Annotated in this window: 130 protein-coding genes (1 of these 130 cut by a window edge); 45 read left to right on the forward strand and 85 right to left on the reverse strand. The window is 67.5% G+C overall.

What is annotated here, in order from left to right; genetic code table 11:
• The 5 genes in view from treY to glgA are tightly spaced (each overlapping or abutting the next) and all read right to left on the reverse strand, a layout consistent with a single transcriptional unit that may run on beyond the window.
• On the reverse strand, positions 1 to 1,039 hold the beginning of the coding sequence (gene treY / locus IMX13_RS04520) for a malto-oligosyltrehalose synthase (protein ID WP_193395868.1). Its footprint begins 1,535 nt before the window's first position; the window shows 1,039 of its 2,574 coding nt (coding positions 1-1,039); its start codon is at positions 1,037 to 1,039; its stop codon lies beyond the left edge, outside the window.
• Entirely contained in the window at positions 1,036 to 2,880 is a 1,845-nt protein-coding gene (locus tag IMX13_RS04525; RefSeq protein WP_193395869.1) for a 4-alpha-glucanotransferase, read from the reverse strand. The genes treY and IMX13_RS04525 overlap by 4 nt, the downstream gene beginning before the upstream one ends.
• Entirely contained in the window at positions 2,877 to 4,595 is a 1,719-nt protein-coding gene (gene treZ / locus IMX13_RS04530; RefSeq protein WP_065176125.1) for a malto-oligosyltrehalose trehalohydrolase, read from the reverse strand. The genes IMX13_RS04525 and treZ overlap by 4 nt, the downstream gene beginning before the upstream one ends.
• Positions 4,592 to 6,826 carry a 1,4-alpha-glucan branching enzyme gene (locus IMX13_RS04535; RefSeq protein WP_193395870.1) on the reverse strand — a complete coding sequence of 745 codons (2,235 nt, stop codon included), beginning with the start codon at positions 6,824 to 6,826 and terminating at the stop codon, positions 4,592 to 4,594. Before IMX13_RS04535 ends, treZ begins: the two co-directional genes overlap by 4 nt.
• On the reverse strand, positions 6,823 to 8,349 hold the full coding sequence (gene glgA / locus IMX13_RS04540; protein WP_193395871.1) for a glycogen synthase GlgA: 1,527 nt from the start codon (positions 8,347 to 8,349) through the stop codon (positions 6,823 to 6,825). Before glgA ends, IMX13_RS04535 begins: the two co-directional genes overlap by 4 nt.
• 431 nt (positions 8,350 to 8,780) lie before the next feature.
• Here glgA and IMX13_RS04545 point away from each other — a divergent pair, with 431 nt between their 5' ends.
• Positions 8,781 to 9,209 (forward strand): PAS sensor domain-containing protein, encoded by a 429-nt coding sequence (locus IMX13_RS04545; protein ID WP_053519756.1) that lies wholly within the window; start codon positions 8,781 to 8,783, stop codon positions 9,207 to 9,209.
• Positions 9,206 to 10,738, forward strand: a complete 1,533-nt coding sequence (locus IMX13_RS04550; protein ID WP_193395872.1) for a sulfite reductase flavoprotein subunit alpha — start codon at positions 9,206 to 9,208, stop codon at positions 10,736 to 10,738. Before IMX13_RS04545 ends, IMX13_RS04550 begins: the two co-directional genes overlap by 4 nt.
• Before the next feature lie 45 nt (positions 10,739 to 10,783).
• Here the strand turns inward: IMX13_RS04550 and IMX13_RS04555 are convergent, their stop codons facing one another.
• The 15 genes from IMX13_RS04555 to IMX13_RS04625 form a co-directional block, all read right to left on the reverse strand.
• Entirely contained in the window at positions 10,784 to 11,452 is a 669-nt protein-coding gene (locus tag IMX13_RS04555; protein WP_128988275.1) for an ATP-binding cassette domain-containing protein, read from the reverse strand.
• Positions 11,442 to 12,125: a molybdate ABC transporter permease subunit gene (gene modB, locus IMX13_RS04560; protein ID WP_065176130.1), complete on the reverse strand. Its 684-nt coding sequence runs from the start codon at positions 12,123 to 12,125 to the stop codon at positions 11,442 to 11,444. Before modB ends, IMX13_RS04555 begins: the two co-directional genes overlap by 11 nt.
• Positions 12,126 to 12,128: 3 nt before the next feature.
• Positions 12,129 to 12,872, reverse strand: coding sequence for a molybdate ABC transporter substrate-binding protein (modA, locus tag IMX13_RS04565; protein WP_111186846.1), 744 nt, complete (start codon positions 12,870 to 12,872; stop codon positions 12,129 to 12,131).
• 19 nt (positions 12,873 to 12,891) lie between these two features.
• The gene (locus tag IMX13_RS04570; protein WP_053519761.1) at positions 12,892 to 13,668 is read right to left on the reverse strand and encodes a helix-turn-helix domain-containing protein; all 777 of its coding nucleotides are present in this window, start codon (positions 13,666 to 13,668) and stop codon (positions 12,892 to 12,894) included.
• Positions 13,669 to 13,723: 55 nt separating this feature from the next.
• Complete coding sequence (locus IMX13_RS04575; RefSeq protein WP_111186844.1) at positions 13,724 to 14,089, reverse strand: hypothetical protein; 366 nt, start codon at positions 14,087 to 14,089, stop codon at positions 13,724 to 13,726.
• Positions 14,086 to 14,637, reverse strand: coding sequence for a molybdenum cofactor guanylyltransferase (locus IMX13_RS04580; RefSeq protein WP_227255280.1), 552 nt, complete (start codon positions 14,635 to 14,637; stop codon positions 14,086 to 14,088). Before IMX13_RS04580 ends, IMX13_RS04575 begins: the two co-directional genes overlap by 4 nt.
• Entirely contained in the window at positions 14,615 to 15,109 is a 495-nt protein-coding gene (locus IMX13_RS04585) for a molybdenum cofactor biosynthesis protein MoaE (RefSeq protein ID WP_065183010.1), read from the reverse strand. The genes IMX13_RS04580 and IMX13_RS04585 overlap by 23 nt, the downstream gene beginning before the upstream one ends.
• 3 nt (positions 15,110 to 15,112) lie before the next feature.
• A complete protein-coding gene (locus IMX13_RS04590; RefSeq protein ID WP_193395874.1) occupies positions 15,113 to 15,373 on the reverse strand; it encodes a MoaD/ThiS family protein in 261 nt (86 codons plus the stop codon).
• A complete protein-coding gene (gene glp, locus IMX13_RS04595; RefSeq protein WP_193395875.1) occupies positions 15,370 to 16,626 on the reverse strand; it encodes a gephyrin-like molybdotransferase Glp in 1,257 nt (418 codons plus the stop codon). The genes IMX13_RS04590 and glp overlap by 4 nt, the downstream gene beginning before the upstream one ends.
• The gene (gene moaCB / locus IMX13_RS04600) at positions 16,623 to 17,621 is read right to left on the reverse strand and encodes a bifunctional molybdenum cofactor biosynthesis protein MoaC/MoaB (protein WP_193395876.1); all 999 of its coding nucleotides are present in this window, start codon (positions 17,619 to 17,621) and stop codon (positions 16,623 to 16,625) included. Before moaCB ends, glp begins: the two co-directional genes overlap by 4 nt.
• 8 nt (positions 17,622 to 17,629) lie before the next feature.
• Positions 17,630 to 18,610 (reverse strand): GTP 3',8-cyclase MoaA, encoded by a 981-nt coding sequence (moaA, locus tag IMX13_RS04605; protein ID WP_128988285.1) that lies wholly within the window; start codon positions 18,608 to 18,610, stop codon positions 17,630 to 17,632.
• A 207-nt stretch (positions 18,611 to 18,817) separates the two neighbouring features.
• Positions 18,818 to 19,498, reverse strand: a complete 681-nt coding sequence (locus IMX13_RS04610; protein WP_111186839.1) for a L,D-transpeptidase — start codon at positions 19,496 to 19,498, stop codon at positions 18,818 to 18,820.
• A 142-nt stretch (positions 19,499 to 19,640) separates the two neighbouring features.
• Entirely contained in the window at positions 19,641 to 19,910 is a 270-nt protein-coding gene (locus IMX13_RS04615) for a hypothetical protein (RefSeq protein ID WP_053519770.1), read from the reverse strand.
• Between the two features lie 111 nt (positions 19,911 to 20,021).
• On the reverse strand, positions 20,022 to 21,422 hold the full coding sequence (locus IMX13_RS04620; protein ID WP_193395877.1) for an MFS transporter: 1,401 nt from the start codon (positions 21,420 to 21,422) through the stop codon (positions 20,022 to 20,024).
• A 12-nt stretch (positions 21,423 to 21,434) separates the two neighbouring features.
• Positions 21,435 to 22,181, reverse strand: a complete 747-nt coding sequence (locus IMX13_RS04625; RefSeq protein ID WP_193395878.1) for a glucose 1-dehydrogenase — start codon at positions 22,179 to 22,181, stop codon at positions 21,435 to 21,437.
• Positions 22,182 to 22,305: 124 nt separating this feature from the next.
• Between IMX13_RS04625 and IMX13_RS04630 the strand changes: the two genes are divergently transcribed.
• Both IMX13_RS04630 and IMX13_RS04635 read left to right on the forward strand, forming a co-directional pair.
• Positions 22,306 to 23,193, forward strand: a complete 888-nt coding sequence (locus tag IMX13_RS04630; RefSeq protein ID WP_193395879.1) for a LysR family transcriptional regulator — start codon at positions 22,306 to 22,308, stop codon at positions 23,191 to 23,193.
• 72 nt (positions 23,194 to 23,265) lie between these two features.
• Positions 23,266 to 23,607 (forward strand): RcnB family protein, encoded by a 342-nt coding sequence (locus IMX13_RS04635; protein WP_053519774.1) that lies wholly within the window; start codon positions 23,266 to 23,268, stop codon positions 23,605 to 23,607.
• A gap of 97 nt (positions 23,608 to 23,704) precedes the next feature.
• Here IMX13_RS04635 and IMX13_RS04640 read toward each other — a convergent pair whose 3' ends face one another.
• Entirely contained in the window at positions 23,705 to 24,601 is an 897-nt protein-coding gene (locus IMX13_RS04640; protein WP_193395880.1) for a retropepsin-like aspartic protease, read from the reverse strand.
• Positions 24,602 to 24,865: 264 nt separating this feature from the next.
• On the opposite strand from IMX13_RS04640, the gene IMX13_RS04645 reads away from it, so the two are divergent.
• Positions 24,866 to 25,918 carry a sensor domain-containing diguanylate cyclase gene (locus IMX13_RS04645; protein ID WP_128988296.1) on the forward strand — a complete coding sequence of 351 codons (1,053 nt, stop codon included), beginning with the start codon at positions 24,866 to 24,868 and terminating at the stop codon, positions 25,916 to 25,918.
• 47 nt (positions 25,919 to 25,965) lie between these two features.
• Here IMX13_RS04645 and IMX13_RS04650 read toward each other — a convergent pair whose 3' ends face one another.
• A complete protein-coding gene (locus IMX13_RS04650) occupies positions 25,966 to 26,883 on the reverse strand; it encodes a M14 family metallocarboxypeptidase (protein WP_053519777.1) in 918 nt (305 codons plus the stop codon).
• A gap of 144 nt (positions 26,884 to 27,027) precedes the next feature.
• Here IMX13_RS04650 and IMX13_RS04655 point away from each other — a divergent pair, with 144 nt between their 5' ends.
• From IMX13_RS04655 to IMX13_RS04670, 4 genes are read left to right on the forward strand one after another with little or no spacing between them, the layout of a single operon-like run.
• Positions 27,028 to 27,681, forward strand: coding sequence for a DUF3348 family protein (locus IMX13_RS04655; RefSeq protein ID WP_193395881.1), 654 nt, complete (start codon positions 27,028 to 27,030; stop codon positions 27,679 to 27,681).
• 11 nt (positions 27,682 to 27,692) lie between these two features.
• Positions 27,693 to 29,870, forward strand: a complete 2,178-nt coding sequence (locus IMX13_RS04660) for a DUF802 domain-containing protein (RefSeq protein ID WP_193395882.1) — start codon at positions 27,693 to 27,695, stop codon at positions 29,868 to 29,870.
• Positions 29,867 to 30,505 carry an OmpA family protein gene (locus IMX13_RS04665; protein WP_053517790.1) on the forward strand — a complete coding sequence of 213 codons (639 nt, stop codon included), beginning with the start codon at positions 29,867 to 29,869 and terminating at the stop codon, positions 30,503 to 30,505. Before IMX13_RS04660 ends, IMX13_RS04665 begins: the two co-directional genes overlap by 4 nt.
• On the forward strand, positions 30,495 to 30,872 hold the full coding sequence (locus tag IMX13_RS04670; protein WP_193395883.1) for a DUF2894 domain-containing protein: 378 nt from the start codon (positions 30,495 to 30,497) through the stop codon (positions 30,870 to 30,872). Before IMX13_RS04665 ends, IMX13_RS04670 begins: the two co-directional genes overlap by 11 nt.
• A 22-nt stretch (positions 30,873 to 30,894) precedes the next feature.
• Here the strand turns inward: IMX13_RS04670 and IMX13_RS04675 are convergent, their stop codons facing one another.
• The 9 genes from IMX13_RS04675 to IMX13_RS04715 all read right to left on the reverse strand — a co-directional run bounded on the left by IMX13_RS04675 (position 30,895) and on the right by IMX13_RS04715 (position 41,987).
• Positions 30,895 to 31,653, reverse strand: a complete 759-nt coding sequence (locus IMX13_RS04675) for a 2,3-dihydro-2,3-dihydroxybenzoate dehydrogenase (RefSeq protein ID WP_193395884.1) — start codon at positions 31,651 to 31,653, stop codon at positions 30,895 to 30,897.
• Positions 31,644 to 35,534, reverse strand: coding sequence for a non-ribosomal peptide synthetase (locus IMX13_RS04680; protein WP_193395885.1), 3,891 nt, complete (start codon positions 35,532 to 35,534; stop codon positions 31,644 to 31,646). Before IMX13_RS04680 ends, IMX13_RS04675 begins: the two co-directional genes overlap by 10 nt.
• The gene (locus IMX13_RS04685; RefSeq protein WP_193395886.1) at positions 35,531 to 35,788 is read right to left on the reverse strand and encodes a phosphopantetheine-binding protein; all 258 of its coding nucleotides are present in this window, start codon (positions 35,786 to 35,788) and stop codon (positions 35,531 to 35,533) included. The genes IMX13_RS04680 and IMX13_RS04685 overlap by 4 nt, the downstream gene beginning before the upstream one ends.
• Entirely contained in the window at positions 35,788 to 36,420 is a 633-nt protein-coding gene (locus tag IMX13_RS04690) for an isochorismatase family protein (protein WP_193395887.1), read from the reverse strand. The genes IMX13_RS04685 and IMX13_RS04690 overlap by 1 nt, the downstream gene beginning before the upstream one ends.
• Complete coding sequence (locus tag IMX13_RS04695; protein WP_193395888.1) at positions 36,420 to 38,066, reverse strand: AMP-binding protein; 1,647 nt, start codon at positions 38,064 to 38,066, stop codon at positions 36,420 to 36,422. The genes IMX13_RS04690 and IMX13_RS04695 overlap by 1 nt, the downstream gene beginning before the upstream one ends.
• Positions 38,063 to 39,256, reverse strand: a complete 1,194-nt coding sequence (locus IMX13_RS04700) for an isochorismate synthase (protein WP_128987973.1) — start codon at positions 39,254 to 39,256, stop codon at positions 38,063 to 38,065. The genes IMX13_RS04695 and IMX13_RS04700 overlap by 4 nt, the downstream gene beginning before the upstream one ends.
• Complete coding sequence (locus IMX13_RS04705) at positions 39,253 to 40,449, reverse strand: MFS transporter (RefSeq protein WP_128987972.1); 1,197 nt, start codon at positions 40,447 to 40,449, stop codon at positions 39,253 to 39,255. Before IMX13_RS04705 ends, IMX13_RS04700 begins: the two co-directional genes overlap by 4 nt.
• A gap of 152 nt (positions 40,450 to 40,601) precedes the next feature.
• Positions 40,602 to 40,913 (reverse strand): DUF3817 domain-containing protein, encoded by a 312-nt coding sequence (locus tag IMX13_RS04710; RefSeq protein WP_065175219.1) that lies wholly within the window; start codon positions 40,911 to 40,913, stop codon positions 40,602 to 40,604.
• 138 nt (positions 40,914 to 41,051) lie between these two features.
• Entirely contained in the window at positions 41,052 to 41,987 is a 936-nt protein-coding gene (locus IMX13_RS04715; protein ID WP_193395889.1) for a TIGR03571 family LLM class oxidoreductase, read from the reverse strand.
• A 196-nt stretch (positions 41,988 to 42,183) separates the two neighbouring features.
• On the opposite strand from IMX13_RS04715, the gene IMX13_RS04720 reads away from it, so the two are divergent.
• The 4 genes from IMX13_RS04720 to IMX13_RS04735 all read left to right on the forward strand — a co-directional run bounded on the left by IMX13_RS04720 (position 42,184) and on the right by IMX13_RS04735 (position 45,344).
• Positions 42,184 to 43,704, forward strand: a complete 1,521-nt coding sequence (locus IMX13_RS04720) for a thioredoxin family protein (protein ID WP_193395940.1) — start codon at positions 42,184 to 42,186, stop codon at positions 43,702 to 43,704.
• 100 nt (positions 43,705 to 43,804) lie between these two features.
• Positions 43,805 to 44,434 carry a superoxide dismutase gene (locus IMX13_RS04725; protein ID WP_193395890.1) on the forward strand — a complete coding sequence of 210 codons (630 nt, stop codon included), beginning with the start codon at positions 43,805 to 43,807 and terminating at the stop codon, positions 44,432 to 44,434.
• Positions 44,431 to 45,009: a flavin reductase family protein gene (locus IMX13_RS04730; RefSeq protein ID WP_193395891.1), complete on the forward strand. Its 579-nt coding sequence runs from the start codon at positions 44,431 to 44,433 to the stop codon at positions 45,007 to 45,009. The genes IMX13_RS04725 and IMX13_RS04730 overlap by 4 nt, the downstream gene beginning before the upstream one ends.
• Positions 45,006 to 45,344 carry a tetratricopeptide repeat protein gene (locus tag IMX13_RS04735; protein ID WP_193395892.1) on the forward strand — a complete coding sequence of 113 codons (339 nt, stop codon included), beginning with the start codon at positions 45,006 to 45,008 and terminating at the stop codon, positions 45,342 to 45,344. Before IMX13_RS04730 ends, IMX13_RS04735 begins: the two co-directional genes overlap by 4 nt.
• Positions 45,345 to 45,371: 27 nt before the next feature.
• Here IMX13_RS04735 and IMX13_RS04740 read toward each other — a convergent pair whose 3' ends face one another.
• Both IMX13_RS04740 and IMX13_RS04745 read right to left on the reverse strand, forming a co-directional pair.
• The gene (locus tag IMX13_RS04740; RefSeq protein ID WP_053517809.1) at positions 45,372 to 46,520 is read right to left on the reverse strand and encodes an acyl-CoA desaturase; all 1,149 of its coding nucleotides are present in this window, start codon (positions 46,518 to 46,520) and stop codon (positions 45,372 to 45,374) included.
• 12 nt (positions 46,521 to 46,532) lie between these two features.
• On the reverse strand, positions 46,533 to 47,603 hold the full coding sequence (locus tag IMX13_RS04745) for a ferredoxin reductase (protein ID WP_193395893.1): 1,071 nt from the start codon (positions 47,601 to 47,603) through the stop codon (positions 46,533 to 46,535).
• 93 nt (positions 47,604 to 47,696) lie between these two features.
• Between IMX13_RS04745 and fabR the strand changes: the two genes are divergently transcribed.
• From fabR to IMX13_RS04765, 4 genes are all read left to right on the forward strand, one after another.
• Positions 47,697 to 48,353, forward strand: a complete 657-nt coding sequence (gene fabR / locus IMX13_RS04750; RefSeq protein ID WP_193395894.1) for an HTH-type transcriptional repressor FabR — start codon at positions 47,697 to 47,699, stop codon at positions 48,351 to 48,353.
• A gap of 327 nt (positions 48,354 to 48,680) precedes the next feature.
• Positions 48,681 to 51,044: an autotransporter outer membrane beta-barrel domain-containing protein gene (locus IMX13_RS04755; RefSeq protein WP_193395895.1), complete on the forward strand. Its 2,364-nt coding sequence runs from the start codon at positions 48,681 to 48,683 to the stop codon at positions 51,042 to 51,044.
• 238 nt (positions 51,045 to 51,282) lie between these two features.
• The gene (locus IMX13_RS04760; RefSeq protein ID WP_193395941.1) at positions 51,283 to 53,439 is read left to right on the forward strand and encodes a TonB-dependent receptor; all 2,157 of its coding nucleotides are present in this window, start codon (positions 51,283 to 51,285) and stop codon (positions 53,437 to 53,439) included.
• Positions 53,429 to 53,977 (forward strand): thioredoxin-like domain-containing protein, encoded by a 549-nt coding sequence (locus IMX13_RS04765; protein WP_193395896.1) that lies wholly within the window; start codon positions 53,429 to 53,431, stop codon positions 53,975 to 53,977. The genes IMX13_RS04760 and IMX13_RS04765 overlap by 11 nt, the downstream gene beginning before the upstream one ends.
• 118 nt (positions 53,978 to 54,095) lie before the next feature.
• On the opposite strand, the gene mntR is transcribed toward IMX13_RS04765, so the two are convergent.
• Positions 54,096 to 54,560: a manganese-binding transcriptional regulator MntR gene (gene mntR / locus IMX13_RS04770; RefSeq protein ID WP_053517818.1), complete on the reverse strand. Its 465-nt coding sequence runs from the start codon at positions 54,558 to 54,560 to the stop codon at positions 54,096 to 54,098.
• A 116-nt stretch (positions 54,561 to 54,676) separates the two neighbouring features.
• Here mntR and IMX13_RS04775 point away from each other — a divergent pair, with 116 nt between their 5' ends.
• Complete coding sequence (locus IMX13_RS04775; protein ID WP_180875300.1) at positions 54,677 to 56,008, forward strand: Nramp family divalent metal transporter; 1,332 nt, start codon at positions 54,677 to 54,679, stop codon at positions 56,006 to 56,008.
• A 66-nt stretch (positions 56,009 to 56,074) separates the two neighbouring features.
• On the opposite strand, the gene IMX13_RS04780 is transcribed toward IMX13_RS04775, so the two are convergent.
• The 4 genes from IMX13_RS04780 to IMX13_RS04795 form a co-directional block, all read right to left on the reverse strand.
• Positions 56,075 to 56,401: a thioredoxin family protein gene (locus tag IMX13_RS04780; RefSeq protein WP_053517820.1), complete on the reverse strand. Its 327-nt coding sequence runs from the start codon at positions 56,399 to 56,401 to the stop codon at positions 56,075 to 56,077.
• On the reverse strand, positions 56,373 to 56,852 hold the full coding sequence (locus tag IMX13_RS04785; RefSeq protein ID WP_193395942.1) for a flavodoxin: 480 nt from the start codon (positions 56,850 to 56,852) through the stop codon (positions 56,373 to 56,375). The genes IMX13_RS04780 and IMX13_RS04785 overlap by 29 nt, the downstream gene beginning before the upstream one ends.
• A 13-nt stretch (positions 56,853 to 56,865) precedes the next feature.
• The gene (locus IMX13_RS04790; RefSeq protein WP_053517822.1) at positions 56,866 to 57,906 is read right to left on the reverse strand and encodes a ribonucleotide-diphosphate reductase subunit beta; all 1,041 of its coding nucleotides are present in this window, start codon (positions 57,904 to 57,906) and stop codon (positions 56,866 to 56,868) included.
• Between the two features lie 109 nt (positions 57,907 to 58,015).
• Positions 58,016 to 60,379: a ribonucleoside-diphosphate reductase subunit alpha gene (locus tag IMX13_RS04795; protein WP_193395897.1), complete on the reverse strand. Its 2,364-nt coding sequence runs from the start codon at positions 60,377 to 60,379 to the stop codon at positions 58,016 to 58,018.
• Positions 60,380 to 60,811: 432 nt separating this feature from the next.
• On the opposite strand from IMX13_RS04795, the gene IMX13_RS04800 reads away from it, so the two are divergent.
• On the forward strand, positions 60,812 to 61,789 hold the full coding sequence (locus tag IMX13_RS04800) for a zinc-binding dehydrogenase (protein WP_193395898.1): 978 nt from the start codon (positions 60,812 to 60,814) through the stop codon (positions 61,787 to 61,789).
• Between the two features lie 201 nt (positions 61,790 to 61,990).
• The gene (locus IMX13_RS04805) at positions 61,991 to 64,618 is read left to right on the forward strand and encodes a TonB-dependent receptor (protein ID WP_193395899.1); all 2,628 of its coding nucleotides are present in this window, start codon (positions 61,991 to 61,993) and stop codon (positions 64,616 to 64,618) included.
• Positions 64,619 to 64,745: 127 nt separating this feature from the next.
• Here IMX13_RS04805 and betT read toward each other — a convergent pair whose 3' ends face one another.
• The 4 genes from betT to IMX13_RS04825 all read right to left on the reverse strand — a co-directional run bounded on the left by betT (position 64,746) and on the right by IMX13_RS04825 (position 67,983).
• Positions 64,746 to 66,725 (reverse strand): choline BCCT transporter BetT, encoded by a 1,980-nt coding sequence (betT, locus tag IMX13_RS04810; protein ID WP_193395900.1) that lies wholly within the window; start codon positions 66,723 to 66,725, stop codon positions 64,746 to 64,748.
• 137 nt (positions 66,726 to 66,862) lie between these two features.
• Complete coding sequence (locus tag IMX13_RS04815) at positions 66,863 to 67,243, reverse strand: VOC family protein (RefSeq protein WP_193395901.1); 381 nt, start codon at positions 67,241 to 67,243, stop codon at positions 66,863 to 66,865.
• Between the two features lie 66 nt (positions 67,244 to 67,309).
• Positions 67,310 to 67,630, reverse strand: a complete 321-nt coding sequence (locus IMX13_RS04820; protein ID WP_193395902.1) for a multidrug efflux SMR transporter — start codon at positions 67,628 to 67,630, stop codon at positions 67,310 to 67,312.
• Positions 67,630 to 67,983, reverse strand: coding sequence for an SMR family transporter (locus tag IMX13_RS04825; RefSeq protein ID WP_053517832.1), 354 nt, complete (start codon positions 67,981 to 67,983; stop codon positions 67,630 to 67,632). Before IMX13_RS04825 ends, IMX13_RS04820 begins: the two co-directional genes overlap by 1 nt.
• A gap of 112 nt (positions 67,984 to 68,095) precedes the next feature.
• On the opposite strand from IMX13_RS04825, the gene IMX13_RS04830 reads away from it, so the two are divergent.
• A complete protein-coding gene (locus tag IMX13_RS04830) occupies positions 68,096 to 68,947 on the forward strand; it encodes a LysR family transcriptional regulator (protein ID WP_193395903.1) in 852 nt (283 codons plus the stop codon).
• A gap of 73 nt (positions 68,948 to 69,020) precedes the next feature.
• On the opposite strand, the gene IMX13_RS04835 is transcribed toward IMX13_RS04830, so the two are convergent.
• Entirely contained in the window at positions 69,021 to 69,941 is a 921-nt protein-coding gene (locus IMX13_RS04835) for a M14 family metallocarboxypeptidase (RefSeq protein ID WP_111185920.1), read from the reverse strand.
• Between the two features lie 130 nt (positions 69,942 to 70,071).
• Here IMX13_RS04835 and IMX13_RS04840 point away from each other — a divergent pair, with 130 nt between their 5' ends.
• A complete protein-coding gene (locus tag IMX13_RS04840) occupies positions 70,072 to 72,153 on the forward strand; it encodes a TonB-dependent siderophore receptor (RefSeq protein ID WP_193395904.1) in 2,082 nt (693 codons plus the stop codon).
• A gap of 62 nt (positions 72,154 to 72,215) precedes the next feature.
• A complete protein-coding gene (locus tag IMX13_RS04845) occupies positions 72,216 to 73,988 on the forward strand; it encodes a chloride channel protein (RefSeq protein ID WP_193395943.1) in 1,773 nt (590 codons plus the stop codon).
• Between the two features lie 15 nt (positions 73,989 to 74,003).
• Here IMX13_RS04845 and IMX13_RS04850 read toward each other — a convergent pair whose 3' ends face one another.
• The 4 genes from IMX13_RS04850 to IMX13_RS04865 all read right to left on the reverse strand — a co-directional run bounded on the left by IMX13_RS04850 (position 74,004) and on the right by IMX13_RS04865 (position 82,802).
• On the reverse strand, positions 74,004 to 74,294 hold the full coding sequence (locus tag IMX13_RS04850; RefSeq protein ID WP_053517836.1) for a hypothetical protein: 291 nt from the start codon (positions 74,292 to 74,294) through the stop codon (positions 74,004 to 74,006).
• Positions 74,295 to 74,417: 123 nt separating this feature from the next.
• Positions 74,418 to 75,257 (reverse strand): OmpA family protein, encoded by an 840-nt coding sequence (locus tag IMX13_RS04855; protein ID WP_193395905.1) that lies wholly within the window; start codon positions 75,255 to 75,257, stop codon positions 74,418 to 74,420.
• A gap of 62 nt (positions 75,258 to 75,319) precedes the next feature.
• On the reverse strand, positions 75,320 to 81,619 hold the full coding sequence (locus IMX13_RS04860; RefSeq protein ID WP_193395906.1) for an ESPR-type extended signal peptide-containing protein: 6,300 nt from the start codon (positions 81,617 to 81,619) through the stop codon (positions 75,320 to 75,322).
• Positions 81,620 to 81,821: 202 nt separating this feature from the next.
• Positions 81,822 to 82,802, reverse strand: a complete 981-nt coding sequence (locus IMX13_RS04865; protein WP_065175242.1) for a helix-turn-helix domain-containing protein — start codon at positions 82,800 to 82,802, stop codon at positions 81,822 to 81,824.
• Positions 82,803 to 83,492: 690 nt separating this feature from the next.
• Here IMX13_RS04865 and IMX13_RS04870 point away from each other — a divergent pair.
• From IMX13_RS04870 to IMX13_RS04930, 13 genes are all read left to right on the forward strand, one after another.
• Entirely contained in the window at positions 83,493 to 83,672 is a 180-nt protein-coding gene (locus IMX13_RS04870) for a Flp family type IVb pilin (protein WP_065175243.1), read from the forward strand.
• Between the two features lie 104 nt (positions 83,673 to 83,776).
• Positions 83,777 to 84,322: a prepilin peptidase gene (locus tag IMX13_RS04875; RefSeq protein ID WP_065182942.1), complete on the forward strand. Its 546-nt coding sequence runs from the start codon at positions 83,777 to 83,779 to the stop codon at positions 84,320 to 84,322.
• Positions 84,319 to 84,795, forward strand: coding sequence for a TadE/TadG family type IV pilus assembly protein (locus tag IMX13_RS04880; protein WP_111185924.1), 477 nt, complete (start codon positions 84,319 to 84,321; stop codon positions 84,793 to 84,795). Before IMX13_RS04875 ends, IMX13_RS04880 begins: the two co-directional genes overlap by 4 nt.
• A 19-nt stretch (positions 84,796 to 84,814) precedes the next feature.
• The gene (cpaB, locus tag IMX13_RS04885) at positions 84,815 to 85,858 is read left to right on the forward strand and encodes a Flp pilus assembly protein CpaB (protein WP_193395907.1); all 1,044 of its coding nucleotides are present in this window, start codon (positions 84,815 to 84,817) and stop codon (positions 85,856 to 85,858) included.
• 18 nt (positions 85,859 to 85,876) lie between these two features.
• The gene (locus tag IMX13_RS04890; RefSeq protein WP_111185926.1) at positions 85,877 to 87,235 is read left to right on the forward strand and encodes a type II and III secretion system protein family protein; all 1,359 of its coding nucleotides are present in this window, start codon (positions 85,877 to 85,879) and stop codon (positions 87,233 to 87,235) included.
• A 27-nt stretch (positions 87,236 to 87,262) separates the two neighbouring features.
• On the forward strand, positions 87,263 to 88,519 hold the full coding sequence (locus IMX13_RS04895) for a fimbrial protein (RefSeq protein WP_065175248.1): 1,257 nt from the start codon (positions 87,263 to 87,265) through the stop codon (positions 88,517 to 88,519).
• Complete coding sequence (locus IMX13_RS04900; protein ID WP_065182946.1) at positions 88,504 to 89,853, forward strand: CpaF family protein; 1,350 nt, start codon at positions 88,504 to 88,506, stop codon at positions 89,851 to 89,853. The genes IMX13_RS04895 and IMX13_RS04900 overlap by 16 nt, the downstream gene beginning before the upstream one ends.
• 2 nt (positions 89,854 to 89,855) lie before the next feature.
• The gene (locus IMX13_RS04905; RefSeq protein ID WP_193395908.1) at positions 89,856 to 90,806 is read left to right on the forward strand and encodes a type II secretion system F family protein; all 951 of its coding nucleotides are present in this window, start codon (positions 89,856 to 89,858) and stop codon (positions 90,804 to 90,806) included.
• A 22-nt stretch (positions 90,807 to 90,828) separates the two neighbouring features.
• On the forward strand, positions 90,829 to 91,755 hold the full coding sequence (locus IMX13_RS04910; protein ID WP_193395909.1) for a type II secretion system F family protein: 927 nt from the start codon (positions 90,829 to 90,831) through the stop codon (positions 91,753 to 91,755).
• 5 nt (positions 91,756 to 91,760) lie between these two features.
• Positions 91,761 to 92,639, forward strand: coding sequence for a Flp pilus assembly protein TadD (locus IMX13_RS04915; protein WP_065175332.1), 879 nt, complete (start codon positions 91,761 to 91,763; stop codon positions 92,637 to 92,639).
• The gene (locus IMX13_RS04920) at positions 92,636 to 93,091 is read left to right on the forward strand and encodes a DUF3613 domain-containing protein (protein ID WP_193395910.1); all 456 of its coding nucleotides are present in this window, start codon (positions 92,636 to 92,638) and stop codon (positions 93,089 to 93,091) included. Before IMX13_RS04915 ends, IMX13_RS04920 begins: the two co-directional genes overlap by 4 nt.
• Positions 93,092 to 93,099: 8 nt before the next feature.
• Positions 93,100 to 95,247: a TadG family pilus assembly protein gene (locus IMX13_RS04925; RefSeq protein WP_193395911.1), complete on the forward strand. Its 2,148-nt coding sequence runs from the start codon at positions 93,100 to 93,102 to the stop codon at positions 95,245 to 95,247.
• Positions 95,248 to 95,345: 98 nt separating this feature from the next.
• On the forward strand, positions 95,346 to 96,053 hold the full coding sequence (locus IMX13_RS04930) for a DUF2968 domain-containing protein (protein ID WP_065175254.1): 708 nt from the start codon (positions 95,346 to 95,348) through the stop codon (positions 96,051 to 96,053).
• Between the two features lie 70 nt (positions 96,054 to 96,123).
• On the opposite strand, the gene IMX13_RS04935 is transcribed toward IMX13_RS04930, so the two are convergent.
• On the reverse strand, positions 96,124 to 96,522 hold the full coding sequence (locus IMX13_RS04935; protein WP_180875333.1) for a DUF4124 domain-containing protein: 399 nt from the start codon (positions 96,520 to 96,522) through the stop codon (positions 96,124 to 96,126).
• Between the two features lie 187 nt (positions 96,523 to 96,709).
• On the opposite strand from IMX13_RS04935, the gene IMX13_RS04940 reads away from it, so the two are divergent.
• Positions 96,710 to 97,534, forward strand: a complete 825-nt coding sequence (locus tag IMX13_RS04940; protein WP_065175255.1) for an alpha/beta hydrolase — start codon at positions 96,710 to 96,712, stop codon at positions 97,532 to 97,534.
• Between the two features lie 105 nt (positions 97,535 to 97,639).
• On the opposite strand, the gene IMX13_RS04945 is transcribed toward IMX13_RS04940, so the two are convergent.
• From IMX13_RS04945 to IMX13_RS04975, 7 genes are all read right to left on the reverse strand, one after another.
• Positions 97,640 to 99,286 carry an MFS transporter gene (locus IMX13_RS04945; RefSeq protein ID WP_065175256.1) on the reverse strand — a complete coding sequence of 549 codons (1,647 nt, stop codon included), beginning with the start codon at positions 99,284 to 99,286 and terminating at the stop codon, positions 97,640 to 97,642.
• The gene (locus IMX13_RS04950) at positions 99,280 to 100,563 is read right to left on the reverse strand and encodes an alginate export family protein (RefSeq protein WP_193395912.1); all 1,284 of its coding nucleotides are present in this window, start codon (positions 100,561 to 100,563) and stop codon (positions 99,280 to 99,282) included. The genes IMX13_RS04945 and IMX13_RS04950 overlap by 7 nt, the downstream gene beginning before the upstream one ends.
• A complete protein-coding gene (locus IMX13_RS04955; protein ID WP_193395944.1) occupies positions 100,542 to 102,389 on the reverse strand; it encodes an amidohydrolase in 1,848 nt (615 codons plus the stop codon). The genes IMX13_RS04950 and IMX13_RS04955 overlap by 22 nt, the downstream gene beginning before the upstream one ends.
• 119 nt (positions 102,390 to 102,508) lie before the next feature.
• A complete protein-coding gene (locus tag IMX13_RS04960) occupies positions 102,509 to 102,928 on the reverse strand; it encodes a DoxX family protein (RefSeq protein WP_065182957.1) in 420 nt (139 codons plus the stop codon).
• Between the two features lie 2 nt (positions 102,929 to 102,930).
• Positions 102,931 to 103,587 (reverse strand): hydrolase, encoded by a 657-nt coding sequence (locus IMX13_RS04965; RefSeq protein ID WP_065175260.1) that lies wholly within the window; start codon positions 103,585 to 103,587, stop codon positions 102,931 to 102,933.
• The gene (locus IMX13_RS04970; protein WP_065175261.1) at positions 103,584 to 104,000 is read right to left on the reverse strand and encodes an AraC family transcriptional regulator; all 417 of its coding nucleotides are present in this window, start codon (positions 103,998 to 104,000) and stop codon (positions 103,584 to 103,586) included. Before IMX13_RS04970 ends, IMX13_RS04965 begins: the two co-directional genes overlap by 4 nt.
• A gap of 78 nt (positions 104,001 to 104,078) precedes the next feature.
• The gene (locus IMX13_RS04975; protein ID WP_111185936.1) at positions 104,079 to 104,414 is read right to left on the reverse strand and encodes a hypothetical protein; all 336 of its coding nucleotides are present in this window, start codon (positions 104,412 to 104,414) and stop codon (positions 104,079 to 104,081) included.
• Positions 104,415 to 104,510: 96 nt separating this feature from the next.
• Here IMX13_RS04975 and IMX13_RS04980 point away from each other — a divergent pair, with 96 nt between their 5' ends.
• The gene (locus tag IMX13_RS04980) at positions 104,511 to 107,540 is read left to right on the forward strand and encodes a sensor histidine kinase (protein WP_193395913.1); all 3,030 of its coding nucleotides are present in this window, start codon (positions 104,511 to 104,513) and stop codon (positions 107,538 to 107,540) included.
• Positions 107,533 to 108,186: a response regulator transcription factor gene (locus tag IMX13_RS04985; RefSeq protein ID WP_065175264.1), complete on the forward strand. Its 654-nt coding sequence runs from the start codon at positions 107,533 to 107,535 to the stop codon at positions 108,184 to 108,186. Before IMX13_RS04980 ends, IMX13_RS04985 begins: the two co-directional genes overlap by 8 nt.
• 22 nt (positions 108,187 to 108,208) lie before the next feature.
• Here the strand turns inward: IMX13_RS04985 and IMX13_RS04990 are convergent, their stop codons facing one another.
• The gene (locus tag IMX13_RS04990) at positions 108,209 to 109,402 is read right to left on the reverse strand and encodes an MFS transporter (protein WP_193395914.1); all 1,194 of its coding nucleotides are present in this window, start codon (positions 109,400 to 109,402) and stop codon (positions 108,209 to 108,211) included.
• A gap of 93 nt (positions 109,403 to 109,495) precedes the next feature.
• Here IMX13_RS04990 and IMX13_RS04995 point away from each other — a divergent pair, with 93 nt between their 5' ends.
• Positions 109,496 to 110,443: a LysR family transcriptional regulator gene (locus tag IMX13_RS04995; protein ID WP_065182966.1), complete on the forward strand. Its 948-nt coding sequence runs from the start codon at positions 109,496 to 109,498 to the stop codon at positions 110,441 to 110,443.
• On the opposite strand, the gene IMX13_RS05000 is transcribed toward IMX13_RS04995, so the two are convergent.
• The 6 genes from IMX13_RS05000 to IMX13_RS05025 form a co-directional block, all read right to left on the reverse strand.
• Positions 110,424 to 111,614, reverse strand: coding sequence for an HlyD family efflux transporter periplasmic adaptor subunit (locus tag IMX13_RS05000; protein ID WP_005414746.1), 1,191 nt, complete (start codon positions 111,612 to 111,614; stop codon positions 110,424 to 110,426). The two genes, IMX13_RS04995 and IMX13_RS05000, sit on opposite strands and share 20 nt — an antisense overlap.
• The gene (locus IMX13_RS05005; protein ID WP_193395915.1) at positions 111,607 to 113,772 is read right to left on the reverse strand and encodes a type I secretion system permease/ATPase; all 2,166 of its coding nucleotides are present in this window, start codon (positions 113,770 to 113,772) and stop codon (positions 111,607 to 111,609) included. Before IMX13_RS05005 ends, IMX13_RS05000 begins: the two co-directional genes overlap by 8 nt.
• Positions 113,753 to 114,922, reverse strand: a complete 1,170-nt coding sequence (locus tag IMX13_RS05010) for a TolC family protein (RefSeq protein ID WP_319637168.1) — start codon at positions 114,920 to 114,922, stop codon at positions 113,753 to 113,755. The genes IMX13_RS05005 and IMX13_RS05010 overlap by 20 nt, the downstream gene beginning before the upstream one ends.
• Positions 114,923 to 115,026: 104 nt before the next feature.
• Complete coding sequence (locus tag IMX13_RS05015) at positions 115,027 to 124,401, reverse strand: Ig-like domain-containing protein (protein WP_193395917.1); 9,375 nt, start codon at positions 124,399 to 124,401, stop codon at positions 115,027 to 115,029.
• Positions 124,402 to 124,992: 591 nt separating this feature from the next.
• The gene (locus tag IMX13_RS05020) at positions 124,993 to 126,459 is read right to left on the reverse strand and encodes an amidohydrolase family protein (RefSeq protein ID WP_193395918.1); all 1,467 of its coding nucleotides are present in this window, start codon (positions 126,457 to 126,459) and stop codon (positions 124,993 to 124,995) included.
• A 51-nt stretch (positions 126,460 to 126,510) separates the two neighbouring features.
• On the reverse strand, positions 126,511 to 127,215 hold the full coding sequence (locus tag IMX13_RS05025) for an ankyrin repeat domain-containing protein (RefSeq protein WP_193395919.1): 705 nt from the start codon (positions 127,213 to 127,215) through the stop codon (positions 126,511 to 126,513).
• 92 nt (positions 127,216 to 127,307) lie between these two features.
• Between IMX13_RS05025 and IMX13_RS05030 the strand changes: the two genes are divergently transcribed.
• Positions 127,308 to 128,189 (forward strand): LysR substrate-binding domain-containing protein, encoded by an 882-nt coding sequence (locus IMX13_RS05030; RefSeq protein ID WP_053518369.1) that lies wholly within the window; start codon positions 127,308 to 127,310, stop codon positions 128,187 to 128,189.
• Positions 128,190 to 128,298: 109 nt separating this feature from the next.
• A complete protein-coding gene (locus IMX13_RS05035; RefSeq protein ID WP_193395920.1) occupies positions 128,299 to 128,940 on the forward strand; it encodes a hypothetical protein in 642 nt (213 codons plus the stop codon).
• A 108-nt stretch (positions 128,941 to 129,048) separates the two neighbouring features.
• Here IMX13_RS05035 and IMX13_RS05040 read toward each other — a convergent pair whose 3' ends face one another.
• Complete coding sequence (locus tag IMX13_RS05040) at positions 129,049 to 131,775, reverse strand: TonB-dependent receptor (protein WP_193395921.1); 2,727 nt, start codon at positions 131,773 to 131,775, stop codon at positions 129,049 to 129,051.
• A 262-nt stretch (positions 131,776 to 132,037) separates the two neighbouring features.
• Between IMX13_RS05040 and IMX13_RS05045 the strand changes: the two genes are divergently transcribed.
• Positions 132,038 to 132,589: a GNAT family protein gene (locus IMX13_RS05045; RefSeq protein WP_309250431.1), complete on the forward strand. Its 552-nt coding sequence runs from the start codon at positions 132,038 to 132,040 to the stop codon at positions 132,587 to 132,589.
• On the opposite strand, the gene IMX13_RS05050 is transcribed toward IMX13_RS05045, so the two are convergent.
• The 12 genes from IMX13_RS05050 to IMX13_RS05105 all read right to left on the reverse strand — a co-directional run bounded on the left by IMX13_RS05050 (position 132,586) and on the right by IMX13_RS05105 (position 147,614).
• Complete coding sequence (locus IMX13_RS05050) at positions 132,586 to 133,362, reverse strand: CDP-diacylglycerol diphosphatase (RefSeq protein WP_180875322.1); 777 nt, start codon at positions 133,360 to 133,362, stop codon at positions 132,586 to 132,588. The two genes, IMX13_RS05045 and IMX13_RS05050, sit on opposite strands and share 4 nt — an antisense overlap.
• Before the next feature lie 56 nt (positions 133,363 to 133,418).
• A complete protein-coding gene (locus IMX13_RS05055) occupies positions 133,419 to 135,116 on the reverse strand; it encodes a DUF2235 domain-containing protein (RefSeq protein WP_193395923.1) in 1,698 nt (565 codons plus the stop codon).
• A complete protein-coding gene (locus IMX13_RS05060) occupies positions 135,103 to 135,603 on the reverse strand; it encodes a hypothetical protein (protein ID WP_193395924.1) in 501 nt (166 codons plus the stop codon). The genes IMX13_RS05055 and IMX13_RS05060 overlap by 14 nt, the downstream gene beginning before the upstream one ends.
• Before the next feature lie 16 nt (positions 135,604 to 135,619).
• On the reverse strand, positions 135,620 to 136,483 hold the full coding sequence (locus tag IMX13_RS05065) for a DUF4123 domain-containing protein (protein ID WP_193395925.1): 864 nt from the start codon (positions 136,481 to 136,483) through the stop codon (positions 135,620 to 135,622).
• A 2-nt stretch (positions 136,484 to 136,485) separates the two neighbouring features.
• Positions 136,486 to 139,260, reverse strand: coding sequence for a type VI secretion system tip protein TssI/VgrG (tssI, locus tag IMX13_RS05070; protein WP_193395926.1), 2,775 nt, complete (start codon positions 139,258 to 139,260; stop codon positions 136,486 to 136,488).
• A 122-nt stretch (positions 139,261 to 139,382) separates the two neighbouring features.
• Positions 139,383 to 140,000, reverse strand: coding sequence for a hypothetical protein (locus tag IMX13_RS05075; protein ID WP_053518402.1), 618 nt, complete (start codon positions 139,998 to 140,000; stop codon positions 139,383 to 139,385).
• A gap of 126 nt (positions 140,001 to 140,126) precedes the next feature.
• On the reverse strand, positions 140,127 to 140,735 hold the full coding sequence (locus tag IMX13_RS05080) for a hypothetical protein (RefSeq protein WP_319637169.1): 609 nt from the start codon (positions 140,733 to 140,735) through the stop codon (positions 140,127 to 140,129).
• A 91-nt stretch (positions 140,736 to 140,826) separates the two neighbouring features.
• Positions 140,827 to 141,366: a hypothetical protein gene (locus IMX13_RS05085; RefSeq protein WP_154582360.1), complete on the reverse strand. Its 540-nt coding sequence runs from the start codon at positions 141,364 to 141,366 to the stop codon at positions 140,827 to 140,829.
• Between the two features lie 143 nt (positions 141,367 to 141,509).
• Entirely contained in the window at positions 141,510 to 143,090 is a 1,581-nt protein-coding gene (locus tag IMX13_RS05090) for a DUF2235 domain-containing protein (protein WP_343238001.1), read from the reverse strand.
• 357 nt (positions 143,091 to 143,447) lie between these two features.
• Positions 143,448 to 143,927, reverse strand: a complete 480-nt coding sequence (locus IMX13_RS05095) for a DUF3304 domain-containing protein (protein WP_227255287.1) — start codon at positions 143,925 to 143,927, stop codon at positions 143,448 to 143,450.
• 10 nt (positions 143,928 to 143,937) lie between these two features.
• Positions 143,938 to 144,834, reverse strand: a complete 897-nt coding sequence (locus IMX13_RS05100) for a DUF4123 domain-containing protein (RefSeq protein ID WP_053518389.1) — start codon at positions 144,832 to 144,834, stop codon at positions 143,938 to 143,940.
• Complete coding sequence (locus tag IMX13_RS05105; protein ID WP_227255288.1) at positions 144,831 to 147,614, reverse strand: type VI secretion system Vgr family protein; 2,784 nt, start codon at positions 147,612 to 147,614, stop codon at positions 144,831 to 144,833. Before IMX13_RS05105 ends, IMX13_RS05100 begins: the two co-directional genes overlap by 4 nt.
• Before the next feature lie 233 nt (positions 147,615 to 147,847).
• On the opposite strand from IMX13_RS05105, the gene tssA reads away from it, so the two are divergent.
• Positions 147,848 to 148,906, forward strand: a complete 1,059-nt coding sequence (gene tssA / locus IMX13_RS05110; protein WP_193395927.1) for a type VI secretion system protein TssA — start codon at positions 147,848 to 147,850, stop codon at positions 148,904 to 148,906.
• Positions 148,907 to 148,962: 56 nt separating this feature from the next.
• On the opposite strand, the gene IMX13_RS05115 is transcribed toward tssA, so the two are convergent.
• From IMX13_RS05115 to IMX13_RS05140, 6 genes are all read right to left on the reverse strand, one after another.
• The gene (locus IMX13_RS05115; RefSeq protein ID WP_111185953.1) at positions 148,963 to 149,748 is read right to left on the reverse strand and encodes an OmpA family protein; all 786 of its coding nucleotides are present in this window, start codon (positions 149,746 to 149,748) and stop codon (positions 148,963 to 148,965) included.
• Positions 149,749 to 149,750: 2 nt separating this feature from the next.
• Positions 149,751 to 150,734: a type VI secretion system-associated protein TagF gene (gene tagF / locus IMX13_RS05120; protein ID WP_053518394.1), complete on the reverse strand. Its 984-nt coding sequence runs from the start codon at positions 150,732 to 150,734 to the stop codon at positions 149,751 to 149,753.
• Positions 150,731 to 154,432, reverse strand: a complete 3,702-nt coding sequence (tssM, locus tag IMX13_RS05125) for a type VI secretion system membrane subunit TssM (protein ID WP_193395928.1) — start codon at positions 154,430 to 154,432, stop codon at positions 150,731 to 150,733. The genes tagF and tssM overlap by 4 nt, the downstream gene beginning before the upstream one ends.
• Before the next feature lie 16 nt (positions 154,433 to 154,448).
• On the reverse strand, positions 154,449 to 155,882 hold the full coding sequence (locus IMX13_RS05130; protein WP_193395929.1) for a hypothetical protein: 1,434 nt from the start codon (positions 155,880 to 155,882) through the stop codon (positions 154,449 to 154,451).
• Positions 155,883 to 155,924: 42 nt separating this feature from the next.
• Positions 155,925 to 156,185, reverse strand: coding sequence for a PAAR domain-containing protein (locus tag IMX13_RS05135; protein WP_053518398.1), 261 nt, complete (start codon positions 156,183 to 156,185; stop codon positions 155,925 to 155,927).
• A 105-nt stretch (positions 156,186 to 156,290) separates the two neighbouring features.
• Positions 156,291 to 157,232, reverse strand: coding sequence for a M15 family metallopeptidase (locus tag IMX13_RS05140; protein WP_227255289.1), 942 nt, complete (start codon positions 157,230 to 157,232; stop codon positions 156,291 to 156,293).
• A gap of 137 nt (positions 157,233 to 157,369) precedes the next feature.
• Here IMX13_RS05140 and IMX13_RS05145 point away from each other — a divergent pair, with 137 nt between their 5' ends.
• Positions 157,370 to 158,119 (forward strand): hypothetical protein, encoded by a 750-nt coding sequence (locus tag IMX13_RS05145; RefSeq protein WP_193395930.1) that lies wholly within the window; start codon positions 157,370 to 157,372, stop codon positions 158,117 to 158,119.
• A 50-nt stretch (positions 158,120 to 158,169) separates the two neighbouring features.
• Here IMX13_RS05145 and IMX13_RS05150 read toward each other — a convergent pair whose 3' ends face one another.
• The 4 genes from IMX13_RS05150 to IMX13_RS05165 all read right to left on the reverse strand — a co-directional run.
• Positions 158,170 to 159,111: a DUF6708 domain-containing protein gene (locus IMX13_RS05150; protein ID WP_193395931.1), complete on the reverse strand. Its 942-nt coding sequence runs from the start codon at positions 159,109 to 159,111 to the stop codon at positions 158,170 to 158,172.
• Positions 159,111 to 162,125 (reverse strand): DUF3784 domain-containing protein, encoded by a 3,015-nt coding sequence (locus tag IMX13_RS05155; RefSeq protein WP_193395932.1) that lies wholly within the window; start codon positions 162,123 to 162,125, stop codon positions 159,111 to 159,113. The genes IMX13_RS05150 and IMX13_RS05155 overlap by 1 nt, the downstream gene beginning before the upstream one ends.
• Positions 162,118 to 163,023, reverse strand: coding sequence for a DUF4123 domain-containing protein (locus IMX13_RS05160; protein WP_193395933.1), 906 nt, complete (start codon positions 163,021 to 163,023; stop codon positions 162,118 to 162,120). The genes IMX13_RS05155 and IMX13_RS05160 overlap by 8 nt, the downstream gene beginning before the upstream one ends.
• A 4-nt stretch (positions 163,024 to 163,027) precedes the next feature.
• Positions 163,028 to 163,821: DUF2345 domain-containing protein (locus tag IMX13_RS05165; protein ID WP_227255290.1), on the reverse strand; the 794-nt coding region annotated here is incomplete at its 5' end.

Below are 163,821 nucleotides of genomic sequence, written 5' to 3' on the forward strand. Positions count from 1 at the left end.
CGCTCGCCGCCTTCCAGGCGCGTGAGAGCGCGGGCGCCGCTGCCGGATCGTGCAGCCACGCGCCAGCCTGGTCCATGAAGTCATAGCCGGTGGTCCCGTCGCAGGCCCACCCCTCGGGCAGCTGCTCGCCCTCGGCCAGTATCTTCTCGACGTGCAGAGTCACCGCCTCCGGATCACGGCTCCCGGCCGCGCAGGCAGCGTTGATCGCTTCGCGCAGGCGCTGCAGATAGGTGCCGGGCGACGACAGGCCGTCCACATGGTCGATGCGCAGGCCATCCACCCAGCCCTCACGCACCAGCCGCAGCGGCAGCGCATGCACCGCTTCGAACACCTCGTCGCGCTCCACCCGCAGCGCGGCCAGTTCGTTGATATCGAAGAAGCGCCGGTAGTTCACCTGATCGCCTGCCGTGCGCCACCACGCCAGCCGGTAGTGCTGCCGCTGCAGCAGTGCCTGCAACCGCTCGACGCTGCGGTTGCAGCGTTCGGCCCACGCCGGCCACTGCGCGGCGTCCAGGGGATGACTGCGCGGCGACAACGGCAGGACCAGCCCATGATGGCGCAACCCTGGCCGCTCATCGTCCACCCCCACCCGCAGTACGCCGTCGCGCACGGCGTCGTGCAGTGGCCGGTCCAGCACCGGCAACCATAGCCGGCCTTCGCAGCCCGGCGCCTCCCAGTCGATGTCAAACCAGCCTGCGTGGCGGCTTCGACGCCCGTGCATCAGCACATCGCTCCACCAGTGGCTGTGCGGGGATGCCGCCAGATGGTTGGGCACGATGTCCAGGATCAGACCCAGGCCGTGTGAGCACGCCGCGGTGGCCAGCTGGCGGAAGGCCGCTTCGCCGCCCAGCTGCGGATTGATGCTGGCCGGGTCGATGCCATCGTAGCCATGTGAGGACCCCGGGACCGCAGCCGCGATCGGCGACAGGTAAAGGTGACTGACGCCCAGTGCGGCGTAATACGGCACCTGCGCTGCGGCCGCCTCCAGGTCGAAGCCTGCATGCACCTGCAGGCGCGCGGTGGCACGCAACCTCGTCATCGCCCTGCCCTGCGGCGCGTGTTGCTCAGGCGCGCCAGGCGCGCATCGGCGGCGGCACCGTCCCACGCCAGCGGCAACCGCCGTCGCCAGTTCGGATGGCCGCTGACGGTGCCTGGCAGGTTCACCTGCGCACGGCCGCCCAGCACATCTTCCAATGGCAGCAGCGCCAGCCGCGACGCTGCATGGGCAACCAGTGACAGCGCTCCGTCCTCCACGGCCGCGCCGTCACCACCGCAGACCGCGGCCAGCGCCTGCACGTCCCGCGCGCGCGCGCGCAGTGCTGCCGGCAGGTCCTCCAGCTCACCCAGGCGGGCACGCCAGCGCAGGTCGCGCCCGCGCAGCCAGCCGGCCAGTGGTGGCAGGTCATGGGTGGACGGCATGGCCGCCGCATCGCGGCGCCACCGCGGCGGCGGCAGGAAGCGCTCGCCGTTGCGGGCGAACGGCAGCACCTCGATACCCAGGATGCCCCGGGCTGCCAGCCGCTGGCGGATGCCCGGCGGCACCACCCCCAGGTCTTCACCGATCAGCACGCAGCGATGCCGCCACGATTCCAGCACCAGCAGATTGATCAGGTCATCGAATGGATAGCGCAGGTACACGCCCTGCCCGGCGCCAGCGCCGTGAGGCAACACCCACAGCCGCTGCAGGCCGAGGATGTGGTCGATGCGCAGGCCGCCGCGGCCGGCCATCACGGCACGCAGCACGCGGATGAACGGTGCAAAGCCCTCGCGATGCAACGCCAACGGTGACCAGCTGGTGATGCCCCAGGCCTGGCCGAGCGGATTGAACGCATCCGGCGGCGCACCCAGTTCAAGCCCCTGCAGCAGATCGGCGCCACCGGTGCGTGCCTCGACGCCCTGCGGTGCACAGCCCACGGCCAGATCGGCAATCAATCCGATCGACGCGCCATCACTGCGCAGCGCCGCGTGCACCTGCACCCAGCCCTGCTGCGCCAGCCACTGCGCAAATGCATGGTCGTCGGCGCTCCCGGTGATCCCGTCGGCGGCATGCTGGCAATAGCGCAGCAGCGGTTCGCCCTGCGCATCGCACCAGGTCTCGATCTGCTCGCACTGTGCCGGTGCCTGCTGCCGCAGCCATTGGCGCACCTGTCGCATCCAGCGCCACTTCAATGCCGCCGACTGCGGCCAGTCAATGCGGCGTGCAGCGGTGGCGGCATCAATTGCCATCGCCAGTGCCTCGTCCTGGCGCAGCACGCTGTCGGCAGCCTCCGGCAGCACCTGCGGAAGAGATACCTGCAGCGGATCGAGCCAGCGCCGGTCACTGGGCGAATAGGGGCTGTAGCCCGGGCCGGGTGGCAAGCCGGCGTGCAGCGGACTCAATGCCAGTGCATCGCCTCCATGCCGATGCAGCAGCTCACGCCACCGTGTGCAGCCGGCGCTGTCACCGATGCCTGCATCGCCGCGGGCGCGCAGACTGTAGACCTGCGCCGACAGACCCCAACCGCGCACCATGCGCGGTGGCCACCAGGCTCGCGGCGGCGCCACCGCGACCGCCTGTTGCCGCCCGCCCCGGCGCCACTGCCAATAGCCCGGTTGATCCGGAACTCGCCAGCGCCCCTGCGCATCAGGCCGTGCTGGCAGCTCGCGCCCCTGTTCATCCACCCAGCACGCCGCCCCCGTCGCCTCCGGCATCACCAGTACCTGGCCACAGCAGGCGGTGAGCAAGCGGGCGCGCACCGGCGCACCATCGCAGTGCAGCCCTTCCAGCACCGCGCGAAGCACGTCCGGCGCGACTTCGCGCTCGACGCCGGCCACGTCGGTCCAGCGCTCCAGGAGACCTGCCCGGCGTGCGGCGTCCCGAACCGATGTATCCGTCCTCATGCCGCCACCCAGCACGCAACAACACTGCCGCCTGCCGGCAGCACACCGGCAACGTCGGGACCCACAACGCGCTCGCCGGCCGGCACCGCGTGCGCCACGGGCCGTGGGCCCACATTGATCGCGATCCACCATTGGCCCGATGGCAGCTGCCAACCCGCCTGCACCGCCCCCTCGCCAAGCACCCGCGCACCCAGCGACCGGGCCTGCAGCAGGCCGGGCTGCAGATAGCGTCTGCGCAGGGCCAAAAACCCGCCTGTGCAACGCAGCCATTGCTGCGACCAGGGATCATCGCCGGGCGGCGGCGTGTACGAGACCTGCAGGGTGGCCGGATCGTTCGGGTCCGGAATACGCGCACGCGAGGCGGCATCGGCGAAGGCACTGAAGCCGGAAAACTCGCGGCGACGTCCCTCGCGCACCGCCTCGTCCAGCGGCGGCGCATAGTCGGTGAAGAACAGGAACGGCGACCGCGCCTGCCACGGTTCACCCATGAACAGCAGCGGGATCATCGGCGTCAGCAGGGTCAGCGCCAGTGCCGCGCGCAGCCGCGCCGGATCCACCAGCATCGACAGGCGCTCGCCGAAGGCACGGTTGCCCACCTGGTCGTGGTTCTGCGCGAATACCACGAAACGCGCGGGCGACAGGTCGCTGCTGGGTTCGCCGCGGGGATGGCCGCCCAGATCAGGTTCACCCTGCCAGGCGAATCCTTCTGCCAGGCACCGGGCCAGCAGCGCGTCGGCGCGACCGGCGTAGGCCGCGTAATAGCCTTCCTGCTCGCCGGTCAGCATCACGTGCAGCGCGTTGTGGAAGTCGTCGTTCCATTGCCCCTGATAGGCACCGCGCAGCCACCGCGCCTGGTTGCGTTCGTTCTCCAGCACCAGGTGCGCGTGCGGCACCTCCGCGCGCACCTCATCGGCCAGCTGCTGCAGGAAGCGGTCATCGTCGATGGCGTGTACCGCGTCCAGGCGCAGCCCATCGAAGCCATAGTCGCGCAACCACATCAGCGCATTGTCGATGAAGAAGCGCCGCACCCAAGGCTGGCGGAAGTCGATCGCCTCACCCCAGGGGGTGCTGCGATCGTCACGGAAGAACGCCCGCGCGTAGTCACGCAGAGGGTTGCCCTGCGGTCCGAAGTGGTTGTAGACCACATCCAGCAGCACCGACAGTCCGGCATCATGCGCCGCGTCGATGAAAGCCTTCAGCGCTGCCGGCCCGCCGTAGACATGGGCCGGTGCGTAGGGGAACACACCGTCGTAGCCCCAGTTGCGCCGGCCGGGAAACTGCGCAACCGGCATCAGCTCGATGGCGGTGATGCCCGTTGCGGCCAGCATCGGCAGCTGCGCGGTCAGTGCAGCGAGGCCGCCGCCTGCCTCGATGTGCACTTCACAGATGACCAGGTCCTGCCAGGCGGGCCCCTGCCACGTGGCCTGCGCCCTGCCGGTGTCCAGCACCACGGCGCTGTCGCCATCGATGCCGTCCGGCTGCCAGCGCGAGGCCGGATCTGGCACGTCCTGGCCTGAAGGGAGGCGGAACCGGTACCGGTCGCCATGCGATGCCTGTGTCCGCAGCCAGTGGCAACCGTCCGGCTCGCGTTGCATCGGCCGCAGCGCGCCCTGCAGGCACAGCGTCATCGTGTCTGCGTCCGGCGCCCACACACGGAACTCCACCCCCTCACCGGCCGCACGCCAAGCGCCCAGACGCGGGGACGCTGTGGTCATGCATCAACCTGCAGGTACAGCGTGGACAGCGGCGGCAGGGTCAGCCGCAGCGACTGGGCGTGGCCATGCATCGGCCTTGGCTCGGTCTGCACCGCTCCGAGGTTGCCCGCATTGCCGCCGTTGTAATGCGCGCTGTCGGTGTTGAGGCGTTCCGTCCAGCGCCCCGGTTGCGGCACGCCAACCCGGTAACCCTCGCGCAGCACCGGGGTGAAGTTGCTCACCACCAGCAGGGTGCGGCCGCTGCCGGCAGGATCCCGGCGGATGAAGGCATACACGCTGTTGCGGCTGTCATCGGCCACGCTCCAGTCGAAACCGCGTTCATCGCGCTCGTCACGATGCAGCGCGGGTTCGGAGCGGAGGACGGCATTGAGGTCGCCCACCAGACGCGACAGGCCCCGGCCCTCACTGCTGGTCGCCTGTTCCCAGTCCAGTGCTGCATCGTGCGACCACTCATGTCCCTGGCCGAACTCGCCGCCCATGAACAGCAGTTTGCTGCCCGGGTGCGCCCACATGAAGCCGTAATACGCACGAAGCTGGGCCAGCCGCTGCGCCGGTTCGCCTGCCATCTTGGCCAGCAGCGCGCCCTTGCCATGCACCACCTCGTCATGCGACAGCGGAAGCACGAAGCGTTCGGAGAAGGCGTACACCAGGCCGAAGCTGATCTCGCTGTGGTGATGCTGGCGATGGACAGGATCGCGCCCCAGGTACTGCAGGGTGTCGTGCATCCAGCCCATGTTCCATTTGTGGGTGAAGCCAAGCCCGCCCTCCTCCACCGGCGCGGTCACCCCCGGCCACGCGGTGGATTCCTCGGCAATCACCAACACGTCCGGGAAGCGCTCACGCAGGGTCTGGTTCATCCGCCTCAGGAAGGCGACCGCCTGCAGGTTCTCTCGCCCGCCCTGCTCGTTGGGTATCCACTCACCGTCAGCACGGCTGTAATCCCGGTACAGCATGGACGCCACTGCGTCCACGCGCAGTCCGTCGATGTGGAACCGCTCCACCCACTCCAAGGCACTACCGATCAGGTAAGCGGCCACTTCGTTGCGGCCATAGTTGTAGATCAGCGTGTCCCAGTCGGCGTGCACCCCTTCGCGCGGGTCGGCATGCTCGTACAACGCGGTTCCGTCGAAACCGGCCAGGCCATGCGCGTCGTTGGGGAAGTGTGCGCTCACCCAGTCCACGATCACCCCCACTCCGGCCTGGTGACAGCGATCCACGAAGCGCGCGAAGGCGTGCGGCGTCCCATGGCGTGCCGTCGGTGCGTAGATCCCCAGCGGCTGATAGCCCCAGGAACCGCCGAAGGGATGCTCGCTGACCGGCAGCAGTTCGATGTGGGTGAAGCCGAGTCCGGCCACGTACGGAATCAGCCGGTCGGCCAGCGCATCCCAGTCCAGCGGTGCGCCATCATCGCCACGCTGCCAGGAGCCCGCATGTACCTCGTAGATGGACAGCGGCGCGCTGGCGCCCGCCTGGCGCCGGGCCGCCCTCCAACCCTCGTCATGCCACTGCATCGGCGCCGCCGAACGCACGCGTGAGGCGGTGGCCGGTGGCAGTTCGGCCCAGCGCGCCATCGGGTCGAACTTGTCGGGCATCACCTGGCCATCAGCGCCGACAATGCGGAACTTGTAGCGGGCACCGGCCTGCACGCCGGGCAGGAACAGTTCCCACACGCCAGCCGCATGGCGCAGCCGCATCGGATGGCGTCGGCCATCCCATCCGTTGAAATCGCCGACCACGGCGACCCGCCGCGCATTGGGCGCCCACACCGCGAAGCGCACGCCGGCGATCCCCTGCACCTGCATCGGGACCGCGCCCAGCTGGCGCGCCGCATCGGCATCACCGGCATGGAAGCGTTGCAGCAGCGCCTCGTCCAGCAGCGGGCCGAAGGCATAGGCATCGTGCACCTGCTCCACACCCTGCTCGAAATGCAGGGCAAGCAGCGGCACCGCCGCTTCACCGGCGGCGCCCTCGAACAGGCCGGGCAAGGGGCCCGGGTGCAGATCCCAGCGTCGCCCGTCCTCTCCGATCACCTCGACGCGCTGCGCGTGCGGCACCAGCACGCGCAACCGCCGTTCACCCTCGCGCTGGCGGTGCGGGCCCAGCCAGGCAAATGCATCTGCCGGGCGGGCATGGACGAGGTCCTCCAGCGCCGGCGCGATGCGGTGATCCAGTGCTGTGTCTGCGGTGGTGTCGTCCTCAAGGGCCGCCAGATGCGCGCTGTCGTGGCTCATGCGGCCACCTGGCAGGTCTGCTGGTACAGCGCCAGATAGGCTCGCCCGGCCGCATCCCAGCCGCCCGGCCGCAGCATGGCGGCGCGGCGCATGGCCTGCAGCAGGCCTGGCAGACGGAAGGTGCGCATCGCCCGCTCCACGCAGCGGCGCAGGCCATCGGCATTGGCACCGTGGAACAGGAAACCGGTCACGCCATCCTCGACGGTGTCCACCAGCCCGCCCGTCGCATGCGCGACCGGCAGGCAGCCGAAGCGCTGCGCGTACATCTGGCTGAGCCCGCAGGGTTCAAAACGCGAAGGCATAAGCAGGAAGTCCGCGCCGGCGAACATCTGGCGCGCCAGCGCTTCCTCGAACCCGATGAATGCGCCCACCCGGCCCGGGTAGCGCCGGGCCAGCGCCTGCACCTGTGCTTCCACCTGCGGCTCGCCGCCGCCGATGACGACCAGCTGCCCCCCGGCCGCGACGATCTGTGGCGCCACGTCACAGGTGATGTCCAGGCCCTTCTGGTGCACCAGGCGGGAAACCACCGCGAACAGCGGGCCGGTCGAGGGCGCCAGGCCGAACGCCCTGCGCACCGCATGTGCGTTGGTCGCGCGTCCGGTCCATTCGCCGATGCCGAAGTGCGCCTTTAGGTGGATGTCGCGTCGCGGATCCCAGCTGGCGTCGATGCCGTTGACGATGCCGCTCAGGTGACCGCCGGCGGCGCGCCGGGCCAGCAGGTCATGCAGTCCGCATCCATCATCCGGGGCGGTGATCTGCTGTGCATAGCGCAGGCTGACTGTGTTCAGCCGCGTGGCATTGGTGATGCCGCCCTGCAGGAATGACATCTGTCCGTGGAAGTGCAGTTCATCCAGGTGCGCGGCCGGTACGCCCAGCACCGGCGCAAGCGCATACGGGAACAGGCCCTGGTAAGCCAGGTTGTGGATCGTCAGCAGCGTCGGCACGGCCGTCCGGTCCCAACGCACGTAGGCGGCGGCCATGGCCACCGGCCAGTCATTCAGGTGCAGCAGCTGCGGTGACCAGTCCAGCCCGGCACGCCCGGCCGCAATCTCCGCAGCCGCGTGTGACAGCGTGGCGAAGCGAACCGCGTTGTCCTTCCACTCCTGTCCCTGCCCATCCACGTAGGGCGAGCCTTCCCGCTCATACAGCTCAGGCGAGAGCAGCACGTAGATCGGCAGGCCGTCGGCCTGCACCGCCATGCCGATGGTGCACGCAGGCAGGCCGGCTCTTTGGCTGACCTGCCCCACCGCCCGCAGCTGCGGCAGGCGCTGCAGCACCTCCGGGTAGCCGGGAAGCAGCACGCGCGAATCACACGCGCCGCGCACCGCGCGTGGCAGGGCCGCGGCCACATCGCCCAGGCCTCCCGCCTTGACGAAGTCGGCCATTTCGGTCGCGACAAACAGCACGCGCTGTACCAGTTCCGGCAACTTCAACGGCTGTGAGTGGCCCCGGCGGGTCCCGATTGGTACAGGTGCAGCGGGAGGCGTCGCAACGGGTGAAGCGGACTGGACGACGCGGGCCATGGCGATGATCTCGGAAGTGTTCAGGCAGACGGACGCCAACGGCGCCCGGACGGGCGCTGAAGCGGAGAGGGAAGTCGACGCAGAACGTGGGGGACGTCAGCGAGAGGCTCAGGAGGACAATAGCCCCGAATGCGATCAATCGGCCGTGAAGCCCTGGCGATTTCTTTGTGACAACGCCTCATGAGCTGAGTACGCATGCCGCGTTCATCACGCCCATCGATGCCTCCCGGACGGGACATCCACCTGGATGCCGTGCGCGCGCTGCCCGTGGCCTGGGTGGTGGCGGTCGGCTGGGTGCCATATGCGACATCCCGTCGCAGGCGATCCCTGCCTCCCCCTTGACCAATGTCAAACCGGCCGCCGGCACGCGGGGGTATCTCTATGCAGGACCCGAACATGCCGGCGTTTCCGGCAGCCACAAGGACCCTGCAATGCACGACACCCCCGACAACAGCCAGCTCCTGAACGCCCTGCAGAAGGTCATGGTGATCTCCACCACTGACCTGCAGGGCAACATCACCTACGCCAATGATCTGTTCTGCACGCTCACCGGCTTCGCACGTGAAGAACTGATCGGCCAGCCGCACAGCATCGTGCGCCACCCGGATGTGCCCAAGGCCGTCTACAAGGACATGTGGGACACGATCAGGGCCGGCGGCATCTGGACCGGCATCGTGCCGAACCTGGGCAAGGGTGGCGTGCTCTATGTGGTCGACACCACCGTCCAGCCGCTGTTCGACGCCGAAGGCAACATCACCGCGTACATCAGCATCCGCCGCGTGGTGAACGACCTGATGCAGGACTTCGAGCAGGTCGAGTTCAGCAAGGAGAAATTCGACGACTTCTACGAGGCCGCGTGAACACCATCGCTGCCACACCGGTTCGCCGCCTGCTGGTGGGTTTCGCCTCCGAATCGGGCAATGCCCGCGCCCTGGCCCAGCGCCTGGGCGCGGACCCTGGCCTGCAAGCGCTCGCGCCGCAGGTGCTGCCGTTCAACGACATTGACGTTGCCAGCCTGGGCCAGGGCGATGTGCTGCTGGCGATCTCCAGTTCGTTCGGCGACGGCGAGCCGCCCGCCAACGGCGAACGCTTCTTCCAGAGCGTGTGCCAGACCGGGTCGCTGCCCGGCCTGCGCTACGCGGTGTTCGGCCTGGGCGACACCGGCTACCCTCGATTCTGCGGCTTCACCCGAGCGCTGGACGCGGCGCTGAGCGAACGCCAAGCCCAGCCGCTGCTGCGGCGGGTCGACGCCGACCTCGGCTATGAACGGTTCTTCCAGCAGTGGCAGCCGGTGCTCCGCCAGGTGCTCGAGGGCGATGCCGCCGCCGGCCAGGACCTGCATCTGCAGGTTACCGCCTACGGTGACGACAATGCCTTCGCCGCGCCCATCGTCGAGCGCCACCGCGTCAACAGCAGTGATCCGGCCGCGTGGCACCTGCAGCTGGATATTGCCGGCAGTGGCATGGTCTACCGCGCCGGCGACACGGTGCACGTGCTGCCGGACCACGACCCTGCACTGCTGCAGGCCCTTGCCACCTGGTACGGCGACAATGCGGCCATCGCCATGCTGCAGGACCGCGAACTGCGGCTGCTGGGCAGGGGCGTGCTGCGCGAGCTTGCCAGGCTGGGCGACAGCGAGCGGTTGAAGTCGCTGCTGAAGGTCAGCCAGAAGCGCGAGCTGGATGCCTACCTGCACGGTCTGGACGTGCTGGATATCCTGCAGGACCACGCCAGCCCGGACCGCGTGCCGCTGGCCAGGCTGCGCGACATCCTGTCAGCGCGCCTGCCACGGGCCTACTCGATCGCCTCGCATCCCGGCAACGGCCAGCTGAGCCTGTGCATACGCGAAGTGCGCTACACCCTGCGCGGCCGCGAGCGTTCCGGTACCGCCACCGGCAGCCTGCTGCGGGGGGGCAGCCACGCCCGCGTGTACTGCCGCTCCAATCCCGGCTTCCATCTGGCCGACACCGGCAGCGCGCCCCTGCTGCTGATCGGCACCGGCACCGGCATCGCGCCGCTGATCGGCCTGGTGCAGCAGGTGCAGGCCAATGGCTGCGGACGCGAGGTGCATCTTGTGTTCGGCGAGAAGCATTGCGAACACGATTACCTGTATCGCGAGCAGCTGCAGGACTGGCATGCGCGCGGCGTGCTCGCCGGCCTGCATCCTGCCTTCTCGCGTGACGGAACCGAAAAGGTGTATGTGCAGCATGTGCTGCGGCAGCGCGCCCGCGAAGTAAGGCAGGTGTTGTCCCGCGGCGGGCACCTGTACCTGTGCGGCAACAAGCGCCACCTGGAAGACGCGGTGCGCGAGGCCGTCGACGCCATTGGCGGCCAGGGGCATTGGGACCTGCTGCGCGGGGAGGGCCGCATTCACTGCGAGCTGTACTGACCCTGCATCGATTCGGCCGGGCGTGGCCCGGCACGAGCGCATGCATCAATCGCCGACGACCCGGCCGTCCGCCATGTGCGCGACCTGCTGGCCGAAGACAACGGCATCCTGAGGATCGTGGCTGATCAGCAGCAGCGGAATGCCGGTACTGTCCAGCACCGCCGCCAGCTCCTCGCGCAGGTGCTGGCGCAGGTCGTGGTCCAGTGCAGCGAACGGCTCGTCCAGCAGCAATGCCTGCGGTTGGGTCACCATGACCCGCGCCAGGGCCGTACGCTGACGCTGGCCGCCGGAGATCTGCGACGGCAGCAGATCCCCCACGTGGTCGATACGGAACGCCTGCAGCCACTGCTCGACGACGTCGAAGCGCTGGCCACGGCGTGGATTGAACCACCCCCGCTGCAGCCCGAACGCCACGTTCTGGCGCACGCTCAGGTGGGGAAACAGCGCGTAGTCCTGGAACACGTACCCCAGGCGACGCCGCTGCGGTGGCAGGTCGACCCGCGCGTGGGAATCGAACAGCACCTGCCCCTGCAGCGTTACATGGCCCTGTCCGGGACGCAGCAGTCCGGCCACGGCCTTGAGCGTCAGGCTTTTGCCTGCCCCGGACGGGCCGAACACCACCACCTGGCGCTGCGTGCACTGCAGCGTGACGTCCAGTTCGAAGACCTGGCCCGCTGCCTGCATCCGGCGCTGCACCTTCAGGTCAAGCCACATCGCGCAGCTCCCTGCGATGCCCGCCCACCAGGCGTGCCGCCAGCAGCAGGATGACGATGCACACTACCGACGTCAGGATCACGAGCGCATTGGCCCTGCCGTCCTGCCCTGCCTGCACCGCCTCGTAGATGGCGATCGACAGCGTCTGCGTACGACCCGGGATGCTGCCGGCCACCATCAGCGTCGCGCCGAACTCACCCATCGCCCGGGCAAACGCCAGCAGGAGGCCGGCGAGAATGCCGCGCCAAGCCAGCGGCAGCGTGATGCGGAAGAACACCGCCGCCTCCGACACGCCGAGCGTGCGCGCGGCCTGCTCCAGCTGCCCGTCCACATCCTCGAACGCCGCGCGTGCCGGCTTGAACACCAGCGGCAGCGAAGCCACTGCCGCGGCGACCACCGCCGCCTGCCAGGTAAAGATCAGGTTGATGCCGAACCACGACTGCAACCACGCGCCAATGGGGCCGTTGCGCCCTATCAGCACCAGCAGGTAATAACCGAGCACCGTCGGCGGCAGCACCATCGGCAGGGTCAGCAGCGAATCCAGCAGTTCGCGGCCGGGGAAGCGCCGACGCGCCAGCAACGCCCCCAATCCAACGCCCAGCACCAGATTGATCGCCGTGGCCCAGCCGGCGACCTTCAGCGACAACCCCAGCGCGCTCCAGTCCAAGTCCATCCGTCAGGGCTTGCCGAACCCGTGCCTGGCCAGGATCGCCTGCCCTTGTGCCGACCGCACGAAGGTGGCGAAGCGCCTGGCTTCGGCTGGCTGCGTGCTGGCCCGGGTCACCGCCAGCGGATAGGCGATGCGTCCGGACACCGGCACTGCGAAGGCACGACGCACGCGGCCGGCCATGGCCTGTGCGTCGGTGGCGTAGACGAAACCGGCGTCCACCTCCCCCCGCGCCACGTAATCCAACGACTGGCGTACGTTCTGCGTGGTGACGATCCTGCCCTGCACCGACGGCCACAGGCCCGCCGCTTCCAGCGCACCCTTGGCATAGCGGCCGACCGGCACGCTGTCCGGGTTGCCCAGCGCGAGGCGCCGCACGTCGGCACCCGCGAGATCCTTCAGGCTACGCGGCCCGCCCCGGGTCTGCGGCGGCACCACCACCCACAGCGCGTTCACCGCGAACACCTCGCGGGTACCGGCAGCCAGCAGGCCCTGCTGCTGTGCCTGATCCATGGTGACTTCGTCAGCCGAAGCAAACACATCGACCGGTGCGCCCCGGCTGATCTGCTGCAGCAGCACGCCGGAGGCGGCGAAGTTGAAATCGACCCGGGCGCCGGGGTGGGCCTTCTCATAGGCGGCACCGAGTTCACGGAAGCTCTCGGTCAGGCTCGACGCCGCCGATACCGTCAGCCCGGCTGCGTACGCCGGCAGCGACGCCAGCATCCCCAGCAACATCAGTCCCGCTCGCATCATCTTCGGCTCCCCGCCAGATTCAGTTCGGATCGGATTCATCGGCCGATGCCAGCAATGCCAGGCGCTCGGGCTGCAACAACAGGATTTCCCGCTGCCTGACCGCGATGATCCCATCATCGCTCAGCCGGCGCAGCACGCGGCTGGCGGTTTCCGGTGCCATCCGCAGGTAATTGGCGATCTCGGTGCGTGCCATCGTCAGGTTGAACCGGGTGGCGGAGAACCCGCGGCGTGCGTAGCGCTCGGACATGTCCAGCAGGAACGCGGCCATCCGCTCTTCGGTGCGATGGTTGGCCGCCAGCAGGGCAACCTTGCCGATCTCCGCACTGAGCAGGCTGAACAGCCGCGCCTGCAGGCCCGGCATGCGGGTGGCCAGCAGGCTCAGCCTGGGGAATGAGATCCGGCACAGGTACACGGTATCCAGCGCCACGGCATTGCAGGGAAAGCGTGCCTCGTGGATCGCGTTCAGGCCGATCACCTCACCGGGCAGACTGAAACCGAGCACCTGCTCGTTGCCCTGGCTGTCATCGACAAACGTCTTGACCATGCCGGCACGCACCGCCGCGATCGAATCGAACGGCTCGCCGGCGCGGAAGATGTAGTCGCCCGCGTGGAACGGGCCGACATGGTCGACCAGCACATGCAGTTCGCCCAGCGCGGCCTTGTCATACCCCTGCGACATGCAGGCATCGGAGAATGCACAGGTACTGCAGAAGTGCAGCGCGTCGCCGTCATCGGCAGCGGCGGGGTTCGGCGTCGCCGCGCCCTGGCGAACCTGGGGGTACGGAGTGGAGAACATCACGAAATGCCTGGATGAAGGCCTTCATCATACGGCAGGCGTGCCACGGCCGGTCTCACGGCGGCGGACGCTGCCCCCGCCGCTGATGGCCGCGCTGGCGCATGCTGTCGCGCACATCCACGTCGAACTGAAGCTGCAACGAACTGTCATCATCCAGCGCGATGGAAAATTCCAGACCCTCACGCGACGGCAGTCGTGCTGCCAGCCCCTGCACAGCATCGCGTGGCAACACCAGCCGGCAGACCGTGCCACCGTCCAGCAGCACCGCCTGGTCGCCCCCATGCAGCGACAACGCGGTCCCCCACCCGCCCGTGCCACCAAACCGGGTCAGATTCTCCAGCGAGTCACCGGCCAGCAGTGCTGCAAGTTCCTCTTCATCGACACGCAGGCGCATGGATTGCCGCTGCAGCTGGACTTTCATGTTGCGATGGACTCCCAGTCGGCCCCGGTATTGCAGTTGAACAGCAAGGCACGCTCATTCTCAGGCAGCGGCAACGCCGTCGCCGCCAGCCGCTCCTGCAGGGCGCGCAGCGAACGCCGCGCCTGTGGATCTTCGATCAAGGTCCGCAGGGCCCGCCGGCAATGATCATCGATCTGCAGACACATCGGCAATGGCTCGCCGGAGAACACGCTGCAGGCGGAAGGCACCCCGTGCAGCCGATGCAGCAGGGCGCCGGTCAAGCTGGGCATGTCCACCGGCACCACCCACGCAACGGTATCGGGCATGGCCAGAGACACGCTGTAAAGCCCGCCCAGCGGGCCGCAGCGCGCGACCTGGTCGGGAATGCCATCGAAGGCCGGATAGTCACCGCTCACCCACACCCGCTGCGCACCGGCCTCGATCAACACGTCACGCATGTGCTCAAGCAGGGTGCGCCCGCGCCAAGGCAGCAGCGCCTTGTCGCGGCCCATGCGGCTGGACAGGCCTCCAGCCAGCACGATGCCGTCAATGGCCGTGCTCGTGGTCATGGCCATGTGCGGGCGTGCTGTCCGCATGGCACAGGCTGCAGCCCTCGCTCCAGGCGCTGTCGCCATCCTCGTAGTGTTCCTGCTTCCAGATCGGGCACTGGTGCTTCACTGCCTCGATCAGCTGCCGGCACGCGCGGAATGCTTCGTCCCGGTGCGGGCTGCCGGCGGCCACCACCACAGCCACATCGCCGATGCCCAGCCGCCCCCTGGCATGCGCCACATACAGCTTCAGGCGCGGCCCGAACGCCGCCTCCACCTCGGCCGCCAGGCGCTGGATTTCGTTCAGCACCAGCGGCTCGAACAGGTCGTAAGTGATGCCCGTGACCACCCGACCGACGTTCACGTCACGTACCTTGCCGATGAACACGTCGATACCGCCGAAACCCGGGTCGGACACCGCGGCGATCCCTTCTGCCGGGTCGATCGCCCCGTGCGCCCGGTCCACCACCTTCGCAATCGGCTTCGCGTCCATCGCTCAGCCCCCGCTCACCGGCGGCAGGATGGCCACGCGGCCATCCTCCGGCAGCACATCGTGATCGCGCAGCACGCGCTGCTGGTCGGCGAAGGCCGAATAGTCCAGCAGGCCGGCACGGAAACCGGGCCAACGCACCGGCAGCAGCTCGCGCAGCGCCTGGCGCAGGTCGGCCACGGTCGCACCCTGCACCTCCAGCGTGATCTCCCGACGGTCATCCAGATCGGAAAACGCACCGAACAACTGCAACGTCACCTGTTTCATTCCCACTCCCTGCCCGTCAGCTGCACCGGGTCGGCGTGGCCCCAGCCCTGTACGCGCACCGCGCTGCCGGCCGGAACCAGATCGCCCTCGTCCTCCAGCACCACCCAGGCGTTGGCCTGCACCATGGACATCAGACGGAACGATTCCTGTCCGGACAGCACCCGCGCACTCAGCTGGCCCTGCTCGTCCAGCTCCACCCGCGCACGGGCGTGGACGCGCAGGCCGGGCGGCTTGCGCACCATCGCCTGCAGGGGAAGCCGCAGCACCGGTTCCTGCGCCAACCCCAGCAGCCGGCGCAGTACAGGCTCGACAAAGAACCGCTGCCCCACTGCCGCCGACACCGGGTTGCCCGGCAGGCCGAAATACAGCGCACCGTCGGGCAGTACCGCAAACAGCAGCGGCTTTCCCGGACGGATCGCCACTTTGTGGAACACGATTCGCGCCCCGCGCGCGCGCAGTGCGTCGGGTACGAAGTCGTAACGGCCCGCAGAGACCGCACCGGTACTGACTAGTACCCGCGCACCGGCCGCCAGTGCCTGGTTCAGCGCTGCATCGAACGCGGCCACATCATCACCGACGGTGCCCTGCCACACCACCTCAGCTCCGGCCGCGTGCAGCCGCCCGACCAGGTAGGGGCGGTTGCTGTCACGGATCTGCCCGGACGCCAGCGCCTGCGTCGCCTCGCTCACCAGCTCCTTGCCGGTGGCAATCACCGCCACCGCCGGTCGCGACATCACCACCACCTCGCCAACGCCAAGGGCGTGCAGCAGGGTCCGTGCGTTGATATCCACCCTCTGCCCGGCCCGCAGCACGCATTCGCCTTCGGCTACGTCCTCGCCCCGCAGGCGTACGTTCTGGCCCGGCCTGACCACGCTCTTCAGCGCGATCCGGGTCGGACGGCCCGCTTCGCTGGCGAGGATCTGCACGTTCTCGATCGGTACCACCGTGTCCAGGCCGCCCGGCATGCGCGCGCCGGTCATGATCTCCCAGGCGCCCTCGCCGCCTTCGGCATCGCCATCACCCGCCGCCTGCCAGCCCTGCACCGTGAACTCGGTACCCGACTCGAACGCCACCCCGTTGGCGCGCAGCGCAAAACCGTCCATTGCCGAATTGTTGAACGGCGGCAATGCCTGTGCGCTGTGGATGTCACTGGCCAGGGTGCGGCCTGCGGCCTCCTGCAGGGGCAGACGCTCGGCGGGAAGCGGCGTGGCCGCCTCCAGCAGGTGCTGCAGTGCTTCACTGTAGAGAATCACGCGTGGTCACCACCGTCGACCATCGCCAGGGCGTGGCCCAGCACCGGCGCCAGGATGTCCAGGCACTGCGCTGCCGCCTTCGGGCTGCCGGGCAGCGCGAACACCAGCATGCTGCCCAGTTGCACCACCTCGGCGCGGCTCAGCCAGGCCATCGGCGTGTGCTGCGCGCTCAGCGCCCGGACCATCTGCGCCAGGCCATGCACCGGCCGCGCGTTCAACGAACGCAGCGCCTCCGGGGTGAGGTCGCGCGGGCCCAGACCGGTACCGCCAGTGCACAGGCACAGGCGCACGCCGTCGGCGGCCAATGCCTGCAGGCGATCCGCCAACGGCTCGATGCCATCGGGCAGCACGTCGGCAGCCACCACCTCGCCGCCCAGCTTGTTCAGGCCGGCCACCAGGGTCGGGCCAGAAACATCCTCATAAGTACCTGCGCTGGCACGGTCGCTCAGGGTGATCACCGCGCAGGCCGCGCCTTCCAGGCCCTTCGGCGCACGCGGTCTGAAGCGCGCGCGCTCGGCATCATCCATGCCATCAGGATGCAGCCACAGGCCGCGCTTGCCGCCCTCCTTGAACAGCAGGCGGATACCTTCGATGCGCAGCGCCGGTTCCACCGGCTTGCTCAGGTCGTACAGGGTCAGCAACGCCGCGTTGACGCCGGCCAGCGCTTCCATCTCCACACCGGTACGCGCCTCGCTGGCACACTCGCACCAGACCCGGATGGCGTGCCGTTCCGGCACCGGCGCGCAGAACACCTGCACCAGCTCCAGCGGCAGCGGATGGCACAGTGGCATCAGCATCGACGCCATCTTCGCCCCCTGCAGGCCGGCGATCTCGGCCATGACCAGCGCATCGCCCTTCGGCAGGCGGCGCTCGACGATCAACGGGTACGCCAGCGGACCGGCATGCAGTTCGCCCACCGCCACCGCCCGCCGGCGACTGATGCGCTTGTTGCGGACATCGGCCATATGGAATGCCGCGTTCAGTTCCCCACTCATCGTGCTGCTCATCCTCCGATGGAAGCCAGGTGCGGGGTCAGCCCGGTCCGGCCCTGGTGCAGGCCATGCCCGGCCGCTTTCAGGCCAAGCTGGGTGGTGATGCGCGCCAGCAGCGCGTCATGGTCGTCATCGTGCTGCAGCAGCGCGCGCAGCGGCACGCCGAAGTCGCCGAACAGGCACAGCCGCAGGTCTCCCCTGGCCGTTACCCGCAAGCGGTTGCAGCCCTTGCAGAAATCGCGCGAGTACGGCGCGATGATGCCGATGCTGCCACGATGGTCCGGGTGGCCGAACTCGCGCGCCGGGCCGGCATCGGCCGCCCGTGCACGCTCGCGCCAGCCGGCCGCCAGCAACTGATCGATCACGCCGTCGGCACGCAGGTGATGCTGCTGGAAATAGGCTTCGTTGTCGCCGGTGCGCATCAGTTCGATGAAGCGCACGCTGAAGGGACGGTCGCGCAGGTACGCCATCCACTGCGGCAGCTCATCGTCGTTGAGGCCGCGCAGCAGCACCGCGTTGAGCTTGATCGACGGCAGCCCCAGCGCCTGCGCCAGGGCCAGGCCCTGCTCGATCTCCGGCAGGCGGTCATGCCCGGTGATCGCGGCAAAACGTTCGCGCCGCAGACTGTCCACGCTGACGTTCAGCGCCGTCAGGCCGGCGCGGTGCCAACCCGGCAGGCGACGCGGCAACTGCGTGCCGTTGGTGGTGATGGCCACTTTGCCGATACCCGGCACCGCCGCCACGGCCGCGATGATGTCATCAAGATCCTTGCGCAGGCTGGGCTCGCCACCGGTCAGCCGGATCTTGCTCATGCCCAGCGCCGCGAAGGCGCGGACCAGGCGGCTGATCTCCTCGACCTGCAGGAAGCGCGGGCGGCCATCGGCCTGGTACCCCTCCGGCAGGCAATAGCCACAACGGAAGTTGCAGGCTTCGGTCAACGACAGGCGCAGGTACGGAAAGCTGCGTCCGAAACCGTCGGTGAGTTGGCTCATGGCTGGTCCACCTTCTTGCTCCACCGTCCTGCCTGTCGGCGCATCACAGCATGCGGCCTGCGCTGCCACGGGAGTGTGACTGGGCCCATCATGAACGATTTCCGGCGGCGGGTGCACGCTGCCGGGCAACAGCAAGAGCCGTAGCCAGTGTCCGGATGGATGCGCGCCAAGCTGACCGCGCCACCCACCGGGGCGGCGGTGGAGCGTCTACCTGCGGGCAGATCGTGCGCGCTTGCCGCCGCTGTGCTGCGCAGCGGCACGGCTCTGTGCGAACTCGGGGAAGGTCTGCTCGATCGGGTCCACGTCCGGCAGGATGTAGAACACCCCGCCCCGCTCGAAGGTGGAACGGATGATGCGTTCGTAGAACTCCGGCGAGACGTTGATGCAGCCGTGGGTGACGCGGTTGTCGTCCGGCGACGGCGATGCCAGGCGCTCGACTCGCCTCTCTGCCGGAACGCCGGTCGCGGTCGGATGGATGGAGACTGCGGACTCGTAGTCCACCCACAGCACCCGCCCCGCATCGATCGAAGGGCCGTAGCCGCCCACGAAGCGACCTGCAGGCGTGGTGCGGTCCCGTCCCGGAATGGCACGCAGGGCGAGACCCGCAACGCCGGGCGCAGTGTGGTCGCCGGTCGCTGAACCGAACAATGCAGGGGCCGCGCCGCGCAGCCGGCCGTCGCCACCGAACACCAGGATCTGCGCGGCAGCCTTGTCCATGACTGCGAACGGATAGCCCTGGCTGTCCTTGGACGCCACGACCCAGCCCGCCAGTTCGATCACGGTTTCGGAGACATCCTGGCCGGGTGGCAGTTCATCAACGGCGGCCGACGGCGGCGCGACGGCATCTTCCGCATTGACGACACCAACCACCAGGAACGCCAACGCCACTGCCAGAGCAGCGCGATGGGCACGGCGCGCAAGGGAGGAGTGGGTATGGATGGGAGCATTCCTCGAAAGCTGTATTACGGGAGGACACCAGTGGCCGCTGCGGCCACTGGGCCCCTGACTCGGATGTGCAGGCTACAGGTGGTCAGCCGCGCGGGGTGCGGCGAGGTGCCCGTTCAAGCTGCTGGACGCGGCCTTCGATCTGATCCAGACGCTGGTTGGCCTGCTGCGCCGACTGATTGGCCGACTCGGCGCTCTGCGCCGCACCCTGCACCTTCACATCAAGCTGGTCGAGCCGCGAGTTGATCGTTGCGAAATCGTCCTTGTAGGTGGCGCAGGCCCCAAGGCCTACGGTGGCGACAATCGCCACACCGAGCGTACGTGCCATCATCAGGTGCTGCTTAGTAAGAATCATTCCACTCCCTCCTTCGTCTGGGGTGTCTGGAATATAGCGGCGTTTCGGCACACTCTCCGATTGGCTTTCAGCTGCAGGTGGAAGACGTGGACGTCGCGTGAAGACCCCGTCTCAACCGCGTCGCCAAGCCAATCCGGCGGCAATCGCCAAGGATGCCGCGATCACCAGCGAGGCCACCACGAACGCGGTGCGCACCTCCGCGGGCGTTGCCGTGTCAGGCGCGACGGCGAAGAACACACCGCCGACCAACGCCACCGACAGCGCGGCACTGATCTGCAGTGTCGCACTCACGACGCCTGCGGCCAGCCCGGCGTGGCGGGCATCCACATGGTCCACGCTCTGCTTCACCAGCGCCGGAAGCGCAATGCCCTGTCCCGCGCCGATCAGAAACAGCGGAAGCGGCAGCCACGATGGCATGTCCAGCAGCGCGAGCGTTGCGACCGCCAGCAGGCCCACAACCTCCATCACCATCCCATGCGATGCACCCTGTGCGGCCAGCCGCCGGAACGCCGAACCACACAGGGGCCCGAGAAGGAAACCCAGCCCCAACGGCAGGATCGCCAACCCCGCCGACGCGCTGCTGCGCCCCAGCGCGGACTGCTGATACACCGCGAAGACGAGAAAGAACGCAGCCAGCGCGTAGAAGAAGAATGTCGCTGACAGACTGCGCCTCAACCCGCGTATCTGCAGTAGCGATGGCAATACCAGCGGCATCTGCCCACGCCCCACGCATCGCTGCTCATGCCTCCAGAACAACAGCAGCAGGGGGCCGCTTGCCAGCAGCAGTCCTACGCACCACCACGGCCACTGGCGCTGGCGGCCCTCGATGATCGGTACCACCAGCGCCAGCAACGACGCCGCCAGCGCCACCGCTCCGACAGCGTCCAGCCGTGCTCCCTGGCGAGCGTGCGACTCACGCAGCAGCACGAATGCAGCCGGCACCGCGGCTGCGATGATGGGAAGATTGATGAGGAACACGCTCCTCCACCCTGTCCCCCACAGATCGGCTGTCACAAGCACCCCTCCCAGCAGCTGCCCGCCCACCGATGCGAGGCCGAAGGTGGCGCCATACAGGCCAAGCGCACGGCGCTTCTCGCTGTCCGGGAACAGGGCATGGATCGATGCCAATGACTGCGGGGCCATCAGCGCGGCCGACATCCCCTGCAGCAGCCGTCCGGCCACCAGCACTTCAGCCGCAGGCGCCAGGCCGCACAGCGCCGATGCCAGGCCAAACCCCAGCATGCCTGCGATGAACACCCGTTTCCTGCCGTAGATGTCGCCCAGCCGGCCTCCCAGGATCAGGGTCACCGCGTAGGCCGTGGCGTAGACCGAGATGACCAGCTGCGAGACATCCGGGGGCGCGTGCAGATCGACACGGATGGCCGGCAACGCAACATTGACGATGAAGAAGTCGAGCGGCGGCAGCAGCGTGCCTGTCAGCAGTACAGCCAATGCCATCCAACGGCGCGGATCGGGCGATACAGCGCCCGCAGCGTCAGCCGGTAGATTCATGACGTCCCCCACTCAGCGCATGCCGCCAGAGGCAAGCAGGGTGTCGCCGCTCATCCATCGCGCATCGTCCGAGGCGAGAAACGCAACGATCGGCGCCACGTCCAGCACCTGGCCTGTCCGGCCCAGTGGTGTCTGCGCCAGATTCCAGGCCTGGAACCCGGAATCGACGACCCCCGCAGCGTGCGTGCCCTCGGTCTCGATCAGGCCGGGATTGACCGCATTGACACGGATACCGCGCGGACCAAGCTCCCTGGACAACACGCCGGTGATGGCGTCCATCGCGCCCTTCGAACCGGTGTAGATGGCGCTGTCCACCGGCAGGATGCGGGTCACCAATGAACTGATGTTGATGATGCTTGCACCGGGCCGCAGATGGGGAACGGTGGCGGCAGTGACCAGCAGCGGGCCCAGCACATTGATGTCGAACTGGTGGCGATAGAGCGCCTCGGTGGTGTCCTCGATCTTCGCGAACCGGTACACGCCCGAGTTGTTCACCACTACATCCAGCCTGCCGAACGCATCCAGGGCCGTGGCCACCATTGCATCGACCTCGCGCGCGTCACGCACGTCGGCGCGCACCGCCAGCGCCCGACCACCGGCGGCTTCGATATCGGCAACGACCTGTTCGGCGCCCTCCCGGCTCGAGGCGTAGTTGACGACGACGCTGGCGCCGTCGGCCGCCAGGCGGCGGGCAACCGCAGCGCCAATGCCCTTCGAAGCGCCGGTGACCAGCGCGACCTTGTCCTTCAGCGTGTTCATATCAAGCGGATCCAGTTCCAGGGGGAGGCGGTCAGTGCGACCGGGGCCCATGCTGGACCTTTCAAACTTGTATGTGGACTGACACTGATGCACATTTGCCGTACATTTTTGAACGAGCACGATCATGGAATGGGGTGATGTCCGTGTCTTCCTGGCGATCGTGCGGGGCGGATCACTGGGTGAGGCGGCGCGGCGCCTTGGTGTCAGCCATCCCACGGTAGGCCGCCGGTTGAAGGCCCTTGAACAGCACGCCCGGCAGCCCCTGCTGCGGCGGACGCGGGACGGGCTGGTCACGACCGATGCCGGTGATGCAGTGCTGGCCTTGGCCGAAGCCATGGAGAACTCCGCCCTGGCCATGGAGCGCCGCCTGGAAGGCAGCCCGGGCCGGCTGGAAGGCATTCTGCGCATTTCGAGCGCGGACTGGTTTGCCTGCCACGTGCTGACGCCCGTGCTCGCCGAACTGGTACGCCGGCATCCGGCGGTGGTTCCGGAACTGATCGCCAGCTATCGACTGCTGGACCTGTCGCGCCGCGATGCCGACGTCGCGTTCCGCATCGTGCCGTTCAGTGAGCCGGACATCGTCCAGCGCCTCGTGATGACCCTGCCCTACGGCCTGTATGGTTCGGTCTCGACCATCGCCCGGCTGCAGGACGACCCCGATTCGGTCGGACTCGTCCTGATGAACACCGCGCAGTCGCACTTCCCCGACGTGGAATGGTTGCTGCAGCGGTTTCCGCGTTCGCCGCGCGCATTCACCAGTACCAGTCGCAGTGTCCAGGCGCAGATGTGCCTGCACGGTACCGGCATCGCCGTGCTGCCCCGTGCGCTGGGTGACGCGGTGGCCGGACTGCAGCGCATCGAATCACACGGGACGCCCCCCTCGCGGGGCATCTGGGTGGGTTATCACCAGGATCTGCGCCACATGGACCGTCTGCGTGCCCTGCTGGACATCCTCGATTCGACGCTGCCGCCAACAGGCGCCGCCCCCTCGGCAGGGAAACAGACAGCATGATTCCGTTCACCGGCGTTGGCCTATGGTCCACCTCACCAGGCCGGCAGGACCGGCCACTGACAGGAGGATGCCATGAGGACCCGACACGTCGTACCTGCTCTGATGGTGGCACTGCTCGCCGTCGCACCGGCCTGGGCGGATCCGCCGCACCACGCCCGCGGAAACGGTCCCCCACCGCACGCAGGCGGGCCGCACAATCGCGACGCACCGCCGCCAGGATGGCAGAAGAAGGCATGGCGGCGCGGTGATCATCTGCCGTGGGCGGAAGTGGATCGTCGCTACTGGGTGGATGACTACGCACGCTACAGGCTGCGTGATCCCGGCCGCGGCCAGCGCTGGGTCCGCCAGAGCGACACCGAGTATCTGCTTGTTGAAATCGCCACCGGCGTGATCGTCGACGCGCTGCGTCGGTGAACGCAGCCCTGGCTGACCGATCGGGCGCAGACGCGCGATGGGTCAGCCCTTCCTGCGCTGCCTGCCGCTGCTGCGTCCAGCGGTGGGCGCTGAAGGGCTAGTTCGGCAGCGCGCGCGCGTTACCGTTTGGCCGCAGATGGAGCTGCCCGGTTCTGGTATCCAGCAGGATGTTGAAGTTGCGCAGTGTTTCGCTGCCCAGCGTGCCGTCGGCATTGGATCCATCCTCATCGATGGTGAACGACACCTTGGGCTGTTCCAGTCGCAGCCCGCCCACATCGACCGATGCGATCCGTGCATCGACGGCCCGGATCTTCCTTCCCGCCGAGCCGCTGAACTGTGAGGTACCGATCGTGCGGGTGAACACCTCCTGCAGTCGGTGGCGCGAGCTGTACGCATGACCCAGATCGATGGCGCCGTTGCTGCCGGTGTCCATGAACAGCCAGGCCGCAAGTGTCGAGCCACCCTCACGCAGAAGCACTTCGATGGCGGGCGTATTGTCGATCCAGCGGACGTTCGCGCGGGTGTATCCGTGCAGATCCGGCAACCTGTCGTGCACGTGCAGCAGCTTGCGGTCGTAGTCGATCTCGATGATGCGCCCCGCGAAGAATGTCCAGCCAAGCACGGCGTCGAACGGACGCTTGCCGTAGTCGATCACGGCCGCCCCCATCGTCCGGCGCATGTCTCCCACGACGACCGTGTTGTGGGTACTGTAGTCCACGAAACTCACGCCGTCGGAGCCGGTGTTCTCGGAGCGGTCATCGACCTGCATCGACGCGGCCTTGCGGGTGGCAACCGTGACTGCCAGTCCGTCAGCGCCGGTGTCGACAAGAAAGCGCAGCGGTCCTGACTGGTTGATCCGCCCTTCCACATAGATCCGGTGATCCTTGTCCTGCTCGAAAGGAAGGGTGATCGTCCCGGCCGCGGCGCAGGGCTGCGGAAGAACAAGCAGCCCCGCAACCAGGGCGACGTACCACGAGCGTATGGACTGGCGCATTGATGGCTTCCAGTGGAGGCAACGGCAGATTGCCGCCTGCCTTGGATGCGGCAGGGGTGCAGAAGGTTTAGACGCCCGCCGCGCTGCCCTCGATGATTCCGGACCGAAGCAAACGGGCGCCCGGCGCCTGCGGCCCCGTGTTGCCATCCGGCGCTGACCTCGGCGACCGCAGCATGCACGGGCCGTTGACGTCGCAATGCCAGACTGCTGGAGCGCGCTCCACCGTGGAGCGCCGTTGGTCGTGCGATCTTGGGGGGATCGGCAATGCCCTACTTCACTGATTCGACCGAGGTGGCCGTCGAGGGTATCGGCGCGGCGCGGCGCATCGGTTGGATGCGGTTCGTCGGCAGCAGCCTGGCGGCCCTCCCTCTGGCCTCCATCCTGCTCGAACGCCAGGATGGCGTGTGGCCATGGACGCTGCTGCTGCTCAACGCGCTGGCATGGCCGACGATCGCTCTGGTCCTCACCCGGCGTTCCCCCGAGCCGGCCGCCACCCAGTTCCGCTGCATGGTGCTCGATTCCTTCCTTGGCGGCGCGTGGATCGCGTTCATCGCCCTCAGCATCGTGCCCAGCGCGCTGTTCACCGCTCTGCTGGTGGCCGACAAGATCGCAGCAGGGGGAGTGCGGCTGGCGCTGCGGGCGACGCTGGCGCTGGTGCTGGGTTTTGGACTCGTCTGGTTCGCGCTGGGCTTCCCCTACCAGCCGACCACCTCGCAACGCAGCATCATGCTGAGCATGCCGTTCCTGTTCGTGTACGGCATCGGCCTCAGCATCCTGAGCTGGCAACTCGCGCGCCGGGTCAAATCACAGAACCGGCAGCTGCGGCGGCTGAGCCGGATGGATCCGCTGGTGGAGCTGGCCAACCGGGGCTTCCTGATCCACCGTGCCCAGCAGGCGCTGGACAAATCACAGCGCCACGGTGGCATGGCGTGCCTGTTGATGCTGGATGTGGATGACTTCAAGCGCATCAACGACTCGCAGGGGCATCGCGCCGGCGATCAGGTCCTGCGGCATATCGCCACGACACTTCGCGAATTCGCCAGCCCGGCCGATACAGCTGCACGGCTCGGGGGGGATGAGTTCGTCGTGCTGCTGCGCGACTGCGCCGCGTCAGACGCCATGCAGATGGCGGCACGCATCCGGCAACGCCTGCACGAGAACGCACGCCGGACAGGACCGGCGAGCGATTTCAGTGTCAGCATGGGAGTCGCTGCGAGCCCGCGACACGGCAGTGTCGAGGACTGGCTGGCACTGGCCGACCGAGCCCTCTACCACGCCAAGCGGCAAGGCAAGGACACCGCCAGTTTCGCCGAGTAATGGCCGCGTAGCAGCGTCATCCCGGTCGGTCGCATTCCCGGTCGGGATCAGTGCGCCAGGGCGAAATCCAGGCCCGCACAGACCGCCGCGACCTGCGCGTCGTTGCACTCCTGCGGGTGGGTACGCGGACTGTCCGGGTAGACCTCCGTGGTGGTGGCAAAACGTGCATCGGTGAATCCGGCGCAGGCCCCGATCGAGCGCGATTCACCCCATACCACGCCCGGCGACTGCAACGGCAGGCCGACCAGGTTGCCCTCGGCATCGGCCGGGGCGATATGGGTGATCGGCGCCACGGCAGCGATCAGCGCCTGCTGGAACGCCGGTTGCGGGTCTTCGCTGTTGCCGATCACGTAGAAACCATCGGGAATGGTGTCCCGCTCGAAGGGCTTGCCATCACGGGCGCAACGGGCCGGGTCGAACTCGTGCAGGTCGCTGTCGGTGGTTTCGTGCAGGTCCAGGTGCACCCGGATGTCGGCCTTGCGCCCGGCCACCCAGCGCATCAGCGAGGCGGCTTCCTCGATCAGGCCGCCGTCGCGGAAGCTGCGGTTCGGGTCCAGGGCAGCGGGGTTCCAGCGCTGGATGCGCTCATAGCCCCACGGACTCACGCAGGGGGCCACGATCAGGTTCAGACGCCCCAGGTAGCGCTCGGCCTGCTGCTCCAGGAACTGCAGGGCACCGTGTACGCCGCTGGTCTCATAACCATGCACGCCGCCGGTAACCAGCGCCGTCGGCAGTGCCGGGTTCCAGTCGTGGTTGACCACGGCGAACAGGGGATAGTGGTCCGGCGCGTAATCGAGCTGCCCGTACTGGATCACGTCGAAACGCTCGTCCAGGCGTTCCAGCGCCGCCACCACATCGTCATGGTAGCTGCGCTGGCGTTGCTGGCGGGCCCGCCACTGCGCGCGTTCCGGATCGCCCCAGGGCTGTCCGGGGGTGCCGATCGGGTAGAACTGCGCAACAGTCATGGGTGCTCCAGAGGTCGAACGTGGTGAGTGCAGCCGGTCATTCTAAGCCTTGTGGCGCCTGCGGGCCCGCCCACCCGTCCCGCCCTTCATCCAGCCAGGCTCATCTGGCTGTAAAATCAACGGTTTTTGGCCCCTCACCCCTTGATGGCGAACGCAGCGCAGACGGTCCTGGGTGGACCGGATTTCCTTCGCCTGCTCGCCCGTCTCAGCGACGGCGCGATGCCGGCCACCAGTCCCGTCCTGACCGATCGCCTCGGTCAGTGGGTGGACTGGAGCCGTGCTGTCGCGCTGTCGACGGCACTGGGCGGACGCGGGCCTGCAGCGGCGGACGCGGGCGAGGCGATGGACGACCTGCTGGCCGACTGCGAGCAGGCCCATGCCAGCCTGCTGGCGTCGATTCGTGACGACGCCGAAGCCGAGCGCCTGCTCGATCTGGCCGAGGCGGCCGCCACACCCACCTTTGCCTCGTTGCGGCAGCGCTACCGGGTGCTGCAGCAGGCCATCCAGACCGCGACCGGACGCCTGCGCGGACGCCTCCGTGACCAGTTGCTGCGGGCCTCGCCCGAGTTGGCGCGGCTGGCCGAGATCGACGCCGTGATGGAGCAGACCCTCAGCCCGCGCGAGCACAGCCTGCTGGCCATCGCCCCGGCAGTGCTGGGCACCCGCTTCGACCGCGTGCATGGCCAGCCTGGCTGGCGCACCGCATTCCGCCATGACATGCGCTCGCTGCTGCTTGCCGAGCTGCAGCTGCGCTTCCACCCGATCGAGGGGCTGCTGGCAGCCCTGCGCTCCCACTGACCCGGAACACCATGTCCAGAACTGCTTTCCCTGTCGTTGTCTTCCTTGTCGGCCTGCTGGCCGTGTGCTGGATCGGCATCGGCTACGTTTCGGTGCACCCGTTGGGTGCAGCGGTCGCGGCGGTCATTGCCGCCTGCTACATCGCCGGTGGTGTGGAGCTGTACCGCTATCGCCAGGCCAGCGCGGGCCTGCGCGATGCCCTGGGCGATCTGTCCGCCGCCGAGGAGCGCCTGGCACCCTGGCTGGAGCGCGTGCCGGCAAGCCTGCGCAATGCCGTGCGCCTGCGCGTGGAAGGTGAGCGCACCGCCCTGCCCGGCCCGGTCCTGACACCGTACCTGGTCGGCCTGCTGGTGCTGCTGGGCATGCTCGGCACCCTGCTGGGCATGATGGACACCCTGCGCGGCACCGGCCTCGCCCTGCAGAGCGCCACCGACATGGCCGCCATCCGCGGCTCGCTGGCATCCCCAGTACAGGGCCTGGCCGTCGCCTTCGGTACGTCGATTGCCGGTGTCGCCAGTTCGGCCATGCTGGGGCTGCTTTCGGCGCTGTTGCGCCGGGATCGCCTGCAGGCCGTGCAGCAGCTCGACCGTGCCATCTCCGGCCCGCTGCACCCGTATTCGCAGGCGTGGCAACGCGCCGAATCCCTGCGACTGCTGCAGGCGCAGTCCGCAGCGCTGCCGGCCCTGGTCGACCGCCTGCAGGCGATGACCGGTGCCTTCGAGCAGCACAGTCTGGCGGCCAACGAACGGCTGCTGGCCGGCCAGGCCGAGTTCCTCAGCCAGAGCCAGGCGCTGCAGGAGCGCCTGGCGGCCTCCCTCCAGCAATCGCTGCGCGAAGGCGCCGAAGCCAGCGCAGCGGCCATCGGCGGTGCCCTGCAGCCGATGGCGGAAACCACGCTGGCTGGCCTGGCCAGCCACGGCCAGGCCCTGCATGCGCGCGTTGAACAGGCGGTGCAGCAGCAGCTGGCCGGGCTGGCGGACGGCTTCGAGCGCAGCCGCGTATCGACTGAAGCCAGCTGGACGCGGGTGATGGCCGAACAGGCCCAGGCACAGCAGGCGCTGGTGACCGACCTTCGCCAGCATCTGCAGGCCTTCAGCGATGCCCAAGGTGCACACGGCGAAGCAGTGGTGGCACGCATCGGCGAACGGCTGCAGGCGGATGCCGACCGCCAGACCGACGCGTGGCGCACTGCGGCCGACCAGCAGCATGCGCTCAACACCACGCTGGTCGAGCGCCAGCAGCAGGCACTGGAGGCGGTCAGCCAGCATCTGGACGAACGGGCCCAGTCGCTGCTTCACGCGCTTGAAGAACGTCATGCAGCCAGCCAGTCGCTGCTGCAGGACCACGAGCAGCAGCGCCAGGCGCGCTGGGAGGCCGCCAGCACCCATCTGCAACAGGCCCACGCCGCGCTGCAGGCACAACTGCAGGCCGGGGACGAACAGCGCCTGCAACGCTGGAGCGACGCGCTGCACACCCTGTCGAACGATCTGGCCGAACGCCTGCACGCCGATGGAGAACGCCTGGCTGCGCAGCAGCAGCAGATCTGCGACACGCTGGCGGAGACCGCGCAGCAGATCGGCGAGAACGGCCGTGCCCAGGCCAGCGCCACGCTCGCGGAAGTCTCGACCCTGCTGCAGACGGCTGCCGCCGCACCGAAGGCCGCTGCCGACGTCATCAACGAGCTGCGCAGCACGCTCTCCGAGAGTCTGGTGCGCGACAACGCGATGCTGGAGGAGCGCGGCCGCCTGCTGGCGACGGTGCAGACCCTGCTGGATGCGATCAACCATGCCTCGCATGAACAACGCAGCGCGGTCGATGCACTGGTGGGCGGCTCGGCGGAACTGCTGGAGCGCGTCGGCAACCGCTTCACCGACCACATCGCGGCCGAAACCGGCAAGCTCGACGGCATCGCTGCACTGCTCGATGGCAGCGCCACTGAAGTCGGCCACCTTGCCGGCGCCTTCGGCGACGCCGTGGCCCAGTTCGGCGCCGCATCGGCCGAGCTGTCGGGCAGGCTGGAACAGATCGGTGGCGCGCTGGATGCCTCGCTGGCCCGCAGCGACGAGCAGCTGGCCTATTACGTGGCGCAGGCGCGCGAGGTGGTCGACCTGAGCCTGCTGTCGCAGAAACAGGTGATGGAGGAGCTGCAACAGTTGGCCGCGCGCCGCGGCAAGGCCGGCACCGCATGAGCGACGAGCTGGAGGTCGACGGCGGTTCGCACGCGCCGATCTGGGCGGCATTCGGCGACCTGATGTCGGTACTGCTCGGCGCGTTCGTGCTGATCCTGGTCGGCGTGGTAGCGGTCCAGCTGGAACTCTCGCAGCGGCTGGAGGATGAGGTCAGGCAGCGCCAGGCCGAAGCCAAGCGCCTGCAGACGCTGGAGCAGGCACTGGCCGGCCCGCTGGCGGCGGGCCGGGTGACGCTGGTCGATGGCCGCATCGGCATCAGCGGCAGTGTGCTGTTCGCCCTCAATTCAGACCAGCTGCAGCCGGAGGGCCAGGAGCTGCTGCGCAGCCTGGCCGCACCGCTGGCTGCCTACCTGGGCAGCCGCGAAGAGATCCTGATGGTCAGCGGCTTCACCGATGATGCGCCGGTGCGCGAAGGCAACCGTCGTTTCGCCGACAACTGGGAACTGTCCGCGCAGCGTTCGCTGACGGTGACCCGTACCCTGATCGCCGATGGCGTACCGGCCGATGCGGTGTTCGCCGCCGCCTTCGGCAGCGAGCAACCGGTCAGCTCCAATGCCAGCGAAGATGGCCGCGCGCGCAACCGCCGCGTGGAGATCGCGCCGATTCCCAGGCCCAGGGCACCGGATGGCAGGTAAGCTGCCAGCGCTGGAGGGGCTGCGTGCACTGGTGCGCGATCTCGATGCGGGGTCGCGCTCACTGGCGGACTACCCGCAGGTGCCGATGCTGCAACAGGTGCAGCGCGAGTGGTCGGAGCTGCGCAGTGAACTGCAGGTGCGCCGTTCGCTGCGCACCGAGGCCCCCGCCGACGGCGGCCCGCTGAACTCTGCGGTGCTGGTGCAGCGCATGCTCGATTCGATGCAGGCCGCCAGCCCCGGCTATCTGCGCCACTTCATCGATTACGTCGATACCCTGTCGTGGTTGCAGGCGTTGCAGGACGGTGCGGCCAGCGGCGGTGATGCGGCGAAACCGAAGCGCGCGCGCAAGCCCCGCAACCCCGGTTGAGGCCCGGCCCTGCATCAGGGGGTCAGCCGCGCAGCGTGGCGCCGCCGTCGACGTACAGGTCACTCATCGCCACATGCCCGGCCTGCTCGGACAGCAGGAACATCACCGACTGGGCAACGTCCTCCGGCGTAGCCAGCTTACGCAGGGGAATGCCCGCCTTGTAGGTGTCGAGGTTGCCGGCAATCACCCGCTCGGCACCGTACGCGTCTTCCCACATGCCGGTCTGCATGGCGGTCAGCGTCGAACCGGGTGCGACGATGTTGCAGCGGATGCCCAGTGGCGCCAGCTCCAGGCCCAGGCAACGGGTGAACATGGTCGCTGCCGCCTTCGAGGCAGCGTAGGCCGCCATGCCGTGACGCGGCACGCCTGCGGCGTTCGAGCTGACGGTGACGATGGCGCCCTGTCTGCGCGGTGACATCACCCGCGCCAGTGCGCGGCCGAGATGGAACACACCGTCAGCGTTGACCGAGAAAACACGGCGCCAATCGGCATCACAGGTATCCGTCACCGCGCCGACCTGCAGCACGCCGGCCACACTGGCCGCCAGGGCGATCGGTCCGATCTTCGCCTCTACCTGGTCGATGAGCGCATCGACCGCTGCGCTGTCGCTGACATCCAGCGCACAGGCATGGACGCGCTCGCCCACGATCGCGGGCGACTCGCGGTCGGTGGCCACCACCTGGCAGCCGGCGGCGACCAGCAGCTTCACCAGCGCGTTGCCGATCCCCCCGGCTGCGCCGGTCACCAGCGCCACGCGACCCTCAAAACCGGTCAACTGCATGTTGCGATCTCCTGTTGTTCATCCCAATGCCGCAGTCGCGCCGACAGCCATGGCGCGAGTTGCGCCACCGCATCACGGCCGGTCAGTTCGGCATGCAGGAACGGCAGTTCCAGCGCCTGCACCGTGCGCGCGTGCGCCTTCCACAGCGCCGACTGCAGCTGTGGTCGTGCCTGGTGGTCGCGCCCTGCGCGCACATGCACCAGGGTCCCGTCGAATGGACGGTGGTGGTGCTCGCGGATCAGCCGGTTGGTTCCGGTGACCGCGCGCACCACGCCGTCCAGCACCACGTCGGGCAGGCTGCCCAGCGCACTGCCACCTCGACGCAGGAAAGCCAGAATGCGCTCGCGGCTGTCCAGCTCCGGGTGAGCGTCCGGATCGTGACCGGCGATGGCCAGCAACGCCCGCAGTGCGGCGATCGGATCCGGCTCCGGCTCGGCCCGCCAGCACTCACTGGGATAGGCGTCGAGCAGGACCAGCTCGCCGACCTCGCGACCGATTTCGTGCAGGCGCACGGCCATCGCCTGGGCGATGATCCCGCCCACCGACCAGCCGAGCAGGTGCACCGGCCCCCGCGGCTGCAAGGTCACCACGCGCCGCACGTACTCGTTGGCCATCGCCTCGATGCTGGCCGGCAGCGGCTGCGCGGCGTCCAGCGCCGGCGACTGCAGCCCGTACACGGCCCGCGCCGGTTGCAGCGCACGCGCCAGCGCGCGGTAATTCCAGGCGATGCCGCCTGCCGGGTGCAGCACGAACAGCGGCGGGGGTTCATTCCCATCGGTCGTGGTCAACGCGATGACCGGGCCCAAGGCATGATCGGCCAGCATCGGGGGTTCGGCGATACGCCGGGCCAGCGCCGCCACCGTCGGCTCCGCGAACAGAACGCCGAGGCCCAGCTCGCAGCGCCAGCGCTGTTCGATGGCCAGCAGCAGGTGCACGGCCGAAAGCGAGTCGCCCCCAAGGCTGAAGAAGTCCGCATCCACCGCAACTGCCTGCTCACGGCCCAGTGCCTGTGCGAACAAGGCGGCCAGCGCATGTTCCAGTGGCGTGCGCGGTGCGACACCGGTCACCCCGACCTCCGGCGGCTTCGGAAGCGCGCTGCGATCCAGCTTTCCGTTGGTGGTCACCGGCCAGTGATCGACCCCGACGAACGCCGACGGCACCATGTAGTCTGGCACGCGCGCCGCCAGGTGCGCGCGCAGGGCAGCGGCGTCGGCCATTGCCACCGGCACATAGGCGACCAGCCGTGGGTCACCGGGAAGGTCGTGGCGCAGCAGCACTTCCACGCGCTCCATGCCGGGCAGTTCCCGCAGCGCCGCCTCGATCTCCCCCAGCTCGATGCGCAGACCGCGCAGCTTCACCTGATGGTCGCTGCGGCCCAGATACTCGACCGCTCCGTCGCTGCGCCAGCGCGCGACATCCCCGGTGCGGTAGACGCGCTCGCCCGCCACGAAGGGATCGGCCAGGAAACGTCCGGCGGTGAGATCGTCGCGGCCCAGGTAGCCCCGTGCCAGCTGCACGCCGCCCAGGTAGAGCTCGCCCGGCACGCCCACCGGCAAGGGTCGCATGCCTGCGTCAAGCACATACAGGCGGGTGTTCCAGACCGGGAAGCCGATCGGCACCGGCCGTGAGCGATCGCCTGCCGGGGCCGGCCAGTAACTGACGTCCACCGCGGCTTCGGTAGGCCCATACAGGTTGTGCAGCTGCGCGTCGATGCGGGCATGGAAGCGGTCGCGCAGCGAGGCATCGAGCGCTTCGCCGCTGGTGAACACCCGACGCAGCTGCAGGCCCTGCGAGGCGGGCGCCGCGAGGAAGGCGTCCAGCATCGACGGGACGAAGTGGGCGGTGGTGATGCCCTGCGCGCGGATCAGCCGGCCCAGCTCGGTGGGATCACGATGCGCATCCGGACCCGCGAGAACCAGCGTTGCACCGCACAGCAGCGGCAGGAAGAACTCCCAGACCGACACGTCGAACGTGGCAGGCGTCTTCTGCAGCACGCGGTCGTCTGCGCCGAAGCCGTAGTGCTCGCGCATCCACAGCAGGCGGTTGACGATGGCGCGATGCTCGATGACCACGCCCTTGGGGTCGCCGGTCGAGCCTGAGGTGTAGATCACATAGGCCGCATCATCCGGCGCCGGGTCCGGCCAGGGCGCGGCAGCCCCCTGTGCCATCCATTGATCGAGCGGCAGCACCGGCACGCCTGCGGCCCGGTGCGCCATCGTGCTGTCGGCCAGCACGCAGGCCGGACGCGCCGAGCGCAGGATGCGCGCCAGGCGCTCGTCGGGATGTGCAGGATCCAGCGGAAGATAGGCGGCGCCGGCACGCAGCACGGCCACCAGGGCGATGACCAGCTCCATCGAACGCGGCAGCGCGACCGCCACCACACTGCCCGGCCCCACCCCCAGCGCGCGCAGCTGTGCCGCCAGCGCGAAGCTGCGTGCCTCCAGCGCGGCATGCTCAAGCGTGGCGTCGCCGCAGACCAGCGCCGTTGCCTGCGGGTCGCGATCCATGCCCTGCTGCAACAGTTCCACCAGTGTGGTTGCAGGCAATGGATGGGTGGTCGCGTTGAAGCGGTGAACCACCTGCGTGACCTCTGCCGCGGTGGCCAGTGGCACGCTGGCAATGTCGTCGGCATCCAGCGCCGCCGACACGAAATGCAGCAGCCGTTGCGCATGCGCCTGCACGTCGGCGTCGCTGTACAGGGCGGGGTTCGCCTCGATCTCCAGATCCAGCAGCGCCTGGCCATCACCGCGGAAGCCCAGCACCAGATCCTCCACCGGCCCGGTGCACAGCACCTGCAGCGTGGCCTGCACGCCGGGCAGCGCCAGCGGCCTGTAGAACGGCTGTATGTTCACCAGCGGGCCATGCAGGCGCTGCTGCGCACCGACCAGGCCCAGATCGCGCCGCAGCTGTTCGCCGCGATACCGGCCATGCCTGCGGCTCTGGCTCAACTGCCGGCCGATGCCACGGGTGTAGCTTTCGACACTGCCCTCGGCAGCGGCCACGCGCAGCGGCAGCACGTTCATCACCATCGCGGGCACGCGCGCCGACGCGTTTCCCAGGCGCCCCATGTAGGGCACCCCCAGCACCACTTCCTCGGCCGCACTCATCCGCCGCAGGTACTCGGCCGCAAGTGCGGCCAGCACATCCGGCCACGGCTGCAGCCAGCGCACCGATGCCTGCAGCAGCTCTTCACGGAAGGTGGCATCCAGCGGCTGCACCCAGCGCAGCGCGTCATCACTGGCGGCGGCGACGCCGGCCAGACCAGCGGCGGCCGGCGCGTCCCGCAGGTGGTCGCGCCACCAGGCACCGGCCATCTCGCGACGCGGATCGATGCGGTATGCCGCATCGTCGGCCAGTACACCGGCCAGGGGCGGCAGCGCATCGCCGCCGCGCCCGGCGTACAGCGCGCAGACACGATCGCTGAACAGTGCCATGCCATAGCCATCAGTGCCGAGATGGTGAACGCGCAGGTACCAGACCCAGCGCTGGCCTCCCAGTGCGTAGAGCACCTGCTGGCTGATCCGGTCGCGGGTGGGATCGACCGGGCTCAGCCGGTCGGCCCGCATCGCGGCGTTGGCGTCGGCCACCGGATCGGCAGCGCTGGAAAGATCATGGACTGCCAGCAGCGGTACATGCGCCGGCTCATGCCATTGCAGCGGCTGGCCATCGCTGCCTTCCGTGAAGCGCAGTGCGAGCGCCTGCGCCTCTGCCGCCGCCTGGTTGGCGGCGGCCGTGAACGCCGCCACGTCCAGCGCGCCGTCGATCCATACGGCATGGGCCGTGTTGAATGCAGGGTTGTCGGGAGCCAGGCGCTGGGCATACCACAGCCCCGCCTGGGCCTCGGTCAATGCCACCGGTGAGGCTGGCGCTGCACCGTTCATGCGCCTTGTGCGGCCTGCAGCCGTTGCACCACCTGCCACCACTGGCGCAGCGTGGTGTGCTCGGCCAGCTGCGAGAACTCCAGCGGAAGGCCAGTGTTGCTCCACGCAAGAACGAGGCCGAGCATGCGCATCGAATCCAGGTCGAGATCGATCAGGTTGTCGTCATCGCCGATGTCGGCCGGCTCGCATTCGAGCACGCGCGCCACGTCCGCGCGCATCCGTTCCAGGTCAAGCACATCGCCCATCCTATCCATCACAGTGTCTCCAGCAGCTGGCCGGTGGTCATCGGTACGCCACAGGTCCGTGCGATCCAGTGCAGCGCCTGCTCATGATCGGCGCGCGAGAAGTCGGCGACCGCATCCGCGGCGATGAATGCCTCGATATCACGCTGGAAGGCTTCGACCACGGTCGCGGTGCAGCCGATATGCGCATACACACCGGTCACCAGCAGCTGGTCGCGCCCGCGCGCGCGCATCAGCGTCTCCAGGTTGCTGCGCTGGAAGGCGCTGTAGCGATGCTTGACCAGTACGTGCTCGCCCGGCTGCGGGGCCAGCGCGGTGATGATCGGCTCATGTTCCTCACTCCGGCGCATGCCGGGTCCCCACAGGTCGGCCTGCAGGCCGCGGTCGCGCCGGTCCTGATCGCCATGCTGGGCGGTATAGAACACGGGAATTCCCTGCGCCCGGCAATGCGCCAGCAGGCGCGCGACGTTGTCCACGGCGGGGCGCAGCGGCTCGCTGTCCGCGTCGAACGCTGCCAGGAAGTAGCGTTGCATGTCGTGCACCAGCAACGCGATCCGCTCGCGCTGCGGGCGCCAGGGGCCGCGCGGCTGTGGCAACTCGCTGGCGGTCGGCAGGGAATATGAAGCAATGCGGGGCAGCGCCATCAGCGCGTTCCTCCTGTCTGTTGCAGATGACGCGCACGCAGCTGCGCACGCAGTTCGCGGCGGCTGATCTTGCCGACCGCCGTTGTATCGAAGCTGTCCACGAACACCACCTGGTCCGGCACCTTGAACGCCGCCAGCCCGCGCCCGCGCATCCAGGCCTTCAGTGCCGGTGCCGTGATCGGCTCGCCCTGGCGGATGACGAAGGCACAGCTGCGCTCGCCCAGGTACTCATCGGGAATGGACACCACCGCCGCATCGAACACACCCGGATGGGCCAGCAGATGGTCTTCGATCTCCTCGGCGGAGATCTTCTCGCCGGCACGGTTGATGTGGTCACCGGCACGCCCCTGCACCACCAGATATCCCCCGGGCAGCTGCTGCACGCGGTCGCCGGTGCGGTAGAAGCCGTCGTCGGTGAACGAGCGCGCGTTGGCCGCGGCATCGTTGTGGTACCCACGGATGGTGTACGGGCCGCGGGTCAACAGATGTCCGATCTCGCCCTCGGCAACCGGCTGATCGTGGTCGTCGACCACACGGACTTCGTCGTCAGGGCTGATCGGACGTCCCTGGCAGGCCACCACCAGTTCCTCGGGATCGTCGAGGCGGGTGTAGTTCACCAGGCCTTCGGCCATGCCGAACACCTGCTGCAGCGTGCAGCCCAGGCCATCGATGACGCGCCGCGCGGCCTCCGGCACCAGTTTTGCGCCGCCCACCTGCAGCACCCGCAGGCTGGACAGATCGTGCTTCGTCGATGCCGCTGCCTGCGCCCACAGCAGGGCCAGCGGCGGCACCAGCCCACAGCAGGTCACCTTCTCGCGTGCAATCAGCGGGAACGCGACATCCGGGCCCGGCCCCGGACTGAGCACCACGCGGGCACCGGCATACAGCGCACCGAAGAAGCCCGGCGAGCTCATCGGAAAATTATGCGCGGCCGGCAATGCGACCAGATACACGCTGTCGCGGTCGATCCCGCAGATCGCGTTGCTGGCACGGAACGAATAGATGTAGTCGTCGTGCGTGCGCGGAATCAGCTTGGACAGGCCGGTGCTGCCACCTGACAGCTGCAGGAACGCCACCGACTGCGGATCCGGGTCGGCCGGCAGCTGGCTGCGGTCGCCCTGCAGGTTCGCCAGCCCGACGAACTCCTCCGCATCGCCGTCGATCACCACGTGGCGCAGGGCCGGCACCTCCGCCTGCAGTGCCCGTGCCAGCCCGCGATGATCGAAACCCTCGTGCACATCGGCGGTGACAAAGGCACTGGCCTCGGCCTTTGTGGCGAAGTGCACCAGCTCGGTGATGCGGTGCGCGGGCAACGCGTACACCGGTACCAGGCCGGCGCGAAACAGGCCGCAGACGGTGGCGATGAAGCCCGCGCTGTTGCCCAGCTGCACCAGCACCCGTTCACCGGGCTGCAGGCCCAGCGCCAGCAGGCCGCTGCCGATGCGCCCGGCCTCGTGCCACAGCTGCGCATAGCTCAGTCGGACATCACCTGCCACCACCGCGATGTCATCGGCGTAGCGTTCGGCGCGCTCGCGCAGGAAGGCCGGGAAGGTCTCCCCGCGCCAATGCCCCATCCGGCGATAGTGGGCGACCCGGTCTTCGGGCCATACCTGCTGCAATGGCAGGCGGGAAGGAGATGGGCTCATGCGAGGGGCTCGGTCGGGGGCGCGGGCTCACTGACGCCCAACGCGTTCAACAGGGCAGCAAACTTCGCTGCGGTTTCGGCCACTTCGGCCTGCGGCTGCGACCCGGCGACGATGCCGGCGCCCGCATACAGGCGCAGCTGCGTGCCCTGCAGTCGTGCGCAGCGGATGGCGACGTACCAGTCGCCGTCGCCCTGCGCGTCCAGCCACCCCACGGCACCGGCGTAGAAGCCGCGTGGAACCGGCTCCAGTTCGCGGATGCGCTGCAGCGCCGCCTGCTGCGGCGTGCCGCATACGGCGGGCGTGGGATGCAGCTGCGCCAGCAGGGCGGCGGCCGGCACCCGTGGATCCTTCAACGTGGCATGGATGCGGGTGCCCAGGTGCCACATGGTGGCCGTGGCATGCAGCACCGGCCGCGCCTGCGCATCGATATGGCTGCAATAGGGAGAGAGGCCATCAACGATGGCCTCGACCACATGACGGTGCTCGTCGTGATCCTTGGCCGACGCCAGCAGGGTCTGCGCGGCACGCTCGTCCTGCACCGGATCCGCACTGCGCCGGGCTGAGCCGGCCAGCGGGTGCGACAGCACCTGCGCGCCGCGCTTGCGCAGCAGCAGCTCGGGCGTCGCCCCGACCAGCCATGCCGGGGCCTGGCCCAGCTCCACCGGCAGTGGCACCGCGTAGGTCGCCACCGACGGATCGGCTCCCAGTCTCGCCAGCAGCACATCGGGCGTCAGGGCGTGGCGTGTGTGTGCCAACAGGCTGCGCGCCAGTACCACCTTGTGCAGGTCCTGTCGGGGATCACGCAGGGCCTGCACTGCCCTATCCACCGCTGCGGCGTAGTCGTCCGCCGAAGGTTCGGCCTGCACGACACCCTCCAGCGCAGGCGCAGCCTGCGGCTGCACCGGCAACGCAGGCAGCACGCGTTCGGGCTGGTACAGCGCATCGTCAGCACGTGGTTCGAACGGAATCGCTCCGACCAGCAGGCCCGGCCCGCCCCGCTGCTGCGCGAAGAACGCAGCCACGCGCCCGGCCAGCGTCACCAGCGGACCGGACGCAAGCGCCGCACGACAGCCACGCGCATGCACATGCTGCCCTGCATGCTGCAGCAGGAACAGCGTGGGGTCATCCGCAGCCGGCAACGGCAACGGCGCCGTCTCCTGCCATGCATCGTCCCTGAGCGAATCGTTCATGTCGCCTCCTTCATCCGGTGCGCTGCCGCCAGCACGCACAGCAACAGCAGCAGCACACCGACCAGCAGATACGGCAGGCTCGGCCCGCCCCGATACAACAGCGTGCCGAGCATCGGCCCGACCACCATGCCCAGCCCCTGTGCCGCAGCGACCGTTCCGGCGGCGGCACCCTGTTCGTGTGCCTGCACCGCATCGGCGGCCAGCGCCTGGAACGACGGGAACACGAAGCCCATGCCGAATGCCGCCAGCGCATAAGCCGCCGGCAGCTGCCAGGACTGCTGCACGGCGGCTACCGAGGCGAAGCCGATACCGGCGATCAATGCACCCAGCACGATCCAGCGCCGCGGTGGCACCTCCAGCTTCATCACCAGTGCCTGCGCCAGGATCAGCCCGACGCCCACAGCCGTCAGTGCGATGCCGGCCATGCGCGCGCCTTCGGCCGCTGCCAGGCCGAGGCGATCGATCGCGAAGAAGCCGACCGTCACCTGCGCGATGGTCACCGACACCATTGCAAGGAACGCGGCCAGCTGGGGCAGCCGAAGGCGCCGGTCCAGACGGCGCAGGGGCGTCCGTCGTGCTGACGATGCCGCCGCTGCCGGCGCTGTCGAAGGCAGACGCCACGCCAGCAGTGCCAGCGCCAGCAGCGGCAACAGCGCGGCCACATACAGCGCCAGCGAAAGATGCGTGTAGGCCAGCCAGCCTGCTGCCGCTGGGCCCAGCACCATCCCCAGTGCATTGGCACTGCCCAGACGGGCGAGAAACTGCGTGCGCTGGCCGGCCGGCGCCTGGTCGGCGATCAAGGCTGCGGCCGTCGGTGGCACCGCGGCATAGAACAGCCCGATCAGCCCGCGCGCGCCCACCAGCACCAGCACCGACACAACCACCGGCGGCGTGACCTGCAGGGCCACATCGATGAACATGGCGAGCGCGAGGTAGACGCCGGTGTACGCGCCCATCGCCAGCAGCAGCACGCGCTTGCGACCGATGCGGTCGCTGAGTTGGCCCCAGCGGCGAGCCGCCAGCATCCACAGCACGCCGGCAGCCGTCACCGACAGGCCCGCGTGCCATTCGGACAGGCCCAGCAGCCGGACCACCGGGCCGATCACGGCGACGAAAGACATCATGGCCATGGTGCCGATCAGGGCCGCCAACACCAGGGCCGGCAAACCGGGAACGACGGGACGTGCGTGCATGGAACACCAGCCGTGACAGGGAAGGACGGCAGAACGCCAGCACGACGCTCCGCCCGATGCCGCCACGTCACGCAGCGGCACCATCCTTAAATGATAACGGCTCGTATTTGCATTTGATACCCATTCAATTGAATGGACCCGCAACAGCCGTGTCAGCGCGTCACACGCGGCGACAGCAGGCCGCGACGGCGGAACCACCACTCCAGCGGCAGCGTGACCAGCGGCGGGACAGCAGCAAGCAGGGCCAGCGCGCTGGCCCACCATGGCCAGCGCAGGCGCACTGCGGAGAACAGGGTCACGGCCACGTACACCAGGAACGCCACGCCATGCAGCGGCCCGAACAGCTTGACCAGGGCGACGTTGGCCTGCGGGCCGTACTTCAGCCACATGCCCACCAGCAGGCCGGCCCAGGTGATGGCCTCGATGAAGGCAACCACGGCGAACAGCCGTCCGACGGGGTGCATGGGATTGCCCGGGGTCACATCGCGCTCCTGCAGGGACAGAAGATGCGAATGATACGCAGATGCGAACGTTCAGGACACCGTCGGGTCACACCCGCCCACATCGGTAGCGCCGGGCCATGCCCGGCGGGCGCAGCACAGCTACCGGGGGATACGCGGCAGCACCCGCTCCCCGATCTCGCGCAGCACGGCCTCCACCGGCCGGCCGTTGTCGACCAGATTGAACATCACATGCGCCACGCCCTGCCCATGCACGCGCAGCAGATAGTCACGCAGGCCATCGCGGCCGACCTTCAGGCCAAGCGGCAACGGCTCGGCGGGTGCCTGCGGGTCCGCCTGCAGGTCCAGCAGCATCGACTGCACGAACGGTCTGCCCGCCGCGCCCTGTTGCGCCAACGCCTGCTGCCACAGACCGATGCGTCCCTCCTGGGCAGCCTCCTCGCGGTGATAGGTGGCCCATCCTTCAGACTCCCGGGCGATCCACTGCAGGCTCTGCCTGGCGGTACCCACCACCAGCATCGGAATGCGCGCGGCCGGCGCAGGCAGCACGTCGAAGCCTCCGGTCACCTGCAGCACGGCGGCCCGCTCGTGTGCCTGCGGCGACAGCGCCGCCCGCAGCAACGACCAGCGCTCACGGAACGTCGCGGCCCTGCCCTCCAGATCCTCGCCGAACGCGGCGAATTCCTCCGGGCGATCACCCGAACCCAGGCCCAGCACGAAACGCCCGCCGCTGATCCGGTCCAGGCTCAAGGCCGACTTCGCCACCTGCAGCGGCTGGCGCAATGGCAGCACGATGGCCGCACTGCCAACCACGATGCGCTCTGTCGCGGCGGCCAGCATGCCCAGCCACAGGAAGGGATCATCCAGCGCGCTCGCGGTCGCCTCCGGTCCCTGCGGCACCATCAAGGGCACGTCGCGCGTCCACAGCGCGGCAAAGCCGAGGTCATCGGCCAACCGGGCGATACGCCGCGCCTCATGCGGATCGGCCAACCCGTGCGCCGCCACCGGCGTCATCAGTCCCAGGCTCAGGCCCTGTTCTGCAAACAGCGCAGCGTAGGCAGGATTGAAATCGCTCATGCTGCCAGCTTAGCGTGGGCCCTGCGGCAACGGCGCTGCCGCAGGTGCGTGCCAAGCCGGCGAGTTCAATGGGGTGGAGTATCGGCAGAGGGTGCGGGCGGCGGACGTCATGCACTGCAGCGCACCCTTCATGAGCAAACTGAATCAGCAGCCTCTGCGGTCATTCCTACAATGGCCTGTCACCCTGCCCTTCGAGATGCTGCCGATGCGCGTTGCGCTTTCCCTGTTGCTGCTGGCTTCGGCGCTGAGCGCCTGCACCCCGGCCCCGGTTTCCACCGCCAACTCCGCCGAGGCCCCCGCACCGGCGTCCGCCATCGCCTGGCGCCAGGGCGACGTCGACGACGCCTTCGCCGAAGCCGCCGACAGCGGCAAGCCGGTGCTGCTGTACTGGGGTGCGGTCTGGTGCCCACCGTGCAACCAGCTCAAGGCGGGTCTGTTCAAGGACCCGGCCTTCATCGCGCTGACCAGCAAATTCGTTCCCGTCTACCTGGATGGCGACGAGGAAGGTGCGCAGGCCTGGGGCGAGCGCTTCGGCGTGCGCGGCTATCCGACCCTGATCGTGCTGGACCCACAGCGCAACGAAATCACCCGCGTGGCCGGCGGCAACGATGCCGCCGAACTGACCCGGGCACTGACCGTGGCCGCAGGCCGCCGCAGTGCCGTTGCCGCCACCCTGGCCACCGCATTGACGACGCCGGAGCAACTGGCCGCCGAAGACTGGCAGGTGTTGGGCGACTACGGTTGGGAAGTCGACGCCAACCGCCTGGCCGGCGAACGCAACAGCCAGGACGTGCTGCGCCAGCTGTCCAAGGCCGCACCGGAGGCCGCCCTGCAGCGCCGTTTCGCTCTGCTTGCATTGGCGACAGCCGAAAAGCCCGATACCTCGCCCACCGAAGTGCGCGAGCTGCTGCAGGCGGTGCTGGCGCACCCCGCGGAGGTGCGCCGCAACCGCGAGCTGCTGGGCTATGCGGGCGCGCAGCTGGTCAAGCAGGCCAGCACCGGGCCGGCCACCAGCAACACCCTCGGGCAGCAGCTGCTGGTCGCACTGGAGCGCGCAGACGCCGAGCGTGGCGACCGCGCCGACGACGCGTTGTCGCGTGCGCTGACCGAAGTGTCGCTGGCCCGCCAGCAACAGCCCAAGGGCGCACTGCCCGCCACTCTGGTTGATCGGGTCAAGCAGCGCGTGGCCGCCGCCGATGCCGCCGCCACCGATGCGCATGCACGCCAGGCCACGATCAGCAGCGCGGTCTACGCACTGCGCCAGGTCGGCGACGACGCCGGCGCGGAGTCGCTGCTGCTGGCCGAACTGAAGCGCAGCGAGCAGCCGTACTACTACATGCCTGAGCTGGCCGAACTGGCCGAGCAGCGCGGCGACACCGCCGGTGCGCTGGAGTGGCTGAAACGCGCCTACGATGGTGCGCAAGGCCCGGCGACCCGCGTGCAGTGGGGTGTGCTGTATGTGGAAGGCCTGCTGAAGCTGGCGCCGGACGATGCACCGCGCATCGAGCAGGCGACCGCCTCGCTGATCGCCGAACTGGAGGCGCAGCCGTCGGGCTACCACCAGCGCACCCGCCAGCGTTTCGAACGCCTGGCCGGGCAGCTGAAGGCATGGAGTGGCAAGCACCAGGGCGCGCAGACGCTGGCGCGGCTGCAGCAGCGGATGCAGCAGGCGTGCGGCAATCAGGTGGATGGGGCGTGCAGGGATTGGCTGGGTTGAGTGGATGAAGGAGCAGGCGGGTTGACCTCAACCAATGTTGAGGTGCGATAACAGTCTCCCCACGGCCAGCCCGCTGGCCTTCGCTACGGAGACTGCTTCAATGTCGTACTCGCTTCCCCCGCTCCCCTATGCCTACGATGCCCTCGAACCGCATTTCGATGCGCGGACGATGGAGATCCACCACAGCAGGCACCACCAGACCTACGTCAACAACCTCAATGCCGCGGTCGAGCAGGCCGGCCTCGCCGAACAGCCGGTCGAGGCGCTGATCGCCCGCCTCGATGCCGTGCCGGAGGCCCAGCGCAGCGCGGTCCGGAACAACGGTGGCGGCCACGCCAACCACAGCCTGTTCTGGACCGTGCTCAGCGCACGCGGCGGCACGCCCGATCAGGTGCTGGCGGCGGCCATCGACCGTGACCTCGGCGGCTTCGATGCCTTCAAGGATGCCTTCAGCAAGGCGGCGCTGACCCGCTTCGGCAGCGGCTGGGCCTGGCTGACCCGTGATCACGATGGCCGCCTGCGGGTTGAAAGCAGCGCCAACCAGGACAGCCCGCTGATGGGCGCGGCGGCCGGCCTGTCCGGCAACACGCCGATCCTCGGCCTGGATGTGTGGGAGCACGCGTATTACCTGCATTACCAGAACCGCCGTCCGGACTACATCGGGGCGTTCTTCAACATCATCGACTGGGCCGAAGTCGGTCGCCGCTACCGCCAGGCGGGCGGCGCATGAGCGCCGGCACTCCCCATTACGCCGGGCCGTGGGCAGGGGTCTTCCCCGCCCCGGCTCCGGTACCCTCGGTCAGTCTGCCGCCGCGTGCATTGCGGCGGCTGCTCGGCCACTTCCCTACCGGCGTGGCCATCGTCTGCACCCGCGACGCACGAGGCACACCGCTGGGCCTGACCATCAATTCCTTCGTGCCGGTGTCGCTGCAGCCGCCGCTGGTACTGTGGAACCTGGCCCTGCACGCACAGAGCCTGCAGGCCTTCCAGCGCGCCACGCACTTCGCGATCAGCGTGCTGGGCGCGGACCAGGAAGCACTGGCGCGCACGTTCGCCGATCCCCAGGTGCGCAATCGTTTCGACGGCGTACCCCTGCTTCCAGACGAAGACGACGCGCCGCCGCGCATCGCCGGCGCGGTCGCGCACCTGACCTGCACCCGTCATGCGCAATGGCAGGTGGGTGATCACCTGCTGCTGGCCGGCCGCATCATCGAGATCAATGAGACCGGCGGTGCGCCGCTGATGTTCCACCGTGGCCGCTTCCTGCCGGGGCCGCTGGACACCCTGCAGGAGGTGCGGACATGACCATCGAGGCACTGGAGGACCTGCTTGCCAACGGCCACGACAGCGCGCTGCTGCGCTTCGGGCTGGGCAAGGGTTGGCTCGACGCCGGCGATCCGGCGCGCGCGGCGACCCATCTGGGCCGCTGCGTGGCACTCGATCCGCAGTACTCGGCGGCGTGGAAACTGCTGGGCAAGGCCTGGCTGGCGGGTGGCCAGCCGCAGGCGGCGCGCGAGGCATGGCAACGGGGCCTCAGCGTGGCCAGCCACCAGGGCGATGAGCAGGCTCGGAAGGAAATGCAGGTGTTTCTGCGCCGGCTGCAGCGCGAACAGCCGGCGCCGCAGGAGAGCGCGGGCTGAGCCGGCCGCACAGGCCGGCCGCATCGATCAGCCCGCGTTGGCCGGTGCCGGCGCCGTCATGATGTCCGGCATCGGCAGGCGGCGCGGCTTGCTCGGGAAGGCATGCCGCAGGATGCGCCACACCACCTGGCCGAACTGCCGTGGCAGCGAACCGTTGTTGTAGTGCTGACCGTAGCGAAGGCAGATCTCCTTCACTTCCTTGGCGATGGCCGCATAGCGGTTGGCCGGCAGATCCGGATAGAAGTGGTGTTCGATCTGGTGGCTGAGGTTGCCCGACAGCACGTTGATCAGGAAACCACCGCTGATGTTCGACGAGCCACGCAGCTGGCGCAGGTACCAGTGGCCACGCGATTCGTTGCGCAGGCACTCCTTGGGGAACGTCTCCGATTCAGCGGTGAAGTGGCCGCAGAAGATGATCACGTAGGTCCAGATGTTGCGCAGGCCGTTGGCGACCAGGTTGCCCAGCATCACGGTCAGGAAGAACGGGCCGGCCAGCAGCGGGAACAGCACGTAATCCTTCAGCACCTGGCGCAGCATCTTGCGCGCCACCGGACGGGTCTGCAGCCACATCGCGCGGCTGCTGATGCGGCCCTTCAGCCAGCGCCCCAGGCGCAGGTCCTGGGCGGCCACGCCCCACTGGAACAGCAGCGCGAAGATCGGTGCGATGATCGGCTGCAGCAGATAGAACGGCTTCCAGCGCTGTTCCGGGAAGATGCGCAGCAGGCCGTAGCCGATGTCATCGTCCATGCCGCGCACGTTGGTATAGGTGTGGTGGCGGAAGTTGTGGGTCTTGCGCCAGTTGTCGGCGGTGGCAACGATGTCCCACTCGTAGGTGTTGCCGTTCAACTTCGGGTCGCCGGTCCAGTCGAACTGGCCGTGCATCACGTTGTGGCCCAGCTCCATGTTCTCCAAGATCTTCGACAGCGCCAGCATGAGCGTGCCAGCGATGGCGGCCGGCCACAGCAGCGGTGCCCACAGCAGCGGCGAGAACGCCGCCAGGAACAGCAGGCTGCGGCCGCCGACGCCGAACCAGCGCACGGCCGCGGCCACGCGCCGGATATAGCGCGTATCGGACGCGCCGAGACTGCCGATCACACGGTCGCGGATCGCGTCGAGCTCCTGGCCGAAGGCGTTCATTTCGGCAGGACTCAGGGCACGGTCGGTAGCGCGGGTCATGGCAACGGTTCCTCAGAGATCCAGGGTCAGGTCGGTGGTCGGCGCACTCACGCAGATCCGTACGGGCTGTGCCGCTTCGGAATGCGTATCGCCGGTGCGCAGATGGCGGGTAGCGCCACTGACGCGTTCACAACTGCAGCTGTTGCAGATGCCCATGCGGCAGCCGTGCCGGGGCTTGATGCCCTGCGCTTCCAGGCTCTCCAGCAGGGAGCGGCCGCGCGGCACGCGCAGCTGGCGCCCACTGCGTGCCAGGGTCAGCGACACCTCGCCTTCGCCGTCGGCATCCAGCAGCGGCGCGGGCGGCGTGAAGGCTTCCGCCTGGAAACCGGCCACCTGATGTGCAAGGCGGCGGCGCGCGGCGGCAACGAAGCCGTCCGGGCCACAGGCCAGTACATGGCGCTGTGCCAGCGGCGTGTCATCGCCGGGAATCTGCAGGGCGTGGGTATCGATGCGCGCGGCCGGCACCTCGCCCTCGCGGGTGGTCAGCAGGTGCACGCGCAGGCCCGGCGTCGCTGTCGCCAGCGTATGCAGTTCGTCACGGAACTGGATGGCGGCCGCTGTGCGTTCCCAGTAGAACAGGTCCACCGGCGCGCCCAGCGGTCGCTGGCAGGCCTCGCGCAGCAGGCTGCGCATCGGCGTGATGCCGCTGCCCGCCGCCAGCAGCAACACCGGCGCGGCGGCCGGCATATGGAAGTCACCGAAGGCGGCATCGATGCGGAACAGGTCACCGGGCCGCGCCTGGTTCACCAGGTGCTGGCTGACCCGCCCCCCTTCCACGGCTTTGACGGTAATGGCCAGTTCGCGGCCACTCAGCCGGGTCGGGCTGTAGCTGCGCTGCCATACCCGCCCCTCAAGCTCGACGCCAAGGGTGACGTGCTGGCCGGCGCGCATGCCGGCCCAGTGCCGGTTGCAGCGCAGGACCAGAGTGGCCGCGCCCTCGCCGGCCGGCTCGCGCCGGACCAGGCGTGCCAACGGCTCGCGCAGGGTCCACAACGGATTGAGCTGGCCGGCCCAGAAATCGAACAGCGTGGGCGACAGCCAGCGGTGCAGGGAAAACGGGGACGGACGGACGACAGCGCTCATGGCAGTCACTATACGGGCGCACATACACCTGTGTATACACGTGTATATTGAACCGGATTGGGTATGATTCAGCCTTGCCCCACCGGAACCCTCATGGCCGCTGCCACCGTCCTGTCGATACCCGAAGATGCGCAGAGCCCGGCCCGCCGTACGGTGAGCCGCGAGGATCTGCTGGCCGCAGCCCTGAAGCTGATCGGCCCGCACCGCAGCCTGTCCACCCTCAGCCTGCGCGAGGTCGCGCGTGAGGCAGGCATCGCGCCGAACAGCTTCTACCGGCAGTTCCGCGACATGGACGAACTCGCCGTGGCCCTCATCGATGTGGCCGGCCGCTCGCTGCGCACCATCATCGGCGAGGCGCGGCAGCGCGCGACCTCCTCCGCCACCAGCGTGGTGCGGGTATCAGTGGAGACCTTCATGGAGCAGCTGCGCGCGGACGACAAGCTGCTGCACGTCCTGCTGCGCGAAGGCGCGGTCGGCTCGGATGACTTCAAGCACGCCGTCGAACGCGAGCTGCATTACTTCGAGGAAGAGCTGCAGCACGACCTGGTGCGCCTGGCGGCCCTCGACGGCGCGGTGCTGCATGCACCGGAACTGGTGTCCAAGGCGATCACCCGTCTGGTGTTCGCGATGGGTGCCACCGCGATGGACCTGCCGCCGGAGAAGGATCCGGAACTGGTCGAACAGATCTCCACGATGATCCGCATGATCATCGTCGGCGCCCGCACCCCGGCCGCCTTCCGCCGCGGCTGATCGCCAGGCTCCAGACCGTTGCCGCTTTGCGCCGGAATGCTGCAATGCAGCATTTCGAGACGTCGCCCCCTCGGTCATCTGTGATTTGCATCACGATTTAGATCGGTGAAATGGGGTTCGCCTCGCCTCGACAGGGGCTTCATGCCGTTTTCACTTCAGCAGGACTATCCAGCATGCGCGAGCTCCGCAGCTGAATAGGCCCTCCACAGCTGGATGGACGTCGCCGCAGGTTCTGGAAAAGTTGCATGGCTCTGCAGGCTGTCGCCCCGCAGAGTGTTGCCTTTGGCCTGTGGGGACGGGCCCCATCCAACGCATTGGAGAGATCCCATGTACACGATGAAGTCCGCTTCACGCGCCCTGCCCGCGCAGGTCGCTCCGCTTGCGCTGGCCCTGGCGGCCTGCGTCGGCGTGCCGCTGACAGGTCATGCCCAGTCAGTTTCGGTCCCGGCCGGCACCACGCTGACGGTGGATCCGGGAAGCCCCTATGAGGGCCGTGATTTTTCCGTCCAGGGAACATTGAACCTCAATGGCGTCAGTGTGGGTCGCGTGGGTGCCAGCGAGGGGGGCGTCGTCAATGCGACGGACACGACCATTACCCGCAATGTGTCGGGAGCGGGAGGATCGATGACCAACTCGCAGGGCCGCTTCCTCAGGTCGGAGATCGTCAATACGAATGCCAACGGCTTCGGCTTTTCAACCGGCGCGCTGATTACCGCCACCCCGCAGCCTCTCAGCCTCGCCCAGTTCATCGACAGCAAGGTGTCGGGTGCCGCCATTGGTGCTCAGGCCAGTGGTGGCGGCACCATCGTTGCCGAGCGATCGACCTTCTCGGGAGCCATCGGCATGCGCAGCCTGGCCGGCTCGATCGAGCTGCGTGATGGCTCCGCCGCCATCGGTAGCGACATCGGCCTGCTACTGGGAAATTCCAGACTGAGCCAACCCCCCTATGCGGACCCTGCGGACTGGCATGTACTGGTGGATGGATCACGCGTGGAGGGCACCACCGGTCCCGCCGTCAAGGTGAGAATGGAGATTGGCCGTGCTCCCGATCTGGCACGCCTGACCGTCCAGAACGGCGCAACGCTCATCGGTGGCAACGGCAATCTGGTGGAAGTCGACCCCGATCTGGCACTCGATTTCACCGCCCGCACGTCCACCCTCAACGGCAACTTCGTCATCGCCGATACCGCCAGCACGACCCTGCGCTTCCTCGATGGGCTGGTGCTGACCGGACAGATCACCGGCCCGGCTGAGGTGATCGTCGACCAGGGCGGACGCTGGACGCTGTCCGGCGACAGCAGCACCGGCAACCTCACCCTCGGCGCGGGGAGCCATATCCTGCTCGGCGCGGAGGGTCAGGCGGCGTATCCGCAGTTGACCGTCAATGGCGATTACACCGGCAACGGCGGCACCCTGCATTTCAACACCGTGCTGGCCGGCGACGACGCCGCCAGTTCGCGCCTGCATGTGACCGGCGCCACCAGCGGCGCCACCAACGTCACTGTCAACAACATCGCGGGCGCTGGCGCGCAGACGGTCGACGGCATCCTGCTGGTCCAGGTCGATGGCGCCAGCAACGGCAGCTTCGCGCTGCAGGGCCGCGCCATCGGCGGCATGTACGAGTACTTCCTGCACAAAGGCTCGGCCACGACGGCCAACGGCAACTGGTACCTGACCTCGGCCTACACGGGCAATCCATGCGATATCAATCCTTCCCTGCCGGAGTGCGATCCGGAGGATCCGGTGATTCCTCCTCCCAAGCCTGAGCCCGTGCTGCGCCCGGAGCCCGGCGCCTATCTGGCCAACCAGATCGCAGCCGAGCAGATGTTCCAGGTACGTCGTCACGATCGCGGCGAGCCCGGCTTCGACCGCGCGCGCCCGGGAACCTGGGTGCGTGGTGGCCGCGATCAGATCCAGGCCAGCATTGCCGGCCAGGTCGATGCTCGCACGCATCTCAACGTCCTGCAGCTGGGCAGCGATCTGTGGCGCTGGAGCGACGGGCGCGGCCAGGTGGGCGTGATGCTCGGCACCGGCGACGCCACCACCCGCGCAGTCTCCATGCTGTCCGGCTATGGCACCCGCGGCAGGATCAAGGGCAAATCGGCAGGCGTGTACCTGGGCTGGGTACAGGATGCACAGAGCAGCGGCGGTCTGTACGTGGACGGCTGGGTGCAGGCTGCACGCTTCGACAATGATGTGCAGGGCGAGGGCATTGCGGCGGAAACCTACGATGCGGACGTCCGCAGCGCGTCGCTGGAGCTCGGCTACGCCTGGGCGATCCGCACCCGCGAGGCCAGCACTCTGTACCTGCAGCCGCAGGCACAGCTGACCTGGACCGACTACGACAGTGACAGCCTGGTTGAGGACAACGGAACGCGGGTCGAGGATGGCCGCAGCATCGGGCTGAACAGTCGGCTGGGTGTGCGTCTGTTTGGACAAAGCACCCTGCGCGGCAATCGCGTACAACCCTTCCTGGCGGTCAACTGGCTGCGCGGCCAGCGAGATCCCTCGATGCGCTTCAACGAAGAGCTGTTGAGCGCGAAGACGCCCGACAGCCGCTACGAAATGCAGGCGGGCGCGCAGCTGCAGCTGGGGCAACGCTGGAGTGCCTGGGGCGACCTGCGCGTGCAGCGCGGCGACAGCGGCTATCGCAACCACGGTGCACAGGTCGGCCTGCGCGCCGCCTGGTAACACCCGGCGTCCCGCCCGGAACCCGCGCCTGAACACCCCTGCCGGATATGACATCCGGCAGGGGTGACGTCGTCTATTGTAATGTTATAACACCTTCGTTCCTGATGAGGCGCCCTGTGCCGTGCCCACGAAAGCAGCGTCGCGCTTGATATAGCAATTGCTATATCTATGAGCATTTGCTTTCATGTACACCAGCCAGGTCGCCCTCGCCGCTCTCTTCCCCAAGGACGACGCCTCCATGCCCCACGCCGTGCCGCCGTGCCACCTTCCGCTGGCCACCGCCATCTTCTTTGCCCTGTCGACCCCGGTACTAGCCGGCACGCCCTCGCCCACGCAGCTGGACCGGGTGCAGGTCAAGGTCAGTACCGCCACGCGCAGCGAGCGCCTGCTTGCCGATGTGCCGATCCGTACCGAAGTGCTGCGCAGGGAGGACATCGCGCTGCGTGCGGCCACCGATTTCTCCCGTGCGGTCGAACTGATCAATGGCCTGCGCGTGGAAAGCAACTGCCAGAACTGCAACACCAGCGAAGTGCAGCTGCTGGGCCTGCCGGGTGCCTACAACCAGCTGCTGTTCGACGGCATCCCGCTGCTGTCCACGCTGGGCAGCGTGTACGGCCTGGAGCAGATTCCCGCCGGCTTCGTCGATCGCATCGAAGTGGTCAAGGGCGGTGGCTCGGCGCTGTATGGACCCGGCGCGGTGGCCGGCGTGATCAACCTGGTTCCGCCCCTGCCCTCGCGCAGTGGTGGCCATGTGCAGGCCGGCGTGGATGTGCTGCGTGGCACGCCGCAGAAGAATGCAGATGCCCGGCTGGATCTGGTCGCCGCGCAAATCGATGCCGGGCTGTCGGTGATCGCCCAGCGCAACTGGAACAGTGGCATCGACTACAACGGTGATGACTACACCGAGATCACGCGCAAGGATCTCAAGGTCGGTGGACTGCAGGCCTGGTATGCGCCCACACCGGGAACACGGCTGCGCGTGGACGTGCAGGTCACCGATGAAAGCCGGCGCGGCGGCAACCGCCTCGACCAGCCGGAGTATCTGGCCAACATCGCAGAATCGCTCGACACCACGTACCGGCGTGGCAGCGTGTCCTGGGACCAGGACGTAAGCCCGGACATCGACTTCCGCCTCGCCTATGCCTTCGCCGACATCGATCGCGACAGCTTCTATGGCGGTCTCGGCGATGTGGTCACCGACCCGTCGGCAGCCGGATACGATCCCTCCGAGCTCGACCCCACCGTGGCCGGCAGCGCCGCCTCGCGCTCCTGGCGGCAATACGGACGCACGCACAATCCGCTGCATTACCTCGACAGCCAGTTGAACTGGCGGCTGGGCGCGCATGCCCTGGCGTTCGGCGTGCAGTACAAGCACGAGCGCCTGCGCGACGACAACCGGACCGGTGACGGCCAGCGCCTGGCCGTGCTGGAGGACGCCAGCTTCCACAACCTGGGCGCCTTCGTGCAGGACGAATGGAGCCTGCGCGAGGACATCGACCTGGTGATCGGCGCGCGCGTGGACAAGAGTTCCGAACTGGACAACGCGGTGCTCTCACCGCGTGTCGCCCTGGCCTGGCAGGCCACGGAGAACCTGAAGTGGCGGGCGGGCATTGCCAGCGGGTTCCGCGCACCGGAAATCTTCGTCGAGGATGTGCATGTGGACACGCTCGGTGGCGAGCAGGTGCGCGTACGCAATGCCGAGGGCCTGAGGGAGGAACGTGCGCTGACCACCCTGCTCGGCTTCGACTGGCGTTCGGATCCGGCCGAGCCCGTGTGGACGTGGGACGCCACCGCCTCCTACGCGCGCATCCGTGACACCTTTGCGCTGGGCGAGATCCTGCGCGGCGCCGACGGCCAGCTCGGCCAGCTGCGCTACAACGCCTCGGGCTCGGACGTACTGGGCATGGAAACCAATCTGGGCTGGCAACCCTCGCCGCAATGGCGTCTTACCGCGGGCGCATCGTGGTACCGCTCGCGCTTCCGCGAACCCCAGCGCATCTTCGATGACACCGGCGAGGGCGGCGACACCGTGATCGACAGCCGCGACTACCTCAAGACCCCTCGCTGGACCGGGCTGGCCCAGCTCGGCTGGTTGCCTTCAGAACCGTGGGAGACCTTCATCGCGCTGCGCCACACCGGTTCAATGCCAGTGCTGAACAACCGGCTGGGTGAGCTGCACCGCACCCGTGCCTTCTGGGTGACCGACCTGGGTGCCCGCTGGCATCGCCACCTCGGGGTGGGCGCCGAACGGGAGGTGTCCGTAACAGCCGGAGTCAAGAACGTGTTCGACCAGCGGCAGAAGGATCTTGAAGTCGGCGCGCTGCGCGACAGCGACTACGTCTACGGGCCACGCTTCGCGCGCTCGTGGTATGTCAGCCTGCGCTATGCGTTCTGAAGCACTGCGCGTTCTGCTCTGCGCCGGCTGCACGCTGCTGGCCGCGCCGGTCGCGGCCGAGAACCTGCACGCGCAGGTCTCGGCGTCGCTGATGCGACCAGAGGCGCGATCGCTTCGCCCGATGCAGTGGTCGCCGCCGCCGCGATTGATCGCGCTTTACTTCGGTGCGGACTGGTGCGCGCCCTGCCATGCCTTCGTGCCGACCCTGCGCAGCGTGCGTGACGCACTGCGCGAGGCCGGTGCGGACACCGAGGTGGTGTACGTCAGCCAGGATGAGAGCGAGGCCGCGCTGCGCCGCTACATGCGCCGCCAGGACATGCCGTGGCCGGTACTGGACCCGCGCAGGGCCGCGCGCATGCCGGTGCTGCAGGCCCTGGCCGGCCCCGCGCCGCCCAATCTGGTGTTGATCGACGCGGAAGGTCGCGTGCTGGCGAAGGGGTGGCATGGGCGGCGCTATGAGGGTCTGCAGCCGGTGCTGAAGCTGTGGCAGGCAGGGGCATGCGCACAGGAACAGGCGCGCTGCCCGCCGCTTGAGTGACCTGCGGTTCCTTCCATGGCCGCCGGGCATGGCCCGACGCTACCCCTCCTTCCGAGCGCATGCAGCCGCCGGGCATGGCCCGGCGCTACCGCCACCCTTCAGATCGCGGGCACCGGCCCTACCCGCCCTCGGCCTTGCGCACGAATGCTTCGAACAGGGCCAGCGTCTGCTCGCTGACATGATGCTCGATGCCTTCGGCATCGCGCCGGGCGGTATCGGCATCCACGCCCAACGCCAACAGGAAGCGCTCCACCGTCTGGTGCCGCTGGCGACTGGCATGGGCCAGCGCCTCGCCCTCGGCGGTCAGGAAGACACCACGATAGGGCCGCTGCACGACCCAGCCGTCGCGGGCCAGCCGCCGCAGCATCTTCGCCACCGTCGGCTGCGCCACCCCCAGGCGGGTGGCGATGTCGACCTGGCGGGCCTCGCCGCCATCGGCCAGCAGGTCCGAGATCAGCTCGACATAGTCCTCCACCAGTTCCATCCGGTGCGCCTCGCGCACCTGCCGGAAGCTCTCGACCTGGCGCTCGGCCTCGATCAAGGGGGGATTCTTTGGCGATGTCGAATCGTCGCTCTTGCCCACGCGTGCGCCTGTCCTGCCGAAGTCGTCCGGGAATGAAGCTGAATTCTGGACCAGTGACGCGATAAAGACGATTGTTTCACATTGCTATTGGATATAGCAGTGGCTATATTAAGCGCATGAACACCCTGGCGCCCGATGACCCTTCGGCCCCTGCCCCGGCCAGCCTGGGTGCACTCAATGCCTCGGTGGCGGTACCCGACAAGGGCCACTGGTGGTTCCGCCTGCTGGCGTTCCTCGGCCCGGGCTACATGATCTCGGTCGGCTACATGGACCCTGGCAACTGGGCCACCGACCTGGCCGGCGGCTCACGCTTCGGCTACCTCCTGCTGTCGGTCATCCTCGTGTCCAATCTGATGGCGGTGATCCTGCAGGCGCTCTCGGCGCGGCTGGGTATCGCCACCGGGCTGGACCTGGCCCAGGCCTGTCGCGCGCGCTACCCGAAGCCGGTCAACCTGGCCCTGTGGGCGCTGTGCGAGGCAGCCATCATCGCCTGCGACCTGGCCGAGGTGATCGGCACCGCCATCGCACTGAAGCTGCTGTTCGACCTGCCGCTGCTGTGGGGTGCAGTGATCACCGCGCTGGACACGCTGCTGGTGCTGCTGCTGATGAACCGCGGCTTCCGCGCGCTGGAGGCCTTCGTCATCGCGCTGCTGATGGTGATCTTCGCCTGCTTCGTGGTCCAGATCGCGATGGCCGCGCCGCCTGTCATGGCGGTGCTTGGCGGCTTCATTCCACGCGCACAGGTGGTCACCGATCCGCACGCCCTGTACATCGCGATCGGCATCATCGGCGCCACGGTCATGCCGCACAACCTGTACCTCCACTCTTCCATCGTGCAGACCCGAGCGTATCCGCGTACCGACGAGGGTCGCCGCAGCGCGCTGCGCTGGGCGGTGACCGACAGCACGCTGGCCCTGACGCTGGCACTGTTCATCAATGCCAGCATCCTGATCCTGGCCGCGGCCGTATTCCATGCCAACGGTCGCTTCGACGTGGAAGACATCGAGCAGGCGCATCAGCTGCTGGCACCGATGCTGGGCGTGGGCGCCGCGGCGACGCTGTTCGCGGTGGCACTGCTGGCATCGGGCCTGAATTCCACGGTGACCGCGACGCTGGCCGGGCAGATCGTGATGGAGGGCTTCCTGCGCCTTCGCCTGCCGCCGTGGCTGCGGCGGCTGCTGACCCGGGCGCTGGCGATCATTCCGGTGGTGGTGGTGATCGTGCTGTTCGGCGACCAGGGCGCGGTGAAGCTGCTGGTGCTGAGCCAGGTGGTGCTGTCGATGCAGCTGCCGTTCGCGATCATTCCGCTGGTGCGGATCGTGACCGACAAGGTGACCATGGGCGCACTGGTGGCGCCGCGGTGGCTGGGTACGATCGCCTGGTTGATCGCGCTGGTGATCGTGGCACTGAATGTGAAACTGCTGGTCGACACCTTCGCCGGCGCCTGACGGCCGAGGGCCGCCACCGGGCCATGCTCGACGCACGCGTGCAGCGCTGTCGAGCCTGGCCCCGCTCTACAGATGCAGGGCGATGGCGGCCTCGATCTGCTGTGGCGACTGGAATCCGGCCAGGCGGATGCGTTCGTTGCCGTCACGGAACAGCGCAAGCGTTGGTGTCTGGCGCAGCCCCAGCTCCCTGAAGAAGGTTTCACCCAGCACTTCCAGCTGCACCCGCAGCAGGGTCATGCCCTGCCCCGCGCCGCTGCTGGCGACACGCTGCAGGGACATCTCCAGCATCCGGCAGCCCGGGCACTGGTCCTTGTGGAAATCCACCAGGACCCGGGGGTGTTCGGCCAGCAGCTGCTGGAGCTGCTCAGGCGTGGTGGCGTCGATGATCTGCATCGGTGGTACTCCGGTAATGGGCCAGGACCGCGTCGGTCCAGGCGTCGATGGCGGCGGCGTGGCGCTCGCCGTGCGGCATCTGTTCAATCTCCAGCGGCGGGTAGCCGCTGTGGAAGTAGCGGATCAGGCGGTGCACGGCGCCGCAGTAGTACTCCTGGCCCCACTGTGTCTCACCGGTGCCGAACACGGCTACCTGTCGCGGCCGCTGACCCAGCCCGGCAATGCCGGCCACCCATGCCTTCATCTCCGCCGGTGTGCGCCCGGCGTTGTCGGTCCAGCTGCCCAGCAGCACGAGGTCGGCTTCATCGGCCGCCAGCGGAGCCGGCTGGCGCAGGTCGTCGGCCTCCTGCCAATGCACCGCGTGACCCGCCGCGCGACACCGCTCGGCGATCTGCCGTCCCAGCTCCCGGGTATTGCCACTGAGCGAGGCGACCACGATCAGGATGCCCAGCGCCGGCCCCCGCTCAGAGATCGTCGAAGCCGTTGTCGACGTTGGTCTTCTTGTAACTTGCATTGCGCATCTCGAAGAAGTCGGTCTTGGTTTCGGTGAAGTTGTCGGCGTAGGCCTTGATCCACGGCATCACATTGTCGGTCGTATCGCTGTACAGCCGCTCGATGCCCAGCATGCCGGCCATCTTGTTGGCGCGGTACTTCACATAGCGCACCATCTCGTCCACATCGATGCCGTCGATGCCATCCAGCACTTCCGACGACCATTGCGTCTCCAGCGTGATGGCATGCTCGAAGGCGCTGTGTACGTAAGCCGTCAGCTCGTTGGTCTGCAGTTCCGGATTCTCGCCGACGATGGCGCGGATCACCTCGCTGATGAACTTGGTATGGGCCAGCTCGTCGCGGTTGATGAAGCTGATGATCTTGCCGGTGCCGGTCATGCGGTTCTGCCGCACCAGGTTGTAGAAATAGGCGAAGCCGGAATAGAAGTTGATGCCCTCCAGGATCGACGACTGGATCAGCGACTTCAGCAGCGTCTCGGCGGTCTTGTCGCGCATGAAGTCGTCGTACGCCTGCATGATCGGCGCGTTGCGGCTGATGATGGTCGGATGCGTGCGGGCCAGTTCGAACACCCGGTTCTGGTTGGGCAGATCGGTGATCGACGCCAGCACATAGCTGTAGCTTTCGTTATGTATCACTTCCTGCTGGCCGATGATCGCCGCATTGGCATGCGCGGCCGGATCGGTGATGTACTCGGCGACGTTGTAGATGAACCGGGTCTGCGGCGAATCGAGCGTGGCCAGCAGGCCGATGATCGAGTCGTAGGCGTTCTTCTCGCGTCCGGACAGTTCACCGTACTGGCGTGCGTCCAGCTTCATGTCCACTTCGTCGGGGATCCAGAAGTTGGTCGACAGTTCCTTGTACGCCCGATAGAACGAGGGGTACGGAATGTCGTTCCAGTTCAGTATGCCGCTGGTGCGGCCGTTGATGATGCCGGTGCTGCGATTGGGATGGCGTGGTTCAAGGATCTTGATGCGGTCAAGCGGCGTTGCCATTGTGTTACCTGCTGAGGATGGCGCCGGGCCGTGCCCGGCGGAATGTACGGTGGCCGCGCGGTGCGCTCGCCGGGCATGGCCCGGCGCTACCGCGGCTGGGGCGCAGCGATCAGCTCGAGCACCACTCGCATTCGCTGATGTCGATGTCGTTGGAGCGCACGTAGTAGGTGGTCTTCAGTCCCGCGCGCCATGCGCTCAGGTGCAGCTCCAGCAACGTGCTCGCACGGATGGTGCTGGGCACATACAGGTTGAAGCTGATCGACTGGTCCACATGGCGCTGGCGCCGGGCGTTCTGCCGGACGCTGGCGAACTGGTCCACCTTGTAGGCGCCCTTCTCGTAGTACGGCCAGGTCTCCAGCGACAGCCCGGGGGCCGCGACCGGCCGTCGGAAGTCCTTCTTCTCCTCGTAGTAGAACGCGCTGTAGATGGGATCGATCGAGGCAGTGGAACCGGCGATCTGGGCGGTGCTCATGTTCGGCGCGACCGCCAGCAGCCAGCCATTGCGCAGGCCATGGCGGGCCACCTCACGCGCCAGGCCCTGCCAGGCCGCATCACGGTAATCGCGGTCGCTGAAGTAGCGGCCGGTGTGCCAGTCGCTGCCGGCGAACATCGGATAGTGGCCCTTCTCTTTCGCCAGTTCGGCACTGGCCTGGATGGTCAGGAAGTTGATGCGTTCGTACAGGCGGTCGGCCAGCGCCTCGGCCTCCGGCGATTCCCACGGGATCGCCTGCTGCGCCAGCAGGTGATGCCAGCCGAACGTGCCCAGGCCGATGGCCCGGTACTTGCGGTTGGTGATCGTGGCCTGCGGCACCGGCAAGGCATTGAGATCGATCACGTTGTCCAGCATGCGCACCTGGATCGGGATCAACCGTTCCAGCACGTCCTTCGCCAGCAGATCGTCCGGCGCGGTGACCGCCCGTCCGAGATTGATCGAGGACAGGTTGCACACCACGAAATCGCCGGCGCGGCGGGTGGTGACGATCTGGTCGCCGCTGACGATCTCCTGGATCATCCGCGTCGGGCTCATGTTCTGCAGGATCTCCGTGCACAGGTTGCTGGAATAGACCATGCCCGCATGCTTGTTCGGGTTCCTGCGATTGACTTCATCGCGGTAGAACAGGAATGGATTGCCGGTCTCCAGCTGGCTGAGCATGATGCGCTTGAACAGATCGATCGCGCGCACGGTGCGCCGGCTGATGCGCTCGTCGGCCACCAGCTCCGCGTAGCGGTCGCGGAAGCTGCCCGCACCGCGCGTCTCATCGTAGAAGTCCTGCAGGTACCAGCCCTTGGCCTGCTTTACCTCATGCGGGTCGAACAGGTACCAGTCGGCCCGACGCTCGACCGCCTCCATGAACAGATCGGGGACGCAGACCGACGTGAACACATCATGCGCGCGCAGGCGCTGGTCGCCGTTGTTCAGGCGCAGATCGAGGAAGGCCTCGATGTCGCGGTGCCAGATGTCCAGGTATACCGCCACCGCGCCTTTGCGCTGGCCGAGCTGGTCGACCGATACCGCGGTGTTGTTGAGCTGCTTGATCCAGGGCACTACGCCGCCGGACGAGTTGGGCACACCCCGGATCGGTGCACCGCTGCTGCGCACGTAGCCCAGGTAGGCGCCGACACCCCCGCCGTGCTTGGAAACCCGGGCAATGTCCGTATTGGAGTCATAGATGCCCTGCAGGCTGTCGTCCACCGTATCGATGAAGCAGCTGGACAGCTGTCCACCGACCTTGCCGGCGTTGGCCAGCGTCGGTGTGGCCACCGTCATGTACAGGTTGGACAGCGCCCAGTACGCCTCGCCGACCAGCTGCATCCGCCGCTCACGCGGCTTCTCCTCCTGCATCAGGTACAGGGCGATGGTCAGCCAGCGCTCCTGCGGCAACTCGTACACCTCACGGCTGCGGTCGCTGGCCAGGTAGCGCGTCGCCAGCAGGTACAGGCCGTTGTACGCGAACAGACGGTCGCGGTCGGGATCGATCATCTCTCCGGCCTGCTGCAGCTCCTCCTTCGAGTAGCAGCGCAGGATGTCATTGCTGTAGACGCCACGGTCGGCCAGGCTCTCCTGCAGGCCTACGTACGAGCCGTACTTCAGGCTGACATCGTAGAAGCGGTTGCGGCTGGCGCGCTTATACAGGCGGCGCAGGTAGATGCGGGCGGCGAACCGCTCCCAGTCCGGCGCGACCAGGTCCACACGGGATTCCGCCTCGCGGATCAGCAGGTCCACCAGGTCGTCGGCACTGATGCTGGGCTTGCGCTCAACCATCGCCTGTACCACGCGGCGGTAGTCGGCTACGTCCAGCTGCGGGAACTCGGCATGGATGGCGTCGATGCTGCGCTGCAGGCGCCCGGCGTCGAACGGCAGGCGTCGGTTGCCGGCCTCCTTGGTGATCCAGGTCGGCACGCGCTCGCCACCGGCGCGCAGGGCGTCGCCGGCGCCGGCCGGATCGGCCGCGCGGTAGGTGTATTCAGTCATGGTCCTGCGTCTCCAGGCTCGCACGCACGATTGCGCCGATGCCATGGCGGCCCTGCACGCGATACCGGCGCACGGGGCGATCGGGTGGGATGCCAAAGCGCGGGAACACCAGATCGTCGGCAAGTGCCTGCGCCTGCGGCCGGTATCCGGGCCGTGGGGGCGACCTGAGTCCGCACGAGGGCGGCCGCGTCGACACGGCAAGCCTTCAGGGGCGGGCCGCGGGACGTGTCTTGCATCGTCCGGCGGCGGCGGCTGACCGGGAGTGACGGCCCCAACATAGTGGGGATGATGGATATCGTCAACACAAGATGCAGTAAATAGCGCCCTCCGCGACGAACCGTCGCAGGATGCCGTGTTGCGTCTGCGCCGCCTTGTCGAAGCCGCACGCATCCCCACTTCGATACAACCTCCACTTTCCGCGGAACATCCCCCATGCGCGCTGCCCAGTACTCCTCCTTCGGCGACCCGTCCGACGTCCTTGCCGTCGCCGAGGCCGCCCTGCCTGAACCTGGTCCTGGCGAGGTGCGCATCCGTACCGTGCTCGCCTCCATCCACAACCACGATCTGCTGACCGTGCGCGGCCTGTATGGCTACAAGCCGACGCTGCCGGCAATCGGTGGCAGCGAGGCACTGGGCGTGGTCGACGCGGTTGGCGACGGCGTCGACGGCCTTCGGGTCGGTCAGCGTGTCGCTGCCGCCTCGGTGCACGGCACCTGGGCCGAAGCATTCATCGCGCCGGCACGGATGGTGATTCCGATGCCGGAATCGATCCCCGATGAGACCGCTGCGCAGCTGATTGCCATGCCGCTCAGTGCGCTGATGCTGCTGGAATTCCTGCATGTCGAGCCAGGCCAATGGATCGTGCAGAACACCGCCAATGGCGCGGTCGGCAAGTCGCTGGCGATGCTGGCGCGGGCGCGGGGTGTCCATGTGGCCAACCTTGTGCGCAACGCCGATGCGGTCGAGCAGCTGCAGGCGCTCGGCATCGATCATGTATTCGATACCTCGGTGGACGGCTGGAAGGACCGCGTGCGTGCAGTGACCGGTGAAGCGCAGGCGGCGGCCGCCGTGGATTCCATCGGCGGCGACGCCAGCGGTGGCCTGGTCGACCTGCTCGGCCACCACGGCACGCTGGTGTCCTTCGGCGTGATGAGCGGCGAGCCCATGCGCATCCCCGCCGGAGGCCTGATCTACAAGGAAGCCACCGTGAAGGGCTTCTGGGGCAGCAAGGTCAGCCAGGCGATGGCGGTGGACGACAAGCGACGGCTGGTGGGCGAACTGCTGCAGCGTGCAGCCGGCGGCGAACTGACGCTGCCGGTGGAACAGGTGTTCGCACTCGACGATATCGCTGCGGCGGTCAAAGCCGGCGCAGGTTCCGGCCGCAACGGCAAGGTGCTCTTGCGGCCTTGACGGTCGGCCAACCGGGGTCAGATCCCTTTCCGTTGGAAAGGGATCTGACCCCTGAGAGGAATGCGCAGCACCGGTCGATAACAGGGCCAGTCACTCGTTAAGAACCTGTGATGTATAACTGAATGCGCTTTCGTCATTGGAAGGCGCAGGCGAGCGCATGCGGTACTGGCGGCTCCTCTTCTGTCCGGCGTTGTCGCTTCCATGTACCGCACCACCCTGAACCTGCTTGCCGGCGCCATCGCGCTGGGACTTACCGCCGGCGCTGCCGGCGCTGCTGAAACCGCCGATACCGGCAAGGACAGCACCACGCTCGGCACCGTGCTGGTGACCGGATCCAACATCAAGCGCAGCGACACCGCCGGCCCCAACCCGGTGCAGATCGTCAGCCGTGAACAGATCGAACAGACCGGTCGCAGCACGTTGACCGATGTGCTGCGCAACCTGTCGGCCAATGCCGGCAACAGCTTCGACGAGCAGTACACCGGCAGCTTCGCGGCGGGCTCGGCGTCGATCGGCCTGCGCGGGCTGTCGCCGAAGAACACCCTGGTGCTGGTCAACGGCTATCGCGTGGCCAACTTCGGTTTCGCCCTCAATACCCAGGACACCTTCGTCGATCTCAATGCGCTGCCGATCAGCGCGGTCGAGCGCATTGAAGTACTGAAGGACGGCGCCTCGGCGGTGTATGGCTCCGATGCCATCGCCGGCGTCATCAACATCATCCTGCGCAGGAACTTCCAGGGCGTGGAAGTGGGCGGCGGCTTCGGTACGGCCACCCAGGGCGGCCTCGACGAACGCAAGGCCAATCTGCTGGCCGGTTTCGGCGACCTCGAACAGCAGGGCTGGAACGTGCTGTTCGGGCTGGACGTGCTCAAGCGCGATCGGCTCGACGCCGACCAGCGCGCCTATACCCGCAGCGGCGATTTCCGCGACAAGCCCGGTGGTCGCCTGGCCGGCTGGTCCACTGCCGGTGGCAACTGGCTGGCGAACCCGCGCGCGCCGCAGCCATTCTCGCCCTGCCCCGAGGGCAGCCAGCTGCGGCCCTACAGCGACTTCGGCAGCAGCCTGCCCGGCCAGGCCTGCGCGTTCAATGCGCAGCCATTCAAGACCCTGCAGCCCGGTGCCGAACGCCTGCAGGCCTCGCTGAGCGCGACCTACCGCTTCAGTGACAACGTCGAAGCCTTCGCCGACGTGCTCTACAGCCACAACACGGCCGACCAGATCTTCAGCGCGCCACTGACCGTCGGCCCGGGCCTGCGCGCCTACAACCCCGCCACCGGCACCCTGCTCGACATTCCGGCAGTGCTGCCGGTCGGGCATCCGAACAACCCGGGCAGCGGTCCCCTGCCCTTCGAGTACACGTTTTTCGATCTCGGCCCGCGCCTGAAGGACAACACGCAGGTGTTCTACCGTGCATTGGCCGGCGTGCGTGGCCAGGGCGCGCGCTGGGACTGGGAGGTCGCCGCGCTGACCTCGCAGAGCGAGCAGCGCGAGTACGTGGACAACTTCATCAACCGCTACGCGTTCGAGCAGATCCTGCGCGATGGCAGCTACAACTTCCTCGACCCGGCCAGCACGCCGGCCGCGCTTGACGCGCTGCGCCTGCAGACCAAGCGCCCGGGCTGGTACCAGCTGCACTCTCTGAACCTCAAGGCATCGACGTCGCTGTGGGAGCTGCCGGCCGGCGCGGTCGGCTTCGCCTGGGGCGCGGAGTTCCGCAAGGAATCGCTGGATGCACGGACCAGTGCGCAGGTGCTGTCCGGAACGGAGCTGCGGCCGGCGATCAACGTGGTCGATGGCGAGCGGCAGGTCAGCGCCGCCTACGCCGAGTTCAGCGTACCGTTGCATCGCACATTGGAACTGCAGGTCGCCGGACGCGGCGACCGCTACGACGACTTCGGCAAGGCGTTCTCGCCGAAGTTAGCGCTGCGCTGGCAGCCGCTGGACAGCCTGCTGCTGCGCGGTTCGTTCTCGCGCGGTTTCCGCGCCCCCTCGCTGCCGGAAATCGCACCCGGACAGACGGTCAGCTACGGATCGGTGATCGACCCGATCGACCCGTTGCAGCCCGGTGGCAGCCGCGGTGTCACCAACATCCGCACCGGCAATCCCGACCTGAAGGCCGAGCGCTCGCGCAATCTCAACGTTGGCGCGGTGTGGTCGCCGGACGCTGACAGCAGCATCGGCCTGGACTGGTACCGCATCGAGCAGGACAACCTGGTCAAGCCCGACAGCGCACAGTTCATCGTCGACAATCCCGCCCTGTTCCCGGGCCGGGTCCAGCGCGATGCGCAGGGCCGCATCCAGTTCATCACCAACCAGTATGCCAACCAGGGGGAGCTGACCACGTCCGGTCTCGACCTGGAGGCCAGCCGCACCTTCCGCACCGACGGCTGGGGCAACCTCACCCTCGCCGGCAGCTGGACCCATCTGCTCAGCTTCAAGCAGCCCCTGGTAGCCGGTCAGGCGCCCTATGACGGCGCGGGCAACAACCGCCACGGCGCGCTGCCGCGCACCCGCGGCACCACGTCACTGAACTGGGCGGTGGGCGACTGGAACAGCACGCTGAGCCTGCAATATGTCAGCGGCTACGACCAGCGGGTAGCGACGGCCACCAGCAACCCGGGCCTGCGCGATCGCGTCAAGCCCTATCACCAGCTGGACCTGTACGTGGCGTACGAAGGCATTCCCAACACCACGCTGTCGCTGTCGGTGCTGAACCTGACCGACAAGGACCCGCCATTCGACCCGGCAGGCGGCTCCAACGGCTTCGACATCAGCCAGTACAACCTGCGCGGCCAGTTCGTCACGGTGGGGGCACGCTACCGGTTCTGATGCGGAAACTGCACATGTAGCGCCGAGCCCATGCCCGGCTGCTTTACCGGCTTGATGGAGCCGAGCGTGGGCTCGGCTCCACGGAGTGTGCGGACCAACGGTCCGCACCCATCGCAGCGGTCGTGCATCACCGGCTCAGGTGCAGGAACTGCAGGTGCCGCTCGTACTGGCTGATGATGTCGTTGATGATCTGCTTGCGGCTGTATCCGACCAGGTCGTAATCCTGGCTGCCTTCGAACAGATGCACTTCGGCGCGGTAGTAGCGCTGGTTGCGCAGCTGCTGGGCGGCGAACGACGGCGTCAGGTAGCCGCGGAGGATCACCCGATACAGGAAGTCCTGCTGCTCGCCATGGTTGACCGAAAGTTCCATGTCGCCGGCTTCGATGCGGGTATGTACGTCCCAGCCCTGTTCGCGCAGCTGCTCGGCCACGGCTTCCATCGCCGGTTTCACCGTGTCATCCATGAAGCGGTAGACCTGGTCGCGCACCGGGAAGTGCATGGCCTGCGCAAGCCGCTGGCGCCAGCCCTGGTGGTGGCGATCGTCGCCGATCAGCGGCGATGGCCGGTACTGCAGCGCGCGCTTGCGGTGCGATTCGTCACTGAAGGCTCGGGTGAGGCCCCACATCATCAGCAGCAGCACCGCCGAGAATGGCAGCGACGCCAGCACCACCGCCGACTTCAACGCATCGATGCTGCCCGCCAGCAGCAGGCCTGCGGTGAGCACGGCGATCACCGTGCCCCAGAACACGCGCAGCCAGCGCGGGCCATCGTCTTCCGGAGCGCCGCCGTGCGACGACAGCGTGGACAGCACCACCGCGCCCGAATCGGCCGATGTCACGAAAAAGATGAAGCTGACCAGCACGGTCACCGCGATCACCGTGCGGCTCCACGGATAACCATCAAGCAATGCGTACAGCACGGTCGGCGGGTCATCCACGGCCAGCTGTGCCAGCTGCTGCTGGCCATGGTGCAGCACCTGGTCCAGCGCGCTGTTGCCGAAGATCGACAGCCAGGCCAGGGTGAAGCCGAGCGGAATCAGCAGCACGCCGAACACGAATTCGCGGATGGTACGTCCGCGCGAGATGCGGGCGATGAACAGGCCGACGAACGGCGCCCAGCCGATCCACCAGGCCCAGTAGAACACCGTCCAGCCGCCCAGCCATGCCGGCCGTCCGCCATAGGCGTACACGTCAAAGCTCTTGCCGACCACACTGCCCAGATAGTCGCCCAGGTTCTGCATCAACGTGCCGAACAGATATTGGGTGGGCCCGGCGAACAGCATGAACAGCACCAGCGCGATCGCCAGCAGCATGTTGATGTTGGCCATCCAGCGGACCCCCTTCTCCACGCCGGACACTGCCACGGCCACCGCGGCCCCCATCATGCTGGCGACCAGGACGATCTGCACGAAGTTCGAGTGCGGGATGTCGAACAGGTGCGACAACCCGGCGTTGAGGTGCAGAACACCGAAGCCCATGTCGGCGCCGATGCCGAACACGGTGGCGACAATGCCCAGCGCGTCCACGGTGTAGCCGATCGGTCCGTTGATGCGCTTGCCGATCAGCGGATACAGCGCAGATCGCAACGCCAGCGGCAGGTTGTGGCGATAGGCGAAGTAGGCCATGGCCATCGCCGCCAGCGCGAACACGCCCCAGCCATGCAGGCCCCAATGCAGGAACAGCAGCTGCATGGCCTGGCGCGCGCCGGCCTCGCCGGCGGCGGGAGCGCCCTGCGGCGGCTGCAGGTAATGGGTCAGCGGCTCGGAGACACAGAAGAAAAACAGGGTGATGCTGATGCCCGCGGCGAACAGCATGCCCGCCCAGGAGAGATAGCTGAACTCGGGCTCGTCATGGTCGGCACCGAGCTTGATGCCACCATACTTGGACAGCGCCACGCCGACCACGAACACCAGATAGAGGGTCATCGCCAGCAGGTAGTACCAGCCAACGTTGAGTGCCGCCCAGTCCTGTGCGCTGAGCAGCAGGCGACCGGCACCGATCGGATAGAGGCTGACGAACAGCGCGAACGCCACGACGATGATCGCCGCGAAGGCGAATACAGGCCGCAGGGTGCGCACCGGGGATTGTTGCGGCTCCAGGGCTTCCACGGGGCGGCGTTCTCCGGTCGATCAAAGAGTGAGCCGGCGGATTCTGGCTGAACGGCGGTGGACGCAGGATGAAGTGCTGTCGCGCGATGACAGCACAGGGACAGCACGCGCGTGGTATCACGCGCGCGCCGCGAAGTTCAGCGCATCACGTGCACGGCGCACAACTTGTTGCCATCAGGGTCGCGCAGGTAGGCCAGGTACAGCTGCCGCCCGGCCTTGTGGCGTACGCCCGGTGGATCTTCGATGGCGCTGCCGCCGTGGGCGATGCCTGCCTCCTGCCAGGCGTGCACCGCCTGCGGAGTCTCCAGCGCGAAACCAATCGTACCGCCATTGGCGTGGCACGCCGGCTGGCCATCGATGGGCGGGGTCACGATGAACATCCGCCCGTCCTTGACGTAGACCAGTCTTCCATCTTCATCGGTGATGCCCGGTCGGCCGCCGATGGCTGCGAACAATGCGTCGTAGAAGCGGCGCGAGACCGCAAGATCATTGGAACCGACGGTGATGTGGCTGAACATGGCGGCACTCCGTTGCGGAAAAACCGCAGTGTCGGACAGCGCGCTCCGGTCTGCAATCGTCGCCGCTCATGCGGTACTGAGCAGAAGCACCGCCCCCGTCACCAGTGCAATGCCGATCCAGCCGATGGGCCGCAGGCGATTGCCGAACAGCAGGCGCCCGCAGGCAGCGGTGCCGATCACGCCGATGGCACCCCACAGCGCATAGGCCGTGGCCAGGTCCAGGTAGCGCACTGCCTGGCCCAGCAGCGCGAAGGCGATCCAGACCATGACAACGGCACCGACACCCCAGTGCCAGCGGCGGAAGCCTTCGGACTTGGCCACCATCATGTTTGCCGCGACGTCGATCAGTGCGGAACAGATCACGAAGAACAGTGCCGTTGTGTTCATCAGTGCGCCTCCCCAAGGGTGACGCAGACAATGCCGGCCACCGCCAGCAGCAGGCCGGCCAGCTGCTGCATCGACAGGCTCTCGCCGAACACCGCAATGCCGACCAGGGTCAGCAGGGTCAGCCCCAGCCCCTCCCACACCGCGTACGCAACGCCGACCGCGATGCGCCGTACCGACAGCGCCAGGAAGTAATAGGACAACGCCAGCGCCCCGGCCATCACCAGGTAGCCGGTCCAGCCACCGGCGCGGGCGGCATGGGCCATGAATGACGTGCCGACCACTTCGGCGACGATCGCCACGGTCAGGCAGGCCCAGGCAATCAGGGGGCCTGGGGCGGGAACACGACGGGTCATGGGAAAACTCCAGCAGGATTCACAGCGCCCGCTGACAGGGGCGATGGCGTCCAGTATCATCGCCATTTACGATGGATCAAAAATGGAATCCATCGACATTAGCGATGGATCGATGCCCTACTCTCCTGAATCCCTGCAGGCGTTCGTCGAGGCTGCCGCACTGGGCTCCTTCTCGGCTGCCGCGCGGCGCCTGCGCAAGACGCAATCGACGGTCAGCACCGCCATCGCCCATCTGGAAGCCGATCTGGGCGTATCCCTGTTCGACCGCAGCGGGCGCTATCCGCAGCTTACCGACCCGGGGCGGCAGGTGCTGGGCCATGCCCAGGAAATCCTGGCTGCCGATGCACGACTGCGGCAGCTGAGCGTGCGCCTGGCTGCACCTGTCGAACCCCGGCTGACGGTGGTGTTCTCCGATGTTTACCAGCTGGACCCGGCGCAACAGGTGCTGCAGCGCTTCGCTGAAGCCTTTCCCGAAATCGAACTGGAGTGGCTCGACGCTGAAGGGCACGATGTGCTGGAACTGGTCGGCAGCGGCCGCGCCGGACTGGGCCTGCTGCCTCGCCAGGAGCGCTATCCGGATGCAGTGATCGCACAGCCCCTGGCCCATCACAGCGAGCTGGCGGTGTATGTCGCGCACGGACACGCACTGGCCGCGGCCGGTGCGCGCGCCGCACCGCAGCTTGCCCGCCATCGGCAGATTCGCTTGAGCGCACAGGTCGATCACGCGCGTGCCGTCGCCGGCCCGGCCTGGACCGCATCGGACTACCTGATGGTGATGGAAATGGCCGAGGAAGGCATCGGCTGGGCCGAACTCCCGAGAGCGCTGGTGCAGCGCTACGACCGCGGACACCTGGTGGAACTGGCCCTGCCCGGTTGGCCGCGGCGCATCCACAGCGACCTGGTATGGCGACGCGACACGCCGCCCGGGCCGGCCGCACTGTGGTGGGCCGACGCGCTGCGGTAGCGCCGGGCCGTATCGGCCCGGGATGTATCAAGGTTGTTGCAACCGCAGCCGCGCATGGGCTCGGCACTCCCCCTCAGCGATGCGCCAGTGCGTAGTCCAGCGCAGAGCAGACCGCGGCCACCTGCGCGTCGTTGCACTGCTGCGGCGTGGCGCGCGGGCTGTCCGGGTAGACTTCGGTGGTGGTGGTGTACGGCGCACCGGTGATGCCGGCACAGAGGGCCAATTCCACCAGCGGGTACTCGATCACGCCATGGGCCACCACCGGAGAGCCGATGATCTCGCCCTTGTCGTCGGCCGGTGCAATGTGGGTCACCTTTTCCACCGCCGCGATCACGGCCTGCTGGAACGCCGGCTGCGGATTGGCGCTGTCGTCCACCAGGTAGAAGCCATCAGGAATCAGGCCCGGTTCGAACGGCTTGCCGTCGCGCGCCGCCAGCGCAGGGCGGAACTCGCTTTCATCGCTGTCGGTGGTCTCATGCAGATCGATGTGCAGCACGAACTGGCCCTTGAGGGGTTCGATCAGCTCGATCAGCGCGGTTGATTCGCGAGCCGGACCACCGGCACGGAAGTTGCGGTTCGGATCGATCGCGTCGAAGTTCCAGCGGTTGATGCGCTCGAAGCCCCACGGGTTGACGCACGGTGCCACCAGCAGGTTGGCCTTGCCCGCGTAATCGGCCGCGTGCTTTTCAAGGAACTCCAGGGCACCCATCACGCCACTGGTTTCGTAGCCGTGCACGCCGCCGGTGACCAGCGCCGCCGGCAGCGCCGGGTTCCAGTCGCGGCTGCGCAGGGCGAACAGGGTATAGGTCTCTCCCGCGTAGTCGAGCTGGCCGTAGGCCACCTTGTCGAAGCGCGCTGCCAGTGCCTCGATGCGCGGCAGTACTTCCTCGTCGTAGCGGCGCAGGCGCTGCTGGCGCGCACGCCACTGCTCCCGTTCCGCCGCTCCCCACGGCTGGCCAGGGGTTCCGACGGGATAGAAGACAGCTGCAGGCATGACGGATCTCGGTGAGTCAGGAGGCAATCCTTCACTTTACCACCCGACCCCGGAGGCCATCGGCCTTCGATTCCATTCACGAATGGGATCAGCAATAATTCTCATTTACCACCTTCCCTGCGCCGTCCAGATGCCCCTCCGCACCCCGAAACCGGCCCAGCTGCCCTTGGTGGCAGCCCTCGCCCTGTGCCTGATGCCCCTTGCTTCCGCCCTCGCCCAGGACGCGCCGACCACGCTCGACAGCATCCAGGTCTCCGGCAGTTGGCTGGGCACCGGCCTGCATGACAGCGTCAAGAGCTTCGCCGGGGCACGTACGGTGGTCGATCGCCAGCGCATCGAGGCCAGTGGCGCGACCAGCATCGGCGACGCCATGCGCCGCATCCCCGGCGTGCAGGTCACCGACAACTCCGGCACCGCCGGCAGTTCGGTGTCGCTGAACATCGGCGTGCGCGGCCTCACCGGCCGCTACTCACCCCGCTCGACGGTGCTGCTGGATGGCGTGCCGCTGGCCGTCGCACCCTACGGCCAGCCCCAGCTGTCGTTCGCGCCGGCCAGCCTGTCCAACATCGAATCGATCGACGTCGTGCGTGGCGGCGGAGCCGTGCGTTACGGGCCGCAGAACGTGGGCGGCATCATCAACTTCAGCACCCGCGCCATTCCGCAGCAGAGCGGCCTGCACGGCGAGGTCGGGATCCGCTACAACGCCCATGACCATGGCGGCGGCGACAGCACCCAGTACAACACCTTCCTCGGCGGCACCAGCGACAACGGCCTGGGCGTCGCCCTGCTCTATTCCGGCCAGGACGGTCGCGGCTGGCGCGAAGGCAGCGACGACCGTTTCAACGATCTGGCACTGAAGTTCGCCTACGCCATCGACGACCAGCAGACGCTGCGTGCCAAGCTGTCCTACTACGACGTCCGCTCGCTGACGCCAGGCGGCCTGACCCGCGCGCAGTACGAGGCGGATCCGTTCCAGAACACGCGTCCCGATGACTTCTGGAAGGGCCACCGCACGGGCATCGATCTGGGCTACACCCACACGTCGTCCGACACCAGCGAGTTCGAGGTACTGGCCTATTACAACGAGAGCACCCGTGCCAGCTCGCTGATCAACGCTGCCAACACCCAGGTGAGCGTGCAGCCGCGCGACTACCGCGTGCTCGGCATCGAACCGCGATACACCCAGCGCCTGCACTGGGGGGCAAGCGTGCACGACGTCACCGCGGGCTACCGCTTCCTGCGCGAGCGCGGCAACGACCGCAGCTACACGGTGACCCGCCGCACCGGCGCCGCAAGCCCCATCAACCGCTTCGACAATGCCACCGACGCCCACGCCTTCTATCTCGACGACCGCATCGCCATCGGCCAGTGGCGGATCACGCCGGGGGTGCGCATGGAATGGATCGACATGGACCGCCGCCAGGCCGATGGCGGCACCACCTTCAGCAGCCGCAACGACAAAGCCCTGCCCTCGCTCAACGTCGCCTACCTGTTGACCCCGCAGCTGACCGTGTTCGGCAACTACACCAGCTCGTTCGGGCCGGTGCAGAACATCCAGCTGAACTCGCAGACCGCCAGCAATCCGCTGAATCCAGAGGTGGCCAGGACCACCGAGCTGGGCGCCCGCTGGCAGGACGGCGCGCTGCGCGCGGACGTCACGGTGTTCAGGATGCGCTTCGACAACCAGATCCTGCAGGTGCCGGGAATCACTCCTCCCACCTTCCAGAACATCGGTGCGACCGACCACAAGGGTGTGGAAAGCGCGCTCGAATACCGCTTCGCCGAAGACAGCGTGCTGGCCGGACTGGAACTGTACGCCAACTACACCTGGACCAAGGCGATCCAGCAGTCCGGTGACAACCGCGGCCGGGACGTGCCCTTCTACTCGCGCGACACCGACAGCATCGGCGCCCGCTATGCGCTGTCGGCCTGGACCTTCAATGTCTCCAGCACGCACCAGAGCGGCCAGTTCTCCGACGCTGCCAACACCTGGCAGGAAAGCGCCGATGCACGTGTGGGCCGCGTGCCGGGGGTGCGGCTGTGGAATGCGCAGGTGGCCTGGCAGGTTCCGGGGCTGGGCGACAGCGAGATCACGGCCGGCGTGAACAACCTGGCCGACAAGCGCTGGTACACCCGCAATGTCGACGGCAATGCCGGGCGCATGGTGGCCGCGCCACGCACCTTCTACCTTCAGGGACGCTACCGCTTCTGATGCGGTAAATGCCCGATGCGGTGACGGTGGCGATCACGATGGCGGCGTATCATGCCGCCACCATGGCCTCCACGGTTCCACCATCGCGCCTGCATCTGGCCTTCCAGGGCCTGCGACTGCGCCTGCGTGGCAGCGACCTGTGGTTCATCGCACTGGCGTTGCTGGTCGGCCTGATCGCCGGTGGCCTGACGCTGCTGCAGTCGGACATCGCGCGCGGGCTGCAGAGTGCGCTGTACGGGCTGGAACCCGGCATGCGCCTCAGCTCCCTGCCCGCGCTCAGCTGGACCGCCCTGCTGGTGCTGCCGCTGGGCGGCCTGCTGGTCGGGCTGGTCAGCCTGGCGGCCGCACGGCGCAAGCGCCCGCTGCTCGACGCGGTCGAGGCCAATGCCCTGCATGGCGGTCGCATGTCGATGCGCGACAATCTGATCGTGCTCACCCAGACCCTGCTGTCGAACGGCTGCGGTGCGTCCGTCGGCCTTGAGGCTTCGTATACCCAGATGGGTGCGGGCAGCGGCTCGCAGCTGGGCCGTGTCATGCGCCTGCGCCGCAATGATGTGCGCATCCTGGTCGGTGCCGGTGCCGCCGGCGCCATCGCCGCGGCCTTCGGGGCTCCGCTGGCCGGCGCGTTCTACGCGTTCGAGATCGTCATCGGCGCCTACACGCCCGCCGCTCTCGCGCCTGTGGCCCTGGCCGCACTGGCGGGTGCATTCGTCGCCGACCAGGCTGGCATCGAGGCGTACCTGCTGCCCGCAGCCTCGACCATCGATGTGCGCGCCGCCGACTACGCGATCTACGGCCTGCTCGGTTGCTGCTGCGCCATGGTGGGGATCGGCGTGATGCGACTGATCGCCTCCATCGAAGGCGTGGTCAAGCGCAGTCCACTGCCCCTGTGGGGGCGCCCGGTGGTCGGCGGCCTCCTGCTGATTCCACTGGCCATGGCCAGCCCGCAGGTGCTTTCCTCCGGTCACGGTGCGCTGCACCTGGACCTGACCACGCAGCTGCCACTGATCTGGATCGGCGGCCTGCTCGCCCTGAAGCTTCTGGCCTCGGGCATTTCGCTGGGCTTCGGCTTCCGAGGTGGTCTTTTCTTTGCGTCGCTGTTCATGGGCACCCTGGTCGGCACCCTGTTTGCCGGCCTGCTGGCGACGGCCACCGGCGTGCCCGTGGTTGATGCCACGTCCGCGGCGCTTGCGGGCATGGCCGCGTTGGCCGCCGCAGTGGTCGGCGCGCCGATGACCATGGCCATGCTGGTGCTGGAAGGCACCCACGACTTCCTGCTGACCAGCGTCGTGATGAGCGCGGTACTGGTCTCCAGCACACTGGTCCGCCAGTGGTTCGGTTACTCGTTCTCGACATGGCGCATGCATCTGCGCGGCGAAACCATCCGCAGCGCACGCGACGTCGGCTGGATCCACACCCTCAACGCCGGGCGGATGATGCGCAAGGGCGTTGCCACCACTCCGGCCGGGCTGGATGCCGCTGCGTTCCGCCAGCGTTTCCCGCTGGGCTCCGGCGGTCGCGTGGTCCTGATCGACAGCGAAGGCCACTACGCCGGCATCGTGCAGATTCCGCGCGTCTTCGCCGACGGCGTGAAGCCGGAGACACCCGTTGGCGATCTGGCCGAGAACCGCGAGGTGTCACTGTTGCCGGGCGCGGATGTGGTCAGCGTGATGCAGTGCTTCGACCGGACGCAGGCCGACGAACTGGCCGTGGTTGCCGCCGATGGCCAGCTGCTGGGCATTGTTTCCGAGGCCTTCGTGCGCAGGCGCTACGCCGAGGAGCTGGACAAGCGCCAGCGCGAACTGATGGGCGAGCGCGTCGAAGACGCCGATTGATCGCCCGCCCCGCTGCTACAGCGCTTCGCCGGCATCGGCCAGCCGCGACTCGATCAACGCGTACCATTGCTCCAGCATGTCGATCAGCATGTCCAGCTCTGCATCGGCACGCTGCGCCCGGCCACTGCGCAGGCAGGCCTGGGTTTCCTGCAGCTGGGCCAGGAACCCGGCCACGGTATCGGCCTGCAGGATCAGGCCCGGCAGGCGCCGCCCGGGGATGCGCACGACCGCATGATTGCCGAGCTGGCCATACACGCTGAGGGTGGTTTCCGTCTTCATGGACAGAGGCAGGAATTGGGCGTTCATCGCGTGCACCGTATGAAAACCTGAGCCACCGGCAGGGGTGGACGACGGGGGAGACGTGGCCACGTCCTGCCGGTGGTCAGGGGGGACTCGGGATGCCGGGGCATGGCCACGGCGCGGGAGACTTCAGCGCGGGTGCGCGATCCCGACGATCTGCACCCGGCGATTCGGCGCAAGGCACGCGATCAGCTCGCGACGGTTGCGCTGCGTGCACTGCACGATCGGTTCAGCCGCGCCGCGCCCTTCGGCACTGATGCTGCCCGGCGGCACTCCGCCCTGCACCAGGGCCGTGCGCACCGCTTCGGCCCGCTTCTGCGAGAGTTGCTGGTTGTAGCTGGCCGCACCGATACGGTCGGTGTAGCCGACGACCTGGATCGACTGCACCTTGCTGGCCTCACGGACCTGCGCCAGGATGCCCTGCACCGCCTGCTGCCCTTCGGCGCTGAGTACCGCGCTGTCGAAACCGAACAGTGCATCGGCGGCCAGGCGCAGCGGCTGTTCGGGCAGTGGCGCGGGTGCCGGCGGCGGCGGTGGTGGCCGCGGCGGGTCGAGCACGGCGGCGCAGGATTCGGGCTTCCAGTAGCCGGCCTGGGCGATGCCCTTGTTGTCGAAGCGCACCTGGAACTGGCAGGTGAAGTACTCGGCGCCCTGTGCGGTGCGGAAGTTGAACAGATAGTTCCACTCGCGCACGCCCCACATGCCTTCGTTGAAGTGCGGCGTACCCAGCAGGCTGTACAGCTGCCGCTTGCTCATCCCGGGCGCGAAGCGGCGCAGGTCGGCGATGTCGGGATAGGTACCCTCCTTCAGCGACGCCTTGGAGACTTCCGGGAAGGCTACTGCAGTGGCCTCGGCCGGCGCCTCACCGGCGGGCGCGTGGCTGCGGCAGGCGGCCAGCAGGCCGGCGGCGAGGATCAGGCCCAGCGACGCGGCGATGCGGCCGGCGCGGGCGATGCGATGCTGATTCATGTCATTCCCCCTGTAGACGTTTGCGCGGCAGCCGGGCCGCGATTGCGGCCCGGCTACGGCGGTTACCACTGGATGCCGGCACCGACGGCCACACCGGCCTCGCCACGGCTGTTGGTGGAGCCGCTGAACTTGTAGATCCAGCGGCCTCCTTCCGAGACACCGGACAGGCCCACCGCCACGCCCGATTCGCCGTTGTAGCTGCCGGCGGCGAACGAGGCCATGCTGCGACCCGCTTCGCTCGGCTGCGGCAGCGAGGCCGTGGCCATGGCCGAAGCGATGCCGGCCGAAGCGCGGTTGTCGGTCCTGCGCAGGTCGCGCTCGAAGCCGCCCATGCGCTCGTCGGTATAGGCCTTCGACCAGTCCAGGGTCTGCGCCATGCCGGACTTCAGCTGGTCGACATTGACCGCGTCGGTGCCCGCCGTACCGGCGGCAACGTTGCGGACCGTCGTCGGGCCGCTGGTGCTGCTGCCGAGAGTGACACTGTTGAAGTTGGTGGCTCCGTTGACGGTGGTGTCGTAGCGGATGGTGCCCTGCTGCGAGGCCTGCAGCTGCCGCACGTTGACCGCATCGGTGGCCTGGGTGCCGTCTGCCACATTGACCACCTGCCGTTCGGCGCCGCTGGCCCCAACCGAAACCGTGTTGGCACGGTTGGCCACCGACCCTGCGCCCAGGGCCACCGAGTTGTCGGCCTGTGCCTGCGAGCCGTTGCCCAGGGCCGTCGAGTTGGCACCGGCGGCCGTCGATCCTGCACCACCGGCTGCGGAATTGGCGCCCGTCGCGGCCGGATCGGCCAGGTTGTTGCTGTTGTTGGCGCGGAAGCTGCCGGCGACGTTGGTGATGTTCTGGATCTTCTGGTCGGTGTAGGCCTTGGACTGATCGATGGCATAGTTCACGCCATTCTTCAGCTGGCCGACATTCGTCGCGTCGTGATCGTCCGAGCCGTCGGCAACGTGGGTGATCTTGCGTTCACTGCCGCTGCTGCCGACCGACACTTCGCCTGCCGAATTGCTGGCACCCGTCTGACCATAGGCACCGGTATAGCCGCTCTGCGCGCCGACGCTGGCCACCGAGCCGGCACCCAGTGCCACGCTGTTGTCCGCGCTGGCGTTGGCACCGTTGCCGACTGCCACGGCCGACGCACCTGCCGCACTGGCCTGCGGACCCACCGCCAGCGCCTCCGCACCTGCCGCAGCGGCCGCCGCGGCGCTGGAGTTCACTGCCAGGTACGGGCTGCCGCCACCGTTGGTGATGCGCTGGTTGAGCACCCTCAGCGAACCGTCCACCGCGGAGAACGCCGCGGTGACGTTGCTGTAGTCGTTGGCGGTCAGGGTGCCGTCGGTGGCGATGCTGGAGATGCTGAACGACGGCGCGGTCCACAGATTGGTGGTGCCGTCGAAGGCCGTGCTGCCGCCGAAGTAGCTGGCGATGGTCGAGTTCGTGCTGAACAGCTGGTCGCCGGTGATGGCGTCGCTGCTGCCTGCAAGGATGCTGCCGGCCGCCACGTTGGTCACCTTCACCGCACCCGTGCCGGTACCGCTCAGGGTGACCGTGTTGACGACGTTGCCACTGCCATCGACATCGTACTTCACCGCGCGCTTGTCGATATCGTCGGTCTGGTCGGCGACATTGGCCAGCGAATTGCTGACCGCGTCGAAGGCGGTGCCGACGTCGTTGTAGCTGCCCTGGCTGATGGTGCCATTGGCGGCGATGTTGTTGATCGTGTAGGTCGGCGCGGTCAGCACACCGGCCGCATTGACCGCCGCGCCGCCCCCGAGATGGGTGGCGACAGCCTGGTTGGCAGCGAACAGCTGGGCACCATTGATGGCTTCGGTGCTCGTGGCGCTCACTTGGCCCGGGCCGAGGTTGCGCAGCGTGGTCGCCGTGCCGCCCTGACCCAGCGTGGCGCTGCCGTAGTTGACGCTGCCATCGCCATTGAGGTCGTAGCGCAGCGCGCCTTCCTCCGAGGCCTGCAGCTGGCCCAGGTTCACCGCATCGGTGGCAGCCGTACCGGCGGCCAGATTCGTCACCTGGCGTTCGGCACCCGCTGCACCGATCGACACGCTGTTCGCACGGTCAGCCAAGCTGCCGGCACCGACCGCGATCGCGTTGGCCGCCGTGGCGCGGGCGTTGGTACCGACCGCGATGGAGTCGGCACCGGTGGCCACTGCCTCCACGCCCGTGGAGTTCACCCGCAGGTACTTGGTGCCGCCGTTGCGGATATCGTTGATCTGCGTGTTGAGATTGACCAGCGAGCCGTCGACGGCGTCGAAGGCATCGGTCGCATTGTTGTACAGGCCCTGCGCAATGGCGCCATCGGTGGAGATCGTGCTGATCTCGAACAGCGGCGCGGTGAAGGCGCCACTGACCGGATCGAAGGCGGTGATGCCACCGAAGAAGCCGGCGATGGCGGCGTTGGTGGTGGCCAGCTGGCCGCCGTTGACGGCTTCCAGGCTGCCGGCGGTCACCGCACCCGCGGCGAGGTTGCCGATGGTGGTGGTACCGGTGCCGTTGCCGAGCGTGACGCGGCGATAGTCTGGATTGCCTGCGCCATCGACGTCGTACATCACCGCGCCGGCCGAAACATCGTCGATGAGGCTGATCGCACCCTTCAACTGGGCGACGTTGACCGCATCGGTGTTGGCGCTACCCGCAGCCAGGTTGGTGATCTGGCGCTCGCCACCGTTGGCGGTACCCACCGAAACTTCACCGGCAGAGACCTGGGCGGCAGTCAGACCATAGGCGCTGTAGCTGGCCTGTGCGCCGCGCAGCGCTGCGGAACGGTAGCCCAGCGCCACCGAATTGGCCTGGTTGGAGGTCGCCTCCGCACCCAGCAGGGTCTGGCCGTTGGCAGTACCCACCGCGCTGTCGCCGACGATCACCGAGTGGCCCATGCGCGCGGCGTAGTCCGCAGTCGGCACGCCGGTTGGATTGGTGGGATCGTTGGGACCGGCTCCCGGGAACGCCACGTTGGCGTCCACCTTCGGCAGCTCATGGCGGGCATTGGCGCCGATCACCACTTCCTTGGAGCCGTTGGCGAAGGCACCGTCACCCATCAGCACCTGGTAATCCTGTGCGGCGTTGACCGCCCAGCAGGAGATGTCGGCCAACGCGATATCCAGGCACTTGGCGGCCCATGCCGGCGAATCCGTCGGCAGCAGCAGGCCCAGCAGGCCACCGGGGTTGCCGTTGTTGATGTTGTAGATGTAACTGTCGGAGGTGACGCCACCGATCAGGGTCAGGTGCGAGCTGCCACCGGTCACCGCGCCGCCCAGGCCATTGAGGGTGCTGCCGACCGGTGACAGGTTCACGACCGGCAGGCCGAGCACGTTGACCGTGGAGTAGGCCTGCATCACGTTCGCGTTGCTGAGCTTGAGATTGCCGTTGTGCAGATAGCCGTCACCGCCGAACAGGCTGCTGGTCGTCGGGCCGATCAGCTGGCCGACGTTGCCGACCAGGCCACCGGTACCGATGATGAGTCCCGCATTCGGATCAGCCGGAGCGGGTGCCTTCGGGCTGTCCGGCGGAATCGCCGAGGGCTGGGTCAGGCCCAGGCCACCCAGCGTGCCGCCCACCAACCCGCCGACTGCGCCGCCGAGATTGTTGACGGTACCGTTGAGGTTGCCCTCCAGCAGGTTGCCCACCGCACCGCCGACGTTGCCGAGCGTGCCGGTGAGTACGCCGTCCAGCCCGCTGCCCGGCGTGGTGCTGCCACCCCCGAGCAGGCCACCGACAACGCTGCCGACCGAGCCGACCGTATTGTTGAGTGCACCGCCCACGGCACCTCCGATGGTGCCGACGGTGCCGTTGAGCACACCACCCACCGCACCACCGACTGCGCCGACCGTGCCGTTGAGCACGCCTCCGACTGCACCGCCGACCGCGCCCACGGCGCCGTTCAAAGCACCGCCTACGGCGCTGCCGACTGTGCCAACGGTGCCGTTCAGCGCACCGCCGACTGCACCGCCGACCGCGCCGACAGTTCCATCCAGGACGCCACCGACTGCACCTACCGTACCGTTCAACGCGCCGCCTACGGCGCTGCCGACCGTGCCAACCGTGCCGTTGAGCGCACCGCCGACTGCACCGCCGACCGCGCCGACAGTTCCATCCAGGACGCCGCCGACCGCACCTACGGTGCCGTTCAGAGCGCCACCCACGGCACTGCCAACCGTGCCGACGGTGCCGTTGAGCGCACCGCCAACGGTGCCGACAGTTCCATCCAGGACACCGCCGACTGCACCTACGGTGCCGTTCAGAGCGCCGCCTACGGCGCTGCCGACCGTGCCAACCGTGCCGTTGAGCGCACCGCCAACGGTGCCGACGGTTCCATCCAGGACGCCGCCGACCGCACCTACGGTGCCGTTGAGCGCGCCACCCACCGCACCACCGACGGTGCCGACGGTTCCATCGAGGACACCGCCAACCGCACCCACGGTGCCGTTCAACGCGCCGCCTACGGCGCTGCCGACCGTGCCGACCGTGCCGTTGAGCGCGCCACCCACCGCACCACCGACGGTGCCGACGGTTCCATCGAGGACGCCGCCAACCGCACCCACGGTGCCGTTCAACGCGCCGCCTACGGCGCTGCCGATCGTGCCGACTGTGCCGTTGAGCGCGCCACCCACCGCACCACCGACGGTGCCGACGGTTCCATCGAGGACACCGCCAACCGCACCCACGGTGCCGTTCAACGCGCCGCCTACGGCGCTGTCGACCGTGCCGACCGTGCCGTTGAGCGCGCCACCCACAGCACCACCGACGGTGCCGACGGTTCCATCGAGGACACCGCCAACCGCACCCACGGTGCCGTTCAAAGCGCCGCCTACGGCGCTGCCGATCGTGCCGACCGTGCCGTTGAGCGCGCCACCCACAGCACCACCGACGGTGCCGACGGTTCCATCGAGGACGCCACCTACAGCACCTACGGTGTTGTTCAACGTGTCGCCCAGGGAACCACCGACGTTGCCGACGGTGCCGTTCAGTACACCGCCCACCGCACTGCCGACCGTACCGACAGCACCGTGGAGCGTGCCGCCTACTGCGCCCACGGTGCTGTGCAGCGTGCCGCCCACTGCGCCACCCACGGTGCCGACAGTGCCGTTCAGTACACCGCTCACCGCACCGTCGACGGCGCCGACGGTTTCGTGTAGCGTTCCGCCTGCTGCGCTGCCCACCGTGCCGACCACGTCGTGCACTACGCCACCCACAGCACCGCCGACCGTGCCGGCAGCTCCGTGAAGCGTGCCACCTACTGCGCCCACGGTGTTGTGCAGCGTGCCGCCCACTGCGCTACCTACGGTGCCGACGGTTTCGTGCAGCGTCTCGCCTGCTGCGCTGCCCACCGTGCCGACTACGCCGTGCACTACGCCACCCACCGCACCGCCAAGATCGCCCAGGGCGCCGTGATGCAGGCCTCCGAGACCGAGCGTGCTGGCCTGCGCACTCACGACGGTCCGGCCCGCGAGCTTCAGGTTGCGATCGGCCACCACGTCCTGGCCACCCGGGCCCTGCACGCGCACCTTGCCGGCGACGCCTGCATCGAACGCCGCCGTGATCGCGCGATCATCGGTCTCGCCCGGCAGTTCTTCCTTGGCGGGCAAGCTCACCGCTGCGGTTGCGGAGGCCTTGCCCTGGCCCTCGATTCGATGTCCGGCGATGGCCAGATGCGAGTCGGCGTTGCCGTCGATGCCGGCCTTCAACCCGGACAATCCCTGCGAGGACGTCGTGATGCCCGCTGCCGCCTTGGCGCCGGCACCCACCGATGCCACCGGAGCACCTGCGATGCCGACCCTGGCCTTTGCCTTCGCATCGGCTGTCAGCCCCAGCGGCGAAGCGGCACCGGAGGAAACGTTCGCTGCCAGTGAGGTATCCGCCTGGGTACCCGCTCCGATGCCGAGCTGGGCCCGCACATCAGCGGCCAGGGCTGGCGTGGGCACATGCTGCGGCGATGCGTTCGCACCCAACTTCACCTGCACGGCGGCCGGCAGGACATCGCGCACCAGCGGCAGCGAGGTCGTGCTCAACTGCAGGCCCACACGCGTATCGGCACTGATCGCAGGCGTCGCCTGCGCCTGTCGCGCGGCTGCGGCCAGGGCGACTTCGGCATCGACCTTCACCGGCAAGGTCTGGGTGTACTTGGCCGCCAGCGCCTGCAGATCGCGCAGCGACTGGTTGGATTCGGTTGCGGATGCCGGCCCGCTGGCCAGCACGCACAGCAGTGCAAGCGCAAGGGCGCTGGGCGTCAGCAGGGAGGTGCGCGGATCGCGTGATGCGGTGCCGCCGCTATCGCCGGTGGCCAGTTCCGAGGCCACAACCAGAGCATTGAGCTGGCGGTTCCATACACGCCGGTAGATGCGGTTCATGAGCATTTCCCCCGTAGGCGAACAACTTGAATGACAGTGGACTTGCCGCTAGGCAGGTGACTGACATTTCAACGGTTCGCGGAGGCGTGGCGCACTTCAATCCGGCAGGGCAATCGCGCAATCCGGCAAATCCACGGCCGGATTCGGCAGCCGGATATGCAAAACCGGCAGCAATGCCGTGAAAGCCCCTGTGGGGCAAGACTCAGGCCGGTTGGCCCAACTGCGCGGGTGCACGCATCAGGGTATCCCGCGGAAGTTCACCGAACACCTTCCGGTAATTGTCGGCAAAGCGGGAGAGATCCCACAGGCCACAGCTCAGCGCGATCGCCTTGACAGAACGCCTGCTGGAGTCGGCCATCGACAGGCTGCGGCATGCTGCACACAGGCGCAGCATGGACAGATAACGGTTGGGCGACGTACCGAACAGATCTTCAAATGCATAGCGCAGGCCACGCTCGCTGACACCGGCGGCGTCGCAGATTTCATTCATGTATATATTGCGACGCAGGTTGAGCCGCATGAAATTCTCGGCGCGCTGGGCGATCAGGTAATGCGTACGCCGTGCGCGGCTGCACCCCGGGCGATCGACGGCACCGGCACCCAGCAGGGCCTGGATGTGCTCATGCAGCAGCCGCTCGGTTTCCTCCGGCTGCAGGCTGGCACCCTGCCCCAGCTGCTGGTGCAGCTGCTGGTAATGCAGCGCCAGCGGGGCATCATCACCGGACAGATTGAACAGCGAGAGCGCCTGTCCCGCCGGCGGTGTGCTGCGCAGGCTCAGTTCGGTCAGCTTGCGCTGCACGCGGGATACCGGCACCAGCATCAGGGTCAAGCGGGTACCGGGGCTGAGGGTGAATTCACTGATGCCTTCGGGAAGCACGGTCAACGCCATCCCGGCCGCCAGCGGTACGCCATGGCACCAGCTCACCGCCTCGTCGGTGGCCTGCAGATACCCCAGCATCGCCCAGTCCGGCGGCAGCATGAAGCGGCCACGGCAATGGAATCCGCAGCTGATGCTGCAGAACAGGGCCTCCTCATGCACGCGCGAAGCGAACGCCGCGCGCGGACCATTGCCGTCGAGCAGCAACAGTTCCACATCGCATACGCGAAGCACACCGCTCAGCGTGGCCAGGTCGATCGACCGGAGCTCGCCGTCGTCGCTGTCAACCACCCCACCATCAACCATGACAGTGTCGTCCCCCGTTGGTCAGCTGCCCGCCGCAACCCCCACTGCCCTACAGGTGCGCGCGGTTTCCAAGAGCATCATCCGTTGCCGTGATGGATGCGGCCACTGGCCGGCTCCACCTTGAAAGTACCAAACCTTGAATACGAGTATGCCCGATAATCCACGCAGGTAAACAGGTCGCACGGGAATACAGCAACCCGCGCCCGGCGTGAAGGAAATGTGGGCGCCAGTGGCACGATTCTCGCATGCGTTAACCCGGGTCACATTATTAACATCACGATGAATCGTTACGCCTGGGAACGGCGCTTCATCACAGAATAAGCAACCGATTATCAGGAATAAGAGATTCCTGCCGAATTTGCATATAGGTTCCGGTTGCACCCGGCCGCCATTCAGGCAAAGTCGGTATCACGGTGATCGAACCGCTCCGATGCGGTCACACCCAGGGGACAGCATGACGATGCACGCGCTGCTCGATGACGTTGCGACCACCGGCCTGGTGCCGCGCGGTCGCACATGCGCGGTCGCTGCACTCCCTGGCGGAGATCACCCTGCTTTAGCGATGCGGGACAGTCCCGCATTGCCACCTCCGCCAGGATGGCAGAGGTCCATGGACGGTCCCGACGGAGTCGGGCAACCGGCCGATGCAGGTGTCTTGTTGCCATTGACAGGTAGAGGGAGACAACCGTCATGAACGCTTCCATCCGCAAGTTCCTGAAAGAAGAAGATGGCGTGACCGCACTCGAGTACGGGCTGCTGGCCGCTGTGATCGCCGGCATCCTGATTGCCGTGGGCCGCACCCAGATCACGGAATTCTTCACCACGCTGTTCACCCGCCTTTCGGCAATCGCCACCGAAGCAACCACCTGAGCGACCTGCGGACGCACCACCGCTGGTCGCGCCATCCGCGACCACGGTGGCCGCAGGCCGGGATGCGGTTGCAGACGGTCCAGTGACGGACGAAGGGGAGTGCGATGACACTGCTGGGACTATTGGCCATCGGTGTGTGCCTGCGGATCGCGATCAGCGATCTGTATGCCCGCCGGGTGCCCAATGCCTGGCTGCTGGCCGCGTGCGCGCTCGCGATACCTCTGCTCGTCGCCGGGCAATTTGGTGAGCCACGACTGCCATGGCCGGCGCACCTGCTCGGTGCCGTTGCCGGCTTGCTCGCGCTCCTGCCCTTCTACGCACTGCGCTGGATGGGCGCAGGCGACGTGAAATTCTTTGCCGTGCTCGGCCTGCTGCTGGGATGGCATGCCTTGCTGCCGATATGGGTAGTGGCCAGCCTTGCCGCCGGCGCCCACGCAGTGGCGATCCTGCTCGGGCGTCAGCTGGGCATGCACCTGCCGATGCGCGTGCAGCTGCAGGTATCGCGCGCCAGCGAGCAATGGCAGACACACCCCGCATTGCGCGGAATGGAGGCTGCCCGCCAGGGGCGCCGCGGCATTCCCTATGCGGCCTACCTCGCATTGGCGGCGATCGGCTGGCTCCTGGCCACGACCTACGGAGGTCTCGCATGAACACCCTCGGTCCGCGGCGCCAGCGTGGCGTGGTTGCCGTCGAATACGCGCTGATGATGATCCTCGGCCTGGTGCCGCTGCTGCTGTTCACTTTTTCCGGCGTGCTGATCATGGCTGCCCAGCAGACGCTTGCAACGGCTGCTGCCGAAGGCGCGCGCGCATCGCTGCGCTTCGGAACCGCCAACGAACGACGCACCGCCGCGTGCGTCGCAGCACGCCAGTCGATGCAATGGCTGCTGCAGTTCTCCAGGCAGAACCCCGACTGCAGCGCCGGCGGCACCGGTCCGATCCAGGTCTCGGCGCAGGCACCGTGCGCGGGCATGGCAACCGCGCAGTGCATGACGGTCACGGTCCGCTACGACTACGCCGCCCACCCTTTCTTCCCCGGCACCGCCACGCTTTACGGCTGGGTGATGCGGGCCCCCATCCGCAGCGTCGCGGTCGCCCAGCTCGACCTCGGCTCCGGAAACTGACGGTACAGGAGACGGTTCCATGCTCAAGTTGACCCGCATCGCCGCCATCGCTCTGATCGCACTCGCGGTGCTGCTGGCGCTGATCGCATTCGTGATCGGCCGCAGGCCCGCCCCTTCGACGGAAAGCGCGGCTCCGGTCGTTCACGCCGACGCACAGGCCATTACGGTGGTCGAGGCCATCGCCCGGCTGCCGGCCGGTGAACCGATCACAGCCAATGGCGTGCGCCTGGCCCGTCGAAGCGCAGCCGTGCCGGGTGCCGCCGCCGACCTGGCCGCCGTGGTCGGCAAGGTGCCGGTGCAGGACATCGCCGAAGGCAGCACCATCAGCGACGCAGTGCTGGCCCAGGGCTTCTCGCTGCAGCTGCGGCCCGGCGAGCGTGCACTGGCGGTGCCGGTGGATGAACTGGTCGGTGCCGGCAACCGTATCCTGCCGGGCGATTTCGTCGATGTGTTCCTCAACCTGCGCAGCGAACCTGCCAGCTACAACGCGGCACCCGACGCCGCACAGACCCGCCTTCTGCTGTCGCGCCTGCGCGTGCTCAGTTATGGCCAGCAGGACATCGCCCCGAACGCGGGCAGCACGAATGCCAGCGCCGATACCAGCAACCGTGCAGACCCGCGCGCGGCGGATATCACCAGCAACGCCAGCAGCGGTGGCGGCAGTAGCGGTGACGCAGCCCAGCCGGCCCGCAGCGCCGTGCTGGCGGTGCCGGTGGCCGATGCCAACCGGCTGCTGCTGGGCGCGCAGCAGGGCAAGCTCTACCTCGCGCTGCGCAATCCCGCCGACGCCGGCCAGCCCGACCTGGCCCTGTTCCCGCAGGCGCGGGGTGTGATCGACCCGCTGCGTGGCCTGGACGCGGAACAGCAGCTGGCGTTGCAGCGCCCCGAGAACCACGCCTTCGCCGGCATCGATGGCGATGCCCTGGCCGGTCGCAGCAACGCACGCGCACGCACGGTGAACGACGCCCCGGCACAGCCCCCCGCCGCCCGCCGCAGCGCGCCGCGCGCATCCGGAATCGAGATCATCCGCGGCGATGGTTCTGCGCCCCGCGGCTCCCTTTGACCTGCACCGAGAGCTTCCATGACCGAACGTCGCCAGAGTCCACGCCCCTCCTCCCGCCAGCGCTGGCTCGCTCTGCTGCTGGTGCTGCTGGCGCCTGCGACCAGCGTGGCTGCTGACGACCTGGTGCTGCAGGCCCGCGAACAGCGGCCCTGGACACTGCCCGCGGACCTGGAACGGGTGGCCATCGCCGATCCGGGCGTCGCCGATATCGTGATGCTGCGTGGCCAGCGCCAGGCGCTGCTGGTCGGCAAGGCCCCCGGCACCACGACCCTGCTGCTGTGGCACCGCAAGCAGTCGGAGCCACAGCGCGTGCAGGTCCGCGTGCAGAGCGCGGTGCAGGGGGCGGCCGATGCGGGTTCCAGCGGCCTGGTGTTCACCCAGCAGGACCAGCAGGGCCTGCTGCAGGGAAGCACCGACAGCGCGCTATCGCACATGCAGGAACAGAAGGCGGCCGCGATGGCGTTGGGCAAGGATGGCCAGCTGGCCGATGCCTCCACCATCGCCAGCGGCGGTGTGGTCCAGGTCGAGGTGAAGGTGGTCGAGTTCAACAAGACCGCGCTGAAACAGGTCGGCATCAGCTTCCAGAACCGCAACGGCGGTTTTGCCTATGGCTTCGCTCGTCCGGGCGGCATCCTGCCGGGCAACACCGGCGTGCTGCCCGGCATGCAGGAGGGCAATTCCAGCAACGAATCGGAATCGCCCATCTCGTCGGCCTTCCGCCTGGTGTTCGGCTCGACGAAGGGCCTGTGGAACGCGGACCTCGATCTGCTGCAGTCCAATGGCATGGCCCGGGTGCTGGCCGAGCCGACCCTGGTCGCGCTGTCCGGCCAGAGCGCCAGCTTCCTCGCCGGTGGTGAACTGCCGATCCTCGAACCCCAGGGCCTGGGGACCACCACCATCACCTACAAGCCGTTCGGCATCGGCCTGACCGTCACCCCGACCGTGCTCGCGCCCAACCGCATCGCCCTGAAGGTGGCGCCGGAAGCCAGCGACCTCGACTACACCAACGCCATTTCCCTCAACGGTGTGCAGATTCCGTCGATCAGCACCCGCCGTGCCGATACCACGGTGGAACTGGGCGATGGCGAGAGCTTCGTGATCGGCGGTCTCGTCAGCTCGACGGTGGCCTCCACGGTGAACAAGATCCCGCTGCTGGGCGACCTGCCGATCATCGGCTCGTTCTTCCGCGATTTCGACTACAAGCGCCAGGACAAGGAACTGGTGATCATCGTCACGCCACGGCTGGTGCAGCCCCTCGCCCGCAATGCCGAGCTGGCACTGCCAGGCGAGCGCGAGGCCCGGCCCAACCTGCCTGAGTGGGGTTCCTGGCTGCTGGGTCCGGTCAGCCAGGACCCGGTGCCCGGTTTCTCACGTTGAATCCATGATGCCTGCGATACCACGCCCATGCCCTACGCCACTGCCCAGCCGCTGCATCCGCAAGGACCGCCGATGAACCTGGTCCTGTACGGGATGGATCGCGAACTGCTGCCGCGGCTGGCGGCCAAGCTGCCGCCTGCCACCACCCTGCACTGGCAGGACAGCGGTGAGCCGACATCCGCGCAGGACCTGCAACGCGGTCCGCAGAATCTGGTACTGCTCGACTTCCGCCCCGAGCACGCCGCCGCCTCGACCGTGCTGGCGCAGCAGCTGCAGCAGACCCAGCCGGACCTTGCGCTGGTCGCCGTTGGCGCCACCAGTGCCGGGCAGGTCGAAGGCGTGGTGATGGCGCTGCGCGCCGGCCTGCGCGATGTGCTCGACCTGGACAGCGACAACACCGGCATCGAGGCCGCGCTGCGCCGCGCGCTCTCGCCCCGGCCCGCCGCTGCCGCACACCAGCCGCACAAGGCGCGGTTGATCCTGCTGCTGGGCGTACGTGCCGGGGTCGGCACCAGCACACTGGCCGCGCATCTGGCCGTGCTTGCACAACAGACCCATGCACTGGCGCAGGGCGAGGCCAGCACCCAGGACGGTCTGCTGCTGGAACTGGCGCAGCCGGCAGGCGATCTGGCGCTCTACCTCAATCTGGACAGCCGCTTCCACTACGAAGACGCACTGCGCAATGCCAGCCGCATCGACGCCACCCTGGCGCGCACTGCAATGGCGCGCCATGACAGCGGACTGGTCCTGCTCGACCGCGCCAGCGGCAGCGATGCGCTTCCGCCGTCCGATCCGGGCGCCCTGCTGCAGCGGCTGCGCGGCGTGTTTGCCAGCGTGCTGTGCGACGCCGGCGGCTGCCCGCTGCGTCAACTGCCACCGCTGCTGCTGGACCAGGCCGACGAGATCTGGCTGGTCGCGGACGCTTCGATTGCCACTCTGGTCTCGCTTGACCATGCGCTCAAGCATCTGTCCGGCCAGCGCGAACGGGAGAAGCGCCTGCAACTGGTGATCAACCGCCATGACGACAGCAGCGGCATGAGCCCGGAGCAGATCGCCCGACGGTTCGAGCTTCCACTGCTGGCCACGCTCCCCGAACGACCACGCGTACGTGCCTCCGCCAGCCACGGCCACCTGCTGCTGCAGGACGCGCCGCGTGATCCGTACCTGCGTGCCCTCGCCCCGCTCGTCCAACGCCTGGATCCGGCTGCATGCCCGGTCCAGACGCACGGCCTGCGGGAAAGACTTGCCCTTGCCCTGGGTGGATCGCAATGGAAGACAAAGTAACCCCGTTTCCGCACGCCGTCGCCCGCCACACCGTTCCTGACCACGTTGCGGGCAATCTGCCGTTCGCAGAGACCGAGCAGTACCAGAAGGTGCTGTCCGCGGCACATGAGCACCTGCTCAACAGCATCGAGGACGAGCGCATCGATATCGATTCCTGGGCTCCGGACACGATCGCGCGCTGGGTGCAGGTGCAGACCGTGGGTTTCATCCAGGAATGGCGCATCCCGATCAATGAAGAGGAGATGCAGGTGGTGGCCGAGGGCCTGGTCAAGGAGCTGACCGGCTTCGGCCCGCTGGACGACCTGCTGCATGATCCCACCATCGAAGACATCCTGATCAATGGCTTCAAGGATGTGCACGTCTCGCAGGGCGGACAGCTCAAACGCGCAACCCAGCGCTTCACCGACGACACCCATCTGCTGCGCATCCTGCGCCGCATCCTCGCGCCACTTGGCCGGCGCCTGGATGACTCCAACCCGATGGTGGATGCGCGCCTGCCCAACGGCGGCCGCCTCAATGCGATCATCTCGCCGCTGGCGGTGGACGGCCCGATGGTCTCCATCCGCAAGTTCCGCAAGGACCCCTTCACGCCCGATGAACTGCTGGCCAAGGGCACCTTCGATGCGCCGATGCAGGCGCTGCTGAAGGCGATGGTGCTGGGTCGCTGCAACATCCTGGTCTCCGGCGGCACCAGCTCGGGCAAGACCTCGCTGCTGAACGCCCTGGCCAGCTACGTGCCACCCACCGAGCGCGTGATCACCGTCGAGGACACCGCCGAGCTCTCGCTCAACCATCCGCACGTGGTGCGCCTGGAGAGCCGCATCGGTGGTGCGGAGGGACAGGGCGCCGTCAGCATCCGTGACCTGGTGCGCAACAGCCTGCGCATGCGCCCCGACCGCATCGTGGTCGGCGAGGTGCGCGGCGCGGAAGTGCTGGAGATGCTGCAGGCGATGAACACCGGCCACGACGGCTCGATGGCCACCATCCATGCCAACTCGCCGCGCGACTGTCTCTATCGCATCGAGATGCTGGCCGGCTTCGCCGGGTTCCAGGGCAGCGAAGACAGCCTGCGCCGGCAGATCGCCAGCGCGATCGATTTCATCGTGCAGATCTCGCGCCTCGGCAGTGGCCGGCGCGTGCTGGTATCGATCACCGAGATCACCGGCGTCAGCGACAACCTGATCACCACCCAGGAGATGTTCCGCCACGAAGTGCAGATCGACGGCAGTGGCAAGGAGACCGACCGCTGGATCGGGCTGGGCTTCCAGCCGCACTCGCACAAGCTCGAGCCGTTCCGCCAACTGTTGCGCGAATCCCTCTACGGAGACTACTGAACATGGGAACCGGCCTGCTGCTGGGCGTATTGAGCATCGTGTCGGTGCTGCTGGCGCTGGCGGTATGGCTGTGGGGCACCGCCAACAGCCGCGAACAGCGGCAGGCATCCCTGCAGCATGCCGAACAGCAGCTGGCACGTGGCAGCGCGGGCCCGGGCAGCAACGCGGCTGCGGCCGACGATGGATCGCGGCCGCTGCCGGCAGCAGCTGGCCGTCGCGCGCTGCCCTGGAATGGCCTGCTGCAACGCGCGGGCCTCGCCACCGGCTGGAAGGTGCCGCTGATGCTGCTGGTGCCCGGCCTGGCCCTCTCGCTGTTCGCGATGCTGCGGCTGGGAACGGCATGGATGCTGCCGCTGACGCTGCTGCTGTACCTGCTGGGCTGCTGGTTGTGGATCATGCGCCGCACCGCCAAGTTGCAGGCCAAGCTGCTTCATCAGCTGCCGGACTTCCTCGACAACCTGGTCCGCCTGACCGCGCTCGGCAACAGCCTGCAGTCGGCCTTCCAGGTCGCGTCGCAACAGGCGACGCCGCCGCTGCGTGAGCTGCTGGACACCACGGTGCGATACGCGCGGGGCGGCATGGACCTGGACCGCGCACTGAACCTCGCCGCGCAGCCCTATCGGATGGAGGTGCTGAAGGTGCTGGCCGTGGTGATGGGCGTCAGCGTCCGCATCGGCGGCCGCGCCGATCAGATCCTGCAGCGCATGGGCGATTTCATGCGCGACCTGGAGCAGGCCCAGCAGGAGCTGTCAGCCACCACGTCCGAGACCCGCATGTCGGCCTGGGTGCTGGGACTGCTTCCGCCCGCCAGCGCGGTACTGATGGCGATCTCCAGCCCCGAGTTCTTCCAGCCCGTCCTGCACGATCCGCTCGGTCACAAGATCCTGCTGATCGCCCTGGGCCTGGAACTGCTCGGTGGTTTCCTGCTGTATCGCCTGGCCAAGTCGCTATGAGCATCCGCAGCGGAGGTTCCCGATGAGCGCAACTGCCTGGTTCGCACTGGCCCTGCTGGTCCTGGCCGCCGGCGTCGCCCTGCTCGGTGTGGGTGGCTGGGTCCGCAGCCATCGCGAGGACCGCAGTGCGGCAACGCTGAAGACCGCATTGCAGCCACGTGACCCGGTCGCCGATGACGCAGCCCGCAGGGATTCACTGGGCTGGCTGGAGCGCTTCGGACGGACGCTCAGCGGCGGGCGCCTGGAAGCCGCACTGCTGGCAGGCGAGGATCGCCTGCTGCTTGATCTGGCCGGCTGGAACACCCGTCGCGGCACGGCGATCTATCTGGGCCTGCGCCTGCTGCTGGCAGTACTGGTGCTGGCGCTGACCCTGGCCGTGAGCGATGCCACCGGCCTGGCCCGGATCATGGTGATCGTCGGCGCGCTCGCCGCCGGCCTGCTGCTGCCCAAGTTCGTGCTGGCCGCGTGGGTCAAACGGCGGCGGCGCGCCGTCAACAACGAGCTGCCGCTGCTGATCGACCTGCTGCGCCTGCTGCAGGGGGTTGGCTTCAGCATGGATCAGAGCCTGCAGACGCTGGGCGACAAGCTGCGCGACGCACTGCCGGTGCTCGGTGGCGAGATCCAGGAGGCGAACGTCGCCTACACCCATGGACGCACTCGCGCCCAGTCGCTGCGCCGGCTCAGCGATGTCTACGGCGATGACGACCTGTCCAGCCTGGTGCAGTTGATCCTGCAGGTGCACGCCCACGGCGGCGCGGTGCAGGAGCCGCTGCGCCAGTTCAGCATCCGGCTGCGCGAACAGCGCCGCAATGCGCTGAAAGAGAAGGTCGGCAAGCTCTCGGTGAAGATGACCGTGGTGATGATGCTGACCCTGCTGCCTGCACTGATGCTGGTGCTGGCCGGGCCTGCGCTGGTCGCGCTGGCCAAAACCCTGTCGAACATGGGATGACCGTCATGCCTGCTCTGCGCCACGCCTGTCTGTTGTTTGCTCTTGCCACTGCCGTCGCGGGATGCGCCTCGTCCACCCCGAAGTACCTGCGCGCGCCCACCCTGGCCGAGCCCGGGCCCGCGCCGCAGGACAGCCGCAATGCCTACCTTGAGCTGATCGAGCGCATGCAGCTGCAAGGGGCATGGTACGCCTCGCTGGCGCATGTGGATGCATTCCGCCAGCGCTACGGCGATCCTCCGGCGCTGCGCCTGCTGCAGGCCAATGCACTGCGCGAGACCGGCCAGACCGACGCCGCGGCCGCGCTGTACCGCGAACTCAGCAGCGGGCCGCAGGCCGCCGCCGCGGCACATGGCCTGGGCCTGATCGCCGCGCATCGCGATGACGAGGCCGGCAGCGAACTGTCGCTGGCCCGCGCCACCCAGCTGCAGCCGTTGAATACCGATTACCTGGGTGACCTGGGGTATGCGCGTCTGCGTGCCGGCCGCTTCGATCAGGCCCGCGAGCCGCTGGCCAAAGCACTGGAACTGTCACCGGGCAACGCCAAGGCGACCGCCAACCTGGCGCTGTGGGCGGTCCTGCGCGGCGACAACGCCACGGCCGAACGCCTGGCTGCGCAGGCCAACCTCAACGAAGACACCCGGCGCAGCATCCAGCAGCAGGCCCAGCAGATCCGCAGCCGGCTGCAGCAGCGCCAAGCCCAGGCATCGGCGGCCAGCAGCACGGCACGGATCGCCACTGTGCCATCCCGCGCCCCCGCCCCGGCCGGCAGCCGGCTGGCGGCCGAAACACGCCGTGACGCCCGCGATCGCGATCCCTCCCGTCTGCCGCCGTCGATGCTGGAGCGCTTCGGCACGTCCGACCACCCGACCGAGAACACGCCATGACCGCCATGACCCTGATCCGACGCCTGCTGCCTGCGGTCACCTGCTGCCTGCTTGCCACGGGAGCCCACGCACAGGCGCCACAGGCGCCGCTGACCGGCCAGATGCTGGGAGGCGGCCAGGCCGCCGGCCCGGCCGTCGCCCCACAGCAGGCCGAAGCACTGGCAACCGTCGACCTGGCGGCGCCTGCGCCGCCCCCGGCGATGCCAACCGCGCCTCCTGCTCCGGTGGCCGCCGCACCGGCTGCGCCACGGCGCAACGAGGTCGGTGATGCCACGCGCCAGCTGTTCCAGCTGCAGGCGTCCGGGCAACAGGCGGGCGCGCGGCTGCCGATCCTCGGCGACCAGGCAACCGCCAGCTACGCGCGCTACCTGAAGAGTTTCGAGCAGGACATCCCCGCCTTCTTCGACACGGATGTCGGCAGTTCCAAGAGCACCTCCAACTCCGGACGCTGAGGCATGCCATGAACCGCTCTCGCCAGCCCCGCTTCCACCGCCCGCGCGGCGGCATGTCCGTCACCATGATGCTGGTGATGCTGGCACTGGTGGCCATGCTGGGTCTGATCGAGGTCGGTTTCCTGTTCTGGGCCAAGCGCGATGCGCAGAAGGTCGTGGACCTGGCGGCGCTGGCAGGTGCGCAGCGACTTGAGCTGTGTACATCGAGCAACGGCGACAACAGCGCCGCGCGGCAGAGCGCACTCACGCAGAACCAGTTCCCCGGCACGGTGCAGGTCCGCTGCGGCAACTGGAGCGCCGCACGTGGAGGCAACCGCTTCAGCGAGACGGTCGACGCCAGCAATCCACGCAATGCGGTGCGGGTGGTTGCGACCCGCAGCGTGCTGCCGTTCTTCGGCCAGAACGAGAGCCTGCCGACCATCACCGTGCAGGCCGTGGCGCGCCGCTCGGAACCGACGGCGGTGTTCGCGGTGGGTTCGCAGCTGCTGCGCACGAACGGCAACTCGCCCTTGATGGGCACCCTGCGCCTGGTGGGGCTGGACGTTACCAACGCCACGGTGCTGTCGTACGACGGACTGGCGCAGGCCAACATCACACCGTCAGGCCTGCTCAATGCGCTCGGCATTCCGGTCACTGCCAATCTCAGCGTGGCCGACTTCAATCGCCTGCTGTCGTTGAACCAGGTTTCACTGGCACGGCTGGTGGACGCCACCGCCACGGTGGTCGGCCGCAGCACCACCGCGGGCGTGCAGCTGCGTGCGCTGTCCGACCTGGTGGCCACCCGCCTTGACATCAATCGGGTCAATATCGCGCTGGGCAGCCAGAACGGCGGCGGCGGACTGTTCGCCGAGGTGATCTCTCCCGACGGCACGGTGGGCAGTGCGCTGCAGTCGCAGATCAACGTGCTTGACCTGGTCAATGCAGCCATCTCCATCGCCAATGATGGCAATGGCGTAGCGGTGCCGAACCTCAACCTGCTCGGCATGGATATCAAGGCAGGTGTTGTCGAACCGCCGTCGATCGCCATCGGCGGTGTCGGTTCGCGGGCCTACAACGCACAGGTCCGGCTGATGGTCGACGTCGACAGCGACCGCCTGTTCGGGGTGGGGCCACTGCTCAACCTGCTGGGCACGCGCCTGCACCTGCCATTGCATGTGGACGTGGCCAACGCGATGGGAACACTGACCAGCATCCAGTGCAGCGCGGCACCGCCCACCGCCACCATCCAGGTGGACTCCTCGGTACTGCGCGCGTGCGTCGGCAAGGTCAATGCCGCCGACCGTTTCTCCAAGAGCAATGTCTGCGACGCCACCTTGCAGAACGAACAACTGCTGACACTGCTGGGACGGCCGCTGATCAACGACAAGATCACCCTGCCGGCGCTGACCGGCACGCAGAGCCTGACCCTGGCCGCCGGCCAGACCGGCACCACCCGGATCAATCCCCTGGCCGTCGGTGACGCGGTCTCGCACCTGGTCAACGAGCTGCTGCGTGTCCTGTCGGGCATGCTGAGCTCGCCGGCACAGGGCATGAATGCCAACGACACGGCCAAGGCACTGGCCGACCGCTACCTGCAGGCAGCGTTCCCCTCGGGCGGCCGCTACAACGTCGACCAGCTCATTCCCCTGCTGCGCGACGGCGACCCGTCGCGCAACCTGGCACCGCTGGGCAACTGGACGGTCAAGAAGGGCGTGCCAAAACCCTGCCTGATCGGGCTGGGCACCTGCTGGGAAGATGGCTCGGTCTGGGCAGGCTACCGCGCCACCGTGACGGGACAGGGCCTGGGTCTGCTCGACGGGCTGCTCGGCTCACTGGTCGGCGGGCTGCTCATCAACCGCTGCGACAGCCTGCTGGGCAACCTGATCGACTACAACGGCTGCGTCCGCACCAATCTGGCCTCGTACATCCAGACCGCCCCGGACGGCTTCCTCGACGCGGCGGCCGGCGGCGGTGTCACCGCGCCCGGCAACAACGTGTCCTGCAGCGGTGTGCTGTGCACCGTGCTGAACCCGGTGCTGGCCGCGCTCAAGCCGGTGCTCAACACCGTCGGCTCCCTGCTGAGCACGACCCTGGCCAGCCTGCTGGGGCTGGAGCTGGGCCGCACCGATGTCAACGTCCAGTCCATCCAGTGCAATGGCGCACAGCTTGTGTTCTGAGCCGGGCCGGCGCCCTTGGCGCCGCCGCCGCGCATGCTAGACTCCCGGGCGGGGAACACTTCCATCTCAACCCACACTCATCCGTGGATGGTCCAGACATGCGAGAAACTTCAGGGGGCACCGTCTTCGCCCGCCACGCGCGCGGCGCGGCACTGCTGGCCGTGGCCATGCTGCTGGCGGCACCGTCCGCACTGGCGGCGCGCAGCAGCCGCGAAGCCGCAGCCGAACCGGTACGCAGCAGCGCACCCGTGGTACGCAACACGGTGGACGAGCTCAAGCAGTTGATGGACGCACGCCAGCTGACCGAACTGCGTACCACGTACAACGGCAACTACGGCGCCAGCCTGCTTTTCAATGCCAGTACCCTGACCTACTACGTCGCCCTGTTCCAGGAAAAGAACTTCTGGCGCGTCATCAAGACCGATGCCGTCGACAACGCCGAGCGGGTCTATCGCACGTTCGTGCAGCAGACCGAACAGCTCGCGCAGGTCTACATCGATACCACCCGCCTGGAAGCCGGCAAGCGCTATACCGAGCGCCTGGTGGCCTACAACGAAGAGCGCCTGCGTACCCTGCAGCAGGAAATGGAGCAGCAGCAGGCGCAGTCGGCCCAGGTCAGCGCGTCACTGCAGCAGGCCCAGCAGCAGGCCGTCAGCCTGAGCACCGATGTGCAGAGCACCAACAGCCAGCTGGACGCCCTGCAGCGCCGCATCCAGATCCTGCAGGCCGAACAGGGCAACCCCGAATTGAGCCTGCCGAAGCCGGACAGCACACCCGCGCCGGCAGCGGCCAGCGACGTTCGCTGAATCCCCCGACAGAACCCGACAGCGGCGCCGAACGGCGCCGTTGTCGTTTTTGGCCTGATTGCGACCCGATTCAGCGGCAGGCCTCGAACACGGCATCGTCCCACTGCCTGCGCTGGACGAAATCCGCCCGGCGCGTTCTGGCCAGCGCCTCCGTGCGCATCCTGCGCGCCCGTGCACAGGCCGCAGCATCCGCACTGATCGGAATCAACGCCCCCTGTGCACGGCCCGATCGCCGCGTCGGCCTGCGTCCACCGTTACCCGTGGGGGTCGCCTCGGCGGTGAGCGGCGCACTGCCGCGCGGCAGCGACTGCTCGGCGGGCACTTCCCAGCGCCACTCCGCCTGCCCCTGGCAAGGCGTCTGCTGGTACAGCGCACGCCCGCCGTCCGTGCACTTGTAGACCTGGGTCTGCGCCGCTGCGGATGTCGCCAGCAGCATGGCCAGCAGCCCCCATCCCGGCAGAGTCCTCATCTTCACCCCCTCCCACGACCAGCACTCATGGTCGGTACGACGAGCGCCGCGCGCCAGAGCGATCCGCGTCACATCCGTGCTCATCCAGCACAGCCGTGCAAGCCACTGCATCGCCTCTGCGCTGTACTGCCACAGGCGACGGCCACCTTCGCCGCCGCCGTCCTTCCCTTCCGCCAAGGAAACCGCAATGAGCAACTACATCACCGTCAACGACGGCGCCCGCATCTTCTACAAGGACTGGGGCACCGGGCAACCGGTCGTTTTCGCGCACGGCTGGCCACTGTCCTCAGACGCCTGGGACCCGCAGATGCTGTTCATGGGCCAGAACGGCTTCCGCGTGATCGCCCACGACCGGCGCAGCCACGGTCGTTCCAGCCAGACCTGGGACGGCAACGACATGGACACCTACGCCGACGACCTGGCCGCGGTGATCGACGCATTGGACCTGAAGGACGCCATCCTGGTCGGCCACTCCACCGGTGGTGGCGAGGTGGCCCACTACATCGGCCGCCATGGCAGCGCGCGCGTGGCGAAGGTGGTGCTGGTCGGTGCGGTACCGCCACTGATGCTGAAGACCGCGGGCAACCCGGCCGGAACGCCACTGGAGGTCTTCGACGGCATCCGCAAGGGCACCGGCGGTGATCGTTCGCAGTTCTTCCAGGACCTGGCCACGCCCTTCTTCGGCGCCAACCGTGACGGCAACACGGTCACCCAGGGCATGCGCGATTCGTTCTGGCTGCAGGGCATGCTGGGCGGTGTGAAGGGCCAGTACGACTGCATCCATGAATTCTCGGAAGTCGACTACACCGCAGATCTGCAGAAGATCGACGTGCCGGCATGGGTCGTGCACGGTGACGACGACCAGATCGTCCCCTTCGATGCGTCGGCCAAGCTGTCCTCGCAGATCATCAAGGACGCCGAACTGACGGTCTACCCCGGCGCGCCGCACGGCCTGACCGTCACCCATGCCGATCGCTTCAACGCCGACCTGCTGGCGTTCGCCCGCAAATGATGTCCCGCGGCGGCGCCCCACTGCGCCGCCGCTCCTGCGGGGTAGCGACGGGTATTGCCCAGCGAACGTATCCAGCATCCGCCGGGCATTGCCCGGCGCTACCTGTCAGATATCGCTGTGATGGTGCGGTACCGCCGTGGGCAACGGGTCATGCCCGCCGACGAAATGACGTACCACCGGCGCGCGTTCACCACGGTGCAGGGCACGCAGCACTTCCTGGATCGCCTTGTCGTCGGCCGTGATGCGTTCGTGCTGGCGCAGGTGCTCCAGCCAGGACGGGGTCACGAAATACTCCAGATGGATGCCCGGGCTGGCCACATCTTCGACCACGCCCCACACTACCGCACCGTCGCGGCGCCGGACCGTGCCCAGCGCGCGCATCTGCGCCTGGAACGATGCACGGTCGGCGGCATCGATGCGGTATTCGATCGTCACCAGCACCGGCCCGCGATCGTTGGAGACCGGCACCGACAGTTCGGGCGCCGGCCAATGACCCGCAGGGCGCAGGTTGAGATCTTCGGTGCCAGCGATACGCACCCTCCACACCAGCAGCCCGCCGATGACCGCGCCTGCTGCCGCAACCAGCAGCGCCAGTTCCGGCGAAGTTCGCTGCGCCAGCGCGCCCCAGCATAGGCCACCGGCGGCCATGCCTGCCGAGAACACCATGATGTAAAGCGCCAGCGCTCTCGCCCTCACCCAGGCAGGAACCGCCGTCTGTGCGGCGATCTGCAACGAGGACAGCACCGTGATCCAGGCAAAACCGTTCACCAGCATCACCACCGGCAGCAGGTACCAGCTGCGGGTCAGCGCCAGTCCAACCAGGCTCAGTGCCAGCGCCAGCGTCGCCAGCAACACCAGCAGATCGCGGTCCAGCTGTGCGCGCAATCTAGGCAGCAGCAGCGCCCCGGCAACCGCGCCGATGCCGATGCAGCCCAGCAGCATGCCGTACTGCCCTGCACCGCCATGCATCTGCCCTCGCACCACTACCGGCAACAATGCGTTCATCGCCGCAGCGAAGAAGAAAAAGCCGACCGATTTGATCAGCACCGCCTGCAGACGCCCGGCGCGGCTGGCATAGCGCAGTCCGGCCTTCAGTCCGGCACCGAAGCCTTCCGGCGGCAGGCTCGATGCCTTCGGGTCACGCTTCCAGCCCCAGACCACGAACAGCATCGCAGCGAAGGTGATGGCATTGAAGCCAAAGGCCCACACGGCTCCCAGCTGGGCGACGATCAGGCCACCGACAGCAGGCCCGATCGAACGGGCGATGTTGATGCCGATCGAATTCAGCGCCACTGCCGACGGCAGCATCGGCTGCGGAACCAGCTCGGAGACGATCGCTGCCTGCGCCGGCATCGCCATCGCCGCGCCACATCCCATGCAGAACGTGAGCAGCACCAGCAGCTGCGGCGTCAGCATGCCGAGCGAGGTCAGCACCGCCATCAAGGCCGCCACTGCCAGCATCCATCCCTGGGTGGCCAGCAGGTACGTGCGGCGATCGACGATGTCGGCCAGGGTTCCTGCGGCCAGTGCCAGCAGCACGATCGGTACGGTTGTGGCTGACTGCACCAGGGCCACCATCAACGGTGATCCTGTGCGTTCGGCCATCACCCAGGCCGCGGCCACGTCATTGACCCACGTACCGATGTTGCTGGCCAGGATCGCCAGCCAGATCGAGCGGAACATGCGGATCTTCAGCGGGGACCAGGCACCTGCGGCCGGTGCGGGAGGTTGCGATGTGCGTGCATTCACCATTGCCATGCTCCAACGATCGAGGCGAACAACGTGTCCTGGCCACCGGCCTGCGTCAGCGCAGGACCGGCATCGACCCAGGCCAGCTGCAGCTGCCACTGCCAGTGTGCACTGGCCTGCCAGCGGGTTTCGGATTTGTACTGGCGGCCGATCCTGCGCGCGCCGCCTGCGCTGCCGGGCAACGCCACCAGCGGTGCGGGCGTGGTGTACACCGCATCGGCGCGGCGGTGCTTCCAGGCCATCTGCATGCCCAGTTCAGTGGTGACGGATTCGTGCAACCGCAGTGTGAGGGTTGGCTGCACGTCCATCAGGTTCGCCGGCGCCAGCAGGCTGGCTTCGCTGAAGTAGGCCGATTTCGGGAACAGGGCATTGAAGGTGCCCAGCCGGGCGTCGTTCCGGCGGCCATCACCACTGGCGATGTCGGCCTTCAGTCCCAGCCGTGGCTGCAAGGGCAGTTGCGGCCAACGCCAACCTGTATCGGTGGCCAGCGTCCACGCGCGGATATCAAGCTGCTCGCTGGTGGTCCGCAGCTCACCGCCCTGCACGACCAGCTCGCTGTTCCAGTCCAACGATCCGGCCTGGCCGAACCAGCGCGCCCCGAGAGTCTGCCGGCGCTCGATGCCGGCGCCTGCCGCGAAGCGGGCGTCCTCCCGGCGATAGTCCAGCAGATAGAGGTCCCACTGGCCCGGACCCTGGCCTGGCGCCGTGGTTGCATAGGCACCCCACAGATGCGCACCGCGTTCGCCACGGTCATCGAACGCACCCGGCCGGTTCTCCACCGGACGCAGTGCCATCAGCTCCAGCACGCCCAGTCCCCCCTCCCATCCGACCCTGGCACCATCGAAGGCGAGGCGGATGTTCGGTCCGTCGCGCACCGACAGCAGGCGCGAGCTGCCATGGCCCCCCTCCTGCCGCCCGAGCTGCACATGCAGGCCGCCGCGCTGCCAGCGCCAGTACGCCTGCTGCACGTCCAGCGCACCCCGATCGGTCCTGCCAGGTCCACCGGCCCTCCCACGCTCGCCGTGCACGCCCAGCTGCAGCATCGCCTTCCAGTCGCGTTCACCGTAGGTGGCCGACGCCAATGCGCGAAGCAGGCCGTAGCCATCCTCGCCGCCGCCGATACCGAAGCGGGTCGGGTCGTAGTACATGCCGCGCAGACGCATCGAGGCATCCCACTGCAACGTGCCATCAGCGGCATCGCTGCAGTAGCCCCCCTCGCAGGCGAGCGCAAGGGACGGCGCGGCCAGCAGGGCGAGGCTCAGAATGCGAAGCACGAGCATCCCATCGCACCCCAGAATGCGGTCAGATCATTGCTGGGTACTGCGTGGCGCGCGGCATGGTCGTGTGCACCGTGGGTCCTGCAGGCCGCACCATGGTGATGGTGATGCGCCATCGCCAGGCCGGTGGCCGCGCCGCCCACGTGATACCCCCCGAACCGGTTGACCGGCGACCAGTCCGGCATCGCCGGCGGCAGCTGCGGCGCCAGTCCGGCATAGTCTTCGCCGGCATGCACGATGCGGCCACCGACCACGGTAAGCACGCTGGTGATGTCGGCGATGCGGGCATCTTCGACGCGGAAGAAATCGGCCGAGAGCAGGATGAAATCGGCCAACTGGCCTTCCCTCAAGGTGCCCTTCACCGCTTCATCGCCGGAGAACCATGCGCTGCCCTGCGTCCACAGGCGCAAGGCCTGCTCGCGCTCCAGCAGGTTCTCCTCCCCATACAGCGCCAGGCCGCCGACGGTGCGCCCGGTGACCAGCCACGACAGCGCGACCCAGGGGTTGTAGCTGGCCACGCGGGTGGCGTCGGTGCCGGCGCCGACCGGCACGCCTTCGGCCAGCATGCGCTTCACCGGCGGCGTGTGCCGTGCCGCCTGCACGCCATAGCGTTCGACGAACGCTTCGCCCTGGTAGGCCATGCGGTGCTGTACCGCAATGCCTCCACCCAGTGCCCGGATCCGCTCGATGTTGCGCGGGGTGATGGTCTCGGCGTGATCGATGAACCAGTGCAGTCCATCGAACGGTACTTCGCGGTTGACCTGCTCATAGACATCGAGGATGCGGCCGATGCTCTCGTCATAGGTCGCGTGGATGCGGAACGGCCAGCGCTTCTGCACCAGCAGCTTCACCACATCATGCAGCTCCGGCTCCAGTTCCGGCGGCAGCTCGGGGCGTGGTTCGCTGAACAGCTCGAAGTCCGCTGCCGAGAACACCAGCATCTCGCCGGCGCCGTTGTGGCGCAGCAGATCATCGCCCTGGCGGGGCTGCAGGATCTCACTCCAGCCACGGAAGTCATCCACTTCCTTGCCTTTGTTCTGCGTGAACAGGTTGTAGGCGATACGCACGGTCAGCTGGTCGTCGCGGTGCAGCTGCTCGATGACCTGGTAGTCCTCGGGATAGTTCTGGAAGCCTCCCCCGGCATCGATCACCGAGGTGATGCCGAGCCGGTTCAACTCGCGCATGAAGTGACGGGTGGAGTTGGCCTGGTATTCGACCGGCAGGCGTGGCCCCTTGGCCAGCGTCGCATACAGAATCAACGCATTGGGCTTGGCCAGCAGCAGGCCGGTGGGGTTGCCCAGCGAATCGCGCACGATCTGGCCACCGGGCGGGTCCGGCGTTTCGCGGGTGTAGCCGCATGCACGCAGCGCCGCCCCGTTGAGCAGCGCGCGGTCATACAGGTGCAGCAGGAACACGGGCGTATCCGGTGCGATCTGGTTGAGCTCCTGCAGGGTCGGCAGGCGCTTCTCGTGGAACTGGGCGGCGGTGAAGCCCCCCACCACGCGCACCCATTGCGGCGCCGGGGTGCGATCGACCTGTGCCTTGAGCATGGCCATTGCATCGGCCAGCGAACGCAGCCCGTCCCAGCGCAGCTCCAGGTTGTAGTTCAGGCCACCACGGATGAGGTGGGTGTGACTGTCGTTGAGGCCGGGCACCAGTCGCCTGCCCTGTGCGTCGATGAGCGTGGCTTCGGCTCCCCAACCACGCATGATCTCTTCATCGCTGCCTACGGCGATGATGCGCCCTTCCTGTACGGCCAGCGCCTGTGCATGCGGACGGTGTGGATCGAGCGTGGTGATGCGGGCGTTGCGGATGACCAGTGTGTGCATGCGGCGCTCCTTGGGGGCGGAATCGAGGGCGGCACCGGCCTGTCCGGCAAGGCCCAGCGCCACGGCAGCGCCGGTGCCCAGTACGACGCTGCGGCGGCCGGGATCGAGTGGCTCATGGTTCATGCGATGTCTCCGGGAAATACGGGGCTGTCCAGCGCCCAGGCTCCCGGCCCGGCCAGCGCGATGGCCAGCAGGACGAGGGTCCACATCAGGGGGTACTCGGCGCCGGCGCGCATCCAGAACCAGCCCTTGGGCACGGCCAGCAGCACGGTGAAGCCGATGAACGCCGCTGCGGCCAGCGCAGCGATGCGTGTCTGCCAGCCCAGCAGTACGGCCATTCCGGACAGCACCTGCAGCCCGGCCAGCAGCAATGGCAGAGGCGCCGCCGACGGCAGGCCGAAGCCACGCAGTTCGGCCGCGAAACCGCTCAGGCCAGGGCCACCGAACCAGCCGAACAGCTTGCCCAGCGCGTGGGGCAGCAGGAAGCCGCCCGCCGCCACGCGCAGGATCAGCAGCGCCAGGTCGAGCCCCGGATCCATGGTCAGTGCCCGCCTTCCTGGGCGCCGAACATGGTCTTGGCGTACTGGATGCCGATGCCGTAACCGCCCGCGTGATCACGGGCGATGCCGGTGGTCAGGCCATAGGTCTCGCCGCGCGCCCAGTCGCGCTGCAGCTCCAGCAGGTACTGCACGCTGGTCATCGGCACCGCACCGGCCTGCACCATGCGGGCGATCGCCCGCTCATGTGCTTCCACGCTGACATCGCCGCAGGCGTCGGTGATCACGTACACCTGGAAACCCTGCTCCAGCGCTGACAGCGCAGGCCCCACGATGCACACGCTGGTCCACAGCCCGGCCATTACGAGGCGACGCCTGCCGATGCGATTGATCTCATCGATCACCGGCTGGTCTTCCCAGGTGTTCATGGAGGTGCGATCGAACACCTTCTGCCCGGGGAAGATCACCGGCAGCTCCGGAAACATCGGGCCGGAGAACGAGGTCTCCGCGACCGTGGTCAGCACCACGGGCACATTGAAACCCTGCGCGCCCTTGCTGATCAGCGCGACGTTGTTGCGCAGCGCCGAGATGTCGATCGTGTGGGTTGCAAATGCCATCTGCGACTGGAAATCGATCAGGACCAGTGCGTGATCGGTGGGCGATAGCAGGCCTTTGGCAGGAATTGCGGTAGCGAGGCTCATGGATGGACTCCGTTGCGAACAAGGGCAGGGGGAAGGGACAGGGCTGCATCTCCAGCCAGGTACTGGCCGGGGCTGCAGCCGGTCTCCGCGCGGAAGCTGCGGACGAAATGGCTCTGGTCGAAGAAGCCCAGCTGCTGCGCCAGGCAGGACATCGGCAGTTGCACGACGGGCAGTAGCTGACGGGCACGCTCGATACGGCGGCGGCGCACGTAGCGCAGTGGGCTCGCGCCGGTTCCGGTGCGGAACAGCCGCACCAGATGGAAGCGGCTCACGCAGGCCGCGTCAGCCAGCTCGGTGACCCGCATCGGCTGTGACAGATGTTCATCGATGTAATGCAGCGCACGCTGCAGAGCGGCAGCCTGCCGGGGCGGCAGCGCCGCGACGGTCGGAACAGGGCGGGATACGGTAGCCATGGAGGGGTGCCACGACGGGGTGCCCCATGGTGCGGGGCGCCGGCACGATGCCCTACCCCCGACGGACGAGGGCAGCACCTACCCGAATGGGGGAGACCGTCGCTCCAGCACACGTCGTCCGAACAGCCGCGCGTCCAGCGAGTAGGCACCCGGCCCAAGTGCCAGCAGGGCCAACGGCAGCAACGCCAGGGCCCACGGCACGGACTGCCAGAACAGGCACGGCACGGCCAGCAGCGCAGACAGCGGCGTCAGCACCCCCAGCAGCAGCGACAGGGCGACCAGCAGGCAGGCAGCCGTCAGCAGCCAGCCCGCGTCGGACGGGCGCACGCACAGCGCTGCGACCACGCACAGCCGCAGCCACAACAGGCCGGCGCCGGGACCGCGGTCAGGAAACATCACGAACAGGCGCTGCATGGAGAGTCTCTGTGGTCCATGCCGGCGTGATAGCCGAGTGCCGCGGCAGGCGCCTACCCCGTTCGGGTCACCCCGCACTGCCCCGCACCTGCGAGAATGCGCTGCATGCATGGCTGCCCCTTCCCTTCCCTGCGTCGCCTGACGGCGTTGCTGATGTGCCTGCTGCTGTGCATCGCCCTGCCCGCCCACGCCGTGCAGCGCCCGGCAGTGAGCAGCGGGCTGCCCGGCTACGAGCACACCGCCTGGCGGGTGGGACAGGGCGCACCCGGCGATATCTGGGACATCGCCCAGGATCGCGACGGCCTGCTCTGGCTGGCCACCGGCTCCGGGCTGTACCGCTTCGACGGGCGTCGCTTCGAGCGGCAGCCCGCACCGCCCGGCAGCCGATTTCCCTCCACCAACATGGTCACCCTGGTGCCCGGCGATGGCGATGCGCTGTGGATCGGCTATTTCCAGGCGGGCATCAGCCAGTTCGCCAATGGCCAGCTGCGCAACTTCGGGCGCGCGGAAGGGGTTCCGGTCGGCGTGGTGCCGCGCTTCAGCCGCGACCAGCAGGGGCGCCGCTGGGCCGCCATCAACGGCGGGCTGCGCTGGTTCGACGGCAAGCGCTGGCGGCCGCCACCGGCCAGCGCAGGCCTGCCCGAGCGGCGCGTGCAGTGGGTCCTGCAGGACAGCCGCAATACCTTCTGGGTGCTGGCCGACCTGAAGATCTGGAAACGCGCGCCGGGTGCCGTCCGCTTCGAGGACACCGGCATCGCTGTCTCGCAGATGGCCACGTTGGTGGAGAGCCCGCTGGGCGAGGTGTGGCTGGCCGACCGCGTGCGCGGCACCTCGCCGCTGGCCAACGCGGAGGGTGTGCTGCCACAGCACGAGCGCGAAGCACGCCGCCTGCCGGAGCTGGTCGCTGCGCGGCTGCAGTTCACCGCTGATGGCGCGCTGTGGGCGACGATGAGCCCGCACGGTGGGGTCGCCAGGGTCACGTTCGATGGCAGGCGCGCCGTGCGCATGGAACGTTTCGATTCACCGGATGGCCTGACCGCAACGTCGGCCGTGCCGATCATGGCCGACCGCGAAGGCAATATCTGGGTCGGCACCAATCTCGGCCTCAACCGCTTCCGCGCGCGCAGCGTGAAAACGCTGTCGGCCGGTCCTGCCGATCCGTATCGCTCGCTGGTCCGTGCCAGCGATGGCCGCGTGTATGGCTACGGCGAGGATCTGGCACCTTATGACCTGCGCCGGGAGCTGCTCGACGGCAGTGGCGCGCAACTGAAAGCCGCTGCACGCGGCGCGCCGACGCCGATCTGGCAATTCGACTGGGTCAATCTCGCGCGCACGCGTGACGGCAGGACGGCACGGATCGCACTGCCGGCGCCGTTCACCGGCCAGCCGCTGCACGCCCTGCTGTTTCCCGATGACGAGCAGGCCTGGGTCTGTACCGGCGAGCGCGGCGTGCTGCATTACGCGCAGGGCCGTTGGCAGCGCGAAACGCGCCTGCCCGAGCAGGCCTGTTCCTCCCTGGCAATGGACGACAACGGCCAGCTGCTGCTGGGGTATGCCGATGGACGCCTGCGCCATCTGGGTGATAGTACGATCGAGACCTTCGGTGCCGCGCAGGGGCTGTCAGTGGGGCCGGTCACTGCCCTGCTGAAGCAGCGCGATCTGTTGCTGGTCGCCGGCGAATCGGGCCTGGCCGCACGCCTGGGCGGCGGACGTTTCATGCCGGTACGCACCGACCTTGCGGGCGTGCTCGAAGGCATCACCGGCATGGTGGCCGATGCACAGGGCCGGCTCTGGCTCAACGGCAGCCGCGGCCTGGTGCGTCTGGACAGCGCGCATCTGCGGCACGCGCTGCGCGCCGGCCTGCCGGTGACGCCGCGCCTGTTCGATGCCGTGGACGGCATGCCGGGCGTCGCCCTGCAGAGCGGTCCGATCTCCACGGCGGTGCTGGCCGGTGACGGGCTGCTCTGGCTGGCCACCAACCAGGGCCTGGCATGGCTGGACACGACCCACGCGCACGTCAACAGCATGGCGCCGAGCGTCCGCATCGGCGATGTGCTGTACGGCAACGTGCACGAACCACTGCGTGACAATATGCGCCTGCCCGCTGGTACCACCCAGCTGCAGATCGACTACGTGGCCCTTTCACTGGCCCGGCCCGAACGCAACCGCTACCGCTATCGACTGTCGGGTGTCGACGAGGACTGGCAGGACGCCGGCAGCAGCACCCGCGCCTACTACACCAACCTGGCCCCCGGCAGCTACCGCTTCGAGGTGGAGGCCGCCAACGAAGACGGCATCTGGAGCCGGGTGCCGGCGCATCGCAGCTTCCGCATCGCACCGACCTTCATGCAGACGGTCTGGTTCAAGCTGCTGTGCGCGCTGCTGGTGCTGGCGGTGCTGGTGATGGCCGTACGGATCCGCAGCGGACAGCTGGCCGCGCTGTTCCGGGCCCGGCTGCAGGAGCGCAACGGCGAACGCGAGCGCATCGCCCGTGACCTGCATGACACGCTGCTGCAGGGCAGCCAGGGCCTGATCCTGCGCCTGCACGCGATCAGCCAGTCACCACAGACACCGGAAACCGTGCGCAGCCAGCTGGAATCGGCGATGCAGCTGGCCGAACGCAATCTGGCCGAGGGCCGCGAACGGGTCAACGCCCTGCGCGACGGTCCCTTCGCGGGTCGTGATCTGGCCTCGGCCCTGGCCGATGTGCACGCTGAGTACGCCGGCCAGGGCACCAACCCACTGCGCCTGACCGTGGAAGGCACCCCGCCCCGCCTGCAGCCGGATGCTGCCGAGGAGGTGTTCCTGATCGGCCGCGAGGCGATCCGCAATGCACTGCGGCATGCGCAGGCCAGCGCCATCGAGGTCGAGCTGTCCTACGGTGTCCGCTGTTTCCTGCTGCATGTCCGCGATGACGGCGTTGGCATTGCCGACGACCATGCCGGTGCCGGCCACTGGGGGCTGCAGGGCATGCGCGAGCGCGCGCAGCGGCTGGGCGCGGCGCTGAAGCTGTGGACGCGGCCCGGCCTGGGCACCGAAGTGGCGCTGTCGGTCCCCGCGCGCCGCCTCTATCACCGAAGGCCGTCGCGCTGGCGCTGGCCTTGGAGCAGACCTGACCATGACTGAGCTCTCCCCTCCCATCGGCGTGCTGGTGGTCGATGACCACCCGCTGCTGCGCGACGGCCTGGCGGCCCTGCTCGGCGCCCAGCCGGACCTGCGGCTGCTGGGCGAAGCTGCCGACGGTGAAGAAGCCATCGCGCAGTACCAGCATCTGCAACCGGACGTGGTGCTGATGGACCTGCAGATGCCCCGGCTGGACGGTGTCGAGGCCATCATGCGGATCCGCGCGCTCGACCCGCGTGCCCGCATCATCGTGCTGACCACCTACCGCGGCGACGTGCGCGCGGTGCGCGCCCTGCAGGCCGGTGCCAGCGCCTATCTGCTCAAGGACATGCTGCGCCATGAACTGATCGATACCATCCGCATGGTGGCCGGTGGTCGCCGTGCGCCTATTCCACCCGCGGTGGCCGCCAGCATCGCCGCGCACGTGGTGGAGGACCGGCTGTCGCCGCGCGAAACCGAGGTGCTGCGGCATGTTGCCGGCGGACTCTCGAACAAGCGCATCGGCGAACGCATGCAGATCTCGGAGCAGACGGTGAAAGCGCACATGAAGAGCCTGATGGACAAGCTGGGCGTCGGCGACCGCACCCATGCGGTCACCCAGGCCCTGCGCCGCGGCATCATCAGCCTGGACGACAGCGGCCACGATTGACGCGCGGCTGCGCGCGCAGCGCTCAGCGCAGGCGGATCAGCAGGCTGCCACCGGCACAGAGCGTCGCCAGCCATGCCACCCCATGCCACCCCCACTGCGCCAATGCCAGGCTGCCAAGTGCGCCTCCGGCCGCCATGCCGATGAACATGCCGGTGAACAGCACTGCATTGAGACGGCTGCGTGCGGCGGGCGCCAGGCCATACACCAGTGTCTGGTGGGCCACCAAAGCCGACTGGAAGCCGAAATCGAACAGCAGTGCGCTGGCCACCAGCAGCGGCAGCAGTGCCGCTGCGGGCAGCCACGATTCGGCGAGCAGCAGTGCAAAGCCAAGCAATGCCACCATGATCGCCAGGCGTGCCACTGCGGGGCTGCCCAGCCTGTCGGCGAAGCGACCGGCGAACGGCGCCGCCAGCGCGCCCGCCGCACCGGCAATACCGAAGGCGCCGGCGGCAGCACTGCCCAGTCCCAGACGCGCATGCAGCATCAGCGCCAGGGTTGACCAGAAAGCGCTGAAACCCACCGCCAGCAACGACTGGCTCGCCACCGCCCGGCGCAGCTGCGGCTGCTCCCGCCACAGCGACAGCAACGAGCCCAGCAGCGCCGGATAGCGCAGGGTGCTGGTGGGTGCGAAGCGGGGCAGTGCACGCGCCATCACCCCCCCCATCGCCGCCACGGACACGGCCGCCAGCACGAACTGGGTGCGCCAGCCCCAGGCCTCGGCCACCATCCCGCTGACCACGCGCGACAGCAGGATGCCCAGCAGCAGACCGGTCATCACCCGTCCGACCACCTGCCCGCGTTGCGCATCCGGTGCCAGCGCCGCAGCGGCAGGCACGATGTCCTGGGCCAGCGTTGCCATCAACCCGACCAGCAGGCTGGCCATCAGCAGGCCCGGCAGGTGCCCCGCCCCGGCCGCTGCGGCAAGTGCAACCGACAGCAGCGCGGACTTCAGCAGGATCAGCGACCGGCGGTCGAAACGATCCCCCAAGGGCGCCAGCAGCAGGATGCCCAGCGCATAGCCGAGCTGGGTCAGGGTCGGCACCAGACCTGCCGCGCGCTCGCCCGCGGACAGGTCCTGGGCGATCAGTCCCAGCATCGGCTGGCTGTAATAGAGCGATGCCACCGAAAACCCGGCACCGGCCGCCATCGCCAGTACCAGGGAGGTGGAAGGAGCCACGACCGGCGGGGCGGTCACGGAAAGCGTGGGGGTGGACATCAGCAACTCCAGTCAGGGAACGGGAGCTAGCCTGCGCCTATTCGCCTCACGTCTGTAGTAGGATCAAATGAATACTTTTCATACATGGTGCGTATGATGGACATGGCCCCGGGCGCCGACCGGCTCGACCTGCTGCGCACCTTCCTGCGCATCGTCGACGCCGGCAGCCTGTCTGCCGCCGCCGTGCAGCTGGGTACCACCCAGCCCACCGTGAGCCGCCGCCTGCAGGCACTGGAACGGCAACTGGGCCTGCGACTGCTGCACCGGTCCACGCATGGTCTGCAGCTGACCGAGGAGGGCATGCGCTGCCAGCGGCACGCGCAGCGGGTGGTGGAGGAATGGGAAACGCTCCAGGCCGAACTGCAGGGACAACCCGACGTGCTGCGTGGGCGCCTGCGTGTGATGGTGCCGCATGCGTTTGGACAGGCACAGCTGCTGCCGACCATGCTCGCCTTCCTCGCCCGGCATCCACAGTTGAGCCTGGAGTGGATCCTCGAAGACCGGCGCCCGGACTTCATTGCCGAGGGCGTCGACTGTGCGGTGCGGGTCGGCCCGGTGGACGAGCCACGCATGGTCGCGCTGCCGCTGGCCGAAGTCCCACGCATCGTGGTCGCCGCGCCTTCGCTGGTTGATCCCGATGCGGTGACCACCGCTGCACAGGCGCAGGCATTGCCCTGGATCTCCCTCGTCACCTACTACCGCGAACGCCTGCTGCTGTACGACGCACGCGGGCGTCCGCACACACTGTCGATCACGCCGCGCCTGCTCAGTGACAACCTGTTCGTGGTCCAGCAGGCGGCGCGTGCGGGCCTGGGTGCGGCGGTGGTATCGGCCTGGCTGGTCGCCGAGGATCTGGCGCACGGCCGCCTGGTCCAGTTGTTGCCGGGCTGGGAAGCGCCGCCCCTGCCGGTGCATGTGGTGTTTCCTGCCGCGCGCCAGCAGCCGGCGCGGCTGCGCGCCTTCATCGATGCGATGAAGGCCGCCCTGCCGCAGCTGCATGGCATGCGGCCGACTCCCGGTCTCAGTTCAACCGCGCCTTGATCAACGGTCGCAGCAGGTAGTTCAGGACGCTGCGCTTGCCGGTCAGGATGTCCACATCCGCCACCATGCCGGGAATGATCGGCAGGGCCTCGCCGTGCCGCCGCAGCTGGCTGCCATCGGTGCGGATCAGCACCTGGTAGAACGATTCCTTGCCCCGCGGCGTATCCTCCTCGATGGTATCGGCACTGATCTGCTCGACGGTGCCGCTGAGTTCGCCGTAGATGGTGTAGTCATAGGCGGTGATCTTGACCTTGGCCGGCATGCCCGGCACCAGGAACGCGACGTCGCGCGGCTTGACGCGGGCTTCCACCAGCAGCCGTTCCTCCACCGGAATCACCTCCATGATCGGCTCGCCGGGAGGAATCACGCCACCGCGGGTATTGATCAGCACCGTGTTGACCCGCCCACGCACGGGCGACAGGATCTCGGTGCGCCGCAGCTGGTCCTGCCGCTGGTGCACGATCGGCTCCAGTGCGGACAACTCCGCCTTCAGCTTGGAGCGTTCGGTATAGGCTTCCTGGAAATAGGTGTTGCGCAACTCGCTGAGCTTGCCGGTCAACGTGGCGATTTCCTGGGTCAGCTTCAACTCTTCCATCTGGCTGACGGCGTTGCGCGCGACCAGCGGCCGCACGATCCGCAGCTGGTCGCGCGCGATCGACAGCTGCTGGCCGATGGCTGCCGAACTCTGCTGCAATGTCGCACGGCGGGACTGGTACAGCTCCCGCTCCGAACGTGCCAGCGCGCTCCCGGCTGGAATGTCGTCCGGGAACTCGATGGCACCTTTGCCCAGCACCTCCGCATCCAGTCGCGCGATTGCGGCCCGCAGCACCTGCGACTGGTTGGCCGATTCCTCGTAGTTGGTGCGGAAGTGGGTTTCCTCCAGCCGCACCAGCGGCTGGCCCACTTCGACCAGGTCTCCCTCCTTCACCAGCAGGCGATCGAGGATGCCGCCTTCCAGGCTCTGGATCTTCTGCATGCGGCTGTACGGCACCACCCTGCCCTCGCCACGGGTCACCTGGTCCAGCTGCGCAAGCGCGGCCCAGCCCACGGCGATGGCCACCGTCGCCAGCAGCACCCACAACAGCGGTCGGTACACGGGATGCGTGGACGCCAGCAGTGGATCCGCAAGCTCGCGCCGCAGTCGCTGCGAACGCTTCTGCCGCTCAACCATGATGTCCTCCTGCGACCGCGGCGATCGGCTGCACCTGGTTGCCCTGCACCACCTGCTCCAATGGGCCGTCCATGATGATCCTGCCGTTGCGCATCACCACGGCACGCTCGACGAGGGCCAGCATGCTGCGCTTGTGGGTGGTCAGTACCAGCGTGCGCTGGCCGAGCCAACGCTGCAGGAACTGGATGACATGGGTCTCGCTCTGCTGGTCGAAGGCGGCGGTGGGCTCATCCAGCAGCACGACAGGCGGATCCTGCAGGATCACCCGGGCCAGGCCGATGGCCTGGCGCTGGCCACCGGACAGGCTGCCGTTGCCCATCACCAGCTGGTCCAGCCCCAACGGATTGCCGCGCACGAAAGGCCCCATGCCCACCGCATCCAGCGCCTCCAGCAGTTCCTCGTCCCGCCAGGCGGCACCTTCCAGATTGAGGTTGTCGCGCAGGCTGCCATGGAACAGCGCCACATCCTGCGGCAGATAGCCGATGTTGCGTGCGCGGTCACCGGGATCGATCTGTGCCAGCGCCACATCGTCCAGCAGCAGGCGTCCCTGCTGCGGCGTCACCAGTCCGGACAGAACACGCAGCAGGCTGGACTTGCCCGCACCGTTGCCGCCCAGCAGCGCCACACGCTGCCCAGGTGCGATGGACAGCGCATGCACGTCGACCACCCACGGCCCTTCGCCCAGCGCCAGGCGGACATCGTGCAGCTGGTAGGCACCCTGCAGGCGCGACCGGTGCACGAACCGGGCGCCCTGTGGGCGCTCCTGCTCGGCGCCCATCAACTGGTCCAGCCCCTCCATGGCGACGCGGGTGTGCTGCCAGCGCCCCAGCACCGCCGCAACCTGAGCCAGCGGCGCGATCGCCCGCGATGACAGGATCGAGCACGCCACCAGTGCGCCCACGGTCATCGCACCGTCATTGATGCGGTAGACACCGAAGGCAACCACACCCACATACGCAAGCTGCTGCACCACGGCCGCGCCATGGCTGAGGCTGGCGGTGAGCGTACTCGTCTTCAACGCCGTTCCCGCCAGCTGCGCCGTCAGGCTTTCCCAGTGCTTCAGGCTGCGGCCTTCGGCACGGGTGGCCTTCACTGATTCCAGGTGTTCAAAGGCCTCCAGCAGCACGCTGTTCTTCATCGCCCCTTCGCGCAGATTCTGCCGCGACAGCTCACCCAGCCGGCGCTGCGCGAGCACGCCCGGCAGCACCATCAGGACACAGGCCACCACCGGCACCCAGACCACATGCCCACCGATCAGCGCGATCAGCAGCAGGAACACGAACACGAACGGCAGGTCGCTGAGCAGCGCAGCGGTGGACGAGGTGAAGAAATCACGCACGCCCTCAAACTCGCGCACCTGCGTACTGAATGCCCCCATCGACGCCGGCTTGGCGTTGATCCGGGTACCGAGCACGCGGGCGAACAGCAGCGTTCCCAGCTGCAGGTCCATGCGCTTGCCGAGCACATGCAGCAGCTGCCCGCGCAGGACGCGCAGCACCCCTTCGATGATGACCGCCAGGGCAACGCCACTGGCCAGCACCCACAGCGTGTCGAACGCTGCCACCGGCACCACCCGGTCATAGACCTGCATGGCGAAGATCGCCGTCGCGATGGCCAGCAGGTTGGCCACGAATGCGGCGGCCCCCACCTCGACATAGGAGCGCCACAGCTGACGCAGTGGCCCGTAGAACCAGTGCTCGCCCCGGCCCGCGGCGAAATCGCCGACCCGGCCATCCGAGCGGAAGCGCGGTTTGGCGAACACTGCCGTACCACTGTACAGCGCCTGCAGTGCCTGCAGCGGCATGGCCTGTGTGCCACCCTCGGCCTGTGGCACCTCCACCTGCGCCTGGTCATCGCTGATCGCCGTCAACAACAGCGTGTTCCCATTGTTCAGCAGCAGCAGGACCGGCAGCAGATAGGCGTCGATGTCGGTCAGCTCGAAGGCCTCCACGCGCGCGTTCAGGTCCGCCCGCCGCAGCGCGCGTGGCACCCGCTGCAATGGCAGCCGCCCCTGCTCCAGAGCAATGCCGTCAACCAGCTCGGCAGCACCCAGTGGCCGGCCCAGCCGCTCGCACAGCAGCAGCAGGCCATCCTGCAGCGGGTCGCGCGGCGTGTTGCCGCTGCCGGTGGTAGTCGATTCAATGCGCGGCGTCTGCATGCGTCCTCCCTCCAAGCAACTCGCCCAGCTGCCCGATCTGGGCGGCAGCGCGATAATCGATACGGACCCGCTCCATGCGCAGAGTTGCCAGCTGGCGTTCGGCCTCCATCCGCTCGCGCTGCACGCTGAGCAGATCGATGATGTCGCGGCGTCCGACCTGGAACTGGTCGTGATACAGGCCGCCGACGTGCGTGGACTCCTCCACCTGTTGCTGCAGCGCCTGCTCACGCAGTACCAGCGCATCGGCGTTGTCGAACAAGGTACGCATCTTGCGCCGCAGATCACGGCGGGTGGCGTCGGCACTCCACTGCGCCGCCTCCAGTCGCTGCCGGGCCGCCGCCGGCCGCTGGAAATTGCTGAAGCCGCGCAGGACATCCATGCGCAGGCGCAGCGAAACCACCGAATCGTTCTCCATCTGGCCGCCGATCTCGCGGCGCAGCGCCGATGCCTCCACGTTGAGCTGTGGCTTCAATGCCGCGCGCGATTCGGCCAGCTCCGCCTCGGCTGCCGCGGCATCCTCGCGCGATTCCCGCAGCAGCGGCGCGGCCTCGATTGCTGCATCCAGGCCGTCACGCTGCCACGCCCGCCGTCCGGCAGGCAGGTCCGGCGCCTGCAGCGGGCCAGGATCCCGGCCCAGCAGCAGGGCCAGCTGGTTGTTGGCATCGCGCAACGCGCCTTCCTCGAACGCCAGCTGGTCCTGGCCGCGCGCGAACTCCAGCTGCGCGCGATCCAGCTCGGTGCGGTCGGCGTAGCCGCTGCCGCTGCGGTCGCGGGCCATGCCGCGGACGCCCTCGATCCGCTGCAGGAAGTCACGCACGGCCACCACTCTTTCGCGGGCGACCAGCACGTCCAGGTAGGTCTCGATGATATCCAGCGCTGCGTCGTCCCGGGCGACCTCCAGCGCTGCCAGATAACGGCGCTGGGTCGCACTGGCGGCCTCGACCTGGCTGCGCGTCCGGCCCCAGTCGAACAGCATCTGCGACAGCGTGACGTCGTACACCATCTCGGACATGTGTCCGGCCTGCGGTCCGCCAGAGACCTGCAGTGCGGGAAAGTAGCCCCCCCGTGCGATTTTCACGTCGGTGCCTGCCCGTTCCGCTTCGCTCAGCGCCGCACGCACCCGGGGATGGATCGCCAGTCCGGTCTGCACAGCCTGCTCCACACTCATCGCACTGGCCCCCGCCGGCAGGCCGCACAGCACGAGGAGCGCGAACGCTCCTCCTGCCCACCGCCTTCGGCTCCGCCGTTGCGGCATCAGGCCACCACCTGCACCGAGTTGTCCTCCACCAGCAGCGTGGTGCTGCCAAAGGTGTACACGTCGTAGGTCACACCATTGATCAACTGGGTGGTTCCGGTGTTGACCGCACCGATGACGTTCAGCACATCGTTGCTCTCGCCGGTGATCTGCAGCGTGTCGTTGCCATCGGTGATCGCCGCCACTTCCGCCGCAGTGAGGGTGAGCACGCTGCCCGAATCTCCCGTGCCCAGATCGATGCGCTCGATGTTGCTGAGCGTGCCCACACCGGCCGAGTTGTAGTCCAGGTCGATACCATTGGCCAGGATCAGGGTGTCGAATCCAGCCCCTCCATCGATGCTGACGAAGTTGGTGGCGGTGATCTGGATCGCGTCGTCGCCGTTGCCGGCCACCACGTGATCGCCACTGCCGACGTTGAAGATCAGATCGCTGCCATCGCCGCCGTTGATGTGCTCGGAACTGCCGTTGGCGCCGGACAGTACGTCATTCCCGGATGTACCGTTGACATCGATCTGACCGATGTTCAACGACAGGCCGTTCGGACTCAGCGTGACGCCGTAAGCAGCGCTGTCGTTGCCGTTGGAATCGGTAGATACCAGATTGAAGGATATCTGCGACCCAAGGTTGAGGATATCGGTGATGTTCAACCCGAGCTGGCTGAGGATGGTCGGACTGAGCAGGTTCAGCGAGAAGTTGCCGGAGGAATCGGCCTGGATCGGCAGCAGCTCGACGTTCAGCGCGGGCGTGATCACCCGGATCACAACGCTCGAATCCGGCTCGGTGGTGCCACTGAAGCCAAAGCGCGGATTGAGAGGATTGAGGCTGACGTCCACCCCGAAGTTGCCGATGGTGACCGGCTGTTCGATGCTGGTGCCGATGCCGATGCTGGCCACGTTGCTCGGATTGCCAGCCGGATCACTGCCCACGACCGACACCTGTGCGTTGAGCAGCTGGTCCCAGGTGAAGTCGATATCCAGATCGGTGAGCAGGTTCAGCGACGCCAGGCCACTGTTGTCGGCGGTGACCGTCGCCGTGGCCGTCACACCTCCTACCGTCAGCGTGACCGTCAATTCGGTGCCGGGTTCGGCGGAAATGGTCAGCAGATTGCCGACCAGCGACAGCACCGGGGTTGCGGGTGGAACTGTATCGATGGTGAAGGCTTCCGGCGCCGATGCGGTGCCACCGGCGACTTCGGCGGTGATGGTCGATGCGCCTTCCGGGAACGGCCCCATGCCAGCGGGCGGCGTCAAGGTCACGGTCACCGAACCGGCCGCGATGTCCGCAGCGGTCAGGGTGTGGCTGACATTGGCCTCGTAGCCGTTCTGGCCCGCGAACCTGACGGTGATGACCTGCCCGACCTGCATCGTCGGGCGAACGGTCACGTCGACCTGGATGCCGTCGCCGATTTCCGCAGCATTGATCCACGTGTCGGCGGCCTCCGGCACGCTGATGTCCGGTGGCGCAAGATCGGGGGCATTGATCGTCGCCGGACCGCTGGTATTGCCCGCCAGATCGATCGCGACCGCAGAGATCAGCTCGCCGGCAATCAACGGTGGTGCGAACGGCAGGCTGAAGTTGCCGCCGCCATCCACATTGACGGTGATCGGATTCGCGGTGTCTCCATTGACCACAATCCGGACCTGGCTGTTGGGCTCGGCCGTGCCGCTCAGCAGCGTGCCGTCAGCACTCACGCTGAGCAGCGGCGCCGGCGGCGCCACGGCGTCCACCGTGGTGGTGGCCAGGCCGCTGTTGTTGCCCGCCGCATCCTGCGCGATGGCATTGACCACTGTGCCGTCGGGCAGCGGTGTGCCCGGGGTGAAGCTCCAGTTGCCGCTGCCATCGGCGGTGGTTTCGCCGATGGGATTGCCGTTGCCATCAGTGAGGATCACCGTCGCGCCGGCTTCAGCCGTGCCGCTGATGACGCTGCCGTTGCTCGGATCGATCACCGGTGCCGGCGGCGCCACCGCGTCCACCGTGGTGGTGGCCGGGCCACTGGTATTGCCCGCCGCATCCTGCGCGATGGCATTGATCACCGTGCCGTCGGGCAGCGGCGCGGCCGGGCTGAAGCTCCAGTTGCCGCTGCCATCGGCGGTGGTTTCGCCGATGGGATCGCCGTTGCCATCGGTGAGGATCACTGTTGCACCGGCTTCAGCGGTGCCAGTGATGACGCTGCCGTTGCTCGGATCGATCACCGGGGCCGGCGGCGCCACCGCATCCACCGTGGTGGTGGCCGGGCCGCTGGTATTGCCTGCCGCATCCTGCGCCACCGCGTTGATCACGGTGCCGTCGGGCAGCGGCGCTCCAGGAGTGAAGCTCCAGTTGCCGCTGCCATCGGCGATAGCCTGCCCGATCGGATCGCCGTTGCCATCGGTGAGGATCACCGTGGCACCCGCTTCGGCCGTGCCAGTGATGACACTGCCGTTGCTCGGGTCGATCACCGGGGCCGGCGGCGCCACCGCGTCCACCGTGGTGGTGGCCGGGCCGCTGGTATTGCCTGCCGCATCCTGCGCCACCGCGTTGATCACGGTGCCATCGGGCAGCGGCGCTCCAGGGGTGAAGCTCCAGTTGCCGCTGCCATCGGCGGTGGTTTCGCCGATGGGATCGCCGTTGCCATCGGTGAGGATCACTGTTGCACCGGCTTCAGCGGTGCCAGTGATGACGCTGCCGTTGCTCGGATCGATCACCGGGGCCGGCGGCGCCACCGCATCCACCGTGGTGGTGGCCGGGCCGCTGGTATTGCCTGCGGGATCCTGTGCCACCGCGTTGATCACGGTGCCGTCGGGCAGCGGCGCTCCAGGGGTGAAGCTCCAGTTGCCACTGCCATCGGCGATAGCTTGCCCGATCGGATCGCCATTGCCATCGGTGAGGATCACCGTGGCGCCGGCTTCAGCCGTACCGCTGATGACACTGCCGTTGCTCGGGTCGATCACCGGGGCCGGCGGCGCTACCGCATCCACCGTGGTGGTGGCCGGGCCGCTGGTATTGCCGGCCGCATCCTGCGCCACCGCATTGATCACGGTGCCGTCGGGCAGCGGCGCACCAGGGGTGAAGCTCCAGTTGCCGCTGCCATCGGCGATCGCCTGCCCGATCGGATCGCCGTTGCCATCGGTGAGGATCACTGTGGCACCGGCTTCGGCCGTGCCAGTGATGACACTGCCATTGCTCGGGTCGATCACCGGCGCCGGCGGCGCCACCGCATCCACCGTGGTGGTGGCCGGGCCGCTGGTATTGCCCGCCGCATCCTGGGCCACCGCGTTGATCACGGTGCCATCGGGCAGCGGCGCTCCAGGGGTGAAGCTCCAGTTGCCGCTGCCATCGGCGGTGGTCTGCCCGATCGGATCGCCGTTGCCATCGGTGAGGATCACTGTCGCGCCGGCTTCGGCGGTGCCAGCGATGACGCTGCCATTGCTCGGGTCGATCACCGGGGCCGGCGGCGCCACCGCATCGACGGTGGTGCTGACCGGGCCGCTGTTGTTGCCCGCCGCATCCTGCGCGATGGCATTGATCACGGTGCCGTCGGGCAGCGGGGTAGCCGGGGTGAAGCTCCAGTTGCCGCTGCCATCGGCGGTGGCTTCGCCGATGGGATCACCGTTGCCGTCGGTCAGGATCACCTTCACGCCGGGCTCGACGGTGCCGGTGATCACCGTGCCGTTGCTGGCATCGAGCGTCGGCGCCGAGGGCGCGACCGCATCGACGGTCGTGCTGACCGGGCTGCTGTTGTTGCCGGCCGCGTCGCGCGCCAGTGCATTGATGACGGTGCCATCGGGCAGAGGCGTGCCGGGCGTGAACGACCAGTTGCCACTGCCATCGGCGATGGTCTGCCCAATCGGAATACCGTTGCCGTCAGTGAGGATCACTGTCGCACCGGCTTCGGCGGTGCCGCTGATGACGCTGCCGTTGCTCGCGTCGATCGTCGGTGCCGGCGGCGCGACCGAATCGACCGTGGTACTGGCCGGGCCGCTGCCGTTGCCCGCCGCATCCTGTGCCACCGCAGTGATCACCGTGCCATTCGGCAACGGTGTAGCCGGCGTGTAGCTCCAGTTGCCGGCGCCATCGGCGGTGGTCTGGCCGATCGGGTTGCCGCTGCCATCGGTCAGGATCACTGTGGCACCGGCTTCGGCTGTACCGCTCACCACACTGCCGTTGCTCGGGTCGAGCACCGGCGCCGGCGGCGCCACCGTATCCACGGTGGTCGTGGCCGGGCCACTCGCGTTGCCTGCCGCATCCTGGGCCACCGCCGTGATCACGGTGCCATCGGGCAGCGGCGTGCCGGGCGTGAACGACCAGTTGCCACTGCCATCGGCCGTGGTCTGCCCGATCGGATCGCCATTGCCGTCAGTCAGGACCACCGTCGCGCCGGCTTCGGCGGTACCGCTGATCACCGCACCGTTGCTGGCGTTGATCACCGGCGCCGGCGGCGCCACCGCATCGACGGTGGTACTGGCGGGGCCGCTGCTGTTGCCGGCCGGGTCCGTCGCGATGGCGTTGACCACCGTGCCATCGGGCAATGGCGTGGCCGGAGTGAAGCTCCAGTTGCCACTGCCATCGGCCGTGGTCTGCCCGATCGGGTTGCCGCTGCCATCGGTGAGAATCACCGTGGCACCCGCTTCTGCCGTACCGCTTACCACACTGCCGTTGCTCGGGTCGATCACCGGTGCCGGCGGTGCCACCGCGTCCACCGTGGTGCTTGCCGGGCCACTGGTGTTGCCCGCCGCATCCTGGGCGACCGCAGTGATCACCGTTCCGTCCGGCAGCGCTGTGGCGGGGGTGAAGCTCCAGTTACCGCTGCCATCGGCCGTGGTCTGCCCGATCGGGTTGCCGTTGCCATCGGTGAGAATCACTATCGCACCGGCTTCGGCGGTGCCGCTGATCACCACGCCGTTGCTGGCGTTGATGATCGGTGCCGACGGTGCCAGCGCATCCACGGTGATGCTGGCCGGGCCACTGCTGTTGCCGGCCGGGTCCGTCGCGATGGCGTTGACCACCGTGCCGTCGGGCAATGGCGTGGCCGGGGTGAAGCTCCAGTTGCCGCTGCCATCGGCCGTGGTCTGCCCGATCGGAGTGCCGCTGCCGTCGGTCAGCACGATGACTGCATTGGCCTCTGCAGTGCCACTGATCTCGACCCCATTGCTGGGATCGATCACGGGCGCCGGCGGCGCAACGCCATCGATGGTGATGGCCGCCGGCGCACTGTCGACACCCGAAGGACTGCGCGCGATCACGTTGACCACGGTCCCATCGGGCAGCGGTACGCCCGGGGTGAACGACCAGTTGCCACTGCCATCAGCCGTGACCTGGCCGATCGGGTTGCCGCTGCCATCGGTGATGATGACCGTATTGCCCGGATCTGCAGTACCGCTGATCACCGAACCGTTGCTGGGATCGATCAGCGGAATCGAGGGCAGCGAGCTGTCGACGGTGGTGCTTGCCGGTGCGCTGGTGTTGCCTGCGGCATCGGTCGCGGTGACGTTGACCACCGTGCCATCGGGCAGCGGCGTGGCGGGGCTGAAGCTCCAGTTGCCACTGCCATCGACAGTGGCCTGCCCGATCGGATTGCCGTCGCCGTCGGTCAGCGTCACGGTGCTGTTCGGTTCGGCGGTACCGGTGAGGACGTTGCCATTGCTGGCATTGACGACCGGCGTTGGCGGCGCCACCGCATCGACCGTGGTGCTGCCCTGCGGGCCGGTGTTGCCGGCCGCATCCTGCGCGACCGCGTTGACCACCGTGCCGTCAGGCAGTGCCGTGGCCGGGGTGAAGCTCCAGTTGCCACTGCCGTCGGCGGTGGTCTGCCCGATCGGGTTGCCACTGCCATCGGTGAGGATCACCGTGGCGCCGGCCTCGGCGGTGCCGGTGATCGTCGTGCCATTGCTCGGGTCGACCACAGGGGCCGGCGGCGGCAGCGCATCGACGGTGATGGCCGCCTGCGGGCCGGTATTGCCGGTGGCATCGGTGGCGGTTGCCACGATCACCGTCCCGTCCGGCAGCGGCGTGCCGGGAGTGAAGCTCCAGTTGCCACTGCCGTCGGCGGTGACCTGGCCAATCGGATTGCCGCTGCCGTCGGTCAGGATGACCGTGCTGCCAGCTTCGGCAGTACCACTGACGGTGGTGCCGTTGCTGGGATCGATGACCGGCGCCGGCGGCGCACTGGCATCGACAGAGACGGTGGACGGCGGACTGGTATTGCCTGCCGCGTCCACCGCCACGGCCGTGACGACGGTGCCATCGGGCAGCGGGGTGGCCGGCGTGTAGCTCCAGTTGCCGCTGCCATCGACGGTGACCTCCGCGATCAGACCACCGTTGCCATCAGTGAGGATGATCGTGCTGTTGGGCTCGGCGGTACCGCTGACCGTGTTGCCGTTGCTGGGATTCAGCACCGGCGTCGCCGGTGGCAGCGCGTCCACGGTGATGCTGGTCGCGCCGCTGGTATTGCCAGAGGCATCGGTGGCGGTCGCGCTGACGACGCTGCCATCGGGCAGCGGCGTAGCGAGCGGGAACGACCAGTTGCCGTTGCTGTCGACCGGGGCCTGACCGAAGGGATTACCGCTGCCATCGATCAACGTGACGACACTGCCCGGCTCGGCCGTGCCAGTGAGCGTGATGCCATTGCTCGGGTTGACCACGGGTGCGGCAGGTGCGACGGCATCGACCGTGATCGACGAAGGCGCACTGGTGTTGCCGGTGGCATCGGTGGCCGTGGCGTTGATCACGGTGCCATCAGGAAGCGGCGTCGCCGGAGTGAAGGTCCAGTCGCCAAAGCCATCGGCGGTGACCTGCGCAATGAGATTGCCATTGCCGTCGGTGAGCGTCACCGTGCTTCCCGGCTCGGCGGTGCCTACGATCAGGGTGCCATTGCTGACGTCGAGCACGGGCGCCGACGGCGCCTGCGAGTCGATGGTGACGCTGCTGCCGACGCTGGCGTTGCCGGAGCCATCCACTGCCACGGCGTTGACCACCGTCCCGTTGGGCAGCGGCGTGGCGGGTGTGTAGCTCCAGTTGCCGCTTCCATCCACCGTTACGCTGGCAATCGGATCACCATTGCCATCGGTGAGGATCACCCTGCTGCCAGGCTCGGCGGTGCCAGTGACTGCGCTGCCGTTGCTCAGGTTCAGCACAGGCGCGGCCGGTGGCACCGCATCCACCGTGGTGCCGCCCTGCCCGCCGGTGTTGCCTGCCGCGTCGGTGGCGGTGGCATTGATCACGGTACCGTCCGGCAGTGGCGTGGCCGGGGTGAAGCTCCAGTTGCCGTTGCCGTCAGTGGTGGTCTGGCCTATCGCAGTGCCGCTGCCGTCAGTCAGCGTCACGGTACTGCCGGGCTCGGCCGTACCGCTGATGCTCGTGCCGTTGCTGGGAAGGACGACCGGGGCGGCCGGAGCGACCGCGTCAACGATGATGCTGGCGCCGGGGCCGGTGTTGCCGGTGGCGTCCGTGGCACTGGCGTTGACCACGGTGCCGTTCGGAAGCGGCGTGGCCGGGGTGAAGCTCCAGTCACCGTTGCCGTCGGCGGTGACCTGCCCGATCGGATTACCGTTGCCATCGGTCAAGGTGACCGTGCTGCCGGGCTCGGCGGTTCCGCTGAGCGTGGTGCCGTTGCTGGCCTCGAGTATGGGCGCGGCAGGCGGCTGCGAATCCACGGTGACCGTTGCCGGCGGGCTGCTGTTGCCTGAGGCATCCTGGGCAACCACCGTGACCACCGTGCCATCGGGCAGCGGCGTGCCGGGGGTATAGCTCCAGTTGCCGCTGCCATCGACGGCGACTTCCGCAATCGGATTGCCGTTGCCGTCGGTCAGCACCACCGTGCTTCCGGGCTCGGCGGTGCCCGTGAGCGTGCCGCCATTGCTGGGCTCCACGGTAGGCATGGACGGCGCGACCGCATCGACCGTGATGCTTCCCTGGCCGCTGGTGTTGCCGGCCGGATCGGTTGCGGTGGCATTCACCACCGTGCCGTCCGGCAACGGCGTGCCCGGGGTGAAACTCCAGTGGCCATCGCCATCGGCGGTGACCTGGCCGATCGGGTTGCCATTGCCGTCGGTGAGGGTCACCGTGCTGCCGGCCTCGGCGGTACCGCTGATCGTCGTGCCGTTGCTTGGATCGATGACCGGTGCGGCAGGCGCAACGCCATCGATGGTGATCGACGTGGCGGGGCTGGTATTGCCGGCCGCATTCTGGGCCACGGCAGTGACCACGGTTCCATCAGCAAGCGCCGCAGGCGGCGTGAAGCTCCAGTTGCCGCTCGCATCCGCTACCGTCTGGCCGATCGGATTGCCATCGCCATCCGTAAGCAGGATGGTCAGGCCCGCGCCCGCCGTTCCGGAAATCACACTGCCATTGCTGGCATTCACCAGCGGCGCGTCGGGATAGTCGGGCGCCTGCACCGTGACCGGCGGACTGCTGTTGCCGGCCGGATCGGTCACTACCACGCTGATCGTCTCGCCTTGGGTCAGCGGTGGATCCAGTGGCACCGTGAACTGGCCGTCGCCGCCGATCACCACGGTGGCATCGGGCTGGCCATCGCCATCGGTATCCACGCCCACCGTTGCTCCCGGCTCACCGCTGCCGCTGATGCTGCTGCCGTCGTCAGCCACCACCACGTTGCTGGCCGCTGCAGGCGGTGTCGTATCGGGGGCCGTCGCCTGCCCCGGTCCGCTCACGTTGCCGGCGGCATCGACCAGCGTCACGCTGACGCTCTCGCCGTTGGTCAACGGCGGCGACAGGGTGACACTGAATCGCCCATCGGCACCCACCGTTCCGGTCGCATCAGGCTGCCCGTCACCATTGGTATCGACGCGCACCGTGGCACCGACTTCACCGCTGCCGGTAAGCGTCCGGCCGTCTGCACTGAATGCCAGCCCGGTGGGTGCGGCCGGCGGCGTGGTATCGGGTACCGGGGGATTCTGCGGTGGATTCGGCGATCCGCCACCGCCGCCGCTGTCGGCCAACGCCACCGCTGCGCCGACCGCGGCCAGCCCGCCCAGCACCATCGCGCCGCTGATGCCACTGCCCGCGCCCGCGCCCGCTGCCGTCAGCGAGTCGAATCCAGCCAGCGTCTCCTGCGGCAGATAGCTCGCCGCCAACGGCCCATCGCTGGCCACCACCGGCAGATCGACGGCCACGAGCTTCTTGTCATCCACCAGGAACAGATGGCTGGGCGATTGTCCTTCAGCATAGAAGTTGACGATGCGGACGTTCTCGCCGGTCTTCAGCTGCACCACGAGATCCTGGCCGTCCTTCACGTAGCCGGCGACCTGGTCTGGATCGATGTCCAGTGCGACGTTGCTGCTCTGCTGCAGCGTCACGACATCATTGCGGACGGTGGTGGCGGCGGTATCGGAGCTGATCGATTCGCTTGCCGGGACAACCTTGACGCGGATGGCCATGGGACATTCCTCTCTACAGGCGCACCGCCATGCGCACAACGACGTCACGCACAGCGATCACGCTGGCACGGCGGCACGGAATGGATATGTTTTCGCGCGAAGCCACTGCCAACGGGCAAAACGCCTGCTGCCGGATACGTGCTTCGGATTCTTCAGGCGACCGGATGCAGCGATGCGACGCGCCCGGTCGTGGTGCGATGCAGCGCTACAGCGTGGGCGCGAGATGCAGATGCATGAACGACAATCCTCTTGTCTGGAATCGCCGACGCGCGTTCAGCGACGCGGTCAGGGCCGTCGGACGTCGGCCATTGCTCCCCGTCCGCTGCGGGAGGGTATACACCGCGTCGAAGTGAACGTTCCATGCAGATCGCGTGCATGCGGCCTTCATCGCGCAGGTCGTTGAAAGCTCTGTGACGCAGTTGGCACGTCATTACGCTGGAACACCCGTTTTCACGGGAAAAAAATGCGATCCAAATTGACGCTTCAGGCTCGTTTTGCGCAGCGCAAAACGAACGAAGGAACGGTCGGGAGTGCCCGCAGCAACGCGTGGCGACTCCCCCGTTCCCCTCATCACTACAGCGATGACTGCGTTCAGTCCGCTGATCGGGCCTTGTCTGCTTCATCGTTCCACGCGGCCACGCGCGCACGGGTGTCGGCCAGCATCTTGTCCAGCGCTGCACGATCATGCACGTGGCCGCGCAGGATCACGCTGTCGATCTTCCCGGTCGCGGCGATGTCCTGCAGCGGATTGGCGGTCAGCAGTACCAGGTCCGCGGCCTTGCCCGTGGCCACGCTGCCGTAGCGGTCCATCTGCCCGAACCAGGCCGGGCCAGACCGCGTGGCCGCTGACAGGGCCTGGGGCGGTGTCAGCCCTTCCTGCACGAACAGCTGCAGTTCCTGGTGCAGTCCGATCCCGGGATAGTTGAACGAATTGAGGAAGCCGGCGTCGGTGCCGGCAATGATCGTCACACCCGCTTCCTGAAGCATCGGCAGCACCGCGGCCACCTGCCGGTACTGCGCATGCCGCGCCTGGATCTGTGCCGGCGTGGCCTTGGCCGCGCGCTCCACGCGCCACTGGTAAGTGGCACGCAGGCCTGGGCCGATGTAGGCCAGATAGGGATCGTGGGCATGATCGTCCTGGTCGAGGAAGTCGAGAATGCGTCCGCCGTTGAGTGTGGGCGTCACGAACACGCCTCGACGGGCGAAATCACGATACGCGCGCATCGCGGTGTCACGGTCGAAACTGGCATCCAGCTGCCGGTTGGCTTCCGCACGATCGATACGTCCGGCGCCGAAATCGGCTGCAATCCGCGCCTCATCCCTGCTGCCCGCCTTGAACGCATAGTCCAGGTGTTCGATCGACGCCAGGCCAGCATCGACCGCCTGCTCCACGGTCAGCGCCATTGGGATATGGCCCGATGCCCTGAATCCTGCCTTGCGCGCGGCGTCGGCCGAGTACAGGAACAGTTCCGGTGTCAGCGTACTGTCCGTGATCTTGACGAAGTCAACCTTGTCGCGCTGCAGGCGCGTGATCGCCTGATCGGCATCGGCGCGGCTGCCGACTTCGATCGTCCCCTTCCAGACCGGCTTGATGCCTTCGATCTTGGCGCCGGAGCTGAGCAGGCGTGGACCGAACAGTGTGCCGGCGGCGATCTCGCCACGCCACTGCAGCACCTGCTGCGGCAGATCACCCGAACAGTCGCGCACGGTGGTGATGCCATGGGCGACGTACAGCGGCAGCAGTGCCTTGTTCTCTTCGATCAGCGCAGGGCCTCCACCGAAGTGCACATGCATGTCCCACAGTCCCGGAATCAGGTACTTCCCCTGCGCATCCAGCTGCCGGCCCGCGCGCCACTGGCCCTCCAGCCCTGCGTCAGGGCCGACCGCAACAATCGTCTCGCCGCGGATCACCACGCTCTGCCCCGGCAGGGTGCGGGCGTGCTCCACATCGACCACGGTGGCATTGCGGATCAGCAGATCGGCACGTTCGGCCGCAGCTGCGGACAGCGGTGCGCAGGCGAACAGCACAGCAAGGGACAACGGGCGGAAACAGAACATGGAGAATATCCTGATGGGCACGGCCAGCGTGCGGAATGGAAGGAGCAGATATCAGCGTGTCGCGCCATGCTGGCGCAGCAGGGTTTCGATCGCGGCGAATCCGCGCTGGCGCGCATGAGCCAGCGGCGTCACGCCCTCGCCGTCGGCCAGCTCAGGATCGGCGCCCGCTTCGAGCAGCAGCTGCACGATCTGCGTGTGGCGCGGCCCTCCGTCGCCGAGCAGGATCGCCTCCAGCAGCGCCGTCCACTGCAGTCGATTGACGTGGTCCACTGCCACGCCCGCACGCAGCAGCATGCGCACCGTGGTGACGTGGCCACGCTCGGCGGCGGGAATCAGGGCGGTGCCGCCATAACGATTGGTGCTGCTCAGGTCTGCACCATGGCTCAGGGTCAAGGCCAGGATCCCGTCCAGTCCGCGCGCACCGGCGTACAGATAGGCACTGTCCTGCAGCCTGTCCTTGGCGTTGACATCGGCCCCCGCCTCGATCAGCACGCGCGCCGCGTCCACGCGGTTGCCATGGGTCGCCAGCAGCAGCGCGGTGCGGCCCTGTGCGTCGCGCGCTTCCAAGGCCGCGCCATCGGCCAGTGCCTGGCGCACCGCTCCGGCATCGCCGCGGCTGGCGGCCTCCCGCAACCGCGTGTCGGCTTGGCCGGACGGGTCTGCGGCACAGGCCGGAAATGCCACGGCCAGCAGGCACAGCAGAAGCGCGCGCCGTGAGGGCGCAGCCCAGCGCAGGCAGCGGTGTTGCAGGTACATGATGAACCCTCCGGAATCAGTCGGCCGGACGTTGCCGGTACCTTGGCCGCATGGTAGAAGTCGCCACGGGTATCCAGAAATGAAATGTTCAAATGCAAGAAAGTTCAAAATCGAATAGGTCACTGTTCGAACTGGACCTGCTGCGGGCCCTGGTGATGGTGGCCGACTGCGGCAGCTTCACCACTGCGGCCACCCGCCTGCACTCGACCCAGTCCACGGTCAGCCAGAAGGTGCGCCGTCTGGAAGAGCTGGCCGGTCATCGCCTGCTCGAGCGTGGCCATCGCGATGTGCAGCCCACCGACGCCGGCCACACGCTGCTGGGCTATGCGCGGCGCATGCTCGACCTGAACGAGGAAATGGCGCAGGCCTTGGCAGGCGCCACGGTCGAAACAGCGGTCCGCATCGGCGTGCCCGAGGACTTCGTCAACGCGCAGACCACGCGCATGCTGGCCGCTTTCAGCCGCCGCCATCCGCAGGTGAAGCTGGAGATCAGCAGCGGCCTCAGCCGCGATCTGGCCCATGGCTTCGATCATGGTGAACTGGATCTGGTCCTGGTCAAGCAGCGCCGCAACAGCCGCCAGGCCGTGCATTGCCGGCGTGAACCCATGCACTGGATCGACAGCCTGCGCAGTGGCTGCCTGCTGCAGGAGCCCCTGCCGCTGGTGACCTTCCCGCCGCGCGGACTGTACCGCGACGAAATGATCCAGGCGGTCGAAGCACTCGGCCTGCGCTGGCGCATCGCCTTCACCAGTTCATCGCTCAGCGGCATCCAGGGCGCGGTTGCCGATGGCATCGGCATCAGCCTGCTGCCGCGCCGGGCAGTGGGCCGCGGACACCGCATCATCGACGGCGAACGGAACCTGCCGGTGATCGACAACTACGAGATCGGGCTGCTGCACCGTGGCGACGCCGATGATGCCGTGCGTGCGCTGGCCAGCGAGCTGTGGCAGCAGGTGCAGCGCGAGCCGGTATGAGCCCGTTCGATGAATACCGCCGGGAACCGCCGGGAGCAGGGGCGCGGCGGGTGCGCCGTACACAGCGCTGAACGGGTACCATAGACACCTGTTTCCGCTGTGATGCCGCATGGGCCCGTCCGACCGCCACGATCGTATCCGCCGCTGGCAGGCCGCTTCACTGCTTGCCGCCGCGCCGATCGCCAGCCTGTCCGCCAGCGATGCCGTCGGCGCTCCGCCGCCGCAGGCACCGCCTGGCCAGCAGCGGATCGCCTCGGCGGCGCTGGTCGAACGGCTGCATCAGCGGGTGCTGTCCGGGCAGAGCGCCACAGCCACGCTGGAAAGCTGGTGTGCCGAACACGGCCTGGCCCAGCAGGCCCGCGTCCGCGCGGTGCGCATCCATGGCGATGACAAGCAGGCCCCGGCCGAGGTGCTGCAGGCACTGGGCGCCGACTCCAGCGCCGCGCTGCACTACCGCCGCGTGCAGCTGGTGTGCGGGAACCGCGTGCTGTCCGAGGCCGACAACTGGTACCTGCCCGGCCATCTCAGTACGGCGATGAACCAGGTGCTGGACAGCACCGACGAGCCTTTCGGCCGCGTGGTCGGCCCGCTGGGCTTCCAGCGCGAGACCGAAGCCGACCAGACCTTCTGGCCCCCCCGTGGCGAGGGCGACCACGGCATCATCCTGGAAGTACGCGCCTTGCTGCGCGACCGCCAGCAGCAACCTTTCAGCTACGTCATCGAATCCTATCTGGTGCAGGCGTTGCCGTAAGCGTGATTGCGGATGGCTGTGACGACTGTCCGCGCGTAGTGAAGGCACCAAGCGACGCCTCTCCGCTCGCCGCAGACGCGAGTCGAAGAGGCGCCCCACCTGCGCTGCTCAGTTGAAGCGGTAATCCATCTCCACCCAGAACTGGCGGCCATAGGGGTCGTAGTTGCCGACCGGATAGAACGGCCAGCCCCCCCCGTTGCGGTCCGCCGGCGGTCGGCTGTTGCGCAGGTTGTTGACGATGACACCCAGCGACAGGTTGTCGCCGAAGGTGCGGAACACGCTCGCGTTGTACGTCATGTACGGTCCGATGCGGCCACTGCCGTCGCTCTTCGGCAGCGAGCCATAGCGGTTGCCGTACACCGTCGCGGTCCAGTCACCGCGGTTCCAGGTCACGCTGCCGTTGACCTTGCTGCGCCACTGCCAGTCGTCGAGGGAATTGCGGATGTCACGCACCTCGTCATCGGCGAACTGCCGGTACTCATGCTCAAGCACGACGGTGTAGGCCAGGCGCGTGGTGAAGCGCCCCGCCCGCCCGGCATCGAAACGCCAGTTGCCCTTCAGATCGATGCCGCGCACGGATTCGGATGCCGCGTTGATCGGATTGATCAGCACCCGGGTGACCTGGTCCGGCTGCACCGCCGCCGTGGAAGGATTACGGATCACGCGGGCCAGCGCGTCCTGGCACAGCGGCGAACCGATATCGCGCACTTCACCGCCCAGGGTACGGCCGAGGCGGCAATCGGCTTCGTCGCGCAGGATGCGGCTGCTGTCGAGATTGGTCACCTCGTTGTCGATGCGGATGTCGTAGTAGTCCGCACTGAAATCCAGGCTTGCCAGCGGCGACCAGACCACACCGAAGCCGTACGACTTGGCGGTTTCCGGTTGCAGCTGCGGATTGGCGCGGTTGCTGAAGTCGATGGACAGGCCGTTGAAGTCGCAGTCGTCATACGGCTGACCGGCGGTACGGCACCGCCAGTAATCGGTCATGCCCGGGTTGTAGCCGCGGGTTTCAGTGGCGAACACGTAGTTCATGTCCGGCGCACGGAAACTGGTGGCGGCCGTGCCACGGATCAACAGGCTGTCCAGCGGGCGGAACTCCACGCCGAAGCTCCACGTCGCCTTGCCGATGTGTTCGCCTGCGGCCCGGTACTGATCGTAGCGGCCCGCCAGCGTGGTGGTCAGGCGCGGCAGCAACGGCAGCTGCAGTTCGGCGCCCACCGCATAGCGATCACGCTCTCCTCCTGCGCCAACGCCGGCACTGGTGTTCCAGAACTCTCCGGTTCCCAGCCGCGGGTCCGGTCGGTTGCGATACCCCTGGCTGCCGGCCTCGACCACGGCCGCCAGCGCCGCGTCTCCCCCGGGCAGTTCGAACAGGCGGCCGTTGACGCTGGCGCTGAAGGTCTGCAGCCACGCCGCATTGCGGCTCTCCTGGTAACCGGACAACTGCCCGTACTCGTCCGGCGTCAGCGGCTGGTAAAGCCGTGCCGGATCCGGCGCGTAGACTTCCACCCCGTCGCGCACGCCCAGCGTGGGGCCCAGCAGGTATTCGTTGATTCCCGCCAGCAGCACCGGCCGCCGCGTCCGGTTCTCGTAGCGCGAGCGGCTGTAGACGGCCTCGTAGTCCCAGTCACTGTCACCCAGCTGGCCGCGTACACCGACGTTGAACGACCACGATTTTTCCAGGAAGCGATTGGCGTTGCGCGGCAGGCCGCCCACTTCTTCCGGTGCGAACCGGCGATACCAGCTCTCCAGTTCACCACTGTTCTGGTTGTAGAAGTAATTGCGTGCGGACGTCCACGTCGGGGCACGGGTGTTGTTGTAGATGGTGGCGCTGCCCACGGCCAGGTCGGCGAACAGATCGGTCCGTTCGTCCAGGTGGAAGGTCAGCAGGCCATAGCCATCGAGGTTGCGCTTTTCAGTCTGCACGGTCCAGTAGCTGGCGGCGGCCTCGTTGCTGCCGCAGTAACTGCCCAGGCGCGGATTGGTGGCGCGGAACACGCTCCCGCCGTAGATCCCGGAAGCGGCATCGCAGCCGTCACTGCCCGGGTCGATGTTCCTGCCGGTGGCTGCATTGCGCCGATAGGCGATGGCCGTGGCCTGCGGGACCGTGCCACGCGGATCATCGTCCAGCGAGTCCATGAAATCGCGCTGGCGTGCGTGGATGGCCTTGCGGATTCCCAGCTCGAAGCCGAACACGCCTTCCCATCGCTCACCGGCACCACCTCCCACCACCTGCACGCGCTGGTTGTCTCCCCCGCCCTGCTCGGTACCGCCGGCACGTACGTTGATGTCCACGCCGTCGTAGCGCTCCTTGAGAATGATGTTGACCACGCCGGCGATGGCGTCGGAACCGTACACGGCCGAAGCGCCGCCGGCGAGCACTTCGATACGCTCGATGAGGGCGCTGGGAATGTTGGCCAGGTTCACCACGTTGACCGAGCCTTCGTAGGCCAGCGGATAGTCGGACTGGCGACGACCGTTGACCAGCACCAGCGTGCGGTTCGGCCCCAACCCGCGCAGATTGATGGTGTTGGCGGCCGGGGTGAAGGTATTGCCGTAATCCTCGCCCTGCACGTTGCCGGTGTTCTCGGTCAGCGCACTCAGGGCGTCGAATGCATTGCGGTAGCCCTGTGCGTCGATCTGCTCCCGGCTGATCACGGTCACCGGCGACGGCCCTTCAACGCTGGCGCGCGGAATGCGCGAACCGGTGACCTTCACTTCCTGCAGCGATGTAGGTGCGCTTTCCTGCGCGAAGGCGGGCAACGAGGCCAGCATCAGGGACGACAGCGCGAGCACCAGCGGACGATGGCGCAGCGCCTGGGGAGAGGCGGACATGGGCTTCCTGGGGGAGTTGGACGATTGGACGGGACGCGGCGGCCTGTGCACGCATAACGATCCCGTAACGAAAGTGTCCCGAACGGACAGTTTCAGCGGAAATGACCAGGCCTGATGGGCTTATGCCGGAACCTGATAAGTGACACCGCGCGCTGACAACGTGCGTTTTACAACATTCTTGATGGTGTGGCGGCGCATGTACGGGCATCGTCAAGCCATGACGACCTGTTCCTTCGGCCCTCCGATTCCGCCGCTCCGCCCCGTGCTGCGCCAACACCTTGTGCAGCTGCAGGCGGCCCCGATCACCCTGCGCCTGTTCAACCGCGCCGATCTGCCACGCTGGCGCGCCTTCGACGATCGAAGGAGCCGCGGCATCTTCCGCCCGTCAGGCGTCGACGAGGAAGCGCGCTTCCTGGCAGGCGTCCACCGTTCGCGCCTGCAGCAGGACAACGACCAGCTGCTGCTGGGCGTGTTCGATGACCGGCACGGCATGCTGCATGATCAACTGCAGATCCAGCTGCACTCCGCCCACGCCCGTTGCGCCGAGCTGCGTTCAATGCAGCACAGCCACGAGCATCCCGCGCAGGCGTTGCAGGCGCTGTGCCCCTTCCTGTTCGACCAGGTCGGACTGCATCGCGTGTTCACCCTGCTTCCGGTGGCCAGCAGCACGCCTTTCGTCGATGCACTGCGCTCGGTGGGGTTCGAGCATGAAGGCCTGCTGCGCGATCACCATCTGGATATCGATGGCTGGCAGGACCGGCAACTGCTGGCCTTGACCGCGCCGCGCTGGCGACAACAGGTCCGCCCGGACTAGCGGACCCGCTCCAGCGCGGCATCCGCCCCGGTCAGTACCGAGCACGCATGGTCCTGCAGCTCCTCACCGCTGGCCTCGTTGCCGGTCGCGGGATCCAGGCGGGTCGCCAGCAGAATGAAGCCGGGGCCTCCCAGCACATTCTCGCGGCCCGCCACCACCAGGCTCCATTGGCCGACATCGGGCAGCCCGCTCAGGTCATAGGCGAGCAGGTTCAATGGATTGGCACGCAGTTCTGCTCCCGGCAGCATGCGCGCAACGTAACGATGGCCACGCAGCGGCACGGGCAACGCCGCCCACTGCATTCCGACCGCCGGGGCGTGCGTGTCCAGCGCCTGCAGCACATCGGCGCGCAGGCAGTCGATGTGGATGTGAAGCTGATGCTGGGAACGGCCGTGCGGCGAGTTCAGTGCAAGGCTTGCGACAGTGCGCGGCAGGGGGCGGCCCAGCGCCTGTTCGGTATGCCCGCGGGCCTGCCAGGCAGCCGCGAAGTAGTTCGGCGCACCGCGCTGGTACAGCACAGCGCTCTCGATGCCACTGACCTTGTCCAGTGGCATCAGCAAGAACTGGTAGTCGCCATGGGCGTCCTTGATGAGCACATCGCGGCGGGCCGCGGTCGCGTCCCGTTGCAGGCAGGCGCCACGCGGCACATCGGCACCGCGGCAATCGCGCTCGATCAGCCTCCACAGCGCATCCGACGGGACCGGAGCAGGCGCAGGCGCGCTGGCGCAGGCCGCCAGCAGCGAACAGGACAACAACAGGATCAGGCGGGTCACGGGTCTCACAATCGACGGCACGGCAAGGGCTGCGCCGGCCAGTGTACCCTGCCCCCTCAGCCGGGCACGGCCTCTCGCGTATCCGCCGTCTCCTCGACCTTGCCGGGCGTGTACTTGGTCGCGCCGAAGTACAGCACCCGCCATTGGCTCAGGTTGCCGATGAACCAGTGCGCCACCGAGTCATGACCGTACCCGTCGAAGAAGGTCTCCACCTCCGGCGGCAGCAGGGTCGTATTGTCCCAGGATTCCAGAGTGACCCGCTCGGCCATGGTCAGCGTTCTGCCGCGCTCCCGGCGCCGTCGCAGGCTGACGATCTTGTCCAGCAGCGTGTCGTTCTCCTTCTCCAGCCCCCGGCGCTGCTTGCGTACCGCAGAGAGCTCATCGTTGCGCGCCTTCAGCTCGTCTGACACCCGGTTCCATTCGGCGGTCTTCTCCGCATTGCCCTGGTCGGCCAGATGCAGGTTGTCGTTGTCCCAGGGCGATGGCAGCTGCGACTGCCGTCGGCGCAGCGTGCGCACCTGTTCCCGCAGGGCCTCTTCGCGTGCAGCAAGCCGCTGCATCGACGGCAACTGGTCACCACGTGCCACGCGCACGCGCAGCCAGCGATACAGCAGCTCCATATGCGACGCCTGCACGTCCTCCATGCGTCCACGCTTGACCCGCACCGCCTGCAGATAGGCGTTGAACACCGCCTGCAGTTCCGGATCCTGCTTGTCGAACTCAGCCTTGACGTGCTGTTCCAGGCGACTGATCGGGTTGAGCAGCACCCCCCTGGCCTGCGCCATGTCATACATCTCGTTCAGGGCAAAGCGCGCGATGCTGTTCCGGCGCCCCTGGTGCTGGGGATCGTAGCCACCGCCCACGTCCGAGTGCACACCCGGGAACCATATTTCCACCGTGTTGGCGGGGTATTCGGCATGCTCGCGGGTGGAATCCAGGGGGAACTGGCCGCGCAGCTCATGGGCGGCGGTCATGTGCACCGACTGCTCCACGATCTCCGGTATGGTCATGCCTTCAGCCCATCCGGTATGCCCATTGCGGTAGTTCACTGCCGCCGCCGTCAGGCTGGGCCACACCGAGCACACCGTATCGAACACGCCCATGAATCCGATCCGCAGCGGAATACGCTCGCGGTACAGCCAGGTGCCATCGGCCTGGCGTCGGCAGCGCGCGGCCAGATCGCGGGCGAACGCGCGTGCCGAAGCCGCTCCGCGCGAAAAGCCCAGTACCGACACGCTGACCACCAGGATGCGCATCGGCTCGGGCTGGCTGTCTATCAGCTCGTCCAGCGACTGCAGCGCGAAGTCGATGCGCTCGCGCCCGCCCTTGCCGATGGACAGCCCCAGCAGCCCCCCCTTATCACCGACCTCCGGGCACGGTGTTCCTACGCCGGACAGGTACTGCCGTTTTATGTTCCGTGTGTCGTCCCTGTGCGCGATGAACAAGCGGGCGATGTTCGACAATGCGCGCTCATTCTGGGCCTTGTTCAGCTCCTCATCGCGATTGTTGCCGGTGCCATCGAAGAATACGGCCAGGTGCAGGCTCTGCGTGCATCCCGTAGTGGCCGCTTCCTTGTCGGGCACGGTGCCACACATCGCCTCCTGGCGACGGCGGCGCTCGGCATCGCTCAGCGGACGTGTGCCGCGGGCCAGTCGCGCAGTGCGTGCCGTGCCCTCGGCCTGGGCGACCGGATCCGGGGTGCCCGGTTCAAGATCCACCTGCCCGGGAATCGCGGTCGGATCAATACTGGTCATGGTCCTTGTGCTCCTTCGGCACTGGCATGCGCCGTACGTCCCACTTGTTCACGCCCTTGTCCAGCAGCTCGGCCTCGACATGGCCGTCCGCATAGAAGTGCAGCAGCAAGGTGGCCGGGTTGGGCGGATAGGGCGTCTTCAGCGGTACCACGGCTTCACGCGGCACGCGGTGCCCTTCATCCAGATAGCGGTTGGTGGCCAGATCGTATCGGTTGGCCTCGATCCAGCGCACGCGCACGCTGTGCGGCGCCTTGCCTCGGGGCGCACGCGGGGCCATGCCGGAGCCACCGTTGGTGTATCCACCGATTCCGCCCAGAAACTGCCCATCCACCCTTACATCGTCGAGGTAATACGGGCTGTAGTTGAACGCGAACAACGACATGATCGGCGTCTTGCCGCGTGCCATCGCCCGGCTGCAGCCGACGCCCATCAGCAGCAGTGCGATCACCGCCAGCGCGCTCCACCACAGGTACTTGTTGCCCATCATTCCGACCTCGCTCCGTTCAGTCCCAGCTTTCTTCAAGCGGCCACACTTCGTCACCGATATCGGCAGCGCTGCGCCGCCCCGCCGCGAAGTCCTGCAGGCGAAGCCGCCATGCGGGATCCTCGCCAAGATCGACGCCGGCCAGCAGCGCCCAGGTCGACACCATCACCAGCCGTCGGCTGTCCTCGATGCCGACGTCCGCGGCCGTGGCCACCACCCGTCGGAAGAAGGTATACCAGCGCGCACGGGGAAGCCGCGCCAGCAGTTCCGGGTCGGAGAGCTGGAAGTGATCGATCAGCGTGTAGGGGTAGCTGGCATCGATCAGGGCGTGCCGCTGCGCCGCCTCCAGCACCCAGGGAGGATCGTGCGGATCCTGCACGCTGTCCTGCAATTCCAGGTGCGCCCATTTCAGATCGTGGCGCAGGTACCACCAGCGCTCTCCCAGCGCCAGGAAGGCCCGGCACTGCGCCGCGTCCAGCACCTGCACCCACCATGGCAGCACCCGCGCGTCGAAGAAGCGGGCCAGAAACAGCTTGCCGTTCGGGTAGCTGGCGTCCAGCCGTCTCTGCAGCCGCTGCTGCAGCTCTTCCGCAGGCAATGCCGTGTCGATCAGGCTGAGCAGGCCCGGAGAACGCGCGTACGACGCCGCACGCTGCAGGAAACCGTCAAGCTCCAGGCCACGCGGCAGGCGCGCGAGGAACACGCTGGCGTCATCCGTGCCATCGGCCAGCAGGCCGTCAAACAGGGGCAGCGGCGCCCAGGGCAGCGCGCGCAGCAGTTGCAGGGGCTGCTCGCACTGCGCGCCATCAAGCAGAACGTAACGCTGGGTGCCCTCCTCCAACGGCGGTGGCGAGAACGGTGGGAACTGCCAGTCGTTGGCCACGCTCAGCCTCCCTTCGGTGTCAGCGGGGCTGCACGCTGTGCGGCCAGCAGCAGGCATTCCTTGCAGACCGACTGCGGGAAGACCGGCAACGGGTAACGGCCGCGATCGCCGGGCAGGAACGACTTGCGTCCCGCGTGCACGGCGATCCTCCCGGGTGCGTTGAACACGATGTTGCCGCCGCTGAGGGTGATGCTGGCCCCGCCTGCGGTGGCCACCTGCACCGTCCGGCCCGCAGCCACCTCCACGGCGCCCTGTGCGCTCGTGCCACGCAGCGACTGCCGCGACTGCACGCGCACTTCGTCCTGTTGCGCCTTGACGTCCAGCACCTGTTCGCCACTGGCCAGGGTCAGCGCCGGCTCGCCCGGATCAGCCCCCTCCAGTGTTGCGGCCAGTACGCCGATGGCCTGCCGTCCATGCCAGCGCGCCTGCCCCATCACCACGGCCTCGCCGTGCTGGCCGCTACCCAGTGCCAGAGTCTCGCCCGGCGCCCAATGCAGCCCCTGTCCGGCCACCATCAGCGCACCATCAGGTGCAGCCAGGCCCAGCAGGGCATCGCCGGTATGCGGAACGCGGCCCTCGCCGGCATCACCGCTGCGTTCCGGCGCCGAGCCGGCCGCATCCTGCAACGCGCTACCGGGCACCGTACTGCGCACGCTGGCCAGCAGCACCGGCAGCGGTGACTGCGAACCGTCCAACCGCGAGCGCTGCGGCGATTGCACGCCGACATGCGCGGCCGGCCGCACTGTCAGATGCGTACCCGCCGCCGCAGCATTGCTGTGGGCCAGCGTGGCCAGCTGCTGCAACAGCGCAGCAGGCTGTGCCGCCGTACCTGCCGGTTCGACGCTGCGGCGGGCATAGGCACTCAACCAGAGCCCGCCTTGCCCGCGCACGCTGCCCCAGGCGTCGCTGCGCAACTCGAATCCACTGCCGCGGAAGCTGCCTCTATGGTTGTCCGCCTGATGGCGCAGATGCCCCAGCGTCAATGCCGAAGCCTGCTGGCTGCTGGCCAGCTGGGCCCGCAGCTGCTGGTCGCTGTCGTCGAACAGCAGACGATTCCAGCCGGCCCCCTGCCACTCCCGTGATTGCACGCCCCACAGCGCACCGGCGTTGCGGTGTGCCTGCTCTCCGGTCGCCGCCGCGTGCCAGGCAGGCGCCTGGCCGCCCCCGAGGTTGGCCTGCGCACTGCCGGTGCCATCCCTCGCCTGTGCGTACATGGACGTATCGGCCTCCGCGCTGGCGCCCGCCGGGGTCGGCGCGACGCCGCCTTCTCCGCGCCCGTTGTACAGCGCGCCCAGCACCAGCGGCCGGTCGATGTCGCCCTCGAGGAAGCCCACCAGGACTTCCTGGCCGATACGGGGCAGGAACTGGCTGCCCACGCCCGGCCCCGCGTAGCGCTGCGCGACGCGCAGCCACGCGCTGTCCGTGCTGCCCTCTTCCTGCTGGAAGTGGAACCGCACGCGGATCCGTCCCAGTGCATCGGCGTGCAGCTCGGTGCCGTCGGCGCCCTGCGCAGCCACCACGACCGCTGTCTGGTAACCGGGCGCCAGCGGCCGCGGATTGCGTCGCGCACCCGTGCCGTCCCATAACGTCGGACGCCAACGCCGGTCGCGGGGCAGCGCGACGAATGTCTGTGCGTAGCCCTGCGTCTGGGCAGCCACGTGCAGCGTGTCCGCGGTGGCGGCGGCATCGTCCATCGCTGCCAGCGCCTGGCGCAGATCCACCGGCAGGTTGTTGACCCCGGCGTGCTCGACGTCCACCAGCAACAGTTCGGTCGGCACCGGCCCCGGCGTTCCGCTCAATGACCAGACCTGGCCGGCATCGCCGCTGCGCACGCTGCCACGGCCGTGCCACTGCAGTGCCTGCGCCTCCAGTGCCTCGGCGACCAGCCGAGCGTGGTGCTGCAGCTCGGCCGCGTCGGCAAAGGCATGCGCGCCAACCGGGTCGTAATCCTCGCGTCGCGCCTGCCCGCTGCCCTGCACCGGCAACTGGCCGGCCAGCGAGCGCGCACTGCGGTAGTCGCTGCTGTGCAGCTGCACGTGCGTGCTATGCAGCCGCCGTTGCAGGCCGAGCTGCTGCACGCCATCACTCTGCTCGGTGCCATCGGCGCGATGGAAGCGGATCCCTCCCGCCGACTGCGACGCAGCGGCTTCCGGCAGGAGGGTCGAATCGGCGAACAGCAGCACGCCGTGGCCGGCCGTCGCCTCCCCGGTATCCTGCACGCACCAGCCCAGCCCTTCTTCGGCCAGCAAACGCTGCACGAAGGCCAGGTCGGTCTCGCGGTACTGCACGCAATAGCTGCGCGGCCGGGATGCGGCCAGCATCCCGTCGACCTCATCGCTCCAGCGCCAATGCGCATGTTGCGGGTGCATCTGGAACACCGCGTCCACGATCTCGCGCACGCTCTGTTCCTGGAACACGCGGCTGCAGCGGGCCTGGTCGAGCCACCAGGTCCAGTCACGCAGCGTGATGCGATAGCGCACCAGTCCACCGTCAGCGCCCACGCACTGCGCATCGGCGATCACGCCGTGACGCGGCCAATCCTGGCCATCGGCCAGGTGCACATGCAGGCATGCGGGCCGCCCCGGCCAGTCAGCCAGTGGCAGCGATGCGTCCAGCGCGAGTACATCGATCTGAAGATGCCGCCCCTGCGACAGGGCATCACGCCCGTGCCACCGGTCGACAACGACCGCCGGCATGCCGGGGAGATCCAACCGATACAGGCGGCTGCCGGCATCAAGACCCGCTGCCTGCACCATGAGGTTGCGAATCGCTTCCATGGCGTTCCTACCGTTGCTGCCCTCCGCGACGCGGCGGGCAGGTCCTTCCCCTGTAGGGCGACGGTAGCAGATGGAAAACGGCGGCGCACGCGACCGCCGTCACGCCGGATTAACGTTCCGGATCAATAGGTTCCGTAGGACACTTCGACGATCACCGGCTTGCCTGTGTCTTGTGCCGGTTGCAGGGTGAAGCGGTCCAGCGCGCTGCTGTCATCCCCCAGCGGCGTGCTGCGGAACTGCAGGCGATAGGTCGCCCCTGCCTGCACGCTGCCATCGGGCAGCAGGCGCGCGTCGGCGGGAAGCAGCAAGCCGCCCAGATCGCTGTAGGCTTCGGGCGCGTCGCTGAAACCGTAGTCGACAAGCTCATCGGTACGACGCATTTCGTAGACCCGCGTCGGCCAGGGGCGGGCCGTGCTGCGGCCGTTGCGCAGGTCGGTCACCCACTGCTCTGGCAATTGATAGACCTTGCGCAGTGCGGTGTCATCCAGCTCGGCACTGGCCACCTGCAGGCAGCACACCAGCCGCTTGCTCTCGCGGTCATACACCGAGAAGCGCGCATCGCGTGCGACCGGCGTCGGCAGCAGTGCGAACGGGATGTCGCGCAAGGCGGGCTCGGCACCATCGCGGGAGTCCAGGTTGCGCCAGCCACCAAAGGCAGGTTCGGCGGCCTGTGCCAGCGGCGCCGCCAGGCACAGCGCCACCGCAAGCCCGCCGGCGGTGCGTCCGATCCACTTCTGCATGTCGTTCATCCGTCGATGGCCGGTGGCCAATCAGTTTCGTGAGGATGCCATGAAGGTACGACGCCCGCCACGTCGGGAGGCCAGGCTCGTTCAGCCGGGCCCGGCGCTCGCGGGGGAACGCGGCCGCTACTGCATGTACTGCGTGGTGTGGCCGGTGAATCTGACACCATCGAATCCGAAGCAGAAGCGGCCCTCTTCGAATGCCCGGTAGACGAGCAGTGCGCCGTTCACGCAGAACGTGTCGCTCTCAGCGGATGTCTCCACCGTGCCGTAGGTACGCGCGCCCTCCTTGCCCACCAATGGGCCCGAGAACGCATCGATAGGCAACGGATACACGGTGCCGTCGCGGCTGTCGATCAGCACGATGGAGCGCTGGAAGTACTCCTTGCGCTCGTCCAGCTGGGCCAGGATGTAATGCCGGTTGAAGTTCGGCACCTGGGTAAGGATGGCCTGGTCGATCTGCGCGCGATGCTGCGCATCACAGAAGTCCACCGGGCTGTATTCGTACGCGCAGCCGGAATGAGGTAAGAGCATCCTGACGCCGGCATATCGTGCGCTTCGCGCTGTAGATGCAGGCACTTCCTTCGTCTTGGTGGCCGCCCCCGTTGGCGGCACACCTGCAGCTGGGTTCTGCGATGAATTCGGCTTCCCGGTGCAAGCGGCGACCGAGAGAAGAAGGCCGAGCAGCAGCACAGGCTGCAGTCCACGCCAGACACGGGTGTTGATCTTCACCATTTCTCCGTTCCAGGCCTTCGACAAGAAGCGCGCGAACCGCCGACGTAGCCTCAGCCTTTGGCTTGTTCGGGCCATCGCCTGCCCATCTTGATCAGGCCCAATCGGGCGCACACATCAACTGCGACTTCTGCGCGTTGCCGACCTGGGGACCCAGCATCGGCCTTTCGCCGCGCCGGCTGCGCGCGTCATCGGGAAACTCAGACCCCAGCGCCATGCGGAGTCGCGCACGCGCCTGGTCCAGTGGTAGATCGATCATGATGCCGATGGGCGTGGGTGCGGTTCCCAGATGGGCAACGACCCTGTAGACCGGCAGGCCATGGAAATCGGCCTTGACGCAGAAGTGCGCCATCCCGAACTCCTCATCGCGTTCGCAGGGTTCGGGCGCGTGCAGGGCCAGGTAAGGATTCGCGGGCTGGCCTGATTCAGTGCTGAGGTACCAGCCCTTCGGCTGGCAATCCAGCAATCCGTCGAAGAGCGTTTCAGAGCTGTCCGGATCACCCGGCAACGGCGGCTCCGCCTGCGCGGCATGGGCGTCTGCCTTTGCCTCGATGGAGGCCTGCGCACGGCCGGCGGTGTCTGCCTGCTCGATATCCTGTGAGGTGGTTTGCCGGCATGCCACCAGCGGCAGCACAAGGCTGGCCAGGAGCAGCTGACGCAGCGCAGCGGGGCGCTGACGATTCACTGACCCGCTCTGATGCATGGCTCCCAGCCTCCCAGAGGTGAAGCGCCCGATTGGCGCATAAGCGCAACGGGCATTCCAGACGCTGCATCGCCTCACCCGCCCATTGCCGAGCCCAGCTGCTGGAACGCGCCGCCGATGGTGGGGATGTTCGCTGGCGGCAGCGTAGCCGGATCCCGGCACTCCTGAGCCCTCCTGCCGGCCACACTGAAGACCTCGCGATAGCGGAGGTAGCCGTAGGTATTGACGGCAGGAATATTCAGCTCCGTCCACTTCCCGATGTAGAAGCCGGCCAGCGAGTCATGCATGTAGTTGTCAAACAGCACCGTACTCACATCGGGTACCGGCGCACCGTCCAGCACAAGGTTAAGCAGAGTGCTGGTCTCGGCCGGGATTTTTGCGTAGTCGTAAGCCGCCTGGGAGGCCCGCGGCGTAGGTTCAAATACCGGTCGCCCGACCTTGCGACCCGCCTCCATGCGCTTCTGGCTTTCGTCCAGCTGCCTGCGGTAGGCCGCCATCTCCTCCTTGCCCCTGCGCAGCTTTCCAACCAGATTTGCGAAATCGCGCTGCGCATTGGCCAGATCCACCTGATCCTCGGCATCGGACTGCTTGAAGAACGGCTGTTGCAGGACGCTCTGTGGACCATTCGGCAGCCGCTTGCCCTTCCAGGCAACGTACTGCCGGCAATGTCCTGCAATCTGCTGCGTGTGCGCGCCTCCGGGGACACCGTGACCGGTCAGCCAGGCGTTGTAATCGCGGATCAGCTGCGGGTGGCAGCCGAAATGCATGGCGAGCACTGGCTGCGCCCCCAGTTCCTCGATCGTTTTCATTATCACGCCCGCCTTGACGGCCTCATGATGCATGTCGATCAACGGAATCTGCGCAAGCTTGGCGGTACCGTTCGCGGCACCGGAAACGAAGTCCTTGCCCTGGCCGCCGGGCGAGTAGCCGCCACCGACATCCGAGTGCATGCCCGGGTAAAGCACCTCCTTCCCGCTGGTCGCCAGGTCCAGCGGGAAATTGATCCGCTGCTCGTGCAGGGCGGCGAAATGCACGCTCTGGCGCGCTTCGGGGTGAATGCTCATCATGTCACCGGCGGCCCAGTCCCACTTGCCCTTCGAGACGCGGCTCATCGCAGCAACGCCGACCGACGCAACGGTATCGAAGATGCCCATGAAGTTCAGGTAGAGCGGAATGCCGGCAATGTTGTAGCCGCAACCGCTGCCCCAGGCTTCTGCCGTCTCATACAGCCGGTGCACGAACGCCCGCGCCTGTGCCGCGCCACGCGAGAAGCCGAAGACGGAAACGTGCACCGACTTGACGCGGCGCTGGTGCCCCTTGACCACGCGCTCCAACCGCTGCGCGATTGCCGTGAGCATCGCGCGTCGCGTCATGCCTTCCAGCAGTCGCGTCTCGCTCATTGAGGCGACCAATACTTTGGCTTCGTTGGGCTGGATCAGGTCACCACCGTTCAGGTACTGATGTACCGAATTGATGACCTGCAGGATGGCCCAGTGGATGCGGTCCGCACCATAACGCGCGGCGCCGCCTCCCAGCGTATCACCATCCTGGTTGGTATCGCCGACGTCGGCGAATGGCGTGCCGACGCCGGGAACGTAGATGCTGAAGAAGCCGTTGCCACGCTCCTTCAGGGCGGCGTCGTACAGGCGCGCCACATTGCTGTGACCGTTGCGGGCCAGCTGGGTCTTGGGGGAGCGCGTCTTGCCGGTTACAAAGGTCCCTTCCCACTCGCGGTTGTTGCCGGTGCCGTCGAAGTAGATGCCTACGTGCACCTGGCCCTGGCATTCGGAGCCCTTCTCGCGCATGCACGCCATGGCCCGCGCCCGCTGCTGCGCTTCGGCGCCGCTCAGCGCTCTGCGTCCATCTGCCGGCATTGGTTGCGCGCCGGTTGCCGTGCGTCCACTCATGTCCTTGTCTCCTGGATTCGCTGCTGGTCCCCGCCGGGATCGTTGTCCTTGTCACCCACGCCAAGCATTCGGATCGGATGCCCGGTGAGCGACCGGACCCCGTGATCACTTTTCAAGCGGGCGCCGAAGGTGCTCCCAGACTGGATTCTCGCCCTCGCGCAACGGCGCCTCGGGGCCGGTCAATGGATAGTCGGGATGACCGAGCACAAGATTGGTGACGAAGACCTTGATCTCGCCATTGCGCAGGAAATGGACGGCCAGGTTTCCGAGCTGGTTGTACTTCGGAATCGCAACGGTCTTCTTCTGGAACGTTTCGAGATCCGTGGTCCATTCGATCTCCACCTTCATGTCCGGCGTCCATCGATCAGGCAGCACGACGCAGCAGACAGTTCCGCCTTCCGAGTGGGAATCGGCCGACCCGCCACTGCCGCCATTCACGAGGAACTGCGCAATGTATGCATCCGTATGGTTGTAGCCGAGCACGGCCACCGGCGTGGAGGCCGTCCGTCCCTTGCAGGCCGCCAATGCCGGCAACAGGAGCAGCAACGCCAGGGCCGCCAGCAGATGGGTCCGCATCAAACGCATGATTCTTCCTTCACGTCCACGAGGGTGCAGGCTCGGCCTGCAAAGGCGAGGCGGTGTGGTCCCACAGCGGGACGCCCGTCGTCCAGACATCTTCCGGCAGCGCTGATGCCCAGTCCGCGAACGGCACCTCACAGCTCCCGGCAGGCTGCGCGAAACGCGCCTGCACGGCAGGATGGCCGCGGCACGCGCCGGAGGTGTACAACGCCAGCAACAGGTACTGCACGTGATCGTCCACCTGGTTCACACCGTGGGCGATCGTATCCTGCATAAGGTCGACGACGAACGGGTACAGCGACCGATACGGCACCCGCTTGATCTCATCGGGGATGACCCGGCGAAGCTGGGCAATGGCCACATCCGGCTCGCACGCGTCCAGCAGGCGCGTGTACTGGTCTTCGTCCAGGCGCAATGGCGGAAGCGCAGGCAGGCCGGCATCATCCATTCCGGCCAGCATCTCGGCCAGCGGCCATTCCTGCAGATCGCCGTAGCGATCGAAGTACTGCAGGCGCTGCACACCCTCCAGCAGGGCGGCACGCTGCGCAGGCAACAACAGATCCAGCAGTGCAGGCAGGATACGGGTGTCGTACCAGCGCAACAGCATCTCACGACCGCCCTTCTCGGGCACCTTCACCAGATGGAAAGCACGCAACCGCTTCGCGAGATCGTCCAGTTCCAGTGCACTCCACAGCAGGGTCACGCCCGGCCTTTGCGCTCCCATCTGCCGGATCTCCGCATCCAGCTGCGCGTGCAGGTCCCTGTCCGTCCAAGCCACCAGCAAGGGAGCAATATCCAGCAGGCCGGCCTCGGCCGTGCCTTCGAACAGCGAGCGATAGCGCGCGCCAAGACGCTCCAGCCGCTCATGGAAGTGCGACCGCTGCGCGCTGTCGATCACGGCGTAACGATTCACACCAGCACTCCCGGCGTGCCCTGGCGCATGGCGTCGAGAATGCAGCTCTTACAGCTGCTGCGCGGGAACTGGGGAAGCGGATAGCCCTGCTGCGCCGGGCCGACGAATGACTTGCTGCCCGCATGCACCTTGATCGTGCCCGGACAGGCGATGGTGATGTTGCCACCGGCAATGGTCAGGCTGGCCCCCCCGGACGTCGCCACGTGGATCGTATTGGCCGCGGCGAGTTCCACCGGCGCCTGCGCGCTGGCCCCGCGCAGAGCGCCACGCGACTGCACGCGCACCCCATCCGCCTGGGACTGGATATCGAGCATTTCAGTACCGGCCACCACATCGAGCGCGGTGGGTGCGGCCGCTGCGCCCTCAACCACGGACGCAAGCACGCCGATCGCTTGCCCCGCATGCAGACGGGTCTGCCCCATGGTAACCGTGTCGCTATGACCGCCACTGGCCAACAGCAGGCCTTCACCGCTCCCCCAGTGCACTCCCTGGCCTGCCACCTGCACCAGTCCCTGCGGTGCGGCCAGTCCAAGCAGTGGATCACCCGAATGCGGCACGCGATCCTGCCCAGCATCCGACTTGCGCTCGGTCGCACCACTCTTGCCGATATCGAATCCATCACCGCCCGTGGTGGTGCGTACGCTCGCCAGCAGCGCGGGAACCGGCGACTGATCGGGAACCAGCTCCGAGCGCTTTGGCGCGCGCGCGCCCTCCTGCATCGCCAACGGGCTGGTCAGGTGTGTACGCGCGGCCTGGGTGAAGCGCTCGCCCAGCGTCTGCAGCTGCGCAAGCAGCGCGGAAGGCTGCACCGCCTCGCCCGCAGGTGCCGTCGACCGATGCCCGTACGCCGTGAACCAGGCACCGGCCGTGGCGCGCACCGCGCCCCACGCGTCGCTGCGCAGTTCAAAACCGGTGCCACGCAGGCTGCCGACATAATTGTCTGCCTGGTGACGCAGGTGCCCCAGGGTCAGTTGTGACACCTGCTGGCTGCTGGCCAGCTGCGCGCGCAGTTGCTGGTTCGAGTCATCGAACAGCAGATGGTTGGCGCCCTGCCCGCCTTCCCACTCGCGCGAGCGGATACCCCACAGCGCACCGCCCTGACGATGCGCCTGGTCCCCCATGCCGGCAGCATGCCAGGCCGGCGCCTGGCCGCCACTGAGGTTGGCCTGCGCGCTGCCGCGCATGTCTGCAGCCTGGCCATACAGCGATACGTCGCTCTGGCCGCTTCCGCCGGCTGGCGTCGGTGCCACGCCCGCCTCGCCACGTCCGTTGTACAGGGTGCCCAGCACCAGTGGCCGATCGATATCGCCGTCGAGGAAGCCCACCAGCACTTCCTGGCCGATGCGCGGCAGGAACTGGCTGCCCACGCCGGGTCCGGCATAGCGCTGTGCCACGCGCAACCATGCGCTGTCGTTGGCTCCGCCGCCCTCGCCTTCCTGGAAGTGGAAACGCACGCGCACGCGGCCATGGCTGTCTGCGTGCAGGTCCTTGCTGGCGCCTCCGTCGCCGGCAACCACGACAGCGGTCTGGTAACCCGGCACGGTCGGGCGCGGATTCAGCCGTGCGCCACTACCGTCCTGCAGCAGCGGGCGCCACGGCAGGGTGCGATCCACCGCGTCGAAACGGTTGCCATACCCGGTTGCTTCGGCCTGCTGCCAGAGCGCAGCGTCGGCCGGATCGATCGGCGCCACGCCAAGCGCGTCATCGAGGCTTCGTCGCAGATCGGTAGGGAGATTGTTGATGCCGGCATGTTCGACGGCCACCAGCAGCAGCTCAGGCGGTGTCGCACCGGGGGCCTGCTGCAGCCGCAGCCATTGTCCGGACTGGAAGCCGCGAACCGTACCCGACCCCTGCCAGCCACGGCTGTGGGATTCGCGCGCCTGCGCCTGCAGGCGGGCCTGACGCGCACCGGCGGTACTGTCGCTGAAGGCGTAGGCACCTACCGCATCGTAGTCTTCGCGCGACGATTGGCCACCTCCGCCCTCCATCGGCGACTGTGCCACCAGTGCGCGTACCTGGCGGTAATCATCGCTCTGCAGGCTGATCGAAGTACTGGCCAGGCGCCGACGCAGGCCGATGGCCTGCACGCTGTCACTGGATTCGGTGGCGTCACTGCGATGGAACCGCACGCCTGCAGCCGCGCTGGTGGCATCTTCCGGCAGCGCGACGCTGTCGGCGAAGATCTCCATGCCATTGCCGCAGGGCGCTTCCTCATCGGCGTACAGACGCCAGCCCAGGCCTTCTTCGGCGAGCACGCGCTGCAGGAAATCCAGGTCACTCTCGCGGTACTGCACGCAGTAACTGCGCACGCGCTGGTCAAGGAAGGCGTCGACGCCCTCGGCCCAGCGCCAGCGCGCGATGCCAGCGTGCCCTGCCAGTACGGCATCGACGATCGCACGCACGCTCTGTTCCTGGAACACGCGGCTGTGCCGAGCATGCTGCAGCCACCACGTCCATGACACCAGCTGCAGCCGGTAGCGCACCAGGCCACCGTCGCTGCCCAGGCAGGAAGCGTCCGCGATCAGGCCGCTGCGCTGCCATTGACCACCATCGGCCGTCTGCGCGACCAGTGTCGCACGCGTGCCCGGCAGGGCGTCCAGCGCGATATCAGCGCGCGTGGCGAGTACATCGACATCGGTCCAGGCATGCTGGCCGAGCGCATCACCGCCGCGCCACCGCTCCACCGTGCACCCTTCCAGTGCATCGGACCGCAGTCGATACAGGCGTTGCGCGTCACCGAGCCCGGCAACCTGGGTCATCACGTAGTTCAGCTGATCCATGCCAATTCCAGTGTGAAGACGCCTGCACCTACCCGGCGGCGTCGGATTCCAGCCATCAAATCTACCAGATTGCGGTGTTCGTCAAAATCACGACGCCTCTACCGCCATGGAAGTGCGTTGTTCGTCACATAACTGACGGCATTCCGTATTCAGGCATGCCTGGACGGACCAATCCCGCGACCGCGTTCACATCGGCGGGCTAGAATCGCCCACAGTCCCCAACGAGACCCGCCATGCTGGATCAGGAAGCCCTGCTGGCCCCGATTTCGGAACACGCCCCGACCGGTGAAGACCTGTCGTTCTCGGCTGAATTCGATCGGATCATCGAAAACCGTCGTGCCGACGACCCGACCCTGGACCAGGGGGCGTGGCAGACCGACATCAAGTACGCTGACTGGAGCAGCGTGCTGCGCGATGCCACCGACCTGCTGCAGAACCGGACCAAGGACCTGCGGCTGGCAGGCTGGCTCAGCGAAGCCGCCACCCAGCTGGAAGGATTCCAGGGCCTCGCCGCTGGCTACCGGCTCACCGCCGGCCTGTGCGACCGCTACTGGGATGACGTGCATCCGCAGGCACCTGACGGCGATTTTGAAGAGCGCATCGGCAACCTGAGCTGGTTGCTGACCAACTCGCTGCAATGGCTGCGCTCCGTGCCGATTGCCGTCGCGCCGCAGGGGCGTTTCAGCCTCGCCGACTTCGAGCATGCCCATGCCCGTGCCAACAGCGGCGAAGAGGATGACGGCCGCCCTGGTCTGGACATTCTCACTGCCGCCCGCCGCGATACCCAGCACGGGTTCTACCGGCAGCTGGCCGACGACCTGCCCGACTGCAGCCAGGCCCTGGCCGAACTGCAGGCCGCGGTCGACAACCGCCTGGGGCTGGATGGCCCAAGCTTCAGCGCGGTGCGTGAGCAGCTTGAACACCTGCAGCGCACCGTGCTGCGCTTCGCACGCGAAGCCGGGGTGTTGCTCGATGGCGAAACCGAAGCCTCCTCCGACGATTTTGAAGATGCATCGTTCGGCCATGAGGCGCCCGCGACCGAAGCGGCCCCGGTGACAGCACCGCGTGGCCCTGCGGGTGCACCCGGCTCGCGCAAGGAAGCGCTGCAGCAGCTGCGCCAGGTCGCTGAGTTCTTCCGTCGGACCGAACCGCACAGCCCCGTGGCCTATCTCGCCGAGAAGGCCGCACGCTGGGGCGAGATGCCGCTGCATGTCTGGCTCAAGCGCGTCATCAAGGACCACGGCACGCTGGAACAGATGGAAGAGATGCTGGACGTCAATCCAGAAGACTGATCTGCCTGCGGATCACGCTCGTGCGGGGATCGGGTCTGGCCCGATCCCCGTCATGTTTACTGGATCTTGAACTCGATGCGCCGATTGCGTGCGCGGCCATCGTTGCTGGTGTTGTCCGCCACCGGCTCGTCCGGTCCCTTGCCGACGACATCCATGTGGCTGCCCGGAATGCCCTTGGACACCATGTAGTTCTTCACCGACAGCGCACGCGCGTGGCTGAGCGCCAGGTTCGATTCGCGCTGCCCGACATTGTCGGTATGGCCGATGATCAGGAAACGGCTGTCCGGCATCTGCGCCATCTTGGCGACCATCTCGTCGAGGATGCTCATGCCGAACGGGGTCAGACGCGCACTGCCACTCTGGAATTCGATGATGCGGTTGGCCAGCGTCTGGTCCAGCACGTTCTGCTGCGAGCCGACCTTCAGCGCGTTGGTCACGGTGTAACTGGTATTGCTGGCCAGACTCAGGTCGCTGGCCACCTGCTGCCGCAGCGCTTCGTTGCCGACCTCACCGGTGATCCGCACTGCCTGTCCGTTCACTTCCAGCTTGCCGGGCGACACCCGCTTCAAGCCGGGATTGATCATGCCCGCCACGTAATCGCCCCAGTTCGGCGGGGTCGCGATCGTCTCGACCTGGATGCGGTCGACCACGCGCTCGGCGCCATACACGGCACGCAGATTGTTCAGCAGCTTGGCCTTGGTCGCCTGGTCAGGCACCACGCCTTCGATCACCACCGGTCGTTCGGTGGCAGCCTGTGCCGCAGCAGGCGCGTTCTGCGCGGCCAGCGGCACGGCTGCGAGCAGCAGCGGCAACGCAAGGGAGAGAGGGTTGCACAAGCGCATCATCAGGTTCCCAGGAAAGTCTCGCCGAACAGCTTGCGTGCGGTGGCCAGGGCCAGATCGTCACGGTCGAGGAAGCTGCCGAAGCGGTTGAGGTTGTAATCGCCGCGCAGATAGTCGTCCACCCATTCCGAATGCTGGATCCGGATCAGGAAGTCGCCGGCTTCCGCCGGGTCCAGCACCGCACGCAGCACCTGGCGGTCGGCGCCGTTGAAACCGACGATCATGCTCGGCGCAGCGTCGTTGCGGATCAGCACCGCCAGTTCGAAATCGCCGCGGGAGACGAAGCTGGACAGCAGATCCAGCCAGAATGCCGCCACCAGTGGGCGATAGGCCGGGTCACGGACCAGCGGAAACACCAGCGCCTTGTCGATGTTGACATCGCCCCCGCTGAGCACCGGCTGCAGCAGCAGGCCCAGTGCCGGCAGCACCTGTCGCAGCGCCACCTCGCCGTGACCGGAATCGCGCAGGCGCGACTCGAGGTCTGCCACCGAGGTGCTCTCCAGGAAGTCCTGGAAGCTGCCGTTGTAGTCACCGGGATCGGTGCTGATGCTGAAACGTGCGTCCGCCAGCTGCGCCAGCGCCTGCGCCGCGTCGCTTTCCTGGTAGGCCTGGCGTGCCAGGCGGGCCAGTCCGGACCAGGCGTTGGACATCGCCAGCGGGCTGCGGCCGATGAACGGCAACGGTTCCGGCGCATCCAGGCGCAGCGCGGACAGCAGCGGGAAGCGGCGTTCGGAGGAATCGCGGCTGGCCAGGAAGTGCCCGCACAGCACCATCTTGCTGCGAGAACCCAGGAAAGCGTAGTGGATCTCCGGTGCCTCGTCGTAGCGCTGCTTCCAGTCCGGGCTCTGGCTCAGCAGTTCCAGGCTCTCGCCTGCCCACCGGTCCAGCCAGCCCAGCAGCTGGTGATTGTCGGCCGCACGGACGAAATCACCGCGCGAGGGCACCTTGCCGAAGTACGAAACTCCGGCACTGACGACGCGGCTCATTGCGCACCTCCCGTGGTCTGCGCCGCAGCAGGCGCGGTGGCCGCCGGCGCGGGCGCGGCAGGGGTACCACCGGCCACCCGCTCGGGAAGCTGCAGGCCGCGCTGCCAGTCGCCACCACCCTCGCTGCCGCTGCCGGCCCGGCGGACGATGCGCATTTCCACCGTCACGGCCACACCATTGCCGTTCCAGGTGATACGGCTGGAATCATCCAGGCGCTCGTACTCGCCTTCGGCCATCAGGCGGTTGAAGCCGTTCGCGCCCGGTGCACTGAATACCTCCACGGTACGACCGTCGCCGGTCACCGCCGTGATCTTCACGCCCGGCACCTGCCCCGCGTTCGGGTACTGCATGGTGGTCCATTGCGGCGGGGTATTGCGATAACGAAGCACCTGGCCATCGATCTCGATGCTGTACTCCAGCGCGCCGGCAGCCGGCGACGGCAGGATCTCGAAGATCGTGGTGTCCTGCGCCGCGCCGGCGGCAGAGCCGCTCACCCAGTTGCCATAGTTGGCAACCAGCTCAGCCGACAGGTTCACACCCTGCCCTGCCCAGCGGCGGGTCTCCAGCAGCGGACCGCGCTGGATCACCAGCGTGCCGAGCGCGTCCTTGTTGAAGGCGGCAATGCTGCCACTGGCACCGAAGATGCCGGCGATGTCGCTCGGCGCGGCATCCACATCCGAGTTGAGGTTGAACGGGTACTGCTGCCCGATGCGTGCCTTGAACGGGTCGTAGACCTGCGCCTTCCAGGTCTTGTTGACCTCATCTTCGGTCGGCGGGATCAGGGCGCTGAAGGTCTGGGTCAACGGGCGCAGCAGCAGCGGGCGCAGGGCTTCACGCTGCTTCTCGTCCAGCCCGGTCAGTACCTGCTCGTCGACCAGCGCCAGGCCCGCGCTCAGTTCGGAGCCTTCATTGCTGAAGGTGTCCTGCATCAGCTTGCGGGTGCCCACGCCGATTTCGCCCTGGCTCTTGATGGCATTCAGGCGCGCACGCAGTTTGCCCAGTGTCTCGAAGTAGGCCGTGATCACTGCCGGCTGATCGCCGCGCTCACTGGTGAGCCGCGCGATGCCTTCGAACGCCTTGCCGATCGGACCCACCGGCTGCGCGGCGGCCGTCGCTGCCGGGTCCTTGCGCAGGATGGTGCGCTGGAACCAGGCCACGAAGCCCTTGCGCGCCTTGCTCGAACGCGCCTGCGCCGGCGGGTTGTCCCATACCGTCTCCTCGTTGATGCGCTCCAGCAGAACACGGAGCGGCGAGTTGCCAGGATCACCCAGCTTGTTGATGCGGGCCACCGCCTCGTCGAACGTACTGAACTCGGCCACGCTCAGGCCCTGCACGAACTTGCTCCACTCGCGCGCGTAGTCGTTCTTGTACAGGGTCACCAGCTCGCGCGAGACATGCTCGGGGCTGCCGGCCAGCGACAGATCGCTCTGCTCGGTGGTACCCAGCACCCAGTCGGTGGTGCTCAGCTGGGTATTGGCCGCTTCCTTGATCGCATCCTTTACGTACTCTTCCCACGCCTTGCGCGAGAACGCACCGGAAATCGCATAGCTGCCGTTGATCAGGCGCCCGTTGCGCTCCACACCCACCAGGCTGTCGACGGTGGTGGTTCCGAAGCGGGCGCCGGCACGTGCCTTGATCTGCGCGTACACGCGCTCCATCGCCGGCTGCCCCTTCATCACCTGCCCCAGCGCCTGACGCGTGTCGGACACCAGCGTGACCTTGTTCTGTATCTGCGGCCAGCTGGGCTGGCCCGCCTGCGCCACATAGAAGGTCATCAGCTTCTCGGCCGCGCGGACCATCTCCTCACGGCTCATCTGGCCGCGGTTGGCCTCCAGCCAGGTGCGCCAGAACAGGGTCAGCTGCTGCGACAGGTGAGCGCCTTCGACGTACTTCGGGTTACCCAGCATCAGGTAGGTCTTCAGTGCGTTGTACGCATCGTTGGTACTGGTCGGCGATGCGTTCTGATACAGCACCTCGCTCTCGGCAGCAGCGCTGCCGCCCTGGCCGAGCTTGTCGCGCTCGGCGACCACCTGGCCGAGATAGTTCTCCAGATTGGAGACGGTCGGCGCCAGCATCACCTGCTGCATGCCGTGGTTGTACTCACGCAGCAGCTTCTCGCGGATCGCGGTGCCCTGGTACAGGCCCAGATGGGTGGTGATGCCGCCCTCCTTGCCATAACGGTCCAGCTGCTCCATGCGATCCTGCAGCAGAAGCAAGGCATCGATACGCGACTTCAGGTCCATGCGGTCCTTCTGCACGCGCACGGCCTGATCCAGGTCCTTGGTGGCATTGGCCACCAGCTGGGCATTGGTGGTGTACGACCAGGTCCACAGGCCCAGCGCCAGCGCCAGCACACCCACCGCGCCCAGGAACACGCCATAGCGCAGCCGGTTCTGGTGCGGGCTGGAATACTGCCGGACCAGTTCCTTGTCGGCGAAGATCACCTTGCGGAACAGGTCCTTGAGGAAGAACGCGGTATGGCCGGTCGGCGCCTCATCGACATTGGACCCGCGCTCCAGGTTGAACTGGCGGCCGACGCGTTCGGACGCGTGATGCACCGAACGGCCTTCCTGCAGTGCGCTGGAGAAGTAGAAGCCACGGAACACCGGCTTGAACTGGTAGGGGTTGTCCTCGAACAGCGTAGCGATGAAGGTGCGCAGCGCCGGCTTGATGCCGACGAACTCCAGCGGCAACGACAGCAGCCCAGGCGAGACTTCACGGCCACGCTGCATCGCCATGTGGGTCAGGCTCATTTCCTTGATGCCTTCGGCCAGCTCGTCGAAATGGCTGTCGAATGCCGCCAGCGCGTCGCCCTGCTGATGCACGTCGAACGGCAGCGTCGCACCCCACACATGCTCGCGCTCGCCGGGATCGAGGTTGCGGAAGAACTCGCTGAAACCGGCGATGAGGTCGGCCTTGGTGAACAGCACATACACCGGCGCGAACACTTCCAGCCGCTCGGTGATTTCCTGCACGCGCTGGCGCAGGTTCTTGGCCAGCTCGATCGCGAACTCCGGCTTGCTGCCGGACAGCTCGGCCAGGCTGGCGGCGATGATCACGCCGTTGATCGGTGCGCGCGGGCGGTTCTTCTTCAGCAGGCCGAGGAAGGTCAGCCACTCCATGCGGTCCTCGACGCTGACCGAGTAGCGGCCAGCGGTGTCGAGCACGATACCGTTGGTGGTGAAGTACCAGTCGCAGTTGCGGGTACCACCGATGCCCTGCACCACGTTGCCGCGGTTGTCCTCGAACGGGAACTGCAGGCCGGAATTGAGGATGGCCGTACTCTTGCCCGCAGCCGGATTGCCGATGATCACGTACCACGGCAGCTCGTACAGCGCGGCGTTGCCCTTCAGCACGCCCATCCGCGAGGACTTGATCTGCTTGACCGCGTCCATCATGCGCGTGCGCAGCGCCTCGGTATCGGCACGCTGGGCGGGTTGAGCGGTGGCTACCGCCTTGTCCGCCTCATCCTTGACCATCGCCTCCACGCGCTTGGCCGCGCGACGGGCCAGGATCCGCTTCACGATCCAGACCAGCAGCGCCAGCACCAGCAGGCCGGCCAGGACGATGGCCACCCAGATGCCGATCTGCCGTGCTTCGGCCTCACCGTAGTGGGCCAGCGCAGCGGCACCGACCAGGCCGAGCACCATCCAGAGACGGTAGTCGCGCAGGTAGTAGCTGAAATTGCTCAAACTCATGCAGGGATCCAGGAAGTCAGGGGGCCGACGGCGCATCGGCCGCCTGCGTCGGGGAAGGAAGAGGGTCGACCAGGCCGAACAGTCGCTGCTGGTTGTCGGCCACGCCGAGCAACAGCACCGGCTCGGCCTGGCGGTCAAGCTGTGCGCGGGCCAGTGCCAGCTGCGCCAACGGCAGCACCGGGCCCAGTTCGCCTGCGCTGATCGCCAGCGCCAGGCTCTGCGGACTGAAGTCCAGGTCGGGAGCCAGCGACGCCGTGATGGCGGCGGCATCGACCATCAGATCGCCCCGGTGATCGGCATCATGCAGCACGAACTGGGCCTGTGCGCCCTCCAGGCCCAGCGTCTGCCGCCACTGCGCAGCGAGCGTCGCCAGCTGACGGCGCTGTTCGGCCGGCCGGGTTGCCTCGATCTGCTCGGCGCGTACCAGTTGCGGGCGCCACAGCCGCGCGTCGCCTTCATGGGCAACGCCCCGGCTCGCCAGCAGGACGCCGGCAGCACCCTCGCCCGGTATGCGGCCATCCGGATTCTGTGCGGTTGCCAGCACACCGGAGGACTGCCATGAGGAAACGATTGCGGCATCAATCGAAGAAGACGCGGACACCAGCAGGTGCCAGCGTGGCTCGCCCTGATCCAGTGCGTCGATCACCCGTTGCAGGTGCGGCCACACCTCGCGTGCGCCGTCCAGCGAGGTGACCCGGACATCGAAGCGGCGCGCATCGATGCCTGCCATCCGCGCCTGCTCCAGCAGCCATGTCTGCACCCAGGGGCGCAGCGCATCGGACCAGCTGCCCGGCACCAGCAGCTCGACGCTCAGTACGTTCTCCACGCGCTGTTCGTCGCGACGCCGCAGACCGGCCACCACCACTTCCTCGGAAGCCATGATTTCCGGCAGCGCCGCGGATGCTGCCTCCAGCAGTTCCTCCAGCACCGGCTGCAGCAGGGCAAGCGCACGCCGTTCGTGGGCTGCGGTGTCGATGCCGTCCTGACGGGCCTGCAGCACCAGGAACTCATCGAGGTCCTGCGCCGCGCTCATGCGCACCGGCAGGTTGTAGTTGTCGCGGAAGCGGCCATCGAGCGTCGGACGCGGCGGCGCAGCGGCAGCAGCCAGCCATGATTGGGCATCCAGATCCACACCCAGCCTGAGGCCACCGGCAATCAACGCCACCGATGGCGGCACCATCGCCTTCGTCGCGACGGCTTCGCCTTTGCCCTTGGTCGGCTCCCCATCGTTGGCCGCAGCCTTGTCCAGCGCCGCATCGACGCCACGGCGCGCGGCGCCACGCAGCATGAAGCCGGCACCGCTCAGGCCGACGGGCAGCAGGCCCAGGTAGGCCAGCATCTGCATGCCGGTCGGTACCGTGCCGCTGTTGCGCCAGTAGAGAATCGTCGCGCCCCAGGTGGCGACGAAGATCATCACCACCGAAGCTGCTTTGCCCAGCCATCCTGCCATCAGTTGCCCTGCTCCATGCGCTGCTCCTGTCGACCGCGCAGGTCAACGCAGACCGGTCATGGCCTGTGAAGCGACCAGCGTCGCTCCACACGCGGTGCGGTCGCCGTCGCGCGCCACCGGCTGACCGTCGATGAGCACTGTCGCGTCGCCACTGACAATGGTGGTGGCGCCGTGCACGGCGCACAACGCACGATCACCGACGCGCGCCACCGGCCTGCCATTGATGTCGGTCTGTCCGGTGCCCGCCACCACGGTCCCTCCGTGGCTGAGCGGGTCACCGACGACGATAAACGGTCGTGCCATCCATCATGCTCCTTGATCCATGTGTGACCCGGCGTTCCATCGCCCCCCGGTTCCCCCGACGACGCAGGCCATCGGCGTAACCATACCAGTACCGCCGTGCGGTTATCACCCTTGACGGGACAGTTCCTCGCGCTTTGCTACCCGGGCGGCGCGGCAGCGGTCCGTCATTTCCACGTGAACATAGTCCTTGATGCTCCGCCAGTTTCCGCCCCAGTCCAGGCCCGCCTGTTCAGCCAGCTCGCCGTACAGGAAGTACCCACGCCGGGTCCACGGATCTTCCATGTCCCATTGCAGCTTGCCATCGCGGATGGGTGCGCTGTCCACGCCCAGCCCATACTGGTGGCAGCTCTGCCAGGCACCGGCCCGGGTCGCCTTGCCACCGGCCATCAGTTCGGCCTGCCGCTGCGGACTGCGATAGCCTTCGATCAGCACCATTTCGTAACCGTACTGGCGTCGCATGACCTCATAGATGGCCAGCACGCGCTGCTGCAGATCGGGATCGATCTGACCCCATTTGCGATCAGCCGTGACGATTTCAGGCCGCAGACGACGCACTTCGGCAGTGGTGAACACCTCCGGCGGCGGCGGCGGTGGCGGCGTCAGCCGCTCCCCGCGTAGCAGCTGGGCGACCATCGAACTCGATTCCGCCAGATCATCGCCCCTGAAATCCTCCAGCACCACGGTCTGCCGCGTGACGAATATCACAATTGGAGGAATCAGCAGCAACGCTGCGGCGACAACCAGAATGAGCCAGTGGCGCCGCAGTGCGCCGTGCACGGCTCCGACCTCTTCACGAACCCCACTGCGCACGCGGGTGGCGCCGTGGCCGACCCGGTCACCGACCTGCCCCGCCCGACGACGGAATCCGCCCAGACGCTTCGCGATCGCCTGACGCAGCGATTCGACCGTCTCGGGGAACAACAGTACCCAGCACACGCCAGCCACCAACAGTACGACGGCAATGGCAGCAACCACGATTGGCAACACCGGTCCTCCCTGACACGCGATCTGGTTGACGCCCCAACCGCTTTCACTAAGAATGCGCAAATTCGCTTCGGCAGTTGCCGACTCAAACCAAGGGCTGGATGCACTTGAATAATGGCGGAATCAATCGGCCAAGTCTGCTCTCAGGGGGAGCGCAGGCAAAGGGCCAGGCCCCGAATTCGGGCCGTATTCTGGCAGACATGGAGGGCCGGCAGGCAACCGCGTCGCCACGTGCCGCACGCGCGCCGTCCAGCGGCAAACGCCGTACGGTCCTGTGGCTGGCATTGACCAGTGCCGTGGTCGTCATCGCCGGGCTGACCGCCTGGGGTCTGTCCGGTAGTAATGACTACAGCGACCCGTCCGAGTATTCACTGACACCCGACACCGGCCATGTGACCGGGCACCCGGACGCCCCGTCGGTGGCACCGGGTGAAGGTGCCGCGATGATCGTCGATGCGCCCGCTTCTCCGACTGAGCCGGCGCTGCCGGCCACCACCGGGAGCCCACCCGCGCCTGCCGCTGACGCGGCAACCGCTGCTGCGGGCGCTGCCGCAACCACCGGCACCGCTGCAACGACGCGGGCACGGGGCGCCCAGCCGGGTGAACGCAGCAGTCGCGCCGCCGGTACCGCAGGCAAGGGCGATGAAAATCTGCTCGGCACCCTGCTCGGCATCATCAAGGAAGAGGACAAGGCCAAGGCAAAAGCCAAGGCCCAGCCTCAGAGCATGGATGATCTGATCGCCCAGATCGAAGCAGACCAGCGCAAACGCGCCGAAGACGAGCGCGCCGCGTTTGAGCGCGTGGCCAGCAAGAAGTCCGCCTCGACCGAATCCAACATCCAGGCGCAGCTGCGCAGCTGCCCCAGCCCCACCTCACTGAAAGGCGTGGACTGCCGGCGCAGGATCTGTGCGGCGGTAAGCGGCAAGGATCCGGCCTGCCCGGCGATGTGATTCTGAGCCCTGCCTGCTGACGCAGGCAGGGAGCTGCCGCAGAGGCCCCCTCAGAGCGGACGCCGATCAGGCTCGAACTGCGCCATCACCTCGGGTTCCACGAGCCGAAGAGGATCGTTGGCATCGATCGCACACTCGTCTTCCACCCACTGTGGCCACACGGGCGCGCGGCAGGATCGAAGGACCAGCCATCTGCACAACACCAAGGGCAGCAGCAAGGGCATTAGGATGAAGCGCGCGGCCAGCAGGCTGGGACCGAGACTGGCCACCACGAACAGGTAGCAGTTGCGCCATGACGGCGTCACGGACAGATTCATCTGGCGACCCTCGATGGTATCGACCACCTCTGCCGGCCCCTGCTCCATGTAGCGGCGAATGAACTCCCAGATGCCGCGGATCTTCTGTTCGTCATCGAAGTAGTGGCCCACCGCGAAGGTGCGCTTGATCACCCGATCCTCGAGGATGCTGCAGCGCAGGTCGCGCAGGAACTCCTGGCTGGTCCCCTGCCCGATGTAGAACACGGCCTCATCCCATGGGACGGATACAGCGCCCTCTTCCCCACCCGTGAAGAAGTAGACCGTCCGGTTGCGCCGGTTGAACCGTGTCGGATACCAGACATAGGTGAAGAACTCGTAGCGCAGCCTCGTGTGCCAGAACAGCACCGGGGCACCGACCACGCACACGCCGACCATGGCGTACATCACCCAGTCCCAGAAGTCGCCTTCCAGGTTCGGGATCACCAGCGTGAAAAGCAGGAAGAAACCGAACAGGAACAGGGCCAGCGTCCCCAGCAGGACCATGGTGGTCGAGACCATTCCGCGCAGGCGGAACCTTCGGTCGATCAGATCGATGTAGGTCGAGTTGAAATGAACCAACGACGCACGTTCGTCAGGTGCGACCTCCTCGGCGATCCGAGGATCGAAACGCGAGGCGCTCTCCTGCGCCGAGAGAAAGCGATCCGTCGGGAAACTGCGCATCCAGCCGCTGTACATCAATCCGCCTCACTCAGTGCCTTCAAGCCTTCTGTCTCCTGCTGGAGACCCTCGAATTTCTTGCTCTTGTGCTTTCCGAAATAGCAGGCATCAAGCCACTTCTGTATCTTCGTCGGCTTGAAGTAGCCGACAATCAACGTGATGATCGCGACCACCAGGCCGATGATCAAGCCGACGAAGGCGAAGGTAGTGAACAGCAGGATGGCGGCGATGATGCTGGCCAGACCAAGGCCAATCATGCAGATGCCATAACCTCGCGAAAGACCGATGTCCTGATAGCCGTCGATGATGTTCAGCGTGCCGCCAATGAATCCCGCCGCGGCGCCAAGGAACTTTCCAAGCCCTCCCAGCAGCCCCGCCCTTGTGCTCAGCTGTCCGGAAAGTGCCCGCAACCTGATGCCGTGGGTGCCAACCCACCAGGGGTGCTTCTTCGCCACACCTGCGCTCAGCTCCATCAGACCGCCAGTCAATCCCGCGACGCCACCTGCGAAGTTGACGATCTTGACGTCCTTCTCTTCCTGCTTCGCCTTCTTCATCTCATCCCACGCTCGCCCGAGGCTGAAGGCGGTAAAGATGTTCGAGACGACGCCGGCCTTGAAATCAAGATCGAAAACCCGCCTGACATTTCGTTGCAGCAGCGCATCGAACTCCTCGTGCCGCACGATCACCGACTGGGAAATGTGCGCATCGAGCTGTGCACCCCGCAACTGGGTCAGGCGCTGTGCTTCGCCCTCGTCAACGAACATGAGGGCCTGATACGGATAGCGCCGCCCCTGCGCATCCTGGATTCCATCAAGCGATGCGCGCACGGCGCTGCGGTACTGCTGTTCGTTTCCGCCGGAAATGCTTGCCAGCGCGGAGGCCACCATTCGGGTCGCCTGCTTGCGGGTCGCCTCCGTGCGCAGGTCGATCAACCTCAATCGCCGGTTCGGATCCTCCGTCTTGGCGAGCGCCCCCAGCAGAGAGATGATGCGTCGCTCGGGCAGTTTTGCCGCCACCCAGCCCACCGCACCGTTGCCGAATCCATTCAGTCTCGAGACCACCGGGCCGCTGATCTGGAACGCGTACTTGGCGATGGCATTCATCGCCACCTCCATCCACTTTCCGCCAACCGGCGCAGGGCCACCAGCCATCGCCGCCTTGTAGCCATCACTGGTCAGCACGGAATTGAACACGCCCCAGATCTTCTCGGACGCATCCGCCCAGCTGACGCCATCCTTCTTCATGGCCCCCTCCTTGGTAGCCGCTGCCCACCCCTTGATGATCTCCTCCTGATTGGCTGCCAGGGCACGCACCTCGACGGAGCCTGGCTTCTCAGGGTCATCACCAAGGCGATCCATCAGGAACCGGGTAACGCTGGCGCGTGCCGTGGCATCGGTGATGACCAGCATCACCTTGTGGACATAGGCCACGCCGCTGTCGATGTTCCGCCTGTCGAAGTTGTAGATGAAGTGATTTCTGTAAAGATCCGACTTCATCCACGAGAGATACGCAGCATCGAGCGGCTCGATGGTTGCCTTCTCGAATGCGGAGAGCTCTGCGGGGTACTCAACCTCGATGTAGTTCTTCTTCTTGGCATTGTCGAACAGTTCGATATGGTCGCTATTCCAGGCTTCCGTGCCGAGACGATCAGCTTCTTCCTCGGTAATGTAACCCGCGTACTCCATTTTCTCGCCCGGGTTCCGTCCGCGGTAGACCGCGCTTGAGTGCGCGGGAAACCATGTTCCGAAAATTCCCGCCACAGTCGAGCGTGTCTCGCTCGTGCGCTGGACAACGTTGTGCCGCACCGCCATGGCGAGCGCATCAATCGCCTGCGCGCTTTCCCGCTTCCAGCGGCGCAGCGGTTCGTTGGTCCATGCATGGGTCCGTCGGATGATCTGGGCATTCAAGTCCATCGCAATGCCTATTGGATCCTCAAGCGCAACCATTGCGACCGGAATATCCTTTCCGGCCTGCCTGGCGGCCTCAAGCAGCTGGGGAACTTTCCCCACCGCACTGATGAAGGGACTCAATGAGTCGGCGAACGCTGGTGACGTGTTCTGTTGCACGGCGTTGAGCCCGAGCGGCCAGGCAAAGTTGATCGGCTGCATCATCCGCTCGAACAGATCCCCGCCTACCTTGAACTCCGCAACACTGGCGTGATTCGCGGCAAGGGTCGCGGCATGCGACTGCGTTGCTGCGCCTTTGGACTCGCACCAGGCGGCACCATCGAACACGCGCATGTTCGCCTGTCTCACTGCAGGCTTGTCCATGTGCTCCTTCAGCACGGCAGGGGTCCAGGGCGTATCGCAGAACGCCAGCCAGATGTTGCCGACCTTGCCAGGCAGGTGCGCATCAGGAATGGGTATGCAGCGCGCCATCTCGGATGTCGCTCGGCGACCGCATGGCGCATTATCCAGTGCTTCCAGGCTCGGAGGCTGCGACGCGTGCACGTCGAACTCGGAAAGATAGCCCTTGGCATCTACCAGGTAGCCCTTCCACCCCTTGGCACCCAGTCGCTCGTTGAACACATACAGGTATCCCTCGCGCATTGTTCTCAGGGTGTATTGCGCAAGCGCTCCAGGCAGCGGCACCGCGCTTCCACCACTGGCGAAACTTCCAGCGAGCTTCGGGGCCTGCGCCCAGCCATTGACGTCCGCCCTCGCGACTGCATAACGCAATGGCATGAGCAGCAGGCCTTTCCGGTCACAGGCGGGGCAGTGCTTGGTCAGGTCTTCACAGGGGGAAAGCGCCTTCGCCTTCCCCTGGCCTGCACCCTTGTTGGTTTTGGCAGCAACCTTCTCGTTGTCCCAATGCCCATTGGGGTCTGTCGCGACGAACCTGTAGGTGGATTTCCAGGACTCCTTTCGTCCCGCCGGGCGCTCACGGTTACCCCAAAGATAGATCTGTCGGCCATCACTCGTGCTGTAACACTCACAGGTGACCAGACCTCGCTCGGCGAAGTACTTGAGCGTGGTCCGTCCCTCGGCATCCGGTTCGGAGACGATATACCAACCTGGCTTGAAGTCAGACATCTCTCACTCCTTTGATTTCATTTTCCGACCAGTGCCGCCCGGAAGGGCGTTCGGCCTGGGCTGCTGGATTCGTGGCGCGTGCGAGCGCGAACAGGTCCAGATCGACGGTACCGCCGACGTAGGTCGCGCCATTCTCGCGAACGTCGCGCAGGCAGCGTTGCATTTCCGGGTGTGCGAACAGCACCTCTCCATGGATCACATGGTCCACGGCGAATGCCTGCTGGTCCTCCGGCACTACAAGCGCTTCCAGTTCGATCGCTCTTCGCAAGGCCACGTCGGCGCGCTCGTGGAGATCTGGATGGGCCGCCATCTGCGGGGCGGCGCGCACCACATCGAGCGCAACACGGTTCACCAGTTCTATCCTGAAGACTGCATCCCACTGACGCTCTGTCCAGCCCTGGCCAGGCTGTCCTGCTTCCGCTGGGCGGTCGATGCTTCCCCAACGATTGAGGTCGGGATCGCGCCACCACCATACGCTGATGGGTCCCATCAGATCACGCAGCTGGAGGGAGTCAAGGATGCGGGGAAAATGCATGAATACACGCGGATCGTGGAGCCGGAGCCAATAGCGCGTACTACCGGGCTTGCGTCTCAGCATTACCGAGCGCAGGTGCGCGGCTACCCGTTCTCCTGACTCACTGCTCCCAAGCAATGCCAGCAACCCACGCAGTTCTCCCTCCACATGAAGATGTTCCAGCTCGTCCAGCAGAGCAAGGCGCAGTGCTGCATCCACGCCATCGAGCACGACCAGATGCGGGCAGACACCGGCAGGCAAAGCAAGTCCCGACGGTTCCAGGCTGTGGCACTGGAACCGGGCCAGGAGTGGGATCAGGCCAAGTGTGGATTCACTGATGATCGCAATGGGGTGTTCGAGAAAGTGCCTATGCGAAAAACTCATGGCATCAGCCCACTCCCACGACAGCCGCACCCGTGCGCTCGGCATTTGCCGCCTTGGTCGGGCACAGGGCGAGCTTCCCTTCGTTCTTCGACGCCTCACCGGGCACACTCGCCGGCCCCAGCCAGTCGCGCTGGCTCGCCTTGAATTCCACCTTGCCCGGTGCGCCCAGTTCGATGTTGTCGCCCTCGATCCGGATGTAGGCCCCGGCCGCCGTCGCCAGCAGATGCTTGCTCGGCGCCGACAGCTGCACGTCCGCTTCGGTACTGGCGATGCGCACCTGCGTCTTGGCGGCCACGATCGCCTGGTTCTTGTGCGCACGCGCACTCACCTTGCCCTGTGCAGCATGCAGCGCGATGCCGCGCTCCTGGTTCGGGCTCTCGCCGCTGGGTTCCATGCCGGCGGTGTACAGCACCAGCCCGCCGGCCACGGCCATCGTCAGTGAGCCCTGGGTCATCCAGTTCAGCGCCACGCCGCTGGCCAGCGTGGTATGCGTGCCGCTGACCCACACCTGGTCGGCCGGGGTCAGGCTCAGCACGCCGGCCACGCCACTGCCCAGCAGGACAGGCGCACTCCAGCCCGGCGCTTCGCCGTCGCCACCGGCGATGCTGCCCGCCGCGCTGCCACTGTGGGTCGCGCGCAGGGTCTCCTGCAGTTCGGTCAGCGTCGTGTCCACCGGCAGTTCGGCCGCCTCGCCAGGCAGCTGCGCCTGCTGCTTGCCTGCCGACTCGGCCAGCTGCTGCAGCAGCTGCTGGCTTTCCTGCAACTGGCTCAGTGCCTGCGGCGCCGCCAGCTGCGGCG

It is taken from the genome of Stenotrophomonas sp. B2, assembly GCF_014947095.1.
In the GTDB taxonomy this organism is placed as follows: Bacteria; Pseudomonadota; Gammaproteobacteria; order Xanthomonadales; family Xanthomonadaceae; genus Stenotrophomonas; species Stenotrophomonas maltophilia_P.

Coding starts and splice junctions, on each gene's coding strand:
- IMX13_RS04845 (WP_193395943.1), top strand. CDS start 72,216: ATGGCCTCCACGGTTCCACCATCGCGCCTGCATCTGGCCTTCCAGGGC.
- cpaB (WP_193395907.1), top strand. CDS start 84,815: ATGCTCAAGTTGACCCGCATCGCCGCCATCGCTCTGATCGCACTCGCG.
- IMX13_RS05035 (WP_193395920.1), top strand. CDS start 128,299: ATGGGCCCGTCCGACCGCCACGATCGTATCCGCCGCTGGCAGGCCGCT.
- IMX13_RS04875 (WP_065182942.1), top strand. CDS start 83,777: ATGACACTGCTGGGACTATTGGCCATCGGTGTGTGCCTGCGGATCGCG.
- fabR (WP_193395894.1), top strand. CDS start 47,697: ATGGCCGCTGCCACCGTCCTGTCGATACCCGAAGATGCGCAGAGCCCG.
- IMX13_RS05160 (WP_193395933.1), bottom strand. CDS start 163,023: ATGAGTTTTTCGCATAGGCACTTTCTCGAACACCCCATTGCGATCATC.
- IMX13_RS04975 (WP_111185936.1), bottom strand. CDS start 104,414: ATGCAGCGCCTGTTCGTGATGTTTCCTGACCGCGGTCCCGGCGCCGGC.
- IMX13_RS04990 (WP_193395914.1), bottom strand. CDS start 109,402: ATGTCCACCCCCACGCTTTCCGTGACCGCCCCGCCGGTCGTGGCTCCT.
- IMX13_RS04695 (WP_193395888.1), bottom strand. CDS start 38,066: ATGAGCCCATCTCCTTCCCGCCTGCCATTGCAGCAGGTATGGCCCGAA.
- IMX13_RS04900 (WP_065182946.1), top strand. CDS start 88,504: ATGGAAGACAAAGTAACCCCGTTTCCGCACGCCGTCGCCCGCCACACC.
- modB (WP_065176130.1), bottom strand. CDS start 12,125: ATGGACTTGGACTGGAGCGCGCTGGGGTTGTCGCTGAAGGTCGCCGGC.
- IMX13_RS04630 (WP_193395879.1), top strand. CDS start 22,306: ATGGAATGGGGTGATGTCCGTGTCTTCCTGGCGATCGTGCGGGGCGGA.
- IMX13_RS05130 (WP_193395929.1), bottom strand. CDS start 155,882: ATGGCAGGATGGCTGGGCAAAGCAGCTTCGGTGGTGATGATCTTCGTC.
- IMX13_RS04795 (WP_193395897.1), bottom strand. CDS start 60,379: ATGACTGAATACACCTACCGCGCGGCCGATCCGGCCGGCGCCGGCGAC.
- IMX13_RS04715 (WP_193395889.1), bottom strand. CDS start 41,987: ATGAGCGATTTCAATCCTGCCTACGCTGCGCTGTTTGCAGAACAGGGC.
- IMX13_RS04585 (WP_065183010.1), bottom strand. CDS start 15,109: ATGGACGCGAAGCCGATTGCGAAGGTGGTGGACCGGGCGCACGGGGCG.
- IMX13_RS04670 (WP_193395883.1), top strand. CDS start 30,495: ATGGCAGGTAAGCTGCCAGCGCTGGAGGGGCTGCGTGCACTGGTGCGC.
- IMX13_RS04890 (WP_111185926.1), top strand. CDS start 85,877: ATGACCGAACGTCGCCAGAGTCCACGCCCCTCCTCCCGCCAGCGCTGG.
- IMX13_RS04955 (WP_193395944.1), bottom strand. CDS start 102,389: ATGCACACACTGGTCATCCGCAACGCCCGCATCACCACGCTCGATCCA.
- IMX13_RS05005 (WP_193395915.1), bottom strand. CDS start 113,772: ATGCAGACGCCGCGCATTGAATCGACTACCACCGGCAGCGGCAACACG.
- IMX13_RS04905 (WP_193395908.1), top strand. CDS start 89,856: ATGGGAACCGGCCTGCTGCTGGGCGTATTGAGCATCGTGTCGGTGCTG.
- IMX13_RS04580 (WP_227255280.1), bottom strand. CDS start 14,637: ATGACCACGAGCACGGCCATTGACGGCATCGTGCTGGCTGGAGGCCTG.
- IMX13_RS04570 (WP_053519761.1), bottom strand. CDS start 13,668: ATGTTCTCCACTCCGTACCCCCAGGTTCGCCAGGGCGCGGCGACGCCG.
- IMX13_RS05000 (WP_005414746.1), bottom strand. CDS start 111,614: ATGGTTGAGCGGCAGAAGCGTTCGCAGCGACTGCGGCGCGAGCTTGCG.
- IMX13_RS04625 (WP_193395878.1), bottom strand. CDS start 22,181: ATGAACACGCTGAAGGACAAGGTCGCGCTGGTCACCGGCGCTTCGAAG.
- IMX13_RS04650 (WP_053519777.1), bottom strand. CDS start 26,883: ATGACTGTTGCGCAGTTCTACCCGATCGGCACCCCCGGACAGCCCTGG.
- IMX13_RS04930 (WP_065175254.1), top strand. CDS start 95,346: ATGCGAGAAACTTCAGGGGGCACCGTCTTCGCCCGCCACGCGCGCGGC.
- IMX13_RS04765 (WP_193395896.1), top strand. CDS start 53,429: ATGCGTTCTGAAGCACTGCGCGTTCTGCTCTGCGCCGGCTGCACGCTG.
- IMX13_RS04850 (WP_053517836.1), bottom strand. CDS start 74,294: ATGAACGCCCAATTCCTGCCTCTGTCCATGAAGACGGAAACCACCCTC.
- moaCB (WP_193395876.1), bottom strand. CDS start 17,621: ATGAGTGGGGAACTGAACGCGGCATTCCATATGGCCGATGTCCGCAAC.
- IMX13_RS04940 (WP_065175255.1), top strand. CDS start 96,710: ATGAGCAACTACATCACCGTCAACGACGGCGCCCGCATCTTCTACAAG.
- IMX13_RS04690 (WP_193395887.1), bottom strand. CDS start 36,420: ATGGCGCTGCCCCGCATTGCTTCATATTCCCTGCCGACCGCCAGCGAG.
- IMX13_RS04660 (WP_193395882.1), top strand. CDS start 27,693: ATGTCCAGAACTGCTTTCCCTGTCGTTGTCTTCCTTGTCGGCCTGCTG.
- IMX13_RS04860 (WP_193395906.1), bottom strand. CDS start 81,619: ATGAACCGCATCTACCGGCGTGTATGGAACCGCCAGCTCAATGCTCTG.
- IMX13_RS04525 (WP_193395869.1), bottom strand. CDS start 2,880: ATGAGGACGGATACATCGGTTCGGGACGCCGCACGCCGGGCAGGTCTC.
- IMX13_RS04645 (WP_128988296.1), top strand. CDS start 24,866: ATGCCCTACTTCACTGATTCGACCGAGGTGGCCGTCGAGGGTATCGGC.
- IMX13_RS04705 (WP_128987972.1), bottom strand. CDS start 40,449: ATGCACGCACGTCCCGTCGTTCCCGGTTTGCCGGCCCTGGTGTTGGCG.
- IMX13_RS04775 (WP_180875300.1), top strand. CDS start 54,677: ATGAACACCCTGGCGCCCGATGACCCTTCGGCCCCTGCCCCGGCCAGC.
- IMX13_RS05150 (WP_193395931.1), bottom strand. CDS start 159,111: ATGTACAGCGGCTGGATGCGCAGTTTCCCGACGGATCGCTTTCTCTCG.
- IMX13_RS05080 (WP_319637169.1), bottom strand. CDS start 140,735: ATGGTGAAGATCAACACCCGTGTCTGGCGTGGACTGCAGCCTGTGCTG.
- IMX13_RS04825 (WP_053517832.1), bottom strand. CDS start 67,983: ATGACCCGTCGTGTTCCCGCCCCAGGCCCCCTGATTGCCTGGGCCTGC.
- IMX13_RS04800 (WP_193395898.1), top strand. CDS start 60,812: ATGCGCGCTGCCCAGTACTCCTCCTTCGGCGACCCGTCCGACGTCCTT.
- glgA (WP_193395871.1), bottom strand. CDS start 8,349: ATGGCCCGCGTCGTCCAGTCCGCTTCACCCGTTGCGACGCCTCCCGCT.
- IMX13_RS05055 (WP_193395923.1), bottom strand. CDS start 135,116: ATGACCAGTATTGATCCGACCGCGATTCCCGGGCAGGTGGATCTTGAA.
- modA (WP_111186846.1), bottom strand. CDS start 12,872: ATGATGCGAGCGGGACTGATGTTGCTGGGGATGCTGGCGTCGCTGCCG.
- IMX13_RS05020 (WP_193395918.1), bottom strand. CDS start 126,459: ATGTTCTGTTTCCGCCCGTTGTCCCTTGCTGTGCTGTTCGCCTGCGCA.
- IMX13_RS05040 (WP_193395921.1), bottom strand. CDS start 131,775: ATGTCCGCCTCTCCCCAGGCGCTGCGCCATCGTCCGCTGGTGCTCGCG.
- tssI (WP_193395926.1), bottom strand. CDS start 139,260: ATGGAAGCGATTCGCAACCTCATGGTGCAGGCAGCGGGTCTTGATGCC.
- IMX13_RS04720 (WP_193395940.1), top strand. CDS start 42,184: ATGCTGCCGATGCGCGTTGCGCTTTCCCTGTTGCTGCTGGCTTCGGCG.
- IMX13_RS04980 (WP_193395913.1), top strand. CDS start 104,511: ATGCGCTGCATGCATGGCTGCCCCTTCCCTTCCCTGCGTCGCCTGACG.
- IMX13_RS04710 (WP_065175219.1), bottom strand. CDS start 40,913: ATGCACCCCGTCGGACGGCTGTTCGCCGTGGTTGCCTTCATCGAGGCC.
- IMX13_RS04910 (WP_193395909.1), top strand. CDS start 90,829: ATGAGCGCAACTGCCTGGTTCGCACTGGCCCTGCTGGTCCTGGCCGCC.
- IMX13_RS05135 (WP_053518398.1), bottom strand. CDS start 156,185: ATGGCACGACCGTTTATCGTCGTCGGTGACCCGCTCAGCCACGGAGGG.
- IMX13_RS04700 (WP_128987973.1), bottom strand. CDS start 39,256: ATGAACGATTCGCTCAGGGACGATGCATGGCAGGAGACGGCGCCGTTG.
- tssA (WP_193395927.1), top strand. CDS start 147,848: ATGCTGGATCAGGAAGCCCTGCTGGCCCCGATTTCGGAACACGCCCCG.
- IMX13_RS04615 (WP_053519770.1), bottom strand. CDS start 19,910: ATGATTCTTACTAAGCAGCACCTGATGATGGCACGTACGCTCGGTGTG.
- IMX13_RS04855 (WP_193395905.1), bottom strand. CDS start 75,257: ATGAATCAGCATCGCATCGCCCGCGCCGGCCGCATCGCCGCGTCGCTG.
- IMX13_RS04995 (WP_065182966.1), top strand. CDS start 109,496: ATGATGGACATGGCCCCGGGCGCCGACCGGCTCGACCTGCTGCGCACC.
- IMX13_RS04865 (WP_065175242.1), bottom strand. CDS start 82,802: ATGGTTGATGGTGGGGTGGTTGACAGCGACGACGGCGAGCTCCGGTCG.
- IMX13_RS05015 (WP_193395917.1), bottom strand. CDS start 124,401: ATGGCCATCCGCGTCAAGGTTGTCCCGGCAAGCGAATCGATCAGCTCC.
- IMX13_RS04665 (WP_053517790.1), top strand. CDS start 29,867: ATGAGCGACGAGCTGGAGGTCGACGGCGGTTCGCACGCGCCGATCTGG.
- tagF (WP_053518394.1), bottom strand. CDS start 150,734: ATGAGCCGCGTCGTCAGTGCCGGAGTTTCGTACTTCGGCAAGGTGCCC.
- IMX13_RS05145 (WP_193395930.1), top strand. CDS start 157,370: ATGGAGGGCCGGCAGGCAACCGCGTCGCCACGTGCCGCACGCGCGCCG.
- IMX13_RS05155 (WP_193395932.1), bottom strand. CDS start 162,125: ATGTCTGACTTCAAGCCAGGTTGGTATATCGTCTCCGAACCGGATGCC.
- IMX13_RS04545 (WP_053519756.1), top strand. CDS start 8,781: ATGCACGACACCCCCGACAACAGCCAGCTCCTGAACGCCCTGCAGAAG.
- IMX13_RS05025 (WP_193395919.1), bottom strand. CDS start 127,215: ATGTACCTGCAACACCGCTGCCTGCGCTGGGCTGCGCCCTCACGGCGC.
- IMX13_RS04895 (WP_065175248.1), top strand. CDS start 87,263: ATGCCCTACGCCACTGCCCAGCCGCTGCATCCGCAAGGACCGCCGATG.
- IMX13_RS04970 (WP_065175261.1), bottom strand. CDS start 104,000: ATGGCTACCGTATCCCGCCCTGTTCCGACCGTCGCGGCGCTGCCGCCC.
- treZ (WP_065176125.1), bottom strand. CDS start 4,595: ATGACCACAGCGTCCCCGCGTCTGGGCGCTTGGCGTGCGGCCGGTGAG.
- IMX13_RS04590 (WP_193395874.1), bottom strand. CDS start 15,373: ATGAAACAGGTGACGTTGCAGTTGTTCGGTGCGTTTTCCGATCTGGAT.
- IMX13_RS04680 (WP_193395885.1), bottom strand. CDS start 35,534: ATGAACGGTGCAGCGCCAGCCTCACCGGTGGCATTGACCGAGGCCCAG.
- IMX13_RS04935 (WP_180875333.1), bottom strand. CDS start 96,522: ATGAGGACTCTGCCGGGATGGGGGCTGCTGGCCATGCTGCTGGCGACA.
- IMX13_RS04655 (WP_193395881.1), top strand. CDS start 27,028: ATGGCGAACGCAGCGCAGACGGTCCTGGGTGGACCGGATTTCCTTCGC.
- IMX13_RS04555 (WP_128988275.1), bottom strand. CDS start 11,452: ATGTGGCTTGACCTGAAGGTGCAGCGCCGGATGCAGGCAGCGGGCCAG.
- IMX13_RS04725 (WP_193395890.1), top strand. CDS start 43,805: ATGTCGTACTCGCTTCCCCCGCTCCCCTATGCCTACGATGCCCTCGAA.
- IMX13_RS04835 (WP_111185920.1), bottom strand. CDS start 69,941: ATGCCTGCAGCTGTCTTCTATCCCGTCGGAACCCCTGGCCAGCCGTGG.
- IMX13_RS05095 (WP_227255287.1), bottom strand. CDS start 143,927: ATGCGTTTGATGCGGACCCATCTGCTGGCGGCCCTGGCGTTGCTGCTC.
- IMX13_RS04675 (WP_193395884.1), bottom strand. CDS start 31,653: ATGCAGTTGACCGGTTTTGAGGGTCGCGTGGCGCTGGTGACCGGCGCA.
- IMX13_RS04950 (WP_193395912.1), bottom strand. CDS start 100,563: ATGCTCGTGCTTCGCATTCTGAGCCTCGCCCTGCTGGCCGCGCCGTCC.
- IMX13_RS04760 (WP_193395941.1), top strand. CDS start 51,283: ATGCCCCACGCCGTGCCGCCGTGCCACCTTCCGCTGGCCACCGCCATC.
- IMX13_RS04575 (WP_111186844.1), bottom strand. CDS start 14,089: ATGAAAGTCCAGCTGCAGCGGCAATCCATGCGCCTGCGTGTCGATGAA.
- IMX13_RS05075 (WP_053518402.1), bottom strand. CDS start 140,000: ATGCAGAAGTGGATCGGACGCACCGCCGGCGGGCTTGCGGTGGCGCTG.
- IMX13_RS04985 (WP_065175264.1), top strand. CDS start 107,533: ATGACTGAGCTCTCCCCTCCCATCGGCGTGCTGGTGGTCGATGACCAC.
- IMX13_RS04620 (WP_193395877.1), bottom strand. CDS start 21,422: ATGAATCTACCGGCTGACGCTGCGGGCGCTGTATCGCCCGATCCGCGC.
- IMX13_RS05115 (WP_111185953.1), bottom strand. CDS start 149,748: ATGCGCTTGTGCAACCCTCTCTCCCTTGCGTTGCCGCTGCTGCTCGCA.
- IMX13_RS04920 (WP_193395910.1), top strand. CDS start 92,636: ATGACCGCCATGACCCTGATCCGACGCCTGCTGCCTGCGGTCACCTGC.
- IMX13_RS04915 (WP_065175332.1), top strand. CDS start 91,761: ATGCCTGCTCTGCGCCACGCCTGTCTGTTGTTTGCTCTTGCCACTGCC.
- moaA (WP_128988285.1), bottom strand. CDS start 18,610: ATGAGCCAACTCACCGACGGTTTCGGACGCAGCTTTCCGTACCTGCGC.
- IMX13_RS04880 (WP_111185924.1), top strand. CDS start 84,319: ATGAACACCCTCGGTCCGCGGCGCCAGCGTGGCGTGGTTGCCGTCGAA.
- IMX13_RS04960 (WP_065182957.1), bottom strand. CDS start 102,928: ATGGATCCGGGGCTCGACCTGGCGCTGCTGATCCTGCGCGTGGCGGCG.
- IMX13_RS04815 (WP_193395901.1), bottom strand. CDS start 67,243: ATGTTCAGCCACATCACCGTCGGTTCCAATGATCTTGCGGTCTCGCGC.
- IMX13_RS04685 (WP_193395886.1), bottom strand. CDS start 35,788: ATGGATAGGATGGGCGATGTGCTTGACCTGGAACGGATGCGCGCGGAC.
- IMX13_RS04535 (WP_193395870.1), bottom strand. CDS start 6,826: ATGAGCCACGACAGCGCGCATCTGGCGGCCCTTGAGGACGACACCACC.
- tssM (WP_193395928.1), bottom strand. CDS start 154,432: ATGAGTTTGAGCAATTTCAGCTACTACCTGCGCGACTACCGTCTCTGG.
- IMX13_RS04780 (WP_053517820.1), bottom strand. CDS start 56,401: ATGCAGATCATCGACGCCACCACGCCTGAGCAGCTCCAGCAGCTGCTG.
- IMX13_RS04635 (WP_053519774.1), top strand. CDS start 23,266: ATGAGGACCCGACACGTCGTACCTGCTCTGATGGTGGCACTGCTCGCC.
- IMX13_RS04755 (WP_193395895.1), top strand. CDS start 48,681: ATGTACACGATGAAGTCCGCTTCACGCGCCCTGCCCGCGCAGGTCGCT.
- IMX13_RS04830 (WP_193395903.1), top strand. CDS start 68,096: ATGCCCTACTCTCCTGAATCCCTGCAGGCGTTCGTCGAGGCTGCCGCA.
- IMX13_RS04640 (WP_193395880.1), bottom strand. CDS start 24,601: ATGCGCCAGTCCATACGCTCGTGGTACGTCGCCCTGGTTGCGGGGCTG.
- IMX13_RS04965 (WP_065175260.1), bottom strand. CDS start 103,587: ATGAGCCTCGCTACCGCAATTCCTGCCAAAGGCCTGCTATCGCCCACC.
- IMX13_RS04740 (WP_053517809.1), bottom strand. CDS start 46,520: ATGACCCGCGCTACCGACCGTGCCCTGAGTCCTGCCGAAATGAACGCC.
- IMX13_RS04735 (WP_193395892.1), top strand. CDS start 45,006: ATGACCATCGAGGCACTGGAGGACCTGCTTGCCAACGGCCACGACAGC.
- IMX13_RS05060 (WP_193395924.1), bottom strand. CDS start 135,603: ATGATGGGCAACAAGTACCTGTGGTGGAGCGCGCTGGCGGTGATCGCA.
- IMX13_RS04945 (WP_065175256.1), bottom strand. CDS start 99,286: ATGGTGAATGCACGCACATCGCAACCTCCCGCACCGGCCGCAGGTGCC.
- IMX13_RS04925 (WP_193395911.1), top strand. CDS start 93,100: ATGAACCGCTCTCGCCAGCCCCGCTTCCACCGCCCGCGCGGCGGCATG.
- IMX13_RS04805 (WP_193395899.1), top strand. CDS start 61,991: ATGTACCGCACCACCCTGAACCTGCTTGCCGGCGCCATCGCGCTGGGA.
- IMX13_RS04820 (WP_193395902.1), bottom strand. CDS start 67,630: ATGAACACAACGGCACTGTTCTTCGTGATCTGTTCCGCACTGATCGAC.
- IMX13_RS04870 (WP_065175243.1), top strand. CDS start 83,493: ATGAACGCTTCCATCCGCAAGTTCCTGAAAGAAGAAGATGGCGTGACC.
- IMX13_RS04790 (WP_053517822.1), bottom strand. CDS start 57,906: ATGGCAACGCCGCTTGACCGCATCAAGATCCTTGAACCACGCCATCCC.
- IMX13_RS05030 (WP_053518369.1), top strand. CDS start 127,308: ATGCAAGAAAGTTCAAAATCGAATAGGTCACTGTTCGAACTGGACCTG.
- IMX13_RS04730 (WP_193395891.1), top strand. CDS start 44,431: ATGAGCGCCGGCACTCCCCATTACGCCGGGCCGTGGGCAGGGGTCTTC.
- IMX13_RS05105 (WP_227255288.1), bottom strand. CDS start 147,614: ATGGATCAGCTGAACTACGTGATGACCCAGGTTGCCGGGCTCGGTGAC.
- IMX13_RS04745 (WP_193395893.1), bottom strand. CDS start 47,603: ATGAGCGCTGTCGTCCGTCCGTCCCCGTTTTCCCTGCACCGCTGGCTG.
- IMX13_RS04840 (WP_193395904.1), top strand. CDS start 70,072: ATGCCCCTCCGCACCCCGAAACCGGCCCAGCTGCCCTTGGTGGCAGCC.